The organism is Streptomyces sp. NPDC053076 (assembly GCF_044546845.1).
Taxonomy (GTDB): Bacteria; Actinomycetota; Actinomycetes; order Streptomycetales; family Streptomycetaceae; genus Streptomyces.
In genome coordinates this window covers 272,402-497,171 of the sequence record NZ_JBITZL010000001.1, presented here as the reverse complement: position 1 = coordinate 497,171, position 224,770 = coordinate 272,402, and the positions used below count along the sequence as shown (strand labels likewise).

189 protein-coding genes, 13 pseudogenes and 1 riboswitch (2 of these 203 cut by a window edge) are annotated in these 224,770 nt (G+C 71.9%); of the genes and pseudogenes, 84 read left to right on the top strand and 118 right to left on the bottom strand.

The window, feature by feature from the left end:
• From ACIGYR_RS02135 to ACIGYR_RS02125, 3 genes are all read right to left on the bottom strand, one after another.
• On the bottom strand, positions 1-553 hold the 5' end (the start) of the coding sequence (locus tag ACIGYR_RS02135; RefSeq protein ID WP_399604768.1) for an MBL fold metallo-hydrolase. 563 nt of this gene lie to the left of the window's left edge; the window shows 553 of its 1,116 coding nt (coding positions 1-553); it begins with the start codon at positions 551-553; its stop codon lies beyond the left edge, outside the window.
• A gap of 200 nt (positions 554-753) precedes the next feature.
• Entirely contained in the window at positions 754-2,013 is a 1,260-nt protein-coding gene (locus tag ACIGYR_RS02130) for an aminotransferase class I/II-fold pyridoxal phosphate-dependent enzyme (protein WP_399604384.1), read from the bottom strand.
• A gap of 500 nt (positions 2,014-2,513) precedes the next feature.
• Entirely contained in the window at positions 2,514-3,404 is an 891-nt protein-coding gene (locus tag ACIGYR_RS02125) for a hypothetical protein (protein WP_399604388.1), read from the bottom strand.
• 333 nt (positions 3,405-3,737) lie between these two features.
• Here ACIGYR_RS02125 and ACIGYR_RS02120 point away from each other — a divergent pair, with 333 nt between their 5' ends.
• The 4 genes from ACIGYR_RS02120 (at position 3,738) to ACIGYR_RS02105 (ending at position 6,820) form a co-directional block, all read left to right on the top strand.
• Entirely contained in the window at positions 3,738-5,534 is a 1,797-nt protein-coding gene (locus ACIGYR_RS02120) for a thiamine pyrophosphate-requiring protein (RefSeq protein WP_399604391.1), read from the top strand.
• 73 nt (positions 5,535-5,607) lie between these two features.
• Positions 5,608-5,985, top strand: coding sequence for a DUF2795 domain-containing protein (locus ACIGYR_RS02115; protein ID WP_399604393.1), 378 nt, complete (start codon positions 5,608-5,610; stop codon positions 5,983-5,985).
• Entirely contained in the window at positions 5,982-6,272 is a 291-nt protein-coding gene (locus ACIGYR_RS02110; RefSeq protein WP_399604395.1) for a hypothetical protein, read from the top strand. The genes ACIGYR_RS02115 and ACIGYR_RS02110 overlap by 4 nt, the downstream gene beginning before the upstream one ends.
• A gap of 5 nt (positions 6,273-6,277) precedes the next feature.
• Positions 6,278-6,820 (top strand): type 1 glutamine amidotransferase domain-containing protein, encoded by a 543-nt coding sequence (locus ACIGYR_RS02105; protein WP_391841787.1) that lies wholly within the window; start codon positions 6,278-6,280, stop codon positions 6,818-6,820.
• A gap of 166 nt (positions 6,821-6,986) precedes the next feature.
• Here ACIGYR_RS02105 and ACIGYR_RS02100 read toward each other — a convergent pair whose 3' ends face one another.
• The 3 genes from ACIGYR_RS02100 to ACIGYR_RS02090 form a co-directional block, all read right to left on the bottom strand.
• On the bottom strand, positions 6,987-7,274 hold the full coding sequence (locus ACIGYR_RS02100; protein ID WP_391841785.1) for a DUF6158 family protein: 288 nt from the start codon (positions 7,272-7,274) through the stop codon (positions 6,987-6,989).
• Positions 7,275-7,582: 308 nt separating this feature from the next.
• On the bottom strand, positions 7,583-9,202 hold the full coding sequence (locus ACIGYR_RS02095; protein ID WP_399604398.1) for an ATP-binding cassette domain-containing protein: 1,620 nt from the start codon (positions 9,200-9,202) through the stop codon (positions 7,583-7,585).
• A gap of 230 nt (positions 9,203-9,432) precedes the next feature.
• Positions 9,433-10,089, bottom strand: a complete 657-nt coding sequence (locus ACIGYR_RS02090; protein ID WP_399604400.1) for a histidine phosphatase family protein — start codon at positions 10,087-10,089, stop codon at positions 9,433-9,435.
• A gap of 74 nt (positions 10,090-10,163) precedes the next feature.
• Between ACIGYR_RS02090 and ACIGYR_RS02085 the strand changes: the two genes are divergently transcribed.
• Positions 10,164-11,657, top strand: coding sequence for a bifunctional phosphatase PAP2/diacylglycerol kinase family protein (locus tag ACIGYR_RS02085; RefSeq protein WP_399604403.1), 1,494 nt, complete (start codon positions 10,164-10,166; stop codon positions 11,655-11,657).
• A gap of 121 nt (positions 11,658-11,778) precedes the next feature.
• Positions 11,779-12,600, top strand: coding sequence for a class I SAM-dependent methyltransferase (locus ACIGYR_RS02080; RefSeq protein WP_399604405.1), 822 nt, complete (start codon positions 11,779-11,781; stop codon positions 12,598-12,600).
• Positions 12,601-12,657: 57 nt separating this feature from the next.
• Here the strand turns inward: ACIGYR_RS02080 and ACIGYR_RS02075 are convergent, their stop codons facing one another.
• From ACIGYR_RS02075 to ACIGYR_RS02010, 14 genes and pseudogenes are all read right to left on the bottom strand, one after another.
• Positions 12,658-12,948, bottom strand: a complete 291-nt coding sequence (locus tag ACIGYR_RS02075) for a gas vesicle protein K (RefSeq protein ID WP_391841775.1) — start codon at positions 12,946-12,948, stop codon at positions 12,658-12,660.
• Entirely contained in the window at positions 12,948-13,133 is a 186-nt protein-coding gene (locus ACIGYR_RS02070; RefSeq protein ID WP_161298225.1) for a gas vesicle protein, read from the bottom strand. The genes ACIGYR_RS02075 and ACIGYR_RS02070 overlap by 1 nt, the downstream gene beginning before the upstream one ends.
• Before the next feature lie 13 nt (positions 13,134-13,146).
• Entirely contained in the window at positions 13,147-13,914 is a 768-nt protein-coding gene (locus tag ACIGYR_RS02065; RefSeq protein ID WP_399604409.1) for a GvpL/GvpF family gas vesicle protein, read from the bottom strand.
• Entirely contained in the window at positions 13,911-14,246 is a 336-nt protein-coding gene (gene gvpJ, locus ACIGYR_RS02060) for a gas vesicle protein GvpJ (protein ID WP_391841771.1), read from the bottom strand. The genes ACIGYR_RS02065 and gvpJ overlap by 4 nt, the downstream gene beginning before the upstream one ends.
• Entirely contained in the window at positions 14,243-15,487 is a 1,245-nt protein-coding gene (locus ACIGYR_RS02055) for an SRPBCC family protein (protein ID WP_399604412.1), read from the bottom strand. Before ACIGYR_RS02055 ends, gvpJ begins: the two co-directional genes overlap by 4 nt.
• Positions 15,484-16,125 (bottom strand): DNA primase, encoded by a 642-nt coding sequence (locus ACIGYR_RS02050; RefSeq protein WP_399604415.1) that lies wholly within the window; start codon positions 16,123-16,125, stop codon positions 15,484-15,486. The genes ACIGYR_RS02055 and ACIGYR_RS02050 overlap by 4 nt, the downstream gene beginning before the upstream one ends.
• The gene (locus ACIGYR_RS02045; RefSeq protein WP_391841766.1) at positions 16,122-16,385 is read right to left on the bottom strand and encodes a gas vesicle protein GvpG; all 264 of its coding nucleotides are present in this window, start codon (positions 16,383-16,385) and stop codon (positions 16,122-16,124) included. Before ACIGYR_RS02045 ends, ACIGYR_RS02050 begins: the two co-directional genes overlap by 4 nt.
• Before the next feature lie 30 nt (positions 16,386-16,415).
• Positions 16,416-17,186 (bottom strand): GvpL/GvpF family gas vesicle protein, encoded by a 771-nt coding sequence (locus ACIGYR_RS02040; RefSeq protein ID WP_391841764.1) that lies wholly within the window; start codon positions 17,184-17,186, stop codon positions 16,416-16,418.
• On the bottom strand, positions 17,183-17,605 hold the full coding sequence (locus ACIGYR_RS02035; protein ID WP_391841762.1) for a gas vesicle structural protein GvpA: 423 nt from the start codon (positions 17,603-17,605) through the stop codon (positions 17,183-17,185). The genes ACIGYR_RS02040 and ACIGYR_RS02035 overlap by 4 nt, the downstream gene beginning before the upstream one ends.
• Positions 17,606-17,666: 61 nt before the next feature.
• On the bottom strand, positions 17,667-18,062 hold the full coding sequence (locus tag ACIGYR_RS02030) for a gas vesicle protein (RefSeq protein ID WP_399604420.1): 396 nt from the start codon (positions 18,060-18,062) through the stop codon (positions 17,667-17,669).
• Between the two features lie 105 nt (positions 18,063-18,167).
• A pseudogene (locus ACIGYR_RS02025) lies at positions 18,168-18,733 on the bottom strand (hypothetical protein).
• Positions 18,730-20,577, bottom strand: coding sequence for a transketolase (locus ACIGYR_RS02020; RefSeq protein ID WP_399604423.1), 1,848 nt, complete (start codon positions 20,575-20,577; stop codon positions 18,730-18,732). The pseudogene ACIGYR_RS02025 and the gene ACIGYR_RS02020 overlap by 4 nt, the downstream one beginning before the upstream one ends.
• Before the next feature lie 32 nt (positions 20,578-20,609).
• Positions 20,610-22,244: an FAD-dependent oxidoreductase gene (locus ACIGYR_RS02015; RefSeq protein ID WP_399604426.1), complete on the bottom strand. Its 1,635-nt coding sequence runs from the start codon at positions 22,242-22,244 to the stop codon at positions 20,610-20,612.
• A gap of 283 nt (positions 22,245-22,527) precedes the next feature.
• Complete coding sequence (locus tag ACIGYR_RS02010) at positions 22,528-22,974, bottom strand: phage holin family protein (RefSeq protein ID WP_391841754.1); 447 nt, start codon at positions 22,972-22,974, stop codon at positions 22,528-22,530.
• A 79-nt stretch (positions 22,975-23,053) separates the two neighbouring features.
• Between ACIGYR_RS02010 and ACIGYR_RS02005 the strand changes: the two genes are divergently transcribed.
• Positions 23,054-23,404: a VOC family protein gene (locus ACIGYR_RS02005; RefSeq protein WP_399604429.1), complete on the top strand. Its 351-nt coding sequence runs from the start codon at positions 23,054-23,056 to the stop codon at positions 23,402-23,404.
• A gap of 5 nt (positions 23,405-23,409) precedes the next feature.
• Here ACIGYR_RS02005 and ACIGYR_RS02000 read toward each other — a convergent pair whose 3' ends face one another.
• The 10 genes from ACIGYR_RS02000 to ACIGYR_RS01955 form a co-directional block, all read right to left on the bottom strand.
• The gene (locus tag ACIGYR_RS02000) at positions 23,410-25,434 is read right to left on the bottom strand and encodes a DUF5107 domain-containing protein (protein ID WP_399604770.1); all 2,025 of its coding nucleotides are present in this window, start codon (positions 25,432-25,434) and stop codon (positions 23,410-23,412) included.
• Between the two features lie 133 nt (positions 25,435-25,567).
• Positions 25,568-26,119 carry a GNAT family N-acetyltransferase gene (locus ACIGYR_RS01995; RefSeq protein WP_391841750.1) on the bottom strand — a complete coding sequence of 184 codons (552 nt, stop codon included), beginning with the start codon at positions 26,117-26,119 and terminating at the stop codon, positions 25,568-25,570.
• A gap of 63 nt (positions 26,120-26,182) precedes the next feature.
• On the bottom strand, positions 26,183-27,106 hold the full coding sequence (locus ACIGYR_RS01990; protein WP_391841748.1) for an LD-carboxypeptidase: 924 nt from the start codon (positions 27,104-27,106) through the stop codon (positions 26,183-26,185).
• Positions 27,103-29,058, bottom strand: a complete 1,956-nt coding sequence (locus tag ACIGYR_RS01985) for a prolyl oligopeptidase family serine peptidase (protein ID WP_399604434.1) — start codon at positions 29,056-29,058, stop codon at positions 27,103-27,105. The genes ACIGYR_RS01990 and ACIGYR_RS01985 overlap by 4 nt, the downstream gene beginning before the upstream one ends.
• A gap of 15 nt (positions 29,059-29,073) precedes the next feature.
• Positions 29,074-30,378 (bottom strand): M20/M25/M40 family metallo-hydrolase, encoded by a 1,305-nt coding sequence (locus tag ACIGYR_RS01980; RefSeq protein WP_399604437.1) that lies wholly within the window; start codon positions 30,376-30,378, stop codon positions 29,074-29,076.
• Positions 30,371-31,204 (bottom strand): M55 family metallopeptidase, encoded by an 834-nt coding sequence (locus ACIGYR_RS01975; RefSeq protein WP_391841742.1) that lies wholly within the window; start codon positions 31,202-31,204, stop codon positions 30,371-30,373. The genes ACIGYR_RS01980 and ACIGYR_RS01975 overlap by 8 nt, the downstream gene beginning before the upstream one ends.
• Positions 31,205-31,307: 103 nt before the next feature.
• The gene (locus ACIGYR_RS01970; RefSeq protein WP_391841741.1) at positions 31,308-32,027 is read right to left on the bottom strand and encodes a class I SAM-dependent methyltransferase; all 720 of its coding nucleotides are present in this window, start codon (positions 32,025-32,027) and stop codon (positions 31,308-31,310) included.
• 77 nt (positions 32,028-32,104) lie between these two features.
• Positions 32,105-34,564, bottom strand: a complete 2,460-nt coding sequence (locus ACIGYR_RS01965; protein WP_399604439.1) for a SpoIIE family protein phosphatase — start codon at positions 34,562-34,564, stop codon at positions 32,105-32,107.
• A gap of 152 nt (positions 34,565-34,716) precedes the next feature.
• On the bottom strand, positions 34,717-37,161 hold the full coding sequence (locus tag ACIGYR_RS01960; protein WP_399604440.1) for an MFS transporter: 2,445 nt from the start codon (positions 37,159-37,161) through the stop codon (positions 34,717-34,719).
• A gap of 162 nt (positions 37,162-37,323) precedes the next feature.
• The gene (locus ACIGYR_RS01955) at positions 37,324-37,767 is read right to left on the bottom strand and encodes an SRPBCC family protein (protein WP_391841736.1); all 444 of its coding nucleotides are present in this window, start codon (positions 37,765-37,767) and stop codon (positions 37,324-37,326) included.
• A gap of 134 nt (positions 37,768-37,901) precedes the next feature.
• Here ACIGYR_RS01955 and ACIGYR_RS01950 point away from each other — a divergent pair, with 134 nt between their 5' ends.
• From ACIGYR_RS01950 to ACIGYR_RS01940, 3 genes are all read left to right on the top strand, one after another.
• On the top strand, positions 37,902-38,945 hold the full coding sequence (locus tag ACIGYR_RS01950) for an Rv2578c family radical SAM protein (RefSeq protein ID WP_399604442.1): 1,044 nt from the start codon (positions 37,902-37,904) through the stop codon (positions 38,943-38,945).
• A 149-nt stretch (positions 38,946-39,094) separates the two neighbouring features.
• On the top strand, positions 39,095-40,660 hold the full coding sequence (locus tag ACIGYR_RS01945) for an alpha/beta hydrolase (RefSeq protein ID WP_399604445.1): 1,566 nt from the start codon (positions 39,095-39,097) through the stop codon (positions 40,658-40,660).
• Between the two features lie 141 nt (positions 40,661-40,801).
• On the top strand, positions 40,802-41,359 hold the full coding sequence (locus ACIGYR_RS01940) for a GNAT family N-acetyltransferase (RefSeq protein WP_399604447.1): 558 nt from the start codon (positions 40,802-40,804) through the stop codon (positions 41,357-41,359).
• A 7-nt stretch (positions 41,360-41,366) separates the two neighbouring features.
• On the opposite strand, the gene ACIGYR_RS01935 is transcribed toward ACIGYR_RS01940, so the two are convergent.
• A complete protein-coding gene (locus tag ACIGYR_RS01935; protein ID WP_399604449.1) occupies positions 41,367-41,948 on the bottom strand; it encodes an adenylosuccinate lyase in 582 nt (193 codons plus the stop codon).
• A 376-nt stretch (positions 41,949-42,324) separates the two neighbouring features.
• Here ACIGYR_RS01935 and ACIGYR_RS01930 point away from each other — a divergent pair, with 376 nt between their 5' ends.
• The 9 genes from ACIGYR_RS01930 (at position 42,325) to pssA (ending at position 53,240) form a co-directional block, all read left to right on the top strand.
• Positions 42,325-44,130, top strand: a complete 1,806-nt coding sequence (locus ACIGYR_RS01930; RefSeq protein WP_391841727.1) for a 3-hydroxyacyl-CoA dehydrogenase family protein — start codon at positions 42,325-42,327, stop codon at positions 44,128-44,130.
• Positions 44,131-44,266: 136 nt separating this feature from the next.
• Complete coding sequence (locus ACIGYR_RS01925; protein WP_391841725.1) at positions 44,267-45,088, top strand: TetR family transcriptional regulator; 822 nt, start codon at positions 44,267-44,269, stop codon at positions 45,086-45,088.
• Positions 45,089-45,516: 428 nt separating this feature from the next.
• The gene (ccrA, locus tag ACIGYR_RS01920) at positions 45,517-46,854 is read left to right on the top strand and encodes a crotonyl-CoA carboxylase/reductase (protein ID WP_391842160.1); all 1,338 of its coding nucleotides are present in this window, start codon (positions 45,517-45,519) and stop codon (positions 46,852-46,854) included.
• 9 nt (positions 46,855-46,863) lie between these two features.
• A complete protein-coding gene (locus ACIGYR_RS01915) occupies positions 46,864-48,891 on the top strand; it encodes a protein meaA (RefSeq protein WP_399604451.1) in 2,028 nt (675 codons plus the stop codon).
• Positions 48,888-49,847 carry an HpcH/HpaI aldolase/citrate lyase family protein gene (locus ACIGYR_RS01910; RefSeq protein ID WP_399604453.1) on the top strand — a complete coding sequence of 320 codons (960 nt, stop codon included), beginning with the start codon at positions 48,888-48,890 and terminating at the stop codon, positions 49,845-49,847. The genes ACIGYR_RS01915 and ACIGYR_RS01910 overlap by 4 nt, the downstream gene beginning before the upstream one ends.
• Positions 49,848-49,851: 4 nt before the next feature.
• Complete coding sequence (locus tag ACIGYR_RS01905) at positions 49,852-50,364, top strand: MaoC family dehydratase (protein ID WP_391841719.1); 513 nt, start codon at positions 49,852-49,854, stop codon at positions 50,362-50,364.
• Positions 50,365-50,367: 3 nt separating this feature from the next.
• On the top strand, positions 50,368-51,573 hold the full coding sequence (locus tag ACIGYR_RS01900) for an acyl-CoA dehydrogenase family protein (protein ID WP_399604456.1): 1,206 nt from the start codon (positions 50,368-50,370) through the stop codon (positions 51,571-51,573).
• A gap of 169 nt (positions 51,574-51,742) precedes the next feature.
• Positions 51,743-52,399, top strand: coding sequence for a phosphatidylserine decarboxylase (locus ACIGYR_RS01895; RefSeq protein ID WP_399604458.1), 657 nt, complete (start codon positions 51,743-51,745; stop codon positions 52,397-52,399).
• Between the two features lie 22 nt (positions 52,400-52,421).
• Positions 52,422-53,240 carry a CDP-diacylglycerol--serine O-phosphatidyltransferase gene (pssA, locus tag ACIGYR_RS01890; protein ID WP_391842158.1) on the top strand — a complete coding sequence of 273 codons (819 nt, stop codon included), beginning with the start codon at positions 52,422-52,424 and terminating at the stop codon, positions 53,238-53,240.
• Positions 53,241-53,331: 91 nt separating this feature from the next.
• On the opposite strand, the gene ACIGYR_RS01885 is transcribed toward pssA, so the two are convergent.
• A complete protein-coding gene (locus ACIGYR_RS01885) occupies positions 53,332-54,468 on the bottom strand; it encodes a glycerate kinase (protein WP_399604460.1) in 1,137 nt (378 codons plus the stop codon).
• Positions 54,469-54,650: 182 nt separating this feature from the next.
• Between ACIGYR_RS01885 and ACIGYR_RS01880 the strand changes: the two genes are divergently transcribed.
• Positions 54,651-55,724, top strand: a complete 1,074-nt coding sequence (locus ACIGYR_RS01880; RefSeq protein ID WP_399604772.1) for an ADP-ribosylglycohydrolase family protein — start codon at positions 54,651-54,653, stop codon at positions 55,722-55,724.
• Between the two features lie 28 nt (positions 55,725-55,752).
• Positions 55,753-56,247 (top strand): NUDIX domain-containing protein, encoded by a 495-nt coding sequence (locus ACIGYR_RS01875; protein WP_399604462.1) that lies wholly within the window; start codon positions 55,753-55,755, stop codon positions 56,245-56,247.
• A 79-nt stretch (positions 56,248-56,326) separates the two neighbouring features.
• On the opposite strand, the gene ACIGYR_RS01870 is transcribed toward ACIGYR_RS01875, so the two are convergent.
• Both ACIGYR_RS01870 and ACIGYR_RS01865 read right to left on the bottom strand, forming a co-directional pair.
• Complete coding sequence (locus ACIGYR_RS01870; RefSeq protein ID WP_399604464.1) at positions 56,327-57,310, bottom strand: CorA family divalent cation transporter; 984 nt, start codon at positions 57,308-57,310, stop codon at positions 56,327-56,329.
• A gap of 209 nt (positions 57,311-57,519) precedes the next feature.
• Entirely contained in the window at positions 57,520-58,086 is a 567-nt protein-coding gene (locus ACIGYR_RS01865) for an ATP-binding protein (RefSeq protein WP_399604466.1), read from the bottom strand.
• A 141-nt stretch (positions 58,087-58,227) separates the two neighbouring features.
• On the opposite strand from ACIGYR_RS01865, the gene ACIGYR_RS01860 reads away from it, so the two are divergent.
• A complete protein-coding gene (locus tag ACIGYR_RS01860; RefSeq protein ID WP_399604468.1) occupies positions 58,228-58,830 on the top strand; it encodes a TetR/AcrR family transcriptional regulator in 603 nt (200 codons plus the stop codon).
• 11 nt (positions 58,831-58,841) lie between these two features.
• Here the strand turns inward: ACIGYR_RS01860 and ACIGYR_RS01855 are convergent, their stop codons facing one another.
• The 3 genes from ACIGYR_RS01855 to ACIGYR_RS01845 form a co-directional block, all read right to left on the bottom strand.
• Complete coding sequence (locus ACIGYR_RS01855) at positions 58,842-59,333, bottom strand: methylated-DNA--[protein]-cysteine S-methyltransferase (RefSeq protein ID WP_391841703.1); 492 nt, start codon at positions 59,331-59,333, stop codon at positions 58,842-58,844.
• A 12-nt stretch (positions 59,334-59,345) separates the two neighbouring features.
• Complete coding sequence (locus ACIGYR_RS01850; RefSeq protein WP_399604471.1) at positions 59,346-60,857, bottom strand: AlkA N-terminal domain-containing protein; 1,512 nt, start codon at positions 60,855-60,857, stop codon at positions 59,346-59,348.
• An 81-nt stretch (positions 60,858-60,938) separates the two neighbouring features.
• Entirely contained in the window at positions 60,939-61,760 is an 822-nt protein-coding gene (locus ACIGYR_RS01845) for a methylenetetrahydrofolate reductase (RefSeq protein ID WP_399604774.1), read from the bottom strand.
• A 208-nt stretch (positions 61,761-61,968) separates the two neighbouring features.
• Here ACIGYR_RS01845 and ACIGYR_RS01840 point away from each other — a divergent pair, with 208 nt between their 5' ends.
• From ACIGYR_RS01840 to ACIGYR_RS01830, 3 genes and pseudogenes are all read left to right on the top strand, one after another.
• Entirely contained in the window at positions 61,969-62,112 is a 144-nt protein-coding gene (locus ACIGYR_RS01840; RefSeq protein ID WP_400014121.1) for a hypothetical protein, read from the top strand.
• Entirely contained in the window at positions 62,109-62,816 is a 708-nt protein-coding gene (locus ACIGYR_RS01835; RefSeq protein ID WP_399604473.1) for a B3/4 domain-containing protein, read from the top strand. Before ACIGYR_RS01840 ends, ACIGYR_RS01835 begins: the two co-directional genes overlap by 4 nt.
• A 352-nt stretch (positions 62,817-63,168) precedes the next feature.
• Positions 63,169-64,719, top strand: a pseudogene (locus ACIGYR_RS01830) (PLP-dependent aminotransferase family protein).
• A gap of 16 nt (positions 64,720-64,735) precedes the next feature.
• On the opposite strand, the gene ACIGYR_RS01825 reads toward ACIGYR_RS01830, so the two are convergent.
• The 5 genes from ACIGYR_RS01825 to ACIGYR_RS01805 all read right to left on the bottom strand — a co-directional run bounded on the left by ACIGYR_RS01825 (position 64,736) and on the right by ACIGYR_RS01805 (position 70,392).
• Positions 64,736-65,188, bottom strand: coding sequence for a hypothetical protein (locus tag ACIGYR_RS01825; protein ID WP_399604475.1), 453 nt, complete (start codon positions 65,186-65,188; stop codon positions 64,736-64,738).
• Between the two features lie 155 nt (positions 65,189-65,343).
• Positions 65,344-65,853 carry an O-acetyl-ADP-ribose deacetylase gene (locus ACIGYR_RS01820; RefSeq protein ID WP_391841695.1) on the bottom strand — a complete coding sequence of 170 codons (510 nt, stop codon included), beginning with the start codon at positions 65,851-65,853 and terminating at the stop codon, positions 65,344-65,346.
• A gap of 18 nt (positions 65,854-65,871) precedes the next feature.
• A complete protein-coding gene (locus ACIGYR_RS01815) occupies positions 65,872-67,290 on the bottom strand; it encodes a phytoene desaturase family protein (protein WP_399604477.1) in 1,419 nt (472 codons plus the stop codon).
• A 91-nt stretch (positions 67,291-67,381) separates the two neighbouring features.
• The gene (locus tag ACIGYR_RS01810; protein WP_399604479.1) at positions 67,382-68,227 is read right to left on the bottom strand and encodes an inositol monophosphatase family protein; all 846 of its coding nucleotides are present in this window, start codon (positions 68,225-68,227) and stop codon (positions 67,382-67,384) included.
• 281 nt (positions 68,228-68,508) lie between these two features.
• On the bottom strand, positions 68,509-70,392 hold the full coding sequence (locus ACIGYR_RS01805) for a gamma-glutamyltransferase family protein (protein ID WP_399604481.1): 1,884 nt from the start codon (positions 70,390-70,392) through the stop codon (positions 68,509-68,511).
• A 298-nt stretch (positions 70,393-70,690) separates the two neighbouring features.
• On the opposite strand from ACIGYR_RS01805, the gene ACIGYR_RS01800 reads away from it, so the two are divergent.
• The 5 genes from ACIGYR_RS01800 to ACIGYR_RS01780 all read left to right on the top strand — a co-directional run bounded on the left by ACIGYR_RS01800 (position 70,691) and on the right by ACIGYR_RS01780 (position 78,117).
• Positions 70,691-71,674: an ABC transporter ATP-binding protein gene (locus ACIGYR_RS01800; protein ID WP_399604483.1), complete on the top strand. Its 984-nt coding sequence runs from the start codon at positions 70,691-70,693 to the stop codon at positions 71,672-71,674.
• The gene (locus ACIGYR_RS01795; RefSeq protein ID WP_399604485.1) at positions 71,671-73,065 is read left to right on the top strand and encodes an ABC transporter permease; all 1,395 of its coding nucleotides are present in this window, start codon (positions 71,671-71,673) and stop codon (positions 73,063-73,065) included. The genes ACIGYR_RS01800 and ACIGYR_RS01795 overlap by 4 nt, the downstream gene beginning before the upstream one ends.
• A 56-nt stretch (positions 73,066-73,121) precedes the next feature.
• Positions 73,122-75,872, top strand: a complete 2,751-nt coding sequence (locus ACIGYR_RS01790; protein ID WP_399604487.1) for an alkaline phosphatase family protein — start codon at positions 73,122-73,124, stop codon at positions 75,870-75,872.
• 303 nt (positions 75,873-76,175) lie between these two features.
• Positions 76,176-77,240 (top strand): biotin/lipoate A/B protein ligase family protein, encoded by a 1,065-nt coding sequence (locus ACIGYR_RS01785; RefSeq protein ID WP_399604489.1) that lies wholly within the window; start codon positions 76,176-76,178, stop codon positions 77,238-77,240.
• Positions 77,241-77,448: 208 nt separating this feature from the next.
• Positions 77,449-78,117, top strand: a complete 669-nt coding sequence (locus ACIGYR_RS01780; RefSeq protein WP_399604492.1) for a hypothetical protein — start codon at positions 77,449-77,451, stop codon at positions 78,115-78,117.
• 91 nt (positions 78,118-78,208) lie between these two features.
• On the opposite strand, the gene ACIGYR_RS01775 is transcribed toward ACIGYR_RS01780, so the two are convergent.
• From ACIGYR_RS01775 to ACIGYR_RS01735, 9 genes are all read right to left on the bottom strand, one after another.
• Positions 78,209-79,735, bottom strand: a complete 1,527-nt coding sequence (locus tag ACIGYR_RS01775) for an NCS1 family nucleobase:cation symporter-1 (protein WP_399604493.1) — start codon at positions 79,733-79,735, stop codon at positions 78,209-78,211.
• A 112-nt stretch (positions 79,736-79,847) separates the two neighbouring features.
• On the bottom strand, positions 79,848-80,867 hold the full coding sequence (locus ACIGYR_RS01770; protein WP_391841675.1) for a TIGR03842 family LLM class F420-dependent oxidoreductase: 1,020 nt from the start codon (positions 80,865-80,867) through the stop codon (positions 79,848-79,850).
• A gap of 11 nt (positions 80,868-80,878) precedes the next feature.
• A complete protein-coding gene (gene hydA, locus ACIGYR_RS01765) occupies positions 80,879-82,282 on the bottom strand; it encodes a dihydropyrimidinase (RefSeq protein ID WP_391841673.1) in 1,404 nt (467 codons plus the stop codon).
• Between the two features lie 118 nt (positions 82,283-82,400).
• Complete coding sequence (locus tag ACIGYR_RS01760; protein ID WP_391841671.1) at positions 82,401-83,243, bottom strand: nitrilase-related carbon-nitrogen hydrolase; 843 nt, start codon at positions 83,241-83,243, stop codon at positions 82,401-82,403.
• A gap of 155 nt (positions 83,244-83,398) precedes the next feature.
• Complete coding sequence (locus ACIGYR_RS01755; RefSeq protein ID WP_399604496.1) at positions 83,399-84,976, bottom strand: PucR family transcriptional regulator; 1,578 nt, start codon at positions 84,974-84,976, stop codon at positions 83,399-83,401.
• Positions 84,977-85,028: 52 nt separating this feature from the next.
• Positions 85,029-86,288 (bottom strand): aspartate aminotransferase family protein, encoded by a 1,260-nt coding sequence (locus tag ACIGYR_RS01750; protein WP_391842150.1) that lies wholly within the window; start codon positions 86,286-86,288, stop codon positions 85,029-85,031.
• Positions 86,289-86,317: 29 nt separating this feature from the next.
• Positions 86,318-87,160, bottom strand: a complete 843-nt coding sequence (locus ACIGYR_RS01745) for a nitrilase-related carbon-nitrogen hydrolase (protein ID WP_399604498.1) — start codon at positions 87,158-87,160, stop codon at positions 86,318-86,320.
• A gap of 203 nt (positions 87,161-87,363) precedes the next feature.
• Entirely contained in the window at positions 87,364-88,746 is a 1,383-nt protein-coding gene (locus ACIGYR_RS01740) for a hypothetical protein (RefSeq protein ID WP_399604500.1), read from the bottom strand.
• Between the two features lie 99 nt (positions 88,747-88,845).
• The gene (locus ACIGYR_RS01735; protein ID WP_399604502.1) at positions 88,846-89,097 is read right to left on the bottom strand and encodes a helix-turn-helix domain-containing protein; all 252 of its coding nucleotides are present in this window, start codon (positions 89,095-89,097) and stop codon (positions 88,846-88,848) included.
• Positions 89,098-89,151: 54 nt separating this feature from the next.
• On the opposite strand from ACIGYR_RS01735, the gene map reads away from it, so the two are divergent.
• Entirely contained in the window at positions 89,152-89,928 is a 777-nt protein-coding gene (gene map / locus ACIGYR_RS01730; RefSeq protein ID WP_391841662.1) for a type I methionyl aminopeptidase, read from the top strand.
• Positions 89,929-90,123: 195 nt separating this feature from the next.
• The gene (locus ACIGYR_RS01725) at positions 90,124-92,694 is read left to right on the top strand and encodes an ATP-dependent Clp protease ATP-binding subunit (protein ID WP_399604776.1); all 2,571 of its coding nucleotides are present in this window, start codon (positions 90,124-90,126) and stop codon (positions 92,692-92,694) included.
• A gap of 3 nt (positions 92,695-92,697) precedes the next feature.
• On the opposite strand, the gene ggt is transcribed toward ACIGYR_RS01725, so the two are convergent.
• Positions 92,698-94,500: a gamma-glutamyltransferase gene (gene ggt, locus ACIGYR_RS01720; protein WP_391841660.1), complete on the bottom strand. Its 1,803-nt coding sequence runs from the start codon at positions 94,498-94,500 to the stop codon at positions 92,698-92,700.
• Between the two features lie 142 nt (positions 94,501-94,642).
• Here ggt and ACIGYR_RS01715 point away from each other — a divergent pair, with 142 nt between their 5' ends.
• Positions 94,643-95,386 carry a hypothetical protein gene (locus ACIGYR_RS01715; protein WP_399604506.1) on the top strand — a complete coding sequence of 248 codons (744 nt, stop codon included), beginning with the start codon at positions 94,643-94,645 and terminating at the stop codon, positions 95,384-95,386.
• A 108-nt stretch (positions 95,387-95,494) separates the two neighbouring features.
• Complete coding sequence (locus ACIGYR_RS01710; RefSeq protein WP_399604508.1) at positions 95,495-97,060, top strand: alpha/beta fold hydrolase; 1,566 nt, start codon at positions 95,495-95,497, stop codon at positions 97,058-97,060.
• 49 nt (positions 97,061-97,109) lie between these two features.
• On the opposite strand, the gene ACIGYR_RS01705 is transcribed toward ACIGYR_RS01710, so the two are convergent.
• From ACIGYR_RS01705 to ACIGYR_RS01665, 9 genes are all read right to left on the bottom strand, one after another.
• The gene (locus ACIGYR_RS01705; protein WP_399604510.1) at positions 97,110-97,988 is read right to left on the bottom strand and encodes an amino acid ABC transporter permease; all 879 of its coding nucleotides are present in this window, start codon (positions 97,986-97,988) and stop codon (positions 97,110-97,112) included.
• A complete protein-coding gene (locus ACIGYR_RS01700) occupies positions 97,985-98,629 on the bottom strand; it encodes an amino acid ABC transporter permease (protein WP_391841653.1) in 645 nt (214 codons plus the stop codon). Before ACIGYR_RS01700 ends, ACIGYR_RS01705 begins: the two co-directional genes overlap by 4 nt.
• 11 nt (positions 98,630-98,640) lie before the next feature.
• Positions 98,641-99,552, bottom strand: coding sequence for a glutamate ABC transporter substrate-binding protein (locus ACIGYR_RS01695; RefSeq protein ID WP_399604513.1), 912 nt, complete (start codon positions 99,550-99,552; stop codon positions 98,641-98,643).
• An 18-nt stretch (positions 99,553-99,570) separates the two neighbouring features.
• Positions 99,571-100,314 carry an amino acid ABC transporter ATP-binding protein gene (locus ACIGYR_RS01690; protein ID WP_399604515.1) on the bottom strand — a complete coding sequence of 248 codons (744 nt, stop codon included), beginning with the start codon at positions 100,312-100,314 and terminating at the stop codon, positions 99,571-99,573.
• Between the two features lie 137 nt (positions 100,315-100,451).
• Entirely contained in the window at positions 100,452-100,943 is a 492-nt protein-coding gene (locus ACIGYR_RS01685) for a DUF6278 family protein (protein ID WP_391841647.1), read from the bottom strand.
• 15 nt (positions 100,944-100,958) lie between these two features.
• Positions 100,959-101,738 carry an exodeoxyribonuclease III gene (locus tag ACIGYR_RS01680; protein WP_391841645.1) on the bottom strand — a complete coding sequence of 260 codons (780 nt, stop codon included), beginning with the start codon at positions 101,736-101,738 and terminating at the stop codon, positions 100,959-100,961.
• A 45-nt stretch (positions 101,739-101,783) separates the two neighbouring features.
• On the bottom strand, positions 101,784-102,419 hold the full coding sequence (locus tag ACIGYR_RS01675) for an MBL fold metallo-hydrolase (protein ID WP_399604518.1): 636 nt from the start codon (positions 102,417-102,419) through the stop codon (positions 101,784-101,786).
• Between the two features lie 93 nt (positions 102,420-102,512).
• Positions 102,513-103,814, bottom strand: coding sequence for a 4-carboxymuconolactone decarboxylase (gene pcaC, locus ACIGYR_RS01670; RefSeq protein ID WP_399604520.1), 1,302 nt, complete (start codon positions 103,812-103,814; stop codon positions 102,513-102,515).
• 32 nt (positions 103,815-103,846) lie between these two features.
• Entirely contained in the window at positions 103,847-104,944 is a 1,098-nt protein-coding gene (locus ACIGYR_RS01665; RefSeq protein WP_399604522.1) for an IS110 family transposase, read from the bottom strand.
• Positions 104,945-105,452: 508 nt separating this feature from the next.
• On the opposite strand from ACIGYR_RS01665, the pseudogene ACIGYR_RS01660 reads away from it, so the two are divergent.
• From ACIGYR_RS01660 to ACIGYR_RS01650, 3 genes and pseudogenes are all read left to right on the top strand, one after another.
• A pseudogene (locus ACIGYR_RS01660) lies at positions 105,453-105,563 on the top strand (IS5/IS1182 family transposase); the annotation flags it as partial.
• A 97-nt stretch (positions 105,564-105,660) separates the two neighbouring features.
• Positions 105,661-106,809, top strand: coding sequence for a serine hydrolase domain-containing protein (locus ACIGYR_RS01655; RefSeq protein ID WP_399604524.1), 1,149 nt, complete (start codon positions 105,661-105,663; stop codon positions 106,807-106,809).
• 502 nt (positions 106,810-107,311) lie between these two features.
• Positions 107,312-108,400, top strand: coding sequence for a hypothetical protein (locus ACIGYR_RS01650; protein ID WP_399604526.1), 1,089 nt, complete (start codon positions 107,312-107,314; stop codon positions 108,398-108,400).
• Positions 108,401-108,744: 344 nt separating this feature from the next.
• Here ACIGYR_RS01650 and ACIGYR_RS01645 read toward each other — a convergent pair whose 3' ends face one another.
• Positions 108,745-109,392: a superoxide dismutase gene (locus ACIGYR_RS01645; protein ID WP_184762904.1), complete on the bottom strand. Its 648-nt coding sequence runs from the start codon at positions 109,390-109,392 to the stop codon at positions 108,745-108,747.
• Positions 109,393-109,567: 175 nt separating this feature from the next.
• On the opposite strand from ACIGYR_RS01645, the gene ACIGYR_RS01640 reads away from it, so the two are divergent.
• The gene (locus tag ACIGYR_RS01640; RefSeq protein WP_399604778.1) at positions 109,568-110,014 is read left to right on the top strand and encodes a Fur family transcriptional regulator; all 447 of its coding nucleotides are present in this window, start codon (positions 109,568-109,570) and stop codon (positions 110,012-110,014) included.
• Positions 110,015-110,180: 166 nt separating this feature from the next.
• Here ACIGYR_RS01640 and cobN read toward each other — a convergent pair whose 3' ends face one another.
• Positions 110,181-113,810, bottom strand: coding sequence for a cobaltochelatase subunit CobN (gene cobN / locus ACIGYR_RS01635; protein ID WP_399604529.1), 3,630 nt, complete (start codon positions 113,808-113,810; stop codon positions 110,181-110,183).
• A gap of 85 nt (positions 113,811-113,895) precedes the next feature.
• Positions 113,896-113,972: riboswitch (cobalamin riboswitch) on the bottom strand.
• Between the two features lie 89 nt (positions 113,973-114,061).
• On the opposite strand from cobN, the gene cobG reads away from it, so the two are divergent.
• The 3 genes from cobG to ACIGYR_RS01620 are packed head-to-tail and all read left to right on the top strand — an operon-like array spanning position 114,062 to position 117,509.
• Positions 114,062-115,357, top strand: a complete 1,296-nt coding sequence (cobG, locus tag ACIGYR_RS01630) for a precorrin-3B synthase (protein ID WP_399604531.1) — start codon at positions 114,062-114,064, stop codon at positions 115,355-115,357.
• Positions 115,354-116,025 (top strand): precorrin-8X methylmutase, encoded by a 672-nt coding sequence (locus ACIGYR_RS01625; protein ID WP_358693719.1) that lies wholly within the window; start codon positions 115,354-115,356, stop codon positions 116,023-116,025. The genes cobG and ACIGYR_RS01625 overlap by 4 nt, the downstream gene beginning before the upstream one ends.
• The gene (locus ACIGYR_RS01620; RefSeq protein WP_399604533.1) at positions 116,022-117,509 is read left to right on the top strand and encodes a precorrin-2 C(20)-methyltransferase; all 1,488 of its coding nucleotides are present in this window, start codon (positions 116,022-116,024) and stop codon (positions 117,507-117,509) included. The genes ACIGYR_RS01625 and ACIGYR_RS01620 overlap by 4 nt, the downstream gene beginning before the upstream one ends.
• A gap of 40 nt (positions 117,510-117,549) precedes the next feature.
• Here the strand turns inward: ACIGYR_RS01620 and ACIGYR_RS01615 are convergent, their stop codons facing one another.
• A complete protein-coding gene (locus ACIGYR_RS01615; protein WP_399604535.1) occupies positions 117,550-118,719 on the bottom strand; it encodes a HoxN/HupN/NixA family nickel/cobalt transporter in 1,170 nt (389 codons plus the stop codon).
• 109 nt (positions 118,720-118,828) lie between these two features.
• Positions 118,829-119,593 (bottom strand): cobalt-precorrin-6A reductase, encoded by a 765-nt coding sequence (locus tag ACIGYR_RS01610; RefSeq protein WP_399604537.1) that lies wholly within the window; start codon positions 119,591-119,593, stop codon positions 118,829-118,831.
• Positions 119,594-119,635: 42 nt separating this feature from the next.
• On the opposite strand from ACIGYR_RS01610, the gene ACIGYR_RS01605 reads away from it, so the two are divergent.
• Complete coding sequence (locus tag ACIGYR_RS01605; protein ID WP_399604539.1) at positions 119,636-120,784, top strand: cobalt-precorrin-5B (C(1))-methyltransferase; 1,149 nt, start codon at positions 119,636-119,638, stop codon at positions 120,782-120,784.
• A 111-nt stretch (positions 120,785-120,895) separates the two neighbouring features.
• Here ACIGYR_RS01605 and cobM read toward each other — a convergent pair whose 3' ends face one another.
• Both cobM and cbiE read right to left on the bottom strand, forming a co-directional pair.
• The gene (gene cobM / locus ACIGYR_RS01600; RefSeq protein WP_399604541.1) at positions 120,896-121,645 is read right to left on the bottom strand and encodes a precorrin-4 C(11)-methyltransferase; all 750 of its coding nucleotides are present in this window, start codon (positions 121,643-121,645) and stop codon (positions 120,896-120,898) included.
• Complete coding sequence (gene cbiE / locus ACIGYR_RS01595) at positions 121,642-122,904, bottom strand: precorrin-6y C5,15-methyltransferase (decarboxylating) subunit CbiE (RefSeq protein WP_399604543.1); 1,263 nt, start codon at positions 122,902-122,904, stop codon at positions 121,642-121,644. The genes cobM and cbiE overlap by 4 nt, the downstream gene beginning before the upstream one ends.
• Positions 122,905-123,045: 141 nt before the next feature.
• On the opposite strand from cbiE, the gene tsaD reads away from it, so the two are divergent.
• The 3 genes from tsaD to ACIGYR_RS01580 all read left to right on the top strand — a co-directional run bounded on the left by tsaD (position 123,046) and on the right by ACIGYR_RS01580 (position 125,319).
• Positions 123,046-124,089, top strand: coding sequence for a tRNA (adenosine(37)-N6)-threonylcarbamoyltransferase complex transferase subunit TsaD (gene tsaD / locus ACIGYR_RS01590; RefSeq protein ID WP_399604545.1), 1,044 nt, complete (start codon positions 123,046-123,048; stop codon positions 124,087-124,089).
• Positions 124,089-124,655: a GNAT family N-acetyltransferase gene (locus ACIGYR_RS01585; RefSeq protein WP_399604779.1), complete on the top strand. Its 567-nt coding sequence runs from the start codon at positions 124,089-124,091 to the stop codon at positions 124,653-124,655. Before tsaD ends, ACIGYR_RS01585 begins: the two co-directional genes overlap by 1 nt.
• 331 nt (positions 124,656-124,986) lie before the next feature.
• Positions 124,987-125,319, top strand: coding sequence for an antibiotic biosynthesis monooxygenase family protein (locus tag ACIGYR_RS01580; RefSeq protein ID WP_399604547.1), 333 nt, complete (start codon positions 124,987-124,989; stop codon positions 125,317-125,319).
• A 119-nt stretch (positions 125,320-125,438) separates the two neighbouring features.
• On the opposite strand, the gene ACIGYR_RS01575 is transcribed toward ACIGYR_RS01580, so the two are convergent.
• From ACIGYR_RS01575 to ACIGYR_RS01560, 4 genes are all read right to left on the bottom strand, one after another.
• Positions 125,439-125,768, bottom strand: coding sequence for a hypothetical protein (locus ACIGYR_RS01575; protein WP_358693709.1), 330 nt, complete (start codon positions 125,766-125,768; stop codon positions 125,439-125,441).
• A gap of 149 nt (positions 125,769-125,917) precedes the next feature.
• Entirely contained in the window at positions 125,918-127,189 is a 1,272-nt protein-coding gene (locus ACIGYR_RS01570) for a hypothetical protein (RefSeq protein ID WP_399604549.1), read from the bottom strand.
• A gap of 38 nt (positions 127,190-127,227) precedes the next feature.
• A complete protein-coding gene (locus ACIGYR_RS01565; RefSeq protein ID WP_399604551.1) occupies positions 127,228-128,496 on the bottom strand; it encodes a sensor histidine kinase in 1,269 nt (422 codons plus the stop codon).
• Positions 128,487-129,140: a response regulator transcription factor gene (locus ACIGYR_RS01560; RefSeq protein WP_399604554.1), complete on the bottom strand. Its 654-nt coding sequence runs from the start codon at positions 129,138-129,140 to the stop codon at positions 128,487-128,489. The genes ACIGYR_RS01565 and ACIGYR_RS01560 overlap by 10 nt, the downstream gene beginning before the upstream one ends.
• 179 nt (positions 129,141-129,319) lie before the next feature.
• Between ACIGYR_RS01560 and ACIGYR_RS01555 the strand changes: the two are divergent.
• Positions 129,320-129,475: pseudogene (locus ACIGYR_RS01555) on the top strand (DUF6624 domain-containing protein); the annotation flags it as partial.
• Positions 129,476-129,557: 82 nt separating this feature from the next.
• Here ACIGYR_RS01555 and ACIGYR_RS01550 read toward each other — a convergent pair.
• Positions 129,558-129,962, bottom strand: coding sequence for an STAS domain-containing protein (locus ACIGYR_RS01550; RefSeq protein ID WP_399604555.1), 405 nt, complete (start codon positions 129,960-129,962; stop codon positions 129,558-129,560).
• 501 nt (positions 129,963-130,463) lie between these two features.
• Between ACIGYR_RS01550 and efeU the strand changes: the two genes are divergently transcribed.
• From efeU to ACIGYR_RS01535, 3 genes are all read left to right on the top strand, one after another.
• Positions 130,464-132,494 (top strand): iron uptake transporter permease EfeU, encoded by a 2,031-nt coding sequence (gene efeU / locus ACIGYR_RS01545; protein ID WP_399604557.1) that lies wholly within the window; start codon positions 130,464-130,466, stop codon positions 132,492-132,494.
• Between the two features lie 56 nt (positions 132,495-132,550).
• Positions 132,551-133,834, top strand: a complete 1,284-nt coding sequence (gene efeB / locus ACIGYR_RS01540; RefSeq protein ID WP_399604781.1) for an iron uptake transporter deferrochelatase/peroxidase subunit — start codon at positions 132,551-132,553, stop codon at positions 133,832-133,834.
• A 112-nt stretch (positions 133,835-133,946) separates the two neighbouring features.
• Complete coding sequence (locus ACIGYR_RS01535) at positions 133,947-134,981, top strand: sodium-dependent transporter (RefSeq protein WP_399604559.1); 1,035 nt, start codon at positions 133,947-133,949, stop codon at positions 134,979-134,981.
• A 7-nt stretch (positions 134,982-134,988) separates the two neighbouring features.
• Here ACIGYR_RS01535 and ACIGYR_RS01530 read toward each other — a convergent pair whose 3' ends face one another.
• The gene (locus ACIGYR_RS01530; RefSeq protein WP_399604561.1) at positions 134,989-136,308 is read right to left on the bottom strand and encodes a histidine kinase dimerization/phospho-acceptor domain-containing protein; all 1,320 of its coding nucleotides are present in this window, start codon (positions 136,306-136,308) and stop codon (positions 134,989-134,991) included.
• A 158-nt stretch (positions 136,309-136,466) separates the two neighbouring features.
• Here ACIGYR_RS01530 and ACIGYR_RS01525 point away from each other — a divergent pair, with 158 nt between their 5' ends.
• From ACIGYR_RS01525 to ACIGYR_RS01505, 5 genes are read left to right on the top strand one after another with little or no spacing between them, the layout of a single operon-like run.
• Entirely contained in the window at positions 136,467-137,087 is a 621-nt protein-coding gene (locus ACIGYR_RS01525; protein ID WP_399604563.1) for a hypothetical protein, read from the top strand.
• Positions 137,088-137,092: 5 nt separating this feature from the next.
• Positions 137,093-137,824 (top strand): ABC transporter ATP-binding protein, encoded by a 732-nt coding sequence (locus ACIGYR_RS01520; protein WP_399604564.1) that lies wholly within the window; start codon positions 137,093-137,095, stop codon positions 137,822-137,824.
• The gene (locus ACIGYR_RS01515) at positions 137,811-138,500 is read left to right on the top strand and encodes an ABC transporter ATP-binding protein (RefSeq protein ID WP_399604566.1); all 690 of its coding nucleotides are present in this window, start codon (positions 137,811-137,813) and stop codon (positions 138,498-138,500) included. Before ACIGYR_RS01520 ends, ACIGYR_RS01515 begins: the two co-directional genes overlap by 14 nt.
• Positions 138,497-141,139, top strand: a complete 2,643-nt coding sequence (locus tag ACIGYR_RS01510; protein ID WP_399604568.1) for an FtsX-like permease family protein — start codon at positions 138,497-138,499, stop codon at positions 141,137-141,139. Before ACIGYR_RS01515 ends, ACIGYR_RS01510 begins: the two co-directional genes overlap by 4 nt.
• 52 nt (positions 141,140-141,191) lie before the next feature.
• Positions 141,192-141,920, top strand: a complete 729-nt coding sequence (locus ACIGYR_RS01505; protein ID WP_399604570.1) for a response regulator transcription factor — start codon at positions 141,192-141,194, stop codon at positions 141,918-141,920.
• Positions 141,921-141,983: 63 nt separating this feature from the next.
• On the opposite strand, the gene ACIGYR_RS01500 is transcribed toward ACIGYR_RS01505, so the two are convergent.
• The 6 genes and pseudogenes from ACIGYR_RS01500 to ACIGYR_RS01475 all read right to left on the bottom strand — a co-directional run bounded on the left by ACIGYR_RS01500 (position 141,984) and on the right by ACIGYR_RS01475 (position 147,635).
• Positions 141,984-142,652, bottom strand: a complete 669-nt coding sequence (locus ACIGYR_RS01500; RefSeq protein WP_399604572.1) for a response regulator — start codon at positions 142,650-142,652, stop codon at positions 141,984-141,986.
• A pseudogene (locus ACIGYR_RS01495) lies at positions 142,649-143,906 on the bottom strand (sensor histidine kinase). The gene ACIGYR_RS01500 and the pseudogene ACIGYR_RS01495 overlap by 4 nt, the downstream one beginning before the upstream one ends.
• A gap of 51 nt (positions 143,907-143,957) precedes the next feature.
• Entirely contained in the window at positions 143,958-144,797 is an 840-nt protein-coding gene (locus tag ACIGYR_RS01490) for an ABC transporter permease (RefSeq protein WP_399604574.1), read from the bottom strand.
• The gene (locus ACIGYR_RS01485) at positions 144,794-145,732 is read right to left on the bottom strand and encodes an ABC transporter ATP-binding protein (RefSeq protein WP_399604576.1); all 939 of its coding nucleotides are present in this window, start codon (positions 145,730-145,732) and stop codon (positions 144,794-144,796) included. Before ACIGYR_RS01485 ends, ACIGYR_RS01490 begins: the two co-directional genes overlap by 4 nt.
• A 599-nt stretch (positions 145,733-146,331) precedes the next feature.
• A complete protein-coding gene (locus ACIGYR_RS01480; RefSeq protein WP_399604578.1) occupies positions 146,332-147,267 on the bottom strand; it encodes a M48 family metalloprotease in 936 nt (311 codons plus the stop codon).
• The gene (locus ACIGYR_RS01475) at positions 147,264-147,635 is read right to left on the bottom strand and encodes a BlaI/MecI/CopY family transcriptional regulator (RefSeq protein WP_399604579.1); all 372 of its coding nucleotides are present in this window, start codon (positions 147,633-147,635) and stop codon (positions 147,264-147,266) included. Before ACIGYR_RS01475 ends, ACIGYR_RS01480 begins: the two co-directional genes overlap by 4 nt.
• A gap of 136 nt (positions 147,636-147,771) precedes the next feature.
• Here ACIGYR_RS01475 and ACIGYR_RS01470 point away from each other — a divergent pair, with 136 nt between their 5' ends.
• The 5 genes and pseudogenes from ACIGYR_RS01470 (at position 147,772) to ACIGYR_RS01450 (ending at position 151,853) form a co-directional block, all read left to right on the top strand.
• Positions 147,772-148,440, top strand: a complete 669-nt coding sequence (locus tag ACIGYR_RS01470) for a DedA family protein (RefSeq protein ID WP_399604581.1) — start codon at positions 147,772-147,774, stop codon at positions 148,438-148,440.
• Complete coding sequence (locus tag ACIGYR_RS01465; RefSeq protein ID WP_399604583.1) at positions 148,437-149,042, top strand: phosphatase PAP2 family protein; 606 nt, start codon at positions 148,437-148,439, stop codon at positions 149,040-149,042. The genes ACIGYR_RS01470 and ACIGYR_RS01465 overlap by 4 nt, the downstream gene beginning before the upstream one ends.
• A pseudogene (locus ACIGYR_RS01460) lies at positions 149,039-149,858 on the top strand (phosphatase PAP2 family protein). Before ACIGYR_RS01465 ends, ACIGYR_RS01460 begins: the two are co-directional and overlap by 4 nt.
• Entirely contained in the window at positions 149,812-150,474 is a 663-nt protein-coding gene (locus ACIGYR_RS01455) for a response regulator transcription factor (protein ID WP_399604585.1), read from the top strand. Before ACIGYR_RS01460 ends, ACIGYR_RS01455 begins: the two are co-directional and overlap by 47 nt.
• Positions 150,471-151,853, top strand: a pseudogene (locus ACIGYR_RS01450) (sensor histidine kinase). The gene ACIGYR_RS01455 and the pseudogene ACIGYR_RS01450 overlap by 4 nt, the downstream one beginning before the upstream one ends.
• 28 nt (positions 151,854-151,881) lie before the next feature.
• On the opposite strand, the gene ACIGYR_RS01445 reads toward ACIGYR_RS01450, so the two are convergent.
• On the bottom strand, positions 151,882-152,673 hold the full coding sequence (locus ACIGYR_RS01445; protein ID WP_399604587.1) for a hypothetical protein: 792 nt from the start codon (positions 152,671-152,673) through the stop codon (positions 151,882-151,884).
• A 536-nt stretch (positions 152,674-153,209) separates the two neighbouring features.
• On the opposite strand from ACIGYR_RS01445, the gene ACIGYR_RS01440 reads away from it, so the two are divergent.
• Positions 153,210-153,437, top strand: a complete 228-nt coding sequence (locus ACIGYR_RS01440; RefSeq protein WP_399604589.1) for a hypothetical protein — start codon at positions 153,210-153,212, stop codon at positions 153,435-153,437.
• Positions 153,438-153,476: 39 nt separating this feature from the next.
• Here ACIGYR_RS01440 and ACIGYR_RS01435 read toward each other — a convergent pair.
• Positions 153,477-153,797: pseudogene (locus ACIGYR_RS01435) on the bottom strand (transposase); the annotation flags it as partial.
• On the opposite strand from ACIGYR_RS01435, the gene ACIGYR_RS01430 reads away from it, so the two are divergent.
• On the top strand, positions 153,754-154,218 hold the full coding sequence (locus tag ACIGYR_RS01430; protein ID WP_399604591.1) for a helix-turn-helix domain-containing protein: 465 nt from the start codon (positions 153,754-153,756) through the stop codon (positions 154,216-154,218). The pseudogene ACIGYR_RS01435 and the gene ACIGYR_RS01430 overlap by 44 nt on opposite strands.
• 34 nt (positions 154,219-154,252) lie before the next feature.
• Entirely contained in the window at positions 154,253-154,570 is a 318-nt protein-coding gene (locus tag ACIGYR_RS01425) for a hypothetical protein (RefSeq protein ID WP_399604593.1), read from the top strand.
• A 635-nt stretch (positions 154,571-155,205) separates the two neighbouring features.
• Here ACIGYR_RS01425 and ACIGYR_RS01420 read toward each other — a convergent pair.
• The 3 genes from ACIGYR_RS01420 to ACIGYR_RS01410 form a co-directional block, all read right to left on the bottom strand.
• A complete protein-coding gene (locus tag ACIGYR_RS01420; RefSeq protein ID WP_399604595.1) occupies positions 155,206-156,243 on the bottom strand; it encodes an IS110 family transposase in 1,038 nt (345 codons plus the stop codon).
• Positions 156,244-156,598: 355 nt separating this feature from the next.
• Positions 156,599-157,600, bottom strand: coding sequence for an L-tyrosine/L-tryptophan isonitrile synthase family protein (locus ACIGYR_RS01415; protein ID WP_399604597.1), 1,002 nt, complete (start codon positions 157,598-157,600; stop codon positions 156,599-156,601).
• Positions 157,601-158,196: 596 nt separating this feature from the next.
• Positions 158,197-159,336 (bottom strand): PucR family transcriptional regulator, encoded by a 1,140-nt coding sequence (locus ACIGYR_RS01410; RefSeq protein WP_399604599.1) that lies wholly within the window; start codon positions 159,334-159,336, stop codon positions 158,197-158,199.
• 87 nt (positions 159,337-159,423) lie between these two features.
• On the opposite strand from ACIGYR_RS01410, the gene ACIGYR_RS01405 reads away from it, so the two are divergent.
• From ACIGYR_RS01405 to ACIGYR_RS01395, 3 genes and pseudogenes are all read left to right on the top strand, one after another.
• Positions 159,424-160,479 carry a ferredoxin reductase gene (locus ACIGYR_RS01405; protein ID WP_399604601.1) on the top strand — a complete coding sequence of 352 codons (1,056 nt, stop codon included), beginning with the start codon at positions 159,424-159,426 and terminating at the stop codon, positions 160,477-160,479.
• A gap of 7 nt (positions 160,480-160,486) precedes the next feature.
• Complete coding sequence (locus tag ACIGYR_RS01400; protein WP_399604603.1) at positions 160,487-161,605, top strand: fatty acid desaturase family protein; 1,119 nt, start codon at positions 160,487-160,489, stop codon at positions 161,603-161,605.
• A gap of 410 nt (positions 161,606-162,015) precedes the next feature.
• Positions 162,016-162,264: pseudogene (locus ACIGYR_RS01395) on the top strand (ATP-binding protein); the annotation flags it as partial.
• A 272-nt stretch (positions 162,265-162,536) separates the two neighbouring features.
• Here the strand turns inward: ACIGYR_RS01395 and ACIGYR_RS01390 are convergent.
• The 3 genes and pseudogenes from ACIGYR_RS01390 to ACIGYR_RS01380 form a co-directional block, all read right to left on the bottom strand.
• Positions 162,537-163,039, bottom strand: a pseudogene (locus ACIGYR_RS01390) (amidohydrolase family protein); the annotation flags it as partial.
• Between the two features lie 65 nt (positions 163,040-163,104).
• Positions 163,105-164,613 carry an MFS transporter gene (locus ACIGYR_RS01385; RefSeq protein ID WP_399604605.1) on the bottom strand — a complete coding sequence of 503 codons (1,509 nt, stop codon included), beginning with the start codon at positions 164,611-164,613 and terminating at the stop codon, positions 163,105-163,107.
• Positions 164,614-165,033: 420 nt separating this feature from the next.
• A complete protein-coding gene (locus tag ACIGYR_RS01380; RefSeq protein ID WP_399604606.1) occupies positions 165,034-165,687 on the bottom strand; it encodes a TetR/AcrR family transcriptional regulator in 654 nt (217 codons plus the stop codon).
• A gap of 245 nt (positions 165,688-165,932) precedes the next feature.
• Here ACIGYR_RS01380 and ACIGYR_RS01375 point away from each other — a divergent pair, with 245 nt between their 5' ends.
• From ACIGYR_RS01375 to ACIGYR_RS01365, 3 genes are all read left to right on the top strand, one after another.
• Positions 165,933-169,154, top strand: coding sequence for a bifunctional cytochrome P450/NADPH--P450 reductase (locus tag ACIGYR_RS01375; RefSeq protein ID WP_399604608.1), 3,222 nt, complete (start codon positions 165,933-165,935; stop codon positions 169,152-169,154).
• Between the two features lie 163 nt (positions 169,155-169,317).
• Complete coding sequence (locus ACIGYR_RS01370; protein WP_399604610.1) at positions 169,318-170,364, top strand: zinc-binding dehydrogenase; 1,047 nt, start codon at positions 169,318-169,320, stop codon at positions 170,362-170,364.
• A 110-nt stretch (positions 170,365-170,474) separates the two neighbouring features.
• Entirely contained in the window at positions 170,475-171,125 is a 651-nt protein-coding gene (locus ACIGYR_RS01365) for a TetR/AcrR family transcriptional regulator (protein WP_399604612.1), read from the top strand.
• On the opposite strand, the gene ACIGYR_RS01360 is transcribed toward ACIGYR_RS01365, so the two are convergent.
• Positions 171,091-171,729: a TetR/AcrR family transcriptional regulator gene (locus ACIGYR_RS01360; protein ID WP_399604614.1), complete on the bottom strand. Its 639-nt coding sequence runs from the start codon at positions 171,727-171,729 to the stop codon at positions 171,091-171,093. The two genes, ACIGYR_RS01365 and ACIGYR_RS01360, sit on opposite strands and share 35 nt — an antisense overlap.
• Before the next feature lie 138 nt (positions 171,730-171,867).
• Between ACIGYR_RS01360 and ACIGYR_RS01355 the strand changes: the two genes are divergently transcribed.
• The 5 genes from ACIGYR_RS01355 to ACIGYR_RS01335 are packed head-to-tail and all read left to right on the top strand — an operon-like array spanning position 171,868 to position 177,949.
• Positions 171,868-173,013: a VOC family protein gene (locus tag ACIGYR_RS01355; RefSeq protein ID WP_399604615.1), complete on the top strand. Its 1,146-nt coding sequence runs from the start codon at positions 171,868-171,870 to the stop codon at positions 173,011-173,013.
• Complete coding sequence (locus ACIGYR_RS01350) at positions 173,010-173,948, top strand: fumarylacetoacetate hydrolase family protein (RefSeq protein ID WP_399604617.1); 939 nt, start codon at positions 173,010-173,012, stop codon at positions 173,946-173,948. The genes ACIGYR_RS01355 and ACIGYR_RS01350 overlap by 4 nt, the downstream gene beginning before the upstream one ends.
• A complete protein-coding gene (locus tag ACIGYR_RS01345; RefSeq protein WP_399604618.1) occupies positions 173,945-175,555 on the top strand; it encodes a bifunctional 3-(3-hydroxy-phenyl)propionate/3-hydroxycinnamic acid hydroxylase in 1,611 nt (536 codons plus the stop codon). Before ACIGYR_RS01350 ends, ACIGYR_RS01345 begins: the two co-directional genes overlap by 4 nt.
• A 16-nt stretch (positions 175,556-175,571) precedes the next feature.
• The gene (locus tag ACIGYR_RS01340; RefSeq protein WP_399604620.1) at positions 175,572-177,605 is read left to right on the top strand and encodes an acetoacetate--CoA ligase; all 2,034 of its coding nucleotides are present in this window, start codon (positions 175,572-175,574) and stop codon (positions 177,603-177,605) included.
• The gene (locus ACIGYR_RS01335) at positions 177,602-177,949 is read left to right on the top strand and encodes a DoxX family protein (RefSeq protein WP_399604622.1); all 348 of its coding nucleotides are present in this window, start codon (positions 177,602-177,604) and stop codon (positions 177,947-177,949) included. The genes ACIGYR_RS01340 and ACIGYR_RS01335 overlap by 4 nt, the downstream gene beginning before the upstream one ends.
• 258 nt (positions 177,950-178,207) lie before the next feature.
• Here ACIGYR_RS01335 and ACIGYR_RS01330 read toward each other — a convergent pair whose 3' ends face one another.
• Together ACIGYR_RS01330 and ACIGYR_RS01325 are read right to left on the bottom strand one after the other, a co-directional pair.
• Positions 178,208-178,648 (bottom strand): hypothetical protein, encoded by a 441-nt coding sequence (locus tag ACIGYR_RS01330; protein WP_399604624.1) that lies wholly within the window; start codon positions 178,646-178,648, stop codon positions 178,208-178,210.
• A gap of 153 nt (positions 178,649-178,801) precedes the next feature.
• A pseudogene (locus ACIGYR_RS01325) lies at positions 178,802-179,082 on the bottom strand (4-hydroxy-2-oxovalerate aldolase); the annotation flags it as partial.
• A 24-nt stretch (positions 179,083-179,106) separates the two neighbouring features.
• Between ACIGYR_RS01325 and ACIGYR_RS01320 the strand changes: the two are divergent.
• Positions 179,107-179,961, top strand: a pseudogene (locus tag ACIGYR_RS01320) (PP2C family protein-serine/threonine phosphatase); the annotation flags it as partial.
• A 120-nt stretch (positions 179,962-180,081) separates the two neighbouring features.
• Here ACIGYR_RS01320 and ACIGYR_RS01315 read toward each other — a convergent pair.
• Positions 180,082-180,867, bottom strand: coding sequence for a hemolysin III family protein (locus ACIGYR_RS01315; RefSeq protein WP_399604626.1), 786 nt, complete (start codon positions 180,865-180,867; stop codon positions 180,082-180,084).
• 200 nt (positions 180,868-181,067) lie between these two features.
• Between ACIGYR_RS01315 and ACIGYR_RS01310 the strand changes: the two genes are divergently transcribed.
• Positions 181,068-181,688, top strand: a complete 621-nt coding sequence (locus ACIGYR_RS01310) for a hypothetical protein (protein ID WP_399604628.1) — start codon at positions 181,068-181,070, stop codon at positions 181,686-181,688.
• Positions 181,689-181,955: 267 nt separating this feature from the next.
• Here ACIGYR_RS01310 and ACIGYR_RS01305 read toward each other — a convergent pair whose 3' ends face one another.
• Both ACIGYR_RS01305 and ACIGYR_RS01300 read right to left on the bottom strand, forming a co-directional pair.
• Positions 181,956-182,159, bottom strand: a complete 204-nt coding sequence (locus tag ACIGYR_RS01305) for a cold-shock protein (RefSeq protein ID WP_030052720.1) — start codon at positions 182,157-182,159, stop codon at positions 181,956-181,958.
• Between the two features lie 244 nt (positions 182,160-182,403).
• A complete protein-coding gene (locus ACIGYR_RS01300) occupies positions 182,404-182,742 on the bottom strand; it encodes a MerR family transcriptional regulator (protein ID WP_306931533.1) in 339 nt (112 codons plus the stop codon).
• Positions 182,743-183,710: 968 nt separating this feature from the next.
• Here ACIGYR_RS01300 and ACIGYR_RS01295 point away from each other — a divergent pair.
• Positions 183,711-184,367 (top strand): CoA transferase, encoded by a 657-nt coding sequence (locus ACIGYR_RS01295; protein ID WP_399604630.1) that lies wholly within the window; start codon positions 183,711-183,713, stop codon positions 184,365-184,367.
• Between the two features lie 96 nt (positions 184,368-184,463).
• Positions 184,464-185,084 carry a crotonase/enoyl-CoA hydratase family protein gene (locus ACIGYR_RS01290; RefSeq protein WP_399604632.1) on the top strand — a complete coding sequence of 207 codons (621 nt, stop codon included), beginning with the start codon at positions 184,464-184,466 and terminating at the stop codon, positions 185,082-185,084.
• Positions 185,085-185,139: 55 nt separating this feature from the next.
• Here the strand turns inward: ACIGYR_RS01290 and ACIGYR_RS01285 are convergent, their stop codons facing one another.
• Positions 185,140-185,994, bottom strand: a complete 855-nt coding sequence (locus ACIGYR_RS01285) for an NmrA/HSCARG family protein (RefSeq protein ID WP_399604634.1) — start codon at positions 185,992-185,994, stop codon at positions 185,140-185,142.
• A gap of 236 nt (positions 185,995-186,230) precedes the next feature.
• Between ACIGYR_RS01285 and ACIGYR_RS01280 the strand changes: the two genes are divergently transcribed.
• The 3 genes from ACIGYR_RS01280 (at position 186,231) to ACIGYR_RS01270 (ending at position 190,568) form a co-directional block, all read left to right on the top strand.
• Positions 186,231-187,157: a DUF5996 family protein gene (locus ACIGYR_RS01280; protein WP_399604783.1), complete on the top strand. Its 927-nt coding sequence runs from the start codon at positions 186,231-186,233 to the stop codon at positions 187,155-187,157.
• A 180-nt stretch (positions 187,158-187,337) separates the two neighbouring features.
• On the top strand, positions 187,338-188,684 hold the full coding sequence (locus ACIGYR_RS01275; RefSeq protein ID WP_399604636.1) for an APC family permease: 1,347 nt from the start codon (positions 187,338-187,340) through the stop codon (positions 188,682-188,684).
• A gap of 198 nt (positions 188,685-188,882) precedes the next feature.
• Positions 188,883-190,568: a ribonuclease J gene (locus ACIGYR_RS01270; protein ID WP_391841551.1), complete on the top strand. Its 1,686-nt coding sequence runs from the start codon at positions 188,883-188,885 to the stop codon at positions 190,566-190,568.
• A gap of 632 nt (positions 190,569-191,200) precedes the next feature.
• Here ACIGYR_RS01270 and ACIGYR_RS01265 read toward each other — a convergent pair.
• Positions 191,201-191,689 (bottom strand): GNAT family N-acetyltransferase, encoded by a 489-nt coding sequence (locus tag ACIGYR_RS01265; protein ID WP_399604638.1) that lies wholly within the window; start codon positions 191,687-191,689, stop codon positions 191,201-191,203.
• Positions 191,690-191,947: 258 nt separating this feature from the next.
• Positions 191,948-192,061, bottom strand: a pseudogene (locus ACIGYR_RS01260) (RICIN domain-containing protein); the annotation flags it as partial.
• Between the two features lie 395 nt (positions 192,062-192,456).
• Between ACIGYR_RS01260 and ACIGYR_RS01255 the strand changes: the two are divergent.
• Positions 192,457-192,813 (top strand): DoxX family protein, encoded by a 357-nt coding sequence (locus tag ACIGYR_RS01255; RefSeq protein WP_399604640.1) that lies wholly within the window; start codon positions 192,457-192,459, stop codon positions 192,811-192,813.
• 49 nt (positions 192,814-192,862) lie between these two features.
• Here the strand turns inward: ACIGYR_RS01255 and ACIGYR_RS01250 are convergent, their stop codons facing one another.
• The 9 genes from ACIGYR_RS01250 to ACIGYR_RS01210 form a co-directional block, all read right to left on the bottom strand.
• Positions 192,863-194,473: a class I adenylate-forming enzyme family protein gene (locus ACIGYR_RS01250; RefSeq protein WP_399604642.1), complete on the bottom strand. Its 1,611-nt coding sequence runs from the start codon at positions 194,471-194,473 to the stop codon at positions 192,863-192,865.
• A gap of 44 nt (positions 194,474-194,517) precedes the next feature.
• A complete protein-coding gene (locus ACIGYR_RS01245) occupies positions 194,518-196,275 on the bottom strand; it encodes a polyprenyl synthetase family protein (protein ID WP_400014146.1) in 1,758 nt (585 codons plus the stop codon).
• A 108-nt stretch (positions 196,276-196,383) separates the two neighbouring features.
• Entirely contained in the window at positions 196,384-197,310 is a 927-nt protein-coding gene (locus ACIGYR_RS01240; protein WP_399604644.1) for an adenosine kinase, read from the bottom strand.
• 196 nt (positions 197,311-197,506) lie between these two features.
• Positions 197,507-198,247, bottom strand: coding sequence for a DUF6182 family protein (locus tag ACIGYR_RS01235; protein ID WP_399604646.1), 741 nt, complete (start codon positions 198,245-198,247; stop codon positions 197,507-197,509).
• Positions 198,244-199,518, bottom strand: a complete 1,275-nt coding sequence (locus tag ACIGYR_RS01230; protein ID WP_399604648.1) for a hypothetical protein — start codon at positions 199,516-199,518, stop codon at positions 198,244-198,246. The genes ACIGYR_RS01235 and ACIGYR_RS01230 overlap by 4 nt, the downstream gene beginning before the upstream one ends.
• Before the next feature lie 297 nt (positions 199,519-199,815).
• The gene (locus tag ACIGYR_RS01225; RefSeq protein WP_399604650.1) at positions 199,816-200,673 is read right to left on the bottom strand and encodes a class I SAM-dependent methyltransferase; all 858 of its coding nucleotides are present in this window, start codon (positions 200,671-200,673) and stop codon (positions 199,816-199,818) included.
• Positions 200,674-201,002: 329 nt separating this feature from the next.
• On the bottom strand, positions 201,003-202,751 hold the full coding sequence (locus tag ACIGYR_RS01220; protein WP_399604652.1) for a GH3 auxin-responsive promoter family protein: 1,749 nt from the start codon (positions 202,749-202,751) through the stop codon (positions 201,003-201,005).
• Positions 202,738-203,394 (bottom strand): hypothetical protein, encoded by a 657-nt coding sequence (locus ACIGYR_RS01215; RefSeq protein WP_399604655.1) that lies wholly within the window; start codon positions 203,392-203,394, stop codon positions 202,738-202,740. The genes ACIGYR_RS01220 and ACIGYR_RS01215 overlap by 14 nt, the downstream gene beginning before the upstream one ends.
• A gap of 353 nt (positions 203,395-203,747) precedes the next feature.
• Positions 203,748-206,168 (bottom strand): BTAD domain-containing putative transcriptional regulator, encoded by a 2,421-nt coding sequence (locus tag ACIGYR_RS01210; RefSeq protein ID WP_399604657.1) that lies wholly within the window; start codon positions 206,166-206,168, stop codon positions 203,748-203,750.
• A gap of 417 nt (positions 206,169-206,585) precedes the next feature.
• Between ACIGYR_RS01210 and ACIGYR_RS01205 the strand changes: the two genes are divergently transcribed.
• Positions 206,586-207,194, top strand: a complete 609-nt coding sequence (locus tag ACIGYR_RS01205) for a TetR family transcriptional regulator (protein WP_399604659.1) — start codon at positions 206,586-206,588, stop codon at positions 207,192-207,194.
• Positions 207,195-207,200: 6 nt separating this feature from the next.
• Here ACIGYR_RS01205 and ACIGYR_RS01200 read toward each other — a convergent pair whose 3' ends face one another.
• The 3 genes from ACIGYR_RS01200 to ACIGYR_RS01190 form a co-directional block, all read right to left on the bottom strand.
• Complete coding sequence (locus ACIGYR_RS01200) at positions 207,201-207,872, bottom strand: ScbR family autoregulator-binding transcription factor (protein ID WP_391841498.1); 672 nt, start codon at positions 207,870-207,872, stop codon at positions 207,201-207,203.
• A gap of 154 nt (positions 207,873-208,026) precedes the next feature.
• Positions 208,027-208,764, bottom strand: coding sequence for an SDR family NAD(P)-dependent oxidoreductase (locus ACIGYR_RS01195; RefSeq protein ID WP_399604788.1), 738 nt, complete (start codon positions 208,762-208,764; stop codon positions 208,027-208,029).
• A 32-nt stretch (positions 208,765-208,796) separates the two neighbouring features.
• Positions 208,797-209,516, bottom strand: a complete 720-nt coding sequence (locus ACIGYR_RS01190) for an HAD family phosphatase (protein WP_399604662.1) — start codon at positions 209,514-209,516, stop codon at positions 208,797-208,799.
• Positions 209,517-209,803: 287 nt separating this feature from the next.
• On the opposite strand from ACIGYR_RS01190, the gene ACIGYR_RS01185 reads away from it, so the two are divergent.
• Positions 209,804-210,769 carry a ScbA/BarX family gamma-butyrolactone biosynthesis protein gene (locus ACIGYR_RS01185; RefSeq protein ID WP_399604664.1) on the top strand — a complete coding sequence of 322 codons (966 nt, stop codon included), beginning with the start codon at positions 209,804-209,806 and terminating at the stop codon, positions 210,767-210,769.
• A gap of 110 nt (positions 210,770-210,879) precedes the next feature.
• Here ACIGYR_RS01185 and ACIGYR_RS01180 read toward each other — a convergent pair whose 3' ends face one another.
• The 8 genes from ACIGYR_RS01180 to ACIGYR_RS01145 all read right to left on the bottom strand — a co-directional run bounded on the left by ACIGYR_RS01180 (position 210,880) and on the right by ACIGYR_RS01145 (position 221,755).
• On the bottom strand, positions 210,880-213,171 hold the full coding sequence (locus ACIGYR_RS01180) for an SWIM zinc finger family protein (RefSeq protein WP_399604665.1): 2,292 nt from the start codon (positions 213,169-213,171) through the stop codon (positions 210,880-210,882).
• Positions 213,168-216,023, bottom strand: coding sequence for an SNF2-related protein (locus ACIGYR_RS01175; protein ID WP_399604667.1), 2,856 nt, complete (start codon positions 216,021-216,023; stop codon positions 213,168-213,170). The genes ACIGYR_RS01180 and ACIGYR_RS01175 overlap by 4 nt, the downstream gene beginning before the upstream one ends.
• 94 nt (positions 216,024-216,117) lie before the next feature.
• A complete protein-coding gene (locus ACIGYR_RS01170; RefSeq protein ID WP_399604668.1) occupies positions 216,118-216,699 on the bottom strand; it encodes a sugar kinase in 582 nt (193 codons plus the stop codon).
• Positions 216,696-217,841 carry an ROK family glucokinase gene (locus ACIGYR_RS01165; protein WP_399604670.1) on the bottom strand — a complete coding sequence of 382 codons (1,146 nt, stop codon included), beginning with the start codon at positions 217,839-217,841 and terminating at the stop codon, positions 216,696-216,698. Before ACIGYR_RS01165 ends, ACIGYR_RS01170 begins: the two co-directional genes overlap by 4 nt.
• Before the next feature lie 139 nt (positions 217,842-217,980).
• Positions 217,981-218,772 (bottom strand): ATP-binding cassette domain-containing protein, encoded by a 792-nt coding sequence (locus ACIGYR_RS01160; RefSeq protein WP_399604671.1) that lies wholly within the window; start codon positions 218,770-218,772, stop codon positions 217,981-217,983.
• The gene (locus ACIGYR_RS01155; protein ID WP_391841484.1) at positions 218,769-219,821 is read right to left on the bottom strand and encodes an ABC transporter permease; all 1,053 of its coding nucleotides are present in this window, start codon (positions 219,819-219,821) and stop codon (positions 218,769-218,771) included. Before ACIGYR_RS01155 ends, ACIGYR_RS01160 begins: the two co-directional genes overlap by 4 nt.
• Positions 219,818-220,822 carry a sugar ABC transporter substrate-binding protein gene (locus ACIGYR_RS01150; protein ID WP_399604674.1) on the bottom strand — a complete coding sequence of 335 codons (1,005 nt, stop codon included), beginning with the start codon at positions 220,820-220,822 and terminating at the stop codon, positions 219,818-219,820. Before ACIGYR_RS01150 ends, ACIGYR_RS01155 begins: the two co-directional genes overlap by 4 nt.
• Positions 220,823-221,017: 195 nt before the next feature.
• Positions 221,018-221,755, bottom strand: a complete 738-nt coding sequence (locus ACIGYR_RS01145) for a GntR family transcriptional regulator (RefSeq protein WP_399604791.1) — start codon at positions 221,753-221,755, stop codon at positions 221,018-221,020.
• A 130-nt stretch (positions 221,756-221,885) separates the two neighbouring features.
• Between ACIGYR_RS01145 and ACIGYR_RS01140 the strand changes: the two genes are divergently transcribed.
• Positions 221,886-222,911 carry a Gfo/Idh/MocA family oxidoreductase gene (locus ACIGYR_RS01140; RefSeq protein ID WP_399604675.1) on the top strand — a complete coding sequence of 342 codons (1,026 nt, stop codon included), beginning with the start codon at positions 221,886-221,888 and terminating at the stop codon, positions 222,909-222,911.
• Positions 222,912-223,213: 302 nt separating this feature from the next.
• Here ACIGYR_RS01140 and ACIGYR_RS01135 read toward each other — a convergent pair whose 3' ends face one another.
• Both ACIGYR_RS01135 and ACIGYR_RS01130 read right to left on the bottom strand, forming a co-directional pair.
• The gene (locus ACIGYR_RS01135) at positions 223,214-224,398 is read right to left on the bottom strand and encodes a cytochrome P450 (RefSeq protein WP_399604677.1); all 1,185 of its coding nucleotides are present in this window, start codon (positions 224,396-224,398) and stop codon (positions 223,214-223,216) included.
• 94 nt (positions 224,399-224,492) lie between these two features.
• A protein-coding gene (locus tag ACIGYR_RS01130) for a response regulator (protein WP_399604679.1) crosses the window boundary here: on the bottom strand, positions 224,493-224,770 show its final stretch. Its footprint extends 427 nt past the window's final position; 278 of the gene's 705 nt are visible here — the last part of the coding sequence; its start codon lies off the right edge, out of view — the gene reads right to left on this strand; the stop codon is at positions 224,493-224,495.

Genomic DNA, 224,770 nt, shown 5'->3' with positions numbered 1-224,770 from the left:
TGGGGGCGTCCAGATGGTCGTAGTGGTTGTGGCTGATGACGACGGCGTCGACGCGGGGCAGGGCGTCCCAGGGGACGCCCACGGGCGTGATGCGGGCCGGGGTGCCGAGGATACGACGGGACCACACGGGGTCGGTGAGGACGGTGAGTCCGCCGAGCCGGACGATCCAGCTGGCGTGTCCGGCCCAGGTGACGGCCGGGGTGCGGGTGCCGACGCGGGGCAACGGTGCCGGTTCGTACGGCAGGTGGGCGATGTCGGCGAGTCCTTCGGGCCCGGGGCGGACGGCGCCTTCGCGGGCGAAGCGGGCGAGGGCCTTGAGCCCGGGCAGGGGCGCGGTGAGCCGGTCGTGGAACGTGCGGGGCCAGACCCGGTGTTCGCCGAGGGGGCGGGGCTCGGCCAGCGGGGGAAAAGGGGGCGCGAGGGGAGCCGGCGTGCCGGGTTCGCCGGTCGACGCGACCGTGGTCGACGCGGTCCCGCTCGACGCGGTCCCGGTCGACGCGGTCCCGGTCGACGTGGCCGCGGTCGCGGTCACGGTCTTCGCGGTCTCGGACATCGCGGTCTCGGTCATCACGTTCGCCGTCGTCGCGTTCGCCCTCATCGCGTTCACCGTCGTCGCGTTCACTGTCATCGCGTTCACCGTCGTCGAGGTCTCGGTCATCGCGGTCGTCGCCGTCGCGGTCTCGGTCATCGCGTTCGCGGTCGTCGCGATCGTCGCCGTCGTCGTGGTCGGGCCGGGCTCATGCGTCTGCTGCGTCATCGAGGAGGCTCCCATCGCTGAGCGTCGTCGCGGAGATCGTCCAGGGCCGACCTCAAGGAGATCAACGAGCGTTGCACATGCGGCAGTTCCAACGGTTCGGGTGACGTGAGGCATTCCGCGCGTTCCTCGTCCGTGCCGCCCAGCAGGGACCCGGTGGCGAGCCGTACCCGCAGCGCCCCGAGGTCGTCGCCGAAGCGGTGGCCACCGGGCGCGGACATGCCGAACCGGGCGGCGAGGAGGTCCTCCAGTTCCTGTGCGTCGCCCACTCCTCGGGCGGCGAGCGGTTCGCGCAGCGGCCCGAGGTCGGCGTACAGGTGGCGGCCGGCCTTCGGCGGCCGGGCGAACGCGCCCGCGGCGACGACCGCCGCGTGCGCGGCGGCGGCCACACGCGCGTGCAACCGTACGGTGGCCTCGCGGCGTTCGGTCACGGGCGGGGGTTCGTCGAGGGCGTAGCCGGCGACCGCGGCGACCGGGGTACCGATCCGTGCGCCGAGGGCGGTGAGGATGTCGAGCACGCGCGCGTGGAGGTGCCGTCCGCTGCCGGTGGCCGGGAAGCGGGCGACGGCGGCGGGCCAGCCGGGGGGCAGCAGGGCACCGGCCAGGTCGGTGACGACGGTGACCTGGTCGGGCCGCATCTCGGCGGGGCTGAGCAGGACGGTCTCGTGCGGGGCGTGCACGGTGTCGCGCCAGGTCTCGTCGCTGACCAGGTGCAGGCCCTCCGCCGTGGCGGCCTCGACGGTCTCCAGCAGCAGTTCGGGCGCGGCGACCGTGGCGGTGGGGTCGTCGGCGACGGACAGCACGAGCAACCGTGGGTCGCCGCCCTCGGCGCGGACCCGGCGGACGGTCTCCAGCAGGGCGTACGGGTCGGGGACGCCACCGCTCTCGACGGGGGTCGGCACATGGAAGACGGACCGGCCGAGGAGACGGGCGTACGGCGCCCACCAGGCGGCGCAGGGCCGGGGTACGAGGACGTCGGCGCCGTCGCCGGCGAGCGCGGCGGTCAGGGCGAGCAGCAGGGCGGGGGCGCCGGGGCCGGCGGCCACCTGGTCGGGGCCGCAGGGCAGTCCGCGGCGGGTCCAGTAGCCGCAGGCCGCCTCCAGGAGGGCGGGAGCACCGCCGACGGGCTGGGCGTCGGCGCGGCTCGCGGCGGCGGCGACCACGGCGGAGAGTTCGGGGAGCACGGGCAGGCCGTCGCCGGGGAGCGGCGGGCCGTAGCGGACGGGACCGTGGTCCTCGCCGGGGTCCGTCCGCCGCATGTCCGCCTCCGCGCAGTCCGTGATGCCGCCGTGCCGCCCGGTCCGGGCCGGTCTGTCTCTCGCCGTGTGCCCTCCGGTCCGGGCCTTGCCGTGTGCCGTCGTTCTTCTCCGGGCCGTGTGCCGTCCGTTCCGGGCCGGTTTCCTCCTCGCCGTGTGCCGCCCGGTCCGGGCCCTTGCCGTGTCCCGCCCGGACCGGATCGGTCTTCTCCTCCCGTGTGCCGTCCCTTCCGGGCCCTTGCCGTGTGCCGTCGGTCGGGCCGCTTTTCCTCTCGCCGTGGCCTCTGCGGACCCGGGCCGGTCTTCCTCCCGCCGTGTGCCCTCCGGACCGTGGTCCGTGGTGCGTGTCGTGTGGCGTCTCGTGCCGTGTGGTGTCCCGTGCCGGGTGCTCTCGTGTCGTGCGCGCGGCGGCCGGTGACGGTGACGGCCCCTCGGCGGGGCCCTCGGGAGGGTGTGTACCCGCCGGGCGACGCTCCATGGGGCGGCGCCCGGATCCGCCCAGGTCACATATCGGTGGACCGGCCTCCCGTGGGCCGCAGGCGGCCGTACACCCGGTAGCCGGCGCCCGCACAGGCGGCGGCGATCAGGGCACCGCCGGTCGCGAGTGCCGGGACCGAGTCGTCGAACGAGCCTCCCTGACCCGCCGCCACGCCGTGCTGGACGGCAGCGTGGCCGTCGGGGCAGGACACACCGTGGGAATCCGCGCACCCGTGGTCGTCGTACCCACCACCGTCCTGACCGCCACTCTCCCGGCCACCACCATCCTGACCGCCGCTTTCCTTGCCGCCGCTCTCCTTGCCGCCGCTCTCCTTGCCGCCGCTCTCCTTGCCACCACCATCCTGACCGCCACCCTCCTTGCCGCCATCGTCGTCACCGCCTCCGTCGGGCCCGGCACCGTCGCGCGCCCCACTGTCCTGCCCGGCACCGTCCCACCCCGAGGTGCCCTCACCGGCCTCCTCCAGCGCGGCACCGTCGCGCCCGCCGCCCTCCTGGCCCGCGCCGTCCTGTCCGCCGCTCTCCTGACCGGCACCAACGTGCCCGGCGCCGTCCTGGCCAGCGGCGGCCCTTCCGGCGTTGTCGCGTCCCGCGGCGTCCGGCCCGCTCGCCTCGCCCTCCTCGCAGGGCTCAGCGTCCCCGCACCGGCTGCTTCCGGCGCACGAGGTGCCCTGGGTGGCGCCGAGGGGGCCCGGCACCGCCCCGGTGAGGTGGTCGCAGGGCACGGGGACGGTACCGGCGCCGAGGCCGGCCTCGGCGCCCGCCCCGGCCAGGTCGGCGGCGGAGGAGGCGGCCGGGTCGGTGGGCACCGCGGTGTCGGCGGACGCGACGGGCCCGGTGAGGGCGAGTACGGCACCGGCGGCGAAGGCGGCGGGCAGGGCGCGGGCGGTGCGGCGCATGGGAGGGGCTCCTCGGCGGGCTGCGGCGGGGACGGTCGGACGACCGTGGGCCGGCACACCGGTACGACGGCAACGCCGTGCGGCGCCCGGGCCCGGGGGCACGGGTCGTGCCCTCGCTGTCATGACAGCCCGCGCGTGGCCGTACCGCGCGCGGCCGGAGCCCATTCGCGGGACACACGGGGCCGGCCGGGTGACAGCGGCGGTGACGGGCACCCGCGAGGCACCCCCGTCCGGGCCCCGCGCCCGCCCGGGAGGTTTTCCGCCCGCCTCGCAGGTGACTCGGTATCCGCTGACCGGATCGTCCGCTTCGCACCGCACCGGGGAGGCCACTCCATGAGCACCAAGGTCTCGGACCACATCCTTGAGCGTCTGCGCGCTTGGGGCGTGGAACAGGTTTTCGGCTATCCGGGCGACGGCATCAACGGGCTGCTCGCCGCCTGGGGCCGCGCCGAGGACCAGCCGCGCTTCATCCAGTCGCGGCACGAGGAGATGTCCGCCTTCGAAGCGGTCGGCTACGCGAAGTTCAGCGGCCGTCTCGGCGTGTGCGCGGCGACGTCCGGGCCCGGGGCCATCCACCTGCTGAACGGCCTGTACGACGCCAAGCTGGACCACGTGCCGGTCCTGGCGATCGTCGGCCAGACCAACCGGACCGCGATGGGCGGCTCCTACCAGCAGGAGGTCGACCTCCACACGCTGTACAAGGACGTCGCCTCGGAGTTCGTGGAGACGGTGACCGTGCCCGAGCAGCTGCCGAACGTGCTGGACCGGGCGATCCGGACCGCGTACGCCCGGCGCTGCCCGACCGCGCTGATCATCCCGGGTGACGTGCAGGAGCTGGACTACTCGCCGCCGACGCACGAGTTCAAGATGGTGCCCTCCAGCCTGGGCATGAGCGACTACACGGCGACACCCACGGACGAGGCGCTGCGCCGGGCCGCGGACGTGCTGAACGCGGGCGACAAGGTGGCCATCCTGGTCGGGCAGGGCGCCGCCGGTGCCGTCGTCGAGGTGCGGGAGATCGCCGAGCTGCTCGGCGCGGGAGTGGCCAAGGCGCTGCTCGGCAAGGACGTGCTCAGTGACGAACTGCCCTACGTGACCGGGCCGATCGGACTGCTCGGCAGCCGGCCGTCGTACGAGATGATGCGGGACTGCGACACGCTGCTGACGATCGGTTCGTCGTTCCCCTACACGCAGTACATGCCGGATTTCGGCAAGGCGCGGGGCGTGCAGATCGACATCGACCCGCACATGATCGGCATGCGGTACCCGTACGAGGTGAATCTGGTCGGTGACGCGCAGGCCACGCTGCGGCGGCTGATCCCGATGCTGAACAGCGACCGGGGCGGACGCGAGTGGTACGACACGGTGTGCGCCAATGTGAAGCGCTGGCACGAGACGATGGACCGGCGGGCCGGGCTGTCGGCCGATCCGATCAACCCGGAGTACGTGGCCCGGGCGCTGGACCCGCTGCTGCCGGACGACGCGATCCTCACCTCCGACTCGGGTTCCGTCGCCAACTGGTACGCGCGGCACATCACGATGCGGCCGGGTATGCGCGGTTCGCTGTCCGGGACGCTGGCGACGATGGGCCCGGGTGTGCCGTACGCGATCGGCGCGAAGTTCGCGCACCCGGACCGGCCGGTGTTCGCGCTCGTCGGGGACGGGGCGATGCAGATGAACGGCCTGGCGGAGATGATCACGGCGGCGAAGTACCGCGACCGCTGGTCCGATCCGCGGCTGGTGGTGGCCGTGTGGAACAACCAGGACCTGAACCAGGTGACGTGGGAGATGCGGGCGATGGAGGGCGCTCCGTCGTTCCTGCCGTCGCAGTCGCTGCCGGACGTGCGGTACGCGGAGTTCGCCCGCTCGCTCGGGCTGACCGGCATCCGGGTGGAGAAGCCGGAGGACGTGGAGGCGGGCTGGCGGGCCGCCCTGCAGGCGGACGGGCCGTGTGTGATCGAGTTCCTCACCGATCCCGCCGTACCGCCGATCCCGCCGCACGCTTCCTGGGAGCAGATGGAGGCGACGGCCACGTCGATCCTCAAGGGCGACGCCGACCGGGGCTCGATGATCAAGCAGGGGCTGAAGGCGAAAATGCAGGAGTTCCTGCCGGGCCGGGACAAGCATTAGCCGTGCCCGTGCCCGGTGTCGGTCCAGCGGCACCGGGTACCTGGGGCGGACCTTCGACCCTCTGGAGGGAGACATGCAGCGAGGCAGTGACCGGCTGAGCGTCCATCGGGACGACGAGATGAAACACGAGCTGAAGGGCCTGCTGCGGTCCGGGCACCCCACGCGCGCCGAGGAGTGGCACGACCCGGAGCCGGCAGCGGACGACGACCCCGAGGTGTGGAGCGGACCGGTAGGCGGTCTGGGATCCCCGGCGACGCTGGAACGGACCCGGCTGGAGCTGGCCCGGCACCTGGGCCGGCACGACTTCCCCGGAAAGGCGGGTGAGCTGGCCCGTGCGCTGCGCCGGAGCAACGCGCCGGGCGCGCTGATCGACGCGGTGGCCGGGCTGCGGCAGGGGCACCGCTACGAGAACGTGCAGCAGCTGGCCGAGGCGCTGGTGGGCGGCGCATGAGGCGGGACCAGGCGGCCGAGATCGCGCGTGGCGCCACGGTCGACGTGGGTGACGCCACCAGCGGTCGCTGCTGCGCGGCGGGCGCGGCGACCCGGACGCCTGGCGTCTGGTGCCGCGCCCGCCGCCCGCTGTCGCCCGGTCATCCGGCGGCCATCGGCGTCGCGATCGGCGCGTGCGTGCTGCTGCCGTACCGCGAGGAGCTGGTGCGCTGCCGAGGGGCGGCGCGGGCGGGGAAGCGGCGTGCCCGGGCGCACCGGGCCGTGCTGAGGATAGTGAAAGGAAGCTGAGGATCATGCGTATCGCGTTTCTGGTGGCACCCGAGGGCGTCGAGCAGGTCGAGCTGACCGAGCCGTGGAAGGCGGCCTCGGACGCCGGGCACGAGACGGTGCTCGTGTCGACGGAGTCCGGCAAGATCCAGGCGTTCAATCACCTGGACAAGGCGGACACCTTCTCCGTGGACGAGGTGGTGGGTGAGACGTCGGCCGGGTCGTTCGGCGGCCTGGTGCTCCCGGGTGGGGTCGCCAACCCGGACTTCCTGCGGATGGACGAGAAGGCCGTCGCTTTCGTGAAGGACTTCTTCGACCAGGGCCGTCCGGTGGCCGCGATCTGCCACGCGCCGTGGACGCTGGTCGAGGCGGACGTCGTGCGCGGCCGGGTGCTGACGTCCTGGCCGAGCCTGCAGACGGACATCCGCAACGCCGGCGGTACCTGGGTGGACGAGCAGGTGAAGATCTGCGACCACGGCTCCAACCAGCTGGTGACCAGCCGCAAGCCGGACGATCTGAAGGCGTTCTGCGAGGCGTTCCTGCACGTGTTCGCCGGTGAGGCCGGCTGACCGGACCCAGCTGTGCAGGGCCGGCCCGTGACGGACCCCTTTTTGTGCTTCCGTTGCGAGGCCCGGTGCTTTGTGCGAGCCCGTGCGATGTGCGATGCCCGGGGTGGGCCCGTGCTGTGCGATGCGCGGTGTGGTGCCGCACGGGGCCGGTTCTCGGTCGAGGCCGTCAGGTGCCGGGCGTGGGCGGAGTGGCCGTCTCGCCGCAGCTGCGTTCGCGGGCGCCCTCGCGGGTGCGGGCCGCGCTCACCAGGCGGCGGGGGTTGCGGCGCAGATACTCGCCCTCCAGCTGTGCCATGCGCTCGTTGTGGGCCCGCAGTGCGTCGTTCGAGCCGTACAGGAGGGTGTCGTGGCGCGTGCGGTGGATCGTCTCCAGCTCCTTCATGAGCTGCTGGTCGTCCAGCCGGCTGGGGTCGACTCCGGTCATGGTGGTGCCCCGCTCGTCGTGTTCGTTCATGGGCTACGAGTACCCGCCCGGCACGCACTGCCCCGAGCGATTTCCGGGAGGAACGATCCATGGAGCTCGCGTTCCTGAGTCCACTGTACGAACATCCGGGGTCCTGGGCCTCCGCATACGTCGGCCGGGTCCTGGACCTCCGCATACGTCGGCCTGTCCCGGCGTGACGAGGACGCTCCCGCACCGGAAGGACCGCCGCGGCTTCGACGCGGGGCACGGGCGGGGGCTCCGGCCCGTCCTGCACCGCCCCCGGGCCGGCTCCGCGCTACCGGCCTCCATCGCGCATCGCGCCCCCGGGCGGCCCCGCGCTACCGGGCCCGCTCGACCCGTCGCTCGTCCCAGACCGGTTCCGGGGTCTCGCGGACCCGGCCGTCGCTGCCGAAGACCAGGAAGCGGTCGAAGGAGCGGGCGAACCAGCGGTCGTGGGTGACCGCGAGGACCGTACCTTCGAACGCCTCCAGTCCCTCCTGGAGGGCCTCGGCGGACTCCAGGTCGAGGTTGTCGGTGGGCTCGTCCAGGAGCAGCGCGGTGGCACCGGCCAGTTCCAGCAGCAGGATCTGGAAGCGGGCCTGCTGCCCGCCGGAGAGCCGGTCGAAGCTCTGCTCGGCCTGCTGGGTGAGTTCGTAGCGGCGCAGCCGGGACATGGCCGCGCCCCGGTCCTGGGCGTGTTCCTTCCACAGGATGTCGAGGAGGGTGCGGCCCTGGAGTTCGGGGTGGGCGTGGGTCTGCGCGAAGTGGCCCGGTACGACCCGGGCGCCCAGCTTCCACTCTCCCGTGTGCGCGACCGCCTGGCCGGCGAGCAGCCGGAGGAAGTGGGACTTTCCGGAGCCGTTGGAGCCGAGGACGGCGACCCGTTCGCCGTAGAAGACCTCCAGGTCGAACGGCTTCATCAGGCCGGTCAGCTCCAGGCCCTGGCAGGTGACGGCGCGCACGCCGGTACGGCCGCCCTTCAGGCGCATGGTGATGTCCTGCTCGCGGGGCGGCTCGGGCGGCGGGCCGGCCTCCTCGAACTTGCGCAGGCGGGTCTGCGCGGCCTGGTAGCGGGAGGACATCTCGTGGCTGACGGCGGCTGCCTGACGGAGATTCAGGACGAGTTTCCTCAGCTGGGCGTGTTTCTCGTCCCAACGGCGGCGCAGCTCCTCGAAGCGGGCGAAGCGTTCACGGCGGGCCTCGTGGTAGGTGGTGAAGCCGCCGCCGTGCACCCAGGCGTCCGCGCCGGCCGGGCCCGGTTCGACGGAGATGATCTTCTCGGCGGCGCGGGCGAGGAGTTCGCGGTCGTGGGAGACGAACAGGACGGTCTTCCGGGTCTCCCGCAGCTGCTCCTCCAGCCACCGCTTGCCGGGCACGTCGAGGTAGTTGTCCGGCTCGTCCAGCAGCAGCACCTCGTCGGTGCCGCGCAGCAGCGCCTCCAGCACCAGCCGCTTCTGCTCGCCGCCGGAGAGGGTGCGCACCTGACGCCACTGGGCGCGCTCGTAGGGCACGCCGAGGGCCGCGGTGGTGCACATGTCCCAGAGGGTCTCGGACTCGTAGCCGCGCACCTCGGCCCAGTCGGCCAGGGCCTGCGCGTACCGCAGCTGGGCCGCCTCGTCGTCGACGGTCATGATGGCGTGCTCGGCCTCGTCGACGGCCTTCGCCGCCTGGCGGATACGGGGCGGGGCGACGGAGACGAGCAGGTCCCGTACGGTCGTCTCGTCCCGTACGGAGCCGACGAACTGGCGCATCACGCCGAGGCCGCCGCCGACGGTGACGGTACCGCCGTGCGGTTTCAGCTCACCGGAGATCAGCCGCAGCAGGGTGGTCTTGCCGGCGCCGTTCGGGCCGACCAGCGCCACGATGGCGCCTTCGCCGACCCGGAAGGAGACATCGCCGAGCAGCGTCCTCCCGTCGGGGAGGTGGTACTCGAGATGCGCGGCTTCCAGATGTCCCATGGTCGGGCATTCTCCGGGGGGCCCGGCACCGGGAGCAAACCGATATCCCGCGGCGCCACCCGACGCCACCGCGCCCCTCGTGCGCCGCGGCGCAGGCCACACCCCGGTGGCGTCCGCCTCCGCGGCCGCAACCGCGCCCCGGGGCACCCCGGTGGCGTCCGCCTCCGTGCCCGCGGAACCGCGCCCAGGGCGTCCCGGTGGCGTCCGCCTCGACGGGCCGGGAACGTGCGTCAGCCGGCCGGGCTCAGCGGTTCTCCCGCCGGGCCGCCCTCGCCCGCCGGTTCCACCACGGCACCCTCCCAGGACACGGCCTTCCAGCCGTCCGACGGGGAGCCCTCCAGGATCACCACGCCGGTGTTCTCCAGCGGGCGTGCCGCGGCGAAGGAGACGTCGACGTTGCCGGCGCGGGCGGCGGTCCACACGCGGATCGCGGCGCCGTGGCTGACCATGGCGACGGCCCGGGCACCGCTCGCGGCGGCCTCGGCGACGACGGCGTCGTACCGGGCGAGTGCCTCCTCGCCGCTCTCCCCGCCGGGCACGCGCAGCGCGGTGTCCCCGGCCGCCCACGCGAACACCGTGCGCAGGTACCGCTCGCCCAGCGGGGTGTGCCCGGGCAGCATCTCCAGGTCGCCGGCGGACAGCTCGCGGATGCCGTCCCGGACGATGACGTCCAGGCCGCGGGCTGCGGCCAGCGGGGCGGCCGTCTGCTGGGTACGGATCAGCGTGGAGACGTACAGGGCGTCGATGCCCTCGCCGGCGAGCGCCTCGGGCAGGGCCGCGGCCTGCGCCTCGCCGAGCGGGGTCAGCCCCGGGCCGGGTACGGCGGTGTCCAGCAGACGGTCCACGTTGGACGGGGTCTGGCCGTGGCGGACGAGCAGCAGGCGCATCCGGGGGTTCTCCTCTCCCGCCGGACGGGCGAGCGGGGACACAAGGAACGGGCACTTCAGGGTAACCGCACCCCATGAGCCCAGACCTGGACCTGACCCCCCTGCAGACCGGCCGCAACGCCGTGCGCCGGCTGCTCGACCTCGACGCCGGGGTGTTCGAGGCGGCCGCCGCCTGGCACTGGCCGGGAGCAGAGCGGGTGCTGCCCCGCCTGAGCCGCAGCGCGAACCACGGGGTGCTGTGGTTCGCGGCGGCCGCCGGGATGGCCGCGAGCCGCACTCCCCGCGCCCGCCGGGCGGCCGTGCGGGGGCTGGCCTCGCTCGGCCTGGCCTCGCTGACGATCAACACCATCGGCAAGCGCTCCGTGCGCCGGGCGCGGCCGGTGCTGGACCCGGTACCGCTGGTACGGCAGCTGAAGCGGCAGCCGATCACCACCTCGTTCCCGTCCGGACATGCCGCGTCGGCCGCCGCGTTCGCGACCGGGGTCGCGCTGGAGTCCCCCGCGTGGGGCGCGGCGGTGGCACCGGTGGCGGCCTCGGTGGCGGCCTCCCGGGTGTACACCGGGGTGCACTTCCCGAGCGATGTGCTGGCCGGGGCGGCGCTCGGTGCGGGCGCCGCCTTCCTGGTACGGCGCCTGGTGCCCACCCGGGCGCAGCTGCGGGGGCCCGTGCGACCGCGCGCCGAGGTGCCGGCGCTGCCCGAGGGCGAGGGTCTGGTGATGGTGGCCAATCTGGCATCGGGCACCGCGGACCGGGTGCGGGCCCTCCAGGCCGCGCTGCCGAAGGCGGAGATCGTGGAGTGCACGCCGGAGGAGGTCGCGGACGCGCTGGCCAAGGCGGCCACCCGGGCACGGGTGCTCGGGGTGTGCGGCGGCGACGGCACCGTGAACACGGCCGCCGAGGTCGCCCTACGCCACGACGTCCCGCTCGCGGTGCTGCCCGGCGGCACCCTCAACCACTTCGCCTACGACCTGGGCGTGGAGGACGAACGCGATCTGGCCCGGGCGATCCGGCACGGTGAGGCGGTCCGGGTGGACGCGGGCCGCTTCGTCACCGCGGACGGCGAGGGACTGTTCCTCAACACGCTGAGCCTGGGCGTCTATCCGGAGCTGGTGCGCGAGCGGGAGCGCTGGTCGCACCGGATCGGCGGCTGGCCGGCCGGTGTGCTCGGCGCGCTGCGCGTGCTGCGGGCGGACCGGCATCCGCTGGAGGTGCAGCTGGGCGGTGAACGCCGTCCGCTGTGGCTGCTGTTCGTCGGCAGCGGTGTCTACCACCGCATGGGGCTGTCGCCCGGCCGTCGTACCGACCTGGCGGACGGGCTGCTGGACGTGCGGGTGGTGCACGGCAGCCGTCGGCCGGCGCTCAGGCTGCTGGCAGCGGCGGCGGCCGGCCCGCTGACCCGCTCCCCCGCGCACGCGGCGGTCCAGGTGAACCGGCTGCGGCTGACGGGCATCGCGCCCGGCACTCCGCTGGCCTACGACGGCGAGGTCACATCGGTGTCGGGCGAGGTGACCCTGCGGAAGCTGCCCGAGGCCCTGACGGTCTACCGCCCGCAGAACACCAGCGGGTGACACCCCGTCAGTCCATATCGCGAAACGCAGATCTCATCATTCGGCATGCGCGCGTACCGTGACGCGTACCGCCGGGGGTGTCGCCGGACACCGGGCCGGTACGACGGGAAGGGGCAGAGCCATGCCGAAGGCGCAGGAGACCGCCGTCTACACGCACGGGCACCACGAGTCGGTGCTGCGTTCGCACACCTGGCGGACCGCCGCCAACTCCGCGGCCTATCTGCTCGGTTCCCTGAAGCCCCACATGAGGATCCTGGACATCGGCTGCGGTCCGGGCACCATCACCGCCGACCTCGCGGAACTGGTCCCGGACGGCCATGTCACCGGCGTCGACCGGGCGCCGGGGGTCCTGGAACAGGCCAGGGCCACCGCCGACGGCCGCGGCCTGGCCAACGTCGACTTCGCGGTCGCCGACGTGCACGCCCTGGACTACCCGGACGATACCTTCTGTGTGGTCCACGCCCACCAGGTGCTCCAGCACGTGGGCGATCCGGTGCGGGCGCTGCGCGAGATGTACCGGGTGACCAGGCCGGGCGGGTTCCTGGCCGTACGCGACGCGGACTACGCGGCGATGACCTGGTATCCGGCCGTGCCGGGACTGGACGACTGGCTGGACCTGTACGAGCGGGTGGCCCGCGCGAACGGCGGCGAGCCCGACGCCGGACGCCGGCTGACGGCGTGGGCGAGGGCCGCCGGCCTGCGGGACGTCACGGCCACCTCCAATACCTGGACGTTCGCCACTGCCGAGGAGCGGGCCTGGTGGAGCGGACTGTGGGCGGACCGCACGACCGCCTCCGACTACGCCGGCCGGGCCACCCGGGGCGGTCACGCGACGCCGGAGCGGCTGCGGGCGGTGTCGGAGGCCTGGCGGGAATGGGGGCGGCAGGAGGACGGCTGGTTCGCGGTCCTGCACGGCGAGATCCTGTGCCGGAAGGAAGCCTGACACGCGGGCACCGCTGAGGTCACTCGCGGGGAAGCAGCGGCCCGAGCACCGGTGGGGTCACTCGCGGGGAAGCAGCGGCCCGAGCGGCCCGAGGTCCAGGTTCAGGTCCTCGGGCCGCAGGCCGTACCGGTCCCGCAGCTCGGCCATGCGGTCCTCGAGCAGCATCAGGGTGAGCCCGATGCGCTCCTCCTGCTCCTCGGTGAGTTCACCGGTGTCGAACCGGCGCACCGCCTGCCGCTCCATGAGCTGACGCAGCAGTTCCACCACCGTGAGGACGAGCTTCACCAGGTCCCGTTCGACCGTGTCGGGTTCGAGGTCGAGCCGCTTGCGCGGGCTGGACGAGGTCATCACAGCTCCTCGAAGGGTGAGGGGACCTGCTCGTTCACGGAGCTGATCAAGGCGTTCAGGTCGATGCGCACGAGGTCGACGTCCGCGATCCGCAGCGTGAGGTCGCCGGTGATGACGACGCCGCCCGCCAGCAGCCGGTCGAGCAGGTCGACCAGCGCGATCTCACGGCGTTCCACGACGGTCAACGTTCCGCCCCCCTCATGATTCCTCTCCGGTGAACGAATAGGCGGCCCACGGTCCGGTGAGTTCCACACGGATCCCGGGCTCCTCGTCCTTCGTGCGGTCGACCAGTTCCACGAACTCCTCGGAGCGGCGCCGGGGCACCAGGTAGGCCGCGTTGAGCACGTTCTGGCCGGGCGCCGCGGAGAGCGCGGAGTTCTGCGGGGCGTGGATCCGGGCGTCCTCGGCCTGGCGGAGGAGCCGCTCGTGCAGGGACTGCGCGAATCGCTCCGCCCGCTGCCACCTGTCCTCCTGCGCGTGACTGCGCTCGCGCCGGCGGCGCAGGTAGTCCCGCCCGCTGGCCGGCTTCGCCGCGGCGGGGGCGGGCCCGGCCGGCTCCGGCTCCGCCTCCGGGTCCAGATAGACCTTCACGCCCCACTCCACCCGGCCCGCGAGCCGGTCGAGGATGCGCCGGAAGTCGCCCTCCCGGGCCTCGATCATGGTGCGTACGGCGCTGTCGTCATGGAAGACGGTCGCGAGCCGCAGCGGCAGCGGGGTGGTGACCGTGCTGAGCGCGTCGACCACGCCCTGGTGTGCGCGGGCCGTCGCGGCCAGCCAGTCCAGGTCCTCCAGGTGGGCTTTCAGCGCCTTCTCGGAGAAGTCGGCCTCCGGGACCGCGCTGACCACCGCGACCAGCTCGTGGTGGTGCAGCACCCGCACCGGGGCGCCCCCGATGCCGGTGAGCTGGGACTGCAGCGGCAGCTCGAAGGGGCGGCAGACGGCGTACACGTACCGCAGTCCGGTCATCGTGCCTCCTTCGTGGTGCGGCCCGACTCCAGCTCCTCCAGTCGGGCGAGCCGTTCTCGCAGCTCGGCGTTCTCCCGGGCCAGCTCGTCCCGGCGGGCCCCGGAGGAGAGCGCCGGATCGGTCTCCCACCAGTCGATGCCCATCTCCTTCGCCTTGTCGACCGAGGCGACGATGAGGCGCAGTTTGACGGTGAGCAGTTCTATGTCGAGCAGGTTGATCCTGATGTCACCCGCGATGACGACACCCTTGTCAAGCACGCGTTCGAGGATGTCGGCGAGGTTCGCCCCCGAGCCCTGACCGTAGGGCTCGGGAAAGCGGCTGGGCGTCGTCATCGACGGCTCCCACGCTCGGCGTACTCGGGCTCCTCTTCCTCCTCGTACTCACCTTCGGGCTCTTCTTCGTCCTCGTACTCGCCCTCCGGCTCCTCACCCTCCTCGTACTCGGCCTCGGGCTCCTCGGGTTCGCCCTCTTCCTCTTCCTCTTCCTCTTCCTCGGGCTCCTCGGCCTCGGCCTCGGGCTCCTCGGGTTCCCCTTCTTCCTCTTCCTCTTCCTCGGGCTCCTCGGCCTCGGCCTCGGGCTCCTCGGGTTCGCCTTCTTCCTCTTCCTCTTCCTCGCCGGCTTCGCCCTGGGCGTCCTCGTCCTCGCCCTCGGGCGCCTCGCCGTTCTGCTCCTGCTCCTGTTCCTGCTCCTCCTCGGCGACGGCGTCCTCATGGCTGCGGACCACCTCGCCGTCGCGGATCTCACCGCGCCAGCTGTCCTCCGCCTCACCCTTGATCGTGATGAAGCGGGCGAAGTTCTTCAGGTCCAGCCTGGCCCGGCGGCCCTGGGCACGCCAGATGTTGCCGGTCTTCTCGAACAGGCCCGTCGGGTAGTACTCCATGACCAGCAGGACCCGGGTGAGGTTCTCCTCCAGCCGGTGGAAGGAGACCACGCCCTTCGTGGTGCCCTTGGCGCCCTCCGAGGTCCACTGGATGCGGTAGTCGGGGATCTGCTCGGTCGTCTGCGCCTTCCAGCTGCGGCTGGACCAGAAGATCTTCGCCTGCCAGTCGGAGTGCGTGTCATCGGCGCGGTTCGCGCTCTTCACGCCCTTCGCGAAGGTGCTGAAGCTCTGGTACTGGGTCCACTGGTCGTAGGCGGTGCGCAGCGGCACGCCGACGTCGACGGACTCCATGATGACGGTGGGCTTCTTGCCCGCGCCGCCCTTCTTGCCCTTGCCGCCCCCGAGGTTTCTGACCGCGTCCATCACGTTCTCCTTGGCGCGGGAGGCGCCCAGCTCCAGGGCGGAGCGCAGCGGGCCCTTGCCCTCGGCGAGCTTGCGGCCCCCGTCGAGCGCGAGCTTGGCGAAGCCGGGGCTGTTTCCCTCGGCTATGTCGTTGAGCTTGTTGGTCGTCTCGCCGAGTTTGCGGCCGAGGCCGCTGAGCATCTTGGTGGCCTGAGCGGCCAGGAAATCCTGTGCCTCCGACTTCAGCCGGTCGGCGGCCTCGCTGTGGGCGAGATCGCTCAGCGGGCTGCCGTTGGCCTCGCCCTTGGCCTTGCCTGCCGCCGTAGTGGCGGACCCGAGGGACTCGCTCATCGATCATCACCACCCTTCGACTGCCGGCCGGTGGCACGCCGGGCGTCGCCGCCGGCCGAGGCCGTCTTCTTCGCGGCCGACTTGCGGGCCGCGGTCGTCTTCTTGGCCGCCGTCTTCTTCGCGGGAGCCGTCTTCTTGGCCGCGGCCTTCTTCGCGGGGGGCTTGTTGGCAGCCGCCTTCTTGGCCGGCTCCCGGTCACGCGACTCGTCCTCGCGGTCCTCGCGGTCGTCGCCGCGGTCCTCGCGGTCGTCCTCGCGGTCCTCGCCGCGGTCCTCGGAGGCGTCCTCGTCGCCCTGCTCCTCGTCGGAGCCGGCCGGTGTCGCGTCGGACAGCTGGTCACGCATCTGCGCGGTGCGACCGTGCAGCCGGTCGGCCAGCGCGTTCATCTGCCGTTCGACCATCGCACCGCCGGCCGCCTTGCCGACGCCTCGCATGTCCTGGCGCAGCTGGTCCCCGATCTCCTTGAACTGGGGATTGTTCTTGAGCTGCTGGTTCACCACGTCCGCGAGCATCTTCGGACTGAGGTTGAGCTTCTTGCCGGCCACCAGGGAGCCCACCGCGAGCGCCATCTTGAGCTTCTTGGTGCGTCCGAGCAGATAGCCGGCCCCTATGGCGAGGCCCATTGCCGTTCGGTTCATCGTCCCGTCCCGTTGCCTGTGGTGTCGCCGGAGCGCAGGGCGATCTCCAGCCGGTCGAGCAGTTCGTCCTCGCGTCGGTCGAACTCCTCCTCGGTGATCTCGCCCGCCTCCAGCTGCTCCTCGAGGCGGGCGAGTTCGGCCCGAACGGTGGAGGGGTCGTAGTAGATCCGCTCCGCCTCGCGGAGCACCTGCCTGACGGCCCACGCGCTGCCGCGCACCGGTGCGAACGGCAGCATCAGCACTTCGCCGATCAGTCCCACGGTGGTCTCCTTCCGCTCGGGCCGGAAGCGCTACTGCACCCCGGCGTCCGCGCCGGCCGTGCGGCCCGCGGGCTGCGCGGGGCCGGGCTCGACGAAGCTGTACGGCGGCAGCGGGCCGTGGACCCGCAGTTCGAGGTGGGGGTGGCTCTTGCGCATCTGCTCGACGATGGCGAGGAAGTCCTCGGCCGTGTCCCGCGAGACCAGGAACGACACGTTCACCAGCCAGCCGGTGGACTCGGGGCCCACGCTGACCGCCGCGGCGGCCGGTGTCAGCAGGCTCTCCACCTCGCCGGCGTCCTCGGCCTCCTTGGCCTTGACGGCGGCGGCGACCATCTCGCCGAGGCGGATCTTGTCGTCGTAGCCGCCTCCGCCGGAGCGGCGGTTGGCCTCGGCGAGGGCACGCACGTCCGCGTTCTCGGCCATCACCAGATGCAGGACGGCCTCTTCGATGTGAGTGGCCTTGACGTTGTACTCGACCTTGCCGTCCAGCTCCCGCAGCCGCTCCGCGTAGTGTTCCGCCCGCTCGGTGAGCACCTGGGTGACGGCGTCGTCGTCGGGGGCGACGCTGCCGAAGCGCATGGGCAGCACGCAGCCGGCGGCGCCGGCCTCGGCGAGCACGTTCTGGTGGGCGAGCAGGTCCCTGCGCTTGGGGCGCAGATCCTCCGGGGCGTCACTGACCAGGGCGGTGAGATCACCGGCCGTGAGGACGCGCACCGTGCGGGCGGGCTCGCCCACGCCGGTCATGCCCTCGGGCAGCGCGGGATGCGACCGGGCGGTGATGCCGTAGACGTAGGTGCTCACTCCTGCTCCTCCTTCCGGCGCGCCGGAGCCTTGCGGGGCCGCGGCCGCGACTCGGTCTCCCCTTCGTCGCGGGCCTGGTTGAAGGCGTCGGATATGGTCTGCGCGGCGCCGGAGAGCGCGCCCTTGGACTTGCCGCGGGCGCCGGACTCAGTGACCTCACCGACGATCTCGGGCAGGCCCGGGCTCTTGTTCGGGCCGGACTCCAGGTCGAGTCGGTTGCACGCCTCGGCGAAGCGCAGATAGGTGTCGACGCTGGCCACGACGACGCGGACGTCGATCTTCAGGATCTCGATACCGACCAGGGAGACGCGGACGAACGCATCGATCACGAGCCCACGGTCCAGGACCAGCTCAAGTACGTCGTAGAGGCCGCTGCTGCCGCCTCCGCCTCCGGTCTGCTGTGCCGGAACAACAGTCATGCCGGCGATTCCTCCTCATGCGTAGTCGGTTCGGGTCTGCGGACGGGTCGCGGACGGTGACTCAGCGGCCACTGCGCGGATCCGCCCTGCCGCGTTCATAGCGGCGGGCGCGGCGGTAACCGGTCAGCTGGCCCTGCTGGTCCAGTTCGACCTGGTAGCTCGCCATCAGGCTCATGGTGTCGGGCACTCTCTCCAGTTCGAGGACCTCGACCTCCAACGCCCACCCGTCCTCCGTCTGCTCGAACGAAGACACCGACTCGGGTGCGAGACCGGTGAGTTCCGCGAGCTGGGCGCGCGCCTGGCGCAGTACGTCCATGGGGGCCGGACGGTCGTCGTCCACCGCGTTCCTGCCTGTCTTGCTCTGTGTCTCGTGGTTGCCCTGTGATTCCTGTGGCTCCTGGGAATCTTGTGATTCTCGTGAACCCTGTGACTGGGATGTGTTTTTTCCGTTCGACATGGCCACCTCTCCCCTGCGTGTGGCCGCCACACCGTTGGCCAAACCTCAGCAGCGGACCGCGTCTGACGGGAGCGCCGTCCTGCCTGGTCGAAGGGGGTACGTGCGTCAGCGACGCAGTGCCGCGAGGCGGCTCCGGGGGCGTGTGAGAGAGCGGCCACGACTGAACGCGCCGGCCAAGGGGTCGGTGCGTGCCTGGTCCACGGCGTCGGCGAGGGTCCAGCGACGGGCGTCCACGCCGGGATCGTCCACCTGTTCCCAGGTTAGGGGTACCGCGACGGGTGCGCCCGGGCGGGCACGGACGCTGTAAGGGGCGACGGCGGTCTGGGCGTAGCCGTTGCGCTGCACATCGAGGTACAGGCGGTCACCGCGGTCCCGCTTGCGGGCCGCGGTGGTGAGCCGGTCCGGGTGCCGTGCCGCGGCGAACTCGGCCACGTCATGGGCGAAGGCGCGTACCTCGTCGAAGTCGTGGCGGCCGTCGAGCGCGACGACGAGGTGCAGTCGCCGCGCAGGTGCGGCAGCAGATACGGCGCGACGGACCGGTAGTAGGCGGCGAGGTCGCCCTTGGTGTACTCCTTCACACCCTCACGGCCGGGGAAGAGCACCTTCCCCGGCCGCTGGATCTCCACGGTGCGACGGCCCGCCCGTACGGCACGCGCGTCGCCGTGGCTCATCGCACCACCGCCTCCTCGACCAGCAGGCGGGCCGCCGCCGCGATGCCGACGGCGTCGATGCCGGCCGCGTGCAGCTGCTCGTCGGGCGCGGCCGAGCCCGGCATGGCGCGCACCGCGAGCCGGACCAGGCGGGGCACCGGCCGGCCGTCGCCGAACGCCTCCGCGACGGCGTCCCCGAGGCCGCCCTCCGGATGGTGGTCCTCCACCGTGAGCAGGCAGCCGGTCTCCTCGGCCGCCCGGTACAGGGTCTCGGCGTCGACGGGCTTGACCGAATACAGATCGATCACCCGCACCTGGATGCCGTCCTCGGCGAGCCGGTCGGCCGCGGCCAGCGCCTCGGGCACGGTCACCCCGGCCGCGACGACCGTCAGCCGGTCGTCCTCGCCGGCCCGCAGCGTCTTGCTGCCGCCCACCGGGAACTCCTCGTCGGGGCCGTAGATCACCGGTGTCTTGCCGCGGGAGGTGCGCAGGTAGCGGATGCCGTCCAGGCCCGCCATGGCCGCGACCAGCCGGGCGGTCTGGTTGGCGTCGCACGGGTACAGCACCGTCGAGCCGTACAGGGAACGGAACATCGCCAGGTCCTCCAGGCCCATCTGGGAGGGCCCGTCCTGCCCGATCGCGACGCCTGCGTGCGAGCCGACCAGGTTGATTCCGGAGCCGCTGATGGCGGCCATGCGGACGAAGTCGTGGGCGCGGGTGAGGAACGCGGCGAAGGTGGAGGCGTACGGCATCCAGCCGCGCGCGGCCATGCCGACGGACGTGGCGACGAGCTGCTGCTCGGCGATGTAGCACTCGAAGAAGCGGTCGGGGTGGGCCTTGGCGAACTCCTCGGTACGGGTGGAGTCGCCGACCTCGCCGTCCAGGGCGACGACGTCACCGCGGGCGGTGCCGAGCGCGGCGAGGGCCTTGCCGAAGGCGTCCCTCGTCGCGGCCTCCTCGCCCCGGTCGTAGCGCGGGAGCTGGACGACCTCGGAGGTGAGCGAGCGCAGCGCGGCGGCGGCCTGCGGCTCGGAGACGCGCACCCGCAGATCGCGCTGTCCGCCGAGTTCGGCGATGGCCTCCTCGGCCTCGGGCAGCGGCTTGCCGTGCAGGCCCTCGCGGTCCTCGACGGAGGCCACGCCCTTGCCCTTCAGGGTGCGGGCGAGGATCACGGTGGGCTGTCCGGTGGTGGACAGCGCCTCGCCGTAGGCCCGGTCGATCTTGTCGACGTCATGGCCGTCGATCTCGATGGTGTGCCAGCCGAATGCCTGGAAGCGGCGGGCGTAGGCGTCCAGGTCGTGGCCGTGCCGGGTGGGGCCGCGCTGGCCGAGCCGGTTGACGTCCACGATGGCGATCAGGTTGTCCAGGTCCTCGTACCCGGCGTGTTCGGCGGCCTCCCACACCGAGCCCTCGGCCAGCTCGCTGTCGCCGCACAGCACCCACACCCGGTAGCCGGTGCGGTCCAGCCGCTTGCCGGCGAGGGCGATGCCGACGCCGACCGGCAGGCCCTGCCCCAGCGAGCCGGTGGCCGTCTCCACCCAGGGCAGCCGCCGGGGCGTCGGGTGGCCCTCCAGCCGGCTGCCGAGCTTGCGGAAGGTGACCAGTTCGCCGTCCTCGATCGCGCCGGCCGCCTTGTAGGCGGCGTACAGCAGCGGGGAGGCGTGTCCCTTGGACAGCACGAAGCGGTCGTTGGCCGGGTGGTCGGGGCGCTCGAAGTCGTACCGCAGATGGTTCGCGAGCAGGACGGCCAGCAGATCGGCGGCGGACATCGAGGACGTCGGGTGCCCGGACCCCGCGGCGGCTGACGCCCGGACGCTGTCCACGCGCAACTGCTGGCCCAGTTCGGCGAGTTCTTCGGTGTTCATGAGTCTCCTAGTCTCCTTGCGCTCGTTCGCGCTCAGTCGGGGGCGTCCGCGGGGTCGGGCGGGTCGGTACGCCTGACGGGACCGGGGGCCGGATGGTCCGGCCCGCTCGTGGCTGCCTCATCGCCGGGCTGCCGGTCAGCGGGCTCACCACCGGGCTGCCGGTCAGCGGGCTCACCGCCCGGCTTCTGGTTCCTCGCGGGCTCACCACCCCGCTGATTCCTTGCGGGCTCACCGCCCGGCTGGTTCCTGGCGGGCTCACCGCCCGGCTGGTTCTTCGCGGGCTCACCGCCCCGCTGGTCGTCCCGGTGCGTCTCGTGCGTCATGGGTTCCTCTCCCGCGTGAACGGCCGGCCGCTCGGGGCCGCCCGGTACCCGTGCCAGTTCCGGAGAGGCCGTGTCCAGCGGGACCGACCAGGCCCGTACGAGTCCCAACTGGACTCCCTGGCGCGGCAGTACGGCCTCCAGCAGCCAGTCGGCGGTGACCCGGATACGGTTGCCGGGCAGCGCGGCCAGGTGATAGCCGCGGGTGACCGCGCCCGCCGCCAGGCCGGACAGCGCCACACCGAACGGATTGGCGGCGGCCTGGACACCGCCCAGGTCGACGGCGAAACCGAGGTCGCGGTGGCGGTACGGGCGCCGGCGCCGGCCGAGGCCGAGCGAGGCGGCCACGTTCTCCCCGGCCACCCGCCCCTGCCGCCAGGCGTGCTGGGCCGTCATCGCCGTGAACTCTCCCGGACGTTCCAGGTCGGGCACGGCGGCGGCGTCCCCGCAGGCGAACACCTCGGACCGGCCCGGCAGTCGCAGGTACGGATCGACGATCAGCCGCCCGCGTTCCAACGGCTGCCCGACGTCCTCCACCAGTGGGTCGGGCCGTACGCCCACGCACCACACCAGGGTCCGGGACGCGATGAACTCCCCGTCGGTGAGCAGCACTCCGTCCCGGGTTGCCTCCCGCACGGACGTGCCCATCCGCACTTCCACGCCGCGCGACCGCAGCACCCGGTCCGCCGTGCGGGACAGCCGCGCGTCCAGCTCCGGCAGCACCCGTGATGCCAGGTCCAGCAGGATCCAGCGGGGGCGCGGACCGGCGGGCGGCATGTGCCGGCGGGCCAGCCGTTCGGTGAGCATCTGCAGTTGGGCGGCCACCTCCGTGCCCGTGTAACCGGCGCCCACCACCACGAAGGTGCAGCGGGCGGCGCGGCGCTTGGGGTCCACGTCGGCGGCGGCGAGTTCCACCTGCCGGGTCACGTGGTCACGCAGGTACAGCGCCTCGGGCAGTCCGCGGAAGCCGTGCGCGTGCTCGGCGACGCCGGGGACCGGCAGCAGCTTGTTGACACTGCCGACGGCCAGCACCAGCCGTTCATAGCCGAGGCTGCCGACACCGCCCTCGGGGTCGCTGTAATGGACGGTCTGTCCGTCCAGGTCGACGCCGTCCGCCTGGCCGAGCACCAGTCGCACCCCCCGCAACGTGCCGGGCAGCGACACGGTGACCCGGCGGGCCTCCAGGACGCCGGCGGCGACCTGGGGCAGCAGCGGCAGATACAGGAAATAGTCGGTCGGGTTGAGCAGCGCGATGTCGGCACGGCCGCGGGTGAGCCGGGCCAGGGTGCGGGCAGCCCGGTATCCGGCGAAACCGGCGCCGACGATCACGACGCGAGGTCGGCTCACAGTGCGCCTCCGGCGGTATGGCTCGTCCGAGGTCTTCCGCGTAACCGGGGGCGGGGCACCCAAACGCCGCGGCGGTCACCCGTACGCCGGTCCGAGCACCCGGACGCCACCCCGCCCGCGCCCGCCCCGCGCTGCCGGGGATCTGGTGGGCCCGGGTACAGGTCGGTGCCCCGGCCCGCTTCGTCGCGGGCCGAGGCAGTCCTGCTCGTCGCGGACCGGAGCCGTCTTTGCGGCGGCTCCTCCGTCAGGCCAGTCCGTCAGGCCAGGCCGGGCGGCTCCTCCGTCAGGCCCGGTGGTGCGGGGGGTCCGGGTCGATGTGCGGACGGGGCGGAGCGCCGGAGGGCATCGGCGGGTAGGGCAGGCCGAGGCCGCTCGGCGGGGCGCCGGGGGCGGTGCCGCCGGCCACGTGCTGCGGGGCGTGGGGTGCGTGGTGGCCGTGGCCCGGGCGGGCCGCGCCGCGCAGCAGGTAGGCCACGACCCCCAGCGCGGCCGCGGTGATCAGCGCCGCCGCCCAGCCCGGCAGGCCGATCGCCAGGGCCAGGCCCACGGCGAGCGCCACCGCGCCGCCGGCGTACAGGGCGGCGGCACCCGATGCGGCATAGAGCATGGCGGTGCGGCGCTGCTTGCGGGACTGCTCCCGCAGTTCGTCGCGTACCGTCTCGCGTGCCACCTGTGCCAGCTCTTCGACTAGGTGCTTGTCCAGATGTTCCAGGTGATCAAAACGGTCCATACCATGCGGGTACCCGCCCATCACAGCGGGTAACGCAGGCGCCTGCGCGCTCCGCGCCGCCCCAACTAGGCTCGGCCGCATGGAGATTCTGGGCGCCTCGCTGCGCATCTGCGTCGACGACCTCGAAACCGCGATCCCCTTCTACGAACGCCTCTCGGGCGGCAGCGCGCTGCGCTTCCAGCGTGGTGGCGTGCAGGTGGCCGCGGTCGGCTCCTTCCTCCTGATGAGCGGCCCGGAGTCGGAGCTGGAGATCCTGCGCAAGGTGACGGCGACAATCGCCGTCAAGGATGTCGACGAGGCCCACCGGCTGCTGACCGAGCTGGGCGCCCGGGTCGTCGCGGGGCCGGTGCCGACGCCGGTGGGCCGCAATCTGCTGGCGGTCCACCCGGACGGGTCGGTGTTCGAGTACGTGGACCAGCGCGGCACCTGAGCCGATCAGCCGCTGTCCGGCCGCATCCGGAAGTCGTAGCGGCCCGGCAGCGGCTCGTCGGTGAGGCGGGCCCACAGCCGGCCGATGTCGTCGGCGCCCTCCCTCAGGTCGGCCACCTCGAAGCCGGCGTCGAAGACGGCCCGCGCCTCGGCGTACCGGCCCTCCGCGAGGAGCAGCTCGGCGAGCAGCAGCCGGAACCGGCCCCGCCGGCGGACGGCGGCGGGCAGCCGCCGCCACACCGCGCGCGCGTCCCCGGCCCGCCGGACCCGGAGCAGCGCCTCGAGGGTCTCCCGGCCGAGCGCGGCCAGGGCGGCCGTCCAGGTCTCGCCGTCGTGCCTCTCCCGGCACAGGCCGCCGAAAGCGTCCGCGAACCTTTCGGCGGCCCGCTCGTGGTGGCCGGCCTCCTGGTCGGCGACGGCCAGACAGCGCAGCGGCGGCCAGGACCCGGGTGCGCGGCGCAGCGCGCGTTCCCAGCTGCGGACGGCCTGTGCGCGGTCGCCGGCGTGCCACTGGGCGACGCCGAGGTGGTACTCGGTGTGCGCGGTGGCGGGGGCGGTCTCCAGCAGGTCCCGCCAGGGCGGGGCGACGAGCGTCGGGCCGGGCGGGCGGCCCGGGTCCGGTGCCGGCAGGGATCCGGTGCGCAGCAGGTGCCGCCAGGGCTCCTGGGCGTCGCCGAGGGTGGACTCGGGGAACGGCGTACCGGGCAGGTCGAGGCCGGCGCGGAGCACTTCGAGCGCGCCCCAGCCGGAGCCGGCGGCGAGCGTCGTGCCGGGTTGGGCGTCGGCGTACGGCCGCCATGCCGCGTACGCCCGGTCGACGTGGTCACGCGGCAGGACGGCCGCCAGCCGCTCCTCCGCCGCCCCGACGACGTCCGCCCACTCCCCCGCGGCCGGGGTGTCGAACGGCCCGTACGCCTCCAGCCAGGAGACCTCGCCTCGTGCCGCCAGCGGGACGTGTTCGAGCTGGGTGCGGGCGAGCCCGGCCTGGATCTCGCAGTAGCCGCCGGTGCCGGGGGCGGTCAGCCCCTCCTGCCAGCGCCGTCCGCCGGGGCCGCTGCCCCAGACGAAGAGCTTGCGGCCGCGCAGCACGTCGGTGGAGGTCTGCACCAGCCCGTGTCCGTCGGCGTCCAGAGCGGCGATCCAGCGGCGGCGGCCGTCGGGGATCTCGTAGAACCAGTCGGCGGCGTACGGGCTGTTGAGGGGGTGGGTGCGGTCGATGCCGTCGTACGAGGGGACGGGCACCCGGCGCAGTCGGCTCTCGTGGCCGCTGGGGCCGCCTGCCGCGCCGTTCGGGCAGTGCGGGAGCCATGCCTCCTCGGCGGGGGCGAGGATCCGGCGGTCCTCGGGCACGGCGATGTTGGACCACCAGTACAGGGGCACGGGCCGCTCGTGCGGATTGCGGATCCGTACGCCGACGTAGAGGAAGTCGGAACCCTCCGGCAGCCACAGGTCGACCTGGAAGGGCACGTCGCGCAGCCGCTCCCACTCCCACAGCCGCAGCATCTCCTCCCCGCCGCCCGGACGGCGGGGGCGGTGCCCCCATCCGTCCGGGGCGGGGACGACGGCGGCGTGCAGGGGGGCACAGGAGAGGGTGGTGTGGCCGGTGGCGCCGATGTTCCATTCGAGGCCGCCGGAGAACCAGGCACCGTTGAGGGCGAAGTCGGCGGGCTGGAACACCGGGTTGCGGTAGAGCAGTTCGCGTCCCGTGGGCAGGTGGACCAGGGAGGCGATCCGGCCGCCGAGTCCGGGCAGGACGGTGGCGCGCAACCGGTCGTTCTCGATCACCAGCGCGTTGAGGCGGTGCGGCCGACGGCTTCTGCCGTATCCGTCCCGGATCCGCACGGGCAGCAGGCTCCGCAGCGGCGCGTGGCCGAGCCGGCGGGCCATGTCCCCGGGCAGGTCCGCCCGTTCCCGGTCGTCGATGCGGTGGACGTTGTCGAGCAGGCGCAGCGCGGGCAGCGGGTTGTCGGCCCCCAGCTGTGCGGCGGGCAGGGTCAGCACCTCACGTCGGATCCTCGTCACGATGACCAGGGAACCCGGCGAGGCGGCACTCGGCCAGGGGCGCTGCCGGTCAGGATTGCGCAAAGGCGTCCAGGGCCGGACCGGCCGCCGTCGCGGGTGTGTCGAGGCGCCCGTGTACGGATCTCCGCCGGGGGCGAAGGGATCAGTGGCCGGGCCGCATCTCCGTGGTGATGGCCCAGCGTTCGTGGTCGCGCCAGGCGCCGTCCACGTAGATCATCTTCGGGGAGAGGCCCTCCAGGCGGAACCCGGCGCCCCGGGCGAGGGCGATGGAGGCGGTGTTCCCGGGCTGCGCGTTGATCTCCAGCCGGTGCAGGCCGAGCGGCCCGAACGCGTACCCGATCACCAGTTCCATGCCTTCGCGCATCAGGCCCCGTCCGGCCGCGTGCGCGAAGACGCCGTAGCCGAGGGCGCCGCTCTGGAAGCCGCCCCGCACGATGTTGTTGATGTTGATGAAGCCGGCGATGTCCCCGCTGTCCTTCTCGCACACCAGGAAACCGGCCCGGGCCGGGTCCTCGATCAGCCGCCCGGCGTAGTCGGCGTACGCCTTGTCGCTGTCCGGCGGGAACAGCCAGGGCCGGTGCAGGTCCTTGCTCTCCCCGGCCCGCGCGGTGAACTCGGGACCGTCTTCGAGCCGGAACGGGCGGATGGCCACGCGGGGGCCGACGGCGACGTACAGGGACGGAGGGTGCGGCATCCGGCCAGCCTACGGCGTTCCGGCCCGGGGCGCCGCGCCGGTCACGTCCCGCCGGGCCGCGCGTCAGCGCAGGGCCGGCTCGTCCAGCGTCACCGTGCCCGCGTCCGCGTCCAGTTCGGCCGCCACCCCGAACGGGATCGTCAACGCCCCTGCGCAGTGCCCGAATCCGACCTGCTCCGCGACCGGAACCCCGAGTCCGCCGAGCCGGTCGGCCAGCATGGGCCGCAGCTCGGCGTAGTCCGCGCAGTCCTCCCACGAGCCGAGGAGCACCCCGCGCACCCCGTCCAGCCAGCCGGAGCGCCGGAGTTGGGTGAGGTACCGGTCCAGCCGGTAGGTCTCCTCACCCACGTCCTCCAGACAGAGCAGTCCGCCGCGTGCCGAGGGCCGGGCGTGCGGGGTGCCGCGTTCCGCGGCGAGCAGGCACAGACAGCCGCCGAGGGTGACGCCGCGGGCCCGGCCGGGCACGAGCGCCCGGCCGCCGGTGGCGATGGTACGGGCCGTCTCGGGGGCGAAGAGCGTGGCCCGCAGATGCTCCTGGGCCCGCGCGTTCTTGATGAAGTCGATGCCGGCCGCCATCGGCCCGTAGAGCGTGGCCAGCCCCAGGCGGGTGGCGATGGCCTCGTGCAGGACGGTGAGGTCGCTGAACCCGACGAAGAGCTTGGGCCCGGCCGCCCGCAGCGCCTCCCAGTCGAGCAGGTCGATCATGCGCTGCACGCCGTACCCGCCGCGGGCGCACAGCACCGCGTCCACGGCCGGGTCGCACCAGGCGCGCTGGAAGTCGGCGGCGCGGTCGGCGTCCGTGCCGGCCAGGTAGCCGAACTCGGTGTGCCGGTCCAGGACATGGGTTCCGGCCACCGGGTCGAGGTCCCAGCCGCGCAGTACGTCGAGCCCCGCCTGGAGCCGCTCCTCGGGCACCGGCCCGCTGGTGGCGACGACGGCCACCCGGGCGCCGGGGGCCAGTCGGCGTGGCCGTACGAGTTCCTTCACGGGGTCAGTTCCACCTTCGGTGTCCGCGGCGCCGGGTCGATCCCGAACACCTGGGCGTACAGGGAGAGTTCGGCTTCCAGGGCGCGCACCATGGTCTCGGCCCGCCGGAATCCGTGCCCCTCGCCCTCGAACGTGAGGTAGGCGTGCGGCACGCCTCGGCCGGCGATCCGGGCGAGGAAGCGCTCGCACTGGGCGGGCGGGCAGATCACGTCGTCCAGTCCCTGGAGCAGCAGGAAGGGCACGTCGAGCCGGTCGGCGTGCGCGGTCGGGGAGCGTTCGGCGTACCGGGCGGGCACCTCGGCGAGCGGGCCGATCAGCGACTCCAGATAGCGGGACTCGAAGTCGTGGGTCTCCCCCGGGCCCCAGGTGGCGAGGTCGAGCACCGGGTAGACGATGGTGCCGCAGGCGTAGACGTCGGTCGTGGTCAGCGAGACGGCGGCGGTCCAGCCGCCCGCGCTGCCGCCCCGGACGGCCAGCCGGGCCGGGTCGGCGGTGCCCTCGTCGGCGAGGGCACGGGCGACGGCCGCGCAGTCCTCGACGTCGACCACGCCCCACTGCTCGCGCAGCCGCTCGCGGTAGGCCCGGCCGTAGCCGGTGGAGCCGCCGTAGTTCACCTCGGCGACCCCGATGCCCCGCGAGGTGAAGTAGGCGATCGCCAGGTCCAGGACGAGCGGCACCCGGCTGGTGGGCCCGCCGTGCGCCCAGATCACGTACGGCGGCAGCTCGCCGTCGGGCGCGGCGTGTCCGGGGTGGTGCGGCGGATAGACATGGGCGTGCACCTCGCGGCCGTCCGGGCCGCAGAAGGTGCGGATCTGCGGCTCCGGGTAGTAGGCGGGATCCACCGGGTCCCGGTGCCGGGCGCCGATCACGCGGGCGCGGCCGGTGGCGGTGTCCAGCTCGACCACCTCGTACGCGGTGCGCGGGCTGGCGCCGACCGCGACGACGCGTGCGCCGTGAGCGGCGAGGGAGGCGGTGACTTCCGTCCACGGGCCGGCGGCGTCGACGATCTCGCCGGACTCCGGGTCGAGTATCCCGAGCACGGCCGGCCCGCGACCGTGCACGACCGCCAGCAGGCCGTTGCCCAGCGGCGCGAACCAGCGCAGCCCGAGCTGCCAGAGCGGACCGGCGAACTCCTCCTCCCGCGGGCACAGCGGGGTGCCGTCGCGGTAGAGGTTCCACCAGCCGCTGCGGTCGCTCGCGTACAGAAGACTGCCGTCCGCCCCCCACTCGACCTGGGCGACGGCCTCGTCCGGTCCGCCGGCGACCGTCCGCGCCCCCGCCAGCCGGCCGTCGTCGCCGACCTCGGCGACCATCAGCTCCGTCCCGTCCCACGGCATCCGCGGATGGTCCCAGCCCAGCCAGGCGGCCCGCCGGCCGTCGGGCGACAGCCGGGCGCCGGTGACGAACCGGTGCCGGGCCCCGATGAGTTCCCGCACGGCACCCCGGTCGTCGGCGGCCGACCCGTCCAGCGGCACCGCGGCCAGGACCCGCCGTACGTCGTCGGGGCCGTCCCCGGTGAACTCCTCCAGCACGCACCACACTTCGCCGCGGGCGAGGTCCACCCGGGGCTCCGCCCAGCGCAGACCGCGGCGCACCGGGGACACCGGGGTGAGCGGCCGGGGCTCACCGCCGGGCTCGTACCGGTAGAGCCGCTGGTCGGCGAAGTTCACGAAGACGACGAGGGGCCGGCCGTCGTGGCTCACTCCGCTCCAGGGCCGGCCGCCGTACTCGATGACCCGGCTGCGCACGTTCCAGGGCGCGGGCAGCACCGACTCCTCGCCGCCGTCGGTCCACCGCCGCACCAGGGCCCGCCGGCCGCCCTCGGCCGGCCGGGGCTCGGTCCACCAGATCTCGTCGCCGACGAAATCCACCCACTCCGGCCGTCCGTCGTGCGCGGCGGCGAGCGCCGCGTCGATGGGCGACGGCCACGATCCGTACGGCGCTCGTCGCATCTCGTCCCTCACTGTCTAGGCCGTCCGCAGGAAGCGGTCCAGGACTCGGACCCCGAAGTGCAGCGCCTCCACGGGCACGCGCTCGTCCACGCCGTGGAACAGCGCCTGGTAGTCGAGGTCGGCGGGCAGCTTCAGCGGTGAGAACCCGTAGCCGGTGATGCCGAGCCGGGAGAACTGCTTGGCGTCCGTGCCGCCCGGCATGCAGTACGGCACCACATGGCCGCCGGGTGCGAACTCCTCCACCGCGGAGCGCATCCGGGCGAACAGCGGCGCGTCCACCGGCGCCTGGAGGGCCACTTCCCGGTGCGCGAACTCCCAGCGCACCTCCGGCCCCGTCAGCTCATCCAGCGTGGCGGCGAACTCCTCCTCGGTGCCGGCCAGGAAGCGCCCGTCCACGTGGGCGACCGCCTCGCCGGGAATGACGTTGACCTTGTAACCGGCGTTCAGCATGGTCGGGTTGGCGCTGTTGCGGACGGTCGCCTCGACCAGCCGGGCGGCCGGGCCGAGCTTCTCCAGCAGCGTGTCCACGTCGGCGGAGCCGGCCTCGATGCCGTACAGGGTGGCGAGGGCGTCGAGGGCGGCCTGGACGGTCGGGGTGAGGCGGAGCGGCCACTGGTGCTCGCCGATGCGGGTGACGGCGGCGGCGAGCCGGGTGACCGCGTTGTCCCTGTTCACCTTGGAGCCGTGCCCGGCCCGGCCGCGTGCGCTGAGCCTCAGCCAGGCGGTGCCCCGCTCTCCCGCCGCGATCGGGTAGATCTCGCGGCCGGAGCCGTCGTGGAAGGTGAAGGCCCCGGACTCGCTGATGCCTTCCGTGCAGCCCTCGAAGAGTTCGGGGTGCCGGTCGGCGAGGAATCCGGAGCCGTCCTCGGCGCTGGCCTCCTCGTCCGCGGTGAACGCGACGACGAGGTCGCGGCGGGGCCGCAGGCCCTGCCGGGCCCAGGACCGGATCACCGCGAGGATCATCGCGTCCATGTTCTTCATGTCGACGGCGCCGCGGCCCCACACCACGCCGTCCCGGACCTCCCCGGAGAACGGGTGCACGCGCCAGTCGGCGGCCTCGGCCGGCACCACGTCGAGGTGGCCGTGGACCAGCAGCGCGTCGGCGGACGGGTCGGTGCCCGCGATCCGGACCACGACGTTGGTGCGGCCCTGGGTGCGTTCCAGCAGCAGGGGTTCCAGGCCCGCGCCGGCCAGCTGTGCGGCCGCGTACTCGGCGGCGGGCCGCTCCCGGCAGTCGCCACCACCCCGGTTGGTGGTGTCGATGCGGATCAGGCCGGAGGTGAACTCCACCACCTCGTCCAGGGCCAGCTGGTCAGCCATACTGCTCCTCCACGGCGGCAGAGACGATCGTGGTGACCGCCTTGAACGTCCTGATCCCCTCGTACATGGTGGCACTCGTGTACGCCACCTTCCGCTCGCCGATCCGGGCCACGCCGGGGACGACGGTGGCGGCCTGCGCCAGATGCTCGGCGTCGAACTCGACGGCGACCGTGAACGGCCCGCCGCGCACCGGCTCGTGACGGACCGCCAGCTGTGCGGCCTCCTTGGCCGCGGCACGGATGTCGGCCGCGGTGCGGGCCGGGGTCCGGCACACGGCCGCGTAGCGCGACACATGGTCCTTGACCGCGACCTTCAGCGCCTCCGGCGCGTAGCCGAGGGCGTCCTCGCAGGCCACGTCGTCGCCGGTGACGAGGACGACGGGGACGCCGTACTCGGCGACGACGTGGGCGTTGAGCAGACCCTCGCTGGCGCGGACGTCGTCCAGCCACACCCCGGTGATCTGGTTGGCCAGATAGGTGTGGGCGAGGACGCCCTCCGTCCCGGCGCCCGCGTGATAGCCGACGAACGCGATGCCGTCGACGTCACCGTGCTGGACGCCCTCCACCATGGACAGCGTCTTGTGCCGGCCGGTGAGCATCTCCACCCGCTCGTCGAGCCGTTCCAGGAGCAGGTTGCGCATGGTCCAGTGCGCCTCGTTGACGAGCACCTGGTCGGCGCCGCCGTCGAAGAAGCCCTCCACGGCGGCGTTCACGTCCGAGGTGAACATCGACCGGCACCGCTCCCACTGCGGCGTCCCCGGCAGCACGTCGGCGGGCCAGGTGACGCCCGTGGCACCCTCCATGTCGGCACTGATGAGGATCTTCATGCTGCGTCACGTTACGCGCCGAGCGGCGGCCAGGCTACGACCCCGCCGCGCCCGGTCCGCGCCGGCGCGGATGGTCCGCCCCGGCGCGGGCCGCCGGGCGCGGTCAGGCCCCCGCGAGGACGAACCAGCGGGCCGGCAGCTCGATGCGTGTGCCGTCCGGGAGGTACTCGGTCTGCGGCAGGGTCGTCGCGCCGTCGGCCAGGACGGTGAGACCGGCCCCGGCGAGCAGGCGCGGGATCTCTCCGTCGGGGGCGTCGGCGGGCTTGAGCCCGTGGTGGAAGACGCGCTGGAGCTTGGGCCCGGGGCCGCCCGGCGCGGTCGCGGCACGCTGGAGGACGTCCCGGGAGCCGGAGGTGAGCTCGACCACGAAGGCCCGGCCCCGGCCGCCGATGATCTCGGCGACGGCGGCGGCCACCGCGGGGCGCGCCTCGGGTTCGCTCTGGTGGATGACGGCCCGCATGTAGACGTTGGCGTCGCCGAGCCGTTCGTGCAGGGCGCGTACGGCGTCGGTGTCGGTGAGGTCGAGCTGCTGGAACTCGACGGGGGCGCCGTTGGCGGCACGGCGGGCGTGCTCGACGGCCGCGAGCGAGAGGTCGACGCCGACGGCGCGGGCGAACCGGGTGGCCAGGTAACGGGTCTGGGTGCCGTTGCCGCAGCCGAGGTCGACGATCGTGCGGTCCGGGTCGGCGTAGGGCAGGAGCAGTTCGCTGTGCGGTGCGGCGCTGAGGGAGGGGTCCGAGTCCCATATCGCCTCGCCCCGCCCGTCCGGGGTCTGCCCCCAGTAACTCTCCCAGTTGTTGCGGTACTTGTCCGAGACGTTCATGCGATCTCCCCACGGTTCGGCTCCGTGATCGGAATATCGCGCGGGCCTGTGGCGAGGCAAGAGCCGTGCGGCCACCTTCACTTGTTGTGGATGACCTGTTCGAACCAGACGGTCTTGCGGTGCCCGGTGGCGCTGGCTCCCCACTCCCGGGCCAGCCGGCTGACGACGCGCAGGCCGCGGCCCGACTCGTCGTCGGGACCGGCGGCGATCATGGCGGGCAGGGCGGGCTCGTCGTCGGTGACCTCGAAGAGCAGCGCGTCGGTCCGGACGACCCGCAGGCCGATCCGATCGCCCTCGGCGTGCCGGATGGCGTTGGTGACGACCTCACTGACCAGCAGCTCGGCCGTCTCCACCGTCTGCGGCAGGCCCCAGTCCAGGAGCCGTTCGCGGACCAGGCGGCGGGCCCGGGCCACTTCGCGCGGGTCGGCGTCCAGCCGCCATGCGGCGACGTGCTCGTCGGGGATGCCGTTGAGGCGGGCCATGAGCAGGGCGACGTCGTCCTTGCGTCCGCCGCGGGTGTTCAGCGCGCGGATGATGGTGTCACAGGCGTCGTCCATCGAGGCCGCGGGGTGTGCGGCGGACTCGCAGAGCGCGGCCAGGCCCTCGCCGATGTCGGAGCCGCGCACCTCCACCAGGCCGTCGGTGCACAGCACCAGCCGGTCGCCGGGCGCGACCTTGACCCGGCTGACCTCGAAGGGGACGCCGCCGACCCCTATGGGGGCGCCGGTGGGCAGTTCGAGGAGTTCGCTGCTGCCGTCCTCGGCACGGACCAGCACCGGCGGGATGTGTCCGGCGTTGGCGAGGGTCAGCTCGCCGCGGATCGGGTCGTAGACCGCGTACAGGCAGGTGGCGAGGTAGTTGTCGCCGAGCCTGCGGGCCAGGTCGTCCAGGTTGCGCAGCAGCTGGGCGGGCGGGGTCTCCATGGCCGCCATCGTCTGTACGGCGGTGCGCAACTGGCCCATCATCGCGGCCGAGTTCAGGCCGTGCCCCATGACGTCACCGACCACGAGGGCGGTGCGGGAGCCGGAGAGCTTGATGGTGTCGAACCAGTCGCCGCCGATCCGGCCGAGCCGGGTGCCGGGCAGGTAGCGGGTGGCGATGTCGCAGCCGGCCATCCGCGGGCTGACCTGCGGCAGCATGCTGTCCTGGAGGGTATCGGCGACGTTCTCCTGGTAGGTGTACATGCGGGCGTTGTCGAGCACGAGGCCCGCGCGGGCGGCGAGTTCGGCGCCGGTGGTGCGGTCCATGTCGTCGAACTGCGCCCGGTCGGGTCGGCGCATCAGCACCATGAAGCCGAGGACCACGTTGCGTGCCTTGAGCGGGACGATCAGCAGGGACCGGCCGCCGATGAGCGGTCGCAGGTCGCGCTTCTCGAACTCGCCGGAGATGCGCTCGGACAGCTCCTCGGTGACCCGCGGGATGACGACCGGTTCGCCGGTGACCATGCACTTGTAGAACGGGGTGTGTTCGGGGAAGGCGAAGGACTCGCCGACCGGTGTGGTGTCGTCCCAGCGGCCGGGTTCGTCGTTGTGCTCGACCCACACCCGGAACATCACGGTGTGGGCGTCCGGCGGGCCGTCCGGGAAGCCCTCGCCCGCCAGCACCGCCGCGCGCAGATGGGTGCCGGCGAAGTCCGCGAACCGGGGCACGGCGGCGCTGGTGACCTCACGGATGGTCTCGCCGAGGTCCAGGGAGGAGCCGATGCGGGAGCTGACCTCGTTGAGGAACTCCAGCCGTTCGCGGACGGCGGCGTACTCCAGGTCCTGTTCGGCGTCGACCGGGAGCAGGGCGGCAGCCGTCGGCTCCCGCGGGACGACGGCCTCGGCGCGGGCGCGGCCCGCGCGGCGCGGCACGCCCCAGTACGGCGTGACGGGCACCCGCTCGAACTGGCTGAACTCCAGGACGGGGTAGCCGAGTTCCAGGACCTGGGCGACGATGCGGGCGCTGAGGCCCGGGCCCATGTTGGGCAGGATGTCGGGCAGGCGCCGTTCGAGATCCTCGGAGGCGGGCAGCTCGGTGTGGCGGGCGAAGCCGGGCGAGATGCGCTCGGCGGTCTCGTCGTCGTAGCCGCGTTCGTCGCGCAGCCGGGTGGCGTCGGCGGCGAGCACGAGGAGCCGGGAGGGGCCCGGGCCGACCAGTGGATAGGCCCACCACAGCACGTCGAGCCGCTCGGCGTCGGGCGCCTGCCGGGGCGGTCGGAGGCGGGCGCGGCCGGCCGTCGCGTAGCCGGTGTGCCCGCCGAGCGAGGACTCCAGGTCGGGGCCGGCTCCGTCGTACGAGACGAAGCCGTCGAGCGCCGCCCGGCCCTGCGGGTCGTGCGGGTCCTCGGGGAGGGCACCGGAGACCGGCAGCAGGTCCGCCGCGGGATGGCCGACGGCGTCCTCGCGGTCCACGCCGAACAGCCGGCGCGCGCCGCTGCTCCAGTGGGACACCAGACCGGCACGGTCGACGACGACCACGGCCAGCGGAATCCGACCCGCGGCGGTGTCGCCGATGCCGCGCCCGGGAGGTGTGTCCCGCTCGCTGCCACGGTCCATGGCCCCGGCCCCTTCTCCCCACGGCTGTCCGCAAACGATCTGTGCCGCCCGCCACCACGGTACGGCGGCGGCCGGTCGCGATGTGTGGCAATCCTGGAATTGGTGTCACCGGATGCCACCGGCGCACTGCCCGGCGCGCGGTGTGCGCCCCCTCAGTCCTCGTGCCCCAGCTGGAGGTCCCGTTCGGTGCGGCCACCGCCCGCGACCTGCAACACCGTGGCGACCGGCGGGTAACCGGCGGCGATGACGGTGTACTCGCCGGAGGAGAGATCGACGAACCGGAACGTTCCGTCGGCCGCGGTGGTGAGGGTGTCGACGACGTTGCCGGCGGCGTCGAGCAGGGTCACCCGGGCGTCCTCCACGGGGCGTCCGCCGCCGGCCCGGACGGTGCCCTTGAGCACGGCGCCGCCCGCGAGTTCGATGTCCTGCCGGGTCTCCCGGGCGGCCTGCACGCTGACCGGGAGCGCTGCGGGCCGGAAGGCGGGGGCGCTGGCGGCGAGGGTGTACTCGCCGGCGACCAGTTCCGTGATGACGTAGCCGCCCTCGCGCCCGCTGCGGGTGGCGGAGACGACCTCGCCGTGCACGTTGGTGAGGGTGACGATGGCGTCCCGGACCGGGCTGCCGTCGGCGGTGAGGACGCTGCCGGCGAGGCGGCCGGCGCCGCCGAGGACGACGTCGAGTTCCACGGGGCGTTCGCCGACGGTGACGGAGACGGCCTGCGGCTGGTGCCCGCCGGCGGCGGCGATCAGCACGTACGCCCCGGAGCCGGGCGTGCTGAGCGCGTACCTCCCGTCCTCGCCGCTGGCGCCCCGGCCGATCTGCTGCCCGGCGACGTCGATGAGGGTGAGCGCCGCGCGGGGCACCACGGTGCCGTCGGCGTGCTGCACCGTGCCGCAGACGGGGATCCCGGCGGCGTACGACGAGCGGGTCGGGGCGGGGGTCCCGGCCGACGGCTGGATGCGGGCCTGCGGGATGGGCACGTTCACCGGCGCGGTCTCCTGGTCGGTGGCGGGGGCGTTGTGGGACACCAGCGGTTTCTCCTTGAGGAAGAAGGCGATGAGCAGGCCGAGGGCGAGCACCGGGACGAGGTAGAGGAAGATCCGGGGCATCGCGTCGGCGTAGGCGCGGATGTAGGCGTCGCGCAGGGCCGGGGGCAGCGCGTGGACGAGCTGCGGGGTGATCGAGTCGGGGTCGGGCAGCCCGGTGCCCGCACGCGGGGGCAGCTCCTCGCCCAGGGCGTCGGCGAGCCGGTCGGCGAAGAGGGTGCCGAAGACGGCGGCGCCGACGCTGCCGCCGATCTGCCGGAAGTAGTTGTTGGCACTGGTGGCGCTGCCGAGGTCGGCGGGGCGCACCGAGTTCTGCACGGCGAGGACCAGGACGGGCATCACCATGCCGATACCGGCGCCGAGGACGGCCATGTAGATGCTGTAGTGCAGCCGGGGGGTGTCGGTCTCCAGCCGGGACAGCAGCCACATGCCGACGGTGGAGACGGCGCCGCCGAGCACGGGGTAGATCTTGTAGCGCCCGGTGTGGCTGATGAGCTGCCCGCCGATGATCGAGGCGCCGACGATCCCGGCCATCATCGGCAGCATCAGCAGCCCGGACTCGGTGGCGCTGGCACCGTCGACCATCTGCAGGAAGGTCGGCAGATAGCTGGCGGCGCCGAACAGGGCGACGCCGATCACCAGGCCGACCAGTCCGCTGACGGTGAAGACGGAGTCGCGGAACAGGCGCAGGGGGATGAGGGGTTCGGCGGCGAAGCGTTCGGCGATCAGGAACAGGACGGTGGCGAGCAGGGCTCCGGCGCCGAGTCCGATGATCTGCCGGGAGCCCCAGGCGTATTCGGTGCCGCCCCAGCTGGTGAGCAGGACCAGGCAGGTGGAGGCGGCGGCGAGCAGCAGCGCGCCGAGGACGTCGAGCCGGGCGCGTACGCGCGGCCTGGGCAGCTTCAGCACGACGCTGATGACGGCCAGGGTGACCAGGCCGAAGGGGACGTTGATGTAGAAGCACCAGCGCCAGGAGAGGTGGTCGGTGAAGTAGCCGCCGAGCAGCGGGCCGGCGACGGAGGCGAGGCCGAACGCGGCGCCGATGAGGCCCATGTACCGGCCGCGCTCGCGGGGCGGCACGATGTCGGCGATGATCGCCTGCACGCCGATCATGAGCCCGCCCGCGCCGACGCCCTGGACCGCGCGGTAGGCGATCAGCTGGTCCATGGTCCCGGCCCGGCCGGCGAGCGCGGAGCCGACGACGAAGACGGCGATGGCGAACTGGAAGACGCTCTTGCGGCCGACCAGGTCACCGAGTTTGCCGTACAGGGGCAGACCGATGGTGGAGGTGAGCAGATAGGCGGTGATCGCCCAGGACATCTTGTCCAGGCCGTGCAGTTCGCCGACCACCTTCGGCAGGGCGGTGGCGACGATCATCTGGTCCAGGGCGGCCAGCAGCAGGGCCAGCAGCAGCCCGACGAAGACCAACCGGACCCGGCGGGGCCCGAGTTCGACGCCCGACGTCGGGGGTGGCGGCGATGCGGCGGCCGTCTCCTCGCTCGCTGCCGGTGCCACGACCGGCTCGTGCTTCACCAGAGTCGTCCCGCCCACGAACCGCTCCCCTCGTCACACCTGTCACAATTCCCGCGTAAGGCGACAACTGCGAACAACTGCGGCGAGTTACGGCACCACTCGCTCCGGGGCGGACATCCACCCGAACCGGTGAAGGGGTCAACCGGACGTCAACACCCTTTCACCGGCGGGCTCTTGGGACTACTTCTCGACCTCGGCGGCGAGGTTGGCGAGCAGCGCGTCGTAGATCCGGCCGAGACCCTTGGGCGCGAAGGTCTTCTCGAAGAAGCCGCCGATGCCGCCGGCGCCCTGCCAGGTGGTGGTGACGACCACCCGGGAGGTCCCCTCGCCCGCGGGGGTGACGCGCCAGGTGGTGACCATGGAGGAGTTGCGGTCCTTCTCGACCAGCTCCCCGTCGGTGGGCTCGCCCACTTCCAGCAGGCAGTCGCGCACCCGCTTGCTGGTGGCCTGGAGCTTCCAGTGGACGAGGGTTCCCTCGCCGTCGCCGCCCTCGCGCACCTCGTACTCGCTGAAGTGTTCGGGCAGCAGCTTGCGCCGGGTGCCGCGGTAGTCGGCGAGGGCGTCGAACACCTTCTCCGCGTCCGCCGCGACGACCCGCTCCGTAGTGGCCTCGACCTGCGCCATTGCGTTCCTCCAGGACCTGGTTGCTCGGGGTTGGGGCAAGCCAACCACCCCGGCGCCCGGCCGCCCAAATCGGGGATCGCACGATCATGGGAACAGATGTTCTATTCTAGGGCCAGTGCGAGCGAGGAGGCGTCATGCGCTGGGAGCGGCTCACGGACGAGAGCGAACACGGCCGGGCCACCGATGCCGCGTTGTTCGGCGCGGATGCCGTGACCACCCGTACGTTCGACATGCCCGAGTTCCACGGGATCACCTTCCACGAGGTGCGGGCGCGGTCGGTGCTCAACCGGGTGCCGGGCGCCTCGCGCATGCCGTTCGAATGGACGGTCAACCCCTACCGCGGCTGCACGCACGCGTGCGTGTACTGCTTCGCCCGCAAGACCCACAGCTATCTGGACCTTGACACCGGCATCGGCTTCGACACCCAGATCGTGGTGAAGGTGAACGCCCCCGAGGTGCTGCGCCGCCAGCTCGGCTCCCGCCGCTGGCAGGGCGACCACGTGGCGATGGGCACGAACGTCGACTGCTATCAGCGCGCCGAGGGCCGCTACCGCCTGATGCCGGGCATCATCTCCGCGCTCACCGACCATGCGAACCCGTTCTCGATCCTCACCAAGGGCACCCTGATCCTGCGCGACCTGGACCTGCTGGTCCGGGCGTCGGAGGTGACGGACGTGGGCATCTCGGTCTCCGTCGGCTTCCTGGACACACAGCTGTGGCGCACCGTGGAGCCGGGCACGCCCGCGCCCGAACGCCGGCTGGACGTCGTACGCGCCCTCGGCGAGCACGGTATCGGCTGCGGGGTGCTCATGGCCCCGGTGATCCCTTTCCTGGGCGACGACCCGGACCGGTTGCGGGACACGGTCCGGGCCATCGCGTCGGCCGGGGCCACCTCCGTCACCCCGCTCGTGCTGCACCTGCGCCCGGGCGCCCGGGAGTGGTTCATGGCCTGGCTCGGGCAGCACCATCCGCATCTGGTGCGCCGGTACGAGCGCCTGTACGCGGAGGGCGCCTACGCGCCCAAGTGGTACCAGCGCCGGATCACCCGTCAGGTGCACGAGCTGGCGCAGGAGTACGGCATCGGGCCCACGCGCGCGGGGCAGGCCCGACGGATCCGCCCGGCCGGACCGGCGCCCTCCCCCGCCGGAGCGGAGCCGGTCCAGCTCAGCCTCATGTGAGCGCCTTCCGAGGGCGTTAGGGCGCATCCCACGGCCCAATTGGGTCAAGTATCGCCGCAACGGGTTCCTGGGGCCCCCAGTCCGGGACGATCCGGCGAGAGCCGTGAGCCCCGCGGTTCGCCGAGACCCTCCGTCCCGGGAGGACCCGTATGAGAACACGCGCAGCCGCGCTGTGCGCAGCCGCCGCCGTGGTGGCGGGCTCGCTCGCCGCCGTGCCCGCCCAGGCGGTCGCCACCCCCGCCGCCGTGCCGAAGCCCGCCTGGAAGAAGTGCGGCACCCGCGACTACCCGACGCTCCAGTGCGCCTCCGTGCGGGTTCCGCTGGACCACGCGAACCCGGCGGGCCGGCAGATCACGCTCGCCCTGTCCCGAGTGCCGCACACCGCGCGGTCCTCCCAGGGCCCGCTGCTGGTCAACCCGGGCGGCCCCGGCGGCAGCGGTCTGGCGCTGGGCGGGTTCGTCGCCTCGGCGCTGCCGAAGAGCGTGGCGGCCCGGTACGACGTCATCGGCTTCGACCCTCGCGGGGTCGGCCGCAGCAGGCCCGCCCTGAACTGCGTGCCCGGTCACTTCAGGCCGGGGCGCCCGGACTCGGTACCGGCCACCCCCGCGCTGGAGCGGGCGAACGTCGCCCGCGCCGAGTCCTTCGCCGCCGCCTGCGGCCGGAAGTACGCCGACGTCCTGCCGTACATGGACACCGTCAGCGCGGCCCGGGACCTGGACACCGTCCGCCAGGCCCTGGGCGCGCCGAGGATCAGCTACTTCGGCTACTCCTACGGCACCTACCTGGGCGCGGTGTACGCGAAGCTGTACCCCGAGCGGGTCCACCGCCTGGTGCTGGACTCGATCGTCGACCCGACCGGTGTCTGGTACCAGGACAACCTCGGCCAGGACTACGCCTTCGACGACCGCCACCGGGCGCTGATGGCCTGGATCGCGCGGCACGACGCCGACTACCGGCTCGGCAAGGACCCGGGGACGATCGAGGACCGCTGGTACGCGATGCGGGCGGCTCTGGCGAAGAAGCCGGCCGGCGGCAAGGTCGGCGCCGCGGAACTGGAGGACACCTTCACGCCCGGCGGCTACTACGACGGCTACTGGCCCTACCTCGCCGAGGCGTTCGCCGCCTACGTCCGTCGCGGGGCCACCGGACCGCTGGTGGAGGCGTACGAGAACTTCGCCGCGGTGGACGCCTCGGGTGACAACGGCTACAGCGTCTACACGGCGGTGCAGTGCCGTGACGCCTCCTGGCCGCGCGGCTGGAACCGGTGGCGCGCGGACACCTGGGAGGTGTACGCGAAGGCTCCCCTGATGGCATGGAACAACACCTGGTACAACGCGCCCTGCGCGTTCTGGCCGACCTCCCCGCGGCGGCGGGTGGACATCGCGAACGGTGAACTGCCGCCGGCGCTGCTCCTCCAGGCCACCGACGACGCCGCCACTCCGTACGCCGGCGGTGTCACGGTGCACGGGCTGCTGGCCGGCTCCAGCCTGGTGGTCGAGCAGGGCGGCGGCAACCACGGGGTCACCCTGAGCGGCAACACGTGTCTGGACGGGTACCTGGCCGCGTACCTGGCCGACGGTGAGGTGCCGCGCGGCACCGGGACGGTCGACGCGGTCTGCGCCAAGTCGCCGGATCCGAAGCCGCTGACGGCGAAGGCGGCGTCGACGGCGTCCCGCGGTTCGGTCCTGCACAGGCTGCTGGGCTTCCGCCGTTAGCGGCCCGCCGGCGAGCCGTCCGCCGCCACCGGCCGGCTCGCCGCGGACGGACGCGGTCCGATCATCACGGGCGGTACGTGAGGACGGACGCGGTCCCATAATCACGGGCGGTACACGGGGACGGTTCCCTAGGGTTCCGTCATGGACGATCCGTGCACACGCATCCGCCTCATGACGGCCGCCGACTGCGACCGCGTCTCGGAGATCCGGGTCCGCGGCTGGCAGCACGCCTACCGGGGGCTCATGCCGCAGCCGTATCTGGACGGGCTCAGCGTCACCGCGGACGCCGAGCGGCGGCGGGCCCGGTTCGGACAGGGCGACGGCTCGGTGGTGAACCTGGTCGCCGTGGAGGCCCTTGCCGGGCCCTCCGGACACCCGGAGAGGGACGGCAGGGTGCTCGGGTGGGCGGCGTTCGGGCCGTACCGGGACGGCGACGCGTACACCGGCGACGCCGAGCTGTACGCGATCTACGTCGATCCGGCGCATCTCGGCGGCGGGATCGGGCGGGCGTTGCTCGCCGCGTCGGTCGAGCGGTGCCGGGCGTGTCCCCGCATGCTTCTGTGGGTCCTCAAGGGCAACGCGAGCGCCCGCCGCTTCTACGAGCGCGCCGGATTCCGGGCCGACGGCGCCGAAGAGGCCTTCGAGGCGGACGGCGTGCCCGTGCCCGAGGTGCGGTACGCCAGGAGCCTGCGCGGCTGACCGGGCGTCAGCCCGGTTGCCGCTGCGGGAGGCGGGTCAGGGCGCGCACCGCCGCCTCCGCGAGTGCCGGGTGCGCCAGGGCCTCGTTCAGCACCCGTCGGGCGCGGGCGTCGCCGAGCGCGCCCAGGCCCTCCACACAGGCCAGGGCGACCCGTCGGTAGGGGTCGTGCGGGCGCAGTCGCCGCTCCAGGGTGGTGATCAGCGCGGGTACGGACTCCGGGGCACGCAGGGCGGCCAGCAGCCGTACCGGGTGCAGGGCGTAGGCGACGCGGAGTTCGTTGGTGGCGAGGGCGGCGGCGGCCCGCGCCGTGCGCGGATCGCCGAGGCGGGCGAGGGCGTGCGCGGCGGAGGCGCAGCGCGGTGGGTCGCGGTGATTGAGCAGCAGTACCAGTGCCTCGAAGGCGCGCCGGTCGCCCGCGCGGCCGAGGCGGAACGCGGCCAGTTCCCTGGCCCACAGCGGCTGTCCGGGCGCGGTGAGGACCTCGGCCAGTTCGTCGTGGTCCCCGGTCGTCAGCAGGCGGTCGAACGCCGCCGAGCCGCCCGACTCCTGCCGTAAGCGTTCCGTGAGCGATCGCAACTCTTCGTCCACGAGGTCCAGCGTAGAGGGGTCGCACCGGCGGAGGGAGCTACATCACAAAGTCAGAGGACTAGCGCGCTCGTTACCCGCCGGTTAAGCTCATACGAGCGAGTAACCCTCTCGCATTTCCGCTGGCGACGGTTTGGTGACGCAGCCGTCGCGAGTGAGCAGTGTCGGTTCGGTACGTCTGTACCGCAGTACGACCCGGCTTCGGGACAGAGCCGGTCGGAAGTTCCGCCGCCGCCGGGCGTGTGCACGCCCGCGGCACCGGCAGCACCGGGCGTGTGCGCTCGCAGCCCGGCAACACCCGCACTCTCCACGCACCGTGGTGCGTCTCCTGGGCGCACCCGGCGCGTTCCTCGTCGTCACTCATTCCTGGAGTCCCGCGATGGCCACTCCCCTGTCCGACACCCCTCTGTCCCCGCTCAAGACGATCGCCGTCGTCGGCCTCGGCACCATGGGCACCGGCATCACCGAGGTCCTCGCGAGGGCCGGTCGCGAGGTGATCGGCATCGACATCAGCGAGGCCCGGACCGCCGAGGCGCTCGCCGTCCTGCGGACCGCCACCGCCCGTGCCGTGGCACGCGGCCGGCTCACCGAGGAGGAGCGCGCCGGGGCACTGGCCCGGGTGCGCACCGCCACCGACCTCACCGCGGCGGCCGACGCCGACCTCGTCATCGAGGTGGCCCCGGAGTCGTACGAGATCAAGCACCAGATCTTCCGGGAGCTGGACGGCATCGTCCGCCCGGAGACGATCCTCGCGACCGGCACCAACGCCCTGTCCGTGACCCGGCTGGCCGCCGACTCGGCACGCCCCGAGCGCGTGCTCGGCCTGCACTTCTTCAACCCGGCACCGGCCATGAAGCTGGTCGAGGTCGTCTCCTCGGTGCTGACCGCGCCCCAGGCCGTCGCCGCCGTCACCGACCTCGCGGTCGAACTGGGCAAGGAGCCGGTCGCGGTCGGCGACCGCCCCGGCTTCGTCGCGGACGGGCTGCTCTTCGGCTACCTGAACCAGGCCGCCGCGATGTACGAGGCCCGGTACGCCTCCCGCGAGGACATCGACGCCGCCATGCGGCTCGGCTGCGGTCTGCCCATGGGCCCGCTCGCCCTGCTGGACCTGATCGGCGTCGACACCGCGCGTACGGTCCTGGAGGCCATGTACGCCGAGTCCCGGGACCGGCTGCACGCCCCCGCCCCGATCCTCAAGCAGCTCAGCGAGGCCGGTCTGACAGGCCGCAAGGCCGGCCGCGGCTTCTACACCTACGAGGCGCCGGGCAGCGGCACGGTCGTCCCGGACGCGCTGACCCCGGCGCAGGGCGGCGCGTCCACCCCGGGCCGTGAGGTCCGCTCGGTCGGTGTCGCGGGCTCCGGGACCATGGCCTCCGGTATCGCCGAGGTGTTCGCCAAGGCCGGCTACCAGGTGGTCCTGGCCGCCCGCAGCGAGGAGAAGGCCCAGGCGGCCAAGGCCCGGATCGGCAAGTCCCTGGCCCGCTCCGTCGACAAGGGCCGGCTGACGGCGGAGGCCGCCGCGCAGATCCTGGACCGGATCGCTCCGGCCGGGTCCTACGACGCCTTCGCGGACGTCGACCTGGCCGTCGAGGCGGTCGCGGAGGACCTGGAGGTCAAGCGGCAGCTGTTCGCGGCGCTGGACAAGGTGTGCAAGCCCGGCGCGGTCCTGGCCACCACCACCTCGTCGCTGCCCGTCGTCGCCTGCGCCCGCGCCACCTCGCGCCCGCAGGACGTGATCGGCATGCACTTCTTCAACCCGGCACCGGCCATGAAGCTGGTCGAGGTCGTGCGTACGGTGCTGACCGCGGAGGACGTGCACGCGACGGTCCGCGAGGTCTGCGGCCGGATCAAGAAGCACGCCGTCGACTGCGGCGACCGCGCGGGCTTCATCGTGAACGCGCTGCTCTTCCCGTACCTCAACAACGCGATCAAGATGGTGCAGGAGCACTACGCGACCCTCGACGACATCGACGCGGCGATGAGGCTGGGCGGCGGCTACCCGATGGGCCCGTTCGAGCTGCTGGACGTGGTCGGTCTCGACGTCTCGCTGGCCATCGAGAAGGTGCTGCACCGCGAGTTCCGCGACCCCGGTCTCGCGCCCGCGCCGCTGCTGGAGCACTTGGTGGCCGCGGGCTGCCTCGGCCGCAAGACCGGCCGCGGTTTCCGCGAGTATGCCCGCCGCTGACGGCGTCGGCGACTGGTTCCGGACGGAGCCGGACTGGGGCGGGCTGCTCGACCCGGCCGGCGCTCCCCCGCCCTCCACGGGCGGGGGACGCCCCGGACCTGCGCATCGAGCTGCGCGCATGCAGTACGTTCGGGTCATGTCCCAGCCCGCCAAGTCCTCACGTACACCAGCTACGCCCGACGCGCCGGAAAGTACCGCAGGCAGTCGCGCCGCCGCCCAGCGGCTGAAAATGCGCCGAGAACTGGCGGCAGCAGCCATGGAGCTGTTCGCGACCAAGGGGTACGAGGCCACCACCGTCGACGAGATCGCCGCCGCCGCCGGAGTCGCCCGGCGCACCTTCTTCCGCCACTTCCGTTCCAAGGAAGAGGCGATCTTCCCGGACCACGACGACACGCTGATCCGCGCGGAGGCGGTCCTCAACGCCGCCCCCGCGCACGAGCACCCGCTCGACACCGTGTGCCGTGGCATCAAAGAGGTCATGAAGATGTACGCGGCGCGGCCGGAGATCTCGGTCGCCCGCTACAAGCTCACGCGCGAGGTGCCCACCCTGCGCGAGGCCGAGATCGCCTCCGTGGCCCGCTACGAGCGCCTGTTCACCCGCTATCTGCTCGGCCACTTCGACGAGCACGCGCACGCCGACGACGCCAACGACGACCCGCTGCTGGCCGAGGTCGCCGCCTCGGCGGTGGTCACCGCCCACAACCACGTCCTGCGGCGCTGGCTGCGGGCGGGCGGCCAGGGGGACGTCGAGGCCCAGTTGGACCACGCCTTCGCGATCGTGCGCAAGACCTTCGGCACCGGCATCGGGGCCGGCCGCGGCTCCGCCGCCGGGCCGGCCGCCACGACCGCGCCGGCCACGGCCTCGGCGCACGGCGAGGTGCTGGTGACGGTCGCCCGTACCGACGCTCCGCTGGAGGAGGTCATGCGGACCATCGAGGAGGCGCTGAAGGAGCGCTGACGGTCTGCTGAGCTGTGAGGACGGCCACCCTTCGGGGTGGCCGTTTTGGCATGCCCGGGGTTGTTTTCTGGGGGATTTCAGGGGCCGTTCGATCGATCATCGCTCATTTGTTACGTAAAGATTTCATCTGAGGGGAAGTTCTGGCACTCAGTGCCTTGTCACCTGACACGCGGTGTCATACGTTGAAGGAGTCCGGGCGGCCGGCGAGCAGAGACCTCTCGTTCGCCGGCTGTCCCCGCAAGCGCATGGCTTGCGCGCCCGGGCGCCTGCGTCACAGGCAACCTCCCGCGCCACAAAGCGCTGCCGAAGCACCACCGAGCCGAACCGACGGCACACCTCAAAACCCTCAGCAGCACTCATCGCAGCACCGACGAACCCGTAGGCGCCCCTCCCTCAGGGCGCTCACCGCCGGAGGCAACACCGTGACCGTGAAGGACATCCTGGACGCGATCCAGTCGAAGGACGCCACGTCCGCCGACTTCGCCGCTCTGCCGCTCCCCGAGTCGTACCGCGCGATCACCGTCCACAAGGACGAGACGGAGATGTTCGCGGGCCTCGAGACCCGCGACAAGGACCCGCGCAAGTCGATCCACCTCGACGAGGTGCCCGTGCCCGAGCTGGGCCCGGGCGAAGCCCTGGTGGCCGTCATGGCCTCCTCGGTCAACTACAACTCGGTGTGGACCTCGATCTTCGAGCCGCTGTCGACGTTCGGGTTCCTGGAGCGCTACGGCCGCACCAACGACCTGGCCAAGCGCCACGACCTGCCGTACCACATCATCGGCTCCGACCTGGCGGGCGTCGTCCTGCGCACCGGCCCGGGCGTCAACGCCTGGAAGCCCGGCGACGAGGTCGTCGCCCACTGCCTCTCCGTCGAGCTGGAGTCCTCGGACGGCCACAACGACACCATGCTCGACCCCGAGCAGCGCATCTGGGGCTTCGAGACCAACTTCGGCGGCCTCGCCGAGGTCGCGCTCGTCAAGTCCAACCAGCTGATGCCCAAGCCCGGCCACCTGAGCTGGGAGGAGGCCGCCGCCCCGGGCCTGGTCAACTCCACCGCCTACCGGCAGCTGGTCTCCCGCAACGGCGCGGCGATGAAGCAGGGCGACAACGTCCTGATCTGGGGCGCGAGCGGCGGACTCGGCTCCTACGCCACGCAGTTCGCCCTGGCCGGCGGCGCCAACCCGATCTGCGTCGTCTCCAGCGACCAGAAGGCGGACATCTGCCGGTCCATGGGCGCCGAGGCGATCATCGACCGCAGCGCCGAGGGCTACCGGTTCTGGAAGGACGAGCAGACCCAGGACCCCAAGGAGTGGAAGCGCTTCGGCAAGCGCATCCGCGAGCTGACCGGCGGCGAGGACATCGACATCGTCTTCGAGCACCCCGGCCGCGAGACCTTCGGCGCGAGCGTCTACGTCACCCGCAAGGGCGGCACCATCACCACCTGCGCCTCGACCTCGGGCTACATGCACGAGTACGACAACCGCTACCTGTGGATGTCCCTGAAGCGCATCATCGGCTCCCACTTCGCCAACTACCGCGAGGCATGGGAGGCCAACCGCCTCATCGCCAAGGGCAAGATCCACCCGACGCTCTCCAAGGTGTACTCCCTGGAGGACACCGGGCAGGCCGCCTACGACGTCCACCGCAACCTCCACCAGGGCAAGGTCGGCGTGCTGTGCCTCGCACCCGAGGAGGGTCTGGGCGTGCGCGACGAGGAGATGCGCGCGAAGCACATCGACGCCATCAACCGCTTCCGGAACATCTGAGGGCCTTAGATGACAGAGCGTCAGAAGGACCGTCCGTGGCTCATGCGGACCTACGCCGGTCACTCGACCGCGGAGGCGTCCAACGAGCTGTACCGGCGCAACCTGGCCAAGGGTCAGACCGGACTGTCGGTGGCATTCGACCTGCCGACACAGACCGGCTACGACTCCGACCACATCCTCGCCCGCGGCGAGGTCGGCCGGGTGGGCGTGCCCGTCGCGCACCTGGGTGACATGCGCCGGCTGTTCCAGGACATCCCCCTGGAGCAGATGAACACCTCGATGACGATCAACGCCACCGCCATGTGGCTGCTGGCGCTCTACCAGGTCGTCGCCGAGGAGCAGGGTGCGGACATCACCCAGCTCCAGGGCACGACCCAGAACGACATCGTCAAGGAGTACCTGTCCCGCGGGACGCACGTCTTCCCGCCGGGACCGAGCCTCCGCCTGACGACGGACATGATCGCGTACACGGTCTCCCACATGCCGAAGTGGAACCCGATCAACATCTGCAGCTACCACCTGCAGGAGGCCGGGGCCACGCCGGTGCAGGAGATCGCGTACGCGATGTCCACCGCGATCGCCGTCCTGGACGCCGTGCGCGACTCCGGCCAGGTGCCGCAGGAACGCATGGGCGACGTGGTCGCGCGGATCTCCTTCTTCGTGAACGCGGGCGTCCGCTTCGTCGAGGAGATGTGCAAGATGCGGGCGTTCGGCCGCATCTGGGACAAGATCACGCGTGAGCGGTACGGCATCGAGGACCCCAAGCAGCGCCGGTTCCGCTACGGCGTCCAGGTCAACTCCCTCGGCCTGACCGAGGCTCAGCCGGAGAACAACGTCCAGCGGATCGTCCTCGAGATGCTGGCCGTGACCCTCTCCAAGGACGCACGCGCACGGGCCGTGCAGCTGCCCGCCTGGAACGAGGCCCTCGGCCTGCCCCGGCCCTGGGACCAGCAGTGGTCGCTGCGCATCCAGCAGGTGCTCGCCTACGAGAGCGACCTGCTGGAGTACGAGGACATCTTCGAGGGCTCGAAGGTGATCGAGGCGAAGGTCGAGCGGCTGGTCGGGGACGTCCTCGCGGAGATCGACCGCATCCAGGAGATGGGCGGCGCCATGGCCGCCGTGGAGTCCGGTTACCTGAAGTCCCAGCTGGTCGCCTCGCACGCCGAGCGCCGGGGCCGGATCGAGTCCGGCCAGGAGAAGATCGTCGGTGTCAACATCTTCGAGGGCACCGAGCCGAACCCGCTGACGGCCGACCTGGACACGGCGATCCAGACCGTGGACCCGGCCGTCGAGAACCGGGTCGTCGAGGCGCTCCAGGGCTGGCGGGACACCCGCTACCAGCCGCCCTTCAACCACCCGCGTCCCTGCAAGGCGCTGGAGCGGCTGAAGGAGGCCGCCAAGGGCACCGACAACCTCATGGAGGCCACGCTGGAGTGCGCCCGCGCCGGGGTCACCACCGGCGAGTGGGCGGGTGCCCTGCGCGAGGTGTTCGGCGAGTACCGGGCGCCCACCGGGGTGTCCTCCGCGCCGGTGGCGGTCCCCGCGGCGGCCGGCTCGGCCCTCGCCGAGGTCCGCGGCAAGGTGGAGGCCACCGCCCGTGAGCTGGGCGTCGGCAAGTTGCGCTTCCTGGTCGGCAAGCCGGGCCTGGACGGGCATTCCAACGGCGCCGAGCAGATCGCCGTGCGCGCCCGCGACGCCGGCTTCGAGGTGGTCTACCAGGGCATCCGGCTCACCCCGGAGCAGATCGTGGACGCGGCGCTGGCGGAGGACGTCCACGCGGTGGGCCTGTCGATCCTCTCCGGCTCGCACGCACAGCTGGTCCCGGACGTGCTGGAGCGGCTGCGTGTGGCCGGTGCCACAGATATACCGGTGATCGCAGGTGGCATCATCCCGAACGGTGACGCCGAACAGCTCAGGGCCGCCGGCGTGGCCGCGGTGTTCACCCCGAAGGACTTCGACATCACCGGGATCATCGGCAGCATCGTCGACGAGATCCGGAAAGCGAACAAGCTCGACCCCCTGGAGGTCCCCGCATGACCGTCAACCGTCTTCGTCCGCGGCGCTCCTGCCTCGCCGTGCCGGGCAGCAACCCGCGCTTCCTGGAGAAGGCGCAGGGCCTCCCGGCGGACCAGGTCTTCCTGGACCTGGAGGACGCGTGCGCGCCGCTCGCCAAGCCGGAGGCGCGGCACACCATCGTCAAGTTCCTCAACGAGGGTGACTGGACGGGCAAGACGCGCGTCGTCCGGGTCAACGACTGGACGACCGAGTGGACGTACCGGGACGTCGTGACGGTGGTCGAGGGCGCCGGCCAGAACCTCGACTGCATCATGCTGCCGAAGGTGCAGACGGCCCAGCAGGTCGTCGCGCTGGACCTGCTGCTGACCCAGATCGAGAAGACGATGGGCTTCGAGGTCGGGAAGATCGGCATCGAGGCGCAGATCGAGAACGCGCAGGGCCTGAACAACGTCAACGAGATCGCGCAGGCATCCCCGCGCATCGAGACGATCATCTTCGGCCCGGCCGACTTCATGGCCTCCATCAACATGAAGTCGCTCGTGGTGGGCGAGCAGCCGCCCGGCTACCCGGCGGACGCCTACCACTACATCCTGATGAAGATCCTGATGGCCGCCCGCGCCAACGACCTCCAGGCGATCGACGGCCCCTACCTGCAGATCCGCAACGTCGAGGGCTACCGCGAGGTCGCTCAGCGCGCCGCCGCGCTCGGCTTCGACGGCAAGTGGGTCCTGCACCCGGGCCAGGTCGAGGCGTCCAACGAGATCTTCTCGCCCTCCCAGGAGGACTACGACCACGCCGAGCTGATCCTGGACGCGTACGACTACTACACGTCCGAGGCGGGCGGCAAGAAGGGCTCCGCGATGCTCGGCGACGAGATGATCGACGAGGCCAGCCGCAAGATGGCGCTGGTCATCGCCGGCAAGGGCCGCGCCGCCGGCATGCAGCGCACCAGCACGTTCGAGATCCCGGAGGCGTAAGGCCATGCAGTTCGGACGCACCTACGAGGAGTTCGAGGTCGGGGCGACGTACAAGCACTGGCCGGGAAAGACGGTCACGGAGTACGACGACCACCTGTTCTGTCTCCTCACCATGAACCACCACCCGCTCCACATGGACACCAACTATGCGGAGAAGACGACGGACTTCGGCAAGAACGTCGTCGTCGGGAACTACATCTACTCCCTCCTGCTCGGCATGTCCGTCCCGGACGTCTCCGGCAAGGCGATCGCCAACCTGGAGATCGAGTCGCTGAAGCACGTCGCGCCGACCTTCCACGGCGACACCATCTACGGCGAGACGACCGTGCTCGACAAGTGGCCGTCGAAGTCGAAGAACGACCGCGGCATCGTCCACGTCGAGACCAAGGGCTACAAGCAGGACGGCACCCTGGTGTGCGTCTTCCGCCGCAAGGTCATGGTGCCCACCGAGACGTACATCAAGGAGCGCGGCGGCGAGCAGCCGGGCCGCCCGGAACCGAAGGCGCAGGAGAAGTAAGCCATGGCCCGTCTCGCCCAGACCGCCGGTCTGACCGACGTCCAGCAGGAGATCCTCTCCACCGTCCGGGACTTTGTCGACAAGGAGATCCTTCCTGTCGCGACCGAGCTGGAGCACCGCGACGAGTACCCGCAGCAGATCGTGGACGGCCTGAAGGAACTCGGCCTGTTCGGTCTGATGATCCCCGAGGAGTACGGGGGGCTGGGCGAGTCGCTGCTCACCTACGCGCTGTGCGTGGAGGAGATCGCCCGCGGCTGGATGTCGGTGTCCGGCATCATCAACACGCACTTCATCGTGGCGTACATGCTCAAGCAGCACGGCACGCAGGAGCAGAAGGACCACTTCCTGCCGAGGATGGCCGCCGGCGACGTCCGCGGCGCCTTCTCGATGTCGGAGCCGGCCCTGGGCTCCGACGTGTCGGCGATCACGTCGAAGGCGGTGCGGGACGGCGACGAGTACGTCCTCACGGGCCAGAAGATGTGGCTCACGAACGGCGGTACGTCGACCCTCGTCGCCGTCCTCGTGCGAAGTGACGAAGGACACCCCGAGGGCACGGCGCCGCACAAGTCCATGACGACCTTCCTGGTGGAGAAGGAGCCCGGCTTCGGCGAGGTCCGTCCGGGGCTCACGATCCCCGGCAAGATCGACAAGATGGGCTACAAGGGTGTCGACACCACCGAGTTGATCATGGACGGCCTGCGGATTCCGGCCGACCGGGTGCTCGGCGGGGCCACCGGCCGAGGTTTTTACCAAATGATGGACGGCGTGGAGGTCGGCCGGGTCAACGTGGCGGCGCGTGGCTGCGGCGTCGCCCAGCGTGCGTTCGAACTGGGCGTCCGGTACGCCCAGCAGCGGCACACCTTCGGCAAGCCGATCGCCCAGCACCAGGCCATCCAGTTCAAGCTGGCGGAGATGGCCACCAAGGTCGAGGCCGCGCATGCGATGATGGTCAACGCGGCACGCAAAAAGGACTCCGGGGAACGAAACGACCTTGAGGCAGGGATGGCGAAGTACCTCGCCTCCGAGTACTGCAAGGAGGTCGTGGAGGATGCCTTCCGGATCCACGGCGGCTACGGCTTCTCCAAGGAGTACGAGATCGAGCGCCTCTACCGGGAGGCCCCGATGCTGCTCATCGGTGAAGGCACCGCCGAGATCCAGAAAATGATCATTGGGCGCCGACTGCTCGAAGAGTATCGATTCCAGGGCTGATTGTCCGGATACGGGGTGTTTTCGTCGAGAAGAAGATCACACCCCGTAGGCGGTCTTCGGCCGCCGACTCGGCTTCCTGGCTTGCCCAGTTGTGGCCCCCGAACGGTACGATCCCGGAAAGCCGCCGTCCCCCGTCAAAGCGCGGCATCATCCGCTACGAAGGTCATCCATGCCCCACAGCCAAACCTCTGCACACCGCGACAGCCTGGTAGGCGCACGCCTCGCGCGCGGAGCATCGCCGTGGCTTCTCCCGACCGTCGCCACCGCAGCCCTCAGCCTGGCCCGCGCCCGCCGCTCGGGCGTGGCCAAGGCCGTCGCCGTGCCCGCCACCGCGCTCGCGGCGGGCATGCTGTGGTTCTTCCGCGACCCCGAGCGCGAGATCGCCCCGGGCCGGGTCATCTCGCCCGCCGACGGCGTGGTGCAGAGCATCATGCCGTGGAAGGACGGGCGCACCCGCGTCGCCATCTTCATGAGCCCGCTCAATGTCCACGTCAACCGCGCGCCCCTGTCGGGCACGGTGACGTCGGTCGAGCACGTTCCCGGCGGCTTTGTTCCGGCTTTCAACAAGGAGAGCGAGAACAACGAGCGCGTAGTCTGGCATTTCGACACCGAACTCGGCGACATCGAGATGATCCAGATCGCCGGCGCGGTGGCCCGTCGCATCGTGCCCTACATCCCTCGGGGCACGAAGGTCGAGCAGGGCGACCGGGTCGGTCTGATCCGCTTCGGCTCGCGTGTCGACCTCTACCTGCCCGAGGGCGTGGAGGTCGCGGTCGAGGTCGGTCAGAAGACCGTGGCTGGGGTGACTCGCATTGACCGTGATTGATCCGGAGACCCAGGCCGGCTGGGTGCCCGAGGCCGACGAGGTGGACGACGAGGAGGAGATGCCCCTTTCTCTCCGCCTGTCGATAGCGGACACGCTCACCCTGGGCAACGCCACGTGCGGGTTCATGGCGGTGTACTTCACCACCACCGGCATCCTGATCCCGCACCTCACCGGCAGCCAGGAGTCCGGCATGGCCCGCCACAGCGCGGCCACGGCGGTCATCCTGATGCTCTGCGCGGCCGTGTTCGACCTGTTCGACGGACTGGTGGCGAGGAAGCTCCGCTCCTCCCCCATGGGTGCCGAGCTGGACAACCTCTCGGACCTGATCAGCTTCGGGCTCGCGCCCGCGTACTTCGTCCTCGTCTACGGCATGGTCGCGGACGACGCGCACCAGCGGGTGGCCGCGGTGGGCGCGATCGTGGTGCTGCTGGCAGTGGTGCTGAGACTGGCCCGCTTCAGCTGCGTGACGATGAAGGACGGCGTGTTCCAGGGCATGCCCTCGCCGTTCGGCGCGCTGACGGTCGTCTCGATCGTGCTGCTGGAGCTGCCGTTCGTGGCGACGCTGCTGGCGATTCTGGGGACGGCCTGGCTGATGGTGAGCCGGGTCGAGTACCCCAAGCCGCGGGGTCGCCTCGCGGGCGCCATGCTCTCCTGGATCGTCCTGTCTATGGGCCTCCTGGCCGCCTGGGCCTTCGACGCGCCCAGCGGTCAGCTGCTGCTCCAGACGGGATGTGCGCTGCAACTGGTGATGGGGGCGGTGATCCCGCTGTTCGCCACGGCCCGACGGGTGAACAACTTCCGCGACAACCGGCGGGAGGCGCGGGCGACGCAGCTGCCGTAGCCCGGCCATTCGGCGAAAGGGCCCCGGACCCGGGACGGGTTCGGGGCCCTTCGCTGTGCGCACGTCCCCGGTGGCGGAGCCCCCGGGGACGTCAGCCCACGTGTTCCTCGGCGATCTGGACGGCGACCCGCTCCAGAATCGGACCGGCGTCCGCGATGCACTTCGCCACGTCGGGCTCGACCGAGGTGAGCGGGTACGCCTGCGAGATCCCGGCCCGCGTGAGCGCCTCCGTCGGCAGCGCGAGCCGCCCGCACACCGCGATCACGGTCTTCCCCGCCGAGCGCGCCGCCGCGGCCACCCCCGCCGGCGCCTTGCCGTGCAGCGTCTGCTCGTCCAGCGACCCCTCCCCCGTGATGACCAGGGAGGCTCGCTCCAGCGCGGGGGCGAAGCCCAGCACGTCCAGCATCACCTCGATGCCGGGACGGAAGCGCGCGCCCAGGAGGAGGGCGCCGTAGCCGATGCCGCCGGCCGCGCCCGCACCCGCGGACGCCGCGTACTCGGCCGCCCGTGGGCCGGCCTCCGCCTCCAGCACCTTCGCGAAGTGGGCCAGCGCGGCGTCCAGCGTCGCCACGTCGTCCGGCGAGGCCCCCTTCTGCGGGCCGTACACCGCCGGCGCGCCCTTCGGCCCGGTCAGCGGGTTGTCGACGTCGCTGGCCAGCACCAGTTCGACCGAGGACAGCCGGGGGTCCAGGCCGGAGAGGTCGGCGCGGGCCAGCTCGGCCAGTCCGCCGCCGCCCGGGGGCACCGGCTCGCCCTCCTCGGTCAGGAACCGGGCGCCCAGCGCGGCCAGCATGCCCGCGCCGCCGTCCGTCGTGGCGCTGCCGCCGACGCCGAACACGATCGTCCGCGCGCCCGCGTCCAGCGCGGCCCGCAGCAGCTCGCCGGAGCCGTACGTCGACGCCGTCAGGGGCGCGAAGACACCGGCGGGCAGCCGCTGAAGGCCGCTGGCCTCGGCCATCTCCACGACGGCGGTGCCGTCGCGCAGCGCGAAGGCGGCCGTCACCTCCTGGCCGAGCGGCCCGGCGACCCGGACCTCGCGCCGTTCGAAGCCGGCCGCGACGGCCGCGTCCACGGTGCCGTCGCCGCCGTCGGCCACGGGCAGCGCCTCGACCTGAAGATCCGGCACGACCCGGCGCAGCCCGGCCGTCACCCGCTCGGCGACCTGCACGGCCGTCAGCGAGCCCTTGAACTTGTCCGCGGCGATGAGCACCCGACGGGTCTCGTTCACTGCAGCGTCCGCCACCTTGCTTTCCCCTTGCTCTCCGGGCCCCGCGCACGTCAGGGCCAGTCGCGCCGCTGTGACCATAACCTCAGGACGCCCTCCCCGTCATGCCCCGACCGAAGGGTGGGAGGCGCCCTGGGGAGGCGGCCGGGGAAAACGGGTAGACCCCAGCCATGACCACCCGGCCCATGACGACCCGGCGCACCGAACCCGACCTCGCCGACCGCATCCACGGCGGCTGGCTCGGCCGGATCGCGGGCAACATGCTCGGCAAACCGGTCGAACAGGGCGAGGTGTGGACCCGCGACCGCATCGACCGCTATCTGCGCGGGGCCGCCGCCCTGCCGCTGACCGACTACCTGCCCGAGCCCGCCGACGCGGACGAGGCCGCCGTACTGCGCCCGGAGTGGCGCAGCTGCGTGCGCGGCCGGATCCACGGCAGCTGCCGGGACGACGACGTCGACTACGCCATCCTCGGCCTGCACCTGCTGGAGACCCGGGGCTTCGGCTTCAGCACCGAGCAGGTGGGCGACCTGTGGCTGCTCAGGCTGCCGTATCTGCAGACGTTCACGGCGGAACGGGCGGCGTACCGGAACCTCGCGAACGGGATGAAGCCGCCGTTGACGGCGACCTACGACAACCCTTACCAGGAGTGGATCGGCGCGCTGATCCGCGCCGACGTCTACGGCTGGACCTGCCCCGGCGATCCCGTCCGGGCCGCCGGTCTGGCCCGCCGGGACGCGGTGCTCTCCCACACCGGCAACGGGGTGTACGGCGCCATGTGGGCCGCCGCCCTGATCTCGGCGGCCTTCACCGCCCCGACCGTCCGGGACGCCCTGGAGACCGCGCTCACAGTCGTCCCGGCGAGCAGCCGTCTGGCCCGGACGGTGCGGCGGGTGGCGACCCTGCACGAGACCCGGCTGCCCTGGGAGGAGACGCTGGCCACGGTGTCCGCGGAGACCGCCGGGCTCGGCTGGATCCACACCGTCCCCAACGCCGCCGTCCTCACCGCGGGGCTGCTGTACGGCGACGGCGACTTCACCCGGACCCTCGCGCTGACCGTGCGCGGCGGGCTGGACACCGACTCCAACGGGGCGACGGCCGGCTCGGTGGCCGGCGTGCTCACCGGGGCGGACGCCATTCCGGCCCGGTGGCGGGACCCGCTGGAGGACACGGTCCGCAGCGCGGTGTTCGGCTTCGACGGCGTACGGATCAGTGCGCTGGCCGAACGCACCCTGCGCCTGGCCACGACCGGGTCGTAGGGGCGGCCCCGCTGGCTACCCTTCCCCCATGACCACCACTCCTGACTTCGCCGCGTACATCGCGGGCCTGCCCCGCATCATCGCCGGTGCCGCCGCGCTCTTCCGGGACGCCGAGGGGCGGGTGCTGCTCGTCGAGCCCAACTACCGGGAGGGCTGGGCGCTTCCGGGCGGGACCATCGAGTCCGACGCCGGGGAGACGCCGCGCCAGGGCGCCCGCCGGGAGACGCTGGAGGAGATCGGCATCGACCGTGCGCCGGGCCGGCTGCTCGCGGTCGACTGGGTGCACGGCGTGGGCCGGCCGCCGCTGGCTGCGTACCTGTACGACGGGGGCGTCCTCACCGAGACCGAACTGAAGAGCATCCGCCTCCAGGAGGAGGAACTGCTGTCCTGGCGTCTGGTCGCCCGCGAAGACCTCACCGCCCATCTGCCCGGCGCGCTCGGCCGCCGTGTGCTGGCCGCCCTGGACGTGCTGGCGGACGGCTCCGGCACGGCGGAACTGGAGAACGGCAACCGGGTGGGATGAGGGATCCGGACGCCGGTCGTCGCGGGCTCCCGCGACGACCCGGATCCGGCCGTCCGAGGATTCCCCCCGCGCGCCGGGCCTAGTCCTCGTCCCGCAGTCTGCGCCAGACGCGGGTGCGGTGCAGGACGTAGAAGGCGGCGAACACGACGGACACCTGAAGTCCCACCGCCAGGAGCCAGAAGACGGCCCCGCTCTCCAGCTCGTCCGTCAGGTAGGTGAAGTTCATGCCGAAGAACCCGGTCAGGAAGGACAGGGGCAGAAAGATCACCGACACGATGGCCAGCCGGTTGATCACGCTGTTCTGCTCGCCCGCGACGAGGGACGAGTAGCTGGCCAGAGCCCGGCGGGCGGCGTCCTGGAGCGACTCGATGGTCGTGAGGACCATGCGCGCCGCGTGCTGGAAATCCCGGCTGAGCTGCTGCCGCTCCTCCGGGAAGCGGCGGCTCGTGAACCTGCGGGCGATGACCTCGTCCACCGCCTGGGCGTACGGCAGGAGCGTGTGGTGGAGCAGGGCGGCGCGGCGGCGCAGCTGTGCCAGCCGGTAGATCTGGTCGGGACGCCGTTGCTGGAACATCTCGTCCTCCAGTTCCTCCACCTGGAGCAGCTCCTTCACCGCGGCCCTGCGGAAGGTCGCCAGGGCCTCCTGGAGCACGAGGAAGAGCAGGGCCACGGCGTCCTGGGGCCGCTCGCGCCGCAGCTGCGCGATCACCTCCGCCACCATGGCGACCGGGCCGTGGTGCGCGGTGGCCACGAAACGCTCGCCCGCCACGACGTGCAGGTGCGCGACCCGGTCCTCGTGGATCAGCGGTACGACGAAGGCGGCGACCTCCCCCAGGAAGTCGGCCCGGACGGGCTCGTCGGGCCGGCCGAACCAGGCCAGTTCCTCCTCCAGGCCCAGCCCGCCGGCCACCGCCCCGTCCTCGGCCGACCCGTCCTCCGTGCCCGCCGCGGAGAGCTCGACGTCGACGAGCAGGAAACGGGCGGCGGCGAGCCGACGGCGTGCCTCATGGAGGTCCGCACGCGTGCCGGTCCCCTCCGGCACCGACACCACCGTTACGATCATCGCCCTCACCGCCGGTCCCGTTGCCCCCGGTCCCAGCCTGGGCGTGGCCGGGCCGCCCCGCACGCGGATGCGCTCGGGTGCGCCGCGGGGTGGACCCGAACGGGTGAGGCGGCGAGGCGGCCTTCCCTGTCCGGGTGCGGCGCGGGGCGGGCCCGAACAGCGTGAGGCGGCGGGGCGGCCTGGCCTTCTGTCCGCCGCCGACGCCATGCTCAGGCCATCATGGTGACGGCACCCGGGCTGCCCGCGGACCGGTCCTCGGGTCCCAGCTCGAACCAGATGGTCTTGCCGGTGGCCGTCCGGACGCTGCCCCAGGTGTCCGCGAGCAGGTCGAGGAGTTCGATGCCGCGACCACCCTCGGCGTCGGGGTCGACGACGTTGCGCACGGGGCCGGCGGACTCGGTGTCCTCGACCTCGCACAGCAGGCGGGATTCGCGCAGCCGCAGGTTGAGCCGGAGCGGCCCACGCGTGTGCCGCAGGGCGTTGGTCACCACTTCGCTGACCAGGAGCTCGGCGGTGTGGGCGAGGTCGCCCACCACCCAGTCGTCCAGCTGTGCGCAGACCAGCCGCCGGGCCTGGCCGGCCGCGGCCGGTTCCCGCCGCAGGGGCCAGGAGGCGTCCCAGGCGGTGGCCCGGCCCCGGGGTGCGTCGAAGGGGCGCAGCGGTGTCAGCGTGCGGGACCACAGGGCCCACTGCCTGGCGGCCCATGAGGGCGCCGCGGCACGGGCGGGCCGGCCTCGGCAAGAGGTGAGGGGGCGGCCGATGGCCCGGATGACCATGGAGATCAGTCCCTTCTGAACCGATGTGTTCCTGTAGCACCCGCTACACCACCAATATAGACGTAGCGGGTGCTACGTTAAAGACCTACCCATAAGTCACTTATCGGACATCGGTCATCGTCCTCACTGCCGGGAGCCCCCATGCCTCGCCCGCCCGATCCGGCCAAGCGCCGCGACCTCCTCGACCGGATCCGCGTATACGTGCAGCGCAACGGCCTCACAGAACTTTCGCTGCGCCCCTTGGCCAAGGCCCTGGGCACCAGCGACCGCATGCTCCTGTACTACTTCGGCACCAAGGAACGGATGGTCGCCGAGGCACTCGCCGTCTACGAGCGCCGGCCCCTCTTGCTCACCCGACGGCTGCTGAAGACCGTCGGGCCGCCCACGGACCCAGCGGGCCTGCGCCGCTTCATGGAGGAGGTGTGGCGGCAGTTCGCCGACCCCGGCGTGCGCGCCTCGCTCCCGCTCTACCTGGAGATCATGAGCGCCGGCGTGCTGCACCCGGACCGCTACGGACCCGTCCTGCGCGACATCGTCACCGCGTGGACGGACCTGCTCACCTCCTTCCTCCGCGACCTCGGCCTGGGTCAGGAGCAGGCCCGGACGCAGGCCACGCTCCTGTTCGACGCCTCGTTCGGCCTGCTGATCGCTCCCCTGGCGGACGGCGACCGGGACCGGGCCGACCGGGCCTTCCACGCTCTCCTCGACAGCCTGGAACCCGGATGGCGTCCCGAGCCGGCGTGAGGGGCGGGGCATCAGAAGAGGGCGGTTCCCCGCTCGAAGTCCAGCAGTTGCCGCTTGCGGTCCAGGCCACCGCCGTAGCCCGTCAGGCTGCCGTCGGCGCCGATCACGCGGTGGCAGGGGACGATGATGCCGACGGGGTTGCGGCCGTTGGCGAGTCCGACCGCGCGGGACGCCTGCGGGTTGCCGAGGGCGCCGGCGAGTTCGCCGTAGGTGCGCGTGGCGCCGTAGGGGATGCGGGAGAGCTGGGTCCACACGCTGCGCTGGAACGGCGTTCCCCGCAAGGCGAACGGGACGGTGAACGCGGTCAGTTCGCCCGCGAAGTAGGCCGAAAGCTGCTCCTCGGCCTCGGCGAAGCAGCGCAGGCCGTCCTCGTTCGGGCCGAAGCTCTCCTCGGGCGGCCGGTGCCGCTGGCCGACCATGTACAGGCCGCACAGGGCCCCGTCCGCGTCGGCGACGAGGGTGAGCGGACCGTACGGGCTGTCGATCACGGTATGGCGCTTCACTGTCGGCCTTTCTTACGCGGGGAGGAAGTTGATCGGGTGGCTGCCGGTCGCCCACAGGTACTGCACCGCGTACGCCCGCCACGGCCGCCACGCCTCGGCCCGCGCGGTGAGCGCGGCCGGTGTGGACGGCAGGCCCGACTCGGCTGCCGCGCGCCGGATCCCGAGGTCGGTGGGCAGGAAGGCGTCGGGGTCGCCGAGGGCGCGCATGGCGATGACGTCGACCGTCCAGGGCCCGAAGCCGGGCAGGGCGAGCAGCCGGGCACGGATGTCCGGCCAGTCCGCCTCGGCGCCCAGCCGCAGGGTGCCGTCGGCCAGCTGCCGGACGAGTGTGGTGAAGGTGGTGCGCCGGGCGCGGGGCATGGCCAGGGTCTCGGGATCGACGGCCGCCAGGGCCTCGGGGGACGGGAAGAGGTGGGTGAGCCCGCCCTCGGGATCGTCCAGGGGTTTGCCGTGGGCGGTGACCAGGCGGGCCGCGTGGGTGCGGGCGGCGGCCGTGGACACCTGCTGTCCGAGGACGGCACGGACGGCGAACTCGGCCTCGTCGACCGTACGGGGCACCCGGCGGCCCGGTGCCCGGTCGACCAGGGGCGCCAGCAGCGGGTCGGAGCGCAGCCGCTCGTCGACGGCCACCGGGTCGGCGTCCAGGTCGAGCAGGCGCCGGCAGCGGCTGATGGCCACCGTCAGGTCGCGCAGGTCGCTGAGGGTGAGCCGGCAGGCGATGTGGTCGGGGCGGGGTGCGAGGGCGACGATGCCGTGGCCGTACGGCAGCCGCAGGGTGCGCCGGTAGGCGCCGGTGGGGGCACCGCCCACGCCGTCCGGGCTCTGCGGGAGCCACTCCTCGACACCGGGCACGGCGGTGGCGGCGAGGTGGCCGAAGAGGTTGGACGGGTTGAGCGGGGGGCGGAACGGCAGCCGCAGGGTGAGCACGCCGGGGGTGCCCACGCCGCTGCGGGGCACCCGGGCGCGCAGCTCGCTCGGGGACAGCGCGAAGACCTCACGGACGGTGTCGTTGAACGCTCGGACGGAGGCGAAGCCGGCCGCGAACGCGATCTCCGCCATGGGCAGCGGCGTGGTCTCGATGAGCAGCCGTGCGGTCTGGGCGCGCTGGGCGCGGGCGAGCGCGAGGGGGCCGGCGCCCAGCTCGGCGAGCAGTTGCCGCTCCACCTGCCGGGTGCTGTAGCCGAGCCGGGCGGCGAGTCCGGGCACGCCCTCGCGGTCCACGACACCGTCGGCGATCAGCCGCATGGCCCGGGCCACCAGGTCGGCGCGCCGGTTCCACTCCGGGGATCCGGGGCTGGTGTCGGGGCGGCAGCGCTTGCAGGCCCGGAACCCGGCCTGCTGGCAAGCGGCGGCGCTCGGGTAGAACGTCATGTTCTCCGGCTTGGGCGGGACGACCGGGCAGCTCGGCCGGCAGTAGATCCGGGTGGTCACCACGGCCGTGAAGAACCATCCGTCGAACCGCGCGTCCCTGGACCGCACGGCGCGCACGCAGTGCTCCCGGTCGAGATGTGCTCCTGTCTGCATGCGTCCAGCATCCGCCCCGAGCGCCCTGCCCGCTGGCGGAAATCCGACGCATACGTGGGCCTGGCCAGGGGTCCGGCCGGTTCAGGAGGAGTGACTCGCGGGGACGTTCTGCTGCCGGAACCGGGTGATCCACTCGGCGGTGCCGCGCAGCCCGCCGAACGTGTAGAAGTGCACCTTCACCGCGCCGTGCCGGGCGGGGTCGTACCGCTCGGCCAGCGCGTGCAGAAAGCGGTCCGGGCCGGTCGTGCCCATGAGGTTGGTCAGCGAGAACCCGTACTTGCGGGCGACGGAGGCGCTGGTGCCGACGCCGAAGCGGGTGGCGTAGCCCAGCAGCCGGCGCACCCCGGCCGGTCCGGGGACGCCGATGCGGACGGGCAGGTGCACGCCGCGGTCCCGGAGGGCCTCCAGCCAGGTGAGCACCGGATCGACGTCGAAACCGAACTGGGTGATGACGTCACCGGTGAACCGGCCGGCTGCGATGGCCGCCGTCTTGTCGGTCAGCGCCGACCACAGCACGCGGTCGGCTATGCCGGGGTGGCCCTCGGGGTAGCCGGTGATGCCGACGTGCCGGACGCCGTGGAGGCGCAGCAGTCCGCTGCGCAGGACGGAGAGGGCGTCCTCGTAGGGACCCTCGGGCCGGGCGGGGTCGCCGCCGACGACGAACACGTTCTCGGCGCTGCCGTCGGCCGCCAGCCCGCCGAGGAACTCCTCCAGGGCCGGCCGCGAGGGCAGCCGGCGCGCGGAGATGTGCGGTACGGGGACGAAGCCGAGCCGCTTGACCGCGCGGGCGGCCGTCAGCCGTGTGGTGGTGTCCTCACCGGCCAGGAAGGTGATGTTGATCCGGGTGCCCGGCGGGATGCTGTCCCCGGCCTCCTCCAGCCTGGCCACGTCCTTGCCGGTCATCTCCAGCGAGAAGTCGTCCAGCAGCCGGGCGCCCCGCTCCGGGTTCACGGCGCCGTGCGGGCGGGGGGCGATGCCCTCCGGCGACTCGGTGAGAGCGGGGTTCATCGTGCTCCTCGTACGGCGTGGTCCTGACCCCGGCCGATGATGCCACGCGGACCGCGCCGGCCTTCGGTCAGGGGGCGCCGGCCCGGGTTATGGACCGGTGGCCATGGACCTGTTTGTCCCTGGCCGCCGGGCCAAACGCAGGACAGGCTGGGCCTTCCCGATCACCGAGGAGGTTCTGTTGAGCGTTTCTTCGAGCGTGTCGTCGAGCGTTTCGTCGAGCACCGGCGCGCGAGCGGTGGTGGCGTGACCGTGCGATTCCGGCATGCGGACCCGGTCCGGTCCGCGCACCCCGAACTGTCCGCCGGCGCGCTGTACGCCGGTGGCGTCGGCACCGGGGCGGACACCCGGCAGCGCGCCGCCGTGTACACCGCGCGGGCCGTGGCGCGGCTGGCACGGGCGACCGAGGGCGAGTTTCCCGAGGTGCTGGCCTGGCGGCGGACCTTCAGCCGGATGGGAGTGAAGCCGACGCAGTACCGGTCCGCCTCGGAGTCCCTGCTGCGCCGGCTGCGGAAGGAAGGGGCGCTGCCGTCCATCCATCCGCTGGTGGACCTGTGCAACGCGATCTCGGTGGCGTACGCGGTTCCGGTGGCGGTTCTCGACGTCGACCGGATCACCGGGCCGCTGCTGGAGGTCCGCCCGGCCCGCGGGGACGAGACGTACACGGCGTTCGGCGGCGGCGTCGAGCATCCCGCGCCCGGCGAGGTGACCTTCGTCGACTCCGCGGGCCGGGCCCACGCCCGCCGCTGGACCCACCGGCAGAGCGGCCACTCGGCGGTCGGGGCGCACACCGACCGGGTGCTGGTGGTGGCGGAGGCCATGCACGACGGCGGCGCGGACATCGTGGCCGAGGTGGTGAAGACGGTCGAGGAGGAGGTGGCGGCGCACTGGGGAGCCACGACGGCGACGGCCGTGCTCACACGAGAGACACCGGAGTTCATCTTCGCCGACTAGCGGCCCCGCTGGGTTGCGGGGAGTCCGACGGCCGGGACGGGGGATGTCCCGGCGGGGACGGAGGGAGTCCCGGCGAGGACGGGGGGGAGTCCCGGCGAGGACGGGGGCGCGTGACAGCATGGGCAGGGTGTCTGCGGGGCGGAATGTGACGGGGGATGCCGAGGAAGTACCGGGACTTGACTCGGACTTCCTCCAGCCGACGACCGGTGAGGCAGCGGCACACGGCGACCCGGACTTCCTCCAGCCGGCCACCGGCGAGGCAACGGCACACCGCGACCCGGACTTCCTCCAGCCGGCCACCGGCGAGACAGCGGCACACGGCTCTGACTTCCTTCAACTGGCGGCCGATGACGTGCCCGTCGGAGGGAAGGCGGAGTGGCTGACCGACCGACTGCGGCAGGCGATCGCCGACGGCCGGCTGGTGGTGGGCAGCAGGCTGCCGCCGACCCGGGTACTCGCCGCGGAGTTGCGTGTCTCCCGCGGAGTGGTGACCGAGGCGTACCGGCGCCTCGCCGAGGACGGCGAGGTGGCGGGCCGCCGACGCGGGGGCACGGTGGTGGTAGCGACACCGTTCGCCGCCGAGGCACCTCTCACCGCCGCCCCCGCGGCTGGCGGTCGCCGGCGGCTGTCGGCCGGTGAGCGTACGGACGGGACCGGCGGGACCGGTGAGACCGGTTAGACCGGTGAGGGTGAGACCGGTGAGACCGGTGAGGGTGAGACCGGTGAGACCCGGGGGGCGCGCGAGGCGCACGGCTGTCGTCCTGCCGGACTGTTCGTCGATGACCCCGGTCCCGAGGTCTTCGACGCCCTGCGGGCCGCCCCGGCCGCCGTCGACCTCACCCCCGGCCGCCCCGACCTCACCACCTTTCCGCGGGCCGCCTGGCTGCGTGCGGAACGGGCCGTGCTGGCCGAGCTGTCCGCCGAGCATCTCGGCTACGGCGACCCGCGCGGCGCGCCCCCGCTGCGGCGGGCCGTCGCCGACTGGCTCGCGCGGGTGCGGGGCGTACGCGTGGGGCCCGACGAGGTACTGATCGTCGCCGGTACGGCGCAGGCGCTGACGCTGCTGCACCCGGTGCTGCGGGCGGACGGCGTCGACGCGGTCGCGGTGGAGGATCCCGGCTCGCTCGGGGCCCGCCAGCACCTGGCGAACGGAGGTCTGGCCACTCCCCCGGTACCGGTCGACCGGGAGGGCGTACGGGTCGACGCGCTACGGGCGACCGGCGCCCGGGCCGTCCTGCTCACGCCCGCCCATCAGTTCCCCACCGGCGTGGTGACCGGCGGGGAGCGCCGGCGCGAGCTGCTGGAGTGGGCGCGGGACGGCGGACTGATCCTGGAGGACGACTACGACGCCGAGCACCGCTACGACCGGCCCCCGGTCCCCGCGCTGCGCGCCCTGCTGGCCGACCGGGTCTGCTACCTGGGCAGCGTCTCGAAGCTGCTCGCCCCGGCCCTGCGCATCGGCTGGCTGGTGGCACCGGCCCGGTACCGCGCCGCGCTGGCCGACGCCAAACGCTTCAACGACCTGGGCAACGCGGTGCTGCCGCAGCTGGTGCTCGCCCGGCTGATGGACTCCGGTGAACTGGAGCGGCATCTGCGGCTGTTGCGCGGACGCCACCGCAGGCGCCGGGACGCGATGATCGCCGCCCTCGCCGAACACCTCCCGGGGGCGCGGGTGCACGGCGCGGCGGCGGGCCTGCACCTGACGGTGACGTACGCCTCGGCCGTGTCCGACACCGAGTTCGCCGCGGCGGCGCTCGCGCACGGCGTGAAGTGCCAGCCGCTCTCCTGGCACCGGCAGTCGCCGGGCCGGCCGGGCCTCGTCCTCGGTTACGCGGCCACCCCGCCGGGTGTCATCGCCGACGGCGTGGCACTGCTCGGCAGGACCCTGCGCGCCCTGGGCTGACCCGGCCCGCGGGCCCTCAGCGCACCGTTTCCTGACGGGTGGCCAGGGCCCAGATCACGAAGACGTCGATCACCATCAGGATCAGCGACCAGACGGGCGCGTACGGCAGGAACAGGAACTGCGCGATGAGGCTGAGCGCGACGAGGAACAGACCGGCGAAGCGTGCCCAGGCCATGTCCATGAGCAGCCCGATACCGGTCACCAGGACCAGGGCGCCGATGACGATGTGGATCGTGCCCCAGCCGGTGAGACTCATCTTGTAGATGTACGCGCCGATGCGGAAGTAGACGTCGTCCCCGGCGACCGCGGCGATCCCCTGGAGGAGAGCGAGGATGCCGCTGCACACCATCAGGACTCCGGCGAACGTGACACCGCCGGTCACCCAGCCGCTGCTGCGGGCCGTGGGCTGCCGCGGCGAGCCCGGGCCGCCCGGGGGAGTCGGATCCGTGGGATGCGCTGCCTGGCTCATGAGCATTCCTTTCTGCCCCCCGCTCGTGCGGTACGCGCCGTCCTCGCGGGACGCACCGGCACTCCGAGCGTTGGCCAGGCGGCGTCCGGGCGCACCGTGGATTGCGCCGTTCGGGTGACGCCCGGGCCGTGGCACCGCGGCGGGCCGCCGGGCCGTCAGCCGACCTGTCGGGCGAACGCCTCGTACGCTTGGTCGTCGAAGAGGACGAAGCGCGCCTCCTCGACGGCCGTCCGCGTGCTCCGTACCGCCTCCACCGCGATCCGGGCCGCGTCCTCCATCGGCCATCGGTAGACGCCGGTGGAGACGGCCGGAAGCGCGACGGTGCGGGCGCCGAGTTCGGCGGCGACGCGCAGGGACTCGCGGTAGCAGGAGGCGAGCAGGTCGGAGCGGTCCTCGCTGCGGCTGTAGACCGGGCCCACGGTGTGGATCACCCAGCGGGCGTCCAGTTCGCCCGCCGTGGTGGCGACCGCCTGGCCGGTGGCCAGGCCCTTGCCGTACCGGGAGGCGCGCAGGGCTCGGCACTCCTCCAGGATGGCGGGGCCGCCGCGGCGGTGGATCGCGCCGTCCACGCCTCCGCCGCCGAGGAGGGAGGAGTTGGCCGCGTTGACGATGGCGTCGGCGCTCTGCCGGGTGATGTCCCCCTGAACGAGGGTGATGGTCGTCATGTCTGCCTCAGTCGGTGGTCACGTCTGCCGCAGCCTCCGCCAGACGGCCTTGGCCGCGTTGTGGCCCGACATGCCGTGGACGCCGGGGCCCGGCGGGGTGGCCGAGGAGCAGATGAAGACGGCCGGGTGGGGGGTGTGGTACGGGAACGGGGACAGTCTGGGGCGCAGCAGCAGCTGGAGCCCGGAGGCCGCGCCGCAGGCGATGTCGCCGCCCACGTAGTTGGCGTTGCGGGCGGCCATCTCGGCGGGTCCGGCGGTGGCGCGGGCGAGCACGCGGTCGCGGAAGCCGGGGGCGAAGCGCTCCAGCTGGCGTTCTATGGCTTCGGTGAGGTCTCCGGACCAGCCGTTGGGCACATGGCCGTAGGCCCAGAAGACATGCTTGCCCTCGGGGGCGCGGGTGGGGTCGACCACGCTGGGCTGCACGGTGATCATGAAGGGTCTGTCAGGGGCGCGGCCCTCGCGGGAGGCGGCGCGCAGGGCGGCGCCGATCTCGGCCTTGCTCGCGCCGATCTGGACGGTGCCGGCGGCGTGGGCCTCGGGCGCGGTCCAGGGCACCGGGCCGTCCAGCGCGTAATCGATCTTGAAGACGCTGGGGCCGTAGCGGTAGTTCGCGTAGTAGTCGCCGAAGCCGGCGATGCGGGCGAGCGCGGTGGGCGAGGTGTCGAAGACGTACGCGCGCGCGGGCGGCAGGTCGTCCAGGCGCTTGACCTCGTAGTCGGTGTGCACCTGGCCGCCGAGGTCGGTGAGGTAGGCGGCGAGGGCGTCGGAGATGGCCTGGGAGCCGCCACGGGGCACCGGCCAGCCGCGGGCGTGCGCGGACAGGGCGAAGACCAGTCCGATGGCGCCGGTGGCCAGGCCGCCCAGCGGCGCCATCACATGGGCGACCAGGCCGGCGAAGAGGGCCTTGACCGGCTCGTCCCTGAAGCGGCGCATGAGCCACGTGGACGGCGGGAGCCCGGCCAGGCCGAAGCGGGCCAGGGTGACGGGGTCGCGCGGGAGCGCCGTCAGCGGCAGGGACATGAAGTCCCGTACGAGGGTGTCCCAGTGGGCGAGGAGCGGCTCGACCAGCCTGCGGTACGAGCCCGCGTCGCGCGGTCCGAAGGAGGCCGCGGTCTCGGCCACCGAGCGGGACAGCACGGCCGCGGTGCCGTCCGGGAAGGGGTGGGCCATGGGCAGCGGGGCGTGCAGCCATTCGAGGCCGTACCGGTCGAGCGGCATGTCGCGGAACGCCGGGGAGTTGATGCCGAGGGGGTGAGCGGCCGAGCACGGGTCGTGCCGGAAGCCGGGGAGGGTCAGCTCCTCGGTGCGGGCGCCGCCGCCCACGGTGGACTTCGCCTCGAACAGGGCCACGGAGAAGCCCCGGCGGGCCAGCTCCACGGCAGCGGTCAGTCCGTTCGGTCCCGCACCCACCACGACCGCATCGAGCATCGACGGCACCTTCGGACCCCTTCGTCAGCCGATGGCCATTCGTGATCAGGATATGCCGGGGGACTGGCACTCCCCGGCCCGGGTGCCCCCGCGGCGGGGTTCAGGACGCGGCGCGCAGCACGCCGGACACCCGGCGGGCGGTGGCCGCGTCCCGGGCGGCGGTGAACGGCAGGGCGTTGCCGCCGGTGACGCGGAACGGCTCGCCGGTCAGGGTGAGGTGCGTGCCGCCTGCCTCCTCGACCAGCAGCAGACCGGCCGCGTGGTCCCAGGCGGCCTCCCAGGAGAACGCCACGGCGTCCAACTCACCCCGGGCTACGGCGAGATACTCCAGACCGGCGGAGCCGCACGGGCGCGGGGCGAGACCGTCGGTCCACAGGGCGCGCAGCGCGCGCTTCTGCGCGTCGGTGGTGTAGTCCGGGTGGGAGGTGGCGACGACGAGGTCCCGGCCGGGCTCGGGCGGCCCCGCGAACAGCCGCTCGCCGTCGAGGAAGGCGCCCTGGCCGCGGACGGCAGTGGCGAACTGGTCGCGTGCCGCCGCGTAGGTCCAGGAGGCGATCACGACGCCCCGGTGGGCGAGCGCCACCAGGGTGCAGAAGCCGTCGTCGCCGTGCACGAACTGGCGAGTGCCGTCCACCGGGTCGAGGATCCATACCGGCGCGTCGCCCTGGAGTGCCTCGTACACCACGGGGTCGGCGTGCACCGCTTCCTCGCCGACCACCACCGAGCCGGGCAGCAGGGCGCCGAGGTCCTCGGTGAGCCGCAGCTCGGCGAGGCGGTCGGCGTCCGTCACCAGGTCGTGCGGGCCGCTCTTGTGGTCCACCTCGTGCGCGGCGAGGTGGCGGAAGCGGGGCATGATCTCGGCCGCGGCGGCCTTGCGGACCGCTTCCTCCACGTCGGCCGAGCAGCGGGCGAGAAACTCCTCGATGGTTTCCGTCTCTTCGAACATGTCCCCTATGAGAGCACGTCCCACTGACAGTCCCCGCCTCGCGGGTGCACGCGAGGCGGAATCCGGGTGAACAGCGGGAATCCCGGCCGGTCGGTCAACGGCCGACGGCGTACCCCTGCTCCCGCACGGGTTCGGGGGAATCCGGGCGGCCCGTCAGCGGCCGACGGCCTACCTCCCGCAACCCGCGCGGGTTCGGCGGGAATCCCGGCCGGCCCGTCAGCGGCCGGAGCGGCATACCCCCTGCGCCCCGCACGGGCTCAGCGGGAATCCCGGCCGGCCCGTCAGCGGCCGACGGCATACCCCTGCATTCCGCGCGGGTTAGCCGCCGCCGACAGGACGCCGGTCTCGGGGTCCCGGGCCACCGCGCACAGCCGCCCCTCGGACCAGTCGGGGCCGACGGTGACGTCGTGGCCGCGCCGCCGCAGCTCCTCGATCACACCGGGGTGCATGCGCGACTCCACGGTCACGCTGCCGGCGCGCCGGCCGCGCGGATGGAACGAGCTGGGGGAGCTGTCGTTGTGCCAGTTGGGGGCGTCGATGGCGCCCTGGAGGTCGAGGCCGCCGCGGACGGGGGCGCGCAGGGCGACGGCCAGGAAGAAGTGCAGCTGCCACTGGTCCTGCTGGTCGCCGCCGGGCGTGCCGAACGCCATGACCGGCACCCCGTCGCGCAGCGCGAGGGACGGGGTGAGGGTCGTACGGGGGCGCCGCCCGGGGGTGAGGGAGCCCGGCAGGCCCTCCTCCAGCCAGGTCATCTGCAGGCGGGTGCCGAGCGGGAAGCCGAGTTCGGGGACGACGGGGTTGGACTGGAGCCAGCCGCCGCTGGGCGTGGCCGCGATCATGTTGCCCCAGCGGTCGACGACGTCCAGGTGGCAGGTGTCGCCGCGGGTCGTGCCGTCGGCGGCCACCTGGCCCTCCCCGGTCGCCCGCGCCTCCCCGGTCGCCCCCCGCGCCTCTCCGGTCACGTCCGGGAGGGCCGGCTCGCCGGGCAGCTGTGCGACGGTCGGCTCGCCCGCTCCCATCGGGTCGAAGCCGGGCCTCGCCCCGTCCGGTACCCGCTGGTGCGCCTGGGCGGGCAGCCGTGGTGCGCGTCCGCCGGGGCTGCCGGGGCGCAGGTCGTAGGACGCCTGCTCCTCGACCAGAGCCCGCCGCGCGGCGTTGTAGTCGTCGGACAGCAGGTCCGCGAGGGGCACGGCGGCGGCGTCCCCGTACCATGCCTCGCGGTCGGCCATGGCGAGCTTGCAGCCCTCGATCAGCAGGTGGACGTAGTCGGCGGAGCCGTAGGCAGGCAGCTCGGGCGGGAGCAGGGCGAGCTGCTGGAGCAGGACGGGGCCCTGGCTCCAGGGGCCGGCCTTGCACACGGTCCAGCGGTTCCAGTCGTACGTCACCGGTGTCTCGTAGGACGCCGACCAGCCCGCCAGGTCGGCCCCGGTGAGCGTGCCGGTGTGCCGCTCGCCGCTGGTGTCCATGGTGGGCCGCCGGGACTGCCGCACCAGGGCCTCGGCGATGAAGCCGGAGCGCCACACCTCGCGCGCGGCGTCGATCCGTGCCTCCCGAGCGCCCGCGTGGGCGGTCTCGGCCAGCAGCCGCTTCCAGGTGGCGGCGAGCGCGGGGTTGCGCAGCAGGGCGCCGGGCCGGGGCGCCCGGCCGCCGGGCAGGTACACCTCGGCCGACGAGGTCCACTCGGTCTCGAACAGCCGTCGTACGCTCTCCACGGTCGCGCCGACGTTGTCCACGGGCGCGTGCCCGTGTTCGGCGTAGCCGATGGCGTACTTCAGGACGTCGTCCAGGGACTTGGTGCCGTGGTCGCGCAGGAGGAGCAGCCAGGCGTCGAAGGCGCCGGGCACGGCGGCGGCGAGCGGCCCGGTGCCCGGGACGAGGTCCAGTCCGAGCCCCCGGTAATGGGCCGGGGTGGCGCCCGCCGGGGCCACGCCCTGCCCGCACAGCACGCGCACCTCGCCGCCCGCCGGGGCGAGCACGATCGGCACCTCGCCGGCCGGCCCGTTGAGGTGCGGCTCCACGACGTGCAGGACGAACGCGCCGGCCACAGCCGCGTCGAAGGCGTTGCCGCCCTCCTCCAGGACCGCCATCGCCGACTGGGAGGCCAGCCAGTGGGTGGACGACACCATGCCGAAGGTTCCTTGGAGGGTCGGTCGGGTCGTGAACATAGGGCCTCTCACCTCGCTGTTTACGCGTACGGCCTGGAGGGTGGGCGCTCAGGACGGATCCTGGGGAGCAGCGGGGAGTGTGCGCCACAGGTCTCATTCTCCCGCTCCCCAGAAGGCTCTCCCAGATGCCGGCGCCCCCTACTGATGCCCGGTCAGGTCGCCTGAGCGGGCCCCCCGGCGGGGCGGACGTCTGTTGACTCCCGTTTGAGGTTCCGTTCTCTGAGCGTTCAACCGGTCAATCCTGTCAGTGTCGTGTGTGCTTCCTAGGGTCCATGAGGCTTTCCGAAAGAAGGGGCTCATGGACTCACAGCCGGCGATCCGGGCTCGCGGCATCACCAAGTGCTTCGGCGATGTCGTCGCGCTCGACGGCGTCGACCTGGATGTGGCACAGGGACGGATCCACGGCCTGGTCGGTCCGAACGGCGCCGGCAAGACGACGCTGCTCGGCCTCCTTCTCGGCCTGGCCGTGGCCGACAGCGGAAGTCTGGAGGTCTTCGGCACGCCGGTGGGCGGGGCGTTCGAAGCACCCGGCCGTGTCGCCGGGTTCGTGGACGGGCCGGGGCTGTACCCCTCGCTCACCGCGCGGCAGAACCTGGCCGCGCTGGCAGCGCTGCGGGGCGACGACACGCGGTCGGCCGGGGTGGACGACGCACTCGAACAGGTGGGGCTCACCGACGTCGCCGACGACCGCACCCGCGGCTTCTCCCTGGGCATGCGCCAACGGCTCGGCCTCGCCGCGGCCTTGCTCGGCAGGCCGCGGCTGCTCGTCCTGGACGAGCCCTCCAACGGCCTGGACCCGGCCGGGAAGAAGCACGTCCACGGTGTTCTCACCCGGCTCGCGCGGGAGGGGGCGAGCGTCGTGGTCTCCAGCCACCGCATGGACGACCTGGAGGCCTTGTGTTCCGAGGTCACCATCCTCGCGACGGGGCGGATCGTCTTCTCCGGGCCGCTGGGCGAGCTGGCCACCGAGAACCGTGAACTCGACTACCGGCTGAGGACGTCCGACCCGGAGCGCGCACGCCGGCTGGCCGCCGGCGCGCCGGGAATCCGCCTGGCCGACGACACCGCGGCACGCCAGGGCGGGGAGGTGCTCGTGGTCCGCGGGTTGGTGGCCGCCCTCGACGACTTGGTGGTGCGGCTCGTCCACGAGGGCATCGCGCTACGCGAACTCACCCCGGTCGTCTCCCCGTTGGAGGCGGCGTTCCTGGCCCTGACCGAGCAGACGAAAACCGACGCCGAGCAGCGGAAGACCGACACCCAGCAGCAGGAGACCGGTCGATGACCGCAACCGCGAGCCCCACGCCGACGGCCGTACCCCGCGGGCAAGCGCGCACCCCGGCATCAGGCCGTGTCACAGTTGCCCGGAGCTACCGCTTCGAAGTCGTCAAGCTCCTCGCCCAGTGGCGGATCCGCCTGCTGCTCCTCGCCTGCTGGATGGCGCCGGCGGTCTTCGTGGCCGGGGTGAGCGCGCAGAGCACGCTGCCCACGGACACCCTCTTCGGCCGCTGGATGCACGCCACCGGGTGGGCGGGGCCGCTGGTGACGCTGGGTTTCGCCGGCACCTGGGCGCTTCCGCTGCTCACCTCGGTCGTCGCCGGCGACGTGTTCGCTTCCGAGGACCGGCTCGGCACCTGGCGCCACCTCCTCGTCGCCGTCCGCTCGCCCCGGCGGATCTTCGCGGCGAAGACACTGGCCGGTCTCACCGTCATCCTGCTGCTCGTGGCCGGACTGGCCGTCTCCAGCGCGGTCGGCGGGCTGGTGGCCGTCGGCGACCAGCCGCTGGTCGGCCTCGACGGCCATCCGCTCGCGCCGGGGGACGCCGCCGGCACGGTCCTGCTCGCCTGGGCCTGTGTGCTCGCCCCGACGCTGGCCCTCGCCGGAATCGGGCTCCTCGGGTCGGTCGTGCTCGGGCGCTCCCCGATGGGTCTGCTGCTGCCCGCGATCGTCGCGCCGGCGATGCAGCTCGCCCAGATGCTGCCGCTCCCCGTCGCCGTACGCCTCGCCCTGCCCGGTGACGCCTTCCTCACCTGGAACGGCCTGTTCACCAGCCCGGCACAGCTCACTCCGCTCCTCATCGGCATCGTCGTCAGTCTCCTGTGGGCCGTGACGACGACGGCGCTGGCCTGTGTCCTGTTCCTGCGGCGCGACTTCACCAACCCCACCGACGAAGGCTCCGCACGCCACGCGGTCGTCACGGCCGCCCTGCCGCTCGCGGGGCTGCTCGGCGTGACCGTCGCGGTCGTGGCGGCGACGACCACGGCCACCGGCTCCGGGATCGAACAGGCCAAGGTGCAGAACTCGCTCGCCACCGAGTTCGCCCACCTGTACCGCGCCCAGACGGACCAGCTCCACCGGCCCGCTGTCACCGAAGGGCAGTTGAGGACCGCGGCGGCGTGCACCAAGGCCGGTGTCCGGGACGGTGCCCACGGCGCCGGCAACGACTGGCGGTGCGTCGTCTCCTGGCATCTGCCGGGCGTCGTGGCCACCGGGTCGGCCGTCTACCAGCTCGACATCACGGCAGACGGGCGGTTCGTCGCCGACGGCGACGGACCGAAGGAAGTGAACGGCTACTTCCTGGTGCGGACTTCGACCGGAGACGCACCGAACCCGCTGTGGCAGTTCGACGGCAACGTCGACCTGCTCTCCGCCTCCCCGAAGTCCCCGGCTCCCTGAACTCCTTCTCTCCGGCCACCCCCCGAAGTCCCCGGATTCCCGAAGGGAATGACGTCATGCAGATAGCACGCCGCCGCAGGCAGGCCGAGAAGAAGTACTACGACCTGCTGGGCAGACGTGTCAGCCGCAGGGCCACGCTGGTCACGGCATGCATCACCACGGCCGCCCTGGCCACCGGCACCGCCGTCGCCGAGACCCGCCAGTTCGGCACCGACCAGGTCGGCCAGGTCACCGACAGGGGCCAGGTCGTCTCCGCCGACCAGTACATCGCCCCGTTCGGCGACCGCCTCGTCATCAACGACGGCAAGATCATGTCGTCGACGGTCAGCCCGGACGGCGGCCACCTCGCCGCCGCGGTCACCGACGGCGACGCCGCGCTGGTCATCGTGGACCTGGCGACCGGGCGGATCAAGCAGCGTGTCGGCACCAACGCCGCCGACGACCTGCGCATCAGCAGCGGCTCCGTCGGCCAGGAAGGCCCGACGTACTCACCCGACGGCAAGCAGCTGTGGCTGGGCCAGGCCGACGGCTACACCAAGTTCACCGTGAACGCGGACGGCACGCTCGCCGACCCGGTGACCGTCAAGATCCCGGCCGACGGCGGCAAGCAGGCCCTGGTCGCCGCGGCGGTGTTCTCCGCCGACGGCTCCACCGTGTACGCCGCGGTCAACGGCCAGAACCGGGTGGTGGCGATCGACGCGGCGACCGGGGCCGTCACGCGGAGCTGGGCGGTGGGCAACGCCCCGCGCGGCATGGCCCGGGTCGGCGACAGGCTCTACGTCGGCAACGAGGGCGGGCGGCCCGCGAAGGCCGGGGACTCCACACTCAACTCCTACGGCACACAGGTGCCGGCCGACCCGAAGACCGGCGCCACCACCACCGGCACGGTCAGCGTCATCGACCTGGCCGACCCGTCCGCCGCCGTCGGCACCATCGACGTCGGCCTGCACCCGACCGCCGTGTACGCCCAGCGCGGCGCGGTGTTCGTCACCAACACCGCCGACGACAACGTGTCGGTCATCAACACCGCCGACGACCACGTCGTACAGACCATCTCCACCCAGCCGTGGCCGGAGGCCTCGGTCGGCTACGAGCCCGACGCCGTGACCCTCACCGGCGACGGCCACCTGCTGGTGACGCTCGGCCGGGCCAACGCCGTCGCCGTCTACCGTTACGTCTCCCCGCAGGAGCCGGTCAGCTACATCGGCCTCCTCCCGACGGACTACTTCCCCGCCGAGATCACCACCGTGGGCAAGAAGGTCGTCGTCTCCCACACCCGCGGCATCGACGCGCGCCGCCCCGACAGCGCCGGCCACGCCACCCACGACACGACCTCCAGCCTGACGCAGTTCACCCTGCCCAGCGACCGTGTCATCCGCTCCCAGACCGCCAAGGTCTTCCGGCAGAACGGCTGGAGCGCCGGCTCCGTCCCGCCGGCCAAGGGCCACCGCCACGCCAGGCCGCAGCCGGTCCCGGCGCGGATCGGCGACCCGTCGACGATCAAGCACGTCTTCCTGATCGTCAAGGAGAACCGCACCTACGACCAGGTCCTCGGTGACATCCCCGAGGGCAACGGCGACCCGTCGCTGACGCAGTTCGGCGCGAATGTGACGCCCAATCAGCACGCGCTGGCCGAGCAGTTCGGGCTGTACGACAACACCTACGACATCGGCACCAACTCCGCCGAGGGCCACAACTGGCTCATGCAGGCCGACAACCCCGAGTACACCGAGTCCTCGGCCGGCGAGTACAAGCGCAGCTACGACACCGAGGACGACGCCCTCGGCCACCAGAAGACCGGCTTCCTGTGGACGGGCGCACAGGCGGCCGGCAAGAGCGTGCGGGACTTCGGCGAGTTCCAGCAGTTCCTGACCAAGCCGTCCGGCGCCAGCTGGCAGAACCTGTACTGCGACGCCAAGAACATGAACGCGACCGGCCAGACGACCGCCTACCCCCTGAACTCCTCCTCGCCGATCCCGTCGCTCAACAGCGTGTCGGTGCCCGGCTTCCCGAAGTTCGACACCAGCGTCCCGGACCTGTACCGGTACGCGATCTGGAACCAGGACTTCGAGAAGAACGGCCCGGCGAACCTGAACATGTTCTGGCTCTCCAGCGACCACACCGGTGGCCCGGCCGGCCCGGCCGCCCAGGTCGCCGACAACGACCTCGCCACCGGCAAGATCATCGACAAGATCTCGCACAGCAGGTACTGGAAGGACTCGGCGATCTTCGTCGTCGAGGACGACTCCCAGGCCGGCCTGGACCACGTCGACGGCCACCGCGCCCCGGTCCAGATCATCAGCCCCTGGTCCCAGCACGGCACCGTCGACAGCCACTACTACTCGCAGATCACGATGATCCGCACCATCGAGCAGATCCTCGGGATCCACCCGATGAACCAGAAGGACAGCGCGGCCACCCCCATGCGGGGCGCGTTCACCCGGCACCCCGACTACACGCCGTTCACCGCCCTGCCCAACCGCACCTCGCTGACCGACGGCCTGAAGACCCCGCCGCCCTGCGGCGTGGACATCCCCGCCGCCCAGGACCCCAAGGCGGCGGCCGTCCCGTCGGCGAAGGTACCGGCGGACAAGGCGCCCCTCGCCGCCACGTGGGACGCCTGGAAGTCCAAGCAGCACCTGACCGGCTCCCACGCCATCCCCGACTACGCCAACCCGGCCCAGATGAACCACCTCACCTGGTACCAGACCCACGACTGGACGCGTCCGTACCCCGGCGAGAAGAAGATCTACGCACCGAACGACGTACCCGGCGCCTACATCCCCTCACCGGAGTCCGACGGCTGACCCGTCACCGGAGTCCGACCGCTCACCCGTCACCGGGGCCCGACGGCTGAGAGACCCCTGGACGGGAAGGACCCCTGCCAGGCCGACCGCCTGCCAGGGGTCTCCCAGCGGTTCCCGTCCGCGCGATCACCATCGGCACATGGAGGACAGAACGCTCGGTCGCCCCCTGGGTCGCGGGCCCCGCCGCCCTCCTGGCGGGACTGCTGACCGGCTGGGTCGCCTGAGGGCGGCCGGCGCGGCTGCCGGGAACACCACGGCCGGAGCGGACGTTCCTCTCGTGCGGCAGGAACGGAGGCCCTGGCTGTGCATGGTGAGTACAAGGTGCCCGGCGGCAAGCTCGTCGTGGTGGACGTGGACGTCGAGGACGGCGTGCTGCGGCACGTGCGCGTGGCGGGCGACTTCTTCCTGGAGCCGGACGAGGCGCTGGACGCGGTGAACGGGGCGCTGGAGGGCGCCCCCGCGGACACCGACACGGCGGGGCTGGCCGCGCGGATCGAGGCGGCGCTCCCTGCGGGGACGGTGATGTACGGCCTGTCCTCGGAGGGCGTGGGCGTCGCGGTGCGCCGTGCGCTCGCGCACGCCACGGACTGGACCGACTACGACTGGCAGCTGATCCACGAGGCTGCGCAGCCGCCGGCCCTGCACATGGCGCTGGACGAGGTGCTGACGGCCGAGGTGGCCGCGGGCCGGCGCCCGCCGACGCTGCGGGTGTGGGAGTGGGCCGCCCCGGCGGTGATCATCGGCAGTTTCCAGTCGTTGCGCAACGAGGTGGATCCCAGGGGCGCCGCCCGGCACGGCATCGAGGTGGTGCGGCGGATCTCCGGCGGCGGCGCGATGTTCGTGGAGCCCGGCAACACGATCACCTACTCGCTGTCGGTGCCCGACTCCCTGGTGCAGGGCCTGTCCTTCCAGGACAGCTACGCCTATCTGGACGACTGGGTGCTGGGCGCCCTCGGCGACATGGGCGTCCGGGCCTGGTACCAGCCGCTGAACGACATCGCCACCGACCAGGGCAAGATCGCGGGCGCGGCACAGAAGCGGATCGTCGGGCCCGGCGGGGGCCCGGGTGCCGTGCTGCATCACGTGACCATGGCGTACGACATCGACGCCGACAAGATGGTCGAGGTGCTGCGCATCGGGCGGGAGAAGCTGTCCGGCAAGGGGACGGGCAGTGCGAAGAAGCGGGTCGATCCGCTGCGGCGGCAGACGGGGCTGCCGCGCGAGGCCGTCATCGACCGGATGATCGGCTCGTTCCGGGCGCGCTACGGCCTGGCGCAGGGCAAGGTCACCGATGAGGAACTGGCCCGGGCGGCGGAGCTGGCTCGCGTCAAGTTCACATCGCCGCAGTGGACGGCGAGGGTGCCGTGACCCGTCGTCGGCCGGTGGCGCGGGGGGCTGCGAACCGGTGACGGGCCAACGGGCATAAGGGGCAAAGGAGTACGTCAGGACCGAGCGGCTGTGACCGGCCGGGCACGCACCGCGTTGGCCCTTCCGCCCCACAGGCAGTCGTGTGACACTGTCGTCCCTGTCCACACTGCGGACCCCTCCGCACCACCTCCCCCACGAGAAGTGCGCCGTGCGTTCCCTTCCTCTGCCGCTCGCGCTCACCGCGCGTCTGTCGCCGGTCGCGGTACTCGCCTGTGCCGGCTGGGTGCTGACATCCGGACCGGTGGCCCCACCCGCCGCCGCCGGGCACCGGACGGCCCAGAACACACCCGCGGGGTCCTCCGCCGCGAGCCCGTCCGCCACCGCGGCGGCGAACGCGTACGCCACCGCGCCCGCTCCCTGTGCCGGCGTGCCCGCCGCCACCATCAGGTCGCTGGTGCCGGGGGCGAAGACGGCCGGCAAGGAGATCCCGTCGACGGACACCGAGCTGCGCCGCACCTGCTCCTGGAACGCGCTCCACGGGTACGACTACCGCTGGCTCGACGTGTCGTTCGAGATCAGCCCGTCGGAACAGGAGGCGACGAAGGCGTACGAGCAGCGGGTCGAGGAGAGGAGCGGCGGCGGGGCCGTCCCGGGGCTCGGGGACGGCGCCTACTCGGTCGTGAACCTCACCACGGAGGACGAGCAGCAGACCCGCGAGGGCGTGGTGCTGGTCCGCGTCGCCAACGCCCTCGTCGTCGTCACCTACAGCGGCAGTGACTTCGAGTCCAAGAAGGCCCCCGGCACCGACGAGATCAACAAGGGGGCCATCAAGGCGGCGAAGTCCGCGGTGGCCGCGCTGGGCGGCGGCGAGGGCTGAGCCCCGGCCGCCGGTGCCGGACCGTCGGGCCGGCCGGGCGGAAGCCCCGGCCGCGTCCGCACCGGCATCGCCGCCGCGGAGGATGACGGGCTCAGCCGGTGCGGCCGCCCCGGCCCAGGGCAAGGGTCAGCGCCAGGTACAGCACCGAGGAGGTGCCCAGGCCCACCGCCCACCCGTAGTCGGCGAGCGGGGACAGTGCCGGGACGGGACGGCCGTCGATCAGCGGCTTGAAGCTCGCGCCACCGACCGCGAGGACGCCACCCGCCAGGAAGGCGGCGACCGCCCGCCAGTTCCAGCCGCCGGCGTACCAGTAACGGCCGCCCGCGCGGTACAGGTCGGCGAGGTCCAGCCGGGTGCGGCGCAGCAGCCAGTAGTCGGTGACGAGGATGCCCGCGACCGTGCCGAGCAGGCCGCCGACCAGGCCGAGCCAGGTGAAGATGTAGCCCTGCGGGTCGGAGTACAGCTTCCACGGGAAGATCAGGACCGCCAGGACGGCGGTGATGAGCGCTCCGGTGCGGAAACTCACCTTCCTGGGCGCCACGTTGGAGAAGTCGAAGGCGGGCGAGACCAGGTTGGCCGCGATGTTCACCGAGAGGGTGGCCACCAGGACCGTGACGAGCGCGTAGAGCAGGCCGACCACGTTGTCCGTCTTCGCCGCCAGTTGCACCGGATCCCAGACCGGCTCGCCGTACACCGCCTGCGAGCCCGAGGTGACCAGCACCGACAGGAACGCGAACAGGGTCATGGTGGTCGGCAGGCCCAGGGCCTGGCCCCACGTCTGCGCCTTCTGGCTCCGTCCGTACCGGGTGAAGTCCGGGATGTTCAGGCTCAAGGTGGACCAGAACCCGATCATGCCCATCAACGAGGGCCAGAACAGATCCCAGAAGTCCCCGTCCCAGCCCAGCCTGGAGGGCTGGTCGAAGAGCGGGCCGACGCCGCCGGCCTTGCTGCTCATCCACCACAGCATCACGAAGGCGCCGACGAGGACGAAGGGCGCGGCCCAGTTCTCGAAGCGGCGGATGGTCTCCATGCCCCGGTAGATGATCGCGACCTGGACGACCCAGAAGATCGCGAAGGACAGCCACATGGTCCAGGCGTGGCCGCCGAGGTGCGCGGCGTTCGACCAGCCGTCGCCGATCAGCTTCCCGGCGAGGAAGTAGATCGCCTCGCCGCCGATCCAGGTCTGGATGCCGAACCAGCCGCAGGCCACCAACGCCCGGACGACCGCAGGAAGGTTGGCGCCTCGGACACCGAAGGAGGCGCGGGCGAAGACCGGGAAGGGGATGCCGTACTTGGGGCCCGCGTGCCCGGTCAGCAGCATCGGCACCAGCACGATCAGGTTGGCGAGGGCGATGGTGAACACCGCCTGCTTCCAGTCCATCCCGACGGCGATCAGGCCCGAGGCGAGGGTCCAGGACGCGGTGTTGTGGGCCATGCCGACCCACAGTGCCGAGAAGTTGTACGTCGTCCATGTCCGCCCCGTCGCGGGGACCGGGAGCAGGTCGTCGTTGGCGTAGGGGCCGCTGGGCGGCGGTGTGCCGGGGGCGAGTTCCACGCGCCCGTCGGGGAGGGTGACTTGACCGGAGGGCGGTATGGCCGCGGGGGCGGAGTCGGTCATGGGCTGGCCAATCGGGGAGAGGCGGATCGGGAGAGGCCGTGCGGGCACCAGCCCCCTCCCCGGGACGGCGGGGAGGGGAGACCAAGAGGGGCGTGGGGGGCGGGGAGCGGGGTCAGGCGTTGACGGCCGGGATCACCTTCGTGCCGTAGGCGTCGATCGTGGCCTCCTGCGCGTCGTGCATGTCGTACACCGCGAACTGCTCGACGCCCAGGGCTCTCAGTGCCTTCAGCTTCTCGACGTGCTTCTCGACGGGGCCGATGACGCAGAACCGGTCCACGATCTCGTCGGGCACGAACCGGGTGTCCGGGTTGTCGCTGCGTCCGTGGTGGGAGTAGTCGTAGCCCTGCCGGGCCTTGATGTAGTCGGTGAGTTCCTCGGGGACCTGGGCGGAGTGTTCGCCGTACTTGGCGACCAGGTCGGCGACGTGGTTGCCGACCATGCCGCCGAACCAGCGGCACTGATCGCGGGCGTGGGCGAGGGCCTCGGGCGAGTCGTCCTCGGTGACGTACGCCGGGGCGGCGACGCAGACGGTCACCTCGGACGGGTCACGGCCGGCCGCCGTCGCCGCGTCCTTGACGGCCTTCACCATGTATTCGGTCAGGTAGAGGTCGGCGAGCTGGAGGATGAAGCCGTCGGCCTCCTCACCGGTCATCTTCAGCGCCTTGGGGCCGTAGGCCGCCATCCAGACGGGGAGTTCGGCGCCCTCCTGGACCCAGGGGAAGCGGATCTTCGTGCCGCCGAGATCGGCCTCGTCGCCGCGGCCGAGGGCGCGGATGACCTTCATGGCCTCGCTGATCCGGGCGAGGGTGTTGGGTTTGCGCCCGGCGACGCGCATCGCGGAGTCGCCGCGGCCGATGCCGCAGACGGTGCGGTTGCCGAACATGTCGTTGAGGGTGGCGAAGGTGGAGGCGGTGACCTCCCAGGTGCGGGTGCCCGGGTTGGTGACCATCGGGCCGACCTTCAGGTGCCGGGTGTTCGCGAGGATCTGGCTGTAGATCACGAACGGTTCCTGCCAGAGCACGGCGGAGTCGAACGTCCAGCCGTAGCGGAAGCCGTTGCGCTCGGCCCGTTTCATCAGGCTGACGACGCGGGAGGCGGGCGGGTCGGTCTGCAGGACGAGTCCGAAGTCCATGGGCACCACTCCTAGTTCAGGTACTGGCAGGTGGAACGCGGGGTGTAGACGCCGTGCCCGGCGCGTCCGGTGTACTCCCGCTGGTCGACGACGAGTTCGCCACGCGACAGGACCGTCTCGACCCGGCCGGTGACGCGTGTGCCCTCGTACGCGGAGTAGTCGACGTTCATGTGGTGGGTCTCGGCGGACATCACCTGTTCGGCGTGCGGGTCGTAGATGACGACGTCCGCGTCCGCCCCCGGGGTGATGGTGCCCTTCTTCGGGTACAGGCCGAACATCCGGGCCGGGGTGGCGCAGGCGATCTCGATCCAGCGGCGGCGGGAGATGTGCCCGTCGACGACCGCCTGGTGGAGCAGGTCCATACGGTTCTCCACGCCCGGCAGGCCGTTGGGGATCTTGGAGAAGTCGCCGCGGCCCAGTTCCTTCTGGCCGGTGAAGCAGAAGGGGCAGTGGTCGGTGGAGACGACCTGGAGGTCGTTGGTGCGCAGGCCCTGCCAGAGCCGCGCCTGGTGTTCGCGAGGCCGCAGCGGAGTGCTGCACACGTACTTGGCGCCCTCGAAGTCCGGTTCGGCGAGGTTGTCGGTGGACAGGAACAGGTACTGCGGGCAGGTCTCCCCGAAGACGTTCAGCCCGTCGTCCCGGGCGCGGGCCAGCTCCGCCACCGCCTCCATGGCCGAGACGTGCACCACGTACAGCGGGGCTCCGGCGACCTGGGCCAGCCGGATGGCGCGGTGCGTGGCCTCGGCCTCCAGCAGGGCCTTGCGGACCTCGCCGTGGTACCGCGGGTCGGTCTCGCCGCGGGCCAGCGCCTGTTCGACCAGTACGTCGATGGCGATGCCGTTCTCGGCGTGCATCATGATCAGTCCGCCGTTGTCGGCGGAGCGCTGCATGGCGCGCAGGATCTGCCCGTCGTCGGAGTAGAAGACCCCCGGGTAGGCCATGAACTGCTTGAAGCTCGTCACGCCCTCCTCGACCAGCAGGTCCATCTCCTTGAGCGTCCCGGGGTTCACGTCGGAGACGATCATGTGGAAGGCGTAGTCGATCGCGCAGTTGCCCTCGGCCTTGGCGTGCCAGGTGTCCAGGCCCTCGCGCAGGGTGTGGCCGACGCTCTGCACCGCGAAGTCCACGATGGTCGTCGTGCCGCCCCAGGCCGCGGCCCGGGTGCCGGTCTCGAAGGTGTCGGAGGCGGAGGTGCCGCCGAACGGCAGCTCCATGTGGGTGTGGGCGTCGACGCCGCCCGGGATGACGTACTTCCCGCCGGCGTCGATGACCCGGTCGGCGGTGAACGCCCCGGCGGCGGGGGTGCCGGAGGCGGCGAGGGCGGCGATGCGGCCCTCCTCGATCAGGACGTCGGCGTGGATCTCGTCCGACGCGGTGATGACGAGACCACCGCGGATGACTGTTCGGCGGCTCATGGGCCCTCTCCTTCGTGGTCGCGTGCGGGTCGTCGGTGGCTGGTCGCGCCCGCGCGGCGGCAGCCGTACACCGGGCACCGTCCCGCGCCCCTTCGGGGCGCTCGTACGGCCCGCGCTTTTACGGTGCCGTCAGCGGCCCGTACGCGCCGGGCGCCCGGTCGCGGTAGAACTGCCAGCGGTCGCGGACCTCTTTGAGCTTGGCCAGGTCCAGGTCGCGGACGACGAGTTCGGTCTCCTTGTCGCTCGCCGGCTCGCCGACGAACTGGGCCTCCGGGTCCACGAAGTACGTGGTGCCGTAGAAGTCGTTGTCGCCCAGGTCCTCGACGCCGACCCGGTTGATCGCGCCGACGAAGTACTCGTTGGCGACGGCCGCCGCCGGCTGTTCCAGCTGCCACAGGTAGCGGGAGAGGCCGCGCGAGGTGGCCGAGGGGTTGAAGACGATCTCGGCACCGGCGAGCCCCAGTGCCCGCCAGCCTTCCGGGAAGTGACGGTCGTAGCAGATGTAGACGCCGATCCGGCCGGCGGCGGTGTCGAAGACGGGCCAGCCGGTGTTGCCCGGGCGGAAGTAGAACTTCTCCCAGAAGCCCCGCACCTGGGGGATGTGGGTCTTGCGGTACTTGCCGAGGTAGGAGCCGTCCGCGTCGATCACCGCCGCGGTGTTGTAGAGGACGCCCGGCTGCTCCTCCTCGTACATGGGCAGGACCAGGACGATGCCCAGCTCGCGGGCGAGGGCCTGGAAACGCTGGACGGTCGGGCCCTCGGGGATCCGCTCGGCGTACTCGTAGAACGCCGTGTCCTGGACCTGGCAGAAGTAGGGGCCGTAGAACAGCTCCTGGAAACAGAGGACCTGGGCGCCCTGAGCGGCGGCGTCGCGGGCCGCCTGCTCGTGGACCTGGATCATGGATTCCTTGTCGCCGGTCCAGGCGGTCTGGAAGAGGGCGGCACGGATCACTCGGCTCATCGGGACCTCCGTCGGCTCGTTGTCCGGTGAGCCTAGGAAGTGCGGGGAGCCGGTTCGACGGGCAGCGTGTCACGTCCGCGGGCGGTCGGCGTGCCACCGTGTCACGTGTGCGTGGGCCCATGTTTCACCGCCGTTGTCGCAGGTCTTCGCATGTTTCACCCCTGTTGCGCGTCGTGCGCGAGGAGCGCGATGTGCACGGACGCCGCCTGTTCGAAGTCGTCCAGGTCGACACCGAGGCGAGCCTGTATGGCCTCCAGGCGGCGGTACAGGGCCGGCCGGGAGACGTGGTGGAGCAGCGCGGTGCGGGACTTGTTGCGGCCCGTCGCCAGATACGTCCGCAGGACGCTCAGCAGCTCCGGCTCGGGCTCGCTCAGCAGCCCGTCCAGCTCGCGCTCGGCGAAGGACTGCACCTGCGGGTCGTCGCGCAACATCCGCACCAGGCCGCGCAGATGGACGTCCCGCAGCCGTACGACGGCCGGCAGCTCCAGGGCGGCGGAGGAACCGGCGACGGCGTCCGCGACGTGCCGGGCCTCGCGCAGCCCGTCGGGCACCTCCTCCCAGGCGGTACGGGCAGCGGCGGCGGCGACCACGACCGGCTCCCGGGTCCGCAGCCGGGCCGCGAAGTGCGCGGTGAGCGCCTCGGCGTCCTGGTCGCGGGCGAGGCTGAGCAGCACGGCCGCGGCCCCGTCGGCGAGTTCGGCGACGATGCCCGGCAGTCCCAGCAGGCGGAGCACCCGGTCGAGTTGCTCGGGGCCGCGGTCGCGCACGACGAGCGGCACGAAGGTCCGCCGGCCCACCGGCAGTCCGGCCGCCCGGGCCCGCGGCAGCAGCTGCCGGGCCGGTACGACCCCGGAGACGAGGTCGGTCAGCAGGCCCTGCGCGGACTGTTCCTCCCAGCTGTGCGCGGAGCCGTTGCCGAGCATCCGGTGCAGCACCAGGGCCTCGGCGGCCCGGTCGGCGAGCATCCGTCCGGTGGCCGGCTCGCCCCGGTAGCCGCACAGCAGCAGCCGGCCCCAGCGCTCCCCTCGTCCGCCCAGCTCGGCGCGGATCCAGCCGTCGCCGGCGGTGCCGCCCGCCTGCCGGGCGATCCGGTCCCAGTCGCGCAGCACGTCGTCCACCGCGGACCGCTCCCCCGCCGTGCCGAGGACGCGGTGGGCGAGGTTGGTGACGACGACCGGGCAGCCGCTGTGCCGGGCGATCTCGTCGAGCAGCCGTTGCGGCGGGGCGCCGGCCGTGATCAGTCCCGTGAGGGCGGTCCGGACGGTCTCCGACATGCTGATCGCGGCGAACTTGCGCCGTATCAGCCGGGACTGCACCTCCTCGGTCAGCTCGGCGAAGGGGAACGGCCGGTGCAGGACGACCATGGGCAGCCCGCAGCGCTCGGCGGCCCGGCGCATGACCTCGGGCGGGGCGGGAAAGGCCCGCCCGAGGCCGAGGACGACGGCCGCCGCCTCCGCCCGGTGCAGGGACCGGATGTACTCGGCCTGCCGGGCCTCGTCCCCGGCGAGCAGCACACCGGTGGTGAGGACCATCTCCCCACCGCTGAGCATCACGCCGACGTCGGCGGCCTCGGCGACGTGCACCCAGCGCACCGGCCGGTCGAGCCGGTCCCGGCCGGCCACCACCTCGGGCTCTCCGGCGAGCACCCGCTCCAGGGCCAGCACCTGGCGCACCGACAGCACCGGTTCGGGCGGCTGGGGTCCGGTGTGCCGGTACTCCGAGGTGGTGGTCATGGCCGTACACCCGTTCTCTCGTACGTGCTCCCCGACGGCGTGCTGGTGCGGCTCAGCCGCTCTCGTACGTGCTGCGCAGCGCGCGTTCCAGGACGGCCGCGCCCTCCTCGGCCTCGGCGACGGTCAGCGACAGCGGCGGGGCGATCCGCAGGGCGCTGGTGTCGTGTCCGCCGCCCTTGCCGATGAGCAGGCCGCCCTCGCGGGCCGCCTCCAGCACGGCGGCGGCGGCCTGTGGGTCGGCGTCGTCCGTGCCGGGCTTGACCAGCTCGACACCGATCATCAGCCCGCGTCCGCGGACCTCCCGCACCCCGGGCAGCTGGGCGCCGATCGCGCGCAGCCGCTCGATGAGCAGTCCGCCGACGCGCCGGGCGTTGCCCTGGAGGTCGTGTTCGAGGAGGTAGCCGAGGTTGGCGAGGCCGGCGGCCATGGTGATCTGGGTGCCGCCGAAGGTGGAGATGCTGTTGGCGTCCAGGCAGTTCATGATCTCGGCGCGGGCGATGACGCCGCCGATGGACATGCCGTTGCCGATGCCCTTGGCGAAGGTGACGATGTCCGGCGGTCCGCTGCGGGCGTGCGCCTGCCAGCCCCAGAAGTGGTCGCCGGTGCGGCCCCAGCCGGTCTGCACCTCGTCGGCGATCCACAGGATCCCCTGGGCGTTCAGCACCTCACGGAAGGCCGCGTACAGTCCGTCGGGCGGCGAGGTGAACCCGCCGACGCCCTGGACGGGTTCGGCGATCAGCGCGGCCGGTGGCCGGGTGTGGCCGAGGACGTCTTTCAGGTCGGCGACGCAGGCGTCGATGAACGCGCGGTCGTCGAGGTGGGCGAACGGCCCCCGGGTGCGCACGCCGCCGTGGACGTACAGCGTCTGCAACGGCGACAGGGAGGTCGGGGACCAGCCGCGGTTGCCGGTGATGCCGACCGCGCTGAAGGAGCGGCCGTGGTAGCTGTTGCGCATGGCCAGGACGGTGTTGCTGCGCCGGTGGGCGGTGGCGAGCAGCAGGGCGGTGTCGTTGGCCTCGGTGCCGGAGGTCGTGAAGAACACCCGGGCGTCCGGGATGCCGCTCACCTGGGCGACGCGCTCGGCGAGTTCGACCATCGGCCGGTTGAGGTACAGGGTCGAGGAGTGGATGATCCGTCCGGCCTGCTCGCTGACCGCCTTGGTCACCTCGGGCAGCGCGTGCGCGGTCATCGTGGTCAGGATGCCGCCGAAGAAGTCCAGGTACCTGCGGCCGGCGGAGTCCCAGACGTGCCGTCCCTCGCCGTGGGTGATCTCCATCGGGTCGTCGTAGTAGAGGGCGAGCCAGTCGGGCATGACACGGCGGTGGCGGGAGTAGAGGTCGTTCACGGCTGCACCAGCCCTTCGTAGGCGTCGGGGCGGCGGTCGCGGTAGAAGGCCCACTGCTGCCGCACTTCCTCGATGAGGTCGAAGTCCAGGTCGCGGACGAGGAGTTCCTCGGCCTTGTCGCCGGCCGGCTCACCCACGAACCGCCCGCGCGGGTCGACGAAGTACGACGTCCCGTAGAAGTCGTTGTCGCCGTACTCCTCCTGCCCCACCCGGTTGATGGCGGCGACGAAGTACTCGTTGGCGACGGCCGCGGCGGGCTGTTCGAGCTGCCACAGGTGCGCGGACAGGCCCCGGTGGGTGGCGGACGGGTTGTAGACCAACTGGGCGCCGTTCAGTCCGAGTTGCCGCCATCCCTCGGGGAAGTGCCGGTCGTAGCAGATGTAGACGCCGACCTTGCCGACGGCGGTGTCGAAGACGGGCCAGCCCAGGTTGCCGGGCTTGAAGTAGTACTTCTCCCAGAAGCCCTTGACCTGCGGGATGTGGTGCTTGCGGTACTTGCCGAGGTAGGTGCCGTCGGCGTCGATCACGGCGGCGGTGTTGTAGTAGAAGCCGGACTGCTCGACCTCGAAGACGGGGACGACGATCACCATGCCGGTCTCGCGGGCCAGTTCGCGCATCCGGCGCACGGTCGGCCCGTCGGGCACCGGCTCGGCCCAGCGGTAGTGCTCCGGCTCCTGGACCTGGCAGAAGTAGGGGGCGTTGAAGACTTCCTGGAATCCGATGATCTTCGCGCCCCGGCGGGCGGCCTCGCGGGCGTGCTCCTCGTGTTTCGCCACCATGGACTCGGTGTCGCCGGTCCAGGTGGCCTGGACCAGAGCGGCGCGGACGACGTTGGCCATGAGCTGCTCCTTCGACACGACCTCAGAGCTCTACGCCCGTAGAGCAGGGCGTAGAGGCACGAAAGTAAGCCTCCGCGAGGCCCTTGCCAAGACCATCGTCGTCAACGCGCGGAGTCGATCACGTTTCACACCCCTGTGGGTGAGCGGATCCGACGGCCGGGGGGCGGACCGGGGCACATCGGGACGCTGTCGGCGGCGTCCGGTCACGGCGCGTGCCCGGCGACGCGCAGCGCGTGCACGAGGTCCCAGTGCCGCTCGTCGGAGACGTCGCGCGCGGCCTGGAGCAGCAGCGGGACGAGGCGCCGGGGGCCGGGGGCGGCGCACCGGGCGGCCTCCTCCGGAGTGCGGGCGCGCACGCAGGCGTCCAGGAGCGCCCGCGCCTCCCGGTGCCGCCCCTCGTCCTCCAGCCGCAGCACGGCCGCGCCGATCTGCTCCGCGGGTCGCGCCACGCCCTGCCGCAGCATCTGCCGGCCGTCGTCGGCGCGCCCGGCCGCGGTGAGCGCGTCGGCGGCGGCGACCAGCGACTCGGCGGGCAGCGCGGCCGCCTCCCACAGCAACGTGGCCCAGTCGGCGCCGAGCCCGGCACGGTGCAGGGCGTCGGCGAGCAGCGGCAGCCGGCCGACGGGCCACCGCACGGCCTCGACGAGCAGCGCGTGCGCCTCCCCGGTGCGCCCCTCGGCCCGCAGCCGGGCCAGCCGCTCGACGGCCCCCGCGACAACCGGAGCGGCCCCCTCGTCCACAGCCACGACTCCCGGCACCGGCGCGGCCGGCTCCGCGGCACCGGCGAAGCGGGCCCCCCGTGGCGTCGGGCGCCCGGCGGCAGCGTCCGGCACACCGGCGGACGCCTGCGGCGCGGCGATAGGGACGGCCTCCTCCTCGTCGACGATCCCGGCGAACCGCGCACTCCCCCGGCGCCGCCGACGCCGTTCACCCTCTCCGGCACCGGCACCGGCACCGGCACCAGCACCCGCACCCGCCCTGGCACCCGCACCCGCACCCGCACCGGCACCCGACGCGACGGACTCGTCCCGCCCCCGGGCGTCCGCGCCCCCGCGCGCATCCGCTCCCCCCGGCGTCGGACGTCGGTCCAGGTCGGCGAGGCGTGTGCCCAGTTCGGTGCAGCGGGCCGCGGCGCGGGCATGGTCGTCGTCGGCCCAGGCGAGGTCGAGGCGGAGGGAGTCGGCCTCCTCCGCGGTCGCCGGCGCCGACAGCAGGCGGGTCAGCTCGGCGTGGCGTTCCGCCGCGTACCGCCGTTCGCGCAGCATCACGTCGAGCCGGTCGACGAGGGCGTCCCGGGCACCGGGCCGGGCGTCGTACGCGGCGACGGCGGCGGCGTGCAGGGCGCGGGCCCGTTGCCGCTCGGCCGCCGCGGCGGCGGAACCGTACGCCGCGCCGAAGTCGTCCAGCAGCGCCTCCATCACGTCCCACGGCAGCACCTCACGCCCGTCGAGGCACGCGCGCATGCCCTCGGGGTCCCGCTGCCAGAAGACCCCGCTCCAGCCGCCGCGCGGATCGACGCGCGCCAGCAGGGCGTCCAGGTAGCTCGCGAACTCCCCTACCCGGCCGGGGAGTCGATCCGCGGCCATCGCCCACCTCCCGCCCGACCGCCGGCACTCCGTCCGGTAGGCAACACCAGTCGTGTTACGGGCTTGCTACGGAGAGTTTTCCAGCGGCGCGCGGTCGGCTCAGACGGCCACCAGGGCGCACAGCGCGGCCAGTTCGTCCATGGACAGACGGAGAGCGCCCGCCAGCGCGGCCACCGTGAAGAACGCCGGTGTCGGCGCCCGGCCCGTCTCGATCTTGCGGAGTGTCTCGGCCGAGACACCCGCCTCGGCGGCCACGTCGGCGATGCTGCGGTCGCCGCGCGCCGCGCGCAGCAGCCGCCCGAGCCGCTCGCCGCGTTCGCGTTCTTCCGGAGTCAGGGGGGTGCGCACCATGCCCCCATTCTGCCCTGCACCCGACCCCATTTAAATACCGGTATAGTAATTGGCATGGTGGAACTGAAGACGGACGCGTCGATCGACGCGATGCACGCGGCGGGCCAGGTCGTCGGCCGGGCCCTGACGGCCGTACGGAAGGCGGCACGCGTCGGCGTCCCGCTGCTGGAGCTGGACGAGGTGGCCCGGGAGGTGTTGCGTGAGGCGGGGGCGTCCTCGCCGTTCCTCGGCTACCGCCCCTCCTTCGCGCCGACCCCCTTCCCCGCGGTGATCTGCGCCTCGGTGAACGACGCGATCGTGCACGGCATCCCCACCCGCTACCGGCTGCGCGACGGCGACCTGCTCTCCGTCGACTGCGGCGCCGAGCTGGACGGCTGGGTCGGCGACTCGGCGATCAGTTTCGTGGTGGGCCGCGCGCGCCCGGCGGACCTCCGGCTGATCGAGACCGCGGAACGGGCCCTGGCGGCGGGCATCGCGGCGGCCGTGGCCGGCAACCGCATCGGCGACATCGCGCACGCCGTCGGCCGGGTCTGCCGTGCGGGCGGGTACGGCATCCCGCAGGACTTCGGCGGCCACGGCGTGGGCCGTCGTATGCACGAGGACCCCGGGGTGCCCAACGAGGGCCGCCCCGGCCGCGGCCTCCCGTTGCGCCCCGGCATGGTCCTCGCCATCGAACCGATGCTGATCGCGGGCGGCGTGGACACCTACCGCGCGGCGGCCGACGGCTGGACACTCCGCACGACCGACGGCTCCCGGGCCGCCCACGCCGAGCACACCGTGGCCGTCACGGACGCCGGTCCCCGGATCCTGACGGCCAGGGAAGCCCCCTGACGGTCGCGGGGACCGGGCCGACGAGCGGCCGCGTCACGCGGGCGCGAGCGGCCCCGACGGCCCCTGGCCGCCGGCCGGGCAGGGGCCCCCTGGGCGAACATGCCCGCCCCCACGGATCGTGTCATCGTGGGCATGAGCAACCCGCCCCCGGGTTACCCGGTCGCTCCGCTCGTCGTCAGCGAAGGAACCCACGCCATGACCAACGGCTACCCTCCTGACCCCTTCGGTGAATTCATGGCCCGCTTCTTCGGCGGCCTGCCCGGCGGAGCGCAAGGGCCACGCCACATCGACATCGGCCGCCTGCTCAGCCAGCCGGCCCGGGAGCTGGTCAGAGGAGCCGCCCAGTACGCCGCCGAGCACGGCAGCCGGGATCTGGACACCCAGCACCTGCTGCGCGCCGCCGTGTCGGCGGAGCCCACCCGGAGCCTGCTGAGCCGGGCGGGCGCGGACCCGGACTCGCTCGCGACGGAGATCGACGACCGGGCCGGCCCGGTCCAGCACCCGCCGGGCGAGGCACCCCCGCCGACGTCGCTGTCGCTGACCCCGGCCGTCAAGCGCGCCCTGCTGGACGCGCACGACATGGCCCGGGCGAGCGGCGCCGGGTACATCGGCCCGGAGCACGTGCTGAGCGCGCTGGCCTCGAACCCCGACTCGGCGGCCGGGCACATCCTGAACGCGGCCCGGTTCTCGGCGGGCGGCATGCCGCCCGAGGCCCCGGAGACCGCGCAGCCGCGCCCGGAGCGGCAGCGGCCCACCGGCACGCCGACCCTGGACAAGTACGGCCGGGATCTGACCGAGCTGGCCCGGCAGGGCCGGGTCGATCCGGTCATCGGCCGGGACATGGAGATCGAGCAGACCATCGAGGTGCTGTCGCGGCGCGGCAAGAACAACCCGGTCCTCATCGGGGACGCGGGGGTCGGCAAGACGGCCGTCGTCGAGGGCCTCGCCCAGCGCATCGCGGACGGCGACGTCCCGGACGTCCTGACGGGCCGCCGGGTCGTCGCCCTGGACCTCACCGGGGTCGTGGCCGGCACCCGCTACCGGGGTGACTTCGAGGAGCGGCTGAACAACATCGTGGAGGAGATCCGCGCCCACTCCGACCGGCTGATCGTGTTCATCGACGAGCTGCACACCGTCGTCGGCGCCGGCTCCGGCGGCGAGGGCGGCGCGATGGACGCCGGCAACATCCTCAAGCCGGCCCTCGCCCGGGGCGAGCTGCACATCGTGGGCGCGACCACGCTGGAGGAGTTCCGCCGGATCGAGAAGGACGCGGCGCTGGCCCGCCGGTTCCAGCCGATCCTGGTGCCCGAGCCGACCGTCGCGGACACGGTCGAGATCCTGCGCGGACTGCGCGACCGGTACGAGGCGCACCACCAGGTCCAGTACACCGACGAGGCGCTGGTCGCCGCCGTGGAGCTGTCGGACCGGTACCTCACCGACCGGCGGCTGCCGGACAAGGCGATCGACCTGATAGACCAGGCGGGCGCCCGGGTCCGGCTCGGCGCCGGGACCAAGGGCACGGACGTCCGCGCGCTGGAGCGCTCGGTCGAGCAACTGGTCCGGGACAAGGACCAGGCGGTCGCGGACGAGGACTACGAGCAGGCCAAACAGCTGCGCGACCGGATCGCCGAGCTGAAGCGGCAGATCGTGGAGGCCAGCAACGAGGACAAGGCCGACGAGGGACAGCTGGAGGTGACGGCGGAGGCCATCGCCGAGGTGGTGTCCCGGCAGACCGGCATCCCGGTCAGCCGGCTGACCCAGGAGGAGAAGGAGCGGCTGCTCGGCCTGGAGGAGCACCTGCATCAGCGGGTGGTCGGCCAGGAGGAGGCCGTCTCGGTGGTGTCCGAGGCGGTGCTGCGCTCCCGCGCGGGGCTCGCGAGTCCCCGCCGGCCGATCGGCAGCTTCCTCTTCCTCGGCCCGACCGGCGTCGGCAAGACCGAGCTGGCCCGGGCGCTCGCGGAGGCACTGTTCGGCAGCGAGGACCGCATGGTGCGCCTGGACATGAGCGAGTACCAGGAGCGGCACACCGTCTCCCGGCTGGTGGGCGCCCCGCCCGGGTACGTCGGCCACGAGGAGGCCGGGCAGCTCACCGAGGTGGTGCGCCGGCACCCCTACTCGCTGCTTCTGCTGGACGAGGTGGAGAAGGCGCACCCCGACGTCTTCAACATCCTGCTCCAGGTGCTCGACGACGGCCGGCTCACCGACTCCCAGGGCCGGACGGTGGACTTCACCAACACGGTCATCGTGATGACCAGCAACCTGGGCTCCGAGGCGATCACCCGGCGGGGCGCCGGGATCGGGTTCGGGCCAGGTGGCGCGGACGCCGACGAGGAGGCGCGGCGCGAGCAGATCCTGCGGCCGCTGCGCGAGCACTTCCGGCCGGAGTTCCTCAACCGGATCGACGAGATCGTGGTCTTCCGGCAGCTGACGAGCGAGCAACTGCGGCAGATCACCGACCTGTTGCTGGAGAGCACCCGCCGGCTGCTGGACGGCCAGGGCGTGCGCGTCGAGTTCACGGACGCGGCCGTCGACTGGCTCGCCGAGCGCGGCTACCAGCCGGAGTACGGTGCCCGGCCGCTGCGCCGCACCATCCAGCGGGAGGTGGACAACCGGCTGTCCCGGCTGCTGCTGGACGGCACGATCTCCGAGGGCAGCCGGGTCACGGTGGACGTGACCGACGGACGGCTGGACTTCCGCACCGAGGAAGCCCGGCCGCCCGCCACCCCCGCGACCGGGGAAGCCCGGCCGCCCGCACCGGAGTTGTGAGACCTACCGCGCCGGGTCCACGACCATCGCCGAGCCACCGCCGCGCCGCACCTTCTCGGCGGCGGCCAGCCACTTGCCGTTCGGCAGTCGCTGCACGCCGGTCGCCGCGCCGATCTCGGGATTGAGCGAGAAGGAGTGGCCGAGGGCCTCCAGCTGCTTCCTCAGGTCGCTGTCGTAGAGGGCCGGTTCGAGCTCCGTCTTCGCCGCGTTGCGCTGGCTGGCGCGCGGTGCGGCGATGGCGTCGACCAGCGGCAGGTGCCGGTCGAGGAACCCGGTCAGGGTCTGGAGCACGGTGGTGATGATGGTGGCGCCGCCGGGTGATCCGAGCGCCACCACCGGCCTGTCGCGTTGGTCCAGGACGATCGTCGGGGAGATCGAGGAGCGCGGGCGCTTGCCCGGGCCCGGCAGGTTCGGGTCGTGCACGGCCGGGTTGGCCGGGGCGAAGGAGAAGTCGGTCAGCTCGTTGTTGAGCAGGAAGCCCCGGCCCGGGACGGTGATGCCGCTGCCGCCGGTCTGCTCGATGGTGAGCGTGTAGGCGACGACGTTGCCCCACTTGTCGGCCACCGTCAGGTGGGTGGTGTTCTCGCCCTCGTACGTCGTCGGGGCCGCCGTACCGCCCTTGCCGCAGGCCGCCGGGTGCCGCGGGTCGCCCGGGGCGAGCGGGCTGGTGAGCACCGCGTCGTTCTTGATCAGGCAGGCGCGGGAGTCGGCGTACCGCTGCGACAGCAGCTGCTTGGCCGGTACGTCCTCGAAGGCTGGGTCGCCGACCCAGCGCCCCCGGTCGGCGAAGGAGATGCGGCTCGCCTCGATGAAGTGGTGCAGGTACTGCACCTGGCTCGCCTTCGAGAGGTTCGTCCTCTCGAGGATGTTGAGCGCCTCGCCGACCGTGGTGCCGCCGGAGGAGGAGGGTGCGATGGAGTACACGTTCAGACCGCGGTACGACGTCCTGGTGGGCGCCTGGAGCTTGGCGCGGTAGACGGCGAGGTCCTTCTCGGCCAGCTTGCCGGGGCGGGCGTTCCAGCCGGAGGCGGGGTCCACGGGCGGGCGTTCGACGGTCTTGACGATGTCGTCCCCGATGTCACCGCGGTAGACCGCGCCGACGCCCTCGCGCCCCAGCTCCTCGTAGGTGCGGGCGAGTTCCGGGTTCTTCAGGGTCGAGCCGACGACGGGGAGCCGTCCGCCCGGCAGGAACAGCTTCGCGGTGTCCGGGAAGTAGCGGAACCGGGTCTCGTTGGACGCGGTCTGCGAGCGGAAGGTGTCGTCCACGGTGAAGCCGTCGCGGGCCAGCCGCTCGGCGGGCTTCAGCAGGGCGCCGAGCCGCTTGCTGCCCCACTGGTCCAGCGCCTTCTGCCAGGTGGCGGGGGTGCCCGGGGTGCCGACGCCCAGGCCGCTGCTGACGGCGTCGGCGAAGGCGAGCGGCTTGCCGTTCTCGGTGAACAGGTCGGAGTCCGCGCTCAGCGGTGCGGTCTCGCGGCCGTCGATGGTGTGCACCGTGCGCGACTTGGCGTCGTAGTAGACGAAGTAGCCGCCCCCGCCGATGCCGGCGGAGTAGGGCTCGGTCACGCCGAGCGCGGCGGCGGTGGCCACGGCCGCGTCGACCGCGTTGCCGCCGTGTCTGAGCACCTCGATGCCGGCAGCGGAGGCGTCCGCGTCGACGCTGGCGACCGCGCCGCCGTAGCCGACGGCCACGGGGACCTTGCGGACCGTCTCGCTCGTCGTGGCGGCGGGTGGCGCCGCCGCCCCCACCGACACCACGGCGGCCGACACCGCCAGAACCGCCAGCTTCCGCGTACCTGGACGACCCATGCGTACCTCCCGTCGGGACAGTCCGCGCAGCGTAACCAGATCGGTGCAGTACCGACAGTACGCCTCGGTGGGCCGCCACACGAACGTCACACATCGAACACCGGTACGTACGGGGCCCCCGGGGCCGCTAGCATGCGCGGCCATGAACGACGACGTGCGCAACATCGTCCTGGGGGTCGTGGCGGCGGGCGTCTCCGCCGCGCTGGGCTGGCTCGCCCGCACCTACTTGTGGCGGCGCAGGCTGCGGCGCAAGCAGGCGTTCTTCGGGCTGCCCGACCATGCGGAGTCGCTGCTGGTGGTCAACCGCAACGCGGGTGGGCCGGAGCTGTCGGTGATGCGGCACGACGTGTTCGCCCTGCTCGAACTGTCCGCGCTCATCAAGGACTGCCACGCGCACGCGCAGGTCGTGGCGCACGACGCCGCCCGGCAGGGCTTCGGCGAGCGCACGGAGTTCTGCCTCGGGGGGCCCGCCTCGAACCGCCGGATGGCCGCCCATCTCTCCTCTCTGCTGCCGGGCGTGCGCGTGAACACGGAGGCCGGGGCCGCGCCGGACCGGTGGGCCTTCCGCATCGACGGCAGCGACTACCCCCTGGACGGCGGCCGGAGCGAGTACGCGCTGCTCGCCCGGCTCACCGCGGGCGAGCGGCGCGAGGCCCGCCCGGTCTTCCTCTTCTGCGGCCAGACCGCCGTCAGCAACCAGGCCGCCACCCGCCATCTCGCCCGGCACCACGAGCGGCTGGCCCGCACGTACGGGACCGGCTCCTTCGTTCTGCTGCTGAAGGTGGTCAACTCCGAGGCATACGGCCCCGATGTGGTGGAGCTGGTGGCGGACGTGACGCGGGCGGCGCGGACTCCCCTGCCCGAACCCGCCGCCGGAACCGGGTGAAAGACCAACAACCTTTACCGGTACGTAACTTACCGACGGGTTACTTGCGGTACGTCAGGCCGGTTACCGTCGGGTCACTTTGCACTCAACCAAGTGAGGGAGTGACCCATGGGACACGGTCGCACCGCTCTGCGCGCCTCGGCCGCGGGAGCCGTCTCGGCGGCGCTGGTCGCCGGCACCGTCGTCGGCCTGGCACCGGCCGCACAGGCCGCCCCGTCCGTCCGCTTCGTCGACATCACCGGCGAGGGCGGGACGGTGCTGAAGGCGAACGTCGTCGCACCGGCCGGAGCCGACGACTCCCACCGCTACCCGCTCATCGTGCTGCCCACGAGCTGGGCCCTGCCCCAGGTGGAATACCTCGCCCAGGCGCAGAAGCTCGCCGACGCCGGCTATGTGGTGCTCACCTACAACGTACGCGGTTTCTGGCAGTCCGGCGGAGAGATAGAAGTGGCCGGTCCGCCCGACACGGCGGACGCCTCCAAGGTCATCGACTGGGCCCTCGCGCACACTCCGGCCGACCCCCGGCACATCGGCATGGCGGGGGTGTCCTACGGCGCCGGGATCAGCCTGCTCACCGCCGCCCAGGACAAGCGCGTGAAGGCCGTGGCCGCGCTCAGCGGCTGGGCCGACCTGATCGACTCGATCTACTCGGGCCGCACCCAGCACCTCCAGGCGGCGGCCGTGCTGGACGGTGCGGCCACCCTCACCGGCCGCGAGAGCCACGAGCTGCGTGAGATCTTCGACAACCTCTACGCCTCCGACCTGACCACGGAACAGCAGATGATCGACTGGGGGCGGAAACGTTCCGCCGCGACCTTCGTCGATCAGCTGAACAGCAACGGCGCCGCCGTCATGCTCGCCAACGCCTGGGGCGACACGGTCTTCCCGGTGAACCAGTACGCCTCCTTCTACGAGAAGCTGACCGTCCCGAAGCGGCTTCAACTGCGCCCGGGCGACCACGCGACCCCGGAACTGACCGGCCTGTTCGGGCTGCCCAACGACGTGTGGACGGACACCGGGCGCTGGTTCGACCACTACCTCAAGGGCGCCGACAACGGCGTCGACCGCGAGCAGCCGGTCCGGCTGAAGTCCCGTAGCGCGGGGGGATACGAGGGCTACCCGGACTGGAAGTCGGTCACCGCCACCCGGAAGAAGGTGGCGCTCGCCGGCTCGACCACCATCCACGCGAACGTCGACTCCGGCGCGGACGGCGGGATCGTCTTCCTCTCCAGCATCCTGGACCAGGTCGCCCAGCTGCCGCCGATGGCCTCGATGCCGCTGCTGCCGCGCCGCTGGGCGGCCGTGTGGCAGTCGGAGCGGTACGGCGAGGCGCAGCGCGTGCGCGGCACGGCCCGCCTGCACACCACCCTCACCCCGACCAAGGAGAGCGGCACCCTCATCGCCTACCTGTACGACGTGGGCCCGCTCGGCATCGGCAAGCTGGTCACGCACGCGCCCTTCACCTGGCACGGGCAAACGCCCGGCGAACCGTTCGACGTGGACCTGGACCTGTTCTCCACGGCCTACGACGTACCCGCCGGGCACCGTCTCGCGCTGGTGGTCGACACCGTCGACCCGCTCTACGCCGAGCACAACCCGTCCGGCGCGCAGCTGACCTTCTCCTCGCCCGCGGACGACCCGTCGTACGTGTCCGTCCCGCTCGGCGAGCAGTGATCTCCGGCTGCCGCCGGACGAGCCTGGCCCGTGTGAACTGCCGCCCCCCTTATGGTTTCGGGGCCATGGGGGGCTCCCCACCCGGCAGCAGCGCCCCAGGGCCGGCCGTGGCGACCGCCACGGCCTCGGTCTTGGGGCTGCGCTGCTCACGGCGGGACACCCAGCCGGCGAACCACGAGAGCAGCATGCACATCCCGATGTAGATCGGCGAGATCACCATCACCACGGGGATGAACGGCAAATCGTAGTCGAGGTTGGAGGCGATGAGTTTCCCGGCATGGAGGAACTCCTCGTAGGTGATGAGAAAGCCGAGGGAGGTGTCCTTCAGGGCGACCACCAGCTGGCTGATGATGGCCGGCAGCATGGCGCGTACCGCCTGGGGGACGAGGACATGCGCCATGACCTGCGTCTTGCGCATGCCGAGCGCGAACGCGGCCTCCCGCTGGCCGCGTGCGACGGCGTTCACACCCGAGCGGAAGACCTCGGCGAGGACCGAGCCGTTGTAGAGGGCGAGTCCGGCGACCAGCGCGGGCAGCGGCTGCACCTTCAGCGCCACGAAGATGAAGAAGATCATCACGAGGACGGGCATGGCGCGGAAGAACTCCACGACGAGCGTGGACAGCCAGCGCACCGGCCGGTGGTCCGACAGCCGGCCGGCGGCCAGCACCCCGCCGAGGGCGAGGGAGAGGACGGCCGCGAGCGCGAACGCCTTGAGGGTGTTGCCGAGGCCGCGCAGCAGCAGTTCCTGGATGCCCTGGTACGCGAAGGGCATCCACTTGGTCGACGTGAACTGCCCGGTGGCGAAGAGGAGGTACAGGACCCAGGCGACGAGCGCGAGGATGACCAGGACGGACAGGACGCCGTAGAGGGTGTGGCGCCGGTGGGTGCGCGGGCCGGGGACGTCGTAGAGCGCGGTGGCCCCGGTCATCGGGCGACTCCGAAATGCCGCTCCAGCACGTGGAACAGGGCGCTGATGGCGAGCGTGATGATCAGGTAGCCGACGGCGATCCAGACGAACGTCCAGACGACGCTGTAGCCGAGTTCGTTGAGCGTCTTGTACGTGCCGAGCAGTTCGGTCACGCTGAACGCGCCCGCGATGGCGGAGTTCTTCGCGAGCGCGATGAGGGTGGAGCCGACGGGCGGGATCACGGACCGGAACGCCTGGGGCAGCACGACCAGCGACAGGGTCTGCCCGAAGCTCATCCCGAGGCTGCGGGCCGCCTCGCCCTGCCCGGTGGGCACGGTGTTGATGCCGGAGCGCAGCACCTCGCAGATGAACGCCGAGGTGTAGCAGCCGAGGGCGAGGACCGCGAACACCTCGAAGGGCAGCACGAGCCCGAACCGGGGCAGTCCGAGCAGCACCGCGAAGAACAGCAGCGTCAGCGGGGTGTTGCGCAGCACCGTGACCCACACGGTGCCGAAGACCCTCAGGGAGCCGACGGGCGCGACCCGGAAGGATGCCATCACGAAGCCCAGGACGAGGGCCAGCAGGGAGGCGTACACGGTCAGTTCGAGGGTGCCGAGGAAACCCTCGCCGTAGGTCGAGAAGTTGTCTGTCAGTACGTTCATGCCGTCCTCGCTCAGCTCGCCGGGTAGCGGTCGATGGCGGGCGGGTGGGGGGCGGGCACGCCCGAGAGGCCGAGCGTGGCGTCGTACGCCTTCTTCCAGTCGCCGTTCTTCTCGCGTGCCTCCAGTGCGTCGTCGAGGGCGAAGCGCAGGACGTTGTCGCCGCGCGGGACGCCGATGCCGTACGGCTCCTTCGAGAAGGGCCTGCCGACGACCTTGAGTTCGCCGGGGGCCTTGGCCGCGTAGCCGATGAGGATGGCGTCGTCGGTGGTGACGGCGTCGACCTGGTAGGTGAGGAGGTTGTCGACGCAGACCGAGTAGGTGTCGTAGGCGACCAGGACCGCCTTCGGGTAGTCGTCCTTGATGCGCTGGTACGGCGTGGAACCGGCCGCCGAGCAGACGCGTTTTCCGGCGAGGTCCCGCGGGCCGTGGATGTCGTTCTCGTCCTTGCGTACGAGGAGCGACTGTCCCGCCAAGTAGTAGGGGCCGGCGAAGCCGACGAGTTTCTTGCGGCCCGGGTTGATGGTGTAGGTGCCGACGTAGTAGTCGATCTGGCCGTTCTGGAGGGCGGTTTCGCGGTTCGCGGAGGCGATCGTGCGGAAGTGGACCGTCTCGGGTGCGAAGCCGAGGGATGCGGACATCATCTTGGCGATCTCGATGTCGAATCCGGAGTAGGTGCCGGTGGCCGGGTCCCTCTCACCGAGGTAGGGCTGGTCCTCCTTGGCGCCGACGACGAAGTAGCCGCGCTTCTTCGCCCGTGTCCAGGTCCGGGAGCCGGGCAGGCTGACGTCGCGGGCCACCCGGTAGTGCGGGAGTTCCTCGGGCGCCGGGCCTTTGCCGGGCGGACTGCCCTCCTTGCCGCAGGCCGTGGCCAGCAGGGTGAGGAACGCGCACAGGGCGCGGGGGGCACGGGTGGTACGGAACACGGGTCGCACTCCCCCGGATCAGTGCTTGAGGATCTTGGAGAGGAAGTCCTTGGCGCGGTCGCTCCTCGGGTTCGTGAAGAACGCCTCCGGGCTGCGGTCCTCGACGACGCGGCCGTCGGCCATGAAGACGACACGGTTGGCGGAGGCCCGCGCGAAGCCCATCTCGTGGGTGACGACGATCATGGTCATGCCGTCCCGGGCGAGCTGCCGCATGACCTCCAGCACCTCGTTGATCATCTCGGGGTCGAGGGCGGAGGTGGGCTCGTCGAAGAGCATCGCCTTGGGTTCCATGGCGAGCGCGCGGGCGATGGCGACGCGCTGCTGCTGGCCGCCGGAGAGCTGGGCCGGATACTTGCCGGCCTGGTTCAGCAGGCCGACGCGGTCGAGGAGTTCGCGGGAGCGGCGGTCGGCCTCGACCCTCTTGCGTCCGCGGACCTTGACCTGGGCGAGGGAGACATTCTGCAGAACCGTCTTGTGGGCGAAGAGGTTGAAGGACTGGAAGACCATGCCGACCTCGGCGCGGAGCCGGGCGAGGGCCTTGCCCTCCGCGGGCAGCGGCTGCCCGTCGAGCGTGATGGTGCCGGACTGGATCGTCTCCAGCCGGTTGACCGTCCTGCACAGCGTCGACTTGCCCGAGCCCGAGGGACCGATGACCACGACCACCTCTCCCCTGCCGACGGTGAGGTCGATGTCCCTCAGGACGTGCAACTCCCCGTAGTACTTGTTGACGTTCCGCAGTTCGATCAACGGATCGACGGCCATCCGCAGCCCTACTCACTTTCAGCTGTGTCGTGGTTGCCGCAACCTATCCAGACGGCTGCGGAGTTGAGGAACGACACGCACTTTTCGGGCATTAGCCGTATTTACGTCAACGAGGGTGGGGCGAGGTCCTCGCCGGTTCAGGTCTCGGCGATCTCGGCGTACAGCTGGGACAGCTCGGGGACCCCGGTCGCGGCCCACTCCTGGCCGGCCGGCACCACCTCGACCGCACGGCCGGAGGGGAGCCGTACGACGGGTTCGCCGTCGGACCGGATCCGCCAGGCGGCGCCGGGCACGGTGCGCACCACGACCGTGCCCAGGTACAGCCCGGCGTCGTGGGCCAGCCAGGGCAGGATCTCGGGGTCGTCCCGCCAGCGCGGGACCATCTGGTCCAGGGCCTCCAGGGAGGCCGGCGTGTCGTCGAGGCGGACGCCCGCCCGAGCCGCCTGCGAGCGGAGCAGCTCGCACTCGGACAGCAGCTCGGCGACCGCCTCGGGGTCGGCGGGCAGCTCCCCCGCGCTCGCACGCTCCCGCGCGCTCGGCTTCGCTCGGGCGGGAGGGGGCCCCACCGCGGGGGCACCCCCGCCCTCACCGTTCTTCTTGTGCCGGGGGCCCAGGAACGGAAGGTGCATGGACCCAGCGTGGCATCACACGTCCAGGTCGACCACCACCGGCGCGTGGTCGGAGGCACCCTTGCCCTTGCGTTCCTCGCGGTCGACGTAGGCGTCCTTGACGGCCCGCGCGAACGGCTCGTTGCCGTACACCAGGTCGATGCGCATGCCGCGGTTCTTCGGGAAGCAGAGCTGACGGTAGTCCCAGTACGTGAACGGGTGGTCGTACTTCAGCGGGCGCGGCACCACGTCGGTCAGGCCCGCCTCGCGCAGGGAGGCGAGGGCGGAGCGCTCGGCGGGGGTGACGTGGGTGGCGCCTTCGAAGGCGGCCGGGTCGAAGACGTCGTCGTCCGTCGGCGCCACGTTGTAGTCACCCAGTACGGCGAACGGGCGGGTGCCCCGCGCGTCGGCGTGCACGGCCGCCTCCAGGGCGTCGAACCACTGGAGCTTGTACGCGTAGTGCGGGTGGCCGACCTCGCGGCCGTTCGGCACGTACACCGACCAGACGCGGACCGGGCCGCAGGTCGCCGAGATGGCGCGCGGCTCGGTCACGCCGTCGTAGCCCGGGTCGCCGGGCAGGCCCTTGACCACGTCCTCGATGCCGACGCGGGAGAGCACCGCCACGCCGTTCCACCGGCCGGTCGCGTGGACCGCGGCCTCGTACCCCAGCTCGCGCAGCTGGTCGAACGGGAACTGCGCCTCCGCGATCTTGGCCTCCTGGAGGCAGAGCACGTCGGTGCCGCTGCTCTCCAGCCAGGCCAGCAACCGGGGAAGACGGGCGGTGATCGAGTTCACGTTCCAGGTGGCGATGCGCATGCCTCACAACCTACCTGGCGGGTCCGACAACGCCGGCTCGTGCGCTCAGACCTCCGCGGACGTCCCAGGGGCGAGCCGCTGGTGGTCGGTACCGCCCAGGGCGCCGATCTGGTGGTCGTAGATGGGTCGGGCGAGATCGGTGAGCAGAGCGTCGTGGACGTCGTAGGCGCGCTGCGGGCCGACCTCGCGGACGTAGTCGATGACCTCGGAGATCTTGTTCCAGGGAGCCATCACCGGGAGCATCAGGGTCCGTACCGGGTGGTCCGGGACGGTCAGGGCGTCGCCCGGGTGGAAGACCTTCCCGTCGTCGATCAGATAGCCGACGTTGGTGATGCGCGGGATGTCCGGGTGGATGACCGCGTGCAGCTCGCCGTGGACCTGTACGTCGAAGCCGGCGGCGGTGAAGGTGTCCCCGTGGCCGACGGTGTGCACCCGGCCCGGGAAGGCCGCCGTGATCCGGTCGGCGACGGACTTCAGGGTCCAGATCTCGGCGCCCGGCTTCGCCTCCAGGGCGGCGCGCAGCCGGCCCTCGTCGAAGTGGTCCGGGTGCTCGTGCGTGATCAGGATCGCGTCCGCACCGACCGCCGCGTCCTCCTCGGAGAACCCGCCCGGGTCGATGACGAGCGTCCGCCCCTCCTTGTCGAGGCGGACACAGGCGTGCGACTTCTTCGTGAGCTTCATGTCTCACCATCCTGCCGTGCGGGGCCGCCCGGCGCGGCGTCACTGCGCGGGCGGTCTCCTCGCGGATGACCCGCTGCGCCACGCGGCCCGGCGTCACTCCGCGGGCGTGGTCTCCTCGCGGATGACCCGCTGGGCCACCCGGAACGCGCCGTTCGCGGCCGGCACCCCGCAGTAGACGGCCGTCTGGAGCAGCACTTCCCTGATCTCGTCCGGGGTCAGCCCGTTGCGCAGCGCCGCCCGGATGTGGAGGGCCAGGTCCTCCAGGTGGCCGCCGGCGATCAGCGCGGTGAGCGTGATGCAGCTGCGGGTGCGGCGGTCCAGGCCCGGCCGGTCCCAGATCTCGCCCCAGGCGTAGCGGGTGACGAACTCCTGGAAGTCACCGGAGAACTCGTCGGCCTGTGCCAGCGCCCGGTCCACGTGCGCGTCGCCGAGCACCTCGCGGCGGATCCTCAGCCCGGTCTCGTACCGGTCGGTCCGCCCGGCGGCCCGGGCGGGTACGGCCGCGGGGGCGATCTCGGCGACCGGCGCCGGCTGCGGCGCGGCCGGGACCGGAACCGGGACGGCCGGGGCGGCCGGGGCGGCCGGCAGGGCGGTCTGTCCGGTGTCGAAGGGCTGCTGCCAGGCGGTGGAGAAGTGGTGGACGAGCAGATCGGTGACGGCCGCGGGCTGCTCGACCGGCACGAGGTGGGAGGCGCCGGGGACGACCGCGAGCCGGGCGTCCGGAATGCCGGCGACCAGGGTGCGGGCCTCGGCGGGCCCGGTGACCTGGTCGTCGGAGCCGACCAGCACCATGGTCGGCACACCGACCCGGCCCAGCTCGGCCCGTACGTCGAAGGCGGCGAGGGCCTCGCAGGCGGCGATGTAGCAGCCCGGGTCGGTGGTGCGGACCATCTGTACGGCCCACTCGGTGATCGCGGGCTGGGCGGCGGCGAACCCGCCGGTGAACCAGCGGTCCGGCGCGGTGCGGGCGATGGGGTCGAGCCCGTTGGTGCGGACGACCACCCCGCGCTGCCGGAACTCGTCGGCGGTGCCGAACCGGGGCGAGGCCGCGACCAGTGTGAGCGAGGCGAGCCGTGCGGGGTGGCGCAGGGCCAGCTCGATGCCGACGGCGCCGCCCAGCGCGCAGCCGGCGTAGCCGAAGCGCTGCACCCCGAGCGCGTCCAGCGTGGCCAGCAGCCGGCCGGTCAGCTCGGCGACCGAGCCGGCCGGGTGGGCGAGGGCGCCGCCGTGGCCGGGGAGGTCGAACCGGAAGACCCGCCACTGCTCGGCCAGCTCCGGCACCTGGCGGTCCCACATGTGCCATGTGGTACCCAGGGAGGGACCCAGGATCAGGACGGGAGCCTCTTCTGGCCCGTCAAAGCGGTATTGCAGGGTGTTCGACGGTGTCTCACTCACGCCTCAGACCCTCTCACGTCTCACGGACGCCCCTATAACGCGGGGGCGAGGGAAACCGGTCTGACCAGGTTGAAGACCTCTCGGGCGGCATACCGCTTGAGGCATCGGATGATCTCGCGTCGGGTCTTGCCCTCCTGGGTGCGGCGTTCGTAGTACGCCTGGGTGCGCGGGTCGTGGCGCAGGCGGGTGAAGACGATGCGGTGCAGGGCCGCGTTCGCCTGGCGGTCGCCGCCGTGGTTGAGCCGGCGTGTGCTCCTCCGGCCCGAGGAGTACTCGATGGGGCTGACTCCGCAAAGGGCAGCAAAGGATGCCTCGGTGTTCAGTCGCTCGGGGTTGTCTCCCATGGTGATCAGGAGAGTGACGGCGCTGTCCGGGCCGATGCCCACCGGTTCGAGCAGCTGTGGGGCGTGGTGTTCGACGAGCCCGGTCAGGCGCTGGTTCAGCTCATTGATCTGCCCAGTGAGCTGCTCGACGCGCTCGGCGAGCATGCGCAACGTCAGGTGGGTGGCCTGGGTCACCGCGTCCTCGTCTCCCTCAGCGTCGTGCGGGCCGAGGCGCGCGCAGGTGCGGAACAACTCGGCATTGCCCAGGCCGGAGAGCTGTTCCCGCAGAACGGGGTCGGCAATGACCAGGACGGCCTTGAGCTGGTTGATCGCCTGGGTACGGGCCTTGACCGCGGAGTCCTTGGCGAGCTTGAAGATCCGGGCGCTGTGCACCGGACCGTCGCCGGACTTGGCCCGGGCCGGGGCGCGACCGCTGAGCACGGCCCGCGCGGCGGCCTGCGCGTCGAGCGGGTCCGACTTCCCGAGCAGCCGGCGGGCCGAGCGGTCGGGCCGGTTCACTTCGAACACCTGGATCTGCTGGGCCAGCAGGTAGCGGGACAGGCCCGCGCCGAAGGTACCGGTGCCCTCTACTCCGGCCCGGCGCACGGTACCCCGCTTACGGGCCCACACGAGCAGCTGCCGGTAGCCGGCCGCCGTCGCCGGAAAGGACTCCGTTCCGAGGATCTTCCCGAGCGGGGAGAGCACGGCGGCAACGTGCACCTCGCCGTGCGTGTCCACGCCCAGGACGACCTCGCGCCGAACGGGAGGACCCGCGCTCGATGAGGTGCTGCGCTGTCGGCTCGTCATGATGGTTCGCCTCCCACGTGATGACGTGATGCTGGACGGATGGCACCGGCCCGCCCGGGCGGTCTGAACCGTGATGACGCCTGAAACTTGGCAAGGCCCCTATGGGGACACGCCCTGTGGCTCGGTACCGGAAGGCGCCATCCCGCAACGACAGTCGACACGCCTGTGACTGGACACTTCGGTCAAAGATCTCAAGAGTCAGACCCCCGCCCGGGACGGCACTGCGCAACCGTCCCATCGATCCCGGTGCGCCGGTATGACCGACCACAGTCAAACGGCTTTGCCCGAACCAGCGCGCAGCCTGGTCGGAGCAGACTGACACTGAGGTGACTCCCCGCCCACTCGTGACCGGCGATGACGGACAGCCGTATGGCCCGCCTTACCGGCTGTCCTTCGTCGACCACGGCACGAAGGGCTGGAACCCCCTGCCACAAGCAGTCAGCCACAGTGATCGCCCCACGGAAGCGGCGAACGGGTTTCGATGCACCGGGGAATGGAGCCTATCCCGGCGAATGTGCAGGTCATCATCGATGCCGACACCCGCCTGGTGGTGGCCTCAGCCCGGTCGGCACCCGGCAACAAGGCAGACGCACATGTCTGGCGCGAGTCGGATCTGCCCGTGACGAGGCTCCCGGCCCCCAGATCTGTCGACGCCGATGATTCCCGGCCCGTGCGGAAGTCTGTCTTTCGACAGCAATCCTCTGGAAGGCGGCCTCATGGCGACCCTGCACGACTTGCTCGAAGCCCACATCGGTGCCGGAACGCTGCCGGGAGCGGTCGGCCTCGTGGCCCGGGGTGACCAGGTCGAGGTGGCGGCCGTCGGCACACAGGACGTCGGCGACGGCGTCCCGATGGCGAGGGACTCCATCTTCCGGGTCGCCTCGATCACCAAGTCCGTCACCGCCGCCGCACTGCTGATCCTCGTCGAGGAGGGCACGCTCGCACTGGACGACCCGATCGGGACGTGGCTGCCGGAGCTGGACAAGCCGGTGGTCGTCCGCACGCCGGCGAGCCCGGTGGACGACGTGGTGCCGGCCGACCGGCCCATCACCGTATTCGACGTGCTGGCCTCCCAGGCCGGATACGGATTCGCCTCCGACTTCACACTGCCGGCGGTGCAGGAGTTGTTCACGGTGCAAAAGGACGGCCGGGTACCGAGCAACTTCCCGCCGGCCGACCAGTGGATGGCGGCGCTCGGCCGCATCCCGCTGCTGTACCAACCGGGCGCTGCCTGGCTGTACGACACCTGCTCCGTCCTGCAGGGAGTATTGATTTCGCGGGTCACCGGCCAGCCGCTGCCGGAGTTCCTGACGGAGCGGATCTTCGGGCCGCTGGGCATGGTGGACACAGGCTTCGAGGTGCCGGCCGCCAAGCGGGGCCGGTTCACCAGCTTCTACAGGCCAGGCGACGACGGCAGCCTGGAACTCGCCGACGGTCCGGACGGCGAGTGGAGGAGCCTGCCCGCGCTACCGCTCGGCAACGGCGGGCTGGCCTCGACCGCCGACGACTGGCTGGCCTTCTGCCGGATGTTGCTGGCCGGCGGGGTCGCGGCCGACGGCCGCCGGGTGCTGTCGGCCGACTCCGTACACATGATGACCACCGACCACACGAATCCGGCGCAGCGCGACATCGGCCGACTGTTCCTGGAAGGCCAGGGCTGGGGCTGCGGCGGCTCGGTCGACATCCACCGGACCAACCCGTGGAACACGCCCGGCCGCTACGGCTGGGTCGGAGGCACGGGCACAGCGGCCCACGTCATCCCCGCCACGGGTGCGGTCACCATCCTGCTGACTCAGGTAGCAGCGATGGGTCCCGTGCCGGCACCGGTGATCAGGGAGTTCTGGCAGTACGCGGCGGACGCCTGACACAACTGCTCTTATATCGGGGGTTGCGACGTCACAGGTCTGACCAGGTGAAGGGGAGTCTCCCAGGCCGCGTAGCACAGCTCGCTCGTTCGGACGAATTGACTCGAAACACCGGTCGCCCACCAACTGAACTGGCAACGTGCCGCCTCGTACGTCACTTCGAGTCGAAGGCGGGCCATTGGAACGGCGGGTCAATGAGCGGCAGCTCTCGGTGTTGCAGTGGGTGGGAGACGGGTGCCCTGCCGGCCAATGGGAGACCAGCTCCTACAAGACCACCTGTCAGGCGCTGCACAACCGGGGCCTGGTCACGATCTCCCGGAGGAGCGGGCAGTGGAGCGTCGCCCTGACGAGCGCCGGGCGGCACTACCTGGCACACGGCACGTACCCTCCCCGCGGGTCAAGCCCGCGGAAGACCCAGGCCGCCGCTCCACGCCCCCAGTCCCCCCGAGCGCAGCTAACTCAGGCAGCGGCGCGGAAGCCAAGCCCTCCCTCGCAGCCTCGTGTGACGCTCACGGAGCAGCTGTTACTGGAGCTCGCGGAGGCCGGCGGCAAGATCGTCAAGAGCGGCAGCGGTCCCGACTTGGAGAAGTGGCCGTCCCGTGTCGCCGCCGTACGCAGATCCGGAAGGATTCCCGAGACGAAGGAGCTGTACGGAAGCTGGTGCCATGGCGGATACGAGATCAAGCTCGTCGACATCCCCGCCTGGCGTCTTGCCGTCCTCGACCCCGTCCCCGTGCCCTCGCGGCTCACTCGGCCGCACGCCGTGGTCCGGGCCATGCAGAACGAACGTCAGCCGCTCGGCCTGACCAAGCCCGTCCAAGGACGCGCTCTCCGGCTCATCCAGGCACTGATCACCACTGCCGAGGCCGAAGGACACACCTGCTCGGCCGGGCAGACCGGCTACGCACCCCCGTCTCATCGCCGCCGCAGGGCAAATCCCCACTTCACCATCACCGCACAGGGCCAGACCGTGGGGTTCCTCGTCCTCCAGGAACAGGACCGGACCGAGCACGTCGCCACCGAGAAGGAACTCGCTGAGGCCAAGAAACACTCCTGGGTCAGGATCCCCCGATTCGACTACACCCCGTCCGAACGCCTCCGCTTCATCCTCAGCGGCGGCCAGCCACACCGGGCGAGCGAGTGGGCCGACGCTCCCGGCCGCGCCCTCGAAGAGCAGCTCGCCGAGATCGCGCAGGAGGTCACGCTTCGCGGCGAAGCCGCCGAACGCAGACGCCAGGACGAGGCCGAAGCGGCACGCCAGAAGCGCATCCGCTGGGAAGCCGCCATGGAACAGGCCCGCATCCGCTACGCGGAGGCGTACCGCGTCCGGCAGCTTGAAGCCCAGGAAGCGGCGTGGCGCCACGCCACCCGACTGACCGAGTACGTGAGCGCGGTACGCACGCGAGTCGAGGCCATGCCTCCGGGCCAGGCCAGAACCGAAGCCGAGGAATGGATCAGCTGGGCCGCGGCCACCGTTGAGCGCCTCGACCCATTGAACGCACCGCCCCGGCTGCCCGACATTCCCAACCCACGGGCGGACGACCTGAAACCCTTCCTCGGGCACTGGAGCCCCTACGGCCCCACCTACTGAACGCCTGCCCCACAGGAGCGTCCGGCCTGCCGAAGTCAGGGCAGCGCGACAGCTTTCGCCGCTCGTTCCCCCCCGAGGGCTCGGCGCCCTGCTCGACCAACTCGACCTGCGTGATGGCGTCACCGGCTGGATCGCCGACGCGGACCTGGGCGACGTCGGCCACGTCATCGTCGGCCTTTCGTCGTCCGGGCGATGTTCCCCCCGGCGGCCGACACGCAGCTGTGCGCCGAGGACAGGAAGGCTCCCGCAAGCACGTCCTCGCGGGAGCCTTCCGTTGTGCCGCCTGCCGACGTGAAGGGTGAGAAGACGATCACGAGGCAGGACGTCTGGGGTGTGTTACGGCGTCACGGCTTGAGCAGCAGGCTGTCGCCGCGCTCCTTGGCGGCGGCGTAGCGCTTGGCCACGTCCTGCCAGTTGACGACGGCCCACATGGCGTCGATGAAGTCGACCTTCTGGTTCTTGTACTGGAGGTAGAAGGCGTGCTCCCAGGCGTCGAAGACGAGGATCGGGGTGGAGCCCTGGCCGACGTTGCCCTGGTGGTCGTAGACCTGCTCGACGATGAGGCGGCCGCTCAGCGGCTCGTAGGCGAGGACGCCCCAGCCGGAGCCCTGGGTGGTGGCCGCGGCCTTGGTCAGCTGGGCCTTGAAGCCGGCGAAGGAGCCGAAGGACTCGGTGATCGCGTCCGACAGGTCACCGACGCCGTCCTGGGCGAGGGGCTCGCCGCCGCCGTCCTTCGGGCCGGTCATGTTCTGCCAGTAGATGCTGTGCAGGATGTGGCCGGAGAGGTGGAAGGCCAGGTTCTTCTCCAGGCCGTTGATCGAGCCCCACGACTCCTTGTCCCGCGCCTCGGCCAGCTGCTCCAGCGTGTCGTTGGCGCCCTTCACGTACGCCGCGTGGTGCTTGTCGTGGTGCAGCTCGATGATCTCCGGGCTGATGACCGGGGCGAGCGCCGAGTAGTCGTACGGAAGTTCCGGGAGCGTGTAAAGCGCCATGTCCAACGTCCTCCGACGTTATTGCGAGTCGTATGCAGGTGCACGCTAGCAGTAAGAACGGTACCTTGCGATCAGGCGTTGGACCTAGGACCCATCCCCCATGTCGCGCCGGTCAGGTGACGGCAGTTCGCGACCTGGACTCGTCCACGACGGCAGGAAAGGCAGGCACGTGACCATGACCCCGCCGTCGGCACACCCTGGCGAGGCGACGGTGCCAGAACACTCGGTGCTGCTACGACGCCACGGCCTCCGCTGCACCCCGGCCCGGCTGTGCGCCCTGAGGCTGCTGTCCGTTTCCGGGGAACATCTCTCTTGCACCGACGTCTGCACTGAACTGCGCCGACTCGGCCTGCCGTTCGATCAGGCAACCGTCTACCGGACTCTGGAGACCCTCACGGATGTGGGGCTGGCGCACGCTGTGCACGGCCCCGGACCGAAGCGCTACGGCGTCAGCCCCGCACCGCACCACCACACCGTCTGTGAGGAGTGCGGCCGCGTACAGGATCTGGCGATCGCCGACATGAGGGAGGCCGTGGAACGGATCACCGAGCTGACGGGACTGCGCGCCGGCGCCGGTGGCTCGCTGCTGCTGTACGGCCGATGCGCACAGTGCAGCGAGTAAGCAAGTTGCTGCCACAGGTGCGGGACGCCGCCTCGGAACGGACGCTGTCAAGGCATGACGACGCCCCGCACCCAGCCGACGGTGGGAGTACCGCTTCAGCACCCCCAACCGGCCGGCCTTCCGCGAATCTAGCCCTTATTGCGAGTCATTCGCAATAAGGGAGGTGTCACCCGTCGCCCTCGAGGTCGCCCTCGGTCTCCAGGTACACCTGCCGCAGCTCTGCCAGCAGCGCCGGATCGGGCTTCGCCCACATCCCGCGCGACTCCGCCTCCAGCAGCCGCTCGGCGATGCCGTGCAGCGCCCATGGATTGGCCTGCTGGAGGAATTCACGGTTCGTCGGGTCTAGGACATATGTCTCGGTGAGCTTGTCGTACATCCAGTCGGCCACCACGCCGGTCGTGGCGTCGTAGCCGAACAGGTAGTCCACGGTGGCGGCGAGTTCGAAGGCCCCCTTGTAGCCGTGGCGGCGCATCGCCTCGATCCACTTCGGATTGACCACGCGCGCCCGGAAGACGCGTGAGGTTTCCTCGACGAGGGTGCGGGTGCGGACGGTTTCCGGGCGGGTGGAGTCGCCGATGTACGCCTCGGGTGCGGTGCCGCGCAGGGCGCGGACGGTGGCCACCATGCCGCCGTGGTACTGGAAGTAGTCGTCGGAGTCGGCGATGTCGTGCTCACGGGTGTCCGTGTTCTTCGCGGCCACGGCGATCCGCTTGTAGGCCGTCTCCATCTCCTCACGGGCGGACCGGCCTTCGAGGTCGCGGCCGTAGGCGTAGCCGCCCCAGACGGTGTAGACCTCGGCGAGGTCGGCGTCGGTGCGCCAGTCGCGCGAGTCGATGAGCTGGAGCAGTCCGGCGCCGTACGTTCCGGGGCGGGAGCCGAAGATGCGCGTGGTGGCTCGGCGCTCGTCTCCGTGGGCCGCCAGGTCGGCCTGCACGTGGGTCCGGACGTGGTTGATCTCGGCCGGTTCCTCCAGGGAGGCCGCCAGGCGTACGGCGTCGTCCAGGAGCCCGATGGTGTGCGGGAAGGCGTCCCGGAAGAAGCCCGAGATGCGCAGGGTGACGTCGATGCGCGGGCGGCCCAACTCGTCGTAGGGGACGGGTTCGAGGCCGGTGACGCGGCGGGAGGCGTCGTCCCATACGGGGCGGATGCCGAGCAGGGCGAGGGCCTCGGCGACGTCGTCGCCGGCGGTGCGCATGGCGCTGGTGCCCCACAGGGACAGGCCGACGGAGGTGGGCCAGTCGCCGTTGTCGGTGCGGTAGCGCTCCAGCAGGGAGTCGGCGAGGGCCTGGCCGGTCTCCCAGGCGAGGCGTGAGGGGACGGCCTTGGGGTCGACGGAGTAGAAGTTGCGGCCGGTCGGCAGGACGTTGACCAGGCCGCGGAGCGGCGAGCCGGAGGGCCCTGCCGGGACGAAGCCGCCGGCCAGGGCGTGGACCGTGTGGTCGAGTTCTGCGGTGGTCGCCGCTAGGCGCGGGACGACTTCGCGGGCGGCGAAGTCGAGGACGGCGCGGACTCGTTCGCCGTGTTCGGTGGGTACGGCGGCCGGATCCCAGTCCGCGTCCTCCATCGCCTGGACCAGAGCGCGGGCCTGTTCCTCGGCCGCGTCGGCCGTCGTTCGGGTCGCGGACGACTCGTCCAGGCCGAGGGCTTCCCGCAGGCCGGGAAGAGCCTTGACGCCGCCCCAGATCTGGCGGGCGCGGAGGATGGCGAGGACGAGGTTGACGCGGTCGGCGCCGGTGGGCGGGGCGCCCAGGACGTGGAGGCCGTCGCGGATCTGGGCGTCCTTGACCTCGCACAGCCAACCGTCGACGTGGAGGAGGAAGTCGTCGAAGCCGTCGTCGTCGGGCCGGTCCTCCAGGCCGAGGTCGTGGTCCAGCTTCGCCGCCTGGATGAGGGTCCAGATCTGGGCGCGGATGGCGGGCAGCTTGGCCGGGTCCATGGCGGAGATCTGCGCGTACTCGTCGAGGAGTTGCTCAAGGCGCGCGATGTCGCCGTAGGAGTCGGCGCGGGCCATGGGCGGGACGAGGTGGTCGACGAGGGTGGCGTGGACGCGGCGCTTGGCCTGCGTGCCCTCACCGGGGTCGTTGACCAGGAAGGGATAGATCAGCGGGAGGTCGCCGAGGGCGGCGTCGGGGCCGCAGGCGGCGGACAGGCCGGCGTTCTTACCCGGCAGCCACTCCAGGTTGCCGTGCTTGCCCAGGTGGATCATCGCGTCCGCGCCGAAGCCGCCCCCCGCCTGCGGGGCGGCGATCCAGCGGTAGGCGGCCAGGTAGTGGTGGGAGGGCGGGAGGTCCGGGTCGTGGTAGATGGCGATCGGGTTCTCGCCGAAGCCGCGCGGGGGCTGGATGAGGATGAGCAGGTTGCCGAAGCGCAGGCCCGCGAGAACGATGTCGCCCTCCTTGTTTCGGCTGTGGTCGACGAACATCTCGCCGGGCGCCGGGCCCCAGTGCGCCTCCACCGCCTCGCGCAGTTCCCTGGGCAGCGTGGCGAACCAGCGTCGGTAGTCGGCCGCCGGGATGCGTACCGGGTTGCGGGCCAACTGCTCCTCGGTGAGCCAGTCCTGGTCGTGTCCGCCCGCCTCGATGAGCGCGCGGATCAGCTCGTCGCCGTCACCGGAGGCCAGGCCGGGGATGTCCGTGTCGGAGCCGAAGTCGTAGCCCTCGTCGCGCAGACGCCTGAGCAGGGCGACGGCGCTGGCGGGAGTGTCCAGGCCGACCGCGTTGCCGATCCGGGAGTGCTTGGTGGGGTACGCCGACAGGACGAGGGCCAGCCGCTTCCGGGCCGGTGGGATGTGGCGCAGGCGGGCGTGGCGTACGGCGATGCCGGCGACCCTGGCCGCACGCTCGGGGTCGGCGACGTAGGCCGGGAGGCCGTCGGCGTCGATCTCCTTGAAGGAGAACGGCACCGTGATCAGACGGCCGTCGAACTCGGGGACCGCGATCTGGCTGGCCGCGTCCAGCGGAGAGACGCCCTCGTCGTTCTCCGCCCAGACCGTGCGGGAGCCGGTCAGGCAGAGGGCCTGAAGGATGGGGACGTCGAGGCTGGTGAGCGCGCCCGCGTCCCAGGACTCGTCGTCGCCGCCGGCCGATGCCTCGGCGGGCTTGGTGCCGCCGGCCGCCAGGACCGTCGTGACGATGGCGTCGGCGGCCCTGAGTTCGGCGATCAGCTCCGCCTCGGGCGCCCGCAGGGAGGCGACGTACAGGGGCAGCGGCCGGCCACCCGCCTCCTCGACGGCGTCGCACAGAGCATGGACGAAAGCCGTGTTGCCGCTCATGTGGTGGGCGCGGTAGTAGAGCACCGCGACGGTCGGCCCGCTGACCGGCCGGTCCGGGCGCTCCAGTGGGCCCCAGGTCGGAGCCGGCGTCGGCGCGTCGAAGCCGTGGCCGGTGAGCAGCACGGTGTCCGACAGGAACCGGGCGAGCTGTTCCAGGTTGACGGGGCCGCCGTGGGCGAGGTAGGCGTGGGACTCGGCGGCGATACCGACGGGAACGGTGGAGGCGGCCATCAGCTGGGCGTCGGGGGCCTGTTCACCGGTGAGGACGACGACCGGACGCCCGTCCGCCAGCAGCAGGTCGATGCCGTCCTGCCAGGCGCGGATGCCGCCCAGCAGGCGTACGACCACCAGGGCGACGCCGTCGAGGAGGGCGGGGAGGTCGTCCAGGGCGAGGCGGGCGGGGTTGGCGAAGCGGTAGCCGACCGGGCCGCCGGCCGCGCGGGCGCTGAGCAGGTCGGTGTCGGACGTCGACAGGAGCAGGATCTCGTGGGCGTGCGGGGCTCGCTCCCCGGCCGGAGTGGGCATGCGTCGCCTGGCCTTCCTCGGGGTCCGCGCCCCGGGCAGTGTCGGAATGGTCTCCCCCTCGGACGAAGCCGAAGGTGAGGGAAGGGAGTTCCTGGCTCATCCGGCCTGGTGAGGCCGGATTCACAGTGGCGGGACCGCGCCGGATTCACACCGGCTTCCTCTCCTGTCGCCGTGGTGGCGGTTCGTGGACCGGGTGATCCACTGTGGAGCATAGTAAGGGTCACAGGATGAGCGCGGGGCATACATCGTTCATGATCGTGGGTATGCTCACCGCCATGCCCACGGCAGCCCTTCCTCCATCGCCCCAGGCCACCCCGGCCCGACGGGACCGCGGTGACGCCTGCCCCGGAGCGCTGCGCCTGCACGAGGCGGACGACGGGGCTCTGGCCCGCATCCGGCTTCCCGGCGGATTTCTGACGACGGATCAGGCGCGGGCACTCGGCCGTGCCGCCCGGCGGCTGGGCGACGGCGACCTGCACCTGACATCGCGTGGCAACGTGCAACTGCGCGGCTTGGCAGCCGGGTGCGACGCGGAGTTGGCAGAGGCGTTGGACGCGGCCGGCCTGCTTCCCTCGCCAGAGCACGAGCGAGTGCGCAACATCGTCGCCTCACCCCTGTCCGGCCTGGACGGTGGCGGCTTGCGGGACGTACGGCCCTGGCTGACGGCCCTGGACGCCGCGTTGTGCGCGAGCGAAGCCGCCAGGGGCCTGTCGGGTCGGTTCCTGTTCGCCCTGGACGACGGACGCGGTGATGTGGCCGGCCTCGGCGCCGACGTCACGGCGCGTGCGACCGGCGACGGAGGAGCATGGCTCACCCCCGGGTCGGTCCGGGTGGCCGCCGCCGACGCACCGCTCGCCGCGCTGGTGGCCGCCGAGACCTTCCTTCAGGCCGCGCGGTCGCACGGGAGGCGAACCTGGAGGGTGTCCGAACTCCCCCTCTCGCAAGCCGACCTGGGCCGGCTCGTGCGTGACCGGCTGACGGCCAAGGACATCGAGCACGAGGACCGTCCCGAGCCGGTCGGTGCTGCCGAAGGACCGTCGCCGGGAGTCGTCGGCGATGCCCTGTCCGTGCACGTTCCCCTGGGGCGGCTCTCGCCCATCCAGTGGGAGGCGTTGACGGTTGCCGCGGACTCCGGGCTGCGGCTGACCCCTTGGCGCGGCGTGGTCGTCCCCACTGTGGGCGCCACCGCTGCGCGGATCGCTGAATCGCTCGAACGTCTCCGCGCGACCGGGCTGGTCACCGACGCCGCGTCCCCGTGGCTGCGCGTGGGCGCCTGCATCGGACGCCCCGGATGTGCCAAGGCACATGCCGACGTACGGGCGGACGCGGCACGGGCACTCGAAGTGACGGGCCGCCCTGCCCTCCCCCTGTACTGGTCCGGGTGCGAACGGCGCTGCGGGCACCCCAGTGGTGACCACGTCGACGTGCTCGCGACCCCGGACGGCGGCTACCGCCTCTCGGCCGCCACGGCGGGCCGGAGCATGCGAACCGCCTCCCCAGCAGGTCCTTCCCAGATAAGCGCCGCCCTGGCGGCGATCACCTCATGATCCGCAAGACGACCGAGAGCAGCGAGAAGAGCACCGTGACCACCCACGTCTACGAGAAGGACGGGGCGGCGATCTACCGCCAGTCCTTCGCCACCATCCGCGCGGAAGCGGACCTCGCGGGACTGCCCGCCGATGTCAGCCAGGTCGCGGTGCGCATGATCCACGCCTGCGGGATGGTCGACCTCGTCCAGGACCTGTCCTACACGCCCGCGGTGGTGGCCCGCGCCCGCGAGGCCCTGCGTTCCGGTGCTCCGATCTTCTGCGATGTGCAGATGGTGGCCAGCGGCGTGACCCGCAAGCGGCTGCCGGCCGGTAATGACGTGCTGTGCACCCTGTCCGACCCGGCCGTCCCGTCGCTGGCCGAGAAGATGGGCACCACGCGCAGCGCCGCCGCGCTGGAGCTGTGGCGGGACCGGCTGGAAGGGGCGGTCGTCGCCGTCGGAAACGCGCCCACCGCCCTCTTCCGGCTTCTGGAGATGATCGAGGAGGGCGCGCCCCGGCCCGCCGCCGTCATCGGCGTCCCGGTCGGCTTCGTAGGCGCCGCCGAGTCCAAGGACGCTCTGGCCGCGCATCCCTTCGGCCTGGAACACCTGGTGGTACGCGGCCGCCGCGGTGGCAGCGCCATCGCGGCCGCCGCGCTCAACGCGATCGCGAGCGAGGAAGAGTGAGCGGCAAGCTGTACGGGGTCGGCCTGGGCCCCGGCGACCCCGCCCTGATGACCGTGCGGGCCGTCGAGGTCATCGCCGAAGCGGACGTGATCGCCTACCACAGCGCCCGGCACGGACGGTCCATCGCCCGCTCGATCGCGGCGCAGCACATCCGTGAGGCCCACATCGAGGAAGCGCTGGTCTACCCGGTCACGACGGAGACCACCGACCACCCCGGCGGCTACAAGGGCGTGATGGAGGAGTTCTACGCCGAGGCGTCGGCAAGGCTCGCGTCCCATCTCGACGCCGGCCGCACCGTGGCCGTGCTCGCCGAGGGCGATCCCCTCTTCTACGGCTCCTACATGCACATGCACAAGCGGCTCGTCGACCGCTACGACACCGAGGTCATCCCCGGTGTGACCTCCGTGTCGGCCGCCGCGGCGCGTCTGGGCGCACCGCTCGCCGAGGGCGAGGAGGTGCTGACGATCCTGCCGGGCACCCTGCCCGAGGAGGAGCTGACCGCCCGCCTCACCACGACGGACGCGGCCGTGGTGATGAAGCTCGGCCGGACCTTCCCCAAGGTGCGTCGTGCGCTGGAGAGTTCGGGACGGCTGGAGGAGGCCCGTTATGTGGAGCGGGCCACCATGAGCAAGGAGCGCCTCGCCGAACTGGCGGCCGTGGACGCGGAGTCGGTGCCGTACTTCTCGGTGGCCGTGCTGCCGAGCCAGGTGGATGCCGAGCGGCCCGTGCGGGAGCGGGGCGAGGTGATCGTGGTCGGCACGGGTCCGGCCGGTCCGCTGTGGCTGACGCCCGAGACGCGGGGCGCGCTGGCCGCCGCCGACGACCTGGTCGGCTACACCACTTACCTGGACCGGGTGCCCGAGCGGCCGGGCCAGGCCCGGCACGGTTCGGACAACCGCGTGGAGGCCGAGCGCGCCGAGTTCGCGCTGCAACTGGCCCGGAAGGGGCGCCGGGTGGCCGTGGTCTCCGGCGGTGACCCGGGAGTGTTCGCCATGGCGACCGCGGTCCTGGAAGTCGCGTCCCAGCCCGAGTACCTGGACGTGCCGGTGCGCGTGCTGCCGGGCGTGACCGCCGCCAACGCGGCCGCGGCACGGGCCGGCGCCCCGCTCGGACACGACTACGCCACCATCTCCCTCTCCGACCGGCTCAAGCCGTGGGAGGTCATCGCCGAGCGGCTGCGGGCAGCAGCCTCGGCGGACCTGGTGCTGGCCCTGTACAACCCGGGCTCGCGCAGCCGATCTTGGCAGGTGGGCAAGGCGCAGGAGCTGCTGCTGGAGCACCGGGCGCCTGAGACGCCGGTGGTGGTTGCCCGGGATGTCGGTGGCCCCGGTGAGCGGGTGCGGATCGTGCGGCTGGGCGAGCTGGATCCGGCCGAGGTCGACATGCGCACGATCCTGCTGGTCGGTTCCTCGCAGACCCAGGTGGTACGGCGGGCCGACGGCGAGGAGATCGTCTGGACGCCGCGCCGGTATCCGGAGGCGTGAGGTGAGCGGTGCCGCGTCGCGCGCGGCACCGTCTCCCGCTCTACTCGCCGTGCTCCTGAGCGGTGGCCGGCTGGGCGAGTCCCGCCGTCCACTTCTCCTCGATACGGCCGACCTTCCACACCAGCAGGGCGACGGCCCAGGTGGCGAAGAACAGGCCGACGATGACGTAGCCGATGATGTTGAGGTCGAGTCCGGCGATCCAGTCCCAGAAGGCGCCGTGCAGGTCCGCCTTCTCGGCGACCAGGCCGAGGAGTTCGACGGTGCCGATGATGAGGGCCACGGCGACGGACAGGCCGGTGATGGTGAGGTTGTAGTAGACCTTGCGGACCGGCTTGGAGAACGCCCAGCCGTAGGCGAAGTTCATGAACGAGCCGTCGATGGTGTCCAGCAGCGACATACCGGCCGCGAACAGGATCGGCAGGCACAGGATCGCGTACCAGGGCAGGCCCGAGGCTGCGCCCGAACCGGCGAGAACGAGGAGCGCGATCTCGGTGGCGGTGTCGAAGCCGAGGCCGAACAGGACGCCCAGCGGGTACATCTGCCACGGCTTGGTGATCGACTTCATCACGCGGCCGAGGAGGCGGTTCATGAAGCCGCGGTTGTTGAGCTGCTCCTCCAGGGCGGCCTCGTCGAAGTGGCCGGTGCGCATCTGCCGGAAGACCTTCCAGATACCCACCATGATCATCAGGTTGATGATCGCGATGACGTAGAGGAAGGTCCCGGAGACGGTGGTGCCGATCCATCCGGTGATGCTGTGCAGCTCGGAGTTGTCGTTCTCGACGGGTCCGGCCAGCGCCTTCACGCCCAGGGAGAGCAGGAAGGCGAGGGCGAAGACGATGGTGGAGTGGCCGAGGGAGAACCAGAAGCCGACCGAGAGCGGGCGCTGCCCCTCGTGCATCAGCTTGCGGGTGGTGTTGTCGATCGCGGCGATGTGGTCGGCGTCGAAGGCGTGCCGCATGCCCAGGGTGTAGGCGGTGATGCCGATGCCGATGCCGAACGTCTTGGTGCCCAGGCTGTAGTGCTCGGGGGCGACGATCACCACCAGCGTGAACCAGCCGATGACGTGCAGGGCCAGGATGAAGGCGGCCATGCCGCCGGCGCTGGCCCATTCCTTCCGGGTCATCGATGTACGGATGCGGTGCCACGAGATGCCGCGGCCGGTGGCCGGAGCGGTCGGCCCTACGGATGCGGAATCAGGAGCGGTGGTCATGGGGCGTGACCCTTACTTCTCGGCGAGCGGCTGTTTTCAGCCGCGCCTACCAGGTTTCTGCGAAGAGGTTGCAGCTACAAGATGGCCGCAGTAAAGCCCATGCCAGGGTTCAGTCAATGGCCGGAAAAGATCCCTGTTCAAGGTGTGCGCGAACCCACTGGGCCGCTTTCTCGGGATCAGAGAGGACAGGCACCCCCTCGGGAACGGGCGGCCTGCGGACCACGACGACAGGCAGCCGCGCCTCGCGGGCAGCCGCCAGTTTCGGTGCCGTGGCCGCCCCGCCGCTGTCCTTCGTGACCACCACGTCGATGCGGTGGCGCCGCAGCAGCTCCCGCTCACCATCGAGGGTGAAGGGGCCGCGGTCGAGCAGCACCTCCATGCGGGACGGATGCGGTGGCTGGGGTGCGTCGACGGATCGAACGAGGAACCACAGAGCGTCCAGGTCGGCGAAGGCGTCCAGACCCATGCGCCCCGTGGTGAGGAAGACCCGTCGGCCGAGTGCGGGCAGCGACCGGGCCGCTTCCCTGAGCGACCCCACCTCGCGCCATCGGTCGCCCTCTACGGGCACCCAGCCGGGCCGGCGCAGGGCGAGCAGGGGAACATGGCTGGTGGCAGCGGCCTGTGCCGCGTTGAAGCTGATCGTCCCGGCGAAAGGGTGCGTGGCATCGACGACCGCGTCGACCGCGTGTTCACGCAGCCACACAACCAGTCCCTCAGCCCCTCCGAAGCCGCCAACGCGCGTTTCGCCCGGGGGCAGCCGAGGGCTGGCGACACGCCCCGCCAGGGAGCTGGTCACCTTCAACCCGGGGGTGCCGTGAAGCAGTTCCGCAAGGCGGCGGCCCTCCGTGGTGCCGCCGAGGATCAGTACGTGCATGGGAGTCCGGGTCCGTTCATGAGGAGTAGTGAGGGTCGAAGCGTGGGTGACAACAAAGGGGGCGGGCCGCGGGGTTCCGGTCAGGTGAAGGGCGGTCGCCGCGCCCAGCTGGAGCACACTGGGCTGCGGCACGGCTGGACCACGGGGGCCTGTGCGACGGCGGCCACGACGGCCGCGTACACCGCCCTGCTGACCGGTGACTTTCCCGACCCGGTGACGATCACGCTGCCCAAAGGGCAGACGCCGTCCTTCGCGCTGGCGGCCGAGGAGCTGACCGAGGGTTCCGCCATGGCGGGGATCGTGAAGGACGCGGGAGACGACCCGGACGTCACGCACGGCGCGTTGGTCCGGGCGACGGTCCGGAGGCTGCCCGCGGGCAGCGGCGTCGTCTTCAAGGCGGGCCCCGGTGTGGGGACCATCACCCGGCCCGGGCTTCCGCTGCCCGTCGGTGAGGCGGCCGTCAATCCCGTGCCCCGGCGGATGATGAGCGAGCACGTCGCCGAGGTGGCCGCACGGCACGGCGGCAGCGGCGACGTGGAGATCACCGTCTCCGTCGACCACGGCGAGGAGATCGCCCGCTCCACCTGGAACCCCCGGCTCGGCATCCTCGGCGGCCTGTCCATCCTCGGCACCACCGGCATCGTCGTGCCGTACTCCTGCTCGGCCTGGATCGACTCCATCCGGCGGGGCGTCGATGTCGCCCGTGCGGCCGGACGGACCCATGTCGCCGGATGCACCGGGTCGACGTCCGAGAAGACGGTCGTCGCCGAATACGGCCTGCCCGAGGACGCCCTGCTCGACATGGGCGACTTCGCGGGCGCCGTACTGAAGTACATCCGCCGGCACCCGGTGGACCGCCTCACCATCTGCGGCGGTTTCGCCAAGCTTTCCAAGCTCGCGGCGGGCCACCTGGACCTGCACTCCGGCCGCTCCCAGGTCGACAAGGGCTTCCTCGCGGAACTCGCCCGCAGCGGCGGCGCGGACGAGCCGCTGGCCGCCGAAGTGGCCGCCGCGAACACCGGCCTCGCCGCGCTGCAGCTGTGCCAGGCAGCCGGGGTGCCACTCGGCGACCTGGTGGCGCAGGCCGCGCGGGACGAGGCCCTGGCCGTGCTGCGCGGAGCGCCGGTCGCCGTGGACGTCATCTGCATCGACCGGGCAGGCACGATCGTGGGCCGCAGCACGGTCCGATGAGCGCCCTGCGCCACCGGCCGACCGGGACGGTCCGCAGGCAGGCGCCGAGCCGGGCGATCGCCGACGGGTTGCGGGGGCTTTCGACCATGACGGGACGCCCCCGCCTCTCTTTCAGCAGAGATGGCGCTCCCGCTCCGGCGAGTACAGGTGGCTGTCGCGGAACTGCTCCGCCCCCAGCGTCCGCCCCACCATGATCACGGCTGTGCGCAGGACGCCGGCCTCCTTCAGCTTCTGGGCGATCTCGTCGAGGGTGCCCCGGATGATCAGCTCGTCGGGGCGGGAGGCGTAGGCGACGACCGCGGCAGGGCAGTCGGCGCCGTAGTGCGGGAGGAGCTCCTCGACCACACGGTCCACGTACTTGGCGGCCAGGTGCAGCACGATCAGCGCACCGCTGCGGCCCAGAGTGGCCAGGTCCTCGCCTTCCGGCATGGCGGTGGCGCGGTTGGCGACGCGGGTGAGGATGACGGTCTGGCCGACGGTGGGCACGGTCAGCTCCCGCTTGAGGGAGGCGGCCGCGGCGGCGAAGGCGGGGACGCCGGGGACGACCTCGTAGGGCACGCCGGCCGCGTCCAGCCGCCGCATCTGCTCGGCGACCGCGCTGAACACGGAAGGGTCGCCCGAGTGCAACCGGGCCACGTCGTACCCTTCCTCGTAGGCGCGGATCAACTCGGCGGTGATCTCGTCCAGGTTGAGCTGGGCGGTGTCCACCAGGCGTGCGTCCGGCGGGCATTCGGCCAGCAGTTCGCGCGGGACGAGGCTGCCCGCGTACAGGCAGACCTGGCAGGCGGCGAGCGTCCGGGCGCCGCGCACCGTGATCAGGTCGGCGGCGCCGGGGCCGGCACCGATGAAGTACACGGTCATCTGTCAGCTCCAGGTGAGGGGTTGTCGGTCTTCTGTACGGCCCACTGGGTGACCGGCATCGCCTGCCGCCAGCCGGTGAAGCCGCCCACGGGCACCGCGTGCGCCACCGCGAGCCGCACCAGCTCACCACCGTGCCGGCGGTAGGCGTCGGCGAGCAGTGCCTCGGATTCCAGCGTGACGGTGTTGGCGACCAGCCTCCCGCCGCGGGGCAGAGCCGCCCAGCATGCGTCGAGCAGGCCGGGAGCGGTGAGCCCGCCGCCCACGAACACCGCGTCCGGCGTCGGCAGTTCGGCCAGCGCGGCGGGAGCGGCGCCGGTGACGACCCGCAGTCCGGGTACACCGAGGCGTTCCGCGTTGTGGAGGATGCGTTCGGCTCGTACGCGGTCGCGTTCGACGGTGACGGCCCGGCACGACGGGTGGGTGCGCATCCATTCGATGGCGATGGAGCCCGACCCTCCGCCGATGTCCCACAGGAGTTCTCCCGGAGCCGGGGCGAGGGCGCCGAGGGTGGCGGCGCGGACGTGCCTCTTGGTGAGCTGGCCGTCGTGTTCGTACGCCTGGTCCGGCAGGCCCGGCACCGCACCCAGTCGCAGGGCGTCCGGTGCCCGGCGGCATTCGACGGCCACGATGTTGAGCGGATCGCCGGGCTGCTGTGTCCGTGCCCAGTCGTCGGCGGTGGTCTCGGCGGTCGTACGCTCCCGGTCGCCGCCGAGCTGTTCCAGGACCCGCATCCGGCTCGCTCCGTAGCCACGGTCGCTGAGCAGCGCGGCGACTTCCCCAGGAGTGGTGGCGTCGGCGCTGAGGACGAGGAGTCGCCGGCCGTCGTGGAGGGCGGAGGCGAGGCGGGCGGTGGGGCGGCCCACCAACGTGACGACCTCGACGTCCTCCAGCGGCCAGCCCAGCCGGGCGGCGGCATGGGACACGGACGACGGGTGGGGAAGGACACGCACCGCGTCGGCCTCTTCGGCGAGCGCGCGACCGATGCCGTAGAACATCGGGTCACCGCTGGCCAGAACGGCGATGCGCCGGCCGGCATGAGCGGCGAGCAGACGGGGGACGGCAGGGCGCAGGGGTGACGGCCAGGCGACGCGTTCGCCGACGCACTCGGCGGGCAGCAGGTCCAGCTGGCGCGGACCTCCGATGAGGACCTCGGCCCGGCGCAGTTCCGCGCGCGAGGGCTCGGCCAGGCCCCTCCAGCCATCGGCTCCGATCCCTACGACGGTGACGACGGAGGGCGGGCCTTGGCGGGCGGGGGTCACTGCTGGCTACCTCGGAGTTTAGGGGCGACAGGGGCGCACTCTACTAAGCGATCACCCGTGCGACCGAGTCCGGGTTCACATCCGGAGAGATCTTATTGCACACTGTTCGCAATAACGATTGCATCGCAGGAAGGGGAGGGCGTGGGCTCTCCGATCGTGCTCGGGATCGAGTCGTCGTGCGACGAGACCGGGCTCGTCCGGGACGGACGCCTGCTCGGGCACGCCGTGGCGTCGAGCATGGACGAGCACGCCCGCTTCGGCGGAGTGGTGCCCGAGATCGCCTCCCGCGCCCACCTGCACGCCCTGCGTCCGGTGGTGCGTCAGGCGCTGGACCAGGCCGGGCTGCGGCTCTCCGACATCGGGGCGGTCGCCGTGACCACGGGCCCGGGCCTGTCCGGCGCGCTGCAGGTGGGCCTCGCGGGGGCGAAGGGCATCGCCTACGCGCTGGACATCCCCCTCTACGGCGTGCACCACCTGGCCGGTCATGTCGCCGCCGACACCCTGGAGCACGGCCCGCTGCCCGACCCGTGCATGGTGCTGATCGTCTCGGGCGGCCACACCTCGCTGCTCCTCGTGCGCGACCTGGCCCGCGATGCGATCGCCCACCTCGGCGACACCCTCGACGACGCCGCCGGTGAGTGCTTCGACAAGGTCGCGCGGGTCTTCGGCCTGCCGTATCCCGGCGGTCCGGCCATCGACCGGGCCGCCCGCGACGGCGATCCACGCGCCGTCGGCTTCCCTCGCCCGCTCCCGGGCTCCTACGACTTCTCCTTCTCCGGGTTGAAGACGGCGGCAGCGCGCTGGGCCGAATCCCACGCCAGCCGCGAACTGCCCGTCCACGACGGGGCCGCGTCGCTCCAGGAGGCGATCGCCGACGTCCTGACCCGCAAGGCGGTCACCGCCTGCACGGCCCACGGGGTGGGCACGCTGGTCATCGTCGGCGGCGTCGCCGCGAATTCGCGCGTGCGGTCACTGGCCGAGGAGCGCTGCCGGGCAGCCGGGATCACCTTGCGGGTACCGCCGTTGAGGTTGTGCACGGACAACGGTGCGATGATCGCCGCCGTCGGCGACCTCCTCGTACGGGCCGGGGCCGAGCCGGCGCCCTTGGACGTGTCGATCGACCCGTCGGCACCCTTGGAGTACGCGGCCCTGCACCCGGTGGCGGCCGGAGCGGTAGCGGCGTGATGGACGTCCGTGTCGTCGCATACGAAGCTCTCCTGGAGCACAGCGCCGCCCTGCGCACCGTCTACGCCGACGCGTTCTGCGCGCCGCCCTGGAACGAGGACGAGGAGAGGGCGGACGCCTTCGTCGCGCGGCTCGGTTCGGACGTACGGCGTCCGGGGTTCACCTCCGCACTCGCCTTCGACGGTCCGGACGTCGTGGGTTTCGCCACCGCCTGGGCCACACCCACCCCCTTCCCGGTCGACCGCTGCTACCCGCAGGCGGCCGCCGGTCTCGGCCCGAGCCGTACCGAGGAGTGGTTGTGCGGCGCCCGCGAGATCGACGAACTCGCCGTCCGCCCCACCGCCCGCGGCACCGGGATAGCGGCCGGCCTCCTGCAGGCGGTGACCGAGGACGCCGCCGACGGCCGCGCCTGGCTGCTCACCTCCCTCCGGTCGCCCCGGGCCATGGCCTTCTACCGCCACCAGGGCTGGACCCAGGCCACCCACCCCTCCCCCGACGGCCACGGCATCGCGGTCTTCCTCGGCCCCCGCCACCCCGCCCGAACCCTGGCCGCCGAGCCCCTGTAGGTCCCGGAGCCCGCCGTGCCGAGTGCCCTGGAGTCGTGGTCACCGGAACACCCTGCGACGGCAAGGCGAGCCTGGTGGCGCCGTCACCGCTGCCGCCGATGCCGCGGGACCACCCGCCGCGCGACTGGTCAAGCAGCTCCTGAACGGCAAGGGCGGCGGATCGGCGCAACTGGCCCAAGGAGACGGCCTGTCCGCGACCCGGTATGCGGCACGTCCTGGAGTTGGAACCGACAACTCTCGCCTGATACTGGGGTCTTGCGGCTCGCCTCCGTTCGAGCGAATGCGTGGCCGAAAGCGACAACCCCACAGCAGTAAGGGGAGAAATAACTGCATGACTGTTACCATTCAGGTCGACACGACCCGCCCTGTGGCCACCCTCATCAACGTGTTCACGGTCTCCCCCGACCGCCAGGAGGAGCTGATCGAGCTGCTCGCCCACGCGACGGAGGAGACCATGAAGCACCAACCCGGCTTCGTCTGCGCCAACTTCCACGCCTCACTCGACGGCGAGCGGGTGATCAACTACGCCCAGTGGGAGACCGAGGAGCACTACAGGGCGATGCTCGACAACCCCGAGGCCCGCGTCCACATGGACCAGGCCGCCAAGATCGCGTCGGACGTGCAGCCGCGGCTCTTCTCGGTAGTGTCGGTCCACCCGGGATAGCAGCCCGTTCCTACGGCCTTACCAGCGCAACGCGTTCAAGACCGCTCCGCGGCGGTTCACGTCGGCCGTGCGGCCAGAGCGCTGCCCGACGGCAGGTGAGATGCGGCTGCATCAGCGCATCAGAATGGTGCTTCCGCGGAACCTGCGGATGGCATCGCACCTGGCGGTACACCTACGGGAAGCGGCAGGTTGGTCACCACGAACTGGTTCAGGATGTCGTCGCGATCCATGAACATGATCTGGCTCCGCTTCGCCGTGTCCAACGCGTTGCCCAGCCAGTTGCGTGCAGCCTTGGTGATCTCCCCGCCGGCCACGATGAACGCATGGTCGACGAGGACGCGCCGGTTGGTCTCGGGGTCGAAGATCTCGTGCGCCAGCATCATCAGAGCTTGATTGTAGATCTCAGCGATGTTGGCATTGCCCGCCCTGGACTTACCGGTGGCATCCACCTTTCCGCGCTTCACCTGGATGCCGAAGTACAGAAAGTACTAAGTCGGCGCTTCCTACCTCCGAGGCTCCCTGGCGTGTGCCGAGGAAGCGCGGTTCTCTGCACTGCCTCGGCACTCTGAGCCTGCCCGGCCGGGCGCTGTGCGGTCTGTCAGCCCATGTCCGTCAGGAGGGCATTCAGTTCTTTCTCCTGCTGCGCAGGCGACATCGGCGGGTTCGAGTGGTCGATACCGAACGTCTTGAGCATCTTGTCCATCTGGGCGTCGATGGAGGTCCAGCCGGTCTGGTCCAGCGGCTGCAGCGACGCCTGGTCGGCATCCCAGAGGTCACGCAGCTTCTGGGCGGCCGCATGGGCTCCGGCCGCGTCCCCCGAGCCTGCGTCCTTGAGCGAGGTCGATGCGAGCTTCTTCAGCGCGGCGACCTTCGCGGGCGGGAACTTCTTCACCGCCTGGCCGGGGGCCATCTGGACGGCGGAGGTGTTGTCCTCCTCCGGCGCCGGGCCGACGTGCGGCTGGCCGTGGGCCCAGACCAGCAGGACCGCGGTGGCGACGGCGAGCAGTCCGAAGCCGGCCAGCGCGACGCGCTCCTTGCGCGGGTCGCCGGTGGTGTGTGCGGTGTGGGTCGCCTCGTGGGTCTCGGTCACGTCCGAGCGCGTCACCGTCAGGTAGACCACCGTCGCCAGGATGAGGCCGAGGAAGATCAGGCTGGTGGTGAACGTGCCCAGGGCGAGGCCGGTCGGCTCGCCGGGCTGGGCGACCTTCGGGGAGGCGAGCCAGTCGCCGATGTTGGCGCCCAGCGGGCGGGTCAGGATGTAGGCGAGCCAGAAGGACAGCACCGGATTGGCGCCGAACTTCCACAGCAGCGTGATCGCCGCGATGAGGCCGAGCGGCAGCAGGACCGAGACCCCCGGGCTCCATCCGGTGAGCTCAAGGGTCCAGTCGCCGGTCGCGGTGCCGAGCGCGAAGGTGACGAGAACCGCGAGCCAGTAGAACGACTCCCGCGGAAGCGTGGTGACCGAGTGGATCGAAAGCGTGCGCTCCCGCGCCCACCAGACACCGAAGACCGCCGCGAGCAGCACCGAGAAGACCGCGGAACTGATCCACAGCGGCACGTTGAGCTGGTCGGTCAGGATGTCGGTGTACAGGGTGCCCGTGACGCTGACAACGACCACCGTCAGCCAGTAGGGGAACGGGACGTACCGCTTCAGCCGCAGCTGGACGGCCAGGACCGCCACGAACACCGCGGTGAAGATCCAGGCCGTGTTCACCAGGCCGACGCCCAGCTTCATGTTGATCCAGTCGGCGAAGCTCTCACCGACGGTCGTGCACAGGACCTTGATCACCCAGAACCAGACGGTGACCTCGGGAACCTTGTTGAGCATGAGCCGCCCACTGCGTGTGCGTGCTTCCGTTGTGGTTGTCATGCGGGGAGGTTGACGCGGGGAACCTGCACATAACCTGACTACGCGGCTGCACGGGCGGCCGGGAGTGTCACCTCGACGTGACCGTGGCCGTCCGCGATCGCGCGGACCTCCACACCGGCCGAGGCGGCGATGCGCCGGACCACCGGCAGCCCCAGCCCGTACCCGCCGCCGCCGGTCACCCCCGCTTCGAAGACCCGGTCGACGTCCGCGGGATCGAATCCGGGGCCGTCGTCCAGGACATCGACCACGATGGCCTCGCCCTGGTTGCGCGCGGTGATCCACACACGCGACCGCGCATGCCGCAGACCGTTGTCCAGCAGGGGTGACAGCAGCGACACGGCGACCTCGGCCGCCACGGCGACCTCGACCTTCGCGGGGAAGGCGACCTCGACCGCGCGGCCGGCGATCGCCTGTCCTGCGGCGGAGCGCAGGTCGCACCGGGTCCCCTCGTCCGTCCGTGCGCGCGCGGCGCGCAGAAGCGTCGTGATCGCCGTATCGAGGCGGTCGACCTCGCTCATCACCGCCTCCGTCGGCACCGGCTCGCCGGACAGCTGCGCCAGCTGCGCCTCGGCCCGCAGGACCGTGAGCGGTGTCCGCAGCTCGTGGGCGATCTCGTCGGTGAGCCGGCGCTCGTCCGCCAGCGCGTTGTCGACGCGCTCCAGGAGATGGTCCAGGGTCCGCCCCAGTTCGCCGAACTCGTCGCGGGGGACGCCGAGGTTGAAGCGGCGCCCGGGTTCATGCCGGCCCCAGTCGTCGGCGAGGGCGGCCATCTCGTGCACGACCCGCAGCGCGCGGCGCACCACAAGGTGTGCGACCCCGCCGGCGAGGAGGATCGTGAGGCCGCCCAGTATCAGGGACAAGGTCAGGCTGCGCTGCTCGGACGTCTCGTAGGGCGTGAGGTCCACCCGGACGATCACCATGGCGTGGCGGCCGTGGACCGGGATCTGCCGCGCGTACAGGAGGTAATCGCCGACCGACACGGTCTGCGGTCGCCCCGAGCGCGCCAGCTCCTCGACGCGATCGACCAGGCTCGGTGGGACGTTTCCGTCGATCAGGCGGCCGTCGGCATACACCCAGGCGACCTCGTCGAGCGCCTCGCTGCTGTTCTCCGTGAGTACGACACGGCCGCCCTTGGCGGTGACGTTCGCCGCGACCGCCTCGGCGCGCGTATGTGCCAGGTCGTGCGCGTCTGCGTCCGTCACCCGGCTCAGCAGTACGTGCGAGACCACGACCAGGATCGCGACCACGGCGGTGGCGATCAGCACGGTGAGTGCGACGACCCGCTTACGGAATCCCGTCACTGCCATCGGTAGCCCACGCCGCGGACGGTCGCCAGACGCTCGGCCACGCCCAGCGAACCGAGCTTCGCCCGCAGCCGGCGCACATAGGAGTCGAGGGTGTTGTCGCTGACCTGCGCCCCGTGCGGCCAGCCGGCAGCGACGAGGGCGTGCCGGCGTACCGCGTCGCCCTGCGAGGCGATCAAACGGCCCAGCAGCCGGAACTCCGTCGGGGTCAGGCTCATGCTCACCGAATCGTAGGTCACCACGTGCTTCGCCGGATCGAGGACGACCTCGCGCGGGGTGGGCGCCACGGTGGCCCGGCGCAGCAGCGCCCGGACGCGGACCAGCAGTTCCGGGATGTCGAAGGGTTTGGTCATGTAGTCGTCGGCGCCGGCCTCGAAGCCGCCCACCTTGTGGTGCAGGCCGTCCAAGGCGGTGAGCATCAACACCGGCGCGTCGACGCCGCGAGCCCGCAGGGCCAGGCACACGTCGCGGCCGTCGGCGTCCGGGAGACCGAGATCCAGGACGACCAGATCGGGCGCCGGTGCGAGCTGCCGCAGCAGGCTGTCGGCCGTGGCGGCGACGGAGACAGTGTGCCCGTCGTGCTCCAGGGCGCGCTTGAGGACGCCGCGCACCGCCGCGTCGTCTTCACACACCATGATGAAAGCCACGGGCTGACCCTAGATACTCCCGCCCCAGTTCACCATCTGCCCTGGTCAGCCGCCTGACGGTCGGGGAAGCAGTCCGCTGTTGACGGCCTCACGTGCGGGCCGGCCCGCTTCGAACCATACGGTCACAGGTATCGACGCCTGTCGCATCACGGGGACATGCTGCGGCAGCTCGCGCGCACGGACGCAAGCAGGTCTACGGAACTCAGATCGCCGGCGTGAGGGACGGGGCGCCGGTTTCACGGCCCTGCGAAGAACCCGAGCGCTTGGACGAACTCCGTGCGGAAGTCGGCATCGAGCCCTTCGACGAGTACGTCGCGAAGTTCTCCATGGCCTGACGCTCCTTCCCAGGCTCGTCCGGTGGATCACTGCCCGGGCTCACCTGTCGCAGGCAATGGTCCGCCGGGCAAGCCCGGGCAATCAGCGTGCCGAGCCTGGCCAGTGCGCCAACCCGTCGAGGGCTGGTGCCTGGCTGGTGGCCTCCTGCGGCGAGTCGTAGAACTCGTAGGCGTCGGCCAGGCCGCCGTGCTGGAAGACGGTGCGCATCCGGGCCGAGGGGCACGTGATCCGCAGCGAGCCCTCGCGTTTCCGGATGCGTTTGGTAAGCGCCACGACGGTGCCCAGGAACATCGAGTCCAGGAAGGGCACGAAGCACAGGTCGAGGACGAAGTTGCGGTGTCCCTCATCGAGAAGCCGGATGACTGCCTGGCGTGTCAAGGCGTGCGTGTGGATGTCCAGCTCGCCGTCGACCTCGACCACGGTCCAACCGTTGACGAGGTCGCATGCGATGGCGATCTGCTCGGTGCGGACGATGCTCCGGCGCATGGTCCGTCCCTCCTCGCGGTGGCAGGAAGCGCAAGGCCCCCTGCGACGCGTTGCACGCCTGTCAGCGGGGGTTTTGCGTGCAGATGCCGCCTGCCTCCATCCAAGGCGTTTCCCGGATGATCGCAAGCCGGGCAGGACGTCGGCGCGGTGAGGAACGCAGGCCCCGCGGCGGCCCCCTACATCACACCACGCAGCTGGTGCCCCGGTCCGATGCGGCCTCAAGCCGAAGCGGGCACGCCCTCCGTGCGTCCCCCTGCACGGCCCGCATCGGGAACGAGCACCCCGCGGCCGTGGCGTGGATGTCTCCCGGTCGATGGCACCGGGCCGGGCGAAGGCGACGTCGTTCCGCAGACCGCAGTGGAACAGCGTCCGGATTTTGCCTCGGCATTACTGCTCCATGACCGAACGACTACATGCCTGTAGTCATGATGGTCCAGCCTTAGTTAGGGTTGCCTACGCTAATGGGCGCTGCTCGTACGGAGGCCGCCCGGGGAGGGTCGCATGTGGGATGACGCGTTTCCGAGTTTCCTGATCGGGCTGCGGGAGGGGCTCGAAGCGGGACTCGTCGTCTCCATCCTCGTCGCGACCCTTGTGCGGGCGGATGCCCGCTCCCGGCTGCCGCAGGTGTGGACAGGCGTACTCGCAGCGATCACGCTCGCCATGAGTTTCGGCGCGGTCCTCACCTTCACCGCAGCCTCCCTGTCGGCGACCGCGCAGGAAGCCTTCGGCGGCACCCTCAGCGTGATCGCGGTCGCGTTCGTCACCGCCATGGTGTTCTGGATGCGCCGCTCGGCCCGCAGCCTGTCCGGTGAGATAAAGGAGAAGGTCACCGGCGCCCTGGCCATGGGCTCGGGCGTGCTGATCCTCACCTCCTTCCTCGCCGTGGGCCGGGAGGGTCTGGAGACCGCGCTGTTCCTGTGGACCACGGCCCAGGCAGCCGGCGAGTCCTCCGGCCCTCTGACCGGCGCCGCCATCGGGCTGCTCCTGTCGGCCGCCCTGTGCTGGGGCCTGTACCGGCGGGTCCTGAAGATCAACCTGACGAAGTTCTTCACCGCCACCGGCGCGGTCCTGATCGTGATCGCGGCCGGCGTTCTCGGTTACGGGCTGCGCGACCTGCAAGAGGGCGGAGTGCTGCCCGGCAAGGCGGCCTACGCCGTCGACCTGAGCGGCAGTATCGACGCCGGCTCCTGGTACAGCACCCTGGTGCAGGGCGTGTTCAACCTGACGCCGGTCATGACCTGGCTGCAGGTCTTCGGTTACGCCGGCTATCTCGCCGTGGTCATGACGCTGTTCGTGCGCGGCCTGCGCGCCACGGCGCCGAAGCCGGCCTCCGGCAAGGCGGCACCGGCCCCGGACGCCCCGACGCCCGCGCGGCGCCGCCCTGCGTGGGTGGTTCCCGTCGCCGTCGTCACCGTCCCCGCGCTCCTCGCGGGCCTCGCCGTGGCCTTCGGCCGTCCCAAGCCCGGCGCTGCCCAGACCGTCGCCGTCTCGGAGAAGGACTGCGGCGAGGGTTTCACCGCGCCCAGCCCCGGCCGGCAGACCTTCCAGATGCACAACACAGGCGACAAGACTTCCGAGGTGTACCTCATCGACCCGGCCACGAACGCTGTCTACGGCGAGATCGAGGGCCTGGCCCCCGGCACCACCCGCGCCCTGGTCGCCACTGTCGCCGACGGCGCATACGCCTGGCGGTGCGTACCCAGCGGCGGCACCGCGGTCACCTCCGAGGCCGTCCGCGTCACCGGTGGCGGGGCCGCGAAGGCGGTCGTCCCGGTCTCGGAACACGACCTCTCCGGCCCGCTCGCGCAGTACCGGACGTACGTCGACGAGGGCCTGGCCACCCTCGTGCCCCAGACTCGCACCCTGGCCGACGACATCAGGCACAACCACCTCGGCAAGGCACGCACCGACTGGCTCACCGCGCACCGCACCTATGCCGCCCTCGGCGCCGCCTACGGCACCTTCGAGGACTTCGACCAGAAGATCGACGGAAGGGCCGACGGACTGCCGGACGGCGTGCACGACAAGGATTTCACCGGCTTTCATCGCATCGAGTACGGCCTGTGGCACGGCGAGCCCGCCACCTCGCTCACCGCGCCGGCCCAGCAACTGGCCGCCGACGCCGCCGGCCTGCGGGAAGCCTTCCCGCACCAGGACTTCGACCCGTCCGACCTGCCGCTGCGCGCCCACGAGGTCCTCGAGAACACACTGCAGTTCGAGCTGACCGGCGACACGGATGAGGGCAGCGGCACCAACCTCGCCACCGCCGACGCCAACCTCGCCGGCACCCGCGAGCTGCTCATCGTCCTCAGGCCGCTGCTCACCAGCCGCTCTCCGCACCTGCTGCCGACCGTCGACGCGGACGTCGCACGGCTGCAGAAGCTCCTGGACTCCGCCCACCACGGCAGTCACTGGACCCCCGTCGGACAGCTCGACGCCACCGCCCGCGCCCGCGTCAACGGGGCCACCGGCCAGCTGCTGGAGGACCTCTCCCCCGTCCCGGACCTGCTGGAGATCCGGAAGTCCGCCTGATGACCACCGCACACCACTGCATCGACGACCCCGCACGCACCGAAGGGAACGCCCCCATGCCGTCCGCCGAAACCCCCGCCCCGCAGGGTGGCTGCCCGGCCGGCGCCGACCGCCGCTCCTTCGTGAAGACGGCCCTCGGCGCCGGAGCAGCCGGCGCGGTTCTGGCCGGCGGCGGGCTCGCGCTCGCCGAGAGCGGCGGTGGCACCGCACAGGCGGCCGCGCAGACGGAGAACGCCGCCGAGGTGCCCTTCCACGGCCTCCACCAGGCCGGCATCATCACCCCGGCGCCGGCCGCTGCCACCTTCGTCTCCTTCACCGTCATCGCCGAAGACCGCGCAGAGTTGGCGGAGTTGTTCAAGACGCTCACCAGCCGGGCCCGCTTCCTGACCTCCGGCGGCATCCCCGCCGATCTCGGCGTCGGCGCCCCGCCCTCCGACAACGGCATCCTCGGCCCGACCGTCCCCGCCGACGGCCTGACCATCACCGTCGGCGTCGGCGCGTCCCTCTTCGACGACCGCTACGGTCTCGCCACGGCCAAGCCCCGCCGCCTGACTCCCATGCGGACCTTCCCCAACGACAACCTCAAGCCCGCCGAGTGCCACGGTGACCTGTCCCTGCAGATCTGCGCCAACCGTCAGGACACCGTCCTGCACGCGTTGCGCGACATCGCCCGGCACACCCGTGGGGCCATGCAGATCAAGTGGCGCATCGACGGCTTCCAGAACACGCCCCGTCCCAGCGGCGCCCAGCGCAACCTGCTCGGCTTCAAGGACGGCATCGCCAACCCCGACGTCGCCTCGTCCCGGGAAAGCAACCGCCTCATATGGGTCGGGGGCGGCGCCGGCGAGCCCGCATGGGCCAGGGGCGGCAGCTACCAGGTCATACGGATCATCCGCATGCTCGTCGAGTTCTGGGACCGGGTCTCCCTCACCGAGCAGGAGAAGATGTTCGGCCGCCGCAAGGACACCGGCGCCCCGCTCGACGGCGTCGAGGAGAGCGATGTCCCCAACTACGCCAAGGATCCGCACGGCAACGCGATCCCCCTCGACGCCCACATCCGCCTCGCCAACCCACGCACCGCCGCCACGGACGACTCCCGCATCCTGCGCCGCGGCTACAACTACGACCGCGGAATCGACGAGGTCGGCAACCTCGACATGGGCCTGGTCTTCTGCTGCTACCAGCAGGACGTCAAGCGCCAGTTCGAGGCCACCCAGACCCGGTTGATCGACGAACCCCTCGTCGACTACATCTCACCCACCGGCGGCGGCTACTTCTTCGCCCTGCCCGGAGTCCGCGACACCAAGGACTGGCTCGGCCGCGGGATGCTCACGAGCTGACCAGATTCCTCGCAGCGCCCGTCCCCGTGCCGTGCCGGCGGTTACCTGAACGCATCCTGACTGCCGCGCGGCTTTCCCGGCCCGCCGGGTCCGGCCTGATCACGATGGGGCCATGCACATCAGCGCCGGGTCCTGGCTGCGGCACCGGCTCGGCCGCGCCGTCGTCCTGTCCTACGCCCTCGCCCTGATCCTGCCCGGCCCCGGCCTGTGGCTGCGCCGCCCCCAGCCCTTGCCGCAGTCGCACCTGACAGTGCACACCGCACCGCTCCTGCTGTCCCTGGTGCTGTTCTCGGCCGGGCTCCAGGTCCCCGTCCGCGCGCTGGGTGCCCTGCTGCGGCATCCGAAGGCCCTGCTCGCCGGCCTCGTGCTGCACCTGGCGATCCCGTTGACGGTCGTGCCGTTCGTCGCCTTCCTCCTGCGGCGCACCCCGGACACCGACGGCGGGAGCGGACTGCTCACCGCGATGATCCTCGTCGTGGCGATGCCCGTCGCCGCCGGGGCGACCGTGTGGACCGACAAGGGCGAGGGAGATCAGCCGACGATGGTGGGTCTTGTCCTGGCCTCCACCCTGCTCAGCCCGCTGACCACCCCCGTGGTGCTGGCGACGCTGTCGCCGCTGCTCAGCGGCGGTTACGCGCACGCCCTCGCCGCGACCGGCCGGCTGGCCCAGGGTGGATTCGCCCTCACCGCCGTGGTCCTTCCCTGCGCGGCGGGCCTGCTGGGTGCACTCGTCCTGCCCGCGCGATGGCTGGGCCGCCTGGTCACGACGGTGGCGCCGTCGGCCATGGCCGGTTCGCTGGTCCTGACCTACGTCAACGCCAGCGGCGCCCTCGGATCCGTCCTCACCCGGCCACGCCCGCTGCTGTTCGCCGCTGCTCTGGCTGTGGCCGCCCTGGTCTGCCTGCTCTCCTTCGTCCTCGGCCGGGTCGCCGCCCACCTCCTGCGGCTGGAGGCGGCTACCGCCTCGTCGCTGACGCTCGCCTGCGGCATGAACAACAGCAGCGCGAGCGCGGTGCTGATCACCGCGTCTCTGCCCGACAAACCGCACCTGCTGCTGCCGGTCCTCGCCTACGGGCTGATGCAGAAGACCGCCGCGAACCGGATCGTCACCCGGCTGCGACCGGCTCCCACCGCAGCAGGCACCTGAACCTTCCTCAGCCGTCGCCCTCGGATCCGGGCTCCTCGCGGCGTACGGGGATGAGCAGGGTGAAGGCGGCTGGACGGCGGCCGGTCAGGGAGAGTCTGCCGCCCAGAGACACGGCCAGATCGCGGGCGAGGGACAGGCCGATGCCGGAGCCCTCCCCCGCGCCGGTGCGGCCGCGGTCGAACAGCCGGGACGCCTCGCCGTCCACCGCGCCCTCGTCGGTCACATCGAAGGCGACGGCTTCCCCGAGGTCGCGGGCCGTGAGGCGCACGGTGCCGCGCCCGTGGACGCGCGCGTTCTCCAGCAGGACGCCGAGGATCTCGGTGACGGGGGCGCCGAGGACGCGAACGTCGTCCCCCGTCTCAAGGGCCGCTGCCTCCAGGCGTCTGCCGTCGCGGGCGAACAGTCCGTGCCAGCGCTCCTCGGTCTCGCGCAGCAGCTGTGACACGGGCGTGTCCGGGGCGGGCCGACGCGGCAGGCCGTGGAAGCGGGACAGGCGCAGCACCTCCTCCACCGTGCGGTGCAGGCGGCGCGTGGTAACCAGGGCCTCCTCCAGGGCGGGCCGCAGCCGGGCGTCGTCGTCCTGCGCGATCCCCGCCTCCAGGGTGAGCTGCAGCCCGGTGAGCGGGGTGCGTAGCTGGTGGGAGGCGTTGGCGGTGAAGTCGCGCTCGTGACGCAGGAGTTCGGTCAGGCTATGCAGCATCTCGTTGTGGGTCCGCGCGACCTGGTCGATCTCGGCGACGCTGCTGGGCGCGGCCCGGGCGCTCAGGTCGCCGGCGGTGACGGCCCGGCAGTGCCGGGAGAGGTCCTCCAGCGGCGCGGCCAGCACCCGCGCCTGCCTGCGGGCGACGAGGACGGCCAAGGTCAGCGCGAGGGCGCAGACCCCGGCGAGGACCGCCCAGGCGATCAGGACACGGTCGCGTACGGCGGCTGCGGGCGAGGAGGCCCGTACGACGCCGATCACCCGCTCGGCGTGCGAGACGGGCACCGCGACGACCAGGTCACCGCCCAGCCGGCCGCGCACCACCTCCGCGGCCAGCGCCCGCCGCACGGCCGCGTCGCCGGTGTGTGGGCCGGTGCCGGCCCGCAGCCGCAGCGAGGGATCGTACAGACCGAGACGGCCGTCAGGCGGCGGCGCGGGCAGTTCCACGGGGTCGCCGGTCACGTAGTCCGGGCTGACGCGTACCGCCCCCGACAGAGCCGCCCGCTCCAGGGTGTCGCGCTGGTCGGCGTAGAGCGACGACCTGATCGCCAGGGCCAGCGGGACGGCGAGGAGGACGACGGCGACCAGGGCGGCGGTGAGGGCGACTCGCACCACGCGCTGTCTCATGCCCCCATCCTGCGGGCCCCCGGCCGGTCCGTGAGCGGTCCGCCACGCGCTTTTGCCGTCGTCTAACCGTCGGCGTGCGGGGCGTTAACCGACGGCTCTCTAGCGTCGGGGACATGGCAGGAGAGCAGGACCCGGCAGTTCCTCGGGAGGGCAGTGGCATGTCGTACAAACGTACCTCCGCCGGCCTCGTCGCAGTGACGGTGGTCGCGGCGGTGATCGCGGGGTGCTCCGGATCGTCGTCCGGGGCGCATTCCGGCCCGGCTTCGACGGCCCCGGTGCGGGCGAATCCAGCCCCCACCGAGTCGAACCCGCCCGGGGACATCCCCGACAACCAGGTGTTCGTGGCCTACCGGCCCACCGGCGGCTTCACCGGGTTCACGGTGAAGGTACCGGAGGGCTGGGCCCGCACCGACAAGAGCGGTACGACCGTCTTCACGGACAAGCTGAACAGCGTCACCATCGCTACGGCCAGCGCCTCCACCGCCCCGACCGTCACCTCCGTCAAGAACACGGTGGTGCCTCAACTGCGCGGGGAGGTGGCGAAGTTCGCATCGCCGAAGGTGTCGCAGGTGACCCGTAAGGCGGGCCCCGTCGTCCTTCTCACTTACCAGGGCGACTCGGCCAAGGACCCGGTCACCGGCAAGGTGGTGCGGGACGCGTTCGAGCGGTACGCCTTCTACCGGCAGGGCCACGAGGTGGACCTGACGCTGTCCGGCCCGGTCAAAGCCGACAACGTCGATCCGTGGCGGATCGTCAGCGACTCGTTCGCGTGGCGGTGAGTGCGATGCCCGCCGATCCGTCGGACGACGACGTGGTGCTGGCCGCCCGGGAGCTCTACCGCTTCTACCGGGCCGGTGAGGAGGAGACGCTCGCGTTGCGCGGAGTGTCACTGCGGGTGCGGCGCGGGGAGACGGTCGCCGTCGTCGGCCCGTCGGGGGCGGGCAAGTCGACCCTGCTGGCGTGCCTGGCCGGGCTCGACGAGCCGTCGGGCGGCGAGGTCCGGGTGGCGGGGGTGCGCATCAGCCACCGGCCCGAGACCGAACGCGCCCGGCTGCGCGCGCGTCATGTGGGGGTGCTTCTGCAGTCCCGCAACCTGTTGCCGCATCTGACCGTGCGCGACAACATCCGACTCGCCCAGCACGCGGTGCGCGGCCGTCCCACGGTGCGGGCCGGGGCGCTGCTGGAACAGGTGGGGCTGGGGCGCCGGGCGGGCGCGCTGCCGCGGCAGCTGTCCGGCGGTGAGCTGGCCCGGGCCGGGCTCGCCGTCGCGCTGGCCAACTCCCCGGCCGTGCTGCTGGCCGATGAGCCGACCGGCGAACTCGACGGCATGACCGAGGAGTTGGTGCTGCGCATGCTGCGGGACCGGGCAGCGGACGGTTGCGCGGTGCTGATCGTGACGCACAGCGCGGAAGCGGTGCGGGGCGCCGACCGAGTGATCGCGCTGGACGACGGGCGGGCCCACGAGGGACGCGAGGGAACCGCTCAGACCGAGGAGAGCAGCCATGTCCTCCGCTGACCTGCTCGTCTCCTGCCGGGGTGTCGCGCTCACCTTCGGCCGGGGCCCCACCGCCGTGGTGGCGGTGCACGGCGCCGATCTGGACGTCCGCTCCGGCGAGCGGCTGGCGATCGTGGGACCGTCCGGGTCGGGGAAGTCGTCCCTGCTCCATCTGCTGGCGGGGCTCGAACTCCCCACCAGCGGCACGATCACCCGGCCCGGAGTGCGCGGGCCGCGGGACATCGGCCTGGTCTTCCAGGCTGACAGCCTCATCCCCGCCCTCGACGTCACGGAGAACACCGCGCTGCCGCTCGTCCTGGCGGGGCGTCCGCAGCAGGAGACCCGCCGTCCGGTCGCCGAGGCGCTCGGTGTGGTCGGCGCGGCCGGGCTGGCCGACCGGCTGCCCGACGAGATCTCCGGCGGCCAGGCTCAGCGGGTGGCTGTGGCCCGCGTGCTGGCGCAGGCGCCGCGGCTGATCCTCGCGGACGAGCCCACCGGCCGCCTCGACCACGCCACCGGCGCCCGCGTCCTGGACGCCCTGCTCGCGGCGGCCGACCGGACGGGCGCGGCCCTCGTCGTCACCACCCACGACCCCGCCGTCGCCGCCCGGCTCACCGTTCGGCGGGGCATGCGCGACGGCCGGCTGCTCGCACCCGAAGCAGCGCAAACGCCGGACCCACGAGGGAGCCTGTCATGATCACCGCCTGGGCGGGCGGACTGGCCCGCCACCGCATCGGACGGCTCCTGGCCGCCGTCGCCGGGATCGCCCTGGCCGTCGCCCTCATCGCCGCGCTCGGCTCCTTCCTCACCGCGTCCAAGGCGACCATGACCGGGCGGGCGGTCCGCTCGGTCGCCGTGGACTGGCAGGTCGAGGTACAGCCGGGTGCCGACCCGAACGCCGTCCGGTCGCTGGTGCAGGGCGCCGGCGGCACCCGGGCCGCGCTGCCCGTCGGCTTCGCCCGCACCACCGGCTTCACCGCCACCGTGGGAGGCAGCACCCAGACCACCGGCCCCGGCGTCGCGCTCGGCCTGCCGGCCGGCTACCGCAGCCACTTCCCCGACGAACTGCGCACGCTCTCCGGCTCCGGCACCGGCGTCCTGCTCGCCCAGCAGACCGCCTCCAACTTGCACGCCGCCCCCGGCGACACCATCGGCGTACGGCTGCCCGGCGCCGGACTGCGGCAGGTGCGGGTGGACGGCGTGGTCGACCTGCCCCAGGCCGACTCGCTGTTCCAGAAGATCGGCGCGCCCCCGCAGTCCCAGCCGACCGCTCCCCCGGACAACGTCGTCCTCCTGCCCGCCGCCCGGTTCGCCTCCCTCACCCGGGGAGCCACCGGCGTCACCACTCAGATCCACGTGGCCCGCGACGCGAGACTGCCGGCCGACCCGGCCGCCGCCTTCTCCTCCGTGACGGGTGCCGCACACAACCTGGAGGCCAAGTCGGCCGGTTCCGCGCTCGTCGGGAACAACCTCGGCGCGGCCCTCGATTCCGCCCGCCAGGACGCCCTCTACGCCCAGATCCTCTTCCTCTTCCTCGGCGTCCCCGGCGCCGTCCTGGCCGCCGCCCTGACGGTGGCGGTCGCCTCGGCCGGCGGCGAACGGCGCCGCAGGGAGCAGGGCCTGCTGCGGCTGCGCGGGCTGCGTCCCCGCCAGATCACCACGCTCGCGGGCCTGGAGGCCGCGCTGGTCGGCGTCGTCGGCGGCCTGGCGGGTCTCGGGCTCGCCGCTCTGACCGGCCGCCTCGCCTTCGGCGCCGCCTCCTTCGGGGCGGGCGCGGGCACCTGGGCCCTCTGGTACGCCGTCGCTTTCGTCCTCGGCGTGGCCGTGGCCGCCGCTGCCGTGCTCGTGCCCGCCCTGCGGGATCTGCGCACGGTGACCGTCGCCGACACCAGGCGGGAGCCGCGCGGGTCGCGTTCGCCCTGGTGGCTGCGGTACGGCCTGGACTTCGCGCTGCTGACCGGCTCCTGGCTGGTCTTCCGCGCCTCCTCCGGCAACCAGTACGCCCTCGTCCTCGCCCCGGAGGGTGTGCCCAGCGTCTCCGTCTCCTACTGGGCGTTCCTCGGCCCGGCCCTGCTGTGGCTGGGCGCGGCCCTGCTGCTGTGGCGGCTGACCCTGCTGGTCCTCGCCCACGGCCGACCAGCCCTGGCCCGCCTTGCCCGACCGCTGACCGCGACCCTGTCCGGAACCACGGCGGCCGTGCTGTCCCGCCGCCGGCGGCCGCTGGCCCGCTCCGTGGTACTCCTCGCCCTCGCCGTGTCGTTCGCGATCTCCACGGCCGTCTTCAACTCCACCTACCGTCAGCAGTCCGAGGTCGACGCCCGCCTCACCAACGGCGCGGACGTCACCGTCACCGAACCGCCCGGCGCACAGGTCCGCCCGGGCGCGGCCGACACGCTGAAGGTCTCCGGTGTCCGGCACGTCGAGCCTCTCCAGCACCGCTACGCCTACGTCGGCGCCGACCTCCAGGACCTCTACGGCGTCCGGCCCGCCACCGTCGCCAAGGCGACCTCGCTCCAGGACGCCTACTTCTCGGGCGGCACGGCCGCGCAACTGATGCGCCGGCTCGCCCAGCGCCCCGACAACCTGCTGGTCAGCGCGGAGACCGTGCACGACTTCCAGCTCTCCCCCGGAGACACCGTCAACCTCCGCATCCAGGACGCCCGTACGAAGGCCCTGCGCACCGTGCCCTTCCACTATGACGGGATCGTCAAGGAGTTCCCGACCGCGCCGAAGGACAGCTTCTTCGTCGCCAACGCCGCCTATGTGGCGAAGACGACCGGCAGCGACGCGGTCGGCGCCTTCCTGCTCGACACGGGCGGCAGCCACCAGCAGCAGATCGCCGCACATCTGCGCCGGCAGCTGGGCACCGGCGCCACGGTCACCGACCTCACGCAGACACGCGGCACGGTCGGCACCAGCCTGACCTCCGTCGACCTGGCCGGGCTCACCCGGATCGAGCTGGCCTTCGCGGTGCTGCTGGCCGCCGGGGCGGGAGGGCTCGTCCTCGCCCTCGGCCTCGCCGAACGCCGCCGTACCTTCGCCGTGGCCACCGTCCTCGGCGCGAAGAGCGGCCAACTGCGCGGCATGGTCCTCACCGAGGCCCTGCTGCTGGCCGTCGGCGGCCTGGCAGGGGGCGCCCTCATCGGCTGGGCCCTGTCCGAGATGCTCGTGAAGGTCCTGACCGGCGTCTTCGACCCACCGCCCGCGAGCCTGTCGGTGCCGGGCGGCTACCTGGCCCTGACCGCGGGCGCGGCCGTCGTCGCCGTACTGGCAGCCGCGCTGAACGGCATCCGCAGCGCCGGCCGGCCCGCCGTGGAAGAGCTGCGTGACCTGTGAGCGGACGGGAGCGGACGGGCCGCGTGCGTCGCCCGCTCCTACGCTGTCCAGCATGCGTACGCACGCGACCGCCGACCCGAGCCGTCACCGCGTCCTCGTCGTCGAGGACGACGACACCATCGGCCGCCACCTGGAGACCGGCCTGCGCGGCAACGGCTACGCACCGACCTGGAGCCGGACGGGCTCCGCAGCGCTGGCCGAGGCCGCGCGGACGCCGTACGACGTGCTGCTGCTCGACCTGGGGCTGCCCGACATGGACGGTCTGGACGTCGCGCGCGCCGTGCGCGCCCGCCACCCGGACCTGCTGATCGTCATCCTGACGGCCCGCACCGACGACATCGACGTCATCGCCGGGCTGGATGCGGGAGCCGACGACTACCTTGTCAAGCCATTCAGCCTGACCGTGCTGCTCGCCCGGCTCCGCGCCCATCTGCGCCGCCGGGTCGTCGCCGCACCACCGCAGTACCCGGTCCGGCTGGCCGACCTCGTCCTCGACGTCGTGGCCCGCCGCTGCACGCTGCACGACGCGGACATCGACCTGCGTCCCAAGGAGTTCGACCTGCTCGCCGTCCTGGCCCGGCACGCCGGGGAGGCGGTCTCCCGGGAGACCCTGATGGCCGAGGTCTGGGATGAGAACTGGTTCGGCTCCACCAAGACCCTCGACGTCACCATGGCCGGCCTGCGCCGCCGCCTCGCGCAGGCCGCCGACGCCTCGGTCCACCCCGGAAGCCTGCCCCGCATCACCACCCTGCGCGGGCACGGCTACCGCCTGGAACTGTGACGGGCCCCGCGGCGCGGCAGCAGCGAGCAGGCCGCCGGTCTTCCCGGCCGCCGCTCGTCGAGTTCAGTCCGCGTTGGGCCGGGCGAGGCCGTGGTCGTAGGCGAAGATCACGGCCTGGATCCGGTCGCGGGCTCCGATCTTCGCCAGGACGCGGCCGACATGGGTCTTGACGGTCGACTCGGAGAGCACGAACCGGGCGGCGATCTCGCCATTGGTCCAGCCCTTGCCGACGGCGACAAGGATCTCCCGCTCGCGGTCGGTGAGGGAGCCGAGCCTCGGGTCCTCGGCGGCGTCACCCCGGTGGGCGGGGACGTACTGAGCGAACTCGTCCAGGAGGCGGCGAGCGAGGGCGGGGGCGATCACGGCGTCGCCGGAGGCGACGGCGCGGATCCCCGCGAGGAGCTCCTCGGGGCGCGCGTCCTTGAGGAGGAAACCGCTGGCCCCGACCCGGATCGCGGCGTGAACGTACTCGTCGAGATCGAACGTCGTGAGCACGAGCACGCGGGAGCGGCCGCCGGCCGCGACGATGCGGCGGGTGGCCTCGATGCCGTCCATGCCGGGCATCCGGACATCCATCAGGACGACGTCCGGGCGCAGGTCGGCGGCCCTGCGGACGGCCTCCGCGCCGTGGGCGGCCTCCCCGACGACGTCGGCCTCGGGGACCGAGTCCAGGAGCAGGTGGAAGCCGTAGCGTTGCAGCGGCTGGTCGTCCACGATGAGGACGGTGGTCACCGGTCACCGTCCCGGGGCGTGAGGTCGAGGACGGCTTCGACGCTCCATCCTCCGCCGCCCGTCGGCCCCGCGCTGACGGTGCCTCCGTACAGAGCGGCTCTTTCTCGCATGCCCACCAGGCCGTGCCCTTCCTCGTTCGGCGGTCCCGGCTGTGCGGCCGGGCCGGTGTCCTGGACCCGGATGCTCAGCCGGGTGTCCGTCACGGCGACCGCCAGGTGCACCCGGGCGTCGTCGGCGGCGTGCTTCATGGTGTCGGTGAGGGCTTCCTGGACGATGCGGTACACCGTCAGCTGTACCCCGCCGTCCAGGGCCTCGACGTCGCCGGAGGTCCGGTAGACGACCTCCAGTCCGGCGGCGCGCACCGTGGCGCACAGCGCGCCGATGTCCGCGATGCCGGGCTGCGGGCTGAGCTCGGGCCCGCCGACCGGGCCGTCCCCGGCCTCGCGCAGTACGCCGAGCACGCGCCGCAGCTCGCCGAGGGCCTGCCGGCCGGTGTCGCCGATGAGCTGCAGGGCCTCCTTGCCCCGTTCGGGGGCGACGTCCGTGGCGTAGGCACCGGCATCGGCGAGCGTGATGATGACGGACAGGTTGTGGCCGACGATGTCGTGCATCTCGCGGGCGACCCGGGTGCTTTCAGTGGCGGCCGCGAGTCTGCTGCGCTGGTCGCGCTCGATCTCCAGCCGGGCCGCCCGCTCCCGCAGTCCGGCCAGCTGGGCTCGGCGGATGCGCACCACAAGGCCGAGTGCGAGCGCTGCGGTCGCCGTGCTCAGCAGGAAGAACAGGGCGTCCCAGACGGAGACGGCCGAGGATGCGCGGACCGCGACCAGCAGCATGGCTCCCGCCATGACCGCACCGGCCCACGGCAGCTGCCGCAGCCGACCGTGCAGGGCCAGGCTGTACAGGGCGACGAAGAGCGCGACGTCCGCGCGCAGCGCCGCGCCCAGGGACCATTGGAGGACGAACACCGCGGCGATGACTCCGAAAGCCACCATGGGCTTGCGCCGCCGCCACAGCAGGGGCAGTACGAGTCCTGCCTGCAGTGCCAGCATTCCCGCGCGAGGCAGCTCGGTGAAGGCGAGCCGGAAGCGGCGCGGGCCGTCGCCGTCGTTCACACCGTCGCGCAGCAGGTCGGGCAGGCAGAACATCAGGAGGACCAGAGCCACGACCACGGTGTCCACCACCCAGGGATGTGTCCGGGGCGGCCTGCCGCAACCGCTGGCCGCCCCGGGACAGCCGGGCGACCAGCGGTCCCATTCCGCTGATGTCATCGGTGGTCACGGACGTCACCTGTCCATGGTGCGGGCGTCAGACGTCGGTGCGCGCGAGCCGGTACGCCGCGCCGCCCAGCGCAAGCGCCGTCCAGCACAGGAAGACCAGCAGTCCGGCGCCCGGCGACAGGGACGTCGAGTCGTGGGTCAGCGCGAACAGCGACTCCCCCGCGTTGGACGGCAGGTAGGGGCTGATGTCGTCCCGCCAGGAACTCGGCAGCAGGGAGATCAGCCCCGGGATCAGCATCAAAGCGGCCACCAGCACCGAGATGCCCCCGGCCACGGACCGCAGCAGCGCGCCCAGGGCGGCGCCGATCACCCCGACCAGGCCGAGGTAGAGCCCGGCGCCCAGCAGACTCCGCAGTACACCAGCGTGCGAGAGGCTCATCGCCGCGGGCGTGCCCGAGACGATTCCACTGCCGAACAGGAAGGCGACGAACCCACCCACCGTCCCCACGACCAGTGCGACCAGCCCGAACACGGCCGCCTTGGACCACAGCACGGGCAGCCGGCGGGGCACCGCCGCGAGCGTGGAACGGATCATGCCGGTCGAGTACTCTCCCGCCGTGACCAGCACGCCGAGCACGCCCAGGGCGAGCTGGGCGAAGTTCGTACCGAAGAGGGACAGGCTGACGGCCGTCGAGTCGGCGAAGTCCCAATCCATGTGGCCGGAGTCGATCCCCGACTTGTAGCGGCTCGCGGAGATCAGGCCGAAGGCCACCAGGAACAGCAGGCCGAGGCCCAGGGTGATCCAGGTCGAGCGCAGGGACCACAGCTTGGCCCACTCGGAGGAGAGCACGCGCCTTCCTGTCACCCGGTAGGCGGGGCGGGCGGGAGTGGTCCTGGGTTCCTCCGCGGTTGCGGTGAGGGTGCTCATGCGGGCCTCCCGAGGGTGTCGATGCCGGTCGTGGTGCCGTGGTACTCCACGGCATCCCTGGTCAGGTCCATGAACGCCTCCTCCAGCGACACGCTTCGCGCGCTCAGCTCGAACAGCGCAATGCCGTGTTCGGCGGCCCTCAGCCCGATCTCGCGGGCGGTCAGCCCGGTCACCTGCAGCTCCTCGGAACCGATCCGGCCGGTGACATCGACGTCCGGCCCGGCGAGTACGTCCCGCAGCCGTGCCGGATCCTGGGTGACGACCTTCACCGTGTCCCCGCCGGCCTCACGGATCAGGTCGGCCACGGTCGTGTCGGCCAGCAGCCGCCCGCGTCCCACGATGATCAGGTGGTCCGCGACCAGGGCCATCTCGCTCATGAGGTGGGAGGACACGAACACCGTCCGGCCCTCGTCGGCGAGCCCTTTCAGGAGGTTGCGGATCCAGAGCACTCCTTCCGGGTCCAGCCCGTTGACCGGCTCATCGAGCATCACCGTCTGCGGATCGCCCAGCAGCGCCGCCGCGATGCCCAGCCGCTGGCCCATCCCGAGGGAGAAGGCGCCGGCCCGCTTCTTCGCCACGCTGTCGAGTCCGGCAAGGCCGATGACCTTGTCGACCCGGCTGCCGGGAATGCCGTGGGTGAGCGCGAGTGCCTTGAGGTGGTTGTACGCCGAGCGGCCCGGGTGGATCGACTTGGCCTCCAGGAGGGCGCCGACCTCCTGCAGCGGCGCCTGGTGGCGGGCGTAGTGGTGGCCGTTCACGGTCACGGAGCCGCTGGTCGGGGCGTCGAGGCCGACGATCATGCGCATGGTCGTGGACTTGCCCGCGCCGTTGGGCCCCAGGAAGCCGGTCACCGTGCCGGGCTTCACCACGAAGTCCAGCCCATCGACGGCCGTCTTCTCGCCGTACCTCTTGGTCAACCGCCGTGCGTCGATCATTCGCGTTCTCTCTGTCGGGCTCCGGCGTCCGTCGCTTCGGACGCCTCACCGGCAACGCTAGGTGCCGAATCACCCGGATCCCGTGGTACCGGGAGGCTGTACCGCGGCGGGCGCGTAGTACCGCGGTACTACGTGGCCACGCGGCGTTTTCCGTGTTCGTCGGGTCCGCCGCGGCGGCAGCAGGCGTCCGGCCTCTGCGGAGGGCCCCGCATCCACCGCGCACTGTCCAGCGAGCCCAGTCCGCCCGGGGTGCAGCAGTACGGGCGCCGGCAAGGAGGTACGCCAGGCGGCCGCGGCGGTCGGGGACCGCGCGTCCACCGCCCTCGCCCTCGCTCGGGCAGCGCTTGCGGCCGCCGCCGGAAGCCGCCGCAAGGACTCGACTTCACCGACCGCGTGGTCTCCCGCCGTATCGCCGCCCTCCAGGCCGCCGCGCCCGGTGGCCGCTGGCGGTGACCGCTCTGGCGCTCGGCGCCCTCACCGCGCTGGGCGCCGCCGACGCAACCGGCGACCTGCTCCGGCTGCTGGAGCCGGTCCTCGCCTGAGGATCACGCGGCGGGCCGTGTTGCGCATCCGGCGGTGGGCCGCCGGGGCCGAACCGGTCAGGGAGCCTTCTCCCCCTGGGCGACCTCGACCTCGTGGTGGAAGTCGACGACGCCTGCCGCTCCGGCGGTGACGGACAGGACCGTGCAGGCCACAAGGAGGAACGCGGTACAGCGGGTGGCCCGCGGGCGCGTCCGGGCGGGTGCGAGAAGCGCCGCGACGCGTTGCGGCACCGGTCCGGTCGTCGCCGCGGGTGCGAAGTCCGGTCGGGTGGAAGGGGAGGCGTTTGCGGCGAGGGCGGCGCGGGCGATGGCCGTGGCGATCAGGCGCCGGTCTCCGGTGACCTTGGCGGCGGCCTCGTCGGCAGCCCGCTCGGCGGCGAACCGGATGGTGGCGCGGGTGGCGCGCAGGGCCGGATGGCAGTGGGCGGCGAGTTCGGCGGCGGCCAGGAAGTAGTGGTGCCCGGCCCGGTTGTGGGCGCGCTCATGGGCGAAGAGGGCCTCACGCTCGGCAGGTCCCAGACTGCGCAGCATGGCGGTGGTGACGACGATGCGGTGGGGCCGGCCGGGCAGAGCGTACGCGTCCGGATCGGGCGATTCGATCACGCACAGGTCACCTGCGGCGGGGCGGCGGTCGGCCTGCGTACGGGCGGTCCGGAAGGCGCGGGTCTGCCGGAAGGCCGAGCGTGCGAGAGTCCAGACGCTGAGGGTGAGCACCCCGGTGGCCGCCATGGCGGCGGGGAGGACAACGTAGTCCGAGGGGGTCCGCAGGGGGTGGACGAGTTCGCCGAGGCCGGCGAAGGCGGGGAGTTTGAGCAGTCCGGTCAGAACGAGGGCGCCGAGAGCGGCGATGCAGGCTCCCGCCAGCGCCAGCGCCAGGGCCGAGGCGGTGAGGACCCACAGCGCGGTGGCGGGGGCCAGTCGGTCGAGGGTTCGGCGGGCCAGCTTCGGCGCGAGGAAGGGCAGGATCAGCGGGAGGAGCAGCAGAGCGGTCATCGCTCGTCACCCTCCAGGAGCCGGCGCAGATGCTGCTCGTCGCCGGGACTGAGCTGGGCCACGAAGCGGGCCAGGACCGTCTCCCGGTCGGCATCCCGGTCGAGTTCGGTGTGCATGCGCCGGGCGGTCAGGCCGGGCGCGTCCTGGACAGGGAAGTAGGTGTAGCCGCGGCCCTGCCGCTCCCGGTCGACGACGCCCTTCTCGTACAGGCGGGTCAGTATCGTCGCCACCGTCGTCCGGGCCAGGCCGAAGCCGAGCTCGGTCTGCACCCGCCCTGGCGTGAGCGGGGCCCCGGCGGCCCACAGCGCGGCCATGACGGCGGCCTCGAGCACGCCTGCCGGCCGCCGCTCGTCCCTCGCGTCGGTCATGGAAACGTTCCTCGCTCCGCCATCGTCTACAGTTCAATAGACCGTCTACAGGATTGTAGTCAGTCGCCGGATGCCGCCGCGCCACCGTTCCGCCGCATCCGACAGTCCGGAAGAACGACGAAGGGGCTTCCAGCCGATGACCACAGCCATGCATCTATCGTCGCAGCTCGCCGTCAATGTGCTGGACGCGCGGTCGCTGCTGTCCGCGTTCGGCGTGTTGGGCGTGGGTGTGGTGCTGTTCGCCGAGACCGGGCTGCTGATCGGCTTCTTCCTCCCGGGCGATTCCCTGCTGTTCACGGCTGGTCTGCTGTGCACGGGCACTGCTGGGAGCGGCCTGAAGCTGTCACTCGCCCCGCTCCTGGTCGCCGCGGCGGTGGGGGCGCTGGCCGGCTCACAGTGCGGATACCTCCTGGGCCGTCGAGCGGGCAGCGCCCTGCTCGCCCGAAGCCGCTCGGCCCGCCTGCACGAGGGGGCGAGACGCGCGGAGGAGCTGCTGGAGCGCTACGGGTACGCGAAGGCGATCGTCCTGGCCCGCTTCGTTCCGGTGGTGCGCACGGTTTTGAACCCGATGGCGGGCGCCCTGCGGGTGCCGGTGCGCACGTTCACCGTCTGGCAGGTGACCGGCGGGCTGGTGTGGAGCCTGGGGCTCACCCTGGCGGGCTACGCGCTGGGCTCCTCCGTGCCGAATGTGGACCGCTATCTGCTGCCGATGGTCGCGGTGATCGTGGGCCTGTCGCTGATTCCGGTCGCCTCCGAGGTGTACCGCTCGCGCCGGGACGCGAAGGCGAAGGAGGCACGGGGATGATCATCGCCCTTGACGGCTCGTCGGTCGACGGCTCGGCCTACACCGCTGTGGTGAACCTCGCCCGGCGCTCCCCCCTCTGGCTGGACGACACGGTGTCGGCCTGGTCGACGTACGGGCTCGCCCTGTTCGCGGTGCTCATGGCCGTCGGCTGGTGGCATGCCCGGCGGGTGGGCGCCACCGCGTCCGTGACGGCACTCGCCGTGCCGTTCGTCGTGGTCGTTGCCTTCGGTGTGGACGCGGTGCTGAAGCTGCTGGTGCGCGAGGACCGGCCCTGCCAGAGCCTGCGGGTGACCACGCTGGAGGCGTGTCCGGCACCTGGCGACTGGTCCTTCCCCAGCAACCACGCGGCCATCGCCGCCGCGGCGGCCGTCGCCCTGCTGTTCGTCTCCCGCCGGCTCGGCGCGGTCGCCGTGGTGGCCGCCTGCGCGATGGCCGTCTCGCGTGTCTGGGTGGGCGCGCACTACCCCCACGACGTGCTGGCCGGGGTCGTGGTGGGCGCCGTGGCCGCCCTGCTCCTCATGTCGGCACTGCGCGGGCGTGCGGAGGCCGCAGCCCTGCGGCTCGCAGCTACCCGTCTGCGTCCGCTGCTGGTGGTGTCGTGAAGCGCGGCGAGGTCGCCGACCTGGCCGGCAGCTGCGGCCTCGGAGCGTGTACGGCGTTCGGCGTGCTGACCATGGTCGTGGTGGGCGTACGACGGCATACCGCTGTTCGCGGACGCCGACTTCCTCTCGTGGTCCGTCGGCCACCGGCCCGACGTGGCGGCGGCCCTCGCCCGCGGGCTGACCGACACCGGGACCGGTGTCATCCCGTACGCACTGGCGGTGCTGGCCGCGCTCATCGCGGGGCGCACCCCACGGCAGCGCGCGCTCGCCGTGACGCTCTGTCTGGGCTGCCTCGGGGCGGGCCAGGCGCTGCGGTACGCGGTGATGGCACTCGTCACCCGGCCGCGACCACCCCTGACGGACTGGGTGACGCATGCCTCGGGATGGTCGTTCCCGTCCGGTCACACCACCACGGCGGCCCTCACCGCGGGACTGCTGATCATCGCCGTCCGCGTGCGCGGCCCGCGCGGTACGACCCCGCTCACCCTGGTCATCGCCGCCTGGGGCGCGTCGGTCGGCCTGACCCGCGTTTACCTCGGAGTGCACTGGTTCACCGATGTCGTCGGCGGCTGGCTGTTCGCCCTCGGCTGGCTGGGCCTGTGCCTGAGCGCCGTGGCCCACTGGCTCCCCGAGCGATGGACCCCCGGCACGACGGACATGGGCACGGACCCGGCGCGCCGGACGGCAGAACCGACGGGCAGCGCGGCTGTGGGCCGAACGGACACGGCACCGGAACAGACGGACGCGGCACGAGAGCCGAGGGAGGACCATGCGCCAGACGATCCTGGTCGTCGAGGACGATCACGCCCTGCGTGACGTGCTGATGCGCGGACTGCGCGACGAGGACTTCGATCCCGTGCCCGCACCGGACGGCGCCACCGCCCTGCGGCTGGCCACCGCCGACATCTCCGCCGCCGTGCTCGACATCGGGCTGCCCGACGCCGACGGACGGGACGTGTGCCAGGCGATGCGCGCGAACGGATTCCTCTCCCCCGTCATCTTCCTGACCGCCCACCACCGGCTGAGCGACCGGCTGTCCGGGTTCTCCGCCGGAGGCGACGACTACCTGCCCAAGCCCTTCCACCTCGCCGAACTCGCGGCCCGCCTGCGCGCAGCCCTCAAACGGGCCGCACCGCCGCCCGCTGCCGCAGCGGGAGATCTGGCACTGGACGCCATCCGGCACACGGTCAGCGTCCGAGGTACCCGAGTCGACCTGACACCGACCGAGTTCCGCCTCCTGGCGGCGCTCATGGCTGCCTCCGGCGGCCTCGTGCGCCGCCGCGAGCTGGTCCGGGCGGCCTGGCCGGAGGGTGCCCACGTGCACGACAACACCCTCGACCAGTATCTGACCCGCCTGCGACGCAAGCTGCGCGAGGCGGGCAGCGACCGGACGATCGGCACGGCCCGCGGGATCGGCCACCGGCTGTCATGAGCGGCACCCGCCACCGGCTACGGCCCGCCATGACTGCCCTCCTGCACCGTCTGCCGCCCCACACGCTTCGCGGCCGGCTCTCCCTCGTGGCCCTCACCACGGCCGCGCTGCTGATGCTGGTCCTCACCGTCGCCTTCAACGTGGTCGCACAGCACCGCCTCCAGCACCAGGCGGACGACGAACTGCGCACCCGCGCCGCCGCCGTCGCGACAACCATCGATACCACTGGCAGGACCGTACGTGTCCTGGAGACGTCCAACGACGCCCTCCTCGACACGAACGTGTGGATCTACGCCGGCGGACGCCTGCTGGAAGAGCCCCCGAACGCCGGCCGCCTCACCCGCGTCGCCGACGCCCTCGCCGGGCGCGGTGGGCGGCGGTGCGTCACCGCCGATGTGGACGGCCCTCTCCGGCTGTGCTCGCAGCCGGTGTCCACGGTCAAGAGCGGGGCCCTGGTGGTCACCGCGCTCGACCTCTCCCCCTACCGGAGTTCGGCCGACACCCTGCTCCTGGGATCGCTCGCGCTGGGGGTCATGATGCTCGCCTGGACCTACGCCCTGACCCGGCTGGCGGTAGGCCGCGCGCTGCGCCCGGTCCGCACGATGACCGACCAGGCCACCCAGTGGAGTGCCGTCGCCTCCGAAGAACGCTTCGGCCATACGCGGCACCCGGCCGAACTCGCGCGCCTCGGCACCTCGCTGGACGCGCTGCTCGACCGCATCCGCACGCTGCTGCGCCACGAGCGGCAGCTCGCCGGGAACTCTCGCACGAGCTGCGCCTACCCATGAGCCCGATCATCGCTCGCCGAACTCGACTGGTGGCAGACCCGCCCCCGCACCGCCGGCCAGACCCACGCCACCCACCAGGTCATCGCGGAAGCCGCCCAGACCATGCGCACGATCTGCGACACCCTCCTCGACGACGCCCGCGGTGGCACACTCACCGCTCCCGGCACCGCCGAGGTCCTCCCCGCGCTGCGACGCCTCACCGAAGTCCTCGACGCGTCGCAGCACTTGACGGTCGCCGTTGACGGCCCGCTTCTGGAGGCTGGAGTCCCACCCACCCTCCTGGAACGCATCGTCAGCCCGCTCCTGACCAATGCCTGCCGCTACGCCCGCTCTAACATCGCCGTCCGTGCCTGTCGCGCACCCGACGGCGTACGCGTCGAAGTCATCGACGACGGGCCCGGCGTACCGCCCCCGTTCGCCGGGCAGCTCTTCGAGCCCGGTCGGCGCGCGGATCTTGGCGACGGACACAGCGGAGCGGGCCTGGGACTGCCGCTGGCGCGACGCCTGGCCCGCTCCGCCGGCGGCGAGGTGACCTACGACCCCGGGCACACGCCCGGGGCACGGTTCGTGGTCAGCCTGCCTGCCGGGTGACCGCGCCGCAGTCGACGTCACCGGCGTGTCATGGCGTGATGTCGCGCTGGACGTCCTTGCGGGAGACGGCCAGGTAGCCGACGAAGCCGAGGATGGCCACCGTCCAGGACAGCGTGACCGGCCCCAAGCCCAGGTCGAGTCCGCCCCGACTGTGGCCGACGGCCATCCAGTCGGCGACAGAGGCGCCGAGCGGGCGGGTGATGACGTACGCGGCCCAGAACGCGGCGACCGCGTTCAGGCTCCCCCACCGATGAGCGACGGCCGGAACGGCGATCGCAGCTGCGTACAGGACGGCGGAGCCCAGGTAGCCGAGGCCGATCGTGGCGGTGAGGTCGCCGGCGGCGGTTCCGAGAGCGAACGTGGCCAGCACGGCGGCCCAGTAGAAGGTCTCGCGGCGCCGGGTGTGGATGCTGTGGATGGACAGGGTGCGCTCGCTGCGGTGCCAGAGGGCGAAGACGGCGGCCAGCGCGGCCATGAAGAACGGGGTCGACAGCATGTACGGCACGCCGAGGCCGACGTGCAGGACGTCGGCGGCCATCGTGCCGAACACGCTGACCATGCCGATCGCCGTCCAGTAGACCCAGGCCACGTACCGACGGACGGCGAACTGCACCGCCAGAGCGGCCACCAGGGCGATGCCGCCGAGGCCGACAGCGGGGATCGGGCCGACCAGGTGGGCCAGGAAGTCGGACGCCGTCTCGCCCATCCCGGTGGTCAGCACCTTGATGATCCAGAAGTAGACAGTCACCTCCGGCACCTTGCTCGCCGCGTGACGGATGTGGCCCACGGGCCGGTTGTGAGTGAGGTGATCAGTCGACATGGCAGGCACCATGACACGGTGCCCAGCGCTCGCCCCAGACCCCTTTGCCAGGGTTTTGGCGCTTCCAGTACGGGAGTTGCCCGAGGCAGGACCGAACCTGAACGCGACCTGAACACAGAAGCAGATGCACTGGTCAGCAGCGTGCGGCCAGTGATATCGGCTACCTCCCGGCACCGGTCCGGCCATTGAGAAGCAGGACGCGACAGTTGGCTCGCCCAACGGCCGGACATCGATCCCGTGATCGGTTCGAATCCGGCCAGGTGCGTCTGAACGCCGCTGGGCGAGGACGATCAGACGGTCATCGACGACGAGGGCGAGCACGGTGTCGTCGGCATTCTCCAGCGTCGCCTCCCGCAGACGGACGCAGTCGCCGCGGTTGGCCGCCGGCGAGATCACAGGCCGCCCGCCCCGACCGGTTCCACGTCCTGGCGCTGGCTGCACAGGCAAGACCGACGTGCACGGCAAGCCGAGCAGTGATGATTCCTGGCCTGTGCGGGAGTCTGTCTTTCGACAGCAAGCTTCTGGAAGGCGGCCTCATGACGACCCTGCACGACTTGCTCGAAGCCCACGTTGGTGCCGGTACGCTCCCGGGAGCCGTTGGCCTCGTGGCCCGGGGTGACCAGGTCGAGGTGGCGGCCGTCGGCGCGCACGAAGCCGGTGGCGGCGCCCCGATGGCGAGGGACTCCATCTTCCGGGTCGCCTCGATGGGTCCCGTGCCGGCACCGGTGATCAGGGAGTTCTGGCGGTACGCGGCGGACGCCTGACACAACTGCCCCTGCAACGGGGACGCTGGGTACCGTCCTGACCAGGTGGAAGACCTCGCGGGCCGCATAGCACTTGAGGCTTCGGACTATCTCGCGCCGGGTCTTGCCCTCCTTGCTGCGACGTTCGCAGTAGGTGCGCGGGTCGACGCGCAGGCGAGTCTGCACAATCCGGTGCAGAGCCGCATTCGCTTGCCGGTCGCCGCCCCGGTTGAGGCGACGGCACTGCCGACTGCCCGAGGAACGCTCGACCGGGCTGACCCCGCACAGCGCCGCGAACGACGCCTCACTACCCAGGCGTTCCGGGATGTCCCCCACCGTGATCAGCAAAGTGACGGCCGTGTCCGGACCAATGCCTGGTCTGCGGCGCGAGGAGGTGGCCTTGCTCGCAGGGGTGAGCGTCGACTATTCCGTCCGCCTGGAGCGCGGCAACCTCAAGGGCGTCTCCGATACAGTCCTCGACTCACTCGCTCAAGCCCTGCAGCTCGATGCGGCAGAGCGCGCGCATCTGCGCGACCTGGCGCTCGCCTCGAACTCTGGCCCGCGACGCCGTCGGCCCTCCGACCGACAGCAGATCACAGCGAACGTGCAGCGGGCCCTGGCCGCGATGACGGACGTGCCCGCCATCGTCCGCCTCGACATCGTCGCCGCCAATCCGCTCGGCTTCGCCCTGTACGCACCCATGTTCTCCGGCGGGAAAAGACGCCCGCGAACATCGCCCGGTTCAGGTTCCTCGACCCCAGGGGGCGCGAGTTCTTCGGCTGCAATTGGGACGAGTCCATGAACAACACAGTCGCCCTGCGCGTACCGAGGCCGGAATGGCTCCGCACGACAAGGGGCTGACCGACCTCATCGGCGAACTGGTGACGCGCAGCGAAGAGTTCCGTACCACCTGGGCAAAGCACAACGTGCGCCTGCACCATACGGGCAGTAAACAGTTCCACCACCCGGCCGTCGGGGATCTCACACTCGACTTCGACGCCATGCAGTTCCCCGCCAGACCCGGCCTCACGCTCGGCGTCATGAGCGCGCCACCCGGCTCCGTCAGCGAAGACGCTCTCAAACTCCTCGCCACATGGGCCGCCACCCCTGAAGAGGCGGGGCTGGCACACCTTCTGGTCACGCCCGAGGCATGAAGCAAGACCACGCCCCGACCGTCCCAGGTGGTGACCGCCCGCTGGGTCGATGAGCAGGAACGGCCTTACGGCAGGTCGGCTGAGGTGTGGGGGTAGGGACTCAGACCCAGGTGGCTTGTGTAGGCAGTGCGCGGACCAAGGTCGGGCATCGGCGGCCCGCAGTTCCTTCAGCTTCCGGACCTGCTGGGCGAGTGCGATCGCAAAGCAGCTGCAAGCCGGACGCGCCAAAGGAGCCCGGAACGCATAAGGTGCCGACCTCATCGTGCGCGGCAGCGCAGCCGATCTCACGGCGAAGCGGCAGTAGAACGCTCCGCTGCCGCTTCGCCGTCTCACGGCTCCGCGCAGAGTCCCCTCAGCGGTCCCCGGCGGGGCTGCGCCGTATCACTCGCGTATCACAAAGGGATCACCAACTGGGTGGCCCCTCACGGACCAGGAACCCCTGACCTGCTATTTCATGCCCACGCTGGACTGACGTGGACGCCCTTGGACGGTTCCTACAACCTGTGCCAGGTGGTGCCCAGTGAGGGACCCAGGATCAGGACCGGAGCGTCTTCTGGCCCGTCAAAGCGGTATTGCAGGGTGTTCGGTGGTGTCTCACTCACGCCCCCAGACCCTCTCACGTCTCACGGACGCCCCTATAACGGGGGGACGCCAGGTACCGGCTTGACCAGGCTGAAGACCTTTCGGGCGGCATTTCGCTCGAGGCATCGGATCTTCTCGCGTCGGGTCTTGCCCTCCTGGGTGCGGCGTTCGTAGTACGCCCGGGTGCGCGGGTCGTGGCGCAGGCGGGTGAAGACGATGCGGTGCAGGGCCGCGTTCGCCTGGCGGTCGCCGCCAAAGTTGAGCCGGCGCGTGCTCCGCCGACCCGAGGAATACTCGACGGGGCTGACCCCGCAAAGGGCAGCAAAGGATGCCTCGGTGTTCAGCCGCTCGGGGTTGTCTCCCATGGTGATCAGGAGCGTGACGGCACTGTCCGGGCCGATGCCCACCGGTACGAGCAGTTGCGGGGCATGGCGTTCGACGAGTCGGGTCAGGCGTTGGTTCAGCTCGTCGATCTGCCTGGTGAGCTGCTCGATGCGCTCAGCGAGCATGCGCAACGTCATGCGGGTGGCCTGGGCCACCGCGTCCTCGTCTCCCCCACCATCGGGCGGGCTGAGGGTCGCGCAGGTGCGGAACAGCTCGGCATTGCCCAAGCTCGACAACCGTTCCCGCAGGGCGGGGTCGGCGATGACCAGGACGGCCTTGAGCTGGTTGATCGCCTGGGTACGGGCCTTGACCGCGGAGTCCTTGGCGAGCTTGAAGATCCGGGCGCTGTGCACCGGTCCATCGCCGGACTTTGCGCGGGCCCGGGCGGGACCGCTGAGCACGGCTCGCGCGGCGGCCTGTGCGTCGAGCGGGTCCGACTTCCCCAGCAGACGGCGGGCCGAGCGGTCGGGACGGTTCACTTCGAAGACCTGAATCTGCTGGGCCAGCAGGTAACGGGACAGGCCCGCGCCGAAGGTGCCGGTACCCTCCACACCGGCCCGGCGCACCGTGCCCCGCTTGCGAGCCCAGACAAGAAGCTGCCGATAGCCGACTGTCGTTGCCGGAAAGGACTCGGTTCCCAAGATCTTCCCGAGCGGGGAGATCACGGCGGCGACATGCACCTCACCGTGCGTGTCCACGCCCAGCACGACTTCTCTCCGCACGAGAGGATCCGTACTGGAGGAGGTGCTGCGCTGTCTGGTCGTCATGGTGGTTCGCCTCCGGCGTGGTGACATGCTGAGTGGACGGCACCGGCCCGCTCGGGCGGTCTGAACCGTGATGGCGCCTGGAACTCGGCAAGGCCCCTATTGGGACACGCCCTGTGGCTCGGTACCAGCAGGCGCCCTCCCGCAACGACAGTCGACAAGCCAGTGACTGGACACTCCGGTCATAGATCTCATGAGTCAGACCCCCCGCCCGGGACGGCACTGCGCAACCGTCCCATCTATCCCGGCACGTCGGCATGACCCGACCACACCCGGATGGCATCGTCCGAACCGGCGCTCAATCTGGCCTGGACGGGCTGACACTGCGTTGACTCTTCGTCCGATCGCGAGCGGCATTGACGGCCAGCTTTGTGGTCAGGCTCACCGGCAGTTCTTCATCGACCACGGTACGAACGGCCTCGGACGCGGCTGGGCCACGCTTTTTGCGAGTCGCGTCGGTGCACCGTCTCTGCGCCCCAGGAAGGCAAGCCACCGGACTCTGGTCGAAGTGACCGTCTCTGCCGCCTTGCTGCACTAGTCGACGCAGCCGGGCGGCTTCGGCTCTGGGCATGAGAGTCCAGCTACCGTCGCTGCGACGCAGGGCGGCGGAGTGCCAGGGCGTGGTCCACGCGTCGGGGGCGTCGAGGAGGCGGATGCCGAATTTCGGGGCGCCTATGGGCCGGGGATGGATGGAGAGGCGTACGGCGCGGGGGTGGTGTTCGGCGATCAGGGTGCCCCAGGTGCGACTGCGTTGGATGACGCCGTAAGCCCTTTGCCGACATGCGCGTTGGATCGCGGAGCGGGTGCCGGTCCAGTCGGCGGTGTCCTCGACGAGGAAGCGCGTGATGCCCCGGTAGAGGGCCAGGGCCTGGTCGTCGGCGCGGGTCTCGGCGCGCAGAGTCTCCAGGGCGGGGGCGTAGCGCTCGTGGAGGTGGGTGCGTTTCGTGTCGTGCGGAATGTCGCCGAGGACGTCGCGGAGGTCGAAGACGGACAGTCTGTGCAGGCCCATCTGGCCTATCTGTATACGTAGGTCGTTGGCGTAGGTGTCGATGTGGTCGTCGGGGACGCCGATGAGGTCGCCGAAGATGTGGCCGTCGGAGCAGATGATCACGCGGGCGCCGGGCGGGTAGATCCGCTCGATCTCGGTGCACAGGGTGTTCAGGAAGGTCAGCGAGAGGCGTTCCCCCTGGTCGGGCAGGTGGCCGAGGACCTTGGCCGGATTGGGCGACTTGCAGGGGAAGCCGGGCAAGGTGAAGACGACAGGGGCGCCGTCGCGAACGAAGTCGATGATGCGGCTCAATTGGTGGGGGAACGCCCGCGCAGGGGCGGGGGTTCGGTCTGTCGTGCGGTGATACGGCAGCAGTACGTCCAGGATCGCGGCGCTGATGCTCGTGGGGGCGCGTATCCGGCTCGGTCGTCAGCGGCATGGCATGTCTCCAAGAAGCATGAGGGCATGGCGCCGTGGCGGGCAGCCAGGCGCCGTTGAGTGAGTGAGGTTGGTCAGCCGCTGGGGCCGGGGCGGGCGGTGCGCCCGAACCCGGTCAGCCGCAGTCCGGTGTCAGAGGCGTCGGTCGTAGCCGACCGGCAGGTGATTGGTGCCGCGGCCGAGGACGGCCGGGATCCACCCGATGTCCCCGGTCGGTCCAGCCTTCGCCAACACCCTGCTCGTCGCGACCGGCGTCCTCCTCGGCCAACTCCCGCTCAGTCGCGACCGGGTGTGGCTGGTCGTGCCAGACGCGGGCCTGACGGATCGGCAGGTGGGCGACTCGTGGTGGAACGCTCTCTGTCAGCCGACCTGCTGCACCTTGATCGCGTCGTTCACCCGAACCGTCCCGGCTGGGACACCGAGCAGGATGCCGGGATCCGCCGGGCGTTCGTGGACGGTCGAAGTACGCGTCAACTGGACCGAAGACCGACCGCCAGCGTCAGTTCAAGGACCCGGTGTGGCGATGCGAGATCCGGAAACAGTTCCCGCAGCTGCGACATCCGGTACCGGACTGTCTGGGGATGGACGAACAACGCCGCCGCCACCTCGTCCCGCCTGCCCTGGTGCAGCAGCCACGCCCGCAACGTCTCCTCCAGCCGCCGTGCGGTCGCGACAGGCAAGGTGCGCAACGGTGCGAGGGCTCGGGCACGCAGGTCTGCGAACGCGTCCACGTCGGCGCTCAGTACCAGTTCGGGCAGGTGGTCCTCGGTGTCGCGAATATCGGAGGAGAGGGAGCGCGCGCGTACGGCTCGTGCGTAGGAGGCGGACGCACGAGTCCATGGCCGGGCCGGGCCGACCACGGCGGTGCGGTCGGTCAGCTGCCGCAAGAGATGTGATCGGTCGGAATCGGGGACGAGCAGCACACCGGTGGCGTCCGGCAGATCGTCGAGGACGAGGGTGCTCGGGTCGAGCGCGCGGTAGGCAGGCCGGGCCTGGGCGGCGGGCAGCAGGACCGCCGTCAGCGTAACCGGAGGCTGCCATCCGGCCCGTTGAGCGGAGGCCAGCAGCACGTCCGGGCTCGCGCCGGCGAGGAGGTCGCGGGCCAGGTGTTCCAGGTGGCGCTCGTGGGCCCTGCCCCGGGCGGCCAGTTCGTCGGCGTGGCCCGCGGCGCTCGCGGCGGAGAGCTCGTCGATGTAGGCGAAGGTCAGCTCGGCGAACTTGGCGACCTCGGCGGCGGGCAGACCTGCGGACACGGCGCCCGCTGCCAGGCATCGCCAGGCCACGCGGGCGCCGACGCGGTAGGCGCTGAGCAGGGCGTCCATCGAACGTCCGTCGCGCACCTCGCCGCGGCCCAGCTCGTAGGCCGCGTCACCGCCGTCGCCGCCCGTGGCGTTCCCGCTCGCGAGGTCCAGGTAGTGCCCGAGGGCGGTGCGAACGGCTCGGCGGATGGTGCCGCCCATGCTGCCCGAAAGGGCATTGGCGTAGGGAGGGACCTCGTCGATGATCGCCTGGACGACCTCGTCGGCGGTGGTCTTCAGCGCGGCCCGAAGTGCGGTGACCGTCGTCTCATCCAGGGCCAGTTCGCTGGCCCTCTGGGTTACACGACTCACGTTTTTATTCCCTGCGAACAATTCCACCCACCAGATTCACGTCCTACGGTCAGGACTTTACGCCCTGAGACGCAGCAAGCTGGAGTCATGACAAGTGCAGCCCTCCGCAGCGGGGCGTGGAAACTGCTGGAGATGGTCACGACGCCGCTGCTGCCATCGGACTACCTCGACCTGGTCAGCCCACTGCGTGCGGGCGCTGACCTGCGGGGGCGCATCGAGGCCGTGCACCCTGAGACGGATGACGCCGCGACCATCGTGATCAGGCCGGGACGGGGCTGGCGCGGCCACACGGCCGGTCAGTACGTGCGGATCGGGGTCGACGTCGACGGGGTGCGCCTGTGGCGTGCCTACTCCATCACCTCGCCGACGAACCGTCAGGACGGCCGCGTCACGATCACTGTGAAGGCGATCCCGGACGGCAAGGTCAGCAACCACCTGGTCCGCAGGGCGAAACCGGGCACGCTGATCCAGCTCGACCACGCGACCGGTGACTTCGTGCTGCCGCAGGCCAAGCCCGCCAAGGTGCTCTACCTGACGGCCGGCAGCGGCATCACGCCCGTGATGGGCATGCTGCGCGACACCGAGTTCGACGACGTCGTCATGGTCCACTGCGCGCCACGGCCGCAGGACGTGATCTTCCGCAGCGAACTGCACGATCTGGTCGCGGACAAGAAGCTGCGGCTCATCGAGGTGCACACCGCCACAGACGGCATGCTCGACATCGCCCGTCTCGACGAACTGGTGCCCGACTGGGCCGAGCGCGAGACCTGGGCTTGCGGGCCCGCGGGCCTGCTCGACTCCGCCGAAGAGCACTGGAGCGAGCACGGCGTACCGGAGCGCCTGCACACCGAACGCTTCCGCCCCGGCATCGTCGTCGCCGGCGACGGCGGCGAGGTCACGTTCAGCGCCACCGGCAAGACCGTCGACGCGGACGGCGCTACGGCGTTGCTGGACGTCGGCGAGGAGGCCGGCGTGCTCATGCCGTCCGGGTGCCGCATGGGCATCTGCTTCGGCTGCGTCACGCCGCTCAAGGCGGGCGCCGTCCGCGACCTGCGCACCGGCGAGATCACCGAGGCCGAGCCGGGCGTCCTCATCCAGACCTGTGTGTCCGCCGCGGCGGGCCCCTGCGACATCGACCGGTAGGAGCACCTTGACCGCCATCGACCCCACCGCCCACCTGACGGCGGACCAGATCGAGGAGCTCGGCCGCGAGCTGGACGCGATCCGCGACGAGGTGATCGCCGGCCGCGGCGAGAGAGACGCCGCCTACATCCGTAGGGTCATCTCGGCGCAGCGCAAGCTCGAGCTGGTCAGCAGGGGCGTGCTGCTGTTCTCGATCTTCCCGCCGGCGTGGCTGATCGGCACCGCCGGGCTGTCCGTGGCGAAGATCATGGACAACATGGAGATCGGCCACAACGTCCTGCACGGCCAGTGGGACTGGATGCGGGACCCGAAAATCCACTCCACCACCTGGGAGTGGGACCACGTCTCGCCGGCCGACCAGTGGAAGCACTCGCACAACGAACTGCACCACACGTACACCAACGTGATCGGCAAGGACAACGACCTCGGCTACGGCATCATGCGCGTCGACGAGGACCAGGAATGGCACCCGTTCCACCTCGGCCAGCCGCTGTGGAACTTCATCAACGCCTGCTTCTTCGAGTACGGCATCGCGGCGTACGACCTGGAGCTCGGCAAGAACCTGCACAAGCGCCGCCGCAAGAACCCGGAGTTCCGCGCGCGGGCCAAGGCCGTGGGCCGCAAGATCCGCAAGCAGGTGCTCAAGGACTACGTGATCCACCCGCTGCTGTCGGGCCCGTCGTTCCTCCCCACGCTCGCCGCCACGTTCACCGCGAACCTGGTCCGCAACATCTGGTCCCACTCCGTGATCATGTGCGGGCACTTCCCCGAGGGCGTACAGGTCTTCGAGCGCCGGTCGATCAAGGGAGAGACGCGCGGCCAGTGGTACCTGCGCCAGATGATGGGCTCGGCGAACATCAGCGGCAGCAGGGCCATGCACTTCATGACCGGCAACCTGTCGCACCAGATCGAGCACCACCTGTTCCCGGACCTGCCGAGCAACCGGTACGCCGAGGTCGCGGTGAAGGTGCGCGCGCTGTTCGAGAAGTACGAGCTGGAGTACGTCACCGGACCGCTGCCCAAACAGGTGTTCTCCGCGTGGCGCAAGGTCTTCCGACTCTCGCTGCCGAACAAGAAGCCCGAGGTCAAGACGCCGGACCGTGAGCAGGAGCTCGTCGCCGCCTGATTGTTACAAGCGCCTGGCTCACGAACCCGAGGTCAGGCCCCCTGTCCGCAGGCTCCAGAATCGCCACGCACTCCACGTGGTGCGTCATAGGAAACATGTCGGCCTGCGCCCGCCACGAGAAAGGGTGCGGGTCAGACGTGGTTTTGCGACTCGCCGCGCGGTGGGCGGGCATCCGGAGCGTCAAACGAGCGTCACGGCCGACAGCCCTTTCCTCATACGGGGGGCTGAACCATCTACACCGATTCGCCTGGCAGGCTGCGGCCCGCTCACTCGAGACGCCGAGCTCGGGGCGGGATCAGTGAGCGCGCGATATGGGCTGTTCTGACCAGATCGTCTTGTGGTTCTGGCCATGGCGGCAGCCCCAGCGCTCGGCGAGTCGGGCGACGAGGAACAGGCCGCGTCCGCCCTCGTACGGTCGTCCTCCCATACGGCTGCGCTTGATCCATGACCGTGCCCTCGTGTGCGAGGTCTCCGACACGAGTAGCACCACCCCTCACCTGCGCCGGGCCCGCACCTACGACGAGGGGGGACGGGGCCTGCTCCTGGTCGCTCAGTTCGCCGAGCGCTGGGGAACGCGGCACGCCCGACACGGCAAGACGGTCTGGGCCGAGCTGAGCGAGAAGGAGTCCGCTGGATTCCCGGCATGGGATTCCCTGTAGGCGCGACGACGGACAGAGCTCTGCGGCGAGCGAATGCATCGACCACTGGCTCGGGGGGCTCAGTAGGAACGACGTTCGATGCGCTGCTCGAACCAGATCGTCTTGCGGCTCTGGCTGTGGCGGCAGCCCCAGCGAGCGGTGAAGCCGGGTGCTGCTGGAGTCGGTGACGTCGCAGACCAGAACACTGTGGCGGATCAGCCGCAGCTCCACCGGCTGAAGGCAGAGCCGTCCCAGCAACCCGGACCGCGGTGCTGCCGTGACGACCGCGGACGTCAGACCCACTTGCTCACGACCGTTCCTTCAGGCCGGGCGGTCACCGTGTCGGTGCCGAACAAGCGGCGGGCATTACGGGCGGTGAGGTCCCGCCAGGTGCCGGTGGCGGACGGCTGCACCGCGGAGTCGATGGAGGTGATCTGAGCGAGCACCGCGTCAATGGGCGTCAGCAGTGGTCGCTGCCATAGAGGAGACGCTCGGTGCCGAAGGCCGCGCCCAAGGCCGGGACCTGGCGCGGGAATGGCGTGCCCGCCATGTCGTACCAGAGTCGGCCGAGTTGCTCGACGGCGCTCGGCCCGTCGACGGCGCCGCCGCCGACGTGGGTGCGGAAGAGTTCCATCCGGTCGGCGAGCAGCGGCAGCACACCTCCGCCGTGTGTCAGGATCCAGCGGATCCGCGGACGGCGGGCGAGGACACCGCGCAAGAGCAGGTCGCTCGCTGTGCGGGCGGTGTCGAAGAGGAACTCCAGCATCGGCCGTGGCCGGCCCAGAGCAAGCTCGTCGGGTACGCCCTTTGAGCGTCCGGCCCGCGGTGTGGGGCCGGACCCTTGGGGCGGTACCTGGCCCGCTACATATGCACGACAGGTGCGGCGTTCTCGTTCTGCCGGGGCACACCCCAGCGGTAGAGGAAGGCGGTGACGATCAGGCCGGTGACGAAGACGGCCGCCGACCACCAGTAGGCCGTGGAGTAACCCGCGAGGCCGGCCTGGGTCAGGACACCGGGGTCCTTGGGATCGCGGCCGGAGAGGTAGTCGGTGGCGGCGCCGGATGCCATCGTGCTGAGCAGGGCGATGCCGATGGAACCGCCTACCTGCTGCAGGGTGTTGACAGCGGCCGAGGCGACGCCGGCATCGGTTGCCGCCACGCCGGAGGTCGCCAGGCTCATGGCGGGCGCGATGACCGTGCCCAGCCCGATGCCGACGAGCACCAGCTGGGGCAGTACCTGCGTCATGTATCCGCTGTTCAGGTCCAGCTTGGTCATCCATATCAGCCCGGCGGCCGCGATGGCCATGCCCAGCGGGACCACCGGCTTCGGTCCTATTCGCGCCACCAGGACATTGTTGGCCACGGCGGAGGCGGACGACGAGGCCACGATCAGGGGCAGGAAGGCGAAGCCGGTGTTCAGGGCGCTGTAGCCGAGGCTCTGCTGCAGGTAGTAGGTCAGGAACAGGAACACGCCGAACATGCCCGCGCCGGTGACGAAGAGGGCGGCGAAGGAGGCGCCGCGGTTGCGGTCCAGCAGGACGCGCAGGGGCAGCAGCGGATACGTCGCCCTGTTCTGCCACCACACGAAGACGGCCACCAGTACGGCGCCGGCCGCCAGCATGCCCCAGGTCGCCGGCGAACCCCAGCCGTTCGTCTCGGCGTTCGAGAATCCGTAGACCAGGCAGAACAGGCCGATGGAGGCCATCAGGGTGCCGGGGACGTCGAGCTTCGAGGACGTGTCGCGCGGGGTGCGGTGCAGCAGGGCCGCCCCACCGACGAACGCCACCACCGCGAAGATCACGTTGACGTACATGGTCCAGCGCCAGTCCAGGTACTGGGTGAGCACGCCGCCGAGAATCAGGCCGATGGCTCCGCCGGCCCCGGCGACCGAGCCCGCGACGGTGAAGGCTTTGGCCCGTTCGCGCGGATCGGTGAAGGTGGTCATCAGGACCGACAGCGCGGACGGGGCCAGCAAGGCGGCGAACAGGCCCTGGACGGCGCGCGCGATGACGAGCATGGCGAAACCGGTCGCCGCACCTCCCACCATGGAAGCGGCCGCGAAGCCGACCAGACCCACCAGGAAGGTCACCTTCTGCCCGGCCAGGTCCGCGATGCGGCCGCCGAGCAGCAGCAGGCTGCCGAAGGCCAGCGCGTAGGCGGTGACCACCCACTGCCGGTCGGCGTCGGAGAAGCCGAGGTCGTGCTGGGCGGACGGCAGGGCGATGTTCACGATGGTGCCGTCGAGGACACCCATCAGCATGGACAGCGAAACGACCAGCAGAATCCACCAGCGCCGCCGGTACGACAGGTCGGGCACGTTCTCAGGTGCGGTCTCGGCCCCGCGAGCAGCGGCGGTGGCGTTCTGGGACATGGGGCAGCCCTCCGGACAGCGGATGGGGGATGGCAGAAAAGAGAGAAGAACGCATCGAGATCAGGTGCGGCTCATCCGGCACGGGGCGCCACCTCGCGCTCACGGCGGCAGTACTCGGCGGCATGGCGGCCTCCGTGAATGGATGGCGCGGGTGACGCAGCTCGACGAGGCCGACGGTCTCCCGCTTCGGGAGAGAGATCGGGAACAAGCCAACGACCGTGGTCATTCCACGGTTCGGCGTCGGTGTCCGGCTGCCGTGCAGAGGCTGCGGAGCCACCCCGCCGGGCGGTGTTCCCCAATGTGACGGGGGTGGCTCCCGCATTTCGCAGCCTGAGATCGCATGTCGCAGCCTGAGATCGCCCGACTGCGGGCGCGGCTCAGGGGGCAGTGCCTGGGGCGCAGCGCCTCAGGAGGACTGACTCAAAGGCCGGCGTCCCGGCTGTCACGATCGCCGGTGAGCCGGCTTTCCAGGCCCGTGATCAGCGTGTCCATCACGAGGCGGAACATGTGGTCCTGATCAGGGCCTTCAGGGACTACGTCCGCAGAGTCAGGGTCTGCATCCCCGTCCCCGTCTTCACCGTCGTCCAAGCCGGGGGGCTTGAGGGTCGACCACTGCTGGAGCGAGCCGTTGAGTTCGGCGGCGAGGACACCGATGACGACGGCGACCATCAGCGCGGCGATCTCCGAGACCTCTGACCGCGGAACCCCGGCAGCCGCCACGATCGCGGTGAGCGCGGTCCAGAACGGGTCGTCGGGCTGGATGAAGTCCGGCTGGTGGCTGAACGAGTAGGCCATCAGTTCGGGGTGGCGGTGCGCCAGGGTCCGGAAGTCTGTCGCGAGCAGGCGGATCCGCTCCTGCCAGGGAGCGTCCTCAAGCGTCACGGTGCGGAACTGGGCGCCGACCATTCTCGTCACGCCGCGCAGTACCGCTTCCTTGTTCGGCACGTGGTGGTACAGCGACATCGGGTTCGCATCGAGTGCGGTGGCGAGTTTGCGCATGGTGAGCGCCTCGACCCCGTCCTCGTCGATGAGCCGCAGGGCGGCGGCGTAGATCCCGGCCTCGGTCAGAGGCACGTCCCTCTTTCTCGTTCCCCGCGGGGGACGCCTCACCTTCTCTTCCATACCTCGTACGGTATCAGTTTCGTACGCCGTATGGAAATGACCTGAATCACAGCGCCCACCAGGGCAACCGGGCTTGCCTCCCGTTTCCATACGTCGTACGGTATCAATTCCATACGACGTATGTTTCCGTATGGCGCCACGGCATCGACCTGAGCAGCGCGCCCTTGCCCATCCCCCTCCACGCAGAGGAGCAAGCCATGACCACGCACTCCGCGAACGACCTTCGCCCCATCCGGTCCCCGCGTGGGATCCCCCTCCTGGGCAACACGCCGCAGATCCCCGACACCAACCCGTTCGAGTACTTCGCCGAACTGTCCAAGCAGTTCCCCGAGGGCATCTACGGCATGGACATCGCCGGCATCGAGCAGGTCTTCGTCTATGACCCGGACCTGGTGGCCGAGGTCAGCGACGAGACGCGGTTCTTCAAGCAGATCGACAAGACGCCACTGGCCCATGTCCGGGACTTCTTGAACGCGGGCCTGTTCACCGCGCACCAGCACGAAGAGGAATGGGGCAGGGCGCACCGGATCCTGCTGCCGGCCTTCAGCCAGCGGGCCATGAAGGGTTACTACGGGCAGATGCTGGAGATCGCCCAGAACCTGGCGGGCAAGTGGGAGCGCCGGGAGGGTCAGCCGGTCAAGATCACCGACGACTACACCCGGCTGACGCTGGACACGATCGCCCTGTCGGGGTTCGGCTACCGGTTCGACTCCTTCGACAAGGAGGAGCTGCACCCCTTCCTCAACGCGCTGCTGGAGACGCTGATCGAGTCGCTGCGGCGCTCGCAGGAGCTGCCGATGATGACCAAGCTCCGCAAGGCGGACGACAAGAAGTACCGCGCGAACATCCAGCAGATGCAGGACCTGGTCGAGAGCGTGATCAAGGAGCGCCGCGACGGGAAGGGCACCGGTGAGGACGACCTGCTGGGCCTGATGCTTCAGGCCACCGACCCGGACACCGGCAAGGCGCTGACCGACGACAACGTCCGCGACCAGGTGCTGACGTTCCTGATCGCCGGCCACGAGACCACCAGCGGCCTGCTGGCGTTCGCCACCTACTCGCTGATGCGCAACCCGCACGTCCTGGCCCAGGCCTACGCCGAAGTGGACCGGCTGATGCCCGGTGACACGGTCCCGGACTACGACACGATCATGAAGCTGGACGTCATCCCACGCATCCTGGAGGAGACCCTGCGGCTGTGGGCCCCCATCCCTTTGATCGGCAAGGCGCCGCATGAGGACACCGTCATCGGCGGCCGCTACGAGCTGAAGAAGGGCACGCGGGTCAACATCCTCGAACAACCGCTGCACACCCACCCCAAGGCATGGGACCGTCCCGACGAGTTCGACATCGACCGGTGGCTTCCGGAGAACCGCGCCAAGCAGCACCCGCACGCCTACAAGCCGTTCGGCAACGGTGTGCGTGCCTGCATCGGCCGGCAGTTCGCGCTCACCGAGGCCCGCCTGGTCCTGGCGCTGGTGCTGCAGAAGTTCAAGTTCGCCGACACGGCCGACTACAAGATGGACGTCAAGGAGGCGCTGACCCGCAAGCCCGGCAACTTCGAGCTGGTCGTCCGTCGCCGTCAGGAACACGAGCGCACCGTGTTCGGCGCCGCGGACGTGCAGACGGGCGACACGCAGGCGCAGGCCGCGGTGAGCGGCGTCGGTGTGAACCTGACCGTCGCCTACGGCTCCAGCCTGGGTTCGTGCGAGGACCTCGCCCGTACCATCGCCGACCGCAGCGAGCGCTCCGGTTTCGGCACCACGCTGGTGAGCCTGGACGAGCTGGGCGACAACCTGCCCTCCGAGGGCCTGCTCGCCGTCGTCGCCGCCAGCTACAACGGCAAGGCCCCCGACAACGCCCAGCGGTTCGACGACCTGCTCGCCGCCGGACTGCCCGAGGGTTCACTGTCGAACGTGCGGTTCGCGCTGCTGGGCGCCGGCAACACCCAGTGGGTGGCCACCTTCCAGGCATTCCCCAAGCGGATCGAGGAAGGTCTGCTGGCCGCCGGCGCCACCCCCATCGTCGAGCGCGGCATCGCGGACGCCGCCGGTGACTTCGACGGCATGGCCACGCGGTGGATGGACAACCTGTGGGCCACCCTGGCCGAGGAGTACGCCGCCGACACCTCCCAGGCCAGCGGCCCCCGCTACCAGGTGCAGCTGCTCACCGAGTCCGACGTGCGCCCCGCCATCGTCTCCGAGCAGGCGTACCCGCTCACCGTGGTCGCCAACGACGAACTCGTGGCCGACGCGACCGGCCTGTGGGACTTCCAGATCGAGCCGCCGCGCCCGTCCGCGAAGTCCATCACCTTCGAGCTGCCCGACGGCGTCACCTACGACACCGGCAACCACCTGGCCGTCTTCGCCAAGAACGAACTCGCCCTGGTGGAGCGCGCCCTGAGGCGACTCGGCGTCGACTACGACCAGGTCCTCCGGCTCGACCAGCCGGCCGGTGGCCGCACCCACCTGCCGGTCGGCAGCCCGGTCACCGCCGGCATCCTGCTCACCGAGTTCCTGGAACTACAGGACGTGGCCACCCGCTCCCAGATCCAGACGCTCGCCGAGTACACCGAGTGCCCGTGGACCCGGCCGCAGCTCCAGGCGTACACCGCCGACACCCAGGAAGCCGAGGAGCGCTACCAGAAGGAGATCCTCGGCAAGCGCATCTCGGTGCTGGGCCTGCTGGAGCGCTTCCCGGCCGTCGAACTGCCGCTGGCGGTCTTCCTGGAGATGATGGGCCCGATCCGGCCGCGCTTCTACTCCATCTCCTCCGCGCCGTCGGCCAACCCGCGCCATGTGCGCCTGACCGTCGGCCTGCTGGAGGGCCCGGCCCTGTCCGGCGACGGCCAGTACCGCGGCACCTGCTCCGCCTACATCGCGGGCCTGGAGCCCGGGGACGTCGTCTACGGCTACGTCCGCGTGCCCTCCCCGACGTTCGCCCCGCCGGCCGACCCCGCCACGCCGCTGATCCTCATCGGCCCCGGCACCGGCATCGCGCCGCTGCGCGGCTTCCTGGAGGAGCGGGCCCGGCAGCACGAGCACGGCACGCAGGTCGGTCTGTCGCAGGTGTTCGTCGGCTGCCGCCACCCGGAGCACGACTACTTCTACCGTCAGGAGATGCAGGACTGGGAGCAGGCCGGCATCGCCCAGGTGCACACCGCCTTCTCCGCGGTGACCGGCCACCCGGCCCGGTTCGTGCAGAACGCCATCGCCCATGCCGCCGACACGGTGTGGCAGGCCATCGAGGACGGCGCGTACGTCTACGTCTGCGGTGACGGCCGCCGCATGGCCCCCGCCGTCCGCGAGGCACTCGCCGCCATCCACCGCCAGAAGACCGGCAGCGACGACGAGAGGGCCCAGCAGTGGCTCGCCCAGCTCGAGGCCGACGAGCGCTACCAGCAGGACGTCTTCGCCTGACCGTCACAACGCCGTCAAGGCGTGTGACCCCCAGCCGCCGGGAGGCGTGCGGCATCCCCCGCTGCCGGCCGTACGCCTCCCGGCCACCACAAGCCCCCAGACACCACACAGCACCCACTGGCCCGAACCATCGGGCGGTGCCGCTCACAGAAAGCAGACCGTCATGGACACCATGCTCGCCGGACGCTTCCACCTGGACAGCAAGAAGTTCGCCGTGGAAGAGGTCCCGATCCCCGTGCCGGGCCCGGGCGAGGTCCTCATCGAGGTCAAGGCCGCCGGCGTCTGCCTCTCCGACGTCCACCTCCTCGACGGCTCCCTCGTCCCGCTGTTCGCCACCTCCGACACGGTCACCGTCGGCCACGAGGTCTCCGGTGTGATCCACACACACGGCCCCGACCTCAAGCGCGGCCTGGCCGTCGGCACCCGCGTCACCCTGGAGGCCGGCAAGACCTGCGGCAAGTGCGCCGGGTGCGTGCGCCACCGCCCCTGCACCCAGATGCTCACCGCCGGCATCGACTACGACGGCGGCTGGGCCGAGTACGTCATCGCACGCGAGGACACCCTCATCCCCATCCCCGACAGTCTCCCCTTCGACCAGGCCGCGATCATCCCCGACGCGGTCTCCACCCCCTACGCCGCCGTCGTCGCCACCGCGGGCGTCCGTGCCGCCCAGTCCGTCGGCGTCTGGGGCGTGGGCGGAGTCGGCGCGCACAACGTGCGTCTCGCCCGCCTGGTCGGCGCCGCCCCGATCATCGCCGTCGACCCGCTGCCCAGCGCCCGCGAGCGCGCCCTGGCCTTCGGCGCGGACCTCGCGCTCGACCCGGCAGCCCCCGACTTCGCCGACCAGGTCCGCGCAGCCACCGGCGGACGCGGCCTGGACTTCGCCTTCGACTGCGCCGGCGTCCCCGCCGTCCGCGACCAGGCCGCCTCCGTGCTCGGCCTGGGCGGCTCCCTGATCCTGGTGGGCATCACCCCCAGGCCGCTCACCATCACCGAGGGCCTGACCTTCAACTACCTGCAGAAGCAGGTGCGCGGCCACTACGGCGGCTTCCCCGAGTCCGTCTCCGAGCTGGTGCAGCTGACCGCGGCCGGCCGCCTCGACCTGGCCCCCTCCATCACCGACCACATCCCGCTCATCGAGGCCGCCGACGCCGTCCACCGTCTCGAGAACAAGATCGGCGACCCGATCCGCCTCATCCTCGTCCCCTGACGTCCCTCAGCTGGACACCAAGCCACCCTGGGCAGGGGTGAGTGGGCGCCGGTGCGTGAGGGAGCACCGGCGCCCACGGCTTTCCGGCAACCGCGGAGAGAGAAAGAACCATGCAGACGACCGACACCCCGGGCCGTACTGTGCAGCGCAAGGATGCTCACTCCAACCGCCTACGCATCCTCGCCACCGCCCGGCGGAAACTACGGGAGGACCCGGACGCGAGTCTCGACAGCATCTCTCAGGCGGCCGGCGTCGCCCGGCGCACCCTCTACGGACACTTCCCCAGCCGACACGCGCTGATCGCCGACCTGACACAGGAAGCAGGCCGCGAACTCCGGCAGGCGTTCGCCAGAGCCCGTACCGCGGATGCCGACCCGGTCGAGGCGATGACACGGATGGTGCTCGCGGCATGGACGGTGGGCGACCACTACCGCGTGCTCATCACCTTGGGACGGCGCCATCTGGTAGAGGACGAGATCCGCACCACCCTGGCACCGGCCCGCGCAGAGGCCGTCGCAACCCTACGGCGCGGTCAGCGCGAAGGCGTCTTCGCGGGCCACCTTCCAGCACCCGTGCTCGCCCAAGCACTGGAGGCACTCATGCTGGCCCTCGCCGAGGAGAACGCCGCATGCCCGTGGGCGGACCCCACGGGTGAGGCCGCGGCAACCGCGTTCCTCGTCGCTGCCGGCGTAGCTCCGCAGAGGGCCGCGCTTCAGGTGCAGGAGGTCATCGGGCGAGACCGGGCAGCGGGCGCCGGGTGACCTCGTGGGCGTCGTCCGCAGCGAGGCCGAGCATGCGCAGGACCATCTCGGCCAGGTCGGAGGCGGCCTCGTCGCCGTCGAGGTCCGGGCGGTCCAGCCTGAGCGCCACCAGGGACAGCAGGGTGCCGCCCAGGGCGGACAGGGCGGTGGTCGCGTTGCCGCAGGTGAAACGACCTGAGGCGATGCCGATCTCCAGGTCGCGCAGGGCGCGTGGGGCGAGGCCGCGGTCGGAGTGGATGTGCGACAGGCCGCGGTCGCGCAGGATCCGCATGAGTTCCGGGTGGGAGTCGGCCATCCGGGCGGTGAGCCGGAAGCCGGCCGCGACCAGCTCGGCCGGGTCGTCGATGCCTTCCACGCGCGCGTCGATGACCTGCCCGAACTCCTCCAGGGCGTCCGTCACCGCCGCGTCGAACAGCTCCGTCTTCGACTCGAAGTGGTTGTAGAAGGACCCGAAGCCGACATCGGCGCGCTCGGCGATGGCCTGGATGCTCGCGCTCGTGTCCCCGGTTTCCGCGAGGATCTGCCGGGCCGCGCGGACGAGCGCCTGGCGGGTCTCGGCACGGCGTCGCTCGAAGCGGTTCTTGGGCGGGGCTGACGTCGGCATACGGCCCAGTGTAACCGCCGCAACGATGACACTGCCATTACTGATGAGATCCTCAATTATTTGTGCTGCCCCTATTGACGACGAGAAACAGCAGAGTTGATGATTTCCTCATTACGGCAGTGTTGCTTGGAGGACACCATGTCCCACATCCCCGTTAACAAGGGCGGTCCTCTGACGCCCCACCAAGACCTCCACAGTGAGCAGGGCGCCCTGCGCGGTGAGCATCCCGGCCGGTCCCGGAACCCCGTCATCAAGGTGGCGGACCTGGCCTGGCTGGAGTTCGAGAAACCGGACCTGGACCGGGCCGAGGTGTTCGCCCGGGACTTCGGCTTCGCGATCGCCGTCCGAACCGAGCGGGAACTGTGGCTGCGCGGCACCTTCGCGGGCTCACCGTGCATGGTCATCCGGCGCGGGCAGACGTCCCGCTTCGTCGGGCCGGCGTTCCACGCGGCCGAACGGGCCGATCTGGACCGGCTGGCCCGCGCGACCGGCAATGACGTACGCGACATCGACGTCCCCGGCGGCGGACAGGCGGTCGCCCTGCTCGATCCCTCCGGCTTCCCGGTCCGGGTCGTGCACTGCGCCGAGCAGTTGCCCGCACTGTCCGAGCAGCAGCCGCTGATCCTCAACACCGGCACCGAGCACCGACGCACGAACGCCACCCAGCGTCCTCCCCGCGAGCCGTCGCGCATTCAGCGGCTCGGGCACGTGGTGCTGGAGACGCGGGTGTTCATGCGGGCCCTGGACTGGTATCTGGACACCCTCGGGATGATCGTGTCCGACTTCCTGTTCCTGGACGGACAGCGCGGGCGCGGCCCGACCATGGCGTTCATCCGCTGCGACCAGGGCAGCCTGCCCGTGGACCACCACACCCTCGCCCTGCACCTGGGGCCCGGCACCGGCTACGTCCACTCCGCCTACCAGGTCACCGACCTCGACGCGATCGCCGCCGGCGGCGAGTACCTCGCCGAGCGCGGCTACCGGCGCAGCTGGGGCATCGGCCGGCACATCCAGGGCAGCCAGCTCTTCGACTACTGGCGCGACCCCGACCACTTCATGCTGGAGCACTTCGCCGACGGCGACCTGTTCTCCTGCGACCTCGAACCCGGATGGGCGCCGATGTCCGCGAGCGGCCTGGCCCAGTGGGGCCCGCCCGTCACTCGCGACTTCCTCGGCACCAGCCCGTCCCCCGCCAAGCTGCGCGAAGTCATGCATGCCCTGCGCGGCGACAACGAACTCGACCCCGCACGCCTGCTGGGCCTGATGAAAGCGATGAGCTCATGAGCACCAACGTCCTGCGCACCCCCGACGGCTGGTGGGCCGTCCGGGACGAGCGCGCCGTCCGCATCGAGACCAAGGCCGTCACCACCGCCGAGCTGCTCGCCGACCGGGACGCCGTCCGCGAGGCCGCCGTCTCCGGCGAAAGCAGCACGCCGGTCGCCGACCTGGTGGCACTGCCCCCGGTCACCACCCCGTGCCGGGTGGTCGCCCAGATGGTCAACTACCGCAGCCACGCCAAGGACTCCGGGTTCACCGGCGACATACCGCCCACCTTCTTCCGCAAGGCGTCCGGCTCGGTCAGCGGCCCGCACGACACGATCGTCCGCCCCGCGCACGTGAACTTCCTCGACTACGAGGTGGAACTCGGCCTCGTCATGGGCGCGACCCTGCCCGTAGGCACCGTCGTGGAGGAGCAGGACCTGCCGCGCTACGTCGCCGGGCTGGTCCTCACCAACGACGTCAGCGCACGCGACGTGCAGCTGACCAAGACCCAGTTCTACGAGAGCAAGTCGTACCCGACCTTCACGCCGACGGGTCCGTACCTGGCCCTGCTGGAGCCGGAGGACTTCGACCGTCTGATCGACCTGCGACTGCGGCTGTCGGTGAACGGCGTAACGCGTCAGGACCGCACACTGGCCGACATGATCGTGCGGCCCGCGGAGGCCCTCACCCTGCTCGCCCGCTTCCAGACCCTCGACCCGGGCGACCTGCTGCTGACCGGAACGCCCGGCGGCACCGCCCTGAAGGCCCCGCCCAAGCCGGTCGAGAAGATCGCCGCGCTGCTGCCGCCCGCGCTGAAGTGGAAGGCGTTCTTCAAGGGGCAGGCCAAGAACCCCCTCTACCTGCGCAACGGTGACCTCGTCACCGCCACGATCGCCACCCCGGACGGGCGGATCGACCTCGGCGAGCAGCGGAACCCTGTGGCGGACGCAAGGTGAGCGCCGCAGCCGCCCGCAGACCGGTAGTGATCATCGGCGCGGGGCCCGTGGGGGTCACCGCCGCGCTCCTGCTCGCCCAGCACGGAGTGCCCAGCCTGCTCCTCGAACGCCACCGGGACGTCTATCCCCTGCCGCGCGCCGTCGTCGTGGACGACGAGGTTCGCCGGATCCTGCAGAGCGTCGGCGTCCACGAGGAGTTCGCCACTCTCGCCCGGCCGGCGCCCGGGTTGCGGCTGCTGGACGCCCGGCGCCGCGTGATCGCCGAGTTCCCACGGTCCCTGCACGGCCACCACGGCTTCCCGCAGACCAGCATGTTCGACCAGCCAGAGCTGGAACGGCTGCTGCGCGACGCCCTGTCCCGTCGCCCCGAGTGCGAGCTGCGAGGCGGGGTGGAGGTCGTGTCCGTCAGCCAGGACACCGACGGAACGGCTCCGGTCCGGGTCACCTTCCGCCGCGACGGCAGCGATGAGGACGAGCACGTGTGGGCCGACGCCGTCCTCGGCTGCGACGGCGCGGGCAGCATCACCCGCGACGCCATCGGCGCCGTGTGGGAGGACCTGCATTTCGAGGAGAGCTGGCGGGTCATCGACGTGCGCACGAGCCTCCCGGTGCGCACCTGGGAAGGCGCCGAGCAGATCTGCTGCCCCACCCGCCCGGCCACCTTCATGCGAGTCGGTGAAGACCGCTACCGCTGGGAGTTCCGATTGGCCGAGGGTGAGACCTTGGACGGCCCGAAAGAGCTGGAACAGCTGCACGAGTTGGTCGCCCCCTGGGTCGACCTGCCGTCCGCTGCCCACGGGGGCGGGGGCGACGACTTCGAGGTGATCCGGCAGGCGCGGTACACCTTCCGGGCGCGCCTCGCCGACCGGTGGCGCCGTGGGCGCGTCTTCCTGCTGGGCGACGCGGCCCACCTCACCCCGCCCTTCATCGGGCAGGGCCTGTGTGCGGGCCTGCGCGACTCCCGCAACCTCACCTGGAAACTCGCCCGCGTCCTTCAGCAGGGCGCGGACGAACGGCTGCTGGACACCTACGAGCAGGAGCGCAAGCCGCACGCCCGCCACGTGATCCGTGTCGCGGTCGCCGTCGGCTGGGCCATGACCGGCGGACAGGACCGCGGTGCGGCCATCCGCCGGGCCGTGGTGGGCGCGGCCTGCCGCATCCCCGGTGTGACCGCGGCGGTGAGCCGCGACCTCAGTCCCGCACTGACCGCCAATCCGCTGGTACGACGGCGCCCCCGGCTGACCGGCCGCTCACTGGCCGGCACCTACTGCCCGCAACCCTGGGTGGTCGTCGACGGCAGGCGAGAGCGCCTGGACGACATCCTCCGGGACTCCTTCGCCGTGCTGACCGCCGTGCCGCCCACGGCACGGATGACGGGCGTGGCCACGGCCCTGGGCGCATCCGTGATCCATGTCGGCGACCTGGACGACGGCGGCACACTGGCCGCCTGGCTGTCACGCGGCCGGGCGGACGCCGTCCTCCTTCGCCCCGACCGCGTCGTGATGGACACCGTCCCCACCGGCACCGGCGACTTCACCGACGCCGCCGCCTGGGCTCCCCTGCTGCACACGGCCCGCCGCCCGGCCGAAGCCCGGCCCGCATCCTGACGAGGAACACCACGCCATGACCACCCCGCACTCCACGCCCTGTCCGGAGCCCTTCCTGCCGCCCGACCCCCAAGCGGCCGCCGGCAGTCGCATCGCGGACTTCGCCCGCTGGGCCGCCCGACACCGGGGCGTCGAAGGGATTCCGGACCCGACCGACTACCAGGCCCTGCACCAGTGGTCCGTCACGGACCTGGAAGGATTCTGGGCCGCGGTGTGGGAGTACTTCGACATCGACGCCACCACTCCGTACGAGCGGGTGCTGGCCGAGGAAGCCATGCCCGGAGCCCGCTGGTTCCCCGGCGCCACCCTCAACTACGCCCACCACGCACTGCGCAACCTGCACCCGGACGCACCCGCGATCACCGCACTGGACGAGACCGGAGCCGGCTACGAGATCACGGGCCAGCAGCTCCGCGCCCGCGTCGCCTCCGTCGCCGCCACCCTGCGCGACCTGGGCGTCGGACAGGGCGACCGGGTGGTCGGCTACCTGCCCAACACCCCCCACGCCGTCATCGCCTTCCTCGCCACCGCCAGCCTGGGCGCGGTGTGGTCCGTGTGCGGCCAGGACTACGCCCCCAAGGCCGCCGCCGACCGCTTCGCCCAGCTCGAACCCACGGTGCTCATCACCGCGGACGGCTACCTCTTCAACGGCACCCGTCACGACCGCCGCGCCGCCTCCCTCGACCTCGCCGACGCCCTGCCCACGCTCAAGGCCACGGTCCTCGTTGATCACCTGGGCCTCGCCTGGCCCGCGACCCGGGCCGCGAGGCTGACGGTTCCCTGGGAGGACGCGGCCGGCCGCACCGAGTACCTCGCCATCACCCCGGTTCCGTTCGACCACCCGCTGTGGATCGTCTTCTCCTCCGGCACCACCGGGCTGCCCAAAGGCATCGTCCACGGTCACGGAGGCGTCCTGCTGGAACACCTCAAGACCCTCGGCCTGCACTGCGACCTGGGCGGCGGTGACCGCCTGCTGTGGTACACCACCACCCACTGGATGATGTGGAACCTGGTCGTCTCCACCCTGCTGACCGGCGCCGCCACCTGCACCTACGACGGCAGCCCCGTGCCGGTGGCGCGCCCGGACGTCCTGTGGGAGCTGGCGGCCCGCCACAAGGTCACCGTCTTCGGCACCAGTCCCCAGTACCTGCTGGCCATGGCCAAGCTCGGCGTCGACCCCGGCGTGCACGACCTTTCGGCGATCCGCGTCATCGGCTGCACCGGCTCCGCCCTACCCGCCTCCGCCTACCCCTGGGTCCGCGACCACGTCGGCGCAGGCGTCCAGTTGGCCTCCACCAGCGGCGGCACGGACGTCGTCTCCGGCTTCGCCGGCAGCGCACCCACCACCCCGGTGTGGGCGGGTGAGCTGTCGGCTCCCAACCTCGGCGTGGCGCTCGCGGCGTACGACGGCGCGGGACGGCCGGTCGTCGACCAGGTCGGCGAACTGGTCGTCACCCGGCCCATGCCGTCGATGCCGCTGTACTTCTGGAACGACCCTGACGGCAGCCGCTACCGCGACGCCTACTTCAGCGCCTACCCGGGCGTGTGGCAGCACGGCGACTGGATCACCCACACCTCCCACGGCTCGGTCATCGTCCACGGCCGCTCCGACGCCACCCTCAACCGCAACGGCGTACGCCTGGGCAGTGCCGACATCCACGACATCGTCGAACGCCTCCCCGAGATCGCCGAGGCACTCGTCATCGGCGCGGAGGAAGCCGACGGCGGTTACTGGATGCCGCTCTTCGTGGTCCTCGCCGACGGGGTCGGTCTGGACGAGTCCCTGTGCGAGAAGATCCGCGACGCGATCCGTACCGGCGCCTCGCCCCGCCACGTCCCCGACGAGATCCTCGCCGTGCCGGCCATCCCGCACACGAAGACCGGCAAGAAACTCGAGGTCCCGGTCAAGCGCCTCCTTCAGGGCGCACCCGCCGAGCAGGTCCTCAATCCCTCCGCGGTCGACAACCCCGACCTGATCGCCTACTTCGCCGGCCTGGGCGCCGAACGCCGCCAGGCCCCTTGCCCGCACACCCCCGAAGGCGCCTCGTGATCCTCTCCGCCTCGCTGACCTGTCTCATCGCGTTGATCTTCGCCCTGCTGGGCGCGGCCAAGATCCTGGCCCTGGGTCCGATGCCCGAGCTCGCCGCCCACGCCGGCTTCACGACCGCCGCCTACCGGGTCATCGGCGGCCTGGAGCTGGCGGGCGCCATCGGCGTGGCCCTCGGCCCGGTCGTACCGCTGTGCGGCGGCCTGGCCGGCATCGGACTGCTGATGCTGCTCGCCGGTGCCGTGACCACGCACGTACGCAAGGGCGACGGGCCGACCAAGCTCCTCCCCACGGTGACATGCGCGGCCCTGGTCGCCTGGTATCTCGTACTCCTCGTCGGCCTCTGACCCGTTCCGGGAGACTGTCGGCGGCCACTCGTCCTGTTAGCGAGCCCACGGCGGGGCTGGCAGACTGACTCTGTGGTTCCGCTGACGGTCGCGGCGGATCAGATCGCGTCCTCATCGCTCACCGGCGCCAGTGTGGTATCAGTCTGCGCACTGCTGTTCACCGTCGCGTCGTTCTGGTGGCTCAACGCCCGACAGGGACGCCTGCAGGCGTGGGAACCTCATTCCTTCGCGGCGATCGTCCACGGTTCCACGGCACGCCTACGACTGCCGCTCGTCCTGCACAACACCGGTCCCAAACCGATCGTCGTGCAGGACCTCATCCTGACCTTCCCCGATGAGCCCGCCTCTCATCTGCCACTCCTGTGGGTGTCCTCCCCGTCCCGGCTCCAACCGGGGCCGGACGAGGAGGCGAAGCTGCCCGCCGGATTCGTCGTGCCCGGCAGAGAAGCGCAACAGCTCTTCCTCGAGTTCGAGGCACCGTTTTCCGGATTCCTCCCGGAGGCCCGTGACTACAAGGCCCAGATACAGGTGCGGGTCGGCCACCGCAAGGGTTGGCGCCCCTTGCTGACGTTCAGCTTGAGGGCCGCCAACATCATCGATCCGGATCGCTACACCGTTTACAACAACGCACCGCTCGAGCTGACGAAGGAAGACCAGAAAAGAGCGGATGCCGCGCTCCTCGAACTGCTGGAAGAGCACGGGGACGATTCCCCTCCGGGCCGCAGGAGACAGGGAGACCACCCCCCGAATGACGAAGGTGACGCCGACACGAGCCGCTGGCATCGCCGTCCGTCCTCTGACGTGGACAGCGGTGGCACCGGCCCCGCCGGACCACCACAGCCACCGCACCGATCACTCGCGCCAGTCGACGCAACCGGCCGCCGCGAGGTCGAGCGCAATGTCCGTGATCATGTCCGCCTGGCCGCCGACCATCCCTGCGCCGGCCGGCTTCGACAAGGATCGCCCGGTTGTCCAGGCCGTGACGGCGCGCCGCGGCAACGGCGTGCCGGAGGAAACCGGAGTACACGCCCGCGTACCCGAGGGCGAGCGTCTCGCGGTCCACCCGCACCTCGCAGGCCTGCAGGGGGCGGACGATGTCCGTCGGCAGCGTCCATCGGGCGGAACAGGTCGCAGCTTCCGCGACCATGAACAGCCTGCACGCCCTGGCTTACATCGTCATCGCGAACCGGTCCTACACCGACGTGTACCAGTGGGGCCGCCGTACCGCCCCGCTGAGCCTGGCCGCGGAGATCCAGCACCGGCTGCTGCCGTCGTCACTGGCGTGTGAGGCGGCGCAGTTCGCGGTGGCAGGAGCGCTGGAACCGGCCGACCACGTCGGGGGCGACACCTTCGACTATGTGATCGACCGGGACACCGTCCAGCTCTCCGTCACCGATGCCATGGGTCACGACGTCGACGCCGCGCTGCTGGCCACCCTCCTGGTGGGCGCGCTGCGCCGGGCCCGGCGGGCCGGCGCCGGCCTGGCCGAACAGGCTCGCCAGGCCGACCAGGCCATGCGCGAGCACGGCCGCCACGGCTACGTCACCGGTCAGCTTCTGCGGATCAGCCTGATCGACGGCGAGACCGAGTTCATCAACGCCGGGCATCCCTGGCCGCTGCGGATGCGGGACGGACAGGTGCGGGAGATCGCTCCGAAGATCGATATGCCGTTCGGCTTCCCTGCCCCTCACAGCTACCGGGTCCAGTCGCTGGACCTGCGGCCGGGCGACCGGCTGGTGATGCTGACCGACGGCATGCTGGAGCGCAACGCAGGCAGCCTCGATCTGTCCGACCTGATCGTGCGCACCCGCGCGCTGCATCCCCGCGAGGCCGCCCGCACCCTCATCGCGGCGATCGTCGACGCCCACGACGGTCACCTGCAAGACGACGCGACGGTCATGTGCCTGGACTGGCGGGGCGTCGGCCACTCCCGGCGTGACGCCGACACCGGTGCCGACCTCACCGACGCGTCCGCCCCGTCGCGGACGAGGCAGAACATTCCCGGGCCATGACTCGGGCCTTCTCCGGTCCCCCGCTTCTGCGGGCCCTTGGGCGAACGAACCAGGGGTGCTCTGCCCCGGATGGCGACGTCACCGGGGCTGACCAGCGGCGCAGCCCGGACGCTGTCGCGGTCAGTAGGTGGCCAGGGAGATGGCGATGTAGTGCGCGGTGAAGGCTGCCACGGTCAGGGCGTGGAAGACCTCGTGGTAACCGAACCAGCGAGGTGAGGGGTCGGGCCGCTGCAGGGCGTAGACGACCGCGCCCGCGCTGTAGAGGAGACCGCCGACAACGATCAGGACGACTACGGCTGCTCCGCCGGTGTGCAGGAAGTCGGGCAGGTAGCGCACCGGCGCCCACCCCAGGGCCAGATAACACGGGGTGTACAGCCAGCGCGGAGCTCCGACCCACAGGACCCGGAACACGATGCCGGCCAATGCCCCGGTCCATACGATCCACAGCAGCATGGACCGCTGTTCCGGCCGGAGGAGGAGCACGGCCACGGGGGTGCAGGTGCCGGCGATGATCAGGAAGATGTTGGCGTGGTCGAGTCGTCGTAGAAGAGCCTCGCCCAGTGGTCCCCAGGTGCCGCGGTGGTAGATGGCGCTCGTTGCGAACAGCAGCCACGCGGTGACCGAGTACACGGCGCAGGCCAGGACCGCCTGCGGGGTACGGGCCAGGCAGATGAGTACGACGCCCGCGATCAGTGCGGCGGGAACCATTCCGGCATGGAGCCAGCCACGCAATTTCGGCTTGATCGGTTCGGCCAGATCAGCCGCCCGCTCGACCAGGGAGGAAACCGAGTGAGCCTTCTCCCCTGCATGTCCGCCTTGCGATCCGTCGGGTAGCCCGTCTTCACGGCACTCTCCACGCGCTGAGGCGACGTGACCGTATCCGACTTCAGCGGCATCACGGGACACAGCTTCTCGTTCTCCCTCGGGCGGCTGGGCGTCACTGGCAGCAATGCGGTAATGCTAAAAGACCTCACTGCGGCGGCATTCATGGAAGGTCGGCCCGGAGCCACGTCGCCGGGCCCGGGCCGGCTCGCCACCGCGTGAACTGAAGCCCCGTCGACCCTCCAGCCAATTGGGCCTGTCCAAGCCGAGTAGAACGGCCGGCCATGGGAAAGATCAGGGCTTCCGAACGGGCATCTCCGCTCGCCTACGCGCAAGGATCGCCGATGCTTCCTGAGGTCCGCCCCCACGTGTCCACCGCCCTCGCAGACCAGTTGGAACACCAACTGGACCTGGCTCCGCATCTCGAGGCCGGCCAGCTCGATGTGAAGGGCGTCGCCGGCATCGCAGTCGTCGCAGCCGCCCATTCCGATGGCTATGCGGCCACCGGCCATCTCCTCGGGCTGCTGGCCGCGCTGCCTGCCCCCACCAAGGCAGGAGAACGCTTTTGGTCCAACCTGTGGAGGTCGTCGGGCACCGCGTACCTGCTACCCCTCAACATGAAGGCTCAGGTGCTGCGTTCTCTGGAAGGAGAGGGAACCGCCCTGGCCAGGCAACTCCTTTCGGCCATCGATGAGATGACTCCGCCCCAGCGCATAGCGGCCGGGGAGGTGATCGGTCAAGCCCTCGCCGAGTCCGACCACTTGCCTGACCTCAAGACACAGGTCATCGGCGAGTTGTGGCTCCGAGATCTCGAGCTCACCGCCTGGCGCGTTCTGCATGCGGACCGCAGATGGGACGATTCGGATGGACGGCAAGCCTTCCTCGCCGCCTGGACGGACACCTGACCGTCTGCTTCTCCAAGCAGCGCGAAACAGAGACGCCGGGCATGCGGCACCCGAACCGGACGACGCTCGAAGCAACCGAGGTCAGGACGTTCGGCCGAGGTCGCACCCGCCTCAACAGATCAGGGGCCGCGCAGCAATGGCTGCGCGGCCCCTGATCCTGCGCACGCCCGGCATGAGAGCAGGCGCTTCGCCCGGTATGGCGGCAAAGCCCGCACGGGCGGCGCTCACCGAACGCAGGGTGCGCGATCCCCGGGCAGGTCTGCGAGGTCAGGCCAGGTTGATGTTCTCGGCCTGCGGACCCTTCTGGCCCTGGGTGACGTCGAACGTCACGGCCTGGCCCTCCTGGAGCTCACGAAAGCCCGTGGAGTTGATCGCGGAGTAGTGCGCGAAGACGTCCGGGCCGCCGCCGTCCTGGGCGATGAAACCGAAGCCCTTCTCCGCGTTGAACCACTTCACAGTTCCCGTTGCCATGTCTGATGCCTTCCAGTCGATGAACGCCTCCCACGCCATGTGGAAGGCGGAGGTGATCGCCCTGGTCCCTGCGGCACAGCACAGCAAAACGCCCACACCAGAGGCGTGGGCAAGAGGGAATTCCGAACCACGACAGCTGACGCAGAACGTTACACGCCCACACGCGGCGTCACCAGAGGAAACGATCACACCGCACGGCAGACCATGGGTGCTGTGCCCGCCGACGCGGACGGGCACGCTCATCTCATGCTGCTGCGGTCGGGTTCGCCGATTCGGTGGCGCGGCGGTATTCGGCGTTGAGGCGCTGGGCTTCCTCGAGCTGGTCTTCGAGGATGATGATGCGGCAGGCGGCCTCGATGGGGGTGCCGTGGTCGACGAGTTCCCGGGCGCGGGCGGCGATGCGCAGCTGGTAGCGGGAGTAGCGGCGGTGGCCGCCTGCGGAGCGCAGTGGGGTGATGAGGCGGGCTTCGCCGATGGCACGGAGGAAGCTCTGAGTGGTGCCGAGCATCTCGGCGGCCCGGCCCATGGTGTAGGCGGGGTAGTCGTCGTCGTCGAGACGGCCGAACGTGTCGTCTGCTGTCATTGCACCTCTCTGTTCTGTGACACGCATTGAGGGGCCCTGGCGCCGGACTGGCACCAGGGCCCCGAAGGAACTACTACACCATCTGCCGGCCCTGATACTGCACCGGCCCTCTGATTCCGCAGACCCGACCGAGACGCTGTCGGGGGCGCGGGGATCGCGGTTGCTCGACCGGAGACCACCTCACTATCGATGTCCTGCGGTACCCGGGTCCAAGACTTCCACCCGGGCGATCCTGATGGCGCTCGGCTCCTCCGTTCTTCCCTCTTGACCAGCTACTCACTAACGGAAACTGCGAACTGCTGGTGGCCTCGAACAGCGCCACCCTTCGGCAGCCAGCCCCGTCGCCCGTCCTGCGTCTGCTCTGGCTTGGAACCCCACTGCCGAACCTCCCGGTGCGCGCGCCCGCAGCCGACGCCTTCACCGAGGTACTGCTCACTTACTTCACTGCTGGGTACTGCGAACCTTCACCTACTGGTACTGCCACTGCGGTACTGCTCATGGCGGCCCCTGATCACTGCGGGCCACCCGGTCCGGTCGTCAGCCCCGTCGCCGTCCTGCAACCGCTCTGGCTTCGGAACTCCACCACCGCACCGTCCTGCGAACTGCAACCGCGTACTGCTGCCCGGCAGTTCATCTCTGCCGGGCCTCTCTTGATCTCGGCTACGACAGAAACCTTAACCACACCGTCGGCCAATGTCTACTCCAGCGGAGATAGATTTCGTGCGCTGGAAGATGAGGTACTCCGCCTCGGCCGATCCCCATGGATGGTTCAACCGCCTGCGATGCCCTGTCCGGCGCTCACAGTGACCCACCACCGCGTGGCATGTCGGGCTGGGTGTCTCTGATCCGTCACCCGCAGCGTTTCGGCTGCTGCTCGCGCCGTGGGCTGCCCCATGGGGACGCCACGGCACATCGCGCCCGGCGTGGCGGTGAGACCTGGGACCGGAGACCGGAGATGCGGCGCCCACGTGGTGCGGCAAAATGGTCAGGGGAGCCTTCGTGCCGCAGATGAGAGCCTCGAGAAGGTCGGCGCCTTCGGTCTGACCGAGCCGGCCCACGGCACGGACGTGGTCAAGCTGGAGACGACCGCGCACAGGGACGGCGACTCGTACGTACCAAACGGCCACAAGCGCTGGATCGGTAACGCGACCCTCGCCGATTACGTGATCATCTGGGCCCGCGGTGACGAGGACGGCCATGTGGGCGGTTACGTAATCGGCCACCCCGAGGCCGCCGAGGACCCCCGGTTCCACGACACCCCCAGCCGCCGCGCCCACGCCGCCGACATCGTCACTCTGCTGGACAAGCGGTTCGCCACCCGCCCCCTGGCCGAATGGCGCGAGGTACTCGACACCGCCGGCCTCACCTACGGGGTCGTCCAGACACTCGAGGAATACGCCCACGACCCCCAACTCCTGGCCAACCGGATCGTGGTGCCGATCGAGGACGGGAGCAGCGAGACACACCTGACCGTCAACAGCCCCGTGCACCTGGACCAGGAACAGAAGGTCCCCGCCCGCCCGGCTCCCGATCTGGGCGAGCACACCGAAGAGGTTCTCACGGAACTCGGGTTCAGCGCCGACGACATCGAGTCCCTGCGCAGCGGCGGAGCGATCCCGCGCTAGCAGGGGTCCGAATCCCCCAGCACCCGGCCCAGGCGACGAGCACCCGGAGGAGCGCTCCACCGTCAGTGGTCGAGGACCCACTCCGGCGGGAAAGACATGGTCGGCGTCCTCACCGCTGCCGGCGGTACCTTCAGCGCGGGGATGGACCTCAAGGCGTTCGCGAAGGGAGACACCCCGGTCCTGCCGGGGCGAGGCTTCGCGGGCCTCACCCGAACCCAGCTCCGCACCCCGCTCATCGCTGCCGTCGAGGGCTGGGCGCTGGGCGGTGGCACCGAGATGGCACTCGCCTGCGATCTGATCGTGGCCGCCCAGGACGCCACCTTCGGCCTCACCGAGGTGACGTTCGGCCTGGTTCCCCCCGAAGGAGGCATCGTGCGGCTGCCCGAGCGCATCCCCCGCAACATCGCCGTGGAAATCCTCCTCACCGGTGACCCCCTGCCCGCCGAACGGGCTCATCAGCTCGGCCTCGTCAACCACCTCACCCCACCCGGCGAAACGCTCACCAAGGCCGTGGAACTGGCGCACCGCATCGCGCGCAACGCCCCCCTGTCCATCTCAGCCGTCAAACGTGCGGTCAACGAGCGGACGGCGTACGGCGACCAGGACGCGTTCCGCCAGCAGGACCAACTCGTCGCACCGGTCCTCGCGTCCCACGACGCGCAGGAAGGAGCCCATGCCTTCGCCGAAAAGCGCCCACCCCACTGGGAAGGCCGCTGACCGCAGCCCCCGCCCGCCCCGGCACGCATCCCGGGGCCCGAGCGCAGGCACCCTGTCACGGTGCCGTCGAGAAGGCGCTGCCGGCCCAGTCGGCGAACGACGTCCAGCGCAGTTCGGGGTGGGCGGCGTGCAGCGCCGGCAGGTCGACGCCGTAACCGACGCCGCGCAGGAACGCCCACATCGCTCGCATGTCGTCGTTGTGGATCTCGTCGAGCCGCACTTCGTTGTGCCGAACGGTCCCACCGAGAGCCGCGCCCGACGCGGCGGCCATCTCCACGGGCGTGGGGGCGTCGCCGGCGAGCTCGATACGCCGCCCGACGAACGCGTCGGGCGCGACGAGGACAGCGGTGGCGAAAGCACCCAGGTCGGGGCGCGCCAGTTGCTGCAGCCGGCGGTGCGGTGGCAGGGGGAGATCGAGTACCCCCTGACGGATCCGCTCCACGTCGCCGAGGGCGTTGTCAAAGAAGTAGGTGGGACCCAGGATCGTATAAGGCACCTCGCCCGCGGCCAGTTCCCGTTCGATGACTGCCTTGGTCTCGAAGTGCGGTACGCCGGTGTTTTGGTCGGCACCTGCGACGGAACTGAAGACCAGATGGGGCACACGGGCCTGATGCGCGGCAGCGAGAATGGCTCGGCCCTGTGCGATCTCGGCGGCCGGTCCTGACTCGAAAGGGGTGGTCATCGCAAAGACCCCGGCTACTCCCCGCATGGCGGATGCCAAAGATGCCCGGTCCTCGAGGTCTCCGGCCACGACCTCGACGTTTTGGCCGGCCAGGCGCTGGGCCGCGGCGGACCGGGGGTCGCGGACCAGGCCGCGGACGGCGGCCCCGCGGGACAGCAACGCGCGGACGACGGCGCCGCCCTGTCCCCCGGCTGCCCCGAGTACGAGGGTCGGCTGGTCAAGGCTCATGATGAGAAGTCCTTCCGAATCGATTCCACAGGACCTCGCCGCCACCCGTGAGACCGGGCAGCTGCATCGGTGTGCTCGCGATGCCGGAGCACCGACTGCTCGTGGAGCGTGCGAGCGTCCCTGCCCGGGGCCGGTGCAGTGCGCCGGGTTGCCTGATTCCTTGACTGAGGGCACCGTGGTCAGTATGTGTCAGATTGTCCCGGAAGGAGCTCGCTGTGGCCGGGACTTCCGACCAGATGTCACGGACGAGGTGGCCGCGGCTGCGGGTCGCCGACTGGACCGAGACCCGGGACACCCTGCACATGTGGACCCAGATCGTGGGAAAGATCCGGCTGGCCCACGCACCCCTGGTCAATCACTGGTGGCAGGTCACCTTGTATGTCAGCCCGCGGGGCCTGACGACATCGGCGATTCCCTACCGCTCAGGGGTCTTCGACATCGAATTCGACTTCCTCGACCATCTCCTGCGTATGCGCAGCAGCCACGGCACGCACCGCACCGTGGCTCTGAAGCCCAGACCGGTGGCCGCATTCTACCGGGAGACGATGCAAGCCCTGGGTGAGCTGGGAATCGAGACAAGGATCCAGGCACATCCGAACGAGGTGGACCCCGCGATCCCCTTCGCCGAGGACCACCGACACGCTTCCTACGACCCGAACGCCGCACAGCTGTTCTGGCGGCAACTGCTACAGGCCGACCGGGCGCTGGGAGAGTTCCGCTCGTACTTCGCCGGCAAGGTCAGCCCCGTGCACTTCTTCTGGGGCGCCATGGACCTGGCCTGCACGAGGTTCTCGGGACGCACGGCCCCACCGCATCCGGGCGGCGCCCCCAACTGTGGTGACTGGGTGATGGTGGAGGGCTACTCCCGCGAGTTGAGCAGCTGCGGGTTCTGGCCCGGCGGCGGGGAGGAAGGGGCCTTCTACTCGTACGCCTACCCCGAGCCGGATGGCTACGCCGGCCATCCGATCAGGCCGGCCGACGCGTTCTACAGCCCCGGCCTCGGCCAGTTCCTCCTGCCCTACGAGGCGGTGCGCACCGCGGCCGACCCGGACGGGGCAGTGGCCGACTTCCTGCACACGACCTACGAGGCTGCCGCGGAACACGGCGGCTGGGACCGGTCAGCCCTGGAAGAGGACCCGAAGCGGTGGCAGCGGCACGGGTAGGCCCTCGCCCGCCATGAGGGCACCCCGCGCACGGCCCACGCTCCACGGACCGGGGCCGGGCTCTCGCGTTGTCGGAAGCCGGTTCGGATCCTCGCTTGCGAGGAGCCGCCGCGCGCTTCGAGGAGGTGGCTCCCGTGTCCGTCCTCGTCTGCGGCGGGGTCGCAGGGGTACAGGTCAACGGTGACCACCTCCTCCACGCCGACGCCCGCCGGCTCGCCCCAGGGCGGGACTCCCGCGCTCAAGAAGGCCCTCACGACCCCCCTGCTCTACTTCTTCATCCTCGGTGACGTGCTGGGCGCCGGCGTCTACGTCCTCGTGGGCCAGGTCGCCGCGAAGTCGGGCGGCGCCGTGTGGGTGCCCCTTCTCCTCGCCCTGCTGCTGTCCCTCCTCACAGCCGCCTCGTACGCGGAACTCGCCACGAAGTACCCACGAGCCGGCGGCGCGTCCCACTACGCGACCCTCGCCTACGGACCCTTCACCGGCTTCCTCGCGGGATTCTGCATGCTCGCCGCGGGCATCGTGTCCGTCGCCGCACTGGCACGGGGTTTCGCCGGTGACTATCTGTCCAGTTTCGTCAGCCTGCCCGTCGTGCTCGTGGCGGCCGTCTTCCTGTGCGCGCTGGCTCTCCTCAACGCGCGCGGTATCAGCGAGTCCACCCGCGCCAATGTGGCCGCCACGGTCGTCGAGGTGGGCGGTCTCCTCCTCGTGGTGGGGCTCGGGGCCTGGCTGCTCCTGCGTGGCGACGGCGACCCCGGCAGGCTCGTCCGCCTCGGCACCGCCGACACGGGGGCCGCTGCCGGCGTCCTGGGCGGGACGGTTCTCGCGTACTACTCCTTCGTCGGCTTCGAGACCTCCGTCAACGTGGCCGAGGAGACCCGTGACCCGCGTCGCTCGTATCCCCGCGCCCTCTTCGGCGCCCTGGTGACGGCCGGAGCCGTGTACGTCCTGGTCGGGATCGTCGCCTCGGCCGCCGTGCCCACGGGAACACTGGCCCACTCCAGCGGTCCGCTGCTCGAAGTGGTGAAGGAGGCGGGCGGGGTACCACCGAAGCTGTTCAGCGCCGTCGCTCTCGTCGCCGTCGCCAACGGAGCGCTGCTCACCGGCATCATGAGTTCCCGGCTGGCCTACGGCATGGCGCGGGACGGCCTCCTCCCGGGCGTCCTGACCCGCGTGCTCCCCGGGCGCCGCACGCCGTGGGCCTCGATCGCGGTCACGACCGCCCTGTCCTTCCTGCTGGCACTCACAGGGGACGTGGCGACCCTGGCCTCCACCCTCGTGCTGCTGCTCCTCGTGGTGTTCTTCCTCGTCAACACCGCTGTCCTCGTCCTGCGGCGAGATCGCCCGGCGCGAGCCCACTTCCGGGCCTGGACCGCCGTCCCGGTCCTGGGCGCGGCGTCCTGCGTCCTGCTCGCCACACGGGTCGAGGCCGTGGTGTGGGCACGCGGGCTCATCGTCATCGCGGTCGGCGTGGCCCTGGGCACCGTCGCCGCCCTGCACCGCCGCCGGCACGAGCGGAGTGTCGCCTGAGCGCGTCGACGGTACGAAGCCGGGACGGGACCTTCTTTCGGCACCCCCCGGCAGGCGTGCCACCGGCTCGCCGGAGGGCCTTTTTCCCCCACCGCGCCGCTGCACCGGCGTGGTGGAGCGGGCGCGGTGGCTGTCGGACGGGTACAGATCACACAGGCGATGGATCACGCCACCCCGCTCTGCGGGTACCGTCAGGGTATGAGTCACCCACACCCCGACCTCAAAGCCGCCCCGCCCCTTCCCGAAGGAGGGCTGCGGGTCATCGCCCTGGGCGGCCTGGGTGAGATCGGCCGCAACATGACCGTCTTCGAGCACGCGGGCAAGCTGCTCATCGTCGACTGTGGCGTGCTGTTCCCCGAGGAGACCCAGCCCGGCGTGGACGTGATCCTGCCGGACTTCACCTCGATCCGGGACCGGCTGGACGACATCGTGGCCGTGGTACTCACCCACGGCCACGAGGACCACATCGGCGGCGTGCCGTACCTGCTGCGCGAGCGGTCCGACATTCCCGTGGTCGGCTCCAAGCTGACGCTGGCGTTCCTGGAGGCCAAGCTCAAGGAACACGGCATCCGGCCGCGCACCGTGCGGGTGCGCGAGGGCGACCGGCGCAGCTTCGGACCCTTCGACTGCGAGTTCGTGGCGGTCAACCACTCGATCCCGGACAGCCTCGCGGTCGCGATCCGCACCGGCGCCGGGATGGTGCTGCACACCGGCGACTTCAAGATGGACCAGTTCCCCCTCGACGACCGCATCACCGATCTGCGCGCCTTCGCCCGCCTCGGCGAGGAGGGCGTGGATCTGTTCCTCACCGACTCCACCAACGCCGAAGTGCCCGGCTTCACCACCTCCGAGCGTGAGCTGAACCCGGCGATCGAGCAGGTGATGCGCACCGCGCCGCGCCGGGTCATCGTCTCCAGCTTCGCCAGCCATGTGCACCGCATCCAGCAGGTCCTGGACGCCGCCCACCAGCACGGCCGCAAGGTCGCCTTCGTCGGCCGGTCGATGGTCCGCAACATGGGCATCGCCCGTGACCTGGGCTATCTGAAGGTCCCGTCCGGTCTGGTCGTGAGCACGAAGGAGCTGGAGAAGCTCCCGGACCACAAGATCACCCTGGTGTGCACCGGCTCCCAGGGCGAACCGATGGCCGCGCTGTCGCGGATGGCCAACCGCGACCACATGATCCGCATCGGCAAGGGCGACACCGTCCTGCTGGCCAGCTCGCTCATCCCCGGCAACGAGAACGCCATCTACCGGGTGATCAACGGACTCACCCGGTGGGGCGCCCACGTGGTCCACAAGGGCAACGCCAAGGTGCACGTGTCCGGGCACGCCAGCGCCGGCGAGCTCGTCTACTGCTACAACATCGTCAAGCCCCGCAACGTCATGCCCGTGCACGGCGAATGGCGCCACCTGCGGGCCAACGGCGACCTCGCCATCCGTACCGGTGTCGCCCCCGAGCGGGTCGTCATCGCCGAGGACGGCGTCGTCGTCGACCTCGTCGACGGACGGGCGTCCATCACCGGCAAGGTCCCCGCCGGCAACGTCTACGTGGACGGCATGGAAGTCGGCGGCGCCACCGAAGCGTCCCTCAAGGACCGCCTCACCCTCGCCGCCGAAGGCGTGGTCACGGTGGTGGCGATCGTCGACGCGGACACCGGCGCCCTCGCCGAGGCCCCCGACTTCCTGGCACGCGGCTTCGTCCACGACGACACCACCTTCGAGCCGGTCATCCCCGTCATCGAGAAGACCCTGGCCACTGCGGCCGAGGAAGGCGTCGGGGACGCGCACCAGCTCGAACAGCTCGTCGCCCGCGCCGTGGCGAACTGGGCGTTCCGCACCCACCGCCGTAAGCCCCTCATCATCCCCGTCATCATCGACGCCTGAGCCACAGCACGGCAGCACTGTCCACGGTGCCGCGGCCCGCGGGCGGCAAGGCCGGGCACGGCGGTCAGCAGCCGAGCCAGGCGGCCGTCAGGGCCGGGCACGGGAGTCAGCAGCCACCCCGGGAGACCGGGGTGGCTGCTGACTCCACAGGATGAGTCATCGAAAAGACCACAGGAAGCGAGGCGGAAGACGCCGCAGGTCACAGCAGCTGTCTCGACTCGGCGAGCGGCATCCCCGGGACCGGAGCGTCACACGAGCGTCACGGTCGATGACGATGGCGCCGCCGGGCATGGCGTGCCCGATCGGATCCGTGGGCGTCGGTGCCGGCGACGAAGCCGGGGGCGGTCACCGTGTCGCCTCGCCCGACACCCCGGGCTGATCGCCGCACCGATGCCCGCCGTCGATGGTCGGGGTCGGGCAGCGGTACGCCGCCGACCGGCGCCCGCTTTGCGGTGAGCCGGCCTGCCGCTACGGGAGCTGGTCAGCCTGTAGCCGGAGAGGAAGCGCACGTCATGGCGACAGTGCCGGCCGGTGACGGTCAGCGAGACGGGAAGGGCTCGCGGCGGCGCCAGGAGATCGTGGCCGCGGTTCAGCGGCTGCTGGGTGAACGGGGCAGCTCCGGCCACACCGCGTCATTCCGAAGGAATGCGGAACTCGAACTCGGGACGGTCCCACGGCACGGCGGGCGGGTTCGCGAGCGCGGTCCCGGTCCGCACCGCACCGACGCGGTGGTAGAAGTCCTCGGCGGGAAGATGCGACACGACCTTGAGACGGTCTAGCCCGGCGGCACGGGCCTCGGACTGCATGTGCGCGACGAGCAGCCGTCCGATACCCCGTCCTTGCACTTCGTCGGCGACGAACAGCAGGTCGAGCTCCGGTGGCGCGAGGACGAGCGAGTAGAAGCCGAGGACCCGGTCTCCGTGCTCGTCGGCGCCGACGGCCACGAAGACGCGGTGGGCCTCGATGTAATCAGGACCGACCCGGTAGCCCGCGACTGCGGCTGCGTACTTGCCCTGGTAGGCGCCCGAGCCACGCACGAGCCGCGTGAGCCGTTTGGCATCCCGCGCGACGGCCCTCCGTATCGTGATCGGCCGGCCTTCCGGGGACGTGCGTGGACTCATCGGGAGAGTATCTCGCACCGGGGAGTGCCTGCGTGCACGGGTCCGCTGCTCGGACAGGCGTTCCCGCACCGCTCCCGGGAACCGCTCGCCCGGGCCCCGACCGGCCACGTCACCGCCGCCGGATCGGCCGTCCACCGGCAGCGACCCTCGAGCGCTTCCTCGGCAGCCGAGTCCACCCGTCCCGGCTTCCGGACCGGCGACCGCGCCGCAGGAAGCCGGGACACAACGGATGGCGTCGGCGTCTCGTCGCTGCGGGGCTCAGCTCAGGGTGTACCGCTGTGCGGCGGAGCCGTTGCAGTCCCAGATCCGCAGCCGGGTGCCGTTGGCGGTCGCACCGCTGGGCGAGTCGAGGCAGCGGCCCGACTGCGGGTTGCAGCGCAAGGCGGTCCGGGCATCGTGCGGCTCCGGCGAACTCCCCCTTGTGCGCGGGCAGTTGCGGGACCGTCGAGCCGGACGGCGCACGGCTCGAAAGAGCAGCGTCAGGGCGAACTGCGCAGATCGATCACGAAGCGATATACGCCCCGGAAACAGCACGTACGGCCGGTTGCCGTGCCTGGGCGACATGTACGATCATCACCGCACGGAAAGCGTCCCCGACCCCAACAGCACCATCACGTCACGGTGTTGCGCAGCGGCTACCAGCGTCCGGGCCACTGGCGCACATGGCGGCCGACCGATGTCACCGATCGAGTCGTCGGCGGGCAACGCGAGAACGGCATCCCCCAACGGGGCGCCCAGCACCATTGTCGCCTGAGAGCGGAGAGAATGTGTCCATCGCCTTCGTCACGGTCACCGTCCTCGGCGTGATCTTCAACGGTGCCGCCGCCGTCACGTACCTGATCGGGCACGAATACCCCAAGACCCAGGCGGACATGAAGGGCATCCCCCGGAAGTACGTGCCGGTCCTGGGCCTGTTACTGGCGGCGGGCACCGTGGGGCTGCTGGCCGGGCTCGCCGTGCCGATCCTGGGAGCTCTCGCCGCCTCCGGCCTCGTGCTGTACTTCATCGGCGCGATCATCGCCCACCTGCGGGTGGGCTCCCGCAACATCGTGGGCGGGATCGTGTTCCTGGCCACCGCGGTGGCCGTCCTCACCCTGGGCATCCTCCACCACGGCGCCTGGTGACCCTCGCCGGCCACCTGCCCCGGCAGCGGGGCAGGGGCCGGGGCCGGCCCTACAGGCCGGTCGCGAGGCGGCGGGACAGTTCGACCCGGCGGGTCTTCAGCGTGGCGGTGCGCGGCAGTTCGGCCAGCGGGATCTGGACGGGTTCGGCCAGCTGCGGGTACGCGGCCGTGACAGCGCGCCAGCGGTCCGGGTCCAGCGGCTCGTCGCGGTGGGTGCAGACGACCGGCACCGCCTTGGACCCGGGGCCCGGCACCACGACGACCTCGGCCAGCTCCGCCAGCTCGTCCAGGAGAAGATCCTCGATCTCGAGGTTGCTGCCCACTCCGGGGATCGTGTCGAACTCGCGGTCGAGCATGTGCAGGCAACCGAACGAGGTGCGGTAGCCGACATCCCCGGTACGCCACCAGCCGTCGCGCACATTGGCGTCGTAGCGCTCCTGCTCACCGTGGTACGTCTTCGCCAGCCCGTCCCAGCGGACCTCGATGAAGCCGGGGTTCTGCTGCGAGGGCCGCTTGCCGTCCCGGCTCACCAGCCTGACCCGGGCGCTGCCCGGCAAGGGGTAGCCCACGCAGCGGCCGTCCATCCGGTGGACGAACCGGCGGTAGTACGGCCGGCCGGCCGCGGGGCCGACCTCGCTCTGCCCGTAGATCTGGAAGAACTGCGCCCGCTGAGCGGAGGCGTGCAGCAGACGGCGTACCGTCCTCGGGTGGATCGCGTCGAAGGTGCTGCTGAAGTACTTCACCGAGGCGAACGGGCGGCGCGCGTCCTCGGCCAGGTCCTCCCAGGCCAGGAAGGAGTTGGGCAGCGCCTCGATCAGCCAGGGGCGGCGCTCGGCGAAGAACGCGGCGACGGCGTCCGGGGAACCCTCCTTCACCAGCAGCGCCGGCATCCCCTGGAGCAGGCAGAGCGACATCGCCGCGAACGTCCGGGAGTGACCGAAGGGGAGGTGGATCGCGACGGTCCCCCGCTTCCTCATCAGCCCCAGCAGGAACAGTTGCGGGCGCAACCGGGACCGCATCGTCCGCGGCGTGTGCACGACCAGCTTGGGCAGTCCGGTGGTGCCGGAGGTGTGCGTGATCACGGCCGGCTCGTCCAGGCCGCGCAGGACCGGCCGCACCGGCACCGAACCGTCCAGCTCGGCGAGCGCGATCGCGCCCGGAGCGGCGTCGCCCACGCCGATCACCCCCCGGGTCAGCCCCGCCAGGTCCACACCGTCCTCGGTCAGGGAGCGGAGCTTGGGCCCGTCCGAGACCAGGTACGGCCGCTCCAGCCGGGCCAGCAGCGCGGTGAGGGCCTCGGAGTCCAGGTGCTGCGAGAGCATGACCGGGACCGCGCCGATGCGCTCCACCGCCGTCGCCAGCAGCCAGAGGTCGAAGTTGGGGGCCTTGCAGATCACCACGTGGTCACCGGGACGCACCCCGGCCGCGGCGAGCCGGTTCGCCATGTCCGCGGCATGATCGGCAAGTTGACGCACCGTCAGTCTTCGTCCCGCCTCCGGCAGGGCGTCGAGGTCGTGGTCGAGGACGAGCGGCATGGCGCCGCGGACGCGTGCGGCTCTCTCCGGTACGACACCGAGATAGAGGCCGCGCCTGTGTATCGGCGTACGGGCCGATGCGCGGCTCGGCCTGTGACTCAGCTTGTGCAGCAACGTGCTTCCCATGAGGTCTCCCTTTGCTTCCAACCGAGCGGGGTGCGGGTACGGCGTCAGCGGTCGCGGTAGGCGACCATGTCGGCCAGTTCCTCGAGGCGCAGGCGCCAGCGGTGCGGCAGGGCGGCGTCCGCCAGGGCCGCGCGGGCGCCGGCGACCAGGACGTCGATCCGCTCCTCGACATCCGCGCGCACTCCGGAGGCGAGCAGGGCGGCACGCAGTCCGGCCGGGTTCCACTCGGCGTGGCGGCTGTCCTCGACCAGCCGGGCGACCCGCGGGTCCTTGGCCGCGGCCAGCGCGATCAGCAGGGTCATCTTGTGCTCGCTGAGGTCCAGGCCGGTCGGCTTGCCGGTCACCGCCGCGTCACCGAACGCGTCGAGCAGGTCGTCCCGCAGCTGGAACGCCTCGCCGGCCGCGACCCCGTACGCCTCGAAGACCCCGTGCAGATCGGGGCGTCCGGCGATGGCCGCGCCGAGGGCGAGGGGCCGTTGGATGGTGTAGCGGCCGGACTTGCACACGGCGATCCAGCGGGCCAGTTCCGGGTCCGGCTCCACCTCGGCGGCCAGCGCGATGTCCAGCTGCTGACCGATGATCATCTCTGTGACCAGTTCGTGCCACACCTCTGCCGCCGGGCCGGTCAGTCTGCCCGCGAGCCGGTTCGCGTAGCTGAGCGCCAGGTCCCCGGCGAGGATGGCGACGCCCTCGCCGTACCGGCGGGACTCCCCCGCCCAGGCGCGCCGCGCGTGGAGGTCCGCGTACGCGGCGTGGACGGTCGGGGCGCCGCGCCGGGTGGGCGAGTTGTCCATGATGTCGTCGTGGATGAGCGCGAACGCGTGCAGCAGTTCGAGTGCCGCCGCGGCGTCGACGACCGTGTCCTCGTCCGCGGCGCCGCCGGCCGTCAGATAGCCGGTGACGCAGAACAGGGGACGCAGCCGCTTGCCTCCGGCCGCGACCAGTTCCGCGACGGCCGCGACCGGCTCGGCCACCCGGGCGTCCACGGCGCTCCAGCGCGCCTCCTCGGCGCTCAGCAACTCCTCGATCCGCCGGTCGACGCGATCCAGCAGCTTGCCGCAGGTCTCCTCGTCGACGCGGTCGCGCTCCGCCACCGCCGCCGTACCGGCCCCCGAATCCCCTGCCGCCCCTGACTGCCCCGACCGCTCCGACCGCCTCGGCTGCTCCGACCGCCTGGGCTCCTCCGACTGCCCCGACTGCCTAGGCTGCTCCGACTGTCCCGACTGCCGAGGCCGCACCGTCTGCTCCGCCTGCCGAGGACGCTCCGACGCATGGGGCTGCCCCCGTCGCTCCGAACGCTCAAGTTGCTCAAGTTGCCCAAGTTGCTCAAGTTGCTCAAGTTGCTCAAGCACTCCCCACTCCCCTGCCTCGTTCGGCTTCTCGGACCCGGCCGGCTCGCCCGGCCCACGGAGCCGTACCGACCGCCCCGGCCCTGTCGCATCCCCCGGCGCCTCCGGACCCTCCAGCTCCGGCGGCAGTTTGAACGCCACGTTCTCCGTGGCCGTCACCTCCGTCTCGACGTCCCCGAAGCCCAGCTCCGCCAGCCGGTGCAGCGCCCGTTCCACCAGTACGTCGGGTACGCTCGCGCCCGCCGTGAGGCCCACCGTGCGTACGTTCACCAGCCAGGCGGAGTCGAGCAGGTCCGGGTCCGGCAGCAGCCGGGCATCGGCGCCCGCGGCCCGGGCGACCTCCACGAGGCGCAGTGAGTTGCTGGAGTTGGCCGAGCCGACGACGAGGACGAGGTCGCTGCGGCCCGCGATCACCTTCACCGCGTTCTGCCGGTTCTGGCTGGCGTAGCAGATGTCGGCGAGCAGCCGTCTGCCGCGCGGTCCGGTGCCGGTACCACCACCGGTGCCGCAGCGCCGGTGCCGGCGTCGGTGATGGCGCCGGTGCCGGTGCCGGTGGCCGTGTCACCTGTTCGTGGCGGCCGTGGGCTCCGACTCCGCCGCGCGGGCGAGGAGTTCGGCCCGGGTGATGACGTCGGTGCGCGTCGACGGGACGGTGCAGGCGTGGGCTCCGGCGATCGCTCCGTAGCGGGCGCAGCGCCGCGGGTCCTCGCCGTTCAGCCGGCCGAGCAGGAAACCGGCGGCGAACGCGTCGCCCGCGCCGTTGGAGTCCACCACCGGGGCGGGGGGCGTGAGTGCCGGTACGTGTGTCAGCTCGCCGTCCGCCAGCAGGTAGGCGCCCCGCGCACCGGCGGTGGCCACGACGATCCTGGCCCGGCCGCGGGCGGCGATGTCACGCATGGTGCGCTCCGGGTCGGCCAGGGCGCTGGTGGAGAGGAAGACCAGGTCCGCCTCCAGGGCGAACGGCTCGTGGTACGGGTTGACGCCGTCCCAGTCGTGCAGGTCGGTGGAGACGGTGAGACCGGCCTCGCGGAGCAGGGGCAGCGCTCCCGCGCAGGGGTGGGTGATGACGACGTGGGCGTGGCGGCAGGCGGCGGCGAGCTCACGGACCGTCGCCTCGGGCAGCCGGTCCGACTCGCGGGAGCGGGTGTCGTCGTAGAGGGACAGCCGCCGCCCGTCGGGGCCGACGAGGTTGACCGCGCGCTTGGTGCCCGCGGGCTGCGGGATGGCGGTGAGGGGGATGCCGTGGTCGCGGTGGAAGGCGCGGACCAGGTCACCCTCCGGGTCGTCGCCGATCATGTCGAGATGGTGGGTGCGCAGCCCCAGGGCGGTGAGGCCGAGTGCGACGAAGTCGCCGCTCTGTCCCGCGCGGGCCTTGATCCCGGGGCGGATCATGTAGCTGTCGGCGAAGGGCAGCGGCAGTTCGGGGACGTGGACGATCGTGTCCACGCCCGCGCCGCCCAGGACCAGGACGTCGGTCTCGGTGGCCATCGGGTTCCTCTCGGGCCGTCGGGGTCAGCCGAGTCAATCAGCGGCCCCCCGCCACGGCAAGAAGTTGCTGAAACTTTCCGCAACTTCATGGCGACCTCGGTCAGGTCTCGTCGGGCGGCCCGGCCCCAGGCCCTCGTCGGTCAGGCTCCCTCCGTCAGGGTTCGTCCGTCAGGGTTCGTCCGTCAGGGTTCGTCCGTCAGGGTTCGTCCGTCAGCACGGCGGCGGCCCGCAGCCGGCCGGGCAGGCGGGGATCGGGTACGGCACGCACCCGGGTCACAGGTCCGGACAGGGCGGCGAGGCGCGGCACCCGGTGCAGGGTGAGCCGGTCCCCGGGCGCCAGGAGGCCGTCGAGGACGGCTTCGACGAGGACGTGGTTGAGATGGACCAGCGCCTCGGCGACCGTGCAGCCCGCGGTGGCGAGGTGCAGGTCGCGCGCGACGGGGGCGCGCCCCGGCGGTGGTTCACCGGGCACGGTGATCTGCCGGGCGGGTCCGGCCGGTACCTCCGCCGGGGCGTCGAACAGCTTCAGCAGCCTGCGCAGGGTCGTGGTGCCGGAGGCGGGGCCGGGTGCGGTCCACGCCGCGGACCCGTCGTCGGCGAGGTGAGCGAAGGCGAAGCGGTCGCGCAGGTGGTCCGGGTTGCCCGCGAGGAACACGGTGCGGGTGAAGGAGGCGCGCCAGGCGGACGCGCGCTCGGGCGGCACGCCGAGGGCGAACGCGCAGGTGTCGCGTGCCCAGCCGGCGAGGTCGACCTCCCGCACCACCACGGCGGCGAGGGTCTGGCCGTCCTCGGCCGCGCCCTCCTCCCCGGCGATGTGCCGGTGGGCGGCGAGGAGACCGTCGTGGGTGGCGAGGTCGTGCCGGTCGGCGAGGTCGGGACGGGCCGCCCGGATGCGGACGGCGGTGTGCTCGCGCAGGAGCTTTTGGGTCCGGGTCATAGGTACACCGAGGTGAGAAGGTCGAGCCCCGGCGCGGCCCGGCGTCTGCCGAGCAGGCCGGAGGTGAGCCGGTACGGGTCGACGTACGTGTGGTCCTTGCGGTGGCGCGCGAGCCGGGCGGCCAGCGGCTCGGGCTGCGGCTGAACCGGCGGCTGCGACTGTGCTGGCGGCTGCGGCTGCGGCTGCATCTGCGCCTGCGGCTGTGGTTGCGGCTGCGGCTGCGGCTGCATCTGCGCCTGCGGCTGTGGTTGCGGCTGCGACTGCGACTGCTGGGCCGACGCCAGGAGGCGTTCGGCCCGCTTGAGGCTCTGGTCGAGCAGGTCGGGCCGGAACGACTGCTGTTGGCCCGGCCCGAGGACGGCGATGAAGTACAGCCGCATACCGAGACGTACGACAGCCGGGTCGCGGTCGGCGGCGGCGTCCAGGAGCGCACCGGCGTGCAGACCCTCCCATCCGCCCTGCCGGGCCGAACGGATCTGCCCGTCGATGGGCACCCGTCCGATGGGTACCCGCCGGACGCTGGGGCCCAGAGCGGACAGGACGCGCGCCAACTGCTGCTGGTCGGCGTCGAGTTCGGTGTCGTACAGGAGCACGACCTCATCGAACCCGGCGGCGATCGGGAGCAGTTCGCGCAGCGCGCAGGCGAGGTAGTTGGGGCGCCCGTCGGCGGTGACCAGTCGGCGCAGCGGCAGCCCGTGGCGGGTGAGGTCGAGGAAGACGGGGCCGCCGACGGCCCGCTGGTCCAGGCACATGCCGAGACCGGTGAGCCGGTCGAGCGCCGCGTCCAGACCGAGGCCCGGCGGCTGATACCGCAGCAGCCCGGGATCGTGCAGGCCGAGGCGGGCGTAGTGCCCGCTCCACAGGGTCAGCACGCGCGTGCTCGCCGGATGCACCCAGCCGCGCTCGGCCGCCTCCGCGTACGGTCGCAGGTCCCGGGCGGAGGGGCGCGGAGCGGCGCGGAAGGCGACGTACAGGGCGCCGATGTCCTCCTCGGTGAGGTCGTCGTAGTCGGTGTCGCCCTCCGTGCGGTCGAGGAACTCCCAAAAGCCCAGTGTCTGTTCGGTGGGGTGGTAGGTGGTGTGGCTGCAATGGTGGGTGACGTGCGCGAGGGATCGCGTGGCCCGGTACATCACGTCCGTCCACAGCAGCCCCTTGAGGTGGCTGGGTGTGAGGGGTTTGGAGGGGGTGATGGTGATCGGGGCGAGCAGCACTCGGCGTGCGGTCCCCGTCGCCGCCTGCGGGACCGCCGGTTCGGTGGCGAGCGCCGTCATACCGAGGCTCCTTCCGCTGCCGTCACGCACCGGACGAGGCCGGATCGGCTCGGCCTCGCCGGATGCGCGGTGTCGGGGGCCGGCGTCTGGCGGACCCGGTCCCGGGACCCGGTGTCGCCGGACAGCTCCGCGGGCTGTGGCGTGCGGTCCGAGGCGGAGGCGGGCAGGGGGTCGGTCAGGCGGCGCGGCGGGGCGGGGGCGTGGCCGGGGAACAGGACAGGCAGGTCAGGGCGGCTGTGCGCGAGAGCGGCGGCCGGTCCCGCGGCGCTGCCCCCGGCGGTGACTGTGGCCGGCATGTCAGCGGCGCCTGCCGTGCACGAAGAACACCCGTCGTACGTCGCGTTCGGTGCGCGGCGGCACCGGGTCGGGCCACCGGCCATAACCGGCGCCCTCCTCACCGGGCTGGGTGGCGTGCACGGTGAAGCCGTGGGCGTCGAACAACTCCTCGGGTTCGTCGCTGCCGAACAGCCAGGGGCAGCCCCAGCCCGCGAACACGTCGAGCAGGCCGCGCATGCCGGGCAGCGTCAGCGCGGCGCTGTTGACGAGGTCGGCGGCGATCCGGCTGCCCGGCGCGGAGATCTCGGCGACCTGCTGCAGGATGCGGTGGGTGCCGGGCTCCGGGATGTAGTACAGCAGTCCTTCGACGAGCCAGGTGGAGGGGACGGTGGGGTCGTATCCCGCGTCCAGCAGCCGCTCGGGCCAGTCGGGGGCGGTGAGGTCGACGGCCACCGCGTGGCGGCGCACGCGGGGCTCGACGCCGGCCAGGCTCGCGTCCTTGTGGGCGAGGACGGCCGGCCGGTCGACCTCGAACCAGCGGACGCGGTCCGGCCAGTCGAGGCGGTAGGCCCGCGAGTCCATGCCGGCGGGGGCCAGCACGATCTGGGTGGTGCCGGGGTCCTGGGCGGCCTGCTGGAGGTAGTCGTCGAAGAACCGGGTGCGGATCGCGTTGTAGTCGGGGGTGCTGGGCAGGGCGCGCTCGCCTCCCGGCGGGAAGGTGGCCGCCCGGACCGCGGCGAGCAGGTCGGTCCCGGTCTCGCCGGCGAGCCGCTCGGCGTACGGGTCCTCGTACAGGCGGTCCGGGCGCCGGGTCTCGGCCGCGCGCAGGGCGGCGGTGAGCAGCGCGGTCCGTTCTACGGCGTCCAGCTGTGGCGTCATGGAGGTCCTCTTCACGGTGGTGACGGGTGATGTCCGCGGACCGCCGGGCCCGGGACTCAGGTCCGGGACTCAGGTGCGGCGCGCTCAGGTGCGGCGCGCTCAGGTGCGGCGCGCTCAGGTCCGGGGGCCGGGTCCGGGGCCTGGGTTCAGGTCCGGGGCCAGGGGTGTAGGTCCGGGGCCCAGGCCCGGGGGCAGGGGTGCAGGTCCGGGGCCCCGGCCCAGGGGTCAAGCCCCCGGGGCCCGGACCCGGGGCCCAGCCCCAGGGCCCGGGTCCGGGGGCCGGGTTCGGGGCGCGTCGGCGGGCCGGTCCTGGACGGGTGTACGACTGGTCAGGCCCGGGTCCGGGGCGCGTCGGCGGGCCGGTCCTGGACGGGTGTACGACCGGTCAGCGCGGCCCACTGCCGCGGGTCCTGGCGGAAGATCCGGTCCTTGACCTGGGTGGGCCGGACGCCGCTGTCGACCCGGGCCTGCCAGTCGCGTGGGAACGCCTCCTCGTCCAGCGCGAGCAGTGACGGGGCGCCGAGGAGGCCCTGGGTCCGGGCCGTGCGGTAGCCGGCCGACTCACGGCCGAGGGCCTCGTCGAGCAGCCCGGTGAAGCGGCCGGCCTCCTCCTGGCTCCACGGGGTGAGCGGGGCGACGGCGAACTCGTAGGCGGCGGGACCGCGCTGGGGGGTGCTCACTCGGCAGGTGGCGCCGCGCAGTTCGAGGCCGGTGGCCCGCAGGGCCGCCTCCAGGGAGCGGATCACCTGGGCGTCCCGGAGCCGTTCCCCCGCGTGGTCGGAGCGGGTGGCGCGGCCGGCGTACTCCAGGCGGGGGACGCCGCCGAGGTGATCGACGACCCGTACGACGTCGCCGACGGCGTAGCGGTACAGGCCGCCCACATGGCTGAAGACGACGTGGTAGTCGCGGCCCGGCTCCAGTTCGTGCGGGCGCAGGGTGGCGGTGTCGGGGGCCAGGTCCGCGTCGGCGTCGGCGAACTCGTACACCGACGCGGTCACCACGAGGCTGCCGGCGGTGGGGTGCCGGTCCAGGGGCACGCCCACCGGACCCTCGGACGCGGCGACCGGCGCGGGCAGCGCGGTGACGTGGACCCCGAACTCCTCGCGCAGCCGCGGCAGATAGAGCGAGGCGGAGGCGGTGGTCCAGCAGAACAGGGCACGCATCCGGGGCCAGATGTGGGCCGGGCGGACCGTGCCGTGGCGGCCGGCGAGCCGTTCCAGCTCGGCCGCGCGGTCCGGGTTCGGAGAGCCGTGGGGCACGCCGCCGAGGGTGCCGTCGCGGATCTCCTTGACGATCCGGGGCCACCACAGGCGCAGTTGGTACGGCAGGGCCGCCACCATGGCGGGGTTGATCCCGATGACGCAGCGCACGTCGCTCTCCACGGCCAGCCGCAGCCGCAGGTACATCTTCTCGGCGTGCTCGTCGGCCGCGACCGGCACCGGAAGGGTCGCCCAGGGCGCGCCGGTGCCGGGCTCCGCCGACAGGGGCTCGCCGAACGCCCGGCCGAAGTCGACCTGGCTGGCGCCGACATGGGGGCGTCCGGAGGCGGTGGTGGGCGGGGCGGTGATGGGGTCGTGCTTGAGGTTGAGGACGGCGGCCGGGTGCGCGAGGACGTCCGGGAAGTGCTCGATCAGGGGCGCCCAGGCCGCGTAGTAGAAGGGGAAGAAGGTGGTGCGCATGAAACGGGGCGTGACCGGGATCTTCTTGTGCGCGCCGGTGCTGCCGCTGCTGGTGAAGAAGACGGCCGGCCGGTCGGCGGTGAGCACGTTCGGCTCACCGGCGGCGGCGCGTTCGATGTACGGCGCGAGGTCGTCGTACATCTGGAGCGGTACGGCCCTGCGGTAGTCGTCGAGGGTGCGGATGCGGTCGAAGCCGTGCCGCACGCCGTACTCGGTACGGGCGTTGAACTCCAGCAGGTCGGCGAGGACGCGGCGCTGCTCGGCCTCGGGATCGGCGAAGGCGGCGCGCAGGCGGCGGCGTTCGGTGAACACCCGGTCGCGGTAGTGGCGCAGCCGGTCGGGGTCGGTCCAGTCGGGGACCGCCGGACCGGGAGCCGTGGAGGGTTCAGCGGAACTCACGGGTGAGCACCTCTCGTATCTCCGCCGCGGTCTGTTCCGGGCGGTCTTGTTCGGGGATCACGGTCACGGGCAGGTGCTGGATCTCGCCGTGCAGGATCTTGGCCAGATCGCTCTGGTAGCGGCGGAAGCCGTCCCAGTCCGGTTGCGGGCCGTAGTGCTCCAGGAGGTTCAGGTCCGCGCCGAACCGGCAGCGCTGCCAAGCGGTTTCGGGTCGTACGTCGAGGTAGACGATCCGGCGTGGCTGGGGGAAGGTGCGCCACCAGGCGAGCGGCGGCCCGTCCGGTGCTCCGGCGAGCCGGCATTTCGCCAGCAGCTTGTAGTAGTAGGAGTCGATGACCACCGGGGTGTGCGGGTCGCCGTGGCACAGCTGGTCGCGCAAGTGGACGACCGCGGTCTGCAGGAGGGTGGCGAAGAACTCCGGGGACCAGGTGCCCGGCCGGGCGGCGACGTCCTGGACGGCGTGCCGGCGCAGCCGGCCGATCAGGCCGGCGTGCTCGGGGGCGAGGTAGGCGTCGTCGAGGGAGAGCAGCCGCCAGTCGGGCGCCTCGCGGCGGAGCCGGTCCAGCGCCGAGGACTTGCCCGCGTAGTCGGGGCCGAGCAGGACGCAGAACGGTGCGTGTCCGTTTCCGATATCGACGGCCATCGGTTCTCCCCCTGGGACGGCATCAGGTGATCGGGCGGCCGGACGCCGGCAGGGCCGGCCAACCGCCTTGATCATGCAAACAGAAGGAAGGAACGCACGATCCTCGGTGCCGTCACCGGCCGGTAATGCGGGGTTCTCGACGGGGTGTGCCCCAGGACCAGGTCGAGGCCGGAATCGACGGCCCGCTCGCGCTGTGGCCGGGGATCGGCCGCCGGTCGGCCCCGGTCCGCGCCGGGACGGACCGGGGCGGGCCGGGGCGGGCCGGGGCGGGCCGGGCCAGGGCGAAGAGACAGTCGGGGCCGGCGCACCGCGGGCTGCCGCGCCGCGGATGGCCGACGGGATGAGGGCCCGGGTCAGGCGACGTTGAGGCGGCGCGCCACGTCCGGCCCGAGGGCCGCCGCGGGTGCGCACGGCGAACCGGCGGGACACAGCTTTGGTGCGGCGGCCATGGCGCCCGTGAGCTGCGGCAGCCGCATCAGGCCGGTGCCGTGGAGGAGCCGGTCGACGGCCGGTGCCGTCCGGGCGTCCATCCGGATCACGGTGGTGCAGTGCTGGTCGGCGGCGAGCCGGGCACGCCGGCCCAGGGACGCGGGTTCGGCACCCGCGACAACCAGGACGGGCAGCCGACGGGCCAGTTCGGCCAGCGTCTCCAGGAAGTCGTACGTGGCGTCGTCGGCCTGGTGCAGCCGGTCGGTGATCAGGACGAGCGGGCGCTCCCCGCTCGCCAGCTCGACGAACTGGCGCCAGCCCTCCAGCCACTCCCCGGTGCCGAATCCGCTCTCCGGACGTGCGGCCGGGTCGAGGAAGGGAGCGAGCCGGGCGGCGAGCCAGTTGACGCGCCCCGGGTCCGCGCTCATCCGGCGCAGGGTCGCCTCCAGACGGCCGCGGGCCGCGGCGGGCGGCTCCTGCTCCGGTATGCCGCAGTAGGCGGACAGGATCGCCCGGTACAGGGCGAACCGGCCGTCGTGCGCCGCGGGCGGTCCGGCCCAGGGCAGTACCAGCGCCTCGTAGGGGGCCTGCCCGGCGATCCTGCCGAACTCCTTGAGGAGGTGGGCGCGCGCCGCGTCCGAACTGCCCAGCAGCACCACCTGATGCTGCCGGTGCCAGCGCGTGCTGTGCTCCAGCAGCCGGTGCAGCAGCTCCAGTTCGCCTTCGTGCCCGGTCCCGGCGCCGGGGCCGGTACGGCCGGCCGTGTCGGCCTGCGCAGCGGCCGGCCGCAGCTGCCAGCGGGGCGGGTCTCCGTCGAGCGGGCTGTAGGAGCAGCCGGGTTCGGTCGCCTCCCGGGTCCTCGGGCAGACCTGGATCTCCCCGTCCGGCACGAGCGGCAGCATCGCCTGGCAGGCATGCAGCAGCGCGCCCCCGGTCGACGGCGACAGGGCCACGTCCTCCTCGGTGCGGTGCCGCACCAGTGCCTCGCCGGTCACGATCGCGGCCCTGATCACCACGTCCCCGGGGATGGTCCCTTCGAGCGCGCAGGCGGCCCGTACGGCGGTCGCGGCGCACACCGCGCGCTCGGTGTGGTCGGTGGTGCCCGGCCGGGCGGGGAACACTCCGAGGGTGTCGGTGCCCATGGCGGCCACGACGCTCCCGCCCCGGCTCTCGATCTCCCGCCGGACCCTGCTGTCGATCCGGTCGAACACGGCGTCCGTGTCGTCCGGACGGCCCGCCCGGAGGTCCACGCCGACCCGCAGCAACATCGCGCTGACCTCCTGCCGTACCGGGGTCCGCGCGCGCCCGGGGTCAGGGGGGCACCACTGGTCCGCGTCGGCGGCGTCCCGGTCGCGGGGGACGCCGGGGGCAGCCCCGGCCGGTACGCGCGAAGCGCTCGCGCCCGCCCTCGCGGGGCCGCCGGCCGGCGTCGCCGTGCCGGAAAGCAGGACGGGCGAGGTGTGCGGGGCATGCGGGGTGTGCAGGCCATGCGGGGTGTGCAGGCCGTGCGGGGCGTGCAGGCCCTGCGGGGCATGCGGCGTGTGCAGGCCGTGCGGGCCGTGCAGGGACTGCGGGGCCTGTGGGGCGTGCGGGGCGAACTCGAGCGCCGGGTCGTGCGTGAGGATGGCCTGTTGCAGCGATTGCAGCTCCCGGCCCGGTTCAAGGCCGAGCTCCTCCACCAGGGAGACCCGGAGCCGGCTGTAGACACCGAGGGCGTCGGCCTGCCGGCCGCAGCGGTACATGGCACGCATCAGCTGACCGCAGGAACGCTCGCGGAGCGGCTCGCTCTCGACGACGGCCTCGATCTCGGAGAGCACCGAGTAGTGCCGGCCGCACACCAGTTCGGCTTCGAAGTAGTCCTCCATCACGTCCAGACGGGTGTGCTGTAGGGAACTCAACTCCGGCCAGTCGAACCCGACTTCGACCAGATCGGAGAGGACCGTGCCCCGCCACAGCCGTAGGGCCTCCCGCAGGCGGCGGGCCGCTTCGTCGACCCTGCCCGCCGTGAGCAGGGCCCGCCCCTCCTCCACCATCCTGCGGAACCGGTGCAGGTCGATGCTGTCGGGATCGACCTCCAGCGCGTAGCCGGGGGGCTGGGTGCGCAGTGCGCAACCGGCGGACAGCTCGTCGAAGTTGAGCTTTCGGCGCAGCCCCCAGACGGCGTTCTGGAGGATCTTGCGGGCCGTGGCGGGGGCCTCCCCCACACTCCACAGCGCCGTCAACAGCCTGCTGACGGGCACCGGCTGATTGGGGTGCAGCAGCAAGAACCCGAGCGTCGCGCGCTGCTTGCTGCCCCCCAGATCGACGACCCGGCCGTCGGAGACGACCTCCAAGGGACCGAGCATCCGGAACCTCATGATTTCCCCCCGCATCAATTGGGCCTCTGCCGACGGACACGCCAGAGGCACAAACCGCGAGTCACACTACAAACCGGGGGTTCGGTTTACAAGGAAGATCTTCCCACCCCCGACCAGGGCTTCAACCCCGGGTCCACCCCTGTGACCTGGGCGTTCGCCGGTCATCGTGCACCCTGGGAGAACCGGCGTCTCCCGGGCCGGACGCCACCACCCCGGTCAGGGTGCCTCCGTGCCGAAAGGGCCTTCCTGTTATCCGCTCCCCCGCACCGCCCGATCAGCCAGCGGAGTTACCGCTCGATGGCACGCGGGAGAACGCTCGATTCCGGGGGTCTGCTTGCATGTGCACGGCATCCAGGACACCACCGAGTCGTCTGAACGACCCATACCGGGAGATGAGTCCGCCGCATGAGACAAGTGAGGGCCGAAGGGACCCGTAACGCCCTTCTTCTGGCCGCGGCCCAGATATTCGACCGCGACGGCTACGAGGGAACCACGCTGGCGACGATCAGCGACCGCGCCGCGGTGAGCAAAGGCGCGCTGTCCTTCCACTTCAGCAGCAAGTCCGCACTCGCCGACGCCGTGCAGTACGTGTCCTGCGAGCGCTCCCGCACCGAGCTGCAGACCCTGGACGACCGCGGGATCCCGGCCCTGCGGGCGCTGGGCGACATGGTGGGCAGACTGGCGCACAGGCTGGCGACCGACCCGCTCACCCGCGCCGGCCTCCGGCTGGCCCGGGAACGCGGAGCGCCCCCCACGCAGGCCCTGGACTGCCGGCTCGTCTGGCGCGCCGCGCTCCAGCGGACGGTGCTGCGCGCCCACGAGGAGAAGAGCCTGAGGCCCGATGCCGCCGCGGAGCCGGTCGTGGACCTCGCCCTGGCTCTCGTGCTCCACCAGGAGGCGGTCCGCACCGAGCACGACCACAAGGACGCCTGGCTGAGCGACGTCTGGGAGCTGGTGCTTCCCGCGATCACCTCGGCCGCCTCCCCCGGCGCTCTCGCACCCACGGGCTCCTGACCCCGGTCAGCCCGCCTGTTCGGTCACCAGCCCCGACTGGCGATCCGCCCGCATCTCGGCGAGCACCCGGGTCCCGCGGTCCGGGCCGAATTCGAGCTGCGCGAAGATCGCGGGCAGCGCGACGCTGGGCAGCGTGTAGGCGAAGAGGGACGAGATGCGCCCCTCCAGGTCCGTCCAGTCGGACGTCACCTCCGACACGACCTGGGCGCCTATCCAGGAGCTGACCAGGAAGCGGCCCAGATCGTGGGGCACTACGTGCGGGTAGACCTCGCCGTGCCTCTTGGCGGCCTCCACCATGGAGGCGAACCGCTGCGCCCACGCCTCCCACGGGCCGCCGTCCGCCAGTTCCTGCAGCTGCGGCTCCATGGCCAGTTTGGCACCGGCGCGCAACATGATCTCCTGCGGCAGGCGGCAGGCCAACGCCATCGCCTCGTCGACCAGTTCCTGGAGCTTGTAGATGCGCGCCGGATAGCCCTGCTCCGTCACCTGCTGGGCGAAGATGCCCTCCACCAACTGCTCCTTGGAAGCGAAGTGGAAGTACAGGGCGCCCCGGGTGACCTGAGCCTTCTCAAGGATCTGCGCGATGCTGGCACCGTGGTAGCCGTGCTGCGCGAAGACCTCCGCCGCCGCGTCCAGGATCGCTCCACGGGTCCGGATCGCGCGCAACTGCTGTGCCATGAGTTCGTCCTCTCGTCCGCGCCACGCAACCCCCCCTGGCTGACGCGGATGCCCGATCCCGGTCGTACGAGAGCACGCCGGAGCAGAAGAAACCAGATGTCAGGTACTTTATCAATCGCACACACCTGGTCCTGCCCGGCTTGACCGCCTGGTGTCACCAGGCTCCGGCGCCGCCGTCCACCGCCATGGTCGCACCGGTGACGAAACTCGCCTGTTCGCTGCAGAGCCACACCGCGACCCGGGCCACTTCCTCCGGATCGGCCACTCTGCCCTGCGGGTTGCGGCGGCGCATCCGGTCCTCCGCCGCGGGGTCCCGGGCGAAGATGCCCTCGGACATCTCCGAGCGGGTCAGCCCGGTGGCGAGCGCGTTCACGCGGACGCCGCGGTCCGCGTACTGCGCCGCCGCCGCCTTGGTCAGGCCCAGCACGGCGTGCTTGGCGGCCACATAGGGCGCCCCGGCCGAGGTGGCACGAACCCCGGCGATACTGCTGTTGTTGACGACGGCGCCGCCCACACCGTTCGCGAGCATCGCTGTGATCTCGTGTTTCATACAGAGCCACACACCGCGAAGGTTCACGTCGAGCACCGTGTCGTAGTCGGCGTCGTCCGTCTCGTGCAGGAGGGCCGGTTCAATCGTCGTGCCGGCGTTGTTGAACGCGGCATCGAGCCGGCCGTACCGGTCGACGGCGAGCCGCACCGCCCGCTCCACGTCCGCGGAGCTGGTGACATCCCCACCCGCACAGGCGACGTCGGCTCCCTTCTCCCGCAACTCGGCGGCCAGGTCCTCCAGTCGTCCTACGCGGCGGGCCATCAGCACCAGTGAGGCACCGTGCTGCGCGCCCACCCGGGCCGTGGCCGCTCCGATGCCGCTGCTCGCGCCCGTGATCAGCATGACCTTGCCGGCCAGCAGCCCGGCGTCGGAGGTCACGCCACGACCTTCCCCGGCGCGCCGTCCCAGAGCGTGCCGGCCTGCGCCTCGGCATCGATGGTCCGCAGCAGCCGGTCGTCGATCGCGTCGAGGGAGCCGACGACATGGCGCGCTCCGGCTTCCACCATGAGCTGCCTCTGGTGGCCGTGCTCGAAGTCGCTGGGGTGTCCGACGAAGGGCACACCCAACTCCCGTGCCGCTTCCGCGACCCGGGCCACGTCGTCGATGAACAGCACCTCGTCGCAGGCGAGTCCGGCGATGTCGACCGCGATCTCGCGCAGGCCGGGGCGGATGTCGTTGGTGCACACGTACCGGGGCTCGTCGAACAGGTCGGCCAGCCCACCCAGGTACCGGTCGAAGTGGGAGGCGTCGAGCCCGCCGTAGCAGACGGTCCGCAGGCCCAGCCCGCGCAGCCTGCGCAGCAGTTCCACGGCGCCGTCGAGGAGGCGGACCGGATGGTCGGCGAGGTAGCGCTCCCTCTCCTGCAGATAGAGCGCGATCGTCTCCATCGGGGCGGTCGGCAGGTCGCACGTCTCCGCGAGCACCCTGCCCGCGACCACCTGCGGCTGGGAGAAGATCCGGCGCTCCAGTTCGGCGGAGTACACGCCGCCGCGACTGGTCACGAAGTGGTGGATGACGGGGCTGAACGTGTCGTTCAGCAGCACTCCGTCGATGTTGAGCGCGGCCATGCGGAGCTTTCCGAGCTGCTCGGTCATGGATCTCCTCTCCCCTGCGGACGGGCCGCCGCGCACGACGTGCGGACGGCGGCCGACGAACCTGACGACCGTGCAGATCTTCACACGGTCCCCGTCGAACAGTCCATGGATCACGGTCCGAGGGGCCTGTCGGCCACGGACTCGGAAGGCTGGAAAAAAAACCGGTCAGTTCGTACAGTACTGAGCGTCGCGCACCGCTCATTCGTTCCGCGCTCCACCCGAGCCCGCTCCTGGCTCGCCTGTGTTCAGGCAGCACACCGTTCTCAACTGCCCTGGGGGAGAGGCACATGACCACGTTTGCGCCCATCGACAGCATGGTGACGGACTTCCGGGCGGCACTGCCTCCCGCGACACCCGTGGGCCTCACCACATTGACGACGACCGTTCCCAAGGAGTACGTCCATCGCGCGGCGGTCACCGAGGTGTTCCTCACCGGGTGGCGGCAGACGGACGCGGACGCCTGCACCGTCACGGCTCAATGGCCGCGCGCGCACGCGTTCTACGGGCCGGCCCACGGCTTCCACGACCCGCTGCTGTTCAGCGAGACGCTGCGGCAGACCGTGCCGCTGCTGTCCCACGCGGTCTACGGCGCGCCCATGGACCACAAGCAGATCTGGCGCGACCTGCGGGTGACGCTCGATCCGGCGGCACTGCGCGCCGGGACCGCGCCCGCCGAACTCGAACTCGGCATTCGCTGCGCGGAGGTCGAGCAGCGGGCCGGTGTCCTGCGCGGGATGCGCCTGGAGGTGACCGCCACCCGGGACGGGCAGCGGCTCGCCACCGCGTCGACCACGTTCAGCTCGCACGGCAGGGCGCTGTACCGACGGCTGCGCGGCAACTACGCGGACGCCGAAGCGGCGATGGCCGACGCCATCGAGCCGCCCCTGCCGCTGCGCCCCGAACTCGTCGGCCGGGACCGCCGTCACGACGTGGTGCTCTCGCCCCGCGGCGGCGACGGCCGCTGGCAGCTGCGGGTGGACACCCTGCACCCGATCATCTTCGACCATCCGAACGATCACGCTCCCGGCATGCTGCTCCTGGAAGCGGCCCGCCAGGCGGTCCAGCACCACCTCGGGCCGGCGCCGGTCCTCGCCACGGGCCTGGACGCCGCCTTCCACCGGTACACGGAGCTGGACGCCCCGGCCTGGGTCGCGGCCGAGTCGCTCGCCGACGGCCGCGTCCGCGTGACCGTCGAGCAGCACGACGCGCTCGCCTTCGAGTGCGCGGTGACCACCCACCCGGCCGCGGCCTGAGCTCCGGTTCCCGGCCGCGGCTCGCGGGGCCGGCGGCGTCGGCCGGCCCGCACGTGCCGTCCGGACGACCTGGACGGCGCCACCGGCGGCCCGCTGTCCGGCCGTCGGCGTCAGAGGTCGTCCGGTATGCCGAGACCGGTCAGCGCGCCCACCGGATCGAGGTCCGGGGTGCCGCGGGGCCACCAGTCGTCCTGGCCGGGCTCCGACTCGTAGGCGTACCACAGGCCGTCGCGGCCCAGGCGGAGCTGGACATGGCCGCGCGGGTGGGTGAGGCGGTTGCGCCACGGGCGGAACGCGGGAAGGTCGGCGGCGAGCAGCAGCGGGCGGGCTCGGTCGAACCGGCCGGCCGGCGGGTCCCACGGCTCCTCCAGGACGGAGAGCCCCGCGAGGCCGCCCTGCCGCCAGGCCGCCACGGCACGGGCGAGGTCGGCCGGGGTGCGGCCGACGGCGCCGGCGAGCGTGGCGTACAGCGTGCGGGTGGCGGCGGTCAGCCCGGAACCGGGGCGGGCCGCGGCGAGGCGCACCGCGTCCTGCCACACGGTCAGCTCGCCGACCGGATCGTGCCCGGTACCGAGCAGGGCGTGGGCGCGGGCGGCGGCGTCGGTCGCCAGCTGGTCCAGCGCGAAGGGGTCGGGACCGCCGGGCGCCGACGGGTACACCGGGGGCTGCCCGGGGTGTGACGCTACCGGCAACGGCGCGGGCAGCAGCGGGAGTTCGCGCGGGGCGAGGGCCTCGGCGGCCCGGACGCCGGGCAGGGTCTGCGGCTGTCGTTCCTGCGCGGCGCGGGCCGCGCGTGCGGCGCTGCGCCGGGACAGCGTGTCGAGCAGCTCCTTCTCGCCCCGGCCGCGCAGCAGGAGCAGCACGAAGGGGTCGGCGTCGAGCAGGCGGGCCGTCTGGTAGCAGAGGGCGGCGGCGTGCTTGCAGGGGTGGCCGGAGTCGGGGCAGCTGCAGCGCGGGACGAGGTCGCCGGGGCCGGGCAGCAGGGGGACACCGCAGTCGGCGAGGGAGTGGGGCAGCTCCTTGTCGAGCAGCGCCGCGATATGGCCCGGCCGGTCGGCCGCGGCGTTCAGGAACCGCTCCCAGTCCTCGTCCTCCAGCGTCCGCACCCGCACCTGCACGCGGTACGGACGCGGCCGGCTCCCCCGTACGTACGCCAGCACCAGTCCCGGTGTGACGGTGATGGCGTCCACATGCCCCCGGTCCGCGTAACCACGGCCCCGCCCCAGCCGCTTGGGATCCAGCGCGCCCTGCTCCAGCGCACCGACCCAGGCGTTGCCCCACCAGGTCCCGGCGAACGGCCCGCCCACGGCCCCCGCTTCCCGGGTCGCGAACGCCGGGAAGGTACGGCGGAGTTCGCTGTCGCGGTGGGGAGTGGCCATGGTCGGGGGCGCATACGGACCGGCGGAGCCGGGACGCGTGGCCGCGTGCGGGGAGGAGGTCGTCGCCGAAACCGCAGGTGTGGGCGCCGAAGCCGACGGACTGGCCGTCCGGATCGAGGGCGTGGTCACCCGAGAGGAGGGGGCGGCCACGTGGGGCGGCGGCACGGTTGGTGCGGCAGCGGCCACCCCGGCATCGGCCACTGCCGCATCGGCTGACGATGCGGCAGCGGCGGCCACCCCGGACGACGGCTCAACGGGCGCGGAGGCAGAAGCGGTTGCCGAAGGGGACGACGCCCACGTCACGGGGGCCGACCCGGTGGGGGACGAAGGGGAGGGCCCCGACGTCACAGGGGCCGACCCGATCGGAGCCGAGGGAGAAGGCGCCGACGTCACAGGGGCCGACCCGGTCGGGGACGAGGGAGAAGGCGCCGACGTCACAGGGGCCGACCCGGTCGGGGCGGACGGGGCGGGTGCGGGCTCGTCCGGCTCGCCGGGGGCGGGAGTGGCGTGTGCGGGCTCGGCGGGGGCGGACGGGGCGGGTGCCGGCTCGCCCGGGGCGGGAGTGGCGGGTACGGGCTCGTCCGGCTCGCCGGGGGTTTCCGCCCACGGGGGCATGCGGAAGGCGGTCGCCAGGTAGCGCCGCATCTCCTGCGCGGCCTTGACCCGGGCGGCCCCGGCGTCCTCCCCCGGTGCGGAGGAGGTGCCCGGTGCGGCGGGGCCGGGACGCGCGGATGCCTGTCGTCGGCGGCGAGGTTCCCCCGCCTCCGGGCGCAACGCCTCCCGCCGGGCAGCGCGCAGCGCCTCCCGGGCCGCGTCGCCGGGCTTGGGCTCCGTGCCGTCGGACGGGCCCGTGCCGTCGGCGGTGTCGGCGGAGGCGTCCCGCGGTGGCTGGGACGGGGCGTCCTGCGCCGGGCCGGGCGTGGGCCGCGCCGTCCCCTCCCGCTCGGCCTCGGCCCGCTGCCGGGCCGCCCGCAGGGCCCGGCGGGCGGCGTCACCGGGGCGGGGCTCGCCGCTGCCCGTCATGACGTCCTCCGCAGGGACACGAGGTCGGCCAGCTCGCGGTCGGTCAGTTCGGTGAGTGCCGCCTCGCCGGAGCCGAGGATGGCGTCGGCCAGCGCGCGCTTGGCGGCGAGCATCTCGGCGATGCGGTCCTCCACCGTGCCCTCGGTGACCAGGCGGTGGACCTGGACGGGCTGGGTCTGGCCGATGCGGTAGGCGCGGTCCGTGGCCTGTTCCTCGACGGCCGGGTTCCACCAGCGGTCGAAATGGATGACATGGCCCGCGCGGGTGAGGTTCAGGCCCGTGCCGGCGGCCTTCAGGGAGAGGACGAGGACCGGGGTCTCGCCGTTCTGGAAGCGGTCGACCATGCGTTCGCGCTCAGGGACCGGGGTGCCACCGTGCAGGAGGTCGACGGGGACGGCGCGGGCGGACAGGTGGGCGGTGAGGAGGCGGGCCATGCCGACGTACTGGGTGAAGACGAGCGCGGAGCCGTCCTCGGCGAGCAGGGTGTCCAGCAGCTCGTCCAGGAGGGCGAGTTTGCCGGAGCGCGCGGCGAGCCGGTCGGCGGGCGCGTCCTCCTTCAGATAGAGCGCCGGATGGTCGCAGATCTGCTTCAGGGCGCCGAGCAGCTTGAGGACCAGGCCCCGGCGCCCGATGCCCTCGGCCGTCTCGATCGCCAGCATCGACTCGCGCACCACTGCCTCGTACAGCACGGCCTGTTCCCGGGTGAGCGGCACCGGGTGGTCCGTCTCGGTCTTGGGCGGCAGTTCGGGGACGATGCCCGGGTCGGACTTCTTGCGCCGCAGGAGGAAGGGCCTGACCAGGCGGGACAGACGCTCGACGGCTTCCGCGTCCTCGCCGTTCTCCACGGCGCGGGCGTGCCGGGCGCGGAAGGACTTCAGCGGGCCGAGGAGTCCGGGGGTGGTCCAGTCGAGCAGGGCCCACAGTTCGGAGAGGTTGTTCTCCACCGGGGTGCCGGTGAGCGCCACCCGCGCGGGGGCCGGGATGGTGCGCAGCGCCTTGGCGGTGGCGGAGTAGGGGTTCTTCACGTGCTGGGCCTCGTCGGCGACGACCATGCCCCACGGCTGCTCGGCGAGGCGGGCCGCGGCCGAGCGCATCGTGCCGTACGTGGTGAGGACGAAGCCGCCGTCGACGCCGTCCAGGCTGCGGCCCTGGCCGTGGAAGCGGCGGACGGGCACGCCGGGCGCGAACCTGGTGATCTCCCGCTGCCAGTTGCCGAGGAGGGAGGCCGGGCAGACGACGAGGGTCGGCTCGGTGCGGGCCCGCGAGAGGTGCAGGGCGATGAGTGTGATCGTCTTGCCCAGGCCCATGTCGTCGGCGAGGCAGCCGCCCAGTCCGAGCGAGGTCATCAGGTCGAGCCAGGCCAGGCCGCGCAGCTGGTAGTCGCGGAGGGTGGCGTCCAGGCCGGGGGGCGGGGCGGCGGGGAGCAGGCCCGCGGTGAGCCGGTCGCGGAGGGCGGCCAGCGCGCCGACCGGGACGACCTCGACGCTCTCGCCGTCGACCTCGGCCTCGCCGGTCAGTGCCACGGACAGCGCGTCGACCGGGTCGAGCAGGCCCAGTTCGCGCTTGCGGGCCTTGCGGACCAGCGCGGGGTCGACCAGCACCCATCGGTCCCGGAGCCGTACGACAGGGCGGTGGGCCTCGGCGAGGGCGTCCATCTCGGCCTCGCTGAGCGGGTCGCCGCCGAGCGCCAGCTGCCAGCGGAACCGCAGCAGGTCCTCGCTCTCGAAGAAGCCGGTGCCGTCCGTCGCCGAGCCGGGTGCCGGGCGGACCACGGCGGTGACGGTCAGGTCGCGGGCGAGGTCCCGGGGCCAGTGCACGGCGACCCCGGCGGCGGACAGCCGGCTCGCCGCCACGCCGAGCAGTTCGCCCAGTTCCTCCTCGGACAGGGCGAGGACGTCGGGTACGTCCTGCTCGGCGAGGCGGGCCAAGGGCGCCCACACCCGGGCGGCGCGCCGGACGGCGAGGGCCGCGTCGACACGCGCGCGGGGCCCGAACGCCGTGTCGGCCTCCCCCGTCCACAGGGCCGCCGCGTCGGCCACCAGGGTGGGGTCGGCGAGGCTGTGCACCTGCACGACGGCCGCACCGGCGGCGCGGGCGCCGTCACTCGCACCGGCGTCGAAGACGTCGTACGCGGACAGGTCCAGGCGGAGCGAGAGCCGGACGCCCGCGTCCATTCCGGCGGCGACCTCGGCGGCCCACTCATGGGCGGCGGGCAGCCTCTGCGGTTCTCGGGCGGCGAAGGGCCGGCCGGAGGCGTGGGGGGCCGCGGGGGTGCGCGGCAGGGTGTCGGCGACCGCGTCCAGGAAGGAGCGGACCAGGGCCTCCGGCTCGGGCAGCCGGAGCGCGCCCGGGCCCGGGAGGGGCACGGCGTGGCCCTCGGGGGGCAGCGCCGCGGCGATCGCGCGCAGGTGGGCGATGTCGTCGGGCTCCAGGGGACCGGCCCGCCAGGCGTCGTGGCCGCCCGGGGTGAGGCCCGGCAGCAGCCGGCCGCGGGCGACGAGCCGCAGCGCGTGCAGGGCGGCGGCGCCCCAGCAGGCGGTGGCGGGGTGGGCGGCCGGGTCGCGCCGGGCCCGGACCAGCAGCGGCAGGGACTCGGCGAGCGGCAGGGTCAGCGCGGGCACCTGGCGGCGGCGCACACCGGCGCCATGGCGTCGTACGACCGTCAGCTCCTGGGCGGCGGCGCCGGGGGCGGGGGGCAGCGCGTCGCCGTCGGGGTCCCAGAAGGCGAGGCGGCCCTCGCGCGGCAGGGGTGCGGGCAGGTAGACGGACGCGAGGCGCACCGGGACCGGGAGCCCGGTCTCCGTCCCCCGGGAACCTCCCGTGCGCTCGGCCACCGCAGCCGTGCCGCTCATACGTCCTGCCACCTCCCGCCCGTGCGTCGGATCAGACGCCTTCGACTTTACGGGCGGGGTCTGACAACCGGCGCCGAGGCCCGGTCGGGGCTGGTCACGGGACCGTGCGGGAGACCATGAACACCGTCGGGTACTGCGGGTCGGAGAGGTTGACGACGACGTCCTGGGTGGGCGCCGGGTTCTTCTGCTCGTGCGTCAGGCCCCACCAGGGGCCCTGGCCGCTGAAGGTCCAGCCGCTGACCTTCCGGTCCCGCTCGCCGACCGCGATGTAGTCCTTCCTCAGCTGCTCCCGGCGCACGCCCATGGCCTCCAGGAAGCTGTCCAGTCCGGCGGGGTTGGTGTGGAACTGGACGTAGAGGCGGCTGGTCTTCCAGTTGTTCGTCTCGTAGTAGGCGATGTCGTCGGCGGGGTGCGGGACGGTCACCTGGTAGAGGCGGCGCTGCACCTTGGACGGCCAGCCGGCGGTGAGGCCGGTCGCGGAGTACATCGCCTCCTTGTCCTTGCCGCTGTCGCGGCTCTGGTTCGCGGAGATCACCAGGTAGCCGGCCGGGACGCCGATGAGCAGGACGATGATCAGCAAGGTCAGCGCCCGGCGCTTGGCCTTGTGCCGCGGGTCCTCCGCCGGCTGTTCCGGGTCGTCGGGCGGGCCGCCCTGGTGGGGCAGCGAGGGCGTCATGCGCTGTCCTGGTCGCGGCGGGCCCGGGCGTACCGCTCGTAGCGCTCGTGGCGCTCCACCCGGCGCCGCTTGGCGCGGCGGAACCGGCGGGCGACCAGCCGGGCCAGGTCGGCGGCGCCCACCATGCCCGCCTCGGGGCCGAGCTGGGCGCGCGTGATGCGGGCCTCGGGGCGGTAGCCGCGGCCGGTGAGGTGGCGTTTGAAGGCTTCCCGGGCCGGGCCGATGAGCAGGTCGTCGGCGGCGCTGACGCCTCCGCCGATGACGAAGCAGGAGGGGTCGAGAGCCGCCGCGAGGTTGGCGATGCCGACGCCGAGCCACTGGCCGATGTCCTGGAGCAGCTCCACGCACATCGCGTCGCCCTCGCGGGCCAGCTCGGTGATCATCGGGCCGGTGATGTCGTCGACGTTGCCCTTGACGTGCTCGATGATCCCGTAGGCCACCGGGGAGTCGGCCACGGCCAGCTCCTTGGCCTCGCGGACGAGCGCGTTGCCGGAGCTGTACTGCTCCCAGCAGCCGCGGTTGCCGCACGGGCAGCGGTGGCCGCCGGGCACGACCTGCATATGGCCGAATTCACCGGCGACCCCGAACTTGCCGCGCTTGACCTGGCCGTCCTCCAGGATGGCGCCGCCGATGCCGGTACCGAGGGTGATCATCACGAGGTGGTCCTCGCCACGGCCGGCGCCGAAGCGCCACTCCGCCCAGGCGGCGGTGTTGGCGTCGTTGTCCACCAGCACCGGCACGGACAGCCGGCCGGCGAGGCGGTCGCGCAGCGGTTCGTTGCGCCAGGACAGGTGGGGGGCGAACAGGACGCGGTTGCGGTCGGCGTCGACCCAGCCGGCCGCGCCGATGCCGACCGCGTGCACGTCGTGCCGGTCGGACAGGTCCAGGACCAGCTCGACGATGGTGTCCTCGACGACCTTGGGGCTCTTGGACTTGTCCGGGGTCTCCGTGCGGAGCTTCTCCAGGATGTTGCCGTCGGCGTCCACGACGCCCGCCATGACCTTGGTGCCGCCGATGTCGATGCCGACCGTCGGCACCCGGGGTGCGGTCAGGTGGGATCGGCGTTCCCGGGTCCCGACCGTACGGAGCACAGGGGCCCGGCGGGAGCCGATGGGGGCGGTGAGGTCGCGGTAGGTGCTCATCGTTGGTCGATTGTGCCTCACCGCCGGTGTGGGTGCCGTACGGGACGGGAGAGGTGCGCGATCGCCGTCGGGTGCCGGGTGTGTCGCGGTCGCTCGCGCCCGCGCGGCGAAGCCGCGGACCGGCACGGCCCCGCGCCCCTCAGCCACGCTGTAGTTCGTGGCGCAGAGCGTCCAGGTCGGATCCGCCGGCCATCTGCCGGGTCAGCTCGTCCAGCGTGATCTCGTCCCGTGTGTGATGGCCCACCATCGCGCCGCGTCGCAGCAGTACGAAGTGATCGCCCACCAGATACGCGTGATGCGGATTGTGGGTGATCAAGACAACACCCAGACCCTCGTCCCGTGCCGCGGCCACATATTTCAGGACCACACCGGACTGCTTCACTCCCAGTGCCGCCGTCGGCTCGTCCAGGATCAGGACCTTCGCGCCGAAGTGGACGGCGCGGGCGATCGCCACGCACTGGCGTTCGCCGCCGGAGAGGGTGCCGATGGGCTGGTCGACGTCGCGCAGGTCGATGCCGATGCGCAGCAGCGCCTCGCGGGTGGTGCGCCGCATCAGGTCGGTGTCCAGGCGCTTGAAGGGACCGATGCCGATGCGGGGCTCGGAGCCGAGGAAGAAGTTGCGCCAGACCGGCATCAGGGCCACGACGGCCAGGTCCTGGTAGACGGTGGCGATGCCCCGGTCCAGAGCCTCGCGCGGGGAGGCGAGGCGGGTCTCCTCGCCCTCGATGCGCAGGGTGCCGGTGTCGTGCCGGTGCAGGCCCGCGATCGTCTTGATCAGCGTCGACTTGCCGGCGCCGTTGTCGCCGAGGACGCAGGTGATCTCGCCCGCGTGGACCTGGAGGGAGACGCCTTCCAGGGCGCGGACGTTGCCGTAGCGCTTGCCGACGTCGGACAGCTCCACCAGGGGCGTACGCGTGACGGTCTCGGTCATTTCGTGGCCTCCGCGCGCTTGCGGACCCAGGCGTTGAGCAGGGTCGCGAGGAGCAGCATCGCTCCGAGGAAGAACTTGAACCAGTCGGGATTCCACTCGGCGAAGACGATGCCCTTGCTGGTCATGCCGAACAGGAGCGCGCCGACGGCCGAGCCGACCGCGCTGCCGTAGCCGCCGGTGATCAGACAGCCGCCGATGACGGCCGCGATGATGTAGATCAGCTCGTTGCCGACGCCCTCACCGGACTGGACGGCGTCGAAGGAGAAGAGCAGGTGCTGTCCGGAGATCCAGGCGCCGAACGCGACGCCCGTGTAGAGGCCGATCTTGGTCCTGGCGACCGGGACGCCCACCGCGCGGGCCGCGTCCTCGTTGCCGCCGACGGCGAAGATCCAGTTGCCGGTGCGGGTCCGCAGCAGGATCCAGGAGGCGAGGGCGACCAGGCCCAGCCACCACAGGATGGTGACCTTGATGCCGACACCGCCGACGGTGAGCGTCGAGGCGAAGACGGCGTGGGCGCTCTCGAAGCCCTCCATGTCGGCGATGGTCTTGGTGGAGACGGTGCCGTCGATCAGCTTGGTGAAGCCGAGGTTCATGCCCGTCAGCATCAGGAAGGTGCCCAGCGTGACGATGAAGCTGGGCAGTTGGGTGCGGGTGAGCACGAAGCCGTTGAAGGCGCCGACGGCGAGGGTGACCAGGAGCGAGACGCCCACGCCGACCCAGGTGTTCGCCGTCATCTGGTAGCTGGACATCGACGAGACCAGCGCGGAGGACGTCACGAGGACGCCTGCCGACAGATCGAACTCGCCGCCGATCATCAGCAGGGCCACCGGTACGGCCATGATGCCGATGGTCGACGAGGCGTACAGGACCGTGCTCAGGCTGGAGGCGCGCAGGAAGCCGTCGGCGGCGAAGGCGAAGAAGACGAAGACGGCCAGGGCGCCGACCACCGAGCCCAGTTCCGGGCGGGCGAGCAGCTTCCGCAGCGGCGAGGTCTGCAGAATCCTTTCGTCGGCGGTCTTGCCGTCGCCGCGTTCCAAGGTGGCGGTCATCGGGTGCCCCGGTCGGTGTACTCCGCCAGTGCGGACGCCTGGTCCTTGGTGATGATCTGGGGGCCGGTCAGGACCGCCTTGCCGCCGCCGAGGACGTCGGCGTTGTACTTGTACAGCCACAGCAGGTCGACGGCCTGGTAGCCCTGGAGGTAGGGCTGCTGGTCCACGGCGAAGCCGAGGGTGCCGGCCTTCAGCGCGGCCGCGACCTTGGCGTTGAGGTCGAAGGTGTCGATCTCGGCCTTGCTGCCCGCGTCCGCCTTCGCCTTCACCGCGGTGTCGGCGTAGGGCGCGCCGAGGGTGACGACCGAGTCGATGGAAGTGTCGGCCTGGAGCTTGGCCTCGATCGCGGACTGGACGTCGGGCATGTTGGTGCCGTTGACGTAGAGCTTGCGCAGTGTGCCGTGGAAGGTGTCGGCGACGCCGTCGCAGCGCTGCTCGTGGCCGACGTTGCCCTGCTCGTGCAGCACGCACAGGGCCTTCTTCCGGCCGCGCTTGTTCAGCTCGTCACCGACGGCCTGGCCGGCGACGGTCTCGTCCTGGCCGATGTGGGTGAGGGCACCGAACGCCTTGGACTCCTCGGAGCCCGAGTTCACCGTGATCACCGGGATGCCCGCCTTCTCGGCACGAGCCACGGCGGCCTTCATGGCGTCCGGCTTGGCGAGGGTGACGATGATGCCGTCGACCTTCTTGTCCACGGCCGCGTCCACCAGCTGCGCCTGCTGCTGGGCCTCGTCGTCGTGCGAGTAGAGGAACTTGATGTTGTCCTTCAGGGCGGCCTGCTCGGCACCGCTCTGCACGATGTCCCAGAAGGTGTCGCCGTCTCCCGAGTGGGTGATCATCGCGAACGTCCAGCGCGGGGTGTTCACCGCCGCCCTCCCCTGGGCCGCGGCGGCCTTGCGGGCGTCCTCCGCCCGCTTGCCTCCGGTGCTGCTGCACCCCGCCAGGGACACGGAGAGTGCCCCCGCCAGCGCTATGCCTACCCAGGTCCGAAACCGTGCCACGAGGCCATGCCCCTTCTTGCTGTGCTCTTGCTGTGCTCCGACGTGCGTAAGGGGCGGGCGACCTCACCGTCGGCATCCGGCGGCGACCTCACCAGCCCCAAACACTTCAGTATCGAACACGGGGAACACGCATGACACGGCCGGGGACCGCAGACCGGTCCTATTGTCCGGACATTGCGACGAAAGCCGGGGGCGTCAAGGCCGTACGAGCAGCTGGAACTCGAAGGAGTAGCGGCTCGGACGGTAGATGTGGTCGCCGAACTCGACCGCGCGGCCGGTGTCGTCGAAGGTGGTGCGCTGCATGGTGAGCAGCGGGGCCCCCTCGGCCTCGGTGAGCCGCTCGGCCTCGGCGGCCGTGGCGCCGCGGGCGCCGATGGACTGGCGGGCGCTGTGCAGGGTGATCCCGGCGGACCGCATCAGCCGGTACAGGCCGGTGGCCTCCAGCTGTCCGGTGTCCAGGTCGAGCAGGCCGGGCGGCAGGTGGTTGATCAGGTAGGCCATCGGTTCGCCGTGCGCGAGGCGGAGCCGCTCGATGCGGTGGACGTCGCCGCCCTCGGCGACACCGAGCGCGGCGGCGACCACGGCGGACGCCGGGACGACCGTGTTGACCAGCACCTTGGTCGCGGGGCGCTGGCCGGCCGCCTCCAGGTCGTCGTAGAGGCTGCTGAGTTCCAGCGGGCGCTTGACCTGGCTGTGCACGACCTGTGTGCCCACACCCCGGCGCCGGACGAGGAGCCCCTTGTCGACGAGGGACTGGATGGCCTGGCGGACCGTCGGCCGGGACAGGCCGAGCCGCCCGGCCAGCTCGATCTCGTTGCCCAGGAGGCTGCCCGGGGTGAGGGTGCCGTGCTCGATGGCGGCCTCCAGCTGCTGGGAGAGCTGGAAGTACAAGGGCACCGGGGAGCTACGGTCCACACGGAGTTCGAGCGACACGGTCGGGTCCACCTCTGGTTTCGGCACGGGCCCGAGCGTAGCCCCGTGCGAGGTTGACGGGAAGTTGTGTAGTCCGGTTGTCCGGACATACGCATTGACAGCGTACGGGGTTCGCCCTCACTTTGTTTCCATGCGCATCGGGGTCATCGGTACAGGCCGCATCGGCACCCTTCACGCGAGGACGCTCAGCCGTCATCGCGAGGTCGGCTCCTTGATCCTGACCGACGTGGACCCGGCGCGGGCGCAGGGGCTGGCGCACCGGCTGGGTGAAACGGTGGCGCCGGGCGTGGACGAGATCTTCCGATGGGGCGTGGACGCGGTGGTGATCACCACGGCGACCGCGGCCCACGCCGAGCTCATCGGCCGGGCGGCCCGCTCGGGCCTGCCCGTCTTCTGCGAGAAGCCCATCGCGCTGGACCTGCCGGGCACGCTGCACGCGCTCGCCGAGGTGGAGACCGCCGGGACGGTCCTGCAGATGGGCTTCCAGCGGCGGTTCGACGCGGGCTACGCCGGCGCCCGGGCGGCCGTGGCCACCGGCCGGCTCGGCCGGCTGCACACCGTACGGGCCATGACCTGCGACGAGTCCCCGCCCCCGGCACAGTGGCTGCCGCTGTCCGGCGGGCTGTTCCGGGACACGCTGATCCACGACTTCGACGTGCTGCGCTGGGTGACGGGCCGGGAGGTGACCGAGGTGTACGCCACCGGGTCCGACCGCGGTCCGGCGATGTTCCGCGAGGCCGGTGACGTCGACACGGGCGCGGCCCTGCTCACGCTGGACGACGGCACCCTGGCGACGGCGACGGCGACCCGGCTGAACGGCGCGGGCTACGACGTCCGCATGGAGCTGGCCGGAGAGCGGGACACGGTGGTGGTGGGCCTGGACGACCGTACGCCCCTGGCGTCCACCGAACCGACCGGACCGCCGGCGGCGGACAAGCCGTGGACCGGGTTCCTGGAGCGGTTCGGGCCCGCCTACGAGGCCGAGCTGAACGCCTTCGTGGAGGTGGTGCGGGGCGAGCGGCCCAACCCGTGCGACGGGCGGGAGGCGTTGCAGGCGCTACGGATCGCCGAGGCGTGCGAGATCTCCCGCCACGACCGGCGACCGGTGGCGCTGGCGGAGATCCCGGACCGGCCACGGCCGCCGTCGGACGACTGAGACGCGTCCCCAGCCCTCGGCTTCGTACGACTGAGACGGGTCCCCAGCCCTCGGCTTCGTACGACTGAAACGGGTCCCCAGCCCTCGGCCCCGTACGACTGAGTTTCGTACGGCTGAGACGCGTGGAGGACCCACGGTCCGTGTGCGGCTGACGGACGCGTGCGGGGGTCCCGGACCCACGGCTTTCGTGCGGCTGGGCGTCCCGGACGCGTCCGGGACGCCCAGCCTTCGTACAGCTGACGGACGTGTCCGGGACGCACGGCCTCTCCGCAGCCGGCCCCGGGTCGTACGTCCACCGGTGGCTACCACCGCACCGGCAGGCTCCGTACGCCTCGCATCAGCATGCCCGGCAGCCACTCCCCCGGCTCGCCGTCCAGGGCGAGGCCGGGGGCACGCTCCAGGAGGGTGCCGATCGCGATCCTGCCCTCCAGACGCGCCAGCGGCGCGCCCAGGCAGTAGTGGATGCCGTGGCCGAAGGCGAGGTGACCACGGGTGTCGCGGCGGATGTCGAAGCGGTCCGGGTCGGCGTACCGGGCACCGTCCCGCTGGGCGGCGGTGAGGCCGATCAGCACGTCCTCGCCGTGCCCGATCCTGGTGCCCGCGATCTCCAGGGGTTCGGCCGCGTACCGGTAGGTGGCGTTCTCCACGGGCCCCTCCCAGCGCAGCGTCTCCTCCACCGCCCCGTCGAGGAGGGTCATGTCCGCGCGCAGGGCGGCCAGTTGCGCGGGATGGGTGAGCAGGGCGAGTACGCCGTTGCCGATGAGGTTCACCGTGGTCTCGTGGCCCGCGACGAGCAGGAGGAAGGCCATCCCCCGCAGTTCCCGCGCGGAGAGCCGGTCGCCGTCCTCGGCGGTGGTGCGGATCAGGTCGCTGAGCAGATCGTCCGTGGGGCCGGCACGGCGCTTGTCCTCGATCAGCTCGGTGAGGTACTCGGCGAGGCGGACGGTCGCGGCGTCCCCGGTGTCCGCGTCGGTCGGCGCGACCACCTCCGTGGAGATCTTCCGGAACTCCGCGCGGTCCATCTCCGGGACGCCGAGCAGCTCGCAGATGACCGTGATCGGCAGCGGGTAGGCGAGCGAGTCGATGAGGTCGGCGCGGCCGTGCGGCAGCATGTCGTCGAGCAGACCGTCGGTGATCTGCTGGATGCGTGGGCGGAGTTGCTCGACCCGGCGCATGGTGAACGCGCGCGCGACGAGGCTGCGCAGGCGCGTGTGCTGTGGCGGGTCGGCGACCAGCAGGTACTTGCCGATCAGCTGCTCGTCCAGGGGCGCGCTGCCGATCTTGGTGATGTCCTTGGCCAGCCGGTGGTCGGCGAGGGCGGCACGGGCCTCCTCGTAGCCCACGACGAGCCAGGTCTCCCAGTCACCTCCCGGCATGGCCAGCCGGACCCGGTGGACGGGGCCCTGCGCGCGGAGGCGCGCGTACACCGGGTGCGGGTCCCGGCGCAGTGCGTCGGACGAATGCGTCAGGTCGATCACTCGTTCCATGTCTCCTCATCACGGCTGCCCCGAGGCCACGGCCGTCGGCCGGTACCCGGACAACGCGTACGGCGTCCGGCTAGTGCCCGTCGTCGCCGTTCGGCTAGTGCCCGTCGTCGCCGTCCGGCCGGCGCCCGTCGTCGTTCTCCAGCAGCCCCGCGTCGTAGACGAGCAGCGCGATCTGGACCCGGTTGTCGAGGCCGAGCTTGGCGAGGACGCGCGAGACGTGGGCTTTGACGGTGGCCACGCTGATGAACAGTTCGGCGGCGATCCCGGCGTTGGCGAGGCCCCGGCCGACGGCGACGGCGACCTCGCGTTCGCGGTCGTTCAGCACGGCGAGCCGTTCGCGCGCGCGGGTCTGCCGGGCGTCGGCGGCGGTAC

What these genes read in the sequence shown, in the direction of transcription:
- ACIGYR_RS01905 (WP_391841719.1), top strand. Translation starts at nt 49,852, where the DNA reads ATGCAGTTCGGACGCACCTACGAGGAGTTCGAGGTCGGGGCGACGTAC.
- ACIGYR_RS01165 (WP_399604670.1), bottom strand. Translation starts at nt 217,841, where the DNA reads ATGAGCACCTACCGCGACCTCACCGCCCCCATCGGCTCCCGCCGGGCC.
- ACIGYR_RS01615 (WP_399604535.1), bottom strand. Translation starts at nt 118,719, where the DNA reads ATGACCACCGCTCCTGATTCCGCATCCGTAGGGCCGACCGCTCCGGCC.
- ACIGYR_RS01140 (WP_399604675.1), top strand. Translation starts at nt 221,886, where the DNA reads ATGCGCATCGGGGTCATCGGTACAGGCCGCATCGGCACCCTTCACGCG.
- ACIGYR_RS02035 (WP_391841762.1), bottom strand. Translation starts at nt 17,605, where the DNA reads ATGACTGTTGTTCCGGCACAGCAGACCGGAGGCGGAGGCGGCAGCAGC.
- ACIGYR_RS01170 (WP_399604668.1), bottom strand. Translation starts at nt 216,699, where the DNA reads ATGACGCCCTCGCTGCCCCACCAGGGCGGCCCGCCCGACGACCCGGAA.
- ACIGYR_RS02010 (WP_391841754.1), bottom strand. Translation starts at nt 22,974, where the DNA reads ATGGACCGTTTTGATCACCTGGAACATCTGGACAAGCACCTAGTCGAA.
- ACIGYR_RS01745 (WP_399604498.1), bottom strand. Translation starts at nt 87,160, where the DNA reads ATGGCCAACGTCGTCCGCGCCGCTCTGGTCCAGGCCACCTGGACCGGC.
- ACIGYR_RS01520 (WP_399604564.1), top strand. Translation starts at nt 137,093, where the DNA reads ATGCCCGCCGATCCGTCGGACGACGACGTGGTGCTGGCCGCCCGGGAG.
- map (WP_391841662.1), top strand. Translation starts at nt 89,152, where the DNA reads ATGGTGGAACTGAAGACGGACGCGTCGATCGACGCGATGCACGCGGCG.
- ACIGYR_RS01865 (WP_399604466.1), bottom strand. Translation starts at nt 58,086, where the DNA reads ATGGTCATCCGGGCCATCGGCCGCCCCCTCACCTCTTGCCGAGGCCGG.
- ACIGYR_RS02075 (WP_391841775.1), bottom strand. Translation starts at nt 12,948, where the DNA reads ATGACCTCGTCCAGCCCGCGCAAGCGGCTCGACCTCGAACCCGACACG.
- ACIGYR_RS02090 (WP_399604400.1), bottom strand. Translation starts at nt 10,089, where the DNA reads ATGCGCCTGCTGCTCGTCCGCCACGGCCAGACCCCGTCCAACGTGGAC.
- ACIGYR_RS01505 (WP_399604570.1), top strand. Translation starts at nt 141,192, where the DNA reads ATGCGTACGCACGCGACCGCCGACCCGAGCCGTCACCGCGTCCTCGTC.
- ACIGYR_RS01795 (WP_399604485.1), top strand. Translation starts at nt 71,671, where the DNA reads ATGACCGCAACCGCGAGCCCCACGCCGACGGCCGTACCCCGCGGGCAA.
- ACIGYR_RS01280 (WP_399604783.1), top strand. Translation starts at nt 186,231, where the DNA reads ATGTCACGGACGAGGTGGCCGCGGCTGCGGGTCGCCGACTGGACCGAG.
- ACIGYR_RS02115 (WP_399604393.1), top strand. Translation starts at nt 5,608, where the DNA reads ATGCAGCGAGGCAGTGACCGGCTGAGCGTCCATCGGGACGACGAGATG.
- ACIGYR_RS01985 (WP_399604434.1), bottom strand. Translation starts at nt 29,058, where the DNA reads ATGCGACGAGCGCCGTACGGATCGTGGCCGTCGCCCATCGACGCGGCG.
- ACIGYR_RS01465 (WP_399604583.1), top strand. Translation starts at nt 148,437, where the DNA reads ATGATCATCGCCCTTGACGGCTCGTCGGTCGACGGCTCGGCCTACACC.
- ACIGYR_RS01950 (WP_399604442.1), top strand. Translation starts at nt 37,902, where the DNA reads ATGCGCTGGGAGCGGCTCACGGACGAGAGCGAACACGGCCGGGCCACC.
- ACIGYR_RS01840 (WP_400014121.1), top strand. Translation starts at nt 61,969, where the DNA reads ATGGACCTGTTTGTCCCTGGCCGCCGGGCCAAACGCAGGACAGGCTGG.
- ACIGYR_RS01160 (WP_399604671.1), bottom strand. Translation starts at nt 218,772, where the DNA reads ATGACCGAGACCGTCACGCGTACGCCCCTGGTGGAGCTGTCCGACGTC.
- ACIGYR_RS01750 (WP_391842150.1), bottom strand. Translation starts at nt 86,288, where the DNA reads ATGCCCGACTGGCTCGCCCTCTACTACGACGACCCGATGGAGATCACC.
- ACIGYR_RS01530 (WP_399604561.1), bottom strand. Translation starts at nt 136,308, where the DNA reads ATGAGACAGCGCGTGGTGCGAGTCGCCCTCACCGCCGCCCTGGTCGCC.
- ACIGYR_RS01300 (WP_306931533.1), bottom strand. Translation starts at nt 182,742, where the DNA reads ATGACAGCAGACGACACGTTCGGCCGTCTCGACGACGACGACTACCCC.
- ACIGYR_RS01250 (WP_399604642.1), bottom strand. Translation starts at nt 194,473, where the DNA reads ATGGGAAGCACGTTGCTGCACAAGCTGAGTCACAGGCCGAGCCGCGCA.
- ACIGYR_RS01480 (WP_399604578.1), bottom strand. Translation starts at nt 147,267, where the DNA reads ATGACCGCTCTGCTGCTCCTCCCGCTGATCCTGCCCTTCCTCGCGCCG.
- ACIGYR_RS01570 (WP_399604549.1), bottom strand. Translation starts at nt 127,189, where the DNA reads ATGACAACCACAACGGAAGCACGCACACGCAGTGGGCGGCTCATGCTC.
- ACIGYR_RS01800 (WP_399604483.1), top strand. Translation starts at nt 70,691, where the DNA reads ATGGACTCACAGCCGGCGATCCGGGCTCGCGGCATCACCAAGTGCTTC.
- ACIGYR_RS01895 (WP_399604458.1), top strand. Translation starts at nt 51,743, where the DNA reads ATGCCCCACAGCCAAACCTCTGCACACCGCGACAGCCTGGTAGGCGCA.
- ACIGYR_RS01755 (WP_399604496.1), bottom strand. Translation starts at nt 84,976, where the DNA reads ATGACCACCACCTCGGAGTACCGGCACACCGGACCCCAGCCGCCCGAA.
- ACIGYR_RS02005 (WP_399604429.1), top strand. Translation starts at nt 23,054, where the DNA reads ATGGAGATTCTGGGCGCCTCGCTGCGCATCTGCGTCGACGACCTCGAA.
- ACIGYR_RS01845 (WP_399604774.1), bottom strand. Translation starts at nt 61,760, where the DNA reads ATGACCGGCAAGGACGTGGCCAGGCTGGAGGAGGCCGGGGACAGCATC.
- ACIGYR_RS01980 (WP_399604437.1), bottom strand. Translation starts at nt 30,378, where the DNA reads ATGGCTGACCAGCTGGCCCTGGACGAGGTGGTGGAGTTCACCTCCGGC.
- ACIGYR_RS01970 (WP_391841741.1), bottom strand. Translation starts at nt 32,027, where the DNA reads ATGAACGTCTCGGACAAGTACCGCAACAACTGGGAGAGTTACTGGGGG.
- ACIGYR_RS02065 (WP_399604409.1), bottom strand. Translation starts at nt 13,914, where the DNA reads ATGACCGGACTGCGGTACGTGTACGCCGTCTGCCGCCCCTTCGAGCTG.
- ACIGYR_RS01190 (WP_399604662.1), bottom strand. Translation starts at nt 209,516, where the DNA reads ATGACCGAGCAGCTCGGAAAGCTCCGCATGGCCGCGCTCAACATCGAC.
- ACIGYR_RS01850 (WP_399604471.1), bottom strand. Translation starts at nt 60,857, where the DNA reads ATGCAGACAGGAGCACATCTCGACCGGGAGCACTGCGTGCGCGCCGTG.
- efeB (WP_399604781.1), top strand. Translation starts at nt 132,551, where the DNA reads ATGCCGTCCGCCGAAACCCCCGCCCCGCAGGGTGGCTGCCCGGCCGGC.
- ACIGYR_RS01880 (WP_399604772.1), top strand. Translation starts at nt 54,651, where the DNA reads ATGACGACCCGGCGCACCGAACCCGACCTCGCCGACCGCATCCACGGC.
- ACIGYR_RS01700 (WP_391841653.1), bottom strand. Translation starts at nt 98,629, where the DNA reads ATGAACGTACTGACAGACAACTTCTCGACCTACGGCGAGGGTTTCCTC.
- ACIGYR_RS01760 (WP_391841671.1), bottom strand. Translation starts at nt 83,243, where the DNA reads ATGAGCCGAGTGATCCGTGCCGCCCTCTTCCAGACCGCCTGGACCGGC.
- ACIGYR_RS01690 (WP_399604515.1), bottom strand. Translation starts at nt 100,314, where the DNA reads ATGGCCGTCGATCCGTTGATCGAACTGCGGAACGTCAACAAGTACTAC.
- ACIGYR_RS01915 (WP_399604451.1), top strand. Translation starts at nt 46,864, where the DNA reads ATGACAGAGCGTCAGAAGGACCGTCCGTGGCTCATGCGGACCTACGCC.
- ACIGYR_RS01705 (WP_399604510.1), bottom strand. Translation starts at nt 97,988, where the DNA reads ATGACCGGGGCCACCGCGCTCTACGACGTCCCCGGCCCGCGCACCCAC.
- ACIGYR_RS01900 (WP_399604456.1), top strand. Translation starts at nt 50,368, where the DNA reads ATGGCCCGTCTCGCCCAGACCGCCGGTCTGACCGACGTCCAGCAGGAG.
- ACIGYR_RS01825 (WP_399604475.1), bottom strand. Translation starts at nt 65,188, where the DNA reads ATGAGCCAGGCAGCGCATCCCACGGATCCGACTCCCCCGGGCGGCCCG.
- ACIGYR_RS01270 (WP_391841551.1), top strand. Translation starts at nt 188,883, where the DNA reads ATGAGTCACCCACACCCCGACCTCAAAGCCGCCCCGCCCCTTCCCGAA.
- ACIGYR_RS01470 (WP_399604581.1), top strand. Translation starts at nt 147,772, where the DNA reads ATGACCACAGCCATGCATCTATCGTCGCAGCTCGCCGTCAATGTGCTG.
- ACIGYR_RS01875 (WP_399604462.1), top strand. Translation starts at nt 55,753, where the DNA reads ATGACCACCACTCCTGACTTCGCCGCGTACATCGCGGGCCTGCCCCGC.
- ACIGYR_RS01375 (WP_399604608.1), top strand. Translation starts at nt 165,933, where the DNA reads ATGACCACGCACTCCGCGAACGACCTTCGCCCCATCCGGTCCCCGCGT.
- ACIGYR_RS01565 (WP_399604551.1), bottom strand. Translation starts at nt 128,496, where the DNA reads ATGGCAGTGACGGGATTCCGTAAGCGGGTCGTCGCACTCACCGTGCTG.
- ACIGYR_RS01205 (WP_399604659.1), top strand. Translation starts at nt 206,586, where the DNA reads ATGAGACAAGTGAGGGCCGAAGGGACCCGTAACGCCCTTCTTCTGGCC.
- ACIGYR_RS01350 (WP_399604617.1), top strand. Translation starts at nt 173,010, where the DNA reads ATGAGCACCAACGTCCTGCGCACCCCCGACGGCTGGTGGGCCGTCCGG.
- ACIGYR_RS01940 (WP_399604447.1), top strand. Translation starts at nt 40,802, where the DNA reads ATGGACGATCCGTGCACACGCATCCGCCTCATGACGGCCGCCGACTGC.
- ACIGYR_RS01230 (WP_399604648.1), bottom strand. Translation starts at nt 199,518, where the DNA reads ATGACGGCGCTCGCCACCGAACCGGCGGTCCCGCAGGCGGCGACGGGG.
- ACIGYR_RS01440 (WP_399604589.1), top strand. Translation starts at nt 153,210, where the DNA reads ATGACGACCCTGCACGACTTGCTCGAAGCCCACGTTGGTGCCGGTACG.
- ACIGYR_RS01790 (WP_399604487.1), top strand. Translation starts at nt 73,122, where the DNA reads ATGCAGATAGCACGCCGCCGCAGGCAGGCCGAGAAGAAGTACTACGAC.
- ACIGYR_RS01685 (WP_391841647.1), bottom strand. Translation starts at nt 100,943, where the DNA reads ATGCACCTTCCGTTCCTGGGCCCCCGGCACAAGAAGAACGGTGAGGGC.
- ACIGYR_RS01910 (WP_399604453.1), top strand. Translation starts at nt 48,888, where the DNA reads ATGACCGTCAACCGTCTTCGTCCGCGGCGCTCCTGCCTCGCCGTGCCG.
- ACIGYR_RS01195 (WP_399604788.1), bottom strand. Translation starts at nt 208,764, where the DNA reads ATGCTGATCACGGGCGCGAGCAGCGGCATCGGAGCGGCCACGGCCCGG.
- ACIGYR_RS01225 (WP_399604650.1), bottom strand. Translation starts at nt 200,673, where the DNA reads ATGACGCCACAGCTGGACGCCGTAGAACGGACCGCGCTGCTCACCGCC.
- cobN (WP_399604529.1), bottom strand. Translation starts at nt 113,810, where the DNA reads ATGCCCACTCCGGCCGGGGAGCGAGCCCCGCACGCCCACGAGATCCTG.
- ACIGYR_RS01485 (WP_399604576.1), bottom strand. Translation starts at nt 145,732, where the DNA reads ATGATCGACGCACGGCGGTTGACCAAGAGGTACGGCGAGAAGACGGCC.
- ACIGYR_RS02130 (WP_399604384.1), bottom strand. Translation starts at nt 2,013, where the DNA reads ATGCGGCGGACGGACCCCGGCGAGGACCACGGTCCCGTCCGCTACGGC.
- ACIGYR_RS01265 (WP_399604638.1), bottom strand. Translation starts at nt 191,689, where the DNA reads ATGAGTCCACGCACGTCCCCGGAAGGCCGGCCGATCACGATACGGAGG.
- hydA (WP_391841673.1), bottom strand. Translation starts at nt 82,282, where the DNA reads ATGAGCCGCCGAACAGTCATCCGCGGTGGTCTCGTCATCACCGCGTCG.
- ACIGYR_RS02055 (WP_399604412.1), bottom strand. Translation starts at nt 15,487, where the DNA reads ATGAGCGAGTCCCTCGGGTCCGCCACTACGGCGGCAGGCAAGGCCAAG.
- ACIGYR_RS01945 (WP_399604445.1), top strand. Translation starts at nt 39,095, where the DNA reads ATGAGAACACGCGCAGCCGCGCTGTGCGCAGCCGCCGCCGTGGTGGCG.
- ACIGYR_RS01655 (WP_399604524.1), top strand. Translation starts at nt 105,661, where the DNA reads ATGGCGACCCTGCACGACTTGCTCGAAGCCCACATCGGTGCCGGAACG.
- ACIGYR_RS01710 (WP_399604508.1), top strand. Translation starts at nt 95,495, where the DNA reads ATGGGACACGGTCGCACCGCTCTGCGCGCCTCGGCCGCGGGAGCCGTC.
- ACIGYR_RS01240 (WP_399604644.1), bottom strand. Translation starts at nt 197,310, where the DNA reads ATGGCCACCGAGACCGACGTCCTGGTCCTGGGCGGCGCGGGCGTGGAC.
- ACIGYR_RS02105 (WP_391841787.1), top strand. Translation starts at nt 6,278, where the DNA reads ATGCGTATCGCGTTTCTGGTGGCACCCGAGGGCGTCGAGCAGGTCGAG.
- ACIGYR_RS02095 (WP_399604398.1), bottom strand. Translation starts at nt 9,202, where the DNA reads ATGGGACATCTGGAAGCCGCGCATCTCGAGTACCACCTCCCCGACGGG.
- ACIGYR_RS01805 (WP_399604481.1), bottom strand. Translation starts at nt 70,392, where the DNA reads ATGTTCACGACCCGACCGACCCTCCAAGGAACCTTCGGCATGGTGTCG.
- ACIGYR_RS01775 (WP_399604493.1), bottom strand. Translation starts at nt 79,735, where the DNA reads ATGACCGACTCCGCCCCCGCGGCCATACCGCCCTCCGGTCAAGTCACC.
- ACIGYR_RS01305 (WP_030052720.1), bottom strand. Translation starts at nt 182,159, where the DNA reads ATGGCAACGGGAACTGTGAAGTGGTTCAACGCGGAGAAGGGCTTCGGT.
- ACIGYR_RS01385 (WP_399604605.1), bottom strand. Translation starts at nt 164,613, where the DNA reads ATGTCCCAGAACGCCACCGCCGCTGCTCGCGGGGCCGAGACCGCACCT.
- ACIGYR_RS01455 (WP_399604585.1), top strand. Translation starts at nt 149,812, where the DNA reads ATGCGCCAGACGATCCTGGTCGTCGAGGACGATCACGCCCTGCGTGAC.
- ACIGYR_RS01310 (WP_399604628.1), top strand. Translation starts at nt 181,068, where the DNA reads ATGGGAAAGATCAGGGCTTCCGAACGGGCATCTCCGCTCGCCTACGCG.
- ACIGYR_RS02125 (WP_399604388.1), bottom strand. Translation starts at nt 3,404, where the DNA reads ATGCGCCGCACCGCCCGCGCCCTGCCCGCCGCCTTCGCCGCCGGTGCC.
- ACIGYR_RS02120 (WP_399604391.1), top strand. Translation starts at nt 3,738, where the DNA reads ATGAGCACCAAGGTCTCGGACCACATCCTTGAGCGTCTGCGCGCTTGG.
- ACIGYR_RS01925 (WP_391841725.1), top strand. Translation starts at nt 44,267, where the DNA reads ATGTCCCAGCCCGCCAAGTCCTCACGTACACCAGCTACGCCCGACGCG.
- ACIGYR_RS01285 (WP_399604634.1), bottom strand. Translation starts at nt 185,994, where the DNA reads ATGAGCCTTGACCAGCCGACCCTCGTACTCGGGGCAGCCGGGGGACAG.
- ACIGYR_RS02080 (WP_399604405.1), top strand. Translation starts at nt 11,779, where the DNA reads ATGCCGAAGGCGCAGGAGACCGCCGTCTACACGCACGGGCACCACGAG.
- ACIGYR_RS01870 (WP_399604464.1), bottom strand. Translation starts at nt 57,310, where the DNA reads ATGATCGTAACGGTGGTGTCGGTGCCGGAGGGGACCGGCACGCGTGCG.
- ACIGYR_RS02110 (WP_399604395.1), top strand. Translation starts at nt 5,982, where the DNA reads ATGAGGCGGGACCAGGCGGCCGAGATCGCGCGTGGCGCCACGGTCGAC.
- ACIGYR_RS01515 (WP_399604566.1), top strand. Translation starts at nt 137,811, where the DNA reads ATGTCCTCCGCTGACCTGCTCGTCTCCTGCCGGGGTGTCGCGCTCACC.
- ACIGYR_RS01680 (WP_391841645.1), bottom strand. Translation starts at nt 101,738, where the DNA reads ATGCGCATCGCCACCTGGAACGTGAACTCGATCACCGCCCGTCTTCCC.
- ACIGYR_RS01585 (WP_399604779.1), top strand. Translation starts at nt 124,089, where the DNA reads ATGGACGTCCGTGTCGTCGCATACGAAGCTCTCCTGGAGCACAGCGCC.
- ACIGYR_RS01425 (WP_399604593.1), top strand. Translation starts at nt 154,253, where the DNA reads ATGGCTCCGCACGACAAGGGGCTGACCGACCTCATCGGCGAACTGGTG.
- ACIGYR_RS01860 (WP_399604468.1), top strand. Translation starts at nt 58,228, where the DNA reads ATGCCTCGCCCGCCCGATCCGGCCAAGCGCCGCGACCTCCTCGACCGG.
- ACIGYR_RS01355 (WP_399604615.1), top strand. Translation starts at nt 171,868, where the DNA reads ATGTCCCACATCCCCGTTAACAAGGGCGGTCCTCTGACGCCCCACCAA.
- ACIGYR_RS01810 (WP_399604479.1), bottom strand. Translation starts at nt 68,227, where the DNA reads ATGTTCGAAGAGACGGAAACCATCGAGGAGTTTCTCGCCCGCTGCTCG.
- ACIGYR_RS01210 (WP_399604657.1), bottom strand. Translation starts at nt 206,168, where the DNA reads ATGCTCGGTCCCTTGGAGGTCGTCTCCGACGGCCGGGTCGTCGATCTG.
- ACIGYR_RS01625 (WP_358693719.1), top strand. Translation starts at nt 115,354, where the DNA reads ATGATCCGCAAGACGACCGAGAGCAGCGAGAAGAGCACCGTGACCACC.
- ACIGYR_RS02020 (WP_399604423.1), bottom strand. Translation starts at nt 20,577, where the DNA reads ATGAACACCGAAGAACTCGCCGAACTGGGCCAGCAGTTGCGCGTGGAC.
- ACIGYR_RS01675 (WP_399604518.1), bottom strand. Translation starts at nt 102,419, where the DNA reads ATGAAGCTCACGAAGAAGTCGCACGCCTGTGTCCGCCTCGACAAGGAG.
- ACIGYR_RS01405 (WP_399604601.1), top strand. Translation starts at nt 159,424, where the DNA reads ATGACAAGTGCAGCCCTCCGCAGCGGGGCGTGGAAACTGCTGGAGATG.
- ACIGYR_RS01200 (WP_391841498.1), bottom strand. Translation starts at nt 207,872, where the DNA reads ATGGCACAGCAGTTGCGCGCGATCCGGACCCGTGGAGCGATCCTGGAC.
- ACIGYR_RS01820 (WP_391841695.1), bottom strand. Translation starts at nt 65,853, where the DNA reads ATGACGACCATCACCCTCGTTCAGGGGGACATCACCCGGCAGAGCGCC.
- ACIGYR_RS01740 (WP_399604500.1), bottom strand. Translation starts at nt 88,746, where the DNA reads ATGGCCGCGGATCGACTCCCCGGCCGGGTAGGGGAGTTCGCGAGCTAC.
- ACIGYR_RS01175 (WP_399604667.1), bottom strand. Translation starts at nt 216,023, where the DNA reads ATGAGCGGCACGGCTGCGGTGGCCGAGCGCACGGGAGGTTCCCGGGGG.
- ACIGYR_RS01645 (WP_184762904.1), bottom strand. Translation starts at nt 109,392, where the DNA reads ATGGCGCTTTACACGCTCCCGGAACTTCCGTACGACTACTCGGCGCTC.
- ACIGYR_RS01490 (WP_399604574.1), bottom strand. Translation starts at nt 144,797, where the DNA reads ATGAGCACCCTCACCGCAACCGCGGAGGAACCCAGGACCACTCCCGCC.
- ACIGYR_RS01965 (WP_399604439.1), bottom strand. Translation starts at nt 34,564, where the DNA reads ATGGACCGTGGCAGCGAGCGGGACACACCTCCCGGGCGCGGCATCGGC.
- ACIGYR_RS01550 (WP_399604555.1), bottom strand. Translation starts at nt 129,962, where the DNA reads ATGCGCCGGAGCATCGTCCGCACCGAGCAGATCGCCATCGCATGCGAC.
- ACIGYR_RS02030 (WP_399604420.1), bottom strand. Translation starts at nt 18,062, where the DNA reads ATGTCGAACGGAAAAAACACATCCCAGTCACAGGGTTCACGAGAATCA.
- efeU (WP_399604557.1), top strand. Translation starts at nt 130,464, where the DNA reads ATGTGGGATGACGCGTTTCCGAGTTTCCTGATCGGGCTGCGGGAGGGG.
- ACIGYR_RS01725 (WP_399604776.1), top strand. Translation starts at nt 90,124, where the DNA reads ATGACCAACGGCTACCCTCCTGACCCCTTCGGTGAATTCATGGCCCGC.
- ACIGYR_RS01235 (WP_399604646.1), bottom strand. Translation starts at nt 198,247, where the DNA reads ATGACCCGGACCCAAAAGCTCCTGCGCGAGCACACCGCCGTCCGCATC.
- ACIGYR_RS01475 (WP_399604579.1), bottom strand. Translation starts at nt 147,635, where the DNA reads ATGACCGACGCGAGGGACGAGCGGCGGCCGGCAGGCGTGCTCGAGGCC.
- ACIGYR_RS01995 (WP_391841750.1), bottom strand. Translation starts at nt 26,119, where the DNA reads ATGCCGCACCCTCCGTCCCTGTACGTCGCCGTCGGCCCCCGCGTGGCC.
- ACIGYR_RS01770 (WP_391841675.1), bottom strand. Translation starts at nt 80,867, where the DNA reads ATGGACTTCGGACTCGTCCTGCAGACCGACCCGCCCGCCTCCCGCGTC.
- ACIGYR_RS01930 (WP_391841727.1), top strand. Translation starts at nt 42,325, where the DNA reads ATGGCCACTCCCCTGTCCGACACCCCTCTGTCCCCGCTCAAGACGATC.
- ACIGYR_RS02050 (WP_399604415.1), bottom strand. Translation starts at nt 16,125, where the DNA reads ATGAACCGAACGGCAATGGGCCTCGCCATAGGGGCCGGCTATCTGCTC.
- ACIGYR_RS01185 (WP_399604664.1), top strand. Translation starts at nt 209,804, where the DNA reads ATGACCACGTTTGCGCCCATCGACAGCATGGTGACGGACTTCCGGGCG.
- ACIGYR_RS01735 (WP_399604502.1), bottom strand. Translation starts at nt 89,097, where the DNA reads ATGGTGCGCACCCCCCTGACTCCGGAAGAACGCGAACGCGGCGAGCGG.
- ACIGYR_RS01215 (WP_399604655.1), bottom strand. Translation starts at nt 203,394, where the DNA reads ATGGCCGTCGATATCGGAAACGGACACGCACCGTTCTGCGTCCTGCTC.
- ACIGYR_RS01715 (WP_399604506.1), top strand. Translation starts at nt 94,643, where the DNA reads ATGAACGACGACGTGCGCAACATCGTCCTGGGGGTCGTGGCGGCGGGC.
- ACIGYR_RS02085 (WP_399604403.1), top strand. Translation starts at nt 10,164, where the DNA reads ATGAGCCCAGACCTGGACCTGACCCCCCTGCAGACCGGCCGCAACGCC.
- ACIGYR_RS01365 (WP_399604612.1), top strand. Translation starts at nt 170,475, where the DNA reads ATGCAGACGACCGACACCCCGGGCCGTACTGTGCAGCGCAAGGATGCT.
- ACIGYR_RS01155 (WP_391841484.1), bottom strand. Translation starts at nt 219,821, where the DNA reads ATGACCGCCACCTTGGAACGCGGCGACGGCAAGACCGCCGACGAAAGG.
- ACIGYR_RS01370 (WP_399604610.1), top strand. Translation starts at nt 169,318, where the DNA reads ATGGACACCATGCTCGCCGGACGCTTCCACCTGGACAGCAAGAAGTTC.
- ACIGYR_RS01360 (WP_399604614.1), bottom strand. Translation starts at nt 171,729, where the DNA reads ATGCCGACGTCAGCCCCGCCCAAGAACCGCTTCGAGCGACGCCGTGCC.
- cobM (WP_399604541.1), bottom strand. Translation starts at nt 121,645, where the DNA reads ATGACCGTGTACTTCATCGGTGCCGGCCCCGGCGCCGCCGACCTGATC.
- ACIGYR_RS01290 (WP_399604632.1), top strand. Translation starts at nt 184,464, where the DNA reads ATGGTCGGCGTCCTCACCGCTGCCGGCGGTACCTTCAGCGCGGGGATG.
- ACIGYR_RS01445 (WP_399604587.1), bottom strand. Translation starts at nt 152,673, where the DNA reads ATGTCGACTGATCACCTCACTCACAACCGGCCCGTGGGCCACATCCGT.
- ACIGYR_RS01525 (WP_399604563.1), top strand. Translation starts at nt 136,467, where the DNA reads ATGTCGTACAAACGTACCTCCGCCGGCCTCGTCGCAGTGACGGTGGTC.
- ACIGYR_RS01580 (WP_399604547.1), top strand. Translation starts at nt 124,987, where the DNA reads ATGACTGTTACCATTCAGGTCGACACGACCCGCCCTGTGGCCACCCTC.
- ACIGYR_RS01955 (WP_391841736.1), bottom strand. Translation starts at nt 37,767, where the DNA reads ATGGCGCAGGTCGAGGCCACTACGGAGCGGGTCGTCGCGGCGGACGCG.
- ACIGYR_RS01535 (WP_399604559.1), top strand. Translation starts at nt 133,947, where the DNA reads ATGCACATCAGCGCCGGGTCCTGGCTGCGGCACCGGCTCGGCCGCGCC.
- ACIGYR_RS01665 (WP_399604522.1), bottom strand. Translation starts at nt 104,944, where the DNA reads ATGACGAGCCGACAGCGCAGCACCTCATCGAGCGCGGGTCCTCCCGTT.
- ACIGYR_RS01510 (WP_399604568.1), top strand. Translation starts at nt 138,497, where the DNA reads ATGATCACCGCCTGGGCGGGCGGACTGGCCCGCCACCGCATCGGACGG.
- cobG (WP_399604531.1), top strand. Translation starts at nt 114,062, where the DNA reads ATGATCGTGGGTATGCTCACCGCCATGCCCACGGCAGCCCTTCCTCCA.
- ACIGYR_RS01135 (WP_399604677.1), bottom strand. Translation starts at nt 224,398, where the DNA reads ATGGAACGAGTGATCGACCTGACGCATTCGTCCGACGCACTGCGCCGG.
- gvpJ (WP_391841771.1), bottom strand. Translation starts at nt 14,246, where the DNA reads ATGACGACGCCCAGCCGCTTTCCCGAGCCCTACGGTCAGGGCTCGGGG.
- ACIGYR_RS01610 (WP_399604537.1), bottom strand. Translation starts at nt 119,593, where the DNA reads ATGCACGTACTGATCCTCGGCGGCACCACGGAGGGCCGCCGCCTTGCG.
- ACIGYR_RS01340 (WP_399604620.1), top strand. Translation starts at nt 175,572, where the DNA reads ATGACCACCCCGCACTCCACGCCCTGTCCGGAGCCCTTCCTGCCGCCC.
- ACIGYR_RS01975 (WP_391841742.1), bottom strand. Translation starts at nt 31,204, where the DNA reads ATGAAGATCCTCATCAGTGCCGACATGGAGGGTGCCACGGGCGTCACC.
- ACIGYR_RS01180 (WP_399604665.1), bottom strand. Translation starts at nt 213,171, where the DNA reads ATGACGGGCAGCGGCGAGCCCCGCCCCGGTGACGCCGCCCGCCGGGCC.
- ACIGYR_RS01640 (WP_399604778.1), top strand. Translation starts at nt 109,568, where the DNA reads ATGACCCCGCCGTCGGCACACCCTGGCGAGGCGACGGTGCCAGAACAC.
- ACIGYR_RS02100 (WP_391841785.1), bottom strand. Translation starts at nt 7,274, where the DNA reads ATGAACGAACACGACGAGCGGGGCACCACCATGACCGGAGTCGACCCC.
- ggt (WP_391841660.1), bottom strand. Translation starts at nt 94,500, where the DNA reads ATGGGTCGTCCAGGTACGCGGAAGCTGGCGGTTCTGGCGGTGTCGGCC.